Source organism: Vibrio sp. 10N.286.55.E10 (assembly GCF_002872555.1).
Taxonomy (GTDB): domain Bacteria; phylum Pseudomonadota; class Gammaproteobacteria; order Enterobacterales; family Vibrionaceae; genus Vibrio; species Vibrio crassostreae.
On record NZ_MCSD01000024.1, the window covers coordinates 115,344 to 346,029 of the forward strand.

A 230,686-nucleotide genomic window follows, 5' to 3' on the forward strand; every position below is an offset into this window, starting at 1 on the left:
ATTTTTATGCTTATTGATGAATAGCTTATAAAGCGAGTTAATGAGGGCGCTTTTTATCGAGACTTAGTTCAAACAGAAGTTGCTCTAACACGGTTTTTGCTGAGGGCTCTAACGCCCAAACCCCTAGCATTCTGTTTAGCGCGGCGCGATACACTCTGTTTTTGAGTAGGAAAGCGAGCGTACTCGTATCGTTGTTCAAAACATGTGTTTGTATGACGGTTAGCTCAGCTTTGTTCTCGATATCGACTTTCTGAAGGTTGAAAGCGGGTAGAAAGGCACACTCATACCAAACCTCAACGATCTCTCGAAGTTCGATCTCCTCTTCAGGCACATCGCAGCCCTGAAGTTGATGGTTTTCAGGAATTGCGGATAAGTAAGCGACATCAAGCTTGTCTGCAACGAATGTGTACATTTGCTTCCTTGTTACATGTGATTTCAGATCGAATCATCTCTCTCACTTATGTTTTTGTCAATTACATCCATTTATTGAACGAGTAATCTGTGAGTAAGCATCGTCGTGTTTAACTTAAACTGTTTAAGTATTTGTCTGTTAAGCCAAAATATTTCAAGTTGCCATCAGGTTCTAGAACCAAACTCATATTGGAAGTAGCGATCAAACCGGGATCATTGGTTGAAAAAATGACTGTTTTATTCAGCAGCTTATCGCTGAACAGGCGGTTAAAATACTGCGCGTTTTCATTTTCAGCCCCGTTGAACGGTTCATCAATGATTATAAGAGATTGTTCACAGTTACCTAAACCAAGCGCCAAACGCAGCTTTTGTTGAATGCCATTGGGAAGACCTTTGCACTTATCGACACTCAATTGAGTCGCCAAGCCTTCTGGCAGCCATTCGTCTAGCTCGAAGAAGCTCACCATCTCCTGCATTTTCTCTGTCGGAATCAATCCATTGTGTAAAATGAAATTGGTCTCCAAAGAACCTTCGAAAATGTGCAAATTGAAAGGGATGTAGTTAATCGACGTTCGATAGCGATAGCTGTTGAATTGCTTAATGTTATAGCCATCGACAGACACCGCGCCCTGATAACGATCTTCTAAGCCAGCCATGATTGAAATCAGCGTGGTCTTTCCGCTGCCTGTCGGTCCACATATAACGACTTTTGCACTGGGCGGTATCTTGAAGCCAAGGTTGGTTAACCCTGTTGCTGCTCCTGTATAACGGTGACTCACACCACTGCCCACAATAGTGCCTTGGAATAAGCGAATAGGCGGGCTCTTCTCTAAGGTCAATTTATCGTCATTCATCGACATCAAGTTGTTGATCTGTGCCGACGAAGCCTTGATGGATTGAAATTTAGAAATTGAGTTATAGATGCCCATTATCGGGCCTAGTGCTTTCCAAACGAGAATAACGGTTGCAAGCATCGCACCCGCATCAGAAGTGCCTTCCATTACTCCGATTACTGCGGTCACGATACTTGCCGTACCAATCACCTGAATCAAACTACCGCCAGCCGCCTGAATTTTACTGTTGGTTACAGCAACGTTCTCGGCATCACTGGTGCTTTGCATATGGGAGGCACTAAAGCGAGATTGAACCACACGCAGTAAAGGCAAACCCTGAATGGTTTTAATACCACGAAGGATTTCATTCCATTGATAAGAGACCATCGCATTGGCGCGAGAGCTTTTGGATGTGGCTTGAGAATAGATATAGCGTGAGTATACACAGAACACCAACATCAAGATTAAGCCGCCCATCACCACAAGCGCTGCCGTGCCAGACATTAGGGCAATCGCGATGATAAAAACAATCACAAACGGCATATCAAAGTAGCTGAGGGTTGATTCTGCGGTTACTAAGCGACGGAAGGTATCGATATCTTTCAATCGCGCCAGTTGAGATGAAACCCCTGCAGTTGATGTCATTGCGTAAGGTAGCCAAAGCAGTTTCGATATTACGGCTTGAGATATGTGAACCGCGAGATCTTTACCGGAGGTAGCAATGATGTTGACTCGCATCTTTTTAAAAAAGTATTCCGAAAAACCCACAATAATGGCAAATAAGGTCAACCAATAGAGTGTCGCTTGAGAACTCGAAGTAAGCGCGAAGTTATACACACTCATGATAAAGAATGGCTGTAATGCGCCCAGAATACTGATCACGAAGCTAAGAATGATCAGGCTTTTAAGTTCATTGTTATAACGATAGAAAGCGTACTTTATCCAATTGCTTCTGTCCTGAGATTCCGGTGGTGGTTCACGAAACAGGCGAGAATATTCACTAATTGCAATCAACAAACAGGGCTTCTTACACATTGGATATTCAATGGTGTTGTTGTTCGTGTAATCAAACAACATCAGCTTTCCATCTTTGGTACCCAAGAAGATGGCGCTCAGATTTTCTATCTCAATAAAGCATGGGTGAGGGTACTTATCGATATTCTCTAGCGTTTTTAACTGGGTGACATCACACCGGTATCCAAGACGTTCTATGGTTGCAGTAAAGCTGTCGCTGTCTTTTGGCTTGGGAATAAAGGCGTCACTGAGTATAGAGGGCGTACCTTCCCATTCAAGAGCAATCAAGGTATAAGCCAAGCCGCGAATCAGAGGTGAATGACTGTAACGCTCGTCATAACCGCTTGCTTCAAAATCCGAAACACGTTGAGAGACGTTGTTGAAGTCCACAAGGATACTCATTGGTTACCTCCCGTAAGCTTGACACGTTTGAGGCGGTGGTTAAGTTTGTCCATCTTATTGCTGGCGATGATTAAGATTTTGTCATTGGCACGATAGGCGGTACTGGTCAGCACGACGCGCGCAAATTCCTCATCAAAGACACAATCTATATCGTCGAATATCAATACACGTTTACTGGCGAGCAGGGCTCTGACTAATAACAGAGCATATCCAACTTGGCGAGAGAATGGATTGCGCATGTGCCCTTTGAGTTCCGTATAAAAACCAGCAGGAAGTCCGTCAATTTGCGCCTTGATGTTCATGGTTTCGCATAAGGCGAAAGCGGTGTTATTCAAGCTTGGACGGAAACACGTTAGGTTATCAATAATGGTCCCTTCCACGAATGAGCTTGTTTTATCGACCATCAGCACGCTGTTACGCCAAACGTTGTAGTTTACGTCACTCAGAGGCGTGTCATTAATCATGATGTCCAGTTTGTTATCATTGTTCTGACGTGTAATACAGTTAGCAAGGTGGGTCTTACCGGAGCCACTTTCCCCGGTAAGCAAATAGGTTTGTCCGAGTTCAAATTCGATACGCTGCTTTTCAGAATATTTAACAGAAATACGTTCTACTTCGGTCGTCTCATGTTGATGTTCAACCGACGCGGCCAGTTCAAGAAGCTCGGCGATGCGCTGTATATGGAGTTTGTTTAGTTCCCAACGGCTCGCGGTAAGCATCACTTGTTGGTATGGCGCGAAGTAACGGTTGGTCAGCATGATTATCGCGGCCATAATGCCTTGGCTTGACTCCATATTGATCACGGCTGTTGCCAATACCACAACAACACAAGCAATTGATAGTTGTTGGATGAGCGCTAAGATCAAGCCAAAATTCGATTCAATCTGTTCGTATTTGATGTTTTCAACTTCACGTTCCTCGACCATTTGTGTCATCAGGCTTTCAACGCGGTATTCCATGTTTCGCGCTTTGATGTCCAGCGGGCTTGAAATAATTTCAATGATTTTGGACGTCGTTAAGCCCTCTATATCGGACTTGTTCTGTAAGCTGCCAATCTTTTGTTTAGAAAGGCTCCAAGCGAAAATAGCTAAAATGAGCGAGGCAATCAGAAGCGTCACGCCAGCCCATATGTTGATTAGACCAATAATAAGGATGGTTATTACGCTGACGGTAAGGTTTATCAGAGCTCGAACCGATTCGCCACCAAAGAAGGTTTTCAGTTCAGGAATGGTTGAGATTCGTTCGAGGTATTCGCCCGGTTCTAAGCGGCGAAATTTAGAGATCTCAGCCAAACAGATGGATTGGAATACCTTGTTGGTTAAGTTGGTCTCAAACTGCCTCATGATGACGGAAGATATCTTCTCTTCCTGATTTTTCAGGTGGTAGTCGAGGAAGATAGAAATCAGGATAATCGCGAACAGCAAGAACAAGGTATCTTGTGCTTGGTTGGGTAATACTCGGTCGAAAATGATTAGAATGGAGAAGGGCAGTACCAAGCCAAATAGAGTGGAAATTATTGTAGAGAAAGTCAGATAACACTTATCTGCCATATTGATCTTTTGAGAAAACTGCTCAGTTTGCATTACGACCTCCTGTTTTCAACGACTCAGTTGAGAGAAGGTGTTTAGGTACTAATTCTTGATTGTTTCGTCCTTCGATATCACTCATCAATTGCATGATGCTTTCGATAGATTGAATCGAGAGTACGCCTTTTGTTTGTTCAAGCTTAATGGTTTCGATGATGTAGTCGTATCGTGCGCTTTCATAATCTCTTAAGGCGCTGAAAAGCTTACTTTCTGCGGCCAATAAATCGGTGATCGTACGGGTGCCTAACTGGTATGCCCTTTGAATACCTTTATAAGAGGCATAGTTGGCGCGAATGATGTTCTCGTAACTGCTTATAGATTGCGAAAAATCGTTAATGTTGAGCACTGAGGTGTTCACGCTGTTGCGCGTGGTGTAAAGCGAGTCTTGATAAAGCAGCTCGGTACGTTCAATCGCCGTCGAGGATTTTTGATATCCGTAGTAATCAGAGCCACCAGACAAGATAGGCAAGGCTAGGTTCAAGCCAACGCTGGTTGAGTTGCTTTCGCCTGTTGCTGTGATGTCGGTTTTATCGTAGTTATTGGCGTCATCGTGACGATAACTGGCTGAAAGCGACACGGTAGGTAAGAAGTTTGTACCGCTCTCTTTTAAGCTTCTACGGCTTCTCTCGACGTTTTTCTTCGCCACTAACAAGTCGTTGTTGAGCTTTAATGCTTGATCCATGATTGAGTGTTGTTCGCTTTCGTTTATCTCTTTTAATGGGACACTTTCGTATATATCTTGTGATGGAGTGATAGGGTACTGAATCTGAATGGATAGTCCGTTGAGAATGACACGGCGATCTTTCTGCAAGGTTCTTAATCGATTCGACACGCCTTCTTTTTGAGCGATAACTTCGTACAGTTCACTTGCGGCTGTGTTCCCCAATTCTACGTTACGTCGCATCTGATGTTCACGTGTTTCAGACGACTTAAGCTCAACCTTGGTCGCTTTAATCTGTGCATTGTTTTTCAAATACTCAAAGTATTGAGAGCCGATTTCTGAGATGGTGCTTTGGGTTTTGTTCTCGTGTTTAATTTCTTCAATATCGAAGTCGAGCTTAGCTGTTCCATATTTGAAAATATCGCCCAGATTGAAGATCGACTGGGAAAGAGAAAGGCTGTAGCTGTTTGAGTTATAGCTAGAGGTTTCATCTGGTACGCTCGATAACAAGGTCTCATTCTCGTTCCATGTGGTATCTGCTGCGCCATTGAGTGAAGGTAGAAATTTAGAACGACTGATACCTATGTTGTACTCGTTTTCTTCGACACCTTTATCACTGGCGCGAAGGGATAGGCTGTTTTGCAGGCCGAGTTCGACCGCCTCAAGCAGGGTTGTCCCCGATGCTGAAGGTGTCGTGATTAATGTAAGTGCAGCTATGATGCTGCTAGTTAAGTTTCTGTACCGCCACATACTTGTTGATCACCTTGATGATTTGGTCGCTTTTATAAGGTTTGCTGATCACGTAATCCATTCCGGCCTCAATACAAGCCTGGTGTTCGTTACTGCTGGTCAATGCGGTTGCACCTATGATGGTACAAGGGTTTTTCTCGTTTTGTTGTTCAAATTGTCGAATACGTTTTGTCGCCTCAATGCCGCCCATCCCTGGCATGATGCAGTCCATAAAAATGATGTCTGAGCGTTTATTCATGAAGTGTTTCACTGCGTCAGCGCCATCGCCAACCATGTCTGGTTCATATTCTTGTTTGGTAAGAATCCGTTTAAGTAAAATCTGCTGAACTCGGTCATCCTCTACGATAAGGAATGAGCTGTTTTCCATCTGCTCTTCCGATGCTTCTGCTTCCATAATGGTGAGTAAGTTAGGAATAAACTCATAGGGGATGGCTGGTGAGTTGATGATCTTGTCGACGAAGCTATGACATTCTTGTGCTTGCTGAGTACTGGTTACTGACAACAGTAACTTGGTATTTGGATGATTCTTTAGCTGAGATTTCACCGTCTTACTCAACGACGGCAGCTTGTTGGGTTCAAAGGTATCGGTGAGCATAATCGCGTCGTAATCACCGAATGTTTTCGCCGCTGAGAAAAGCTCATTTGCAGTGCGAATCTCGGTGATGTCTAGCCCCAAGTTGCTGAGCATCTTCTTCATCACATCAATACGGATTTGAGTATTGGCACACAACAGCAAACGCTTGCCATCAAAGCGAGTCTTCTCTGTGTGGAAATTCTTAGCCTTGAGATCAAGTTCGATCTGAAAACGTTCCTGAGCCCCGGATTGGAACCAGTGACTCTCGTAATATCTGTAATCTTTCAAAACGCTTTTAGCCAAGTCATCTGTGTTCGCAGTATGGTCTTTGTGAGCGCTCCAATGGAGTTTATTTAGCTTAGCTACAGAGACATCCAACGTTGAAAGGAAATTCAGGTTGATGGTGACACGGGTATTTTCCATATCAGAAGCCGCGCCAAACTCTATTGTCACGAATAACTTCTTGTTTGATTTAAGTTGGATGGCATTAGAAAGCTGCAGGAACAATATCCAGAACAAGCTGGTGGATTGGCCTGCAACACGGTTCGGCAAGTTGTCAGAGATAAAGCAGTCAAGTTGACCTTCGTTCCTCTGAACTTTGGCGCTGATATGAATCATCAATTCAGACAACACGTTCAGTAGAGAGAACTCCTTCGACTTACTTTCCGTACCCTGTGAAATCAAACGGTTATAGTTTTCTGCTAACTCAGATAAGGTACTACACGCAGAGGTAATATCCTTCGCCATCAATACGCCGTTTTCATCGGTTTCTTGCACCAGATATTGGACACCACCGTTGATGGTGTTGGTGATTCCGCGAATCTCATAGCCGATTAGCGCATACAGCTGTTTGTAGAGATCGTTATTGCGCTTTTGGTCTTCCAATTTACTGAAGATCAGTTTGAGATGAGAGTAGATCTGACGCTGCTTAGGGTTAATGCTCACTTCGTTAAGAAGCTCTTCAAGCCGTTGTAAATCGAGCTGCTTCAGCTCTTTGTATAGAGCGTCGAATTCATAGTCGATTTCGCGTTCGTTCGAGCTGGATTTCTTCAGTTTCAACATAGCAACTGAGTTGGATAGAATAGTAATCACAGCCAATATCACGACCACCATAAACAACCAGATAAAGAACTCGTTTTTCTTAGACATTAAGTCATTCGCATGGTTGTTAAACATGGTGCGATAGTTGTCATCCATCTGAAGGTAGTTATTGGTCAGTGAAAGGTACAAGCCTAATACGTCGTTACGTGTTTTAGGGCTATCAGAGAAACGATTAATCGCTAATTCCAGTTGCGTGTATTCAGTTGCTCCAACCAAGCTGAATTCGGTTTTGTTCAACGAGGCTAAAGAGCGAAATTCATCAATTTCACGCTTCAAGTTAACTAGATTGAATGCGTTAGTACCGCAAGTGTTGGTACTTAAGCAGAGCTGCAGAGTTTGAATATCTTGTTCTATGGTCTGATTAAGTTTCTGGGCTTGTATGAGCAGTGGGGCACTTTGCACTTGTGCGACTGAGTCTACTTTTGACCAAGAAAAGTATAAATAGAAAGCGAGTGCAGCCAAGACCATGCTAAATAGTATGCTTAGGCGTACAGCGGGTACGGAAATATTGTACGAAGGTTTTCTGCTCATTGATTACCTCTCATCGAAAGCATCCTCGATGGCTGACATCACAGGTTTCGCAGCGTATTCGATCACGCGACGCGAGCCTGTTTTTACATCGGCGGTAAATTCCATGTAAGGTGATAACTTGTACTGAGTGCCTCCTCGTTCAAGAAAGTTTCGGTCAATTTCAATCTCTGCTAAATAGAACTCAGCGTCTTCCTCTTCGTATGATGAACGGCTGATTGAGGCGATGGTTCCTTCAACAAAACCGTATTTTGCAAAGTTATAGGTGTCCATTTTTACTTTTACCGCCTGACCAATTTCAACGAAGCCCATGTCTTTACGTGGAATTTTCGCTTCACCGTGAAGGGAGTTATTGATGGGTGCAATATCGGCGATACTTTCACCTGGCGGAATCACTGCGGAACGGAAGTTGAAGTGAAGTTTGTCGACTACGCCATCCACTGGAGAGTAGACGATTAGGCGATCAACCTTGTCGGAATGCTGTGGTTGTAAGATTCGCTTCAACTTGAGGTCTTTATTCGCTTGAATGATTTGCGCTTGATACTCAGAGTTTCGGTTCTCAACCAAGTCACGGTGTTGCTTTTCCAATTTGTCGAGTTGGAAACGCTCATTCATCACAGACTCGTCAAGGTTCTCAATCTCACGAACCATATTCGACTCTTGTACTTTCATGTTAAGAACGTCGACATAAGACGCCATCTCTTCTTTATAGAGGGTGTTTTTGATGTTGAGTTGCTTACGAATCAGAGATAGTTGATTTTCTGAGCTTTTGCGACGCTTTAACATTGAACTAATTAACGAGTTCTTGTGCTTAATATCGTGAGTGATGAGTTCTTCATTTGAACGGTTTTTAGAGAACTCTTGCCTCCACGTATTCATGTTGACCTGAACTTGTTCAGGGTATTTTTCAATGAAAGCATCGAAGTTAGGCTCTATCATGTCGCGTAAGCTTTCATAACGAATCTTGTCGAGCTCTATCTGAATAATTTCAGTATTCACGGTATCAAGTTGAGTGTTGCGGTCGAGTGAGCGTATTCGAGCGATAGGTTGGCCCTCATAAACGACTTCACCTTTTCTGACTAACAATTCTTCTAATATCCCGCCCTCCAGATGTTGAACCTTCTCAACATCCGATTCCAATAGCAGTTCGCCACGTACAGAAACAACAATGTCGATACGTGCTTGTGACGCCACTGCGATAGCGACCAAAGCGAGTAAGAATATAATGAGTAACGTTTTGTGAACGCTGGTCATGGCACTAGCAAGCACAATAGTGTCATCAGCTGTGACCTTAGAAGCCTCGTTATTGGAAACAAGTGCTTTTCTGAGGTGATGTTCTATTTGGTTATTGCTCATGACTGACCTCGGTTACTTGCCATCTATTACTTGCTTAATATCCAACAAGTGGTTGATTTGGCGATTGACGTTGTGCAATTCAGTTTTTACATCCTCTATTAGATCTTCCGGCGCAGGGAACTCGTGTCTACTCAAGTGTTCCAATTTGGCCATTTTGGGCGGAAGGTCTTGGTCGCAAAGCAACGTTAAGATGGTCTTCAACTTTTTTGAGTAACTGTTGAGTTCATCAAAACGATTACCGTTATGAAGCGCTTCTATATTTAGGGCTGCGTCAGAAAAGTCGTTGTAAAAGTCGCCTAATAGCAATTGCAGCCCTTTGTGGTTGTTGTCGATCGAGCGCAACAAATTCGTCATGTCTATCATCGCTCCACTGCCTTAATTGCTTTAATCACAATAACTAAGGATCTTTAAACGCAGTTTTCAAATTTTTTTTGATTCTTTCTCTTTAAAAAGAAGCTATGAAAAATGTTGTATAAAAAATTGGTTTTTCAAAATGATGTCCTTTAATGCCTCTATAAATACGATCAGTTAGCTAGTAGCAACGGAGGCTGTAATGGCAGGCGAAAATAACCAAAACAACCAAAATGAAGATCTAAATGACGCGGTAGAACAAACGGATACGAACGACGCGGGTACGCCCTCCCAACAGCAGAATCAACAAAATCAACAAAATACGATTGCGTCGACAATAGCGACGGGTGCTGAAAATACGGATGCGGCAGACGAAGTTAACCAGGCTTTAGACGACAATCCGAGTGGTGCAGGTAATGCTGAAGATGCCTCGGCTTCTGGTGCGGGTGTGCAAGAAGATACGCAAGAAAGTGGTAGTGATTCAGACGCAGCACAATCCAATGTAGTTGGTGGGGCCGCTTCTGAAGCTGGCTCGGATAACGCTGCTGGTAGTGGTGGCGGACCTGGAGCGGGCGCACAAGCTGTAGGCGGTGATAACGCAGAGGCTGCGACAGGTGGCGCAGACGCAGAAGGTAATGAAGAACAAGGCCAAGCTGCGCGTACTTCAGCAGCGCCGAGTGCGACATCTTCAGAGTCAGGTGACCAACAAGTTGGTGATGACCTCGATTCACAGACCGTAGAAGAGACATTCGCAGTAGATGTTCAAGCTTCTGACGAAGAGACCATTAGTGAAGTAGAAGATGACTTTGATTCTGAGACAACAAGTGAAACGTTCAAAATCAAAGTGGAAAGTGAAAATGATGCGCCAGAAGCTGAACAAGATCTGGCTTACATCATGGATGAAGATGGATCCATAACATTTACCCAAGAACAATTACTCGAATACGCAAGTGATGTAGATGGGGACGAGCTTGTTGCTTCTAACGTTCAAGTTGGTGCTGATGCAACAGTTCAAGACAATGGTGATGGTACTTTCACCGTTGTTCCTTCAGCTGACTTTAATGGTGAACTTGACCTTACTTTCGACATCAGTGATGGCCAAGAAACGATCAGTAGCGCAATTGACTTAACGGTACGTCCGATTAATGACGCGCCTGTTCCTGAAGATAAAACGTTTGAAATTGAGGAAGATGGCACACTTGTTTTCACGGATGCAGACCTCCTAACGGGTGCAACCGATATTGAAGGTGATGATTTAACGGTTGAAGGCATCAGTTATGAAGGGACTGATGGGGTACTGACAGACCATGGTGACGGCTCATACAGCTTTGCGCCAAATGAAAACTTCAATGGCGATGTGAGCTTCAGCTTCGATGTGTCGGACGGCACCGATACGGTGTCTGCAAACATTGATGTTAGTGTGACTCCTGAGAACGATCCGCCAGTTGCGGGTTCAACGTCTTACACGGTGAATGAAGACAATTCGATTACCATTTCTGATGCACAATTGTTGGCAACGTCTTCAGATATCGAAGGCGATGTATCTATCGATAGTGTGACGTATTCAGGTAGTGACGGTGTATTGGAAATCAATGGTGATGGTACATACACTTTCTCGCCAAATGAAAACTTCAGCGGTGAAATTGCACTGGATGTGGTTGTTGCTGATGAAGATGGTGCGACCGATGCGACGACCGCTGGTATCAATGTTCTTGAAGTGAACGATCCACCAGTTGCAGGCCCAACGTCTTACACGATTGATGAAGACTCAGTACTTACATTCAGTGAGTCACAAGTGCTACTTAACGCTTCTGATGTTGAAGGGAATGTTGAGCTTGTCGGTATTAGCTACGACGGCCCCGATGGTATCTTCTCAGTCAATAGCGACGGTACTTGTAGCTTTGCACCAAATGAGAACTTTAATGGCCAAGTTAAACTTGATGTGACCATTCGTGATGAAGATGGCGCTGAAGTTGATACGGTCATCAACGTTGACGTACTGCCAATCAACGATGTACCAGTATCGGGCGACTTGGCTTACAACGTTAACGAAGACGGCTCAATTACCTTGAGCCAAGAACAATTATTGTCTCAAGTATCTGACGTTGAGGGTGATGACCTAACGGCGAGCGACCTAACGGTTGATGGCAACGCTACAGTAACCGCTCATGATGATGGTAGCTTCACCCTTGTTCCAGATGCGAACTTTAATGGTGACGTTGATATCCAATTCAACATCACGGATGGTACTGACACGGTTCAAGCAACCGCCGATCTTACGGTTAATCCAGTTAATGACTTGCCGGTTCCTCAAGATCAACAATTCAGCATTGAAGAAGACGGTACGCTGCAATTTACAGATGCCGATCTACTTACCGGTGCCACCGATATTGATGGCGATGACCTAACTGTTGAAGGCGTTAGCTACACAGGTGGTGACGGTGTATTAACAGACCATGGTGATGGTACTTATACCTTTGCACCAAACGAAAACTTCAATGGTGATGTGAACTTCAGTTTCGATGTGTCTGATGGCACAGAAACAGTCAGCGCTAACATTGTTGTGAGTGTGACTCCTGAGAACGATCCGCCAGTTGCGGGTTCAACCTCATACATGGTCAATGAAGACAATGCCATCACAATTTCTGATGAACAGTTGTTAGCTAACTCTTCGGATATTGAAGGTGCCGTGTCGGTTGATACTGTGACTTACAGTGGCACTGATGGTGTGTTCCAAGATAACGGCGATGGCAGCTATACCTTCCTTCCTAATGAAAACTTCAGCGGTGATATCAGCCTTGATGTGATTGTTGCAGATGAAGAAGGTGCAATTGATGAAACCACAGCAGGTATTACCGTTCTTGAAGTGAACGATCCACCAGTTGCGGGTCCAACGTCGTACACCATTGACGAAGATTCGGTTCTGACGTTCAGTGAATCTCAGATTCTTGTGAATGCTTCGGATATCGAAGGCGATGTAGAACTTGTTGGCATTAACTATGATGGCTCTGACGGTATCTTCACTGTAAATGGTGATGGTACATGCAGTTTTGCACCCAACGAAAACTTCAATGGTCAGGTTCAACTGGGTGTGACCATTCAAGATGAAGATGGTGCAACGGTTGAAACACACATTAACGTTGATGTATTGCCAATCAATGATGCGCCAGTATCGGGCGATTTGGCTTACACCATCAATGAAGATAGTTCTATCACGTTAAGCCAAGAGCAATTGCTTGCAAGAGCCGATGATATCGATAGCGACAACTTAGAAGCTATCAACCTTTCGACCGATGAGAACGCGACCATCCAACAAAACGAGGATGGTAGCTACACCATTACACCAGACACTGATTACAACGGCGACCTAGACCTGAGCTTCGATATCATCGATAACGATGGTGGTGAGGTTCAAGTTGGTCTTGATATCACAGTGAACCCGTTGAATGACTTGCCACAAGCGCAAGATCAACAGTTCACGATTGAAGAAGACGGTACGTTACTCTTCACCGATGCTGATCTACTTGCAGGCGCGTCAGATATTGATGGTGATGAGCTGTCGATTGAAAACGTGCTCTACACGGGCGCTGATGGTGTTCTTAGTGATAATGGTGACGGCACTTACAGCTTTGCACCAAACGAGAACTTCAATGGTGATGTTCAATTCTCATTTGATGTTTCTGATGGCACGGGTTCAACAGCTGCCCATATTGATGTAAGTGTAACGCCGGAGAACGATCCACCTGTAGCGGGCTCGACAGCTTATACAGTTCAAGAAGATGGCCAAATCACAATCAGTGATGAACAGTTATTAGCGAACTCTTCAGATGTAGAGGGTGATGTTGCTCTATCGAGCGTTACTTACGCTGGTGACGATGGTTCGTTCGTTGATAACGGTAATGGCACCTACACCTTCACGCCAAATGAAAACTTCGACGGAGACATCTCACTAGACGTTGTCGTCGTTGACGAAGACGGTGCAACGGCGACAACGACAGCGGGAATTGATGTCATTGCTGTGAATGATGGGCCTGAAACGTCCGGTATTGAAGCCGAAGTCGATGAAGATAATTCAATCACGATTACTCAAGAACAGCTGCTTGCGAATGCTACTGACATTGAGGGTGATGAGTTAACGGCATCTAATCTTCAAACCAACGACCCTGACGTGACAATTGTTGCTAATGACGATGGTTCATTCACCATCACGCACACAGAAAACTTCAATGGCGAGTTGGAGTTCACATACAGCATCAGTGATGGTGACAATGAAGTTCTGACCACGCTCGACCTAACGGTTAATCCAGTTAATGATGCGCCAGAAGCGGGCGAAGAGATCTTCATCCAAGCGCAAGAAGATCAAACGGTTGGTGTGACGCTTCGTGAAGAACCTGCACTACGTTTAGACCAAGCGCCAGAAAACGGCATCATTGAAGCGAATGTTAATGGGGAATGGGTGGTGCTGGAAGTAGGGCAAGAAGTTCCTGCCGACACAGAAGTACGCTTTGTACCAAGTGAAGACGCTTTAGCTGAAGGCACGCATACCACACAAATTGGTACTTTCGACGATAACGCGAGCGTAGACGATTGGGGTACAGAAGTTGACCCTTACACTCGTGAGTTCTCAGATGGTGACTTAACGGTTACGGTTCAAAGTAACGATGATCCGCTTGGTGCGTGGAATGGTAATACGCACATTGGTCATGGTATCGGTGACACTGACCGTCAAGGCTTGAGTGGTGATGAAAAACTGACTATCTCGGTTGAAGGTCAAGACATCAATGAAATCAGCTTCCACCTAGATGGTTTGGGTGGCTGGTTCATGGAAGAGTCGCGCCACTTTACTGAAGTCGAAATTCGCGCCTTCAATGAAGACGGTGACATGATTGACTCGATGACTTACCACAAAGAAGATCGTGGTACGTTCGAGACTGACTACACACTAACGGTTGACCAACCAGTGTCTTACTTTGAACTGGGTACAGTGCAAGGTAATGGTACTTACGTTGTACAAAACATGACAGTGTCACAAACGTGTCATGATGAAGCTGTGTTTACATCGATTGGTGTCGACGGTTCAGAAATCACTGAAACGGTTGAATTGAACATCCATGCGGGTGATAACGAAATCGAACTAACGGCTGATCTGCCTAATATCACTATCGATACTGAAGGTTCAGCTCAGTTTGCTTCTGTTGTGATTACTGAAGAGCAGTTATTAGCTCAAGCATCAGACATCGATGGTGATGATCTTGATATTCAAAACCTAGAGCTGGTGGGTGAAAACTCAGAGCATGCAACACTAACAGATAATGGTGATGGCACTTGGACAGTAACACCGGATGAAAACTTTTACGGTGAAATTGAGCTAGGGTACCAAGTTAGCGATGGTGAGTTAACTGACGACAACATTATCAATATCAACTTCGAATCGGTGAATGATGCGCCAATCGTTTCTGGCCCAATTGTTCTATCGACAGATGAAGATCAAGGCATCACGTTCAGTGCTGATGACTTGTTGGCGAACACCACAGATATAGAGGGCGATACGCTGTCTATTTCTGACATCACTTATGGTGGTGATGACGGTGACTTAGTCGACAATGGCGATGGTACATTTACCTTTATGCCGAATGAGAACTTCAACGGCGAAATCGACATCGACTACAAGGTATTCGATGGCACCGATGAAGTAGCAACTCACCTAGACCTAACGGTTGTGCCTGTTAACGATGTTCCAGTTCCAGGTGAAGCGCTACACACCCAAATGCTCGAAAATGGCTCGATTTTCATTGAAGTGAAAGACCTTCTATCTGGCGCGACAGATGTTGATGGTGACATTCTCCATGTCGAAAACCTTCTACTTGCAGACCAAACGCAAGGTACGCTAACAGACAATGGCGACAACACCTTTACCTTTGAACCTGCTGAGAATTTCTATGGTGAAGTGAACCTGACCTTCGATATCAGTGATGGTCAAGCAAGCGCACCAAGTACTGCAAGAGTCGACGTTGAGATTGTCAACGAAGGCCCTGAAGTGAGCGGTCCGATTGAAGCGGCGGTTGATGAAGATGGCTCAATCACCATTACTCAAGAGGACTTGTTAGCGAACGCGACGGATGTCGATGGCGATAACCTAGAAGCCGTTAATCTTTCAACGAACGATCCAAATGCGGTTATCGTAGAAAACTCAGACGGTAGTTTCACTATCACACCAAGCGAAGATTTCTTTGGCGAGATTGAGTTTACTTACGATGTCACTGACGCGATTGAGACAGTCGCTGCTGATCTTAACCTAACCGTAAACCCAATCAACGATGCGCCAGATGTGCCGGACATGTCTTTCTCTACGGAAGATGGTCAAGCCATTACGATTACCGAAGCTGAGCTATTGGCACAAGCGACAGACGTTGAAGGTGATGAACTATCTGTGGTGAATGTGACTAGCGCGAGCGACACAGTCGAAGTTACGGATAATGGTGATGGAACATACACACTAACGCCAGAACAGGGCTTTTTCGGCAATGTTGATCTAGCGTTTGATGTGAGTGACGGCACCGATGTGGTGGCTGTAAACATCGACCTAAAAGTTGAATTCGTCAACGATGCACCAGAAGCAACGCCAATGGTGGCAGATGTCGATGAAGATGGTTCAATCCTCGTTACACAAGAAATGCTGTTGGAGAACGCGAGCGACCAAGATGGCGATGAGCTATTTGCGAGTGCTCTTGAAACCAACGATCCAAACGCAAGCATCGTAGACAATGGCGATGGCACTTACACGGTGACACCTTCGGAGAACTTCAACGGTGATATCGCATTCACTTATGAGGTGAGCGATGGTGAGTTAAGTACCTCTAATGACATGACATTGACCGTGAATTCGGTGAATGATATTCCAATTGTTGCTCCAGGTATGTACCACCTCGAAGAGGATGGCATCATCTTGTTCACTCAAGAAGATCTATTGAGTGGTGCGATTGATATTGATGGTGACGACCTAAGCGTTACCAGCATTAACTACTCTGGTGATGAAGGCACAGTAACCGATAACGGTGATGGCACGTTCAGCTTCGTTCCTGAAGAACATTTTAGTGGTGATCTACAGTTCAGTTTTACAGTGACCGACGGCACAACTGAAGTAGAGCAAGACCTTAATATCCACATTGAAGCGGTAGCGGATGCGCCTGACTTAGTTATCACGGATGGCGATGGTGTTAATGTTGATGATGAAGCGATTTTGGTTGAGCCTGGCGGCATTGTTGAGCTTAATATTGCGGCTGCACTGGTAGACCAAGATCTATCAGAAACACTGACAGTAACTGTGGATGGTGTTCCTGAAGGTTCGGTTATTCAATACGATAACGAAGGTGTTCTTAATGACCAAGAGAACGGTATCACCAGTTACAACGATACTGAAATTACAGTAACGTTTGAAGGTGAAACCGCGGGTTACCAAAACGCAGCGGGTTACTACAAAGTTGACGAAGACGGCAACATCACAGGTGTTGAAGTTGTTTACGAGAACGCATCACAAGTTGGTGGTGGTGGTGACCTTGTCCCAGGGCAAGATCAATTCAGCTTCCAAGTTGCAGAAGGTGAAAGCTTCAACCTGTTCTTGATTCCAAACGGACACCAGCACAACGACTTTGACGCGATGCAAGATGGTCAGTATGAGTTCCGTGCTGAAGATGGTTCTCCAGCGAACATGGATACGGTTGATCCTCAACTTGTGTTTGTTGCTGCCGATGGCACTGAAACAGTGATTCAAGGCCAGAATGGAGATGCGATTTTCCACGGAGGTTCAAGCGCACAACTAAACCAAGATGGTATCGAACATACTCGTACCACAGTTAATGAAGATGGCGAGTTGGTTTACGGATTTGAAGATCTTTATGGCGGCGGTGACGCAGACTATACCGATTTCAATTTCACGATTGATGTGGGTGAGGTGAACAGCCAAATCTATAGCGGTGAAGTTACTGTTGGCCCAGATGGCGCGGTAAACCTACCAATAACAGCGTTCGAAAACGAATTACAACTCCAGTTACCAGAAGACTTTAATCAACAGTTTGAAGTTCATGTAACGGCTACCGCGACAGAATTATCAAATGATGACTCTGAAGTGGTCTCTCAAACTATCTACATTAATGCGACGGGAGTGTCAGTTGATCATGCTCCTGAGGCTCTACCTGTCGCTGCTACCGTTCAAGAAGATGGCTCCATTGTGATCTCGCAAGAAGATCTGCTGGCCAATGCCAGTGATCTAGATGGCGACCAACTCACAGCGCTCAACCTAGCGACTGATGATGACAATGTGACCATCACGGATAACGGCGATGGTACTTACACATTAACGCCAGATGCTGACTTCAACGGTGACGTTAACTTCACCTTCGATGTATCGGATGGTGATGATATTGTCTCTACCAATCTAGAGCTAACCGTTTCACCAGTGAACGATGGTCCAGAAGCACAAGACCAGACATTCACAATCGGCGAAGATGGCGTGTTAACTTTCAATGATCAAGACCTATTAACAGGTGCAACGGACATTGAAGGAGACGACCTAGGTGTTGAAGGTGTAACTTACACTGGCGCCGACGGTGTCCTAACCGATAATGGCGATGGCACATACAGCTTCGCGCCAAACGAAAACTTCAATGGCGATGTGAACTTCTCGTTCAATGTATCAGATGGTACCGATACGGTAAGCGCTAACATTGATGTGAACGTGACACCAGAGAACGATCCACCTGTTGCAGGCAGTACGTCTTACACAGTTCATGAAGACAATTCGATCACCATCAGTAACGAGCAGCTATTAGCGAACTCTTCAGATATCGAAGGTGAAGTCGCGATTGATAGCGTGACTTACAGTGGTAGTGACGGTGTTCTGGAAATCAACGGCGACGGTACATATATCTTCTCTCCAAATGAGAACTTCAATGGTGAAGTTAGCCTAGATGTTGAAGTGACGGATGAAGACGGTGCGATCGAAGCAACCACCGCAGGTATCACCGTTCTTGAGGTGAACGATCCGCCGGTTGCTGGCCCAACGTCTTACACAATTGATGAAGATTCAGTACTGACGTTCAGCGAATCTCAAGTGCTGTTGAATGCTTCTGATATTGAAGGTGATGTTGAGCTTGTCGAAATTAACTACGATGGTCCTGACGGCATCTTCTCTATCAATGGAGATGGCACATGTAGTTTTGCACCGAACGAAAATTTCAACGGCCAAGTGCAGTTGGATGTGACCATTCAAGATGAAGACGGTGCTCAGGTTGATACCTATATTACGGTTGATGTCTTACCAATCAACGACGTACCAGTATCAGGCGACCTGGCATACAGTGTTGAGGAAGACGGTTCGATTACCTTGAGCCAAGAGCAGCTTCTTTCTCAAGCGAGTGATGTAGATGGCGACGACCTTACTGCTTCTAACTTGATTGTTGATGGTGACGCGACGGTTACGGCTAACGATGACGGTAGCTTTACCATCACACCAGATGCGAACTTCAATGGTGACATTGACCTAACGTTCGACATTAGCGATGGTACAGATACGCTTGTTGCGACGGCTGACCTAACCGTTAATCCAGCCAATGATCTTCCACAACCACAAGATCAAGCATTCACTATTGGTGAAGATGGGGTTCTTAACTTCACTGACGCTGACCTGTTAACAGGTGCAACGGATGTTGAAGGTGATGACCTGACGGTAGAAGGTGTGACATACACGGGTGCTGATGGTGTTCTTACTGATAATGGCGACGGAAGCTACAGCTTTGCGCCAAACGAGAACTTCAATGGTGATGTGAACTTCAGTTTTGATGTGTCAGATGGCACAGATACGGTTCAAGCCAACATTGATGTGAGTGTGACTCCTGAGAACGATCCACCAGTGGCGGGTAGCACGTCTTACACTGTGTATGAAGACAACTCAATCACGATCAGTAACGAACAGCTATTAGCCAATTCTTCAGACATTGAAGGTGAGGTTGCGATTGATAGTGTGACTTACACTGGTAGTGACGGTGTGTTCGAAGACAACGGTGACGGCACTTACACCTTCTCGCCAAACGAGAACTTCAATGGTGATGTGAGCTTAGCGGTTGTTGTTACCGATGAAGAAGGAGCAACAGAAGCGACCACAGCAGGAATCACCGTACTTGAGGTGAACGATCCGCCAATCGCAGGTTCTACCAGTTACTCAATGAACGAAGATGAAGTTATCACCATCAGTGCAGAGCAACTGTTGGCGAATGCTTCTGATATTGAAGGTGAAGTGGCGATTGATAGCGTTAACTACACAGGCGCTGACGGCATCTTTACTGACAATGGCGATGGAACATTCAGCTTCGCGCCGAACGCAAACTTCGACGGCGATGTTAGCCTCGATGTAGTTGTGACCGATGAGGATGGTGCAACGACGGCCACGACGGCAAGCATTGATGTTCTTCCAATTAACGATCCACCAGTATCGGGTGATTTGGCATACAGCATTGATGAAGATGGTTCGATTACTCTAACTCAAGAACAGTTGCTATCTCAAGCCTCTGATGTGGATGGCGATGACCTGACCGCAAGCAACTTAAGCGCAGGTGATAATGCTAACGTTGTTGATAATGGTGATGGCACCTTTACGGTAACGCCAGATGCTAACTTCAATGGCGATATCGACCTAAGCTTTGATATTTCGGACGGTACTGAGTCAATTGTGGCGAACGCTGACCTGACGGTAAACCCAGTCAATGACTTACCAACAGCCGCTGACCAAAGCTTTACCGTTGAGGAAGATGGAACGCTAACCTTCACGGATGCAGACTTACTAGCAGGCGCTGCAGACATCGACGGAGATGACCTGTCTATTACGGACGTGTCTTACACTGGCGCAGAGGGTGTGTTCACTGATAACGGTGATGGCACTTACAGCTTTGCTCCAAACGAGAACTTCAATGGCGATGTAAACCTTGGCTTCACAGTGTCTGATGGCACTGAGACAGTCGATGCCAATATTGGTGTGACGGTAACGGATGTTAACGATGCGCCAGTAGCGGGTTCTACGTCTTACCAAATGAACGAAGATGGCACCATCACAATCAGCCCTGAGCAGTTAATTGCTAATAGCTCTGACGTTGATGGTGAAGTGTCGCTTGAAAGCGTGACTTACTCAGGCTCTGACGGCACCTTGGTTCAAAACGATAACGGGTCTGTGACCTTCACGCCAAACGAGAACTTTAATGGTGATATCAGCCTAGATGTGGTCGTGACCGATGATGACGGTGCAACTGCAACAACAACGGCAGGTATCGAAGTTCTGGGTGTGAACGATGGACCTGAATCTGAGGATGTGAAACTAACCACAGCCGAAGACAGTACCATTCTTATCACACAAGACATGTTGTTAGCTCAAGCTACCGACATCGATAACACCGCAGACGAGCTATCAGCTTCTGGTCTACAAATCGACCCTAGCTTGGGTGAGTTGCTAGATAACGAAGATGGTACTTGGTCATTTACGCCTAACGAAAACTTCAATGGCGATGTGCCAATGACCTTCAACGTTAGTGATGGTCAAGAAACTATTTCAGTCGACGGCAACATCGACGTCACGCCAGTGAACGATGCCCCTGAAGCGCCTACGATTGAGATGCAAGGCGAAGAAGATGTGGTCATGGTGATTGACCCAGCTTACATCGCGGATCAAGTGACGGATTTAGATGGTGACGAGATCAGTATCGAAAGCATTACGGTTCGTGCTCCAGCTAATGCGACTTTAACTCAGCAGCCAGATGGCATGTATCACTTAGTGACTACTCAAGACTTCAATGGCTTGGTAGAACTGGGTTATCAAGCAACTGATGGTGAAGAGGTGGTTGATGGTTCGCTGAATGTGGATGTGATTCCAGTTAACGACGCTCCATTTAATGTCGGTAACGCAATGATGACCACAGACGAAGATGGCGCGTTCACCTTCGATGCTGGCGACTTGATGAACTTGTTCGGTGACATTGATACGGCTGACCTTGTGGTTTCACGCATTATCACCGCCGACGGTGAAGATGGCGGAGAAGTAACAGACAACGGCGATGGCACTTGGACATTCACACCAACGGGTGACTTTGCAGGCGTTTCAGACCTGCAAGTTGTCGTAAGTGATGGTGAGTTTGAAACGGTTCTCGATGTTCCTGTGTACGTTCGTCCTGTTGCGGATGGCGCGGTAATTACCACGGACCATGACGGTCCGCTAGTCTTCGGTGAAGATGAAACGGGTCACTTGGGACTGAACGTTGGCCTAGTCGACGACTCAGAAACACTAAGTAACCTAGTGATGACAGGTTTCCCTGTTGGATTCGAGGTAACCGATGGTGTGAACACCGTGATGATCACTGAGCCGGGTCAATACATCGACCTGTTCGACTGGGATATCTCAAACATTCAAATGACACCACCGGAAGACTTCCATGGTGAGTTCTTCGTAACCGTAAGTGCAACAACGGTCGATTACGGAGATGAGCCCGAAGCGTTCGAAGATGGCATCGATTCAGGTGATTTCGAAACGGTAGCGGGTGATTCTATCATCCTAACTGCTGATGACCTGATTGGGTTGGTTGAGAATGTAGATGCAGACAGCGACGATGAAGTGAAACTGGTTCATCTAGCAGACCGCAGCCAAGGTGAGATTGTCGATAATGGCGATGGCACTTGGACATTCACACCAGCACCTGGCTTTACTGGTGAAGCAGACATTGCTTACGTGGTTGATAAAGATGGCGTACTTCATGATGAGCAAACTGGCGTAGTCGTGAAAGAAGACGACTCACAAGAGAATGCAGCACCAGAAGTTAACAGCATTACGACGACGGAAATCGCAGCGGATACAACCTTGTCGTTCACTGATGAAGATATGTTAGCGAATCTGAGCGATGCAGAAGGTGATAGCTTAAGCATTGAGTCAGTAAGCTTGGTGGAAGGTCAGGGCGTCATTGAGAGCGATAACCAAGGTAACTATCAATTCACACCAGCTGAAGACTACACCGGCGATGTTCAAGTTGGATTCATAGCGACCGATGGCGAAAATCGCATCGAAAGCTTCTTCAATGTGGATATCCAAGGCGGAGATGAAGCAGCGGCGAGCGAAGGTTATGCCTTAGCTGATGATGGTTCACTAATTATCACGGATGCACAGTTGGTGGATGAGTTGGGCGTGAGTGACTCTGCACAAGTTGTTGATGTTGCAGACGCGAACGATGCTGGCTTCTTCGCGGAATCTGGTGAAGGTGAGTGGACGTACTGGCCGAACGAAGACTTCGATGGCAATTTAGCGATGAATGTTGAAGTTAACGACGGTGGTGAAGTATCAAGTCACAGCGTAAGCATCCAAGTAGCCGATGATTCAGTACAAAGTGATGAACCACAAGTTCAAGCAGCTCAAGCAACAGAAGAGCAACAAGTGGAAGTGGCGCAACAAGCTGATGACCAATCTCAAGATGTTGAAACTGAAGACAGTACAGCTGATGTAACCGCGGCACCGGGCGATACCATCTCTATCTCGATTCCAGATGAGGTGAGTGGTAACGAATCGGTTGATTACGCTGATATGTCTGGCTTACCTGAGGGCGCTACTGTGAGCAACGCACTTGATAACGGTGATGGTAGCTTCACAATCAGTGGCAACTTAGAGCAGCCTGTATCCGTTGAACTTCCAGAAGGTTATGAAGGTACTAGCGAGATCCAATTCCAAGGTTACGACGAACTGGGTAGCTCAATAGACGGTGCTAGCGGTTCTGTTGAAGTTGAGGTCGATGACCAATACACCATGCAAGGTTCTACGCAAGAGCAGCAACCGGACATGGCGGGTATGGAATCTGGTGGCAGCGACTGGACAAATGCGGGAGGTCAAGACCAAGGTGTTGACTTCACGGACGACTCTGGAAGCTTCGATTCAGATTCTCAAACTGGAACCGATCAAGGCAACGACTTCGACCAAAGCTCGATTTAATCGAGAGGGCTTAGTTTTAGTCTAAACCAACAAGTAAATAGGGCAGCGTAAAGTTGCCCTAATTAAAGCCATGTAGAGTTATTGATACATGGCTTTTTTTAATTTGTTTTTTGTTGCTTGTTTCGCTAATTAAACTTGAGAACAGGTAAATATGTCCTTAATTATTAGAAGAGTCAGCTATGAAGGAGGAACGACATGTATCGTTATGTCAGTTCACCGCAAGCGTCGAAGTACATAGTGCCGCCACCTCAACATCGAGAGTTATCTAGCGTGGATGTGCCTGAGTCTGAATTAGAGATGCGAGAAATATTGAATAATTGGTTTGCTGATGGTTTAGCGCCCATTATTGAAAGTGAAGATGACTACATCTCTGCGAGCGATCACGTTCGATTTGAAAAGCTTAGCTGCACCGTTGGGATGCTGTTGAGAAACAAAGACTATTATTTTGCGGCTAAACGGATTTTATCAGTGTGGGAACAAGATTGTCTTGAAACCACTTATATCAATTATCTCATTTTGCGCAGCGAGCGAGTCACTCCTCTAAGGTAAGTTAATGCAGTAGCACTAGCCATTAGCGATTTTAGGGTTCGCGTACTTATCACCCTTTTGTTTTCTAGCGAATCAGGTAAACAAAAAAGGGCAAGCTTGGAAGCTCACCCTTAAGGTACTTTACTTAAAGTTGTTGTTTTGGCTTAACGTTGCTGTTTTTACTTTACGTTATCTTCATCTAATTCTAAATAGGGCGGTGACTTAAACCCAACCATCAAATTTGAGCCGTTTTTGAATCCTCTCGACTGCTTCTTTCTGCATCTGTCTAACACGCTCACTAGACACATTCACATCCAACATTTGTCCAACCTCAGATAACGTTTTTACTTTGTTATCGAAGAAGCCGAAACGGTGAATAAGCACCTTTTGTAATTTCGGAGGAAGTGTACTGATGATCTGTTCTAGAGCTTGGGTAAAGGATTGATCTTCACAATCTCGTTGAGGGTCGGGGATATATTCACTTTCGCATTGATCAAGCACCATCGGTGCATGGTTAGTTCCAACCGTTGTCGTCACGTCAATAAATCCGCTTAACGCCACCAGTTGATCGACGCGTTTGGTCTTTACACCTGAACTGTCTGATAGCTCAGAGATCGAAATCTCTTTACTCATTTTTTTGCTTACATCGAGCTTTTTTGAGGCGAGACTGTTTATTTCTTTACAGACATGAGCTGGCAATCGTACGGTACGACCTGTGTTCATTAATGCGGCTTCAATGTTTTCACGGATCCACCACACAGCATAGGTTGAAAAACGATAACCTGGTTCTGGATCGTATTTGTCGATGGCCTTAATCAAGCCAATGTTACCTTCCTCGATCAGATCGAGCAGGGTGAAACTATTGCCTTTACGTTTTAGGTAACTCTTTGCGATTTTCACAACAAGGCGTAGGTTTGATTCGATCATAACATCACGCGCTTTTTTATCACCCGCGCGATTCAATTTTGCGTAATACACTTCATCTTCGCGCGACAGCAGATCAATGCCTACAATATCTTTCACATAATGAGCATAAGGGTCTGCACTTGTAGAAAATGATTCGGTAATAGGGGTTTCCTCCGTGAGCCCCTGAAACGCAGCAAAACTATCCTTGTTCATTTCCTTGTCCTTCTCTAGCCGACCGAACGTTTTATCTTATTATTATGCCACCAAGTGATTAACGCTTGGTTTCATTAGAGTGTAGATAACAGTTTCTTCTTTACCAATAAATAAAATGCAATTTCGTATGTTTAAGTCACAAAAAGATATACAAATATTTAACTATTTTGCATCTAATCAAGTGTGTTGGTTTTTCATTTAAAACATCAATATAGCGGGTTTATAAAACGCGCGTTATGCATCAGTTCATCTAGATAAATAGGATGAATTTATAGGTATGGGCTGGCTGTATAATTGATAGGGGAAATGAGGAGAAAATTGCAAGAGTCGAGGTTCAATGTTTCCAAGTACCTCAACTCTTTTAGTTGTTTAGATTATAAAGTATCGCCACGTAAGTCTTAATTCTATCGGCTAATAAGTGCTAAGAACCTCATCGATTTGCTGATTGATGATCTTCATTTCGCTGTAGATAACGGAAAGATCATCATCTTGTGGTGCAAGCTTGTTGAATGTGTTTTGTTCAACTCTTTCTAATGCAACAGTCGCCGTTTCTTCCCCAAAACTGGCTAGGATGCCTTTTAAGGTGTGCACGGTAAAATGAAGCTTGCCCCAATCCTGTTGTTGAACCAACTCTTCGATCTCTTGTAGCGAATTGCCATGGTCTTCTTGATATGTAGACAAAACGGCGTAAATGACTTCTCTGTCGTTGTCTAAGTAGGCGTTTAAAGCATCAAAGTCTAGCATGTGGACTCCTGTCGGCTGCATGTTGAAAATGGGCTAGGCGGCTTAGTGGAAAAACCATAGCGTGATGAATCACTAATCCATTGGTTCCATTTTGGAGGAAGTTCTAATTGTAAGATTTCTTCTAAATAGTCGTTGCTAAGTTTCTCATCTATATGAGCTTTATTGACGGCATATATATAGTCAAGTTTGGCGGCAACTGAATATGGGTAACTGTGAATGTAGTCTTTTAATTCCTGGATCGAGCCAAAGTTTTCAATGTTTATACAAGTTGAAGGGTCGACATTTTTGGACTCAAGTTTGTGGCTTATTGCTTCTCCACGAGATTTTAGACATTCCACGGCTAAATGATAAAGAGAGTACTCACCAAAGTGGGCGAGCAGTGGTAATAGTTGAGCAAGCAAATAAGTTGGTTGGCTGTGGAAATTATTCGCTAACAGTGTCGAAGCTCGAATCACTTTTTTGTGGGCAACCTGAGGGCTATTTTCGATGAGCAATATGCTGCTCTGAAATAGGGCAAGGCTGGCCAAAACTTGCTGCTGTTGTTTTACCGGAAGTTTCAGGTTTACCAACTCTGTGAATTGGTTGGCGTGCTCAAGCAAAATACGTTTGTACTTTAGTTGCGTCTCGCGTTGGTAAGTTGCTTTTAACGAATTAAAGTGCGTACCAATGGAATGGATGACATCAATGTCAGCAGCTGAAATGTGGGTCGCATACATCTCACCTAACTTGATGATCATATGTGTGTTATCTGCGTTCTCAGCTAAGTCGATCGCCCTAATTGCACGATGGCTGATACTTGGTGTCATTTCAAATGCACGAATCGCCAATTTAAGAGCAGGCAGCAGCATCTTATGTTTTTCATAGATACAGCTTAAGCAATCAATAACGCTCAATGAGAGTGGCTGCGCTATCAGAAAATTGTGGAGCTTATCTATGGCTAAATTTGGCTTGCCTAAGCTGTCGAGAATTAGCGCTTCAGCCACTAATTTTGTTGGGTGCATGTTGGTTTTCGAGTTGTTAATGACGTTAGACAGCAACTGCCATTTCTTACCTGCTATTAAATGTTCAATCAATGTCGCTTCGAACTGGACACTGGTGCCATTAGGGGAGACCGCCAAAGCTTGAGCTAATCTCTCTTGAGAGGAGATTGGATATAAATCATTAAGTTGGGTGAGTTTCTTCGACACGGACACAGCACTTTGGATCTTTTTACCTAACCTCTGAGTATGAATCGGTTTAGATACGAAATGGTGTGCCTCACCTGAAAGGGCAGTTAATACCGTTTCTTGACGCATATCCCCAGAGAGCAAGATTGTCGCTACAGTGTGGTCTATTAGGCGATTTCGATACAGAATCCCCAAAAGCTCAAACCCAGTGAAGGATTGCTCTAAGTGATAATCGATGAGGAGTACATGAAAAGAGTGCGTTTCGACCGCTTTAATGGCTTGTCGATAGTCGGTCGCAATAAAGATGCAATCATGTGAAATGCCTAAGCTCGAGAGTTGCTGCTTTATAAGAATAGTAGCACTCTTGGAGTCGTCGACAATTAAAACTCGTAGGTCAGGTGGTAAGGTCAAATCCATTTTCCTCAATACCAAATGTTATTTTTAATTTAGGTGTCAGGTTGCACAATGTCAAGGTGCCTGTATCACATACAAACACTCAATAAACTATTGGTAATTAAAACATTTATGAAAGCCTTCAAACACAGGTTACTTTTACCTGATTTTTGTTAGGTTATACGTGTTTTAGAAATAAAAAAGAGGCAAGCCGATAAGCTTACCTCTCTATTTCATTGTTCGAGTTTATATTCGAATGCTGTTCTATGTTTGAAGTTTTAATTACCAAAACTCTAGCGCTAATCACGCATGTTTAGAATCAATACTGCAGCGAGAGCCAAGAACGCCGTCATCATTAAGAACACATCGTTGTAAGCCATGATCGCAGCGTCACGTTGCATTGTGCCGAGCAAGCTTGCTTGTGCTTGTTGCATCGCAGTTGCGGCATCACTTCCTGACTGAATGAAAAACGCTTGTTGTTGCTGAAGCGTCTGCCAACCAAGTTGACTCACAGAAGGTAATGACTCCTTGATTTGTGCCAAGTGCTCACGCGTTTTGTTATCGAGTAGCGTAGCGATAATCGCGATGCTGAAAGCACCACCTAGGTTTCGCATCACGTTGGTTAACGTTGATGCGTCTGACGTGTCCATTTTACTGATGTTTTTCATGGCAACCAAAGACAGCGGAACCATAATAAATGGGCTACCGATAGCCCGCAGAACCATAGACAAAATCAGCTGCTGGCCACCAAAATCAATCGTCATATGTGTATTCACGTAACAACTGAAACCGAACATCGCGAAACCAAAGGTCACTAAGTACTTAGGCTTAATGATTTGCGTCAGCTTAGGGACGATTGGGAATATCAACAACTGTGGGAAACCCATCCACATCAAGACTTCACCAATCTCCATCGCATTGTATTGTTGGATTTGAGTTAGATACATAGGCAGCACATAGATAGAGCCGAGCAATGCCATCCCTAGAATCAAATAGGCGATACAAGACATAGCAAATTGCCCATCTCGCAATAGCCGTAAATTCACCAGTGGCTTTTTGTGTTGGAGTTCGTTTATGACGAAGTAAACTAAGCTCACTGCAGACACAATACTCAAGCCTATGATGAAGCTCGAACTGAACCACTCTTCACGGTTACCTTCTTCTAACACTACTTCTAGACAGCCCAATCCTAACGCCATGGTGGCGATACCAAACCAATCGGCTTTTTTCAGCGTACCAAGGTCGAGCTTTTCATCATCCAAGCCATATCGGATCATGGTGATCACCAGTAAAGCAGGAGGAATGTTGATATAGAAAATATAGTGCCACGAGAAGTTCTCGGTCAGCCAGCCACCAAACGTTGGGCCGATTGACGGAGCAAACGTCGCCGTTACACCAAACAGTGCCATACCCACAGCGCGCTTGTTGACAGGCAATAACTGAATCACCAACGAGAAAGCAAGCGGGATTAAAGCACCACCACTAAAACCTTGCATTGCACGGAACACGATCATCGAGGTCATGTTCCAAGAGAACGAACACAACAAAGATGAAATGGTGAAGATGGCCGTCGTCCACGTGATATAACGGCGTTTTCCAAGCGCTTTAGAAAGCCAACCACTGAGTGGGATAGCAATCATCTCTGCGACTAGATAAGACGTAGAGATCCACGAGCTTTCATCTAAGGTGGCAGATAGCGCACCTTGAATGTCTTTGAGAGACGAGTTGGTGATCTGAATATCCAAAATCGCCATAAACGCGCCAATCAAACCGCCAAATAGGGCGATCCAATGACGTCTTGAAACCTCACCATCATCATTAGTGTGGGTGACAACACCAGCGTTACTCATGGTCTAGCCTCGTTTATCGATGGTCGCGACCACAGACAAACCAGGAAGCAATCGACCTTTCAACTCTTGCTGATCTGGAATGATGATTTTCACCGGTACACGTTGAACGATTTTAGTGAAGTTGCCGGTTGCGTTTTCTGGTGGTAGGAGCGCAAACTTGGCGCCAGTCGCAGGGGAGAAGCTGTCGACCACACCTTCAAGTGGTTGTCCCGGGAACGCATCCAGTTCTACTTCAACCGTCTGACCTTTATGAATGCCACTTAGCTGTGTCTCTTTGAAGTTGGCTTCAATCCACACTTGGTTGTTTGGCACCAAACTCATCAATGGTGCACCTGCTTGAATCAACAAGCCTTCACGTACACTGCGTTTACCAATCACACCATCTGCTGGCGCGTAAACTTTGGTGTAATCAAGGTTAAGTTGTGCTTGATCTCTTTGAGCTTTAGCTTCTGTTACTGAGGCTTTGGCTTGCTCAATTTCGCTAGCAATAACGATGAGTTGGTCATTAGTTGCGACAAGGTTGGCTTTAGCTTCTTCTAAGTCTGCTTGAGTCACTTTTTGTTGTGCGACCATGCTGTCGACTTCATCTTGAGAAGCGTAATTGCGGTTTAACAAGCTGCGAGAGCGCTGTACTTGTTGGATAGCACGTTCATATTCTGCTTCTGCGGAATCGACGCCACTTTCTGCTTGGTTAATTTTGCTACGTTGTAACGTCTGTTGTGCGATTAAGTTCTTTACGTCAGATTGTACGACGGATAAATGGGCATTAGCTTGAGCGAGTGCTGACTGGTAATCTCGGTCATCGATTTGAACCAACAAATCACCTTCTTTTACTGGTTGGTTGTCACTCACGTAAGACTTAACAATATAGCCAGATACCTTAGGACTAATATTAGTGATATCGCCTTGCAGGTAGGCATTGTCAGTAGATTCAAAGTACTGGCCATAGCCGTACCAGTATCCAGCGCCGGCTAAACCCAATGACAGCATGATCGCAGTAGCAATAAGCGGAGCTTTTTTACGTTTTTTTGTGCTTACTGTTTGCGAAGCGTTGTTGTTCTCTGTCATTTCTTATTTCTCATTTTGTTTTTATTTAGATGTAACGAATTGTAAATGAATTCGATTGATTGATAAGATAGGAAAAAGGGGAAACACTGTTGCAATAATCTTACTAATAGGGTTTTGGGAGAAGTACGATGGACTTAAATGCTGTGACTGTTTTTACACAAGTTGTTGATTGTGGAAGCTTCACGCACGCAGCTGAGGCATTGAACATGACCAAGTCGACCGTCAGCCGAAAGCTTGACGAGCTGGAACAGCACCTAGGTGTGAGGTTGATCACTCGTTCGACACGAAGTTTAGTCTTAACGCCGGAGGGTGAGCGCTTCTATCAATCGAGCGTGCAAATGCACGAGATCATGAACCAAGCTGAGCTAGAGGTTTCTGCCAATCAGGATTTGATCCGAGGGCAGTTGAACGTTGTGTTGCCTGTTGAATTGGGGCATCAAGTATTAGCCACATACATCCACAGCTTCCTAAAAGAGCACCCAAACGTGACTCTGAATTTAGAACTGACGAATCGAGAAGTCGACATCATTGCGGAGGGGATCGATCTTTACGCGCAAATTGGTGAGCTAGTGGACTCGAGCTTGGTTTCTCGCTACCTCACAACATCAAAGCGTGTATTGGTAGCCAGCCCTGAGTATTTAGAACAGTTCGGTGAAATCTCTTCGCCCAATGACCTTAAACCGCCATTCCGAATGATTGAGGTGGTAAATAAGGCGGCGCGCCTGCCCAAGTGGCATTTACAATTGGAAGGCGGTGAGTCGATTTTGATCGATCTGCCGTGTCAGTTGCGGGTGAATACTATCACGGCATGCTTAACAGCGTGTGTTGATGGGCTTGGCTTAGCGGTGCTTCCTGAATTCATTTGTCGTGAGCACTTCAAGACAGGTAAGCTGATTCGTTTATTACCTGAATATGAGATGCCGGAAGTTTCAGTAAGCCTAGTGTATGCCGACAGGCAGTTGATGCCGAAACGTAAGAAGGTCTTTATCGACTACCTACTGACTGCCTTTCAAAATAGGAAGCACAAGTAACGGGCTGAACATTAGCGGTTAAATAAGTACTTAAGCTTCCTATTATTCAATTTTGTCTAAACCGTATTGAAGCTAACTATGATTGGGCTGCCAGATGACGACTTGTCCATTCGATAATATAGCTGGCAGTGGTTTGAACCTATCTTTAGTTGATAAACACCAGATTCGGGTTTGATGAACATTTCATTGGTTTCAATCTCTTGATACTCATTTTTGGAAGCGAGTTGTCCATCAAGAAGGACTTTTCCTTTAGGCGATACCAAAGAAAGAGTTTGGGCTTCTAAGCCTTTGTTGAGTTGCTCAGCAGAGACTTTAATTTATAACCGTGCGATGACAGGCCTGTTCATAAGCTATTTCCAAAATACATCGGGTAGGATTGCGGAGAATAATGAGGCGGCCGTCAGCATGTTTTATCAAGTGTTCGACAATAGTCAGGCCGATGCCCATATTGTCTTGCTTGTGAGTTTTACTTGGCGTGACACTGGACATGAGTCGTTGTATGGGCGAAGGGAAGTGCCCCTCGTCTTGCACTTCAATAGTCAGCTTGTCTCCGAGTTTGACTTGCACCAAAACTTCACCTCTACCATGTTGTTTGGCATTCTTTATTAGATTATCCAAGCAGATCGTTAGCCAGTAATAAGGCAGGTTCAGTTCAAGTTCACGCGCTTCACATTGATAAGAAATATTGTGCTTTACACACACATGATCGAGCCATTCTTCTAATGATGCGTTTTGCTTTAACAAAGGCTCTGACTGATCCGAACTTAGGTACACTTTGCTGTTTTCTGTGAGCTGAGAGAGCCTTTGATAGTCAGATATTAAACGCCAAACCGCGCTTTGAGTTTCATCAGAAAAGTCATCGTAGCGATTTCTGAACATCTCAACAGTTAAGCCAAGGCTAGCAATGGGCGTACGCAGTTCATGAGTGAGAAGCTGCAAAACGAACTGCCTCTCTTTGCGTTGTTTTGTTCTTAGGTATAAGACTCTACCAAGTCCGGAAAGCAACGTTAACAGCAATGAAAAGATCAACGTTTTCATGATTAAGTTGTCATTGCTAGGTTCGCTCAAGCACATGTTGCTGTAACGAAAATTACAGGTGTCACCCGTCAACGATAGTTCTTGCTGCTCTGCAATAGGTTGCCAAACATCTAAGGGAATGGCTTTCCAGCCTTGTTCGCCACTTAGCCAAAGTACATCGTCTTGTTGCCAAGCGCGGTATCCATTGAGCAGTGCTTCTTTGCCTTGTGCGGTTAGCGTTTTTAGCTTGGAATATAAAGGGTGCTGGGGGGTGGCAATACTCAAAAATGGGCGTATCTGCTCGCTTACGTCGGGGTAAACTGCTAAATAACGATCAGCAAAACTGCCACCTGCAGGGTGTCGTTTGGAGTGTGCTGCAAACCAAACGGAATCCAATGCTTGTTGCTGACACAAAGTGAGTTCGAACTCGATGGCGTCATGTAATGAAGGATTATTGTTTTCAATCGCTCTGCAGTGATCTTGTATTGAGGCTAACGTTGCGATGTCGTCCCAACTGAAATGGTTGAAATTAGGATAACGGCTACTTTCATGAAGCAGAACTTTTGGGTACTGAGCCAACTCTTGTTGAGATATTAAAATTGGGGATGATTGCCAGGTCAGTTGATACAGGGTTTGCCACTTGTCTTGCAAACTTTGGGCATTGGCTAAAGTTGGGAGCCAAAAGGTCAAGCAAAGGGCTAAGGTAAACCTGCGCATCCAATCATTCTCATTAAAAGTCGTGAGGCGAGTCTAAAGACTTTTGGGTGAGATTTGTAACCTGAATGTCAATAAGTGCTCCCTTAACAGCAAACTGTCGAGTGGATCATGCTTTTAAATAATAAGATGAAATTACAGTAAGTATCATTTGATTCCGATAAATTAGATAATTATGTACTTATTGTCATTATTAAGCATGTGGGAAGGACTATACTCAACTCATACCAAATAAGAGGAACCATCATGAAACTAATCATCAAATCAGTATTGGCAATCAGTATTTTGGCTGCGGGCTCTGCTCAGGCGTTCGAATTAACCAGCAACGATATTCAAGAAGGTCATCCAATGGCGAAGACTTTTGAATACTCAAGTTGGGGTTGTGACGGCGATAACCTATCACCACAGTTAATGTGGAAAGATGCACCAGCAGGAACCAAAAGCTTTGCGATCACGGCGTATGACCCAGATGCTCCGACAGAAAGTGGTTTCTGGCATTGGGTTGCGTTTGATATCCCTGCGACTGTTAACGAGCTACCTCGCGGCGTCGATATATCTAAAGTCGGTGGCAAAGAAGGTCGCATTGATTACGGTACAGTTGGCTACGGTGGCGTCTGTCCTCCTGAAAAAGATGGCATGCACCGTTACCAGTTCACGGTTTGGGCATTACCAACGGATAAGCTTAATCTAGACGAAAATACGCCGTCGGCAGTGGTTGGATTCACGTTGAACAGTATGGCTTTAGACAAAGCGAAACTGACTGCAACTTATACGCGTTAATAGCTTATACACGTTGATAATAAGCAAACAAGGGGATGAGATGAATCATCAATACCAAGTGACGATCTTTCGTGCCGAGCAGTTACAAAAGCTACGTAATGTGAGGATTCTATCCCCTAGTATCATTCAGATCATTACAGGCAGTAAGCGCCTGTTTTGGAAAGACTCAGCGGCAGAACTCTCACATTCTGAGCTGTTGCTGTGTGAGGCATCAGCTTCACTAAGCTTTGAGAACATGCCCCACAAAGGGCGCTTCTTGTCGCGAGTATTCAGCTTTCAATTCCAACCTTCTCAGGCGATGCTTGATTTAAGTGAGGAACGGTCGAATGAGCTGGGGTTGCCTACGGTGCAAGCGGACCGAAACTTACAAGACTCATTTAACGCGCTGTTTTCGTTTGATACACAGAACATGAGCAAAGAGACTCAACAGTTTTGGTTGCAGGGCTTATACCAGCAACTGGCTGAAAAAGGGGTGTTGCATCGACTCTTTGTCAGTGCCAACGTTTCGTTTAGCCAAAAGCTCAGCCATTATCTTTCACATTCACCAGATGAGAAGCATCCGTTAGAGTCGGTGGCGGAGCGTTTTGCGATGAGCCGCGCGACACTGATCCGAAAGCTAAAACTGGAAGGTATGCAATATCGTGAGGTATTAGCAGAAGTGCGTTTAAGCCATGCTTTGTATCTTATGCAAAATGGCCAACACAATGTCACGATGCTCGCTCAATCTTGTGGTTACCAGTCTGAAGGACGTTTTAGTCAGCGCTTTAAGGGTAAGTTTGGTCTGTCGCCAAGTGAGTACATCAAGACGGTTGCCTCAAGGGCATAGTAAGGGAAATACCATCCTATTGACGTTAGACATAAGTATAGGTTATTGAATCATTTCTCGATTACGGCTCTAATAGGCTGCACACCAAGTGATTGAAATAGCGCAGAACGCTAAATACCAGAGAAGGTAGCCCATGATCGAACTGAATCTAAATAACCTCACCAACGACTTTCCATTACTAAATAAGCTTATGGCGCTCGAAGAGGTGGTTTGGTTTAACCCAAATGTCACAACACTAGACCAAGGGTTACCTTATGTCGGCTTGGATGAGAAAGACATCCATGATGCGAGCTTGAGGTTACAAAGGTTTGCTCCTTATCTAGCCAAAGCATTTCCTGAAACTCAAGTGACCAATGGCATCATCGAGTCTGAGCTTGTTGAGACCCCATCGATGAAATCAGCATTGGAAGCGCATTATCAGCAGCCTATTAAAGGGCGCTTGATGATGAAGAAAGACAGCCATTTACCGATTTCAGGTTCAATCAAAGCTCGTGGTGGTATTTATGAAGTACTAACGCATGCCGAAAAGCTAGCGATTAAAGGCGGATTACTGTGTGAGAGTGATGACTACAGTAAGCTGTTTGAACCTGAGTTTCGTGACTTCTTTAAGCAATACAGCATAGCGGTAGGTTCAACGGGTAACCTTGGTATGTCGATTGGCATCATGAGTGCGAAACTCGGCTTTACGGTTTCCGTTCATATGTCGGCAGACGCGAGAGCGTGGAAGAAGAACAAATTGCGTGAGCATGGTGTCAATGTGATCGAGTACGAACAAGATTATGGCGTTGCCGTAGAACAAGGCCGTAAAGAGGCACAACAAGATCCTCGATGCTTTTTCATTGACGATGAAAACTCGCAAACCTTGTTCCTTGGTTATTCGGTGGCAGGAGAAAGACTTAAACAACAATTTGAACAACAGGGCATTGTGGTTGATGAACAGCATCCGTTGTTTGTTTACTTGCCATGCGGCGTGGGTGGCGGCCCAGGTGGTGTTGCATTTGGTTTAAAGATGGCTTTTGGTGATGATGTTCACTGCATTTTTGCTGAGCCGACTCATTCTCCTTGCATGTTGCTGGGTGTTCACACTGGTTTGCATGACGAGATTGCAGTGCAAGATCTTGGTATCGATAACCTCACCGCTGCTGACGGTTTGGCGGTAGGACGGGCATCTGGCTTTGTCGGTCGAGCCATGGAACGTTTGCTTGATGGTTACTACACATTAACTGATGAACGTATGTACCAATTGTTAGGCGTATTGAATCAAGCCGAGGGTATTCAATTAGAACCTTCTGCACTGGCTGGTATGCCGGGGGCTATTCATGTTGAACACAACAGTGAATATCTGGAGAGGTTAGGCATCACTGAATCAACGTTAGCGAACGCGACTCATCTTGTTTGGGCAACCGGTGGAGGTATGGTTCCAGAGCAAGAAATGGCAGCGTATCTGGCGAAGTCTTCGTTGTAAATCGAATAGGAAAACGAGCGCTGGTGGATGATTTGCGCGTTTAAATGAAACAATAACTTGCGCAGAACGTTACCTTAAACACAGATTTTATAAATTAGACTTCATCGTTGTTATAACTGTCAGTTAGGTTGAGTGGCATTCAACTTGATAGGGACATAATGATGCAAGCCGATAAAACGATTCAATCGAGTAAACAAGAAACGCGAGAGGTGGTCAATACACCAGAAAAACTACTACAACGTTTAGATGCGATTGGAGGTTCTTTAAGAACTTCTGGTAAGGCACATGCCTTGTTGGGGCTTGGCTCAGTTGGCATTGAAACGGAGCGACTGGATCAATATTCAGACGTCGATTTCTTCGCGATAGTGCAGACCGGACACAAGCAATATTTCTTAGACAGTTTGCATTGGTTATCTGACATTCACCCAATCGACTACGCGGTAAGAAATACGGTCGATGGCTATAAGGTGTTCTATGCAGACGGGGTGTTCTGTGAGTTTGCAGTGTTTGAACCACATGAATTAGCACATATTCCGTTTGCTGAAGGGAGAATCGTTTGGCAGGAAACTGACTTTGATACTCAGTGTTGTATTCCACCACAAAAGCGGGCAGCAGAAGCTAATTCGCAAGAGTGGATTATAGGGGAAGCCTTAACCAACCTTTACGTGGGTATGTCTCGCTATAACCGAGGTGAAAAGCTGTCGGGCAGTCGGTTCGTCCAATCTTACGCACTCGATCGTTTGATCGATCTTGTGGGTCAAACGGAAAGCTCACAACCTGAATTCGTCGATGAGTTTATGTCTGATAGAAGGCTAGAAGCGCGCTTCCCTAAGTTTGCTCAGTTACTGCCAACCTTTACTCAAGGCTACGAACGCACGGCGGAATCGGCTCTGGCACAGCTTGAGTTTTTGAACGTTCACTTTAACGTCAATCAAGCAATGCGTTCTAGAATTATTGGTTTATGTAATTAATACATTTGCTTACGATATGCATCTTTAATAGTTTGCTGTTTTGAAACGCCTCGAAAAGCGATTTCGGTACGTTAGTTTTATTACCTACCAATAAAAGGGTTGTCGTTAACCCTTATTGTTGGTAGATTTTAATAATGAAATTTACTTCTGCTTCAACTTCAATTTTCTTTTGGTGGTGCTCTATCTAGAGCAGCACGGAATACTCACATTCTTTAGCTGCTGGAAGGTAGTTAAGAATGTCACCAAGAATGTCGTTTCTTTTTATCTCCAGTAGCTTTTATTACTTGGAGATACCCCATGAAAACACCTCAAAATACGAACAAACCGGAAATTATTCTTACTGGCGACCGAGCGACTGGCCCTTTGCATTTGGGGCATTATGTAGGTTCACTTCAGCAGAGGACTTCATTGCAGCATATTCACGACCAAACGATATTGGTCGCTGACATGCAAGGGCTTACCGACAATGCACATAACCCTGCCAAGGTTTCGTCTAACATCCTCAACGTTGTTGCTGATTATCTAGCGGTAGGTATCGACCCAACAAAAACCACGATTTGCCTCCAGTCTCAGTTACCAGCACTGGCCGAACTCACCATGTTTTACAGTAACCTTGTTTCTATCGCTCGTTTGGAACGCAACCCAACAGTTAAAAGCGAGATTCAAAACAAGGAGTTTGGTCGCTCAATTCCAGCTGGTTTTCTGACTTATCCGATTTCACAGGCGGCTGATATCACGGCGTTTAACGCGACCTTGATTCCGGTGGGTGACGACCAATTGCCAATGCTAGAACAGACCAACGAGATCGTGAGAAAAGTTAACTCACTCGCGGGCAAGCCAATTTTAAATGAGTGTAAACCTCTGCTTAGCAATGCCTCTCGTCTTCCGAGCACCGACGGCAAAAGTAAGATGTCGAAATCAATGGGCAACGCTATCAACTTAGGTGCGACAGAGAAAGAGATTCGTGCCGCAGTCAAATCCATGTATACCGATCCAAATCATCTACGAATCGAAGATCCGGGCCAAGTTGAAGGGAACATCGTGTTTACCTATCTTGATGCTTTCCATACTGACGCTCAGTACGTTAATGAACTAAAAGATCACTATCGCAGAGGCGGGTTAGGGGATGGCCAAACTAAGAAGGTATTGGAAGAGTGTCTACAAGAGATGATTCGCCCGATTAGAGCACGCAGAGCTGAATTATTAGACGACAAAGCACAGCTCATTGATATTTTACGCAAAGGTACACAAGTATCGAGAGAGAAAACAGAAGCCGTTTTATTCGATGTAAAGGACGTGTTTGGGCTGAATATACTCTGATTGACGGCAATGGCACTTGTTAAGATAGCCAACAATAAATTGGTCATTTGCATGCTTAATAAACACTAGGTTAAGTCCGCACGCTAGGTAATACACCCTTATTACGATTTTGCACGAAACCGTCTTTAACTATTTTCGGGCTCTGAATCTAATAGGGGTGAGTTGGCGCCGTTATTTGAAAATCGATATCGAACCTTAATCTCGTAACGATTCGAAGCATGAAATTTCCGAGTATTGTCGGAAATTAGATACCCCTCCATATTTTGCGTCGATTTGTTGAGTTGTTGCTAAGTGGCGGAAAGTATGGGTTTTTTGACTCCCCACCTCACTTTTATTTTCGTGAAAGATTATCTTCTGAATCAATGTCACATATAAAACTAAATGCATTTAATCATGCGCATAATCTATCGTTAAGATGCGCGCTCATCCAGTGGGTGAATTTATAAAAACAAAAATTATAAAGGTGATGTATGCGTGGTACACATTTACTAATGCTATTCCCAATAGCGTTTACTTCTCAAGCTGCCAATGTAGTGAATTATTCCGATGTCGATCTATCAATCATTCTAAATCAAAAAAATCAGGGCTTTAGTGCTCTAAGTCAACCACTTGCTTACTATGAAGCAAGTCGAGTCGATACCGGTACAACGACACTCCTGCGTAAACAACAGCTCCACTATGGCATTCCGGTTTATGGTCAGTCAGTGGTGGTTGATCATTCTCAGCAAGGCATTGCTCAAGCAATAGACGGGCAAGTTTTAACGGGTATCGAAGCTGATATCGGTTCTACTTTGCCGATGATCAACGCTCAGCAAGCAATAGCGATTGCTAAGTCACAGCACAAGGGCGTGGCTGCAGCTACGATTCGTAATCCAAATGCTGACCTCCTCATTTGGCTTGATGAACAGCAACAAGCACACCTGATTTATAAAGTTGATTTCTTACAAACAAAAGGTATGGGACCTTCACGACCAATTACGCTTGTAGACGCTAAATCTGGCGAGCTACTCGACCAGTGGGAAGGTATTGCGTTCATTGATGCCGAAGGCCCTGGTGGAAACGAGAAAAGCGGTCGTTACTATTTTGGCCCGAATACTCAATACGGTGGTTTCCAGGTTAACTCATATTGCCAGATGGACAGTCAAAACGTTGTTACGATGAATATGAATAATCGCCAAGACTATGGTCAGGTTCATCAGTTTGCCTGTAATGGTAATTACGGTAGGAACGTCAATGATTACCGTGCGATTAACGGCGCGTATGCACCAATGAACGATGCACATTACTTCGGCCAGCGTGTTTTTGACATGTACAAAGAGTGGTTGAACACTCGTCCTATCCAGCAAAAACTAACGATGCGTGTGCACTACGGTTCGAACTACGGCAATGCATTCTGGGATGGCCAACAGATGACGTTTGGTGATGGTAACCAATCTATGTATCCATTGGCTACGTGGGATGTGATCGCGCATGAGGTAAGCCACGGTTTTACTGAACAAAATTCAAACCTTGAGTACCGCGGTCAGTCGGGCGGCATGAATGAGTCTTTCTCTGATGTTGCTGCAGCGGCTTTAAGCGAATATGTTCATGGCAGCTTTAACTGGAAGATGGGTGAGCACGTAATGAAGTACAGCCCTGCGATGCGCTATTTCATTCAACCTAGCCAAGATGGTATGTCTATCGATCACGTTAACCAATATTACAACGGGATTGACGTTCACCATAGCTCGGGTATTTTCAACAAAGCATTCTACCATCTAGCCACCAGCAACGGTTGGGACATTAAAAAGGCGTTCATGACTTACGCTACGGCAAACCAACTTTATTGGACATCAAAATCGAACTTCCAATCAGGTGCGGAAGGGGTTTGTAAGGCGGCACAAAAGCTAGGTTATGAAGCATCTTCGGTGCGTAATGCGTTTAGTCAGGTCGGCGTTAATGTCCAAAACTGTGGTTCTGGTCAGCCGAATCCAAACCCTAATCCACCGACACCGACACCGACACCGGGCATCAACAATTTAGAATTGAACGTTCCTGCGCCTGTGTTGAGTAGCGGTAACGATCAACAGCAGTTTGTTCTGAAGAACAGCTCTGAAGGTGATGTTTGGATCCAAACTTACAATGGTTACGGTAACGTCGATCTATATGTTGCTATCGGTCGTCCAGCATCATCAAATGACTACGATTGTTCGTCTACTAACTTGGATAACAACGAGTACTGTGGCTTTGGTGGTATACAAGGGGATGATATCTACGTAATGGTATCGGGTGCGCAAGGGTCAACAGACGCTTATGTAGCGGTCAGCACTGTACTAGAACTGCCAAACCCTAGTCCTCAACCTGATCCTCAGGACATGTGTGTGGATGTGCCAGAATGGAGCCCGAATATTTTCTACCCAGCTGGGGCGTCGGTTCAATATTGGGGCAACCGTTTTACGTCTACAACAGATAACTGGGGTGCTGATCCGTTTGAAAACTATTGGTACTGGACGCATGAAGGTTTATGTCACTAATTTAACCAATCAATTTAGTTAGAATAACGTTGCAAAGGGAGCACTTAGAAGTGCTCCCTTTATTCGTTGATAATGGGATCTATAGCCGTAAAAGGCTGTTGTATCACTTTTCTAAGCGTTAGATTATGAGTGAATAACGCTCTGGATTTTTATCAAATCTTGTAGAGGAGTTAATTAGCAGGCCTGTCACTTACGGAGAGCAATCATTTATGGATATCAGTCACTTAGATCACCTTGTATTAACCGTTAAAGATATCGAGATAACGGTAGACTTCTATCAGAGAGTGTTGGGGATGAAACCGATTCAGTTTGGTGAGGAGCGCTGGGCACTGTCGTTTGGTAACCAAAAGATAAATCTTCATCAGCAAGGGCAGGAGTTCGAACCTAAGGCTAAGCATGTACAAGCGGGGAGTGCCGACCTATGTTTCATCACCAACACACCGATTGATGAGGTATTCGATCATATTACGGGACAAGGTGTCACTATAGAGGAGGGCCCTGTAGAGCGAACCGGTGCAGTGGCCAAGATCACCTCAATTTACCTCCGCGACCCTGATGGTAATCTGATTGAGGTATCAAACTATTAAGGTCAGTCATCACTACCTATGAAATTATCTTAACGAACTTTAAGTTTAGCTGAGAGTAAACTATTGATTCATCAAGTAGTAAGTAATTATGTACACATCTGGTTACGACAAAACAAGCGTGTCACTGGAACTCCTAGCATAAGTTACTTACAATCGAACAATGTTTTATTAATTCGTGATTTATCATTATGATGAGAAACTTACTCATATTCATCGTTAGCCTGTTTTTCTTAACAGCTTGTTCTTCAACGAGTAATCATCAACTAGACGACGAGACATTGAGCAATGAAGATGCTATGTCGAAAAGCGTAGAGGGAAAGAGTAGCCTCGAGACTTCAAAGGATACAAATGCTGAGACCAGCGTTGAATCTTCGCATGAATCAATCGTTAATCATCAACCACTCGCTAACCATGAATTAAACCCAAACCTTGATTCAAATAAGGACTCGATAGTTCACGTTAATGCAGAGCCAGAATCAGGCGAACCTTCTCAGGTAGCAGCGACAGAAACATCTGAAAGCGATGCTAAGAGTGGCGGTGAAAAAGGCATCGGAAGCTATTTTATTCGTCATAACCAACCGACTAAGACTGTGATCAAATCACTAGAGGGCGTGACAGATGCATTGAACGTCATGACGTTTGGGATATTTGCCACCGGTCACGGTTAAACAAGTAAGCAATAGCGCACTCGAAAGATTGAATGAAGCGAAGAAGGCGAGCCACGTGGTTCGCCTTTTTTGATCTTGCAAACCTTGTCATCGTCAGACTTGTATTTGTTACTTTCTAATTAGCTCTCTGAGTCAGAGTTCTGTCAACAAAGTGGGAAATTATTAGTTCTGGAAGGGACTAGCCGTATTCATGGTGTTTAACTTGTTATGTGCATCAAGGGTTCTAATACTCATCCCAAAGTAAGCGATGAAATCTAATCTTACAAAGACAAGGCTTATATTCATGTGTGAGCATAGTAAGATGTTTGCTGTTAAGTTTGGTTTAAGTTTAATTATCAACATTCTAGGGAAGAAAAATGAACAACAAGAGTGTGTTTTTAAGCGTCGCGATGGTGATGTTATCTGCTCAAGCAAACGCATCAGACGCGAACCATGAGTCTGTTTCAGATGGTGTTATCGCAGAACAAAGAGCGAAGCTTTCTGAAAATACCCAAGGGCAAGGTTTTGGTCCGCAAGCGCCTCGTGATCTAGGTTCAGTAGAAGGAACAAACGCTCGATTGTTTTCTGATGCGCCAGATTCAACAGCCATGAACCTATGTAATATCCACTTCCATAAGAACGCAGAGCACAAAGGTGGCGAGTTTACCCAATACGCTGGTAACGGTGATGGCAAGGGTTTCCAGAGTGGCTTTAAATACACTGGTAAGCTAAGTGAGGCTGAACTAAAACCATTTGAGGGCAAGGTTTGTCCGAGCGAGCATGGTTCTTTGCATTCGGGCGATACCATCGAAGTGCATTACGTGTACTCGACTGCACAAGTTGAACCGGGTGAAACACTGGGTGCTTGTTTTAACGACGCGATTACCAACCCGCAACTGCGTGTTGAGACCCAAGTATACGTATTAGTGAATGACGACAAAGCACTCGACTTCGAAGCATTGGCTAAGCACTCAAAAGTGAATGGATTGCACCAAGCAACCAACATCCCACAAGATACTGGCTCTGCGATTCAATACGCAGGTTCAACAACGGGCCCAGGTTACAACGAGCAAGGTTCACCTTTCCAAGTAACATGGAGTGTTCGTCCACAAGTAGCGAAAGTAAACATCGCGACAGTGGGGAGCTGGTGTGAAGGCAATGACTTTAACGAAGATCACGCCCACGGTGTGAGAAACTTGGTGGTTAACCCTGCGTTGTTGTCACCAATGGCGAACTAATCTTGTTACCTTGATTTGTACTCAATATTTTGCAGAGGCGAGCCACTAGGTTTGCCTTTTTTATGCCTGAACGAAAAACACGTTGGGTTTACGGGTATTGCTTGGTGGGGAAATTACGTGTGACAGTTATTCAAACATGAGCTTTTTGAATCATCGTGGATCAATACGTTCTTTACCTGAAACGAAACTTCATGATACGTTCGTGATCAATCATGTTGGGTTATAAGTAAGGACACGCCAATGTCATTAGAAGGCGCAGTTACATTCTTTATTGCCATGTTTATATTTGGCATTACTCCGGGTCCCGGTGTATTTGCGATTTTGGCTCGTGGTATGGTCGATGGGTGGCGAAAGTGCATTTCTCTTTCTGTAGGAATGATATGCAGTGATCTGATTTATCTTGCGCTTGCCTGTTTTGGCCTAGCGACGATTGCTGAGAACTGGTCGTTTGCTTTTGAGGTGATTCGCTACGTTGGTGCCGCTTATCTGATTTACTTGGGCTACAAGATGTTTAAGAGCCTACCTGAAGTGCAAGGTTCAGCGGAGCTCGCAGCCAAGCAAAGTCAGAAATCGGAACTCGCCAGTTTCGTACAAGGCTTTTTGATTTCAGCATCAAACCCGAAAGTGATTTTGTTCTATATTTCATTCTTGCCAACGTTTATTGATCTGACTGTTTTGCGTTCACAAGATATCGTCTTGGTTTCTGGCTTAGCGGCGGTTGCTTTGATGTCCGGTTTAATGATCATTGCAATGGGCGCGGGCAGATTGGCAAGTTTGCTTAAAACGCCACGCGCCCATAAAAGATTAAACCAAAGTGCTGGTGGAATAATGATTGCGGCTGGCTCATATTTGGCGATAAACAGATAAACAGATAAATAGATAAACACAGTTCAATTTAGATAAAAAAAGCGCGTTATTGCCGAGTAGCAGTAACGCGCTTTTTTGTATTAGATTATTGGTCTATCTTAGTTTGCTAATGCAGCATCTGCTGGTGGCAAGTCACGCTGCTTAATCACGTATCGCAAGCGAATTAACATCAGCGTCGCTGAAACGCTCAAGCCCGTCAGAATACCAATCCAAAAGCCTTCTTCACCCATAGCAGGAACAATGTGGTCTGTTAAGCCTAATACCATGCCCAGTGGTAATGCTAAGCCCCAGTATGAAGCGATGGCTAAGATCATTGGGATCTTGGTATCTTTATAACCACGTAATGCACCGTTAGCAGACGTTTGTAATGCATCGCTGAACTGGTACATCGCAGTAAAGGTCAACAATACTGCTGCCGTTGCACTTATCGCAGGGTCGGTCGTGTAAAGTCTAATGATCCACTCAGGGAACAGCAGGAACATCGCAACTGAAAGTAATGAAATCAACGCGGCAACCAAAATGCCGACTTTGCTGCGTTCAATTGCGCCTAGTTCGTCTTTCTCACCTAATGCATGTCCAACACGAATCGTAATGCCAAACGAAATACTCATTGGTATCACGTAAGTCAGGCTCGATATATTCAGTGCAATTTGTGCGGCTGCCACGTTCTCAGCACCAATACGGCCAATCATCAGAGCGATTACCGCAAAGATACTGCCACACACCGCGATGTTCATCCCGATAGGTAAACCTAATCTTAGGAGGTGAAGCATCTCTTTTGGTTTTGGTTTTGCATCGGCAAAGCTAATAATGGTCTTGTAGTGATGATGACCTTTGATGTAAGAATACAGCATTCCCGACATTAGCCAGTACACCAAGCTTGTCGCCCAACCACAACCTACAGCGCCCATTTCAGGGAAGCCGAACTTACCGTAGATAAGCACGTAGTTGACCGGAATATTTACCAACAAACCAACCACAGAAATGATCATTGGCACTTTGGTGTTGTTCATACCCTCACAGAAGCCATTCAAGGTATAGAACAGGGCAATACCCGGAACACCAAAGGCTAGGGCAAACGCATAATCGCTGCCGATAGGAATGATCTCAGCGGCAACCCCAATCCATTCTAAGATCGGTTTCGCACTCACCAAATAAGCGATGAGGAGCACACTCGCTATTAATGCCAACCAAACCATCTGGAAGAATTCAACAGAGATACTCTGGAAGTCACGTGCGCCGCGGTGGTAAGCGACAACAGGCGTTAACGCCATAATCACGCCACGCAGTAGCAGTAACACAGGGATCCAAAGGCTGGTGCCGAGTGCAATAGCGGCGAGATCGGCAGGGCTTACTTGGCCAGCCATTGTCGTATCGACAAATCCCATCGCTTGGGTCGCTATTTGAGTCAAAATGATTGGAATCGAAAGATGCATAAGTGCACCCGATTCACGAGTAAAAGGACGAAGTTTCGTTAGCATGGAAGTTCACAACACCAATATAAATACACGAATGATGGCAGGATGGCCGGTGTGTATTTTAGGATGTGCCCGTTGGGCGGGCGACAATATAAACACCTTACCGTATAGGGTCAAGCTTTGGGTTAAGTTAGTCGGATTGTTAAAATATAGAATTAAATTCTATGAATGCTATACAAAGTTCAATCATATTAATCAATGATTGATAACGCTCTGAACTGGATTAAACGTTTATTTTTCAAATGAATATTTATAAATTTGACATCATTCAATGTTATGTAATTACAAGTAGATGTACAAGTAGATGTACAATTAGTGGCATAGGGTTTTAAGAAGAAGTCTTTACCTTCAAGTACACAGATTCTGTGGCTATTCATTACAATTAGATTAAGGGTAAAAATGAAAAACAAAAAGGCGCTTGTCGGCACTCTGTTAAGTGTTCTAGTTTCTGGCAATGCTGTTGCTGGTGTTTACACCGATGAACTTACGAAATGTTTGGTGAGCTCAACAACTAAAGAAGATAGGGTTGAGCTTGTAAAGTGGATGTTTTTAGCTGTGTCTGCTCATCCTGCTGTAGACAAAGTTTCTGCAGCGACTCCCAGTCAAATGGATGAGTCAAACAAAAATGTCGCTAAGTTATCTATGCGCCTGACAACTGAAGCTTGCTTGGAGCAAACGAAAGACGCAATCGCCTATGAAGGAGATGTTGCGTTGGAAAAAAGTTTTCAAATCTTGGGTGAAGTGGCAGGTAAAGAGATGTTCTCACATCCTGAAGTAATAAAAAGCATGGCGGGACTAGATAAGCATTTAGATAGCCAAAGAGTAATGGCTCTTTTGAAGTTGTAATAACTTAAAGAGGATATCACCAATAAAAGTATTCTAAATGAGGTGTGGGTAACTATTATAAGCCCTCCTATGCGCGCGCGGAGAAGAGTTAATTTATCACCCGGGCAACAAACAGTTAGAAGCTATAATCTTCAAGCTTTTTGGAAGTGAAACATTTATCTATCTACTGCCACAAAGCCAGCAGAAACACAAAAAGACCAATTCCAATCGTGACTTTTAGAAGCAAGCCAAGAGGGGCTCCACCTTTTGGCGCTTTGTTACAACATCCCATCATCGTTTCCTCATTCATCATTGGATTTATTTTACCTTAAACCTTTCCCTTACGGTAAGGTCAACCCATTTATTGGTCTTGAATTTCAGACAACAAAAAGGCGAACCGTTTGGTTCGCCTTTTGTTATGTTTCGCTGCTTAGCGCCGCTACGAATTAGTCTTCGTAGTTATCGATGCTTGGGCAAGAACAGATTAGGTTACGGTCGCCGTATACGTTGTCTACACGGTTAACTGTTGGCCAGTACTTCGAGTTCTTGGTTGCTTTCGATGGGAAGCAAGCCAGTTCGCGAGAGTAAGGGCGATCCCATTCTGCGCCAGCTAGGTCAACTTGTGTGTGCGGTGCGTTCACTAGAGGGTTGTTGTCTAGTGGCCATTCACCCGCTTTCACTGCTGCCATTTCGTGACGGATTGCGATCATCGCTTCACAGAAACGGTCTAGCTCTTCTAAATCTTCAGATTCAGTTGGCTCTACCATTAGTGTGCCAGCTACTGGGAAAGACATCGTCGGAGCGTGGAAACCGAAGTCCATTAGACGCTTAGCAATATCTTCTTCGCTGATGCCTGTGTCTTCTTTAAGCGGACGAATATCGATAATACATTCGTGCGCTACGCGGCCGTTAGTGCCACGGTAAAGAACAGGGTAGTGAGGACGTAGTTTTTCCATCACGTAGTTCGCGTTCAGAATCGCTACTTTCGTTGCGTCTGTTAGGCCAGGTTCGCCCATCATTGCGATGTAAGCCCAAGAGATAGGTAGGATAGAAGCACTACCTAGATCTGCAGCTGATACCGCGTAGTCAGAACCTTGTACACCATTTTCGATGTGACCTGGTAGGAAAGGTGCTAGGTGAGATTTAACACCGATAGGACCCATACCCGGTCCACCACCACCGTGTGGGATACAGAATGTTTTGTGTAGGTTCAAGTGAGATACGTCTGAACCGATGAAGCCAGGTGAAGTTAGGCCTACTTGAGCATTCATGTTCGCGCCGTCTAGGTAAACCTGACCGCCCGCTGCGTGCACTTGTTCACACACTTCTTTCACTTGCTCTTCGTATACGCCGTGCGTAGAAGGGTAAGTGATCATGATGCTTGATAGGTTTTCTTTGTGCTTCTCGATTTTCGCTGCTAGGTCTGTCATGTCGATGTTGCCATCTTCATCACACTTAACAACCACTACCTTCATTGAAACCATTGATGCTGTTGCAGGGTTAGTACCGTGCGCTGAGCTTGGAATCAGACAAACGTTACGGTGAGCTTCACCGCGGCTTGCGTGGTAACGTTGAATCGCGATTAGCCCCGCGTATTCACCAGATGCACCAGAGTTAGGCTGTAGTGAGAAATCGTCGTAACCGGTGATTTCACATAGCTTCTCTTTAAGATCTTTCGCTAGTGCAGTGTAACCCGCTGCCTGCTCAAGAGGTGCGAATGGGTGAATTGAACCAAACTCAGGCCATGTTACTGGAATCATCTCAGCAGCAGCGTTCAGCTTCATCGTACAGCTGCCCAGTGGGATCATGCCGTGCGTTAGTGAGAAGTCTTTGTTCTCAAGCTGTTTTAGGTAACGCATCATTTGCGTTTCGCTGTGGTGCGTGTTGAATACTGGGTGAGTTAGGAACTCTGATTCACGACGGCAGTTTTCTGGAATTGCTGCAAATTCGTTTGAAGCAATGTCAGAAGATAGTGCTTGAACGTCTTCTTTCACGTCGAAGATTGCAAACAGTGAATTCACGTCGTCGATCGTTGTTGTTTCATCTAAGCTGATACCGATCTTACCCTTAAGAAGGCGAAGGTTGATGTCTGCTGCTTGCGCTTTCGCGTACAGTGCATCTGTCTTCTCTTCAGAGTTGATCGTGATGGTATCGAAGAAGCTGTTGTTCGTTAGCTCGTAACCCGCTTTAGTCAGGCCAGCTGCTAGGATAGCTGTCATATGATGTGTACGACGAGCAATAGTACGTAGGCCTTCTGCACCGTGGTAAACCGCGTAGAAAGACGCCATGTTTGCTAGAAGTGCTTGAGCTGTACAGATGTTCGATGTCGCTTTCTCGCGGCGGATGTGTTGCTCACGAGTTTGCATTGCCATACGTAGCGCTTGGTTACCGTGAGTATCGATAGATACACCGATTACACGACCTGGCATTGTACGCTTATGCTTTTCACGAGTACCCATGAATGCAGCGTGTGGACCGCCGTAACCCATAGGAACACCGAAACGTTGCGCTGAACCGATAACTACGTCTGCGCCCATTTCGCCAGCAGGCTTAAGTAGAGCAGAAGCAAGTAGGTCAGTAGCAACTGTAACCAGTGTTTTGTTAGCTTGAGCTTTCGCAATGATGTCTGTTAGGTCACGAACTTCACCCGTTGTACTAGGGTATTGAAGAAGCGCACCAAATACGTCTTGCTCTGGAAGTGTTTCAAGAGCACCAACCATTACTTCAAAACCGATGTACTCAGCACGAGTTTTAACAACTTCTAGTGTTTGAGGGTGAACATCGTCAGCAACGAAGAATACTTTGCTCTTGCTTTTACCAGCACGCTTACACAGTGTCATCGCTTCGCCAGCCGCTGTCGCTTCATCAAGAAGGGATGCGTTCGCGATTTCCATACCGGTTAGGTCCATTACCATTTGTTGGTAATTTAGTAGAGATTCAAGACGACCTTGAGAAATCTCTGGTTGGTATGGTGTGTAAGCTGTGTACCAGCCTGGGTTCTCTAAAACGTTACGTAGAATAACGTTTGGAGTGAATGTGTTGTAGTAGCCTTGGCCAATGAAAGTACGTTTCACTTGGTTTAGGTTAGCGATCTCTTTAAGAGAGGTCAGCATGTCCATTTCGCTCAGTGGCGCAGCAAGTGTCATTGGTTTTTCAAGACGGATTTGTGCAGGAACCGTTTCGTCGATCAGTGCGTCTAAGCTAGTCGCGTTGATCGCATCAAGCATTTTCTGCTGGTCTGCTTTATTAGGGCCGTTATGACGAGCAACAAACTCGTTTTGAGTACCCAGGTCTTTCAGTAATTGGCTTTGAAGTAATTCAGTCATGATATGTTCTACTTTCTCTCTGGAGCCGTGAGCTAGCCCCTAAAATTAAGCTGCTCAAAAGAGCAGCTTTATCGTAATGAGGTTACCTATTAGTCTTCTTCGATAGAGCTTAGGTATTCTTCCGCATCCTTAAGGTTGTCTAGTTCAGACGCATCAGACATCTTCACTTTAACAATCCAACCACCTTCATAAGATTCTTCGTTAATTAACTCAGGGCTATCTTCTAATTCTTCGTTGATTTCTACGATTTCGCCAGAGATTGGTGCGTAGATATCAGAAGCTGCTTTCACTGATTCAACTAGAGAGAAGCTTTCGCCAGCTTCGATTTCGTCTCCAGTGTCAGGCAGGTCAACAAACACAACGTCACCTAGCATCTCTTGAGCGTGCTCAGAAATACCGATAGTTACAGTACCGTCACCGTTGTCTTTTACCCACTCGTGGCTGTCTGCAAACTTTAGTGTATTGTCCATTGCTTATTCTCCAAAAATTTATGAGGTTTTAATTTAAATCTTAAAAACGGTCTAACGGTAAAGAGGGAAGCGCTTGCAAAGCTCTTTAACTTGCTTGCGAACACGTTGCTCAACTTCAGCGTTGCCTTCAGGGCTTTCAACTAAGCCATCAAGTACATCGCCGATCCATTCACCGATAAGTTTGAATTCTTCAGTGCCAAAACCACGACTGGTTCCAGCTGGCGTACCTAAACGAATGCCAGAAGTAATCATAGGCTTCTCTGAATCGAATGGTATACCATTTTTGTTACATGTGATCCCTGCACGCTCTAATGCTTCTTCAGTTACGTTACCTTTCAAGCCCTTAGGACGAAGGTCAACCAGCATTAGGTGCGTGTCTGTTCCGCCAGTCACAATGTCACAACCGCGAGTTTGCAACACTTCAGCAAGAACTTTTGCGTTGTCGATCACTGAATCAATATAAGTATTAAATTCTGGGCCAAGTGCTTCGCCAAATGCTACTGCTTTAGCCGCGATAACGTGCATTAGTGGGCCGCCTTGTAGGCCAGGGAACACAGCAGAATTGATCTTTTTGTTGATGTCTTCGTGGTTAGTCAGAATCATACCGCCGCGTGGGCCACGAAGTGTCTTGTGCGTTGTTGTCGTAACAACGTGAGCGTGTGGTAGTGGGCTAGGGTGAGCACCTGTCGCAATAAGACCCGCGATGTGTGCCATATCGACCATTAGGATTGCGCCAACTTCGTCAGCGATTTCACGGAACTTAGCGAAATCGATAACGCGTGGGATAGCACTACCACCAGCAATAATCATTTTAGGTTGGCTTTCGATAGCTAAAGCGCGAACTGCTTCGTAATCGATTTCAAGAGTGTCGCGGTCTACGCCGTATTGAACTGCGTTGAACCATTTACCAGACATTGCAGGACGTGCACCGTGTGTAAGGTGACCACCAGCGTCAAGAGACATACCTAGGATAGTGTCGCCAGGTTGAAGTAGGGCAAGTTTAACTGCGCCGTTTGCTTGAGCGCCAGAGTGAGGCTGTACGTTTACGTATTCACATTTGAACAGCTGCTTAGCGCGTTCGATTGCGATAGCTTCTACTGTATCTACGTGCTCACAACCACCGTAGTAACGACGACCTGGGTAGCCCTCAGCGTATTTGTTGGTTAGGCAAGTGCCTTGAGCTTGCATTACTGCTTTAGAAACGATGTTCTCAGAAGCAATAAGTTCGATTTGTTCGTTTTGACGAGTGTTCTCTGCTTGGATTCCAGCAAATACTGCGTCGTCAGTCGCAGATAGGTTCGTAGAGAAAAAACTGTCTAAGCTATGGTTTTGGTAAGCGTTCATTGTCGAGACCTTTCATTAAGCTAATGGTGATTGTTTTTATAGTCCATTAGGTCTTACGTTGATTTCTGCATCGGTATCGTTTGCGCTATATAGGTATAGATAAACGTGAATTGCGTTATAAATATACTCTTACAGCGTCTAAGCGATCGTTGTAGGGTCAATGCAGCACGAATTGTTTCCCAAAAAGTTCGGGTAAAAAACAGCTCTTACAAATGTTAAATCTATCATTTGCTGCAAGCTGAAGTAGCATCTCTTCATCTAACAAGTCGATAACATAGCTCTGATAAAATCAATTTTCAACAAAAATTTCCAATAGGAAACAACTTTTCTCGTTTTGCTACAGGGAGCACGCTTTATTTCTGTGTGTGCTCTTTAATCAACAAAGCGCTTCATGCAACAATGAAATGAATAGACAGGAAGTAAGAAAATAATGAGGGACCTATGTCAGAAGACATTTATGATGAGTACCCATCTTTAACGTTGGCGAAGGAAACGTTAGACCAGAATATAGAACCACTCAGGCTAGGCCAGCGTATTAAAGATATCCGCGGCAAGCTTGGGATTACGTTAGAAGAAGCAAGCCAAAGAACTGGCTTGGCGCGTTCTACGCTCAGCAAAATCGAGAATGAACAGATCTCACCAACGTTTCAAGCAATGCAAAAATTGGCGATGGGTTTGCAAATTGATATGCCACAACTCTTTGAACCGCCAAGGAAAAAAGTCGCAACAGGACGTCGAGACTTAACCAAGGCAGGCCAGGGCAAACCACACCCAACACCAACTTACGAACATGAGTTGCTTGCGACAGAGCTTTCTAATAAGAAGATGATGCCGTTCAAAAGCCGCGTAAGAGCGCGTACTTTTGAAGAATATAATGATTGGGTTCGTCACGATGGTGAAGAGTTCTTAATGATCATCTCCGGTGATGTGATGTTCTACTCAGAATTCTACGAACCCGTACCAATGAGCGAAGGCGACAGCATGTATTACGATGCCAATATGGGCCACATGTTGATTTCTACTAGTGCAGAAGATGCGCTGATTTTGTGGGTGACTGCAAAATAAGTTAACAAACTTAGAATTTCTTATAGTGAATGCAAACGTTTGCTTTTGTTTCTAACGTTTGTCAAATGACGCGATATTGATGTGAAAATCATCAATATCGCGTTTTTGTATGTATCGAATAATTGTTTTTAAATTGTTAAATGTCACATTTTGAGCTGTTTTAATCTTGTTAAGGGTGTAAAACTCACTCAGGCTTGTTTATTATAGTGAACACGGTTTACTCATGTTGATTGAAGTTTACTGAAGTGAATTCTTAGAAAGTGAGTTGTATAGGGTTTGTACAGCTATTCATATTTATAACGCTAACAATATAAGCCTATATAAAAGACATCACTTTTTACTATCTACTGTTTCTAACGTTAACCCGTATCGTTAGAGGCGACTCTAAATAGAGATATAAGCGGCAGACTCGATTTTGGACAGCCTGCAACGCTTCATGGAGAATAAAATGACTCAAGAACACGCTAATCAAGACCTACTAAAAACACCACTGCATGCACTTCACGTTGAAGAGGGTGCGAAAATGGTTCCTTTCGCTGGCTACGATATGCCAGTTCAGTACCCACTAGGTGTAAAGAAAGAGCACTTACACACTCGTGACGCTGCCGGTCTTTTTGATGTTTCTCACATGGGGCAACTTCGTCTACATGGTGCAAATGCAGCTGCTGTCTTAGAGTCTTTGGTTCCTGTAGATATTATTGACCTTCCTTCTGGTAAGCAGCGTTACGCGTTCTTTACTAACGATCAGGGCGGCATCATGGATGACCTGATGGTTGCGAACCTTGGCGATCACCTATTTGTTGTTGTGAACGCAGCTTGTAAGACACAAGATATCGACCACCTAACGGCTCACCTTCCTGCAGACGTAGAAATGGAAGTGATTGATGACCGCGCTCTACTAGCACTTCAAGGCCCTAAAGCGTCTGAAGTACTGGCTCGTTTCCAACCTAGCGTTGCAGACATGCTGTTCATGGATGTTCAAAAAGTGGATATCGATGGTGTGGAATGTATCGTAAGCCGCAGTGGTTACACAGGCGAAGATGGTTACGAAATCTCTGTACCGAATGATCATGCTGAAGCACTAGCACGTAAGCTAACTTCAGAAGCTGAAGTAGAGTGGATTGGCCTTGGTGCACGTGACTCACTTCGTCTTGAGTGTGGTTTGTGTCTCTACGGTCACGACCTAGATACAACAACAACGCCAGTAGAAGCTAGCCTTCTATGGGGTATTCAAAAAGTGCGTCGTACTGACGGGGAGCGTGCTGGCGGTTTCCCTGGCGCTGATATCATCCTTGAGCAAATCGCGACTAAAGACGTTCAACGCAAGCGTGTTGGTCTTGTTGGTCAAACTAAAGCACCAGTACGTGAAGGTGCTGAATTGTTTGACGCTGAAGGTAACAAGGTTGGTGTGGTAACTAGTGGTACAGCTGGTCCTAACGCGGGTAAACCAGTTTCAATGGCGTACGTGCGCACTGATCTAGCAGCAATCGGCACCGAAGTATTTGCTGAAGTTCGTGGTAAGAAACTACCAATGACAGTAGAAAAAATGCCATTCGTACCTCAACGTTACTACCGTGGCTAATCTCGTTTAAGAGAAACCGCAATACATAACAAAAGCCTATTGTTTGATTCCCTGTATAGAGAAGTCCGACGGTGGGCTTTTTTGTTTTTGAAAGCGTATGTTTTTGTGAGCGTATTAGGTTTAGCGTTACCCACTAACAACGGTTACTTAAAATTCGTTTATAAAATGAGATATGTGGCGATATCGTTACAAATACTTACTATAATCACGGTTGTGACGTGTTATGGTGGCGATTCATCATTTTTGTAAATAAGTAGTAAGAGTTACAAGGAGTTATCTATGAATGTTAACCATACAATGAGTCCAGTTCGTAAAGTCGTTTTAGTGCTATTAGCACCGTTGATTTATACATCTAGTGCATTGGCGACGGAAAACTCGGTCGAAACTTCTCCTGACGCGAACGTAACACCTTATATTGTGAATGGTAGTGATGCTTCAGTGACGGAATTCCCTTCAATGGCGAGTTTGTTCATTGATCGTATTGATTATGATGGTGTTTACTCAACAGGCCCTTATTGCGGCGCAACCATTTTAGACCCGACCCACATTCTAACCGCAGCGCACTGTATTTACGGTAACGAAGAAGGTCAATTGTTTACTACTGTTGTCCCTCAACTTGAAGATTCGTCTCAATTTCCTAACGGTAACATTCAAAAAGCACGTGTATCCGAAGTTTACTATCGCAGTGATTATTCAAATGCGTTGAGCGACCTATTACGCAATGACGTTGCTATACTTAAGTTAGAAAGCGCACTGAATGTCGACTCAATCAATGATGTTGTTAAGCGTCCTTCAAACGATGATTATCGAATTGGTGTTAATGACTTCGTTGCTGTTGGCCATGGTGATACACGTTCAGGTTTTGACAGCACGACCTTATTGCAAAAAGCATCTCTTAATTACGTAGACAATGCGACTTGTGCAACTGCTTTTATTGATGGCTCGACATTAACTGATAATCAAATTTGTTTTAATGGTGACTATAGCGTATTCACCGGTCTTTATAATGGTACTTGTCAAGGTGACTCTGGTGGTCCAGTCTATTGGAAAGATGGCACTGAGTATAGACAGGTTGGTATCACTAGCTTTGGGCCAGACACATGTGGTGGAAACTCTACGGTGACATCTGTATTTACTGAAATCCTTGACTATGAAGCTTGGATTGATAGCGTAATTGCTGGAACTGAAACCGCTCAATTTGTTTCTACTGACGCTAAGCGAACAGCTTATGTGAATGCGCGAACTTCATCTGGTTCTGGCAGCAGCGGAGGTAGTGTTTCATTTGGTTTGCTAGGTATGCTGATGTTGATTGCTGGTGTTAGAAAAGCAGTTAAACGGTAGAACTTCAAAATGTTTGAACAAGTCGACGCTTTATCTAACGATAGCGTCGACTTTTACTTTTACAGTTGGTTAGTTGTTTGTCGAACTAGTTACTCAGCTCGATTACTGCTTTACGGCTGTATCTTTCTAGAATCTCATCCATCTCTTTTATCGCAGCATTGATGCTTTTAATCCCACCTTGCGCTACACCTTTTTCATTTTCGTTCAATGCAGAAAAAGCCTGCTTTAATTCCTTACCTTCCAACATGCTCCCGTGTAGCAACACCTCTTTGTAAGTGAGTAGCTTATGTTGTATTGCAATAATTTCTGGGCGGGGATTGTCTGATTCTAATGCGTGACTAATGCAAGGAAATGCCAATGTATAGTGATTCGCAATTTCCAATTTGACGTTTTTCTTATTCGCAATATGCAATTTTTTTAATTTCCCAACACTTGAGTCTTCAAGTCTTCTAGCCTTTACGCTCACGACCAATCAAAGCGTGAAAGTTTATGATACGTAACGTTTTTTAATAATTGGATAATATGCCTTTGATGGCTTATGTAAACCATCACAAGTCAATATGGTCTGCTTCTTGCTGAATTTAGGTCATAACTGTCTTTTGAGGATGAGCTTATGTCACAAGAACCCATAATAGTGGCGCTGATTGAGCGTAGGAAACAAGCTAACTTGTCTCAAGAAAAGTTAGCCTCGAGTTCAGGAATGAGTTTAAAAACCTATCAACGGATTGAACGTGGCGAGGCGGATATTAAGATGTCTCAGTATCGTTCAATCACCAGAACCTTAAAGGTGACGGATTTGGATGTGGTTCTTGATATTGTGGGTGCATCACAAGCAACAGCGGAAGACGTTGCAGCGGTCAGTCGCTTACTGACCAGCGAAGAGCGAATGTTGTTGATCAAACTGATTTTGTCGGTCAAAAAGAAGCAGTAATCTTACTTTCAAATAAACAGCGTAATGGATCTATTCGTTAGTCAAATTGACAGGTCTTTCTACAGTAATGTGGTTACTGAGGGCATGAAGCCATCAGCTCACTCTTCCGCGTAGCTGTTTGGTGGTACTTCTCTGCTTCTTACTTTCTAAACGTCTTTTCTGAGAGCCACGCGTTGGTTTTGTTGCTCTTCTTACTTTTTGAACCTTTGTCGCTTCCAAGATCAATTCTTTCAAACGCACTAAAGCATCATCTCGGTTTTGTTCTTGAGTTCTATATTGTTGCGCCTTAATGATAATCACCCCGTCTTTGGTGATGCGACTATCTTTGTGTGCCAAAAGCTTTTCTTTATAGAAGTCGGGCAGGGTGGAGTGTGTGATATCAAAACGTAAATGTATCGCGCTCGATACTTTATTGACGTTCTGACCGCCGGCTCCTTGGGCTCTGATCGCTGTTAACTGGAGTTCCCAGTCTTGAATCGAAACAGAGTTAGATATTTGTAACATAAACATCCATTTTGAACGGTAATATGGGGTCATGATACTGAATATTGGTTATGGTATCAGTAACTTTCTTAAAGAGTGGTAGTAGTGATGAAAATAGATTTAACGGCGTATGAAGGATTGATCTTTGATATGGACGGTACGTTGATCGATACAATGCCTGCACATGTAAAGGCGTGGCAGCAAACGGCTGAAGAGTTCGGCTTTCATTTTGAAGCGTCTTGGCTGCATAGCTTAGGTGGCATGCCGAGCTACAAAATAGCCGGTGAGGTGAACAGTAAATACGGTTTGTCTCTCGACCTACAAGCTGTGTCCACGTTTAAAATGGCATCGTTTGCGGCTATTGAAGACAAAGGAGACGTTATCCCTTGTACTCACTCTCTGCTGTTAGAGCATCTGGGTAATAAGAAGATTGCAGTAGGAACGGGCAGTCAACGTAAAAGTGCCGAACAGTTACTGGATAAGACAGACATCTTGAGTAAGCTCGATATCCTAGTGACAGCAACAGACGTTAAGAATCACAAGCCCAATCCGGATACCTTCTTAGATGCGTGTTTTGGTATGGGTTTGCAGCCAAAGCAGTGTGTTGTTTTTGAAGATACGAACCTAGGTAAGCAGGCTGCTCATGCTGCGAACATGGATTGTATTCTTGTCGTTGAGGGGAGCAAGTTAGAATTTTATCCGGCTCCAAGCTGATCGTTTGCCGGGCAAGTGAATGCAATTGTCATTTGCTAGGCTATTTCGCTCATCTCTTTATCTAGGAATAAGCACACATTGTTTCTCCCTGCTGCTTTAGCTTCGTATAGGGCTAAATCGGCGCACTTGTAATTAAGTGCTGGATCATTTGTTACGTTAGTAATCCCACCGCTCACGGTGACTACGTTGTCGAGTTCGATACTGACAGCGATTCTGAGCCTATTAAGAACGTATTCAGCTTCTTCTGTTGTAGTGTGAGGCAGAATAACGCCAAATTCTTCACCACCAATACGAGCGACAAAATCTGTTTCACGGCATTCTCGCTGGAGTACTTGAGCAACCGTTTGAATGACGCGATCACCATAATCGTGACCAAATCTGTCGTTGATGCGTTTGAAGTGGTCTATATCTAAGATCGCTAAGCAAGACTGTTCACGAGTAGGATAACGATTCACACGAGAACACTCATCTCGCAGCTCAAGATCGAACTTACGGCGGTTCCAGCACCCAGCTAAGGCATCTTTTTCGCTCAGGTTTCTCAGTTTGTTTTCTAGCTCTTTGTGTTTACTGATATCCACAAATGAAGCGACATAAAACTGAATCACGTCTTTCGAATCTTTGATGGTTTGGATTCGCAGTATTTCCGTGATTAAAGACCCGTCTTTACGTCGGTTAACGACTTCGCCTTCCCACATGCCTTTCTCTTTGATGATACTCCACATCTTGATGTAGAACTCTTCATTGTAGCGGCCAGAGGCAAACATCGATGGTTGACGACCTTTTACGTCTTCTAACTCGTAGCCACTCACGCGGGTGAACTCTTGGTTTACTTTGATGATGCGGTTGTTTCTGTCGGTAATCACCAAGGCAGACATGCCATTCATTGCTGCTTTAGCCAGTTGGCTCTCGATACTGTTCTTCTTGTGATTGCTGTTCCACAATACGAAGCCAGCAGAGATCATTGAAATCAAGAAAGATAAAGTGATGATCTGAACGACAATCGCTTGTTTTTCTTGTCGGTATTGACTGCTGAACTGCTGATTTTCAATATGAAGAACCATGTAGATTGGGCCTTCGAACTGTTTTATGTTGGGGCTGATATCAGAGTGGAAATACCAGTTCTTACCATCAAAATAGCTAGAAGATTTCTTGTCTTGAATCGCAGTCCAAAGCTCCGGGTATAACTTTGCGTAAGTTCGCTCTGAACGTGACTCAATCACATGTCCGAAAGATTCCTTTGGGTCTGGCCCCATAATGATGTGTCCGGTTTTGTTGAGAATAATCGGAACAGCAGACGATGCACCAATCTGATAGTGAAGGCGCTTATAGATCTCGAGCATGTTTAGGTTTGCGATGAAGTAACCAATGATGCGATTGTTTTCAGCGACTGGCGTCATAATGCGAAGCGCTGGTATTAAAGGACGAACGATCTCTCCGTTTTCAACTTCTAGGTCAATGCCGCGAGAACTAACTTCACCAATCTTTAATCGTTGCAGTTCCTCATAGTAATCACGTGAAGACTTGTTCTGCAGTTCGTTATCTGGGACCACGATTGCTTGACCGTCTTTGTAGTTAACGCGGAACACTTCGTTGCCAGCTAGATCGAGATAACGAAGCTGAGAATAGTATTTTTGGCCACGAGCTAACATTACCCAAAGATCTTGTAGCGTTTCTTTGTGGATGAGTGAAGGTTCTTGAACGGCACGAAGTAACGTTTGAGAGTCTGCAATAGAAGGAACAGAGTTAGATATTTGCTCAACAATAACGGCGAGTTCGTGAAAACTGTATTCGATTTGGTTCTGGCTGGATTGTTTGATATTTAGCGTATGCTGAGCATCGACCCTGTCAAATTCAGAGTTAATATAGAGGGCAGGGACTAATCCTAGGGCAAATATGGTGCATAGAAATTGCCCGATTAGTTTTTTTATACTTGTATTCATCACTGTCCTCAAAGAATCAGCGCAATACTATATATTTTATAAGGTTTTTAATGTGATCTTGCCCCAGAACTTAAGACAATATGCGCATATAACTACGTTTTTATTGCAACTTCTTGCACTTAAGCTTGATTGTTGAGCAATTACTTCGTTAGGAAATGATTGCTCAATATAGAACACCGGTCTGAAAATTGAGCCAAATTAATCGCGATTATTTGTCGTTTATCTAACTAAGGGTATTTAGCTTAGGCCGACGATATTTCCATTACTGTCAATATCTAACGACATGAACGCTGGTTTGTCAGGTAAGCCTGGCATGGTCATCACATTGCCACACAACGCGTAAATAAAGCCAGCACCAGCACACAATTTTAGCTCTCTAACGGGTACGTCAAATTGAGTGGGAGCACCTTTTATGTGTGCTTCTGTCGAGACCGATAGTGGTGTTTTTGCCAAACAAACTGATAGGTTGCTATAGCCATGCAGTTTGAATTCAGCTAGTTGTTTTTTAGCCAGTGGAGATAGTGAAATACTTGCCGCGCCATAACCGACTTCAGCGACAGCCATTAGCTTTTCTTCTAGGGTTTGCTCAGAGTGGTACAAAGGCTCAAATTCAGACTCCTTTTGGCAAGCTTTTACCACGGCGCGAGCCAGTTGAGTCGTCCCTTCGCCGCCTTGACCAAATGCTTCGCTCACTTCAACGCTAACGCTTGGGTCGAAGTCGGTGATCATCTGTTTCAAAGCATCGAGCTCTTGAGCTGAGTCTTGTGGGAATTGGTTAATCGCAACAACTGTTGGCACTTGGTATTGCTTAACGTTGGTTATGTGCCATTTTAGGTTCTCAAACCCTGCAACAAGCGCGTTTTGGTCATCATTAAAGATTGAATCTGGTAGTGGGGTGCCCGGTCTTAAATCGTACAAACCTGAGTTCGCTTTTAATCCGCGTAGTGTCGCAACAACAACGGCACAGTCAGGCTTCTTGTTGGATGCCTTAACCTTGATGTTACATGCTTTCTCGAAACCCATGTCTGAGCCGAAACCGCCTTCAGTTACCACAAAGTCACTCAGTTTAAGAGCAATCTTATCGGCAATAATTGAAGAGTTACCATGTGCGATGTTTGCGAAAGGCCCGGCGTGAATTAGGGTAGGAACGCCTTCAAGGGTTTGCATCAATGTTGGTTCAATAGAATCCTTCATTGTTACGGTCATTGCGCCTGCAACATTGAAGTCATCTGCGGTTAACGGCAAGCCTTGTTTGTTGTAAGCAAGTACCACTCGTCCAATGCGCTTTCTTAAATCTTGAAGGTCATCTGCTAGAGCAAGGATAGCCATCAGCTCTGAAGCGGCTGAGATATCAAATCCATCTTCGCGCTCAAAGCCGTTAATTGTTTTGCTTGCTTCGTTCTTGCCTACCGTGATCATGCGTAACGCGCGATCATTATGGTCGAGTACACGTCGCCATACGATTCTAGTGGGGTCGATATCCAGTGCTTTTAAGCCTGAGCGCGCTTCAAAGGCTTCTAAGCCTTCACGCTGTTCATGATACAAACGTGCATCGATTGCTGCAGAGGCAAGGTTGTGAGCGGCCGTAACAGCATGAATGTCACCAGTTAGATGTAGGTTCAACTGTTCCATAGGAGCGACTTGAGAGTAGCCACCGCCAGCTGCGCCACCTTTAACACCAAATACAGGGCCCATTGAAGGCTGACGAATACACGCCATCGCTGATTGGTTAATTTTGGCAAGACCTTGTGCTAGCCCGATGGTGGTCACCGTTTTGCCTTCGCCGAGTGGCGTGGGTGTAATCGCCGTGACTACGACCAATTTACCATCTTGTTGGTTGGAGAGGCGTTCAAGTGATGTGAGAGACACTTTAGATTTGTATTGCCCTAATGGCTGATGTTCGTTGTGTTGTAGGCCAGCTTGCTTGGCAACCTCACTGATGTTTTTAAGGGGAGTAGAGCGACAAATATCAATATCAGACAGCATATTTGATCCTTATATCAGAACCGAAAGGTGGTACGTAAACGTTTGCGTGGCGATGGTACTGTATAAATCTGCCAAGTAAAGGCAAACCACACGAATTATGTGCTGGAAGATAACAGATCTAAAGAGTCATTGCGCGAGATCAAATCTTAAACGAGCAAAATATTCGATCTGATTACCTACAGTTGCAGTTATATTGGTGTTGAATACAAAAAGGGCTGCATATAGCAGCCCTTCAACGAATAGGTAATCTGACTTGGCGTGAACCTCAATCAGCTAACTCCTAATATGATCGATTAACGATCCCAGTATGTTTCTTCTAAGCTATCTTCGCGTTCAGGTAGCGCACGAGAAAGACGAGGAGAGTGCTGAGTCAACACTTCGTAGCTTACACGGTTTGCGTACTTACAAATTTGAGAAAGAGAAGAGTAAGTTAGACAAGTATGCTCGTGCTTCTCTGAGTTCGGTACGTTCACGTGGTGGTAGCTGTTTGCTGCCATGTCGTGAAGTAGTGCTGAAAGTGCACCATCACCAGCACCATTCGTGTTCTTAATCTCAAGTGGGCCACCTAGGTAAGGGCCAATATGAGAGTACACTTTTACAGGGTCTTTACAGTCTTGCTTACGCATCGCGCGGCTGAATTCATATTTATTGAACTCAGGGATATTACCCGGTAACAATGGCAGTGTGGTTTCGCGTTTCGCTGGCTCGTCAGTGTAACCTGCCATGTATAGGCCAATAGGGCCAGCAGTACATAGAACTAGGTCGACCCATTCAAGCGCTTTGTTAGCCGCCAATAGAGGGTCTTTTTCACCTGTGAGCGCTTCACCTTCGTCTTCGTTCATCGCGACGATGGTTACGTTCTCTTTCAGGTATTCTTGCCACCATTCAGCGTTACCTTCGATCACATACTTAGTACCAAGTGTTAGTACAACAGGCACATTGTGCGCTTTCGCGTATTCAATCGCTTTTTGTACCGCTTTTGGCATCGGATCTTCAGGTTTGCCACGCATTAGGTATGACGAGACAACTAATGCAGACGCTTTCTCGAACACTTTTTCAGGAATGCTCTCTGGAAGAAGTTGGTTCATGTGACCTTCATTGATTGCAAACGTACGTTCGCCATCTTCAGAAATAAGCGTGTAGCAACGACCGATTGGACCATCAACAGTTTGAAGGTGATTTAGATTCATACGAGAAGAAGTGCGGCAAAGATAACGATAACCAAATGAGCCAACTTCAATCTTCTTAGACATAACGCCAAGCAGTACAGATTTGCTGTCTGCAAGTACGGAATAGTTGTGCAGTGTGTTGCCGATAGTATCGCCAGGATATTGATGCGTGATCAAACCGCGCTCAACTAACTCTTCATACAGCGCATCTGCTTTACTTTCTTCCAATACCAGTGAGTGACCTTTACTCAGCTCGTATTTTTCTAGGAACTCGTTGTCAACACGGGCTTCGATATCAACAATCGTTTGGCCAACACCGACAATCGTTGCGCGGTGAAGCTTAGGTGTTTGTTGAATTTGGTTGACCAACGGATCACGTGCGTGAGTTGGAAAGTAATGCTTAGATTTACGCTGTCCAGGAAACTTCATATGAAAAATACAGTGAAAAAATTTTGCAGCATGATATCACATTTTGTTTCTGTTTCTTTCATTTTTATTACATTTTGAATCACCTGCACAATGTCTGTACAGGTGAATCGTCTTACTTTGGCTTGAAGCTATTCAGCTGGAACAAGTGTTGCTGGATCTACGTAAGCCTCTGTACCCCAAAGCGGAACGGTTGAAAGGCTATGCTTGAAACTGCCTTCCGTTTCTTTGGTGGTGTAAGACAAGTAAAGCAGCGACTGATTCTCTGCATCGTAGATACGACGAACCTTCATTGTTTTAAAGAAGATACTTTTCGATTGCTTGAATACCACTTCGCCAGACTTACTCTTGTCTATTTGAGCAATCATTTCTGGTGTGATTTCACCTGTTTGACGACAAGAGATAGAGCTATCACTTGGATCTGAAAGGCTAAGGTTTGCTTCGATTGATGCGATATGACAGGTAACACCTGCGATCTTATCGTCATCTAATGAAGACATCTTGATATCCTTCATTGTGAAGAAACCCAGTGAGACGTCGCCAACCTCGTTGTCCGAACAGCCAGCTAACATTGTGACGATACCTGCTGCTATTAAGGCTTTTTTCATAAGAAGTCCTTTTTATTTATATAGTTCTGTTTACTATAAGGATATTGAAAGCTTGAATACGAGTGTAGAGCTTTTCGTGAAGTTCTTAAAGGATGTTGTTGGATAATGAAAAATATGAAGCATTTAAAGTACTTGTTGGCCTTGGTCATGCTCTGTATGCTCTCTGCTTGTAGCTCGGCACCTCAGCCGACCATATGTCTTCCAAATAACTGCGATATTTGGGGATACTAACCGTAGGTACTAAAAGAATGAATAACGAAATACCTGAAATTGTACATAAGAAAAATCAATGGCTTTTTAGTCAGCTCGACATTGCTTACCCCGCAAAAGAGAGCCTCCTAGGCCGTGAACTTTATCAAAGCAAACTCCCATCCAAGACATACCAACTCCTCGCTCACGATCAAACTCCTTCCCAAATTGATGAACTGCATAAAGTTGATTTCCATAAATTGACCGTACTATTCTCACTTAACCAAGCAAGCGTGTACCAAGATGAAGCCGAAAGGGCACACATGCTTGAGTTCTTGAGCCAAATTATTCTTTCTGACGATCATGCCTTATATATTGGTACTCAAAATGGTGAAGTTGTGGCGAGCGCTATCGTCACAAAAGCGGAAGATTCCCTACTGATCTCGGATGTCGTTGCTGGAAATGGCCAAAGTATCAACAACTTTGCTAAGCAGTTACACGATTTTTGGGCACAAGATCATGCTTCTTGCGATAAAGTGTGGATCGAGAACTAAAGATTCTTTGACAAAGCGTTAATCTAAGTACAATACCCCGTCTTATTTAAAGGGTATTGTATGTACAAGCTATTGATATCAATCGCTGTATTGTGTGTTAGCGCTTATTCTTCACTCAGCTTTGCTAACGACTGGGATATTAAACGTATCCTAGTTTTACACTCATACGAACCTTCTTACCAATGGACCGCTGATTTCCAAAAAGGGATCGACAGCGCGTTCAGCCAATCTAGAACCGAAGTTAAACTCTCGATCGAGTATTTGGATTCAAAGCGTATCCATAGCTCTGACTACTACGGTTCTCTCTCGAACTATTTGCAAATCAAATATGCAGGTTATGAATTTGACGGCGTGATTGCGACTGACGATAATGCGGCCAATTTTCTTGAATCTCTGCCTAATTTGATTGATCGCTCCACACCTGTCGTTGCTGCCGGCATCAATGACTTCAGTACTGACATGTACGCGGTGTCTGACAGAGCAACTGTGCTTTACGAGAACGATCAGATAGACCTTAATATTAAGCTGATCTCCAAATTAAGGCCTAATCTAAAGAACCTCTATTTTGTAAATGATTACAGTGTCACGTCTGAATTGATTCATAATGAAATGAACAGAATGATGGCTGAATTTCCAAATATTAACCTCATAGAAATTCGCGATCTCTCGCTGGAGCATACAAGCCAGTTTTTGGAAGGAATCTCTGCAGACGATGCGGTATTGCTCAGTCATTACAACACTGAGTTGAAACAAGGGGTTTACCACACTTACCAAGAGATTGCGGATACCTTGTCAAAAGCGAGTGCTGCACCAGTGTTCGCATTGTGGCAGTTTTATATTTCGGGCGATGTTCTCGGTGGTTATGTGAATCACTCACAAAGCATGGGTGAGGAGGCAGTTGATGCGCTAGACAAATACCTTCCTCTCGGTTTTGCAGAACCGTTAACTCCCGGAGATAACAAACGTTTTGTATTCAACTACCCTGCAATGAAACGATACGGGATTAGTGCCAACGCATTACCTGATGAAGCGGTATTCATTAACGAACCTTCTTCCTTTATTCGCAAAAACTTCCAGTTGTTAATGGGGCTGTCGATGGTGATTGCGGGTTTGAGCCTGATCATCTTGATGCAATTTGTCACTCTGCGCCAAAAGAAAGAGTTGGCCAATAAGAACAAACGAATCTTAAAGCTTCAGAAACAGACCTTGAATATCCAAAAGGATATGATTCATGTTCTCGGCGAGGCGATTGAAACCCGCTCTGGCGAAACCGGTAATCACGTTAAGCGTGTAGCCAAGTTATCCTCATTGCTCGCTAAGTATCGTGGCTTGAGCCATCGCGAGGTCGAGATGATTGAGATCATCAGCCCGATGCACGATGTGGGTAAGATTTCTGTCCCTGAATCGATCTTGGATAAACCTGGTAAATTAACCGACCAAGAGTGGGAGGTGATGAAGCTTCATACTACGGCTGGCTATAACTTACTGAAGAGCGGAGCGGGTGATATTACCAACCTCGCGGCAATCATTGCTAACGAACATCACGAGCGCTGGGATGGAACAGGATACCCGAATGGCAAAGTGGGAGATGAAATTCACCTGTTTGCTCGCATCACTGCCGCAGCCGACGTTTTTGATGCGCTGCTTAGTGCTCGTTGCTACAAAGAACCGTGGCCGTTAGATATGGTAGTCGATTTTTTCGAGCGAGAGTGTGGCTACCAGTTTGATCCTCAGCTAACGAAATTGCTACTGAAACACTTACCCGAGTTTGTCGCTATCCGAGATTCGTATCCTGATACTGGAACTGTGGAATATGCGATTTCACGTTCGCTTGAAGCTAAGGTTTTTGAAGAGTCGGTTGTTAGCTAAGTCTCGGTCTATCTTAATCGTTTATACGTCTTGGTTTTTTTATCTAGTCATCACGATCCGGCTAGGAAGTGGTGATTTATATTTTCCCCTGAAATTGAGTCGCTTATGTAAACCTCGCAGTATTTGATTTCGTAGGATCTCGGTTAATTTGATGAAAACTGTTGCTTATGCTGAGCGATAAAGTGATCAACTCCATATTTCGCGAAGAGAAATAAGCCTGTGTCCGCAAACTGTTACCTCAATCATCTCGCGCATTGAAAGAACACTATAGGATAAAGCTTGGATTCAATCTTAGTGAGATACCTATGCGGTTAGAACAGACTAAATGTGTAATTTTCGATTGTGACGGAACACTTATCGACAGTGAAAAGCTGTGCTGCCAAGCTTTGGTAAACGTTTTCACTGGCTTTGGGGCGAAGTTGAACGTCAACGACTGTTATGCGCACTTCCAAGGTGGGAAGCTGGCCGACATCTTAATGGATACGCAAGCGCGTTTAGGCTTATCTATCTCAATTGATACACTAGAACCGTTATACCGGATCGAATTAGAAGCATTGTTTCAGCGTCATTTAAAGCCGATGGACGGCGCTATCGAACTTATTGAATTCCTCAAACAACAAGACATTGAGTTTTGTATCGCTTCCAATGCACCGAAATCTAGAGTTGAATCTTCATTGGCGATGACAGGCATGCTCGATGATTTTAAAGGTAAAGTGTTCTCAGCTTTTGATGCTAACAGTTGGAAGCCAGAACCTGATCTAATCATGTACACGGCCATGAATATGGGCTTTCTACCAAATGAGTGCATCTACGTGGATGATACGTTAAAAGGGATTGAGGCTGGTGTTCGTGCGGGTATCCAATCGTTTCGATTACGCCCGAGTATTGATGAAGCAATCGTAGATCCCGAAGCCGACTCATTAGAACTCGCGGCTCAGGATATCTACAGTTTAGAAGAAATTTCAGTTTGGATTAATGGCAAGCACTGCTCAAATGGTGGTATATCGAATTCTGCAGCTTTGGTGGGGTAGAGCCTAGTTGAAGACTGACTACCTTACTGAATTGTTTGGTATGGAAACCGCAAGATGCACAAGTAAACTTTTCTCCACTTTCTGAAAGCAGATACTCGTCATGTTGGCATAAAGGGCATGTAATGTCGTCGGTGTTTTGTGTTTCTGTTTTATTCATTATGTGTCACCTGCAGCAAGAGGGTAAGCGAAAAAAGACCCGTTCAATTAGATTACTCCTAAGCTCGAATATTAGACAGTTCTGACACTTCTTAATCTCTCCTTTGCGACTTGCTTCATGGTAATTGATAATGTCATCGTTATTGACTATGGTTCTTGTAATGTTATTAAACAAAAGTCAAAAAAAGGACCCATTACGAGTCCTCATTAGTTTATTTTCAATTCACGCCGCTAGTTAGCCTGCTGATCCTTAAGTGCGGTATCGCGCCAACGTCTGAGACAGAGAAACCGACGCTTCCGTTAGTCTAGATACACCATTTGACGAATTCTGAGCGACGTCTTTAATCACATCGGATTGGCTGCGAATATCGTTAAGTTCTGCTGCAATCGTATTGGCAACGTTGCTTTGTTCATCGGCTGATGTTGCAATCTGGATACTCATGTCCATCAGCGCTTGTGCAGAATCTGCAATCGAGTTTACGTCGTGACCAATGTTAGAAATCAGCTGGCTACTGGTTTGCGCCTGATCGACCGTTTGCTCTGTGATCTTTGCAATATTTTGACTCTCTTGTTGTAAGCGCTCAATCATCGCTTGGATCTCAACGGTAGCTGACTGAGTGCGACTTGCGAGTGTTCTTACTTCATCAGCAACAACAGCGAAACCACGACCTTGTTCGCCCGCACGAGCGGCTTCAATCGCAGCGTTCAAAGCCAGTAAGTTGGTTTGTTCTGAAATTGCGTTGATCGTCGTGATGACTTCGTTAATTTGGCTCGTGTTCACATTCAAGCTGGTCACAGAAGATGAGGTTTGTTCAATCAAAGAAGAAAGGGTGGTGATTTCTGAGATTGCTTGTTGAACCTTCGCGTGGCTGTCGTTGATCTGCTGTGCGTCTTGCTCTGTTTGCTCTGTTGAACGTGCAGAGATGTTAGACACTTCATTAGCAGATGCGGTCATCTGGTCCATTGCAGTAGCAACCGAATCTAGAGATGCGTTTTGGCTCATGATTTGTGTTTCGCTGCGCTTCATCTCTGTTTCGAAAGAAGCCGACGTTTCACTTAGGGTTGCTGCACTGTGGTTTACGTTGTTAACTAACTCACTGAGCGTGTCCATTGAACGGTCAAGAGCACAACCAATTGTGCCGAATTCGTCACGGCCAGGATGGAAGCCAAGGCGTGAAGTTAAGTCACCATCACCAATCTTTTGAGTGGTTGAATAAAGTACCCACAGCGCACCACCTAAGAAGGTCGCTACCCAGTAACAGAAAAGACCAAAAGGCACACACCATAAAAGACTGAGTAATAAAGTGTACAGTGCTTGCTGCTTTTGGTTTTGTGTATCGTTGTTTGAGACGGTAAGAGAGTAATAATTACCATCTTGTCCAATAGCCGTTGCGGTAACCGTGCCATTGTTCGAAATGATGGTCTCTTGAGGACGAGTTTGTTGGCTAACAGTACGAACAGAGGCAGGGGAATCTGACGCTGATAAAATACCTTTGAGTTGATACTCAACTTGCTGTTTTGCACTTGCGTCAATTTGTTCCATTTTATTGACGTAGTTGAGTCCAGCTAGGCTCGCCACAGCGGCGAAAAAGATTAAGAAAATGACCCAAAACTTATCGTTGATAGACATTTTAATAAACAGTTTGTCTATCGTTCGAAATTGTACTTCTTTCATAAAAACTCCACGGTAAATCCTTTACCGTGGACTCTAAATAACCGACCTCAATAAAAATGTGATATCAATCGAATAATTGTGAAAATTAATGATAGCAACATGTCATTTATGAGATCTCAATCAAGTATTTATATCCTGTATGGGTTTATTAGCCCAAAGACGGTATTAGGCCTACTGATATAAGGATTTGAATGGCAATGATAAATACGCCAATGCTACCCGCTAAAAATAACGCTTTGCTTCCACCCAACACCTGGTAAGTCGCTTCAGTACCATGAGATTTTACCGAGAAATCTGTGTAGCGAACTTTGTATACCATTACGGTAGGTAGAAGAATCGCCAGCACTGAAAGTGCAATCGCAGCATAACCCAACGCCATGATAAAACCTTGTGGGTAAAACAGGGCGAAGCCTAAAGGCGGTAAGAAGGTGATAACAGCGGTTTTAACGCGCTTTGCACTGCCTAGTTTTTTGCTTAGCGAGTCACCCATAAATTCGAATAGACCTAAGCTCACGCCAATAAATGAGGTAAGAAGAGCAAGGTCAGCGAACACGCCTACGATCACGCTTAGATTTGATTGATGAACGGTTTGCGAAAGCGAAACTAAAAGTGCACCCAAGCTTGTGTCTGACAACAGTTGTTCTTGGCTTACTACGCCCAAAGTGACGCTCTGCCAGAATACGTAGATAACCAAAGGTAACGCAGAACCGACAATCATTACCTTGCGTAGAGAGCGAACGTCTCCATCTAAGTAACGAACGATCGATGGGATGCTGCCGTGGAAACCGAAAGAGGTGAACACAACCGGGATAGCTGCAACAATCAGACCTTGTTGTAAAGGCATGCTCAGCAAGTATTGAGAAGTGATGTTAGGTGCTAGGAAGCTCAGTACCAGAACCATTGCAACCAGCTTTAAGCCAAATAAAACGCGGTTAACTTTATCGACACTGTGTGTACCAATCGTTACAACGCCTGCAACCAACAAGGTAAACAGAAGAGTCGTGACTTGGCCATTGAGTTCAAGGCCCGCGATATCTGAAATACGTTGGTTAAACTGAGCGCCACCGCCCGCGATGTATGCAGCGCATAAAGCGTAAAACAGAAACATCACTGCGAAGCTCGCGATCCACTTTCCTTTCGTCCCTAAAATTGTATGAGCTAAGGTGTGTAGGGTTGCATCAGATTCTGCGAATTGGTGAAGCTCGACCATTAATAAGGCAGTGAATGCCATTAAAGCCCACAAACCCAGCATTAAGAAAAGTGAAGTTGAAAAGCCAATACCTGCAGAAGCAAGTGGAAGAGCGAGCATGCCAGCACCAATCGTTGTGCCTGCAATGATCAAAGTACTACCAAAAACCTTTGATTTATTCATTGTATATAATTCTTTACGTTAGGGTGTGTTTTCATTGTAATTCTTCTAGCTTAAGCGCATAAACCCAAAGAATATCTCGATTTTGAAGTATTCTGATTGAGTTTAATTCCAAATGCAATATCTAATGTAATTAAAAATATGCACTGTAAATATTAATTTACACACATTTGAGGGTTAGGTGTTGAAAAGGGAGAAGCAAATGTTTGACCATGATCTGCTTCAAAATTTGTAGAGTAATCAGTTGTACTTGGTGTAAGGTGGCAGTACATATGTCGTTCGCGTATACCCCTTTAGCGTAAACAAGCGCTAATGATCGCGAGTAGCTTCAAGCTATAAATATGGAATGGGTAGAGTAGAGTGCGTTCATCAAAGTGACATAATATAAGTCCAAGATGGTGCACTAGTTAACAGGACATCATGTCCACACCAAGGAATAGAGGGGGCACAATGAGTGACCAATCTTATAATGACGAAAGTCTTGAGTTGTTAGATGCTATGGAAATTGGCATTGACTTGTCTGACTATGAACAGACAGTTAAACAATTAGCAGAAGAACTTTTCAAATCTTCCAACTAGGGTTTTCCTTAGTAAAGGTTTTTTAGTTCAACGTTCTCAAATTAGACAATTCTTAGACTGAGCAAATCTCATTCGCTCACACGTCATACCAAAACTATCCTCATTAAAGTTCGCGAAGACAAACGAGTACGTTTACCATGTTACTTAGTTCTCGATACTTTAATGAGGTTCAATGAACTTTCTCGCACACCTTCACATCGCTCAGCACTGTAACAGCAACTTAGCAGGTAACCTATTAGGTGACTTCGTTAAAGGCGACCCAAATAAACACTACTCAGATTCACTTTCTGATGGCATTAGGCTTCATCGATTTGTTGATAGCTATACTGATCGTCATGATGTATCTCGTTCTGCAAAATCGCTGTTTTCAGACCAAACACGACGCTTTGCGCCTATCGCACTCGATGTATTTTGGGATCACTGCTTAGCCAATCATTGGGCTCAGTTCTCGCAGCAGACATTAGAACGTTTTTGTTTCGATAGCCATGAGCAGATCTTTGAAAATCAAGAGCCACACTGGCCAGAAAATTTCGTTATGGTTCATCAGAAAATGGCTGAGCATAGATGGTTAGAGAGCTATCAAGACATGTCATCAATCGAGGTGGTATTGCAGCGAATGGCTTTGAGAAGACCAAAGCTCGGTATGCTCGAGGCATGTTACGATGATCTCGAACGTCACTATGATACGTTGCAGTGTCACTTTTATGAGCTTTATCCCAATGTTTTAGAAGAAGCGAAGCAGTTTAATGCGCTTCAAATGAAGAAAAATCAAAAGGAAAGGTAAACAGCGTAATGCAGGTTTGCTACAATCCGCGCCTATTTAATCTTTGAGCATCATACTATGTCTGAATCTACTAAATCTTTTAACCAACTAGGATTGTCTGAGCACCTTCTTGCTACGCTATCAGAGCTTAATTTTTCGGCTCCGACCAGTGTTCAAGAACAAGCGATTCCATTGGTATTAGAAGGCAAAGATGTACTGGCGGGTGCTCAAACGGGTACGGGTAAAACGGCTGCGTTTGGTTTACCGATTATTCAAAGGTTAATCGAGACGAAAGACAACGTTATTCCAAACCCGAAGCTCGTTCGTGCGCTTGTATTAGTACCAACTCGTGAATTGGCACAGCAGGTGTTTGATAACTTAACTAGCTACGCAAAGGGCACCGACATCAAAGTTGTGGTGGCTTACGGCGGCGTTAGCATGAAGGTTCAAACTGATAACCTACGTGGGGGCGCTGATATTCTTGTTGCGACGCCTGGTCGTCTTATTGACCATATGTTTACTAAGAACATCATGTTGAGCCAAACGGAAGTGCTGGTGCTAGACGAAGCTGACCGTATGTTAGATATGGGTTTCATGCCTGACATCAAACGTATTCTTTCTCGCATGAACGAAGTGCGTCAAACGCTGTTCTTCTCTGCAACGTTTGATAACAAAATCAAAGCGATTGCGCATCGTATGATGCAGAAGCCAAGTGAAATTCAAGTTACGCCAAAAAATAGCACCGCTGAAACCGTAACACAGATGGTTTATCCGGTAGATAAGTCGCGTAAAAGTGAATTATTGGCGTATTTGATTGGCTCAAAAAACTGGCAACAAGTGTTGGTGTTCACAAAGACTAAGCAGGGCACCGACGCTCTCGTTAAAGAGCTTAAGTTAGACGGTATTAAAGCGGCGTCAATCAATGGTGATAAGAGCCAGGGTGCGCGTCAAAAAGCATTAGACGATTTCAAATCAGGCAAAGTTCGTGCGTTGATCGCAACCGACGTAGCAGCTCGTGGTATTGATATCCAGCAGTTAGAACAAGTTGTAAACTATGACATGCCATACAAAGCTGAAGATTACGTTCACCGTATCGGACGTACTGGTCGCGCAGGTAACAGCGGTTTAGCGATTTCGTTGATGAGTCAGGATGAAGCTTACTTATTGGGTGACATTGAGCGACTGCTTGATACACGCTTGCCTCAAGAGTGGCTAGAGGGCTTTGAACCAAGCTTAGAAAAAGATCTAGCGCCCGATCGTGGTGGTCGCAGCAAGAGTCGTTCATCAGAAAAGCGTAAGATGAAAGCAAAGCTTAAGATTCATCAAAATCGCGGTAAAGCTCGTCGTTAGCAAGCTGGAAAACGCTACAGTTTAAAGATCTATACGTATAAAAATGCGCCGTTACATTTGGCTCTGTAACGGCGCATTTTTGTTTCAAGTAAATCAATTTACACCAGCGCAGATAAAAACACTGGATTAATGGTGTTCTTGATTGCATTTCCATACACAGGGCACTTCGTAAATCAGTTCTTCTAAGCTAGTTGGGTTTAGCACCCATTGCTCTTCGATTCTAAATTTACTTACCATTTGTGAGTTGAATAGTTGCCAATGCTTAATTAAGGACTCTTCGGGGGAGGTGACCATGTCGCCTTCATTCCACGTACTCTCCATGAACGGTGTTAGGCACACCGCGGCGTTCGCGTAGATGATCATTTGCCATTTTACTTCGTAAATGTTGATCAGATTATCTGGATTGGCGTCGTTATATTGTTTCGCCAGTCCATTAATTTCTTTCTCAACATCACCAACGTTGTCGATAAAGTAATCAACCAAGTTATCTTCTTGACGAACAGAATCTGAAATAAGCTGCATTGGCCTGCGTGAGTGAATCATGTTAGTGAACAGACGCATGCTAAACAGGTAAATAGAAATATTTGGCGCAATATCTTTTGGTAGCTCTTCCATTATCTTAGCAATATAAGACTGAAAATATTCATGTAAACAGTCACTTATAGCATGCCAGATCTTTTCTTTGCTACCAAAATGATGGCGAATAAGGCTATGCGATACGCCTGCTTTCTCACTAATGTTACGAAGCGAAACGCTATCATAACCATGCTCACAGAACATATCCGCGGCAACACCCATGATCAAAAATCTCGTCTCTTCAGCATCTTTCGCGCTTCTTCTACCTTGTTTCTTTTCAGTCATCTTCATTTCACATATTTACCTGATTACCACATTCTACACTGTTTTTACTGAAATAAAAAATACTGCACAAGTGGAAAGTAAAGCTTGAGAATTATTTAATATTAAATATACTGCCCACCTGTGTAATAAATCATAATAATTAAATGGAGATGCATCATGCAGTCCAATTTGTCTATTCAAGCAAAGACGGGTAAGCAGATAGGAGTGGCGTTTGCTGCACTATTACTCGCAGGCTCTTTGACCGGATGTAACAAGGTTCAGTCAGAAGAAACGGTTCAAGTTGTTAAGCCAGTAAAGCTGTTTGAGATCCCTCAGCAGACGGATATCGAGCTTGATAGCTTTATCGCAAAAGTGGATGCGACCGACCGTGCCGCGCTTTCTTTCCAAGTGGGCGGAGATATTGAAACGTTCTCTGTGCGTATGGGGCAAGAGGTGAAGAAAGGCCAGGTGCTAGCCGTGTTAGATGCGACGGATTACCGTATTGCCGTTGATGCAGCACAAGCAAAATTTGATCTGGCGAACAGCCAATACAAGCAAGCGTCTGAGTTGTACTCGAAGAAGCTTGTGAGCACGGATTACTACGACCAAGCCGTAAACACCTTTACTGCCGCTGAAGTTGAGTTGGACCAAGCACAAACAAACCTTGGTTACACCACATTAGTTGCTCCATTCGATGGCGTGGTATCGATGGTATTTGGTAAGCAATATCAGTTAATCGCTGAAAAGCAGCCGGTTCTTAATATTTTGAATCACAGCGAGATGGATGTGACTTTCTCTATTCCGGTATCAAAGCTTGAAGACCGTTCTATTCAAGACCTAACCAACTCAAACATGTGGGTTGTGATGGATGGCCACCGCGGTATTCGTATCCCAACGCGTTTTAAAGAGATTTCAACGCAACCAGACGAAGACACCAACAGCTACCAAGCGGTTGTGTCTATCAAGAAACCTGAGGGTATTAATCTGCTTTCTGGTATGACGGCACAAGTTGAAGTTCAGAAAAACAGATCGGACTACGGTATTGGCATAGTTGATTCAGCTTGGTTAAGCAAAGAAGCAGAACAAGGTGAACTATGGCGCTACAACCCAGATTCGCAATTGATTTCAAAAGTTCAAGTTCTTCTTGACGAGAAAGGCAAAGTTATCGGCGGATTAGCGTCTGGCGATCTTATCGTAGAAGCCGGTGTCGATGTGTTATCAGACGGACAGCAAGTAAAAGCTTGGCTTCGTGAGGGCGGTATCTAATGAACCTATCTAAATTATCAGTCGTTGTCGCATCGGCTTTATTACTTCAAGCCTGTAACAATGAGGCTGTACACCGTGAACAACCGTCTTTGTTGGTTTCTACCTTTGAAGTTGGCGCACCGCTGACTGAACAGTTCAGAAGCTTTAATGGACAGGTGATGCCAGCAGAATTGACTCCTTTGGCATTTAAGCTATCAGGTGAGATTCAACAAGTATTAGTAGAAGCGGGTGATAACGTCGAAAAAGGGCAATTATTAGCAACCTTAGATAACGCAACGTACCTCCAAGATCTTACTGATGCCAAATCTCAATTTAAACTGGCGAGCAAACAGTTGGCCCGTGGCACGGAGATGTTTGGCAGTGAGATGTTATCGCAATCAGAACACGATCAACTGACGGCTAACTACAAGCTGGCGTCGGCGAATTTGGCGGCTGCAAAACGCAAGCTAAGTTACACGGAGCTTTTAGCGCCATTTCCAGGAACAGTTTCAACTGTCGATAAACAACGATTCGAAAACACGGCTCCCGGCGAGACGCTACTTAACGTATACCAGAACGACAAGGTGTATGTAAGAATTCAAATATCAGATTCTATCTTGGCATCAATTAGCCCAGAGATACGTTCAAATAGCTATCGTCCAGAGGCAACCTTTGGCGGCCACACCGGGCAATACCCACTGACGTATCTTGAGCACACCAGTGAATTGCACCCACAATCACGTACATACGAGTTTTGGATGCAGATGCAACAACCTGAAAGTGAAATTCTGCCGGGCACGAGCGTCACGGTTAATGTGGATATGGCGAAAGCGGGCCTGAGCGATGTTCAAGGTTATCAGTTACCGATGACGACACTACAAGCGGGCGCCGAAGCGAACCAATTTTACGTGTGGAAAATGGAAGACGGCCAAGCATTCAAAAGCGAAGTGGAAGTCGACAAGATCAGCGGCCAAGGTGCACTTATTGCTCATGGTGTTGAGCAAGGTGAGCTACTCGTAAATTCGAATCTAAGAAAACTCCGTGACGGAATCCAATTGTCAGGAAAAGCAGAATGAACATCGCAGAATATTCAATAAAGAACAAAGTAATCAGCTGGCTGTTTCTCGTCATTTTGGCCATTGGCGGTGTGACGTCTTTTGGTAATCTATCCCGTTTAGAAGACCCAGCTTTTACCATTAAAGATGCAATGATTATTTCAACTTACCCTGGCGCTACGTCTATGGAAGTTGAAGAAGAACTGACTTACCCGCTTGAAAAAGAGATACGACAACTGCCTTACATCGATAAGATCACATCGACCTCATCGAATGGTATGTCTCAAATTATGGTTAGCATGAAGATGGATTACGGTCCGGATGAGCTACCACAAATCTGGGATGAAATGCGTCGAAAGATCAACGATCTACAGCCAACTCTGCCTAGTGGTGTTAACTCTGTTCAGATCATTGATGATTTTGGCGATGTGTTTGGCGTGATGATTATGTTGACAGGTGATGGCTATGATTACGTAGAGCTAAAACAGTACGCAGATTATCTAACTCGCGAAATTGAACTGGTTGAAGGGGTCGGCAAGGTAAGTATTGCCGGTGATCAACAAGAGCAACTGTTCGTTGAGATGTCACTAGAACGTTTAGCCGCATTGAACTTAGATATGTCGACTGTGACATCACTGCTCGCACAACAAAACAGTGTGATATCAGCGGGCGAGGTGATGCTAAATGGTCAAAGCCTAGCGATCAAGCCAAACGGCACATTGAGCACGGTTGAAGAGCTAGAAAACCTGATCATTCATGGTCGTGATACGGGTAACCTCATTCGTTTGAAAGATGTCGCTGAAGTGACTCGTGGTATTCAAGAAAAGCCGGGCAATGTATTAACGTACAATGGTAAACCAGCGATCAACTTAGGTATTGCTTTCTCTTCAGGCGTAAACGTGGTTGAGATTGGTAATGCGCTTGATGCGGAACTTGATCGCTTAGAAAGCATTAAGCCAGCCGGTGTTGAGTTGAATTACTTCTATAACCAAGCGCAAGAAGTAGACAAATCAGTCGCTGACTTCTTAATCAGCCTCGTTGAAGCGGTAGCGATTGTTATCATCGTACTTCTGTTCGCAATGGGCTTACGTAGTGGTTTGATCATTGGTTTGGTTCTTCTATTGACGGTATTCGGTACCTTCATTCTTATGGACTACAACGATGTTGAGCTTCATCGTATCTCACTGGGTGCACTGATTATCGCGCTGGGTATGCTGGTGGATAACGCGATTGTTGTCGTTGAAGGTATTTTGGTTGGCTTGAAGAAAGGCAAAACCAAGCTTCAAGCGGCGAAAGACATCGTGAAGCAAACACAATGGCCATTGCTAGGTGCGACCATTATCGCTATTACAGCCTTTGCGCCGATTGGTTTATCGAAAGACGCGACAGGCGAGTTTATGGGCTCACTGTTCTGGGTATTGTGTTTCTCATTGTTCTTAAGTTGGGTTACGGCACTAACACTAACGCCATTCCTTGCTGAGATGTTGCTAAAAGAAGAAGACAAGGTCGATGAAAACGAAGACCCTTACAAAGGTATCCTGTTTGTTGTATTCGGCGCGTCTCTGAAATTAGCATTGCGCTTCAGATGGTTAACGGTAGTGAGCATGATTGCTCTGCTAGCTGCATCAATTGTTGGTTTTGGTATGGTGAAGCAACAGTTCTTCCCGCCATCAAACACACCGATGTTCTACGTCGACATGTGGATGCCAGAAGGTACCGATGTTCGTGAAACTATCAAGCAGACTGAGAAGGTTGAAAGCTACATTCGTCAACAAGACGACGTAGAGTTTGTAACCACAACGGTTGGGCAGGGCATGCAACGTTTCGCTCTGACATACCAACCAGAGAAAAGCTACGAAGCTTACGCCCAGTTGCAAGTAAGAACGACTGACCGTGACACTATGTTTAAGGCTCTAGCGGCGCTAGACAAAGACTTAGCAAACGAATTTGAACAACCGACGTTCCAATTCAAGTTGATTGAGTTTGGCCCGTCACCAGCTTCAAAAATTGAAGCGCGTATTATCGGCGCCGATCCACAAGTACTGCGTAATATTGCGGTTGAAGTCGAAGATATCTTACTTGCCGATCCTGGCTCTCGAAATGTGCGCCATGACTGGCGTGAACGCACCAAAGAGCTCGTGCCACTGTTTAACGAATCAAAGGCACGTCGCCTTGGCATTTCAAAGGCGGATCTGTCTGAGACACTACAGATGGCGTTTGGTGGTTATAACATCGGCTTACTGCGTGATGGTACGCACATGTTACCTATCGTGGCACGCCTGCCTGAAGAAGAGCGTTTTGACTTTGAATCACTGAACAATGTGAAGATTTGGAGTCCCTCACTACAAACTTACATCCCAGTTGAGCAAGTGATTGATGGCGTAGAACTTCAATGGTCTGAGCCACTGATTCAGCGTCGCGACAGAAAACGTACGCTAACGGTATTGGCTGATCACGATGTTCTTGGTGATGAAACGCCAGCGAGTCTGTTTGCTCGTGTGAAACCAAAGGTAGAAGCATTAGATTTACCAGAAGGCTACAGCATTAGCTGGGGCGGTGAGTACGAAAGCTCTAAAGATGCGCAGGAATCTCTGTTTGGCTCACTGCCAATGGGTTACTTGCTGATGTTTATCATCACGATGCTTCTGTTTAACTCGGTTCGCAAGCCGCTTGTGATTTGGTTTACGGTCCCGCTCTCTATCATTGGTGTTTCAATTGGTTTGTTAGGTACCAATATGCCATTCAGCTTCACGGCGTTCCTAGGCTTATTGAGTCTAAGCGGCATGATTTTGAAGAACGGAATCGTACTGCTTGACCAGATCAACAGTGAGCTACAAACAGGTAAAGACCCATATTTAGCGGTTGTCGACAGCGCGATCAGTCGTGTACGACCGGTATCTATGGCAGCACTTACGACTATCTTGGGCATGATTCCCTTGGTATTCGATGCATTTTTCGGCTCGATGGCGATTACCATCATGGCAGGCTTAGGCTTTGCTACAGTACTAACGCTAATAGTAGTACCAGTGATGTTCGCTATTCTATATAGAATCAAACCGTCCACTGCGGGTTATTAGGGAATGATATAAAACAGATTCTTTTAAGCCAGCCCAGTCAGTTTTGACTGGGCTTTTTTATACGTGTGATTTGACGACACGTGAGAGTGGCAAAGGGTACGAATAGATAAACATTAAAAAAGCCGCTTACCAATGGTAAAGCGGCTTTGTCGGAAATAGAGGCAGTGCTAGATTGCGAGGCGTATATCCAACTCAATCGGTTTTGGCATGGCCAAATGATAGCCTTGATACATATCGAAGCCTAGGCTCTGCATCGCTTCGAGTTGTTGTTGGGTTTCTATGCCTTCAATCACTGTCTTTGCGCCAATTTGGGTTGCAAGATCGAGTACCAAGGTCATTTCTTGAGTTTCACCTTGTTCAAAGTCCAACATAACAGAGCGATCAATCTTGATTATATGAGGGTTGATATGGCGAACGCGCTGCTCGGTTGATGCTTGTGTTCCGAAATCATCGACTGCTATTTGAAAGCCATTATCTGCAAGTGAGAGGGCTGCGTCTTTTAAACGCTCTTCGCTTTCGACATTGAGTTCAACCAATTCCATTACAATTTGCTCGCACGAAAGGTTGAGCTCGTGAAGGCGTTTGGCTAGCAAGCTGTCACTTACTTTCTCTGCAGCAAACAGCTCACCTACGTTTGGAAGAACGTTCAAAAACAGGTTTAGATGACGAACATTTGATTGCGCAAAGTTGCGGATATGAATTGCTCGGCTCAACCTCTCTACATTAATTTTGTCTGTGCATGAGGTTTCGTCTGAATGGAAGAAGTGATCGGGACGAACGGTATCACCTTTGTTATTTGAAATGCGCACCAAAGCTTCCACGCCTATTTGAGTCATAGAAGAATCGAATATAGGCTGATAGACACTTCTAAGCGTCAGGTCTTGGTATTTCGCAATGAACTGCATATCAGCATCTACGGATATACAGCTAATAAATTCACTTCTGTCTGATAAAATCATAGTCGCTAGTAAAGAGGGCTTATTCAATGGCGGACGTAAATGTCGCGGCTGTCACAATATTGACAGGTGTAAGTAAATTGTCAATTAATAAAAACTCATTTGTAGAGTCAATATTTAAATAAATATAATTAACGAAAAAACAGCATGATAATTGATATTAGTCATTAAAATTACTTATCATTCACCATTAATAATGATTATTGTGAATTTAATCCCTGAGTAATCTTTCTCATATCAACGTCAATCAATATATGTTTTCAGCGCTAATACACCAGGTAAAAGTAGGGGCAAAGCCTTAAGTTATGGGGGAATGTCAAAGTTACGATATTAACAAACAGCTCTGTTTGCATATAAATGATATCTACTTCTCAAAATATCAACGATGAGCGTGTAAGTTATTATTTTAAAGAAGATAAACTTTGATTGATTATTGGGCAGGGTTTGAATTGGGTCTTATAAAGTATTGGGATGAAGGTCTAACTATTTACTTTAAAGATGGAGTGAAAAAGTTGACCCATATTGTTACTGCCATTGAAGTACGGCATAAAGTTGCAGGTATTTACGAACTAATTGTTGATTTCCTGACCGTTTGAGAGGATGTCCGAATTTAATAAAGCAAGGGCTGATTTTAAAATTACTATTTAATTCAGTGGCGAATTGAGAATCACTCTCTCTTAGCGTGATGCCTTGTTGGCTATATTCAGTGATCTCGTCTGGGAGTTCACCCATCCACCAATGCAATAACTCACCACTGTTTTTACTTCGGCTAATCCAATGGTCGGAAACAATGATCAAAACGTCACTCGGTTGAATAGAAAATCCATACTCTTGTTGCCAATTATGGATGTCCAACATCAATTTTCTGCGACAGGTTTTCCCTGCACTCACCATATGATGACTGATCATCCAAACCGTACCTATCTCAGAAGATATTCGGAAGTGTCGAGGCGTTTCGCCAGAGGAGAGCATTTCAAGTGGGCTGATGTTGCTTGCGTGATTAAAACTAACGAAGGTGTGCTCCATCCGGCGGGCAAATGCCTTACCTATATGGTGCTCACTGATCCCTTGATTGTGTACTGTCGGGTAGTGGCGTTCACAGAGCTTTAGGCAATCGTCCTGAAATTGATTAACGCTTTTAATCACTAGATCTAATAACAATGAAGTCCCTTATACACGGTTACTATCTTATTGATGGGCAATAGTACGGTAATTGTGGCTCCGTTACCTATCGTCAAAGTGTGAGTTCTTGATCTCTCTATCAAAATTAGCCATTGCCACGTGATTTTATGGATAGCACTGGCACTTCAATGGTCTGTATTCTAAATTATGAGGAATTCTAGTTAGTTACCACGATTATAGTTTAGTTAGCTAATAACGATTTATCTACTTACTCTTTACTTGGAAACATTCATGACTATTCAATTAGATTCGAAGCAAAAGTCTGAGCTTACCCATGCCCTTCAAAAGTACATGCAAGATGAACTTGATGTAGAACTCGGTCAGTTCGACACGGAATTCTTAGTCGACTTCATCAGTAAAAAGTTTGGTGCGGTCTACTACAACAAGGGGATAGAAGACGCTCAAAAGGTGATGGAGCGTAAGATGTTAGACATCTCTGATGAGCTTTACGAGATTGAACAAATCGTTGAAATTTAATGTTAACCCCAAACTTGTTCAAATAATTTGAATAACTCGTTTAATTTGAAATGATGTTACCAATGTAAAGCTTGGTAAATACTATGTTACACAAACTCGGTGTAGGGTACGCTTTGCAAAACTTCACCACTCGTTAACATTCGGAAGAGATGCATGGACAACAACGTTAGAAATTACAACCCTTTAGCAAGAGCGATGCATTGGATTTCAGCACTCGCAATATTTGGCTTATTTGGTGTAGGCCTGTGGATGGTTGATCTTTCATATTACAGCGAGTGGTACAAAACAGCACCAGACTATCACCGCTCGGTAGGCATTCTTTTGGCTGCAGTTACCGTTATCCGCTTGGTTTGGAAATTGGTTACCGTGTCACCTAAGGTGGAAGGTAAAAGCTATGAAGTTGCTGCAGCGAAGATCGCTCACGGCTTTATGTACATTAACTTAGCGGTTTTATTTATTTCAGGTTATTTGATTTCAACATCAGACGGCCGCGGGATCGACGTATTCAATTGGTTCACTGTACCAAGTATGGGTGAACTGTTTGCAAACCAATCTGATCTCGCAGGAACGATTCACTACTATGCTGCATGGGTACTGATCATTATGGCATCAGTGCACGCCTTAGCGGCGATAAAACACCACATTATCGACAAAGACGATACGCTACGAAAAATGATAGGAGCTTCAAAATGAAACAGTCAATTATCGCTACAGGATTAGCATTTGCAATGGCAATGCCTTTCGCTGCGAACGCCGCTGATTACGTGATTGATACAAAAGGTGCGCATGCTTCAGTTAACTTTAAAGTTAGCCACCTAGGTTACAGCTTTATCCAAGGTCGTTTTAACACATTCTCAGGTGACTTCTCATTTGATGAAAGCAACGTTGAAGCGTCTACAGTAAACGTAACGGTTGACACTACAAGCCTTGATTCAAACCACGCAGAGCGTGATAAGCATATCCGTAGCGGCGATTTCATCGATGCTGGTAAATTCTCAGACGCAACATTCAACAGCACAAAAGTGGTCGATAAAGGTGACGGCAAACTTGAAGTTATGGGTGACCTTAAACTTCACGGCGTAACTAAGCCTATCGTTATCGAAGCTGAATTCATCGGTGCTGGTCAAGACCCATGGGGCGGTGAGCGTGCTGGTTTCGTTGGTACAACTCGTCTAGAGCTTGCTGACTTCAACATTCCAGTAATGGGCGCTTCAAGCTACGTAGATATGGATCTACACGTTGAAGGTGTAAAGAAGTAATCTAGCTATCAATAGTTGCTGACTGGTATCAACATTTTTAGAAACATCAAAAGTTTGGTCGATATCAACTAGCAGGTTAGTTAGAAAAAGAACAAGTAGCTAGAAATAGAGAAAGGCGCAAAGTAATGACTTTGCGCCTTTTTTATTGAGGTAAATGGCCACGCGTTTAGATCTGTTTTGTGTCAAACCTTGAGTTGCGTTTTAAGCCTCCATTTACTTCTGCCAGTCAACGTTGCCATGACTGAGTTATCTAATTGAACTACTAATCCCTAATAGTTCAACTTACGATTAGTTAAGCCGTTTCTAGTTCAGCTTGAGGAACCACGTTTAGTCGGTCACCGTAGATTGGACGCAATGCTTGCATCACTTCAATGCGAGTCAACACACCCACCATTACGCCATTTTCTAACACTGGAAGCATATGTGGTTGGCTAACTTTCATCGCTTTTGCACGCTCTTCTAGAGAAAGAGAAGTCAGGCGAGTCGCGAAGCCCATGCTTGTTGTCGGGTAAAGTTGCTCTTTGTCGATGCATAAGAACTCAGCAACGTCTACTAGCTTGTCGTTTGCATCGATAGCCACAACGTCACGGCTCATTAAGTCTACGACTTTCTGGCCTTTAGTTGGGATGTAATCTTGGCACCAAAGATCCACCATTACGTCATGAACAGAGAAGATACCAACCAGACGACCTTCAACATCGCAAACAGGAGCGCTAACAAGTTGAGCGTCTAAAAGTGAATCAATTGCCACTGATGTAGGCATTTCTACGCTTAGTGTCATAGGCTGAGTGTTCATGATTTGCTTGATAGTCGTTGCTGTGTTCATAGTAATTTCCTTAACTGACGTAATTTCTGTTGTTTGTGTAATAGCGGTAATTTTTGCTGCTTTAAGTTGTGGGCGACGGTAGATGCTCCAATTGGCTAAGCCGACCAATACCGAACCACCTACGATGTTGCCGATTGTCACTGGTATTAAGTTTGCGGTGACAAATTTCATGATGTTCAGGTCTGCGTACTGGGCTGGTGTCGCGCCAATTTGCATCCAAAAACTCTCTGGTGCGAATGCTTGAATTGTGATGCCCAGAGGAACCATAAACATATTCGCCACACAGTGCTCAAAGCCTGAGCTTACGAACATTGCTACGGGTAGTACGGTCATCATTGCCTTGGTCATTGCATTAGCAGAGCTGAACGTTAACCAAATCGCTAAACACACCAACAAGTTACAAAGCACACCTAAAGCAAATGCTTGAACAGGGCTGTGGTGTAGCTTGTGTTGAGCAATGTTCAGAGCGTTTAAGCCCCATTGCCCGCCATCCAGTTGATACAAACCTGCTGCGCTTACCAAAGCTAATAGGAACATGGCACCGATAAAGTTACCGACATACACCTTGCCCCAGATTGACAGCATCTTAGTGAAGGTGATCTGCTTGTTAGCCCATGAGATGCTTGATAACACTGAGCTGGTAAACAGCTCTCCACCACAAATCACAATCAAGATCAAACCCATACTGAATGCAAGACCGCCGGCTAAGCGACTCAATCCCCATCCAGCATCAGCGCTGCCCGTGGTTACCGTGATGTAGAATAGAAAAGCAAGCCCGATGAATGCACCAGCCATGATTGCTAAACTCAATGTCATGCTGCTGGTTTTATTTGCTTTGCTTAATGCAAACTTCTCTGCTTCCGCCATCATTTCTGTTGGTGAGAACAGTTGATGATTTTCAGAAGTGCTGGTTGCCATATCCCCCCCTTGAACAATCCGTCATGTGTAATTCCTAGTGTTAATGACTTGGTTAATCCGTAATGGTTAATCAATTGTGTTTTGCAGGGCCTCTTGTGTCCTGCCATTCCAGATTAGGGCGTTGAGGGGTAGAGGTAAAATTGATAATTTTTAGAAACCACATCAAATTTATTGATATAGATTTGGTTACGCGTAGAATGAAATTGATTGCTCATCGGCTTAATAAAAAATGAGCATCAGGACACAAATAATTAAAAGCATTAAGGATGAATTTTGCGTTATTCATTAAAGCAACTCGCGGTATTTGATGCAGTAGCAGACTCCGGGAGCGTTAGTCTGGCAGCAGACAAATTGGCGTTGACTCAGTCGGCGACAAGTATGTCTCTTGCACAGTTGGAAAAAATGCTCGGCAGACCTTTGTTTGAAAGGCAGGGAAAGCAAATGGCCCTGACTCATTGGGGCATGTGGTTAAGACCAAAAGCGAAGCGTTTACTGCAAGACGCACAGCAAATTGAGATGGGTTTCTATGAGCAGCATTTGTTGAGTGGCGAACTCAAATTAGGTGCTAGCCAAACTCCAGCGGAACACCTCGTTCCGGATCTCATCAGTATTATTGATAACGACTTTCCTGAGATGCGAATCTCGCTCGGCGTGCAAAGTACCGATGCTGTCATTGATGGTGTATTGGATTATCAATACGATCTGGGCGTTATCGAAGGTCGTTGTGATGACAATCGAGTTCACCAAGAAGTATGGTGTACTGACCATTTAACGGTGGTTGCTTCGGCTCATCACCCGTTTGCGAAGCGTGAACGAGTGAGTTTGGCACAGTTAGAGCAAGCGAAGTGGGTATTACGCGAACACGGCTCGGGTACTCGCAAAGTTTTTGATAGCTCTATTCACCATTTAATTGGTGATCTCGATGTTTGGCGAGAGTATGAACACGTTCCTGTTTTAAGAAGTTTGGTTGCAAACGGCCCATATTTAACGTGTTTACCTTATCTAGATGTCGAACAGTTTGTTGAATCAGGGCAACTGGTGACGTTGAATGTTCCTGAGCTTGAAATGGAGCGTACGCTTTCATTCATTTGGCGTGCCGACATGGCAGAGAACCCACTTGCTGAGTGTATTAAGCGAGAAGGTAAGCGAATGATGAAAGGCAAACCGTCAGTTCTGTAACGATAAATTGATAGAATGCTGATAACCGATTGTGTTGAATAAGCGATTCCGGTCTCTATCTGGTGATAAATGCACATTCGCGTACATTATTAATGTGATCAAGATCGTCTAAATGAAGGCGTTCTTACCATAGTATGCTTACTTGATTTTAAGTGAGGCTAAATCCGATTGCGTTCAATTACGTAATTAGGCTTTAGAAATAGTATGAGTACATTAGTCGCGATTTCATTAACAACAGGTATTTTGTCAGGTCTATGGGGATGGATAGCTATCTCTTTTGGCTTATTGTCATGGGCAGGTTTCTTAGGTTGCACAAGTTACTTTGCTTCGCCAACAGGCGGTGTTAAAGGACTAGCAGGAAGCTTATTGACCAACATGACAGGCGTATTCTGGGCAATGGTGATTATCGAAAGCTCAACCTTCGCAGGGTTAGAGATTTTAGGCTACATGATTACTGCTATTGTGGCTTTCTTTATGTGTATTCAAGCAAAACAAGTGTGGCTCGGTTATATCCCCGGAACCTTTATTGGTTGCTGTGCGACGTTTGCTGCAGGTGGCGATTGGCAACTTGTAGTACCATCTTTACTGCTTGGTGGTGTATTTGGATACTTGATGAAAGCAACGGGGCTATGGCTTCACGAGAAATCGACTCAATCTTCGGAAGTTGTTGAACAACACGCTAAGCAAGCAAAGGCGTAACGAATACGTTAAGCAATGATGCTCTAGTTACTGTGAACTCTTGCAAGATAACCCCCAATTAATTTGTATATCGATTTATACAGGCACACCATCTGGTGTGCCTTTTTTGGTTTTGGTTAAGATAATAAACTAAAGATTTCATCAGTAGAGCAACTGATAGCATCTATAAAAAATTATGCTTAGGTATTTCCGTTCGCCATGGTGATCACGCGTTTTAATGTCCACCTTAATAAAAGCGGAATGCATTCTTGTCCTTGATTCTCGCAATGAGAAACAATGGCGAGTGCAAGGTCGGGCTTTGCGTGTTTCTTCAATACTTTGGCGACCACTTTCTTCGGAGGGATAGGGTGATCGTATGGAATCTTAACCATGTCACGGAAAAAGCTCTCAAACCCGTTCATATATAAGTAATGCTCGATATCCTTATCAGGCAGTTCGGTGAGTCGATGTCTTTCCTGATCATTACCGAGTTTCGATAGCACTGTCGCGGCATACTTTTTACCAGCGGCATCGCCGTCAGTCACAACATGCCAATCAATGCCAAACTCTTGTGCAACCTTAATCAGCGCCTTAAGTCCCGATTGAGCGAACTCAATTATCTGCACCCCTTCCGCGGCTAGGTTATAGCCACATTGGTTGGCCAGTTCATTGAACAACCAAACCTCGGTTTCACCTTCTACTAATAGCCAACAGCGAGCAAACAGTGCCCCTGAGCGGTGGAAACGGATATGAAAACCAATTCGACGAAGTTCATCCTTACTGAAGTGATTCATGTTGAGTTGGTTGGCGAGGGTTTTGTCGGACTGACGAACTAAGCGACGAATTGATTGAAGTGGGACAGCAGCAAGTAGATCGCCACTGTTGGTAGTGAGTATTTTCTGCATGGGCAACTTCTGCATTAAACTCCAAGCCCTTGCCAAGTGCGTTGGGTGCAATCGACCTTCTGGATCTTCAAGGATCAAAAGTGGGCGAGCACATCGTCTTAAGTCGTTTGGCCCTTTAGCTTGTAGATAAGCGTTGAGTAACCCCATGAATAATAAACGAGTCTGTTTGTTTTTGGTTTCTTCAACAAGTTGATGAATACTCTGATCATTGGCACCCGCCGAATAAAGCAATCCGTCTCGCTGTTTTCTAGGGTTACGACGAGAAGTACTTTTAAAAGAAAAATAGTGTTCAATCAAACTTTGCATCGACTCTAGGCTACTGCGCATTTCACCTTTATTAACATGACCGGGTATCGCCATTAGACGACGGCAGGTGTTGTCGATTCGCTTTTCTATTCTTGCCTGACGTCCATTGCCATTATTAGCGCCGTTTCCATTTGTGCTATTGCCATTGCTCGCTTGATGATTCCCGTTCCCGTTTGAATTGGCATTATTCGCGTGACCATTGCTAGGAAGGTGAGCATTGTGGTTAAGAGACTTGCCGTTGAAGGGACGATCAAAGTGCCTTGCGTCACGCAAACGGATGACAGGATGTAAGGTCATTAATTCTTGAGCGAGCTTTTCAGAATGATGAAGCTTGAGCGGATTACCATCCAAACCAAGAAATGCATAGTGTGTGGTTGTTTCATACTGTTCTAGCGTCGCGCTGATTCGATAGTAGATGCGAAATACACCAAACTCATCCTGGACCCAAATAGGTTTGAGTTTGCGATAACGACCTGCGTTAAGTTCGCTCTTATCGTTAGCTTTTAAGGCGAGAACAATTTGAAGATGTTGAGACTGTGGATGTGAAACAGAGTAATCGACATGAAAATCGGTCATTTCAAAGTGATATGGCACACCGTCTGAGGGCAGAACGACGGAAAGGGCATCCAATAATGAAGACTTACCCCAAGTATTTTCACCAATAAGCGTGGTTAGCTCGTCAAACGCGAGTGACATGCGCTTGATACCTCGAAAGCCAGAAATCTCGATTCTTTCTAGTTGCATAGGCTTACTCCTAACGAAAGGCTCTGCTAATTATTTGAAAGCTAACAGATATCTTTAATCATAATCGAAAAAACCAAATCCGGTATGCTCACCTGTCACAAAACCCGTTGTTTATTAATACGGTGCAAAATGAGATTTTTGATCTATCTCGAGTATTTTTTTGCAGTGCAGTTTCATAAAATTCACGATTCTGTCATGATTCTCGACCTAGTATGAAGGGACTAAGAGAGAAGAAAATATGACTAAAAAGAATAAGCCGACAAAAATAGTGTTGGCACACATCAACGACACCCACTCATACTTTGAACCAACCTCGTTACAGCTATCACTTAAAATGAACAACCACATCATTGAACCTTATGTCAGTGCTGGTGGCTTTGCTCGAATTTCAGCACGCTTTAAACAAATAGAACAAGATGCCCAGCGCCAGAAGGTTGGAACTTTGTTCCTACACGCTGGCGACTGCTTCCAGGGCACTTTGTACTTTTCTTTATTCAAAGGAAAAGCCAACGCCGATTTGTTGAATGCCCTCAATATAGATGCCATGACGCTCGGTAATCACGAGTTAGACATGGGTAATGAGCCCGTTGCGATTTTCGCGAAAAGAATCAAATTCCCACTGTTGGCCGGTAACTGGAATCTATCGAATGAGGATATCAATAAAACTCATACGCTAGCGGACAACGACATTGTTAAGCCTTATCTGCCTGAAACACGAAGTGCTTCTTTTATAACGAAAGAATTTGACGGCGAGAAGGTCGCAATATTCGGCTTAAGCATCGACAAGATGGCAGGCATCGCTAACCCAGATACCGATACACCGTTTGAAAATGCTTTGGAAACGGCAAAAGCGACCATTGAGCAAATTCATCAAGCAGGCATCAACAAGATTGTGTTACTTAGCCATCTTGGTTACGAAGCTGATTTAGAGTTAGCAGCTAACGTAACAGGTATTGGCGTCATCGTTGGTGGTCATAGTCATCGCTTACAAGGTGATTTCTCTGATATCGGCTTAGTTAAAGATGATGAATACGGTGTGAAAATTGGCGATACCTATGTTGTGCAAGCGGGTTTCCACGCCATGAGCCTAGGACACTGCGAAATTGAGTTCGATTCTCAAGGTAAAGTGACGCACTTCAATGGTAAGAACGAACTGTTATTAGGTCGTCGACTCTTTATAGACGCGAAACTGAGTGAAGTAGGGCAAGACGACGCACATGATATGGCGTGTGAGTTTTTGAACAACCACCCGAATATCGCTGTATGTAAGAAAGATCCTGAATTGCATAGCATTCTGACGGATAAATACCAGCCGCGAGTTCGTAAGCTTCAGCAGCAAGTGATTGCTCATGCTGACAGTAAACTTCGCCATGTTCGTATCCCAGATGAACAAGGGCCAAGCCAACTTGCGCCGTTGGTTGCCCAGTCGTTCCATTATCTGATGAACAAGAAAGGACACGCGGTAGAATTTGCCATCCACAACTCTGGTGGAGTGAGAAACTCACTGAATAGCGGCGATGTTTCGGTTGCCGATATTGCCGGAAAACTACTACCGTTTGCCGTACCTATTGGTGTGTATGAAGTCAGAGGTGAAACGATCGCTGGCATGCTGGAAGGCGCAATCAATAACGCATTGGATAACGGTGTGGTAGGTACGGGGTCGGGTAGCTTCCCTTACACACATAACCTAAGGTTCTGTTACCACAAAGAAGCACCTCTAGGGCACAGAATTCACAATCTTGAAATCCACTCTGAAGACGCCGGTTGGCAATCTGTTTCGCGTGAACGTGTTTATCGCGGAGCATCATCAGCCTACACCATGAAAGGGAAAGAGGGCTATAACGCGGTGTTGGATATGATAGGCGATGGCACGGTAACTACTGACTCCATGGCAGACTGCTTCATTGCGTTTTTACAAGACCACCCAGAGTCGCTTCAACACAATGAACCGTTGAATTGCATGGATTGTTTCAGATAACCACAGGTGATACAGATACTTAGCATCATTACCTTGGCTTATTTATAAAATTGGCATCGTTTATGCTTTATCTCTGCAGGTCCCTTCTTGTGGAGATTTGCATGGATAAGAAAGATTGGTTAGATGCGGTAGCTGTTGTAGGTTGGGTATCTGTTTGGTCAGCGTTAGTGTATTTGGTGCCGACTACAGGTTTATAATGGTGTTGCATTCTGGATAAGACTAGCTTTTGAACAGTCGCAGTATTCCTATTATCAATACACGCTATACCAAGCGAAAGTGGAAGAAATAAAAAAGGAGCAGATTGCTCCTTTTTTGCTTTTTCCGTGCAAATTTATATAGACGAAACACAATCAGAGGATTATTATCCACGCGTTTGGGGAGTAGTTAGCGCAAGTTTACATATCGTCATCTCGTTAGGCCAAGAGTCTATCCGGTATGTAAAGGTGAAATCCCATATTTCACTTCAACGAGACCAACGCAATCACAGTCAAGATCCGTAATGGAGCTTGATATGCTTTGTTTGCGGAAGGTCTTATACAGTTCTTCCGCCCGGAGGAATAATGAACTCAACTCAATCTCTATTATCTACAAATAGTGAATCCTTTTTTTCATCGCCAATCATGACGACTTATGCGGGCTTTTTCCTGCTGACGGTTATTCTCGTCTCTATTGATATCTATCAGACTCGTGGCGGCAACGTTACTATTAAGAAAGCGGCAATCTGGAGTGTTTTCTGGTTTGTACTCGCGTTTTTGTTTGCTGGCTCTATTTATCTGTTTTGGGACATTTATGCGCCGAACAGTGACTACACAGCGCAAAAAGCAACAGTGTCATTCATTACGGGTTACTTGTTAGAAAAATCCCTTAGCGTAGACAACTTGTTTGTTTTTGCGATGATCTTTGCTCAATACCAAGTTCCTGAGCATTTAAGACCTCGTGCGCTTCTTTGGGGTGTAATTGGTGCATTGGTGCTTCGTGCAATTATGATCGCACTAGGCGCACAACTATTGGCTGAATACCACTGGGTACTTTACGTGTTCGCTGCGTTCTTGATTGGTACAGGTATTAAGCTGGCTTTAGACAAGGGCGAAGAGGAGAGTGTGAATACACTGCCTGAAAAGCTACTTCGTAAAGTGATGCCGGTAACAGAGGATTTCCATGGCCCTGCATTAATGGTTAAACAGGGTGCTAAATGGGCATTCACTCCAATGATGTTGGTAATCGGTGCGATTGCAGTCATGGACGTGATGTTTGCATTGGACTCTATCCCTGCGATCTTTGCGGTAACACAAGAACCGTTCTTGGTATTAGCGGCAAACGTATTTGCGTTACTTGGCCTTCGTTCGTTGTATTTTGTACTGCAAGGTATGATGGACAAGTTCATCTACTTGAAACCGGCACTGGCATTCATCATGGTGTTCATCGGTGTGAAAATGCTATTGGTTGACAGTGAGTGGGCTATCCCAACGTATTGGTCGCTCGCTGTGCTGATTTCTACTATGACGATTGCGGTTATAGCGTCGGTTTATGCGAAGAAGCCAGGCATTGAACAAGTAAATTAAAAACAAATATAACTTATCGAAAAGTTGATAATGAACACGTGGCTGATGAAGTGGAAAATTTATTTATGTAAATTTTCTGTGACATTGACCACTTTTTTTTGCGGGGTATTTGTACTAAATGCATGATTTAAACACTATATTGAATTTATACTCATATAGTATGCATATCTATTTTGTGGTGTTGTTAATGGTTTGTTTTATTAGAAAAACTAATTCCAAAATCTAATTTTAGTCATTTTTTAACCTGCAAAAGATCACTTATTATTCTTGTCATCAGAACGAAACACATTAATAAATTTATAGAGAGGCAATCATGGCTCAAGCAGTACAAATGAATACTATCGCTGTTCCTAACTCTATGGATAAGAAGACCTACTCGGTTAACTTCAAAGGATTGATTGCACACATTTTCGATATTCTTTTCGTAGACAACTCTCCACGTAGTTACTACGCAAGCGACCTATCAGGTCACATGCAACGCGATATCGGTATCAACCGTTAATCTCAGCGTAAACGCATAGAATAAAAGAAAGACAGAATTTTAAAAACGCCAGCTTCTTAGCTGGCGTTTTTGTATCTGAAATAAACTCTATCTCTTCGCAAACTAAGCACCTGAAAGAAAAACCTAGGCATAACGGTCTGTATTTGAGCGCCAATCAATTCGCTTTGTACAAGGATCTCGGTATGTCACACGCCAAACGCAATTCATCATTGATTAAACTTTGCTTATTTACCTTACCGATCGGCTTCTATTCTTCAGTGTCGAATGCACAAACATGGAGTAACGAAGGGCAACCTGCACAGGTTATCGAACTGTTCACCTCTGAAGGTTGTTCGAGTTGTCCGCCTGCTGATGCTTACCTCAGTACTTTTGAAGACCATCCAAAATTGTGGACACAAGTCATTCCGCTTGCCTATCACGTCGATTATTGGGATTACCTAGGTTGGGGCGATAAGTTCGCCAGCAAGGCATTCAGTCAGAAGCAACGTTTGTACAAAGCTTATGGGGTAACAAGTGGCGTCTATACACCGGGCTTCGTTGTCGATGGAAAAGAGTGGCGTGGTTACTTTAATTGGCTAGACAGAACGTTGCCTTCGCTCCAACAACAAACTAATCCCAAATTAACAGTGAACCATAAAGGCGATACGTTCAGCGTGAGTTACGAAGGCAAAGGGGATTATGTCGCTCATATTGCCTTGTTGGCGATGAACGAAGTCACCAGCGTTAAAGGGGGCGAGAACAGAGGTAAGAAACTTGAGCACGATTTTGTCGTGGTTTACGACGGCTATCAACGTGGTGAGTCTGATTGGCAATTCAATATCGACTTCTCCCCGTTAGTCGCCACGCCAGATGCTGTAGCCGTGTGGTTAACTGAGCTCAACTCGTACACGCCAGAGCAAACGGTAGCGGGTTGGCTTAACTAAATTTGCGATAACTTGATACTGGATGTGTTGTACTGGGGCTAATTGCTAAAACACGAGAGAAAGGGGCGATTTAGTTACGTAATACTGCTGAAATACGTTAATATAGCGCGCTATTATTTTAGCTTTGAGTTCCTGCAATTAATGACTAACACCACAACACCAACCAACTTCTCTGATCTTGGCTTGATCTCTCCTTTGATGGCTCGTCTTACCGAGCTTGAATACCAACAGCCAACGCCTATCCAAGCGCAAGTTATTCCAAGTGTGTTAGCAGGACGCGACCTAATTGCAGGCGCAAATACAGGTTCAGGTAAAACTGCAGCATTTGCACTTCCACTGTTACAAAAGATCCATGAAGATGCACCTTTAGACCGTCGTTCGGGCAAAGGTAACTATGTTTCTGGTCTTATCTTAGTTCCTACACGTGAGCTTGCTAAGCAAGTTGCCGATAGCGTTAAGTCTTACGCAGTACATTTCAACGGTGCAATCAAAACTGTTTGTGTATTCGGTGGTGTATCGGTGAACACTCAGATGCAAGCGCTACGTGGCGGTACAGATATCTTGGTGGCAACACCGGGTCGTTTGCTTGATCTAATCTCAAGCAACGCTATCAAACTCGATAAAGTAAAAACGTTAGTGCTTGATGAAGCAGACCGTATGTTGAGCCTTGGCTTTACAGAAGAGCTCGACGCGATCTTGAAGCTGCTGCCAAGCAAGAAGCAAACTCTGTTGTTCTCTGCGACTTTCCCTGAGCAAGTTAAAACGTTGACTCACGAATTACTGAACGACCCAATTGAAGTCCAACTTCAAAGTGCTAATGCAAGCACACTGGTTCAACGTGTATTTGAAGTCGAAAAAGGCCGTAAGACAGCTATGTTAGCACACCTGATTCAACAGCACGAATGGCGCCAAGCACTGATCTTCGTAAACGCGAAGAACAGCTGTGAGCACCTTGCAGACAAGCTTTACAAGCGCGGTATCATCGCAGAAGTATTCCACGGCGATAAAGGGCAGGGTTCACGTACTCGTATTCTTGAAGATTTCAAATCTGGCGAGATTGACGTTCTTATCGCGACAGACATCGCAGCACGCGGTCTGGATATCGAAAAGCTACCAGTAGTAATCAACTTTGACCTACCGCGTAGCCCATCAGACTACATGCATCGTATTGGCCGAAGTGGTCGTGCGGGTGAGGTTGGTCTAGCGCTATCTTTGATCGACCACGAAGATTACCATCACTTCACAATCATTGAGAAGAAGAACAAAATCCGTCTTGAGCGTGAGCAAATTGAAGGTTTTGAAGTGGATGAAGAGGCAACCGCTGAACTTGTTGCTGCACTAAAACCCGTTGCGCCACCGGCTGGCACAGGCAAGAAGAAAAAGAAGAAAGCACCTAAAAACCAAGATGTTTGGTTGAGAAATAACTGATATTGAGTCAGTAAGCAATAGACATTCAAAAGGCGCTTAATTGCGCCTTTTTTGTTTTTCTTATCTCAAGTTAAGCGATTCCGCGTAACGAGACTAAGCGATACTTTTGACTCTAAATAGGTCTGTGAATAATTTTCCTATCATCAAAATGATGAGCAGTGTGGTTAACATTAGCAATGGTGTTTGAATCTGATAAACCGGTGTTAGATTAAGCGCGCCAGATGTCAGTACGACTAGCAGGTTTATACCAAGTATTCGATGCATCATAAGTTTAGGTGTCGCAAACACTTTCCATATCACTATGCTGTTGATGAAATAGAACAACGCCAATTGCCACAATTCAGTCATCATCGGCATGATAAAGATATATTGCAGCAAGATAACCGTGCCCGTTCCAATGACACCAAAAAACGCATCCTTAATAACACTTGGCGGCATAGTTGGAAGCATTGAAGAAAATATGCCAGCAATCATCGGGAAAACAAAACCACCCGGTACAGGCAGGTATATCCAAACCAATAACGACGTGACGAACATCGAGACACCTTGTAAGACTTTTCTCCCATCTTCATTAAGGTGTTGAACAAACGTACGGTGCTCGTGGTGCCAAGAAACGTTTTTCTTCTCACTCATCACAAATGGCACATCATCAATTAATGATGTGTTTGGCGCCATTAATTCGAGTTTTTCCATCTTTTGGGTGAGAGCGACCCAATCAATAGCTTGAGTCCGTTCACCCGAGGCGAGTTCAAGCAGACGCTCTTGAATATGCGCCATTTCGTTGATTCGTAAACGCCATGCGTGAATATTTTCTTTTAGGTGATAACTCCCAGCGAGCGGCAAATCCAACAGTTGATAGAGCTTTTCAATATTAGCGGTATTGGACTCTAAGGCTTCTATATCAAGGTTGTTGGTATCGCTCATTGCTGTTATCAGCGTTTCTCTGCTTGTTTCAAATCGTTGTACAAAGTTCTGCTCAGTGTTTACAGGCCAGATCAGACGATAAACAATCGAGAAGGTGATAACACCTAATAGAGTTTCTTGTATTCGAAGCACTGCAAAATAGAATGTAATTTGGTTATCGAATCCACCCATACAAGAGATGATGGAGCAAACCGCAAAGCCTATTGAAAAGACATAACCGTATTTTTCATCACTCGACATGAAGATGCATGTACCGAGAAATAAGGTGAAAAACATCAGAAATAGAAAGCGGTCTTGCGAAAACATCGCAATCAAGAAAAAGGCATAACCAGTCCCTAATAAGGTGCCCATTAATCGGTTATGACCTTTGTTGATTGAATGAGCAAAGCTCTCGTTCAGTGCCATGACCGCAACCGCAATTGCCGCCCAATAAGGTTTCTCCCATTGAAACCACAACGCAACACAGATAGAGATAACAATAGCGAGAGCCGCTTTAATGGCTTCTTTGGTTGATGCACTGAACATAAAAGCCATCCAACTATTTGATTATTTTGAGTGAAGCTGTCATGCCAACACGAAGTTGTAGGTCTTCAGGCACGTTATCAAGCTCTACTTTGACTGGTATACGTTGAGCAAGACGAATCCATTGAAAGTTTGGGTTCACGTTAGGAAGAAGGTCATTACCTGTGCTGCCGTCTTGTGTTGCAATACCAAAGCCAATGCTTTTGATATGGCCTTCCAATTGAATATTGTTGTGCATCATAAGAGTGACAAGCGCTTTGTCGTGAGGGCCAACATTCACCAGATCAGTTTCTTTGAAATAACCTTCGATCCAGAAACTGTCTTCATCGATCAATGCAACTACCGGTGTATTGGCGACGACTTGAGAGCCTTCTCGTAGGTTTAAGTTCGTGATGTAACCGTTGGTTGGCGCGTACACTTTTGTGTATTCAAGATTTAAATGCGCTTCTTCAACGTTGGCTTTTGCTAGTGCAACGTTAGCTGCATTTGTCTCAACCGCGTTATTCAGGTTATTCAATGTCAGCACTGGCATAGCGCCGGGCGTTCTCTTTTCTAAGTTCAACGCGCGTTGCTCTTCGTTTTTAGCTTTTGCTAAGAGCGCGCGAGCCTGTATCTGTGTCGCTAACGCTTTATTGTAGGCCGCTTGATAAATGCTTGGATCGATCTCAAACAGCAAGTCACCTTTAGCCACCTGTGAGTTGTCCTCAATATGGACTTTAGTCACTTGCCCTGTAACTCGGGGAGTAATTGAAACAATGTATGCGCTAACCTGACCATCTCTAGTCCAGGGATTACTCGAATAAGATTGGTAATAGCTATAAACCACAGAGCTTGCGGCAACGACCAGTAGTAGCGTGATGAGATAACGTTTAATCAAGGTGAATGCCTCAGAAGATGGTAATGAATTGACCGATAACGCCGACGAAAATCACGATTAGGCTTAATTCGGCAATTGCAGGAAAAGCGACATATTTATATAGCCCAAGTTTTGTCGCGATTGAGCCAGTCAATATCGTCAATACATAAGCTAACGCGATAACCAATAGCAAAGGAGGGAAGTAGATCTCACCCCACACGAGTTCATGTGGCATTGTGTTCATGGGTCTGTCTCTATCGTTTTAAGAAGGTAACGATAAAGGAAATGCGGTGATGTTAATAATCGTATATAGAGGATCAGATCCATCAAATACAGACAGGTTTAGGTATATACTAGGAAGAAGAGTTAGCAAAAGGCACAAATCATTAGCTATTTAGCTCCGTCTTTTTATCATTATTATTCTGATGCAGTAGATATTTTTCTACCTCATATGCATGACTAAGAAAGTAAGCACATCAAAATGAACTTCAGTATTGAACAACTTCTCGCGTTTGTGACTGTCTATGAACAGCTTTCGTTCAGTAAAGCCGCGATAAAGCTCAATAAACACAGAACGACCGTGGGTCAGGTGATTACAAACTTGGAAGATCATCTGGCGGTGAATCTTTTTGAAAGAGTCGGGCGCTCTGTTGAACCAACAGAGGACGGGCACCTCCTTTATCACTACGCAAAACAGACGATTGAGCAAGCACGTACTTTTGATAAGGTGGCGTTGAGCCTTTCTTATGGTGGGTTAGAGAAAATAACAATCGCGTATTCTAGTTTCGTTCCTCAACGTGTGTTGGTCGATATACGTAAACGACTCAAGCACGATTTCCCAATGATGCGAGTGAACTTTCTGGTTAGGAATAAGAACGAAATCAAACAAGGGATACAAAGCGGGGAATATCACTTTGGACTTGTTAATGCCCACAATAGCCGAGCGATGCACAGTTTTGATTCTACTTTCCTTGGTCATTTTGAGTTCTATCCGTTCGGACAGAAAGGGGGAGAACTCTCACATATCGATAAAGACGAAGTATTAGTGGCACTAAGGAACTCTAAACAGTTCGTATTGAAGTCTCTGATTGATGAAGGGATGTCTGAAAAGATTATCGTAAGCTCTGACTATGAAGAGATCGATCAGCTTTCGTTAATGATCAAAATGCTTGAAGAGGGTTTTGGGTGGGCACTTCTTCCTAAGGCTTTTTTTACCGACTCTGAATTTTCAAAACATTCAATAGAGCCCATTCACTCTGCGCAAATGGTGGAAGGGTTCAAGTTTGGATTCGCGTTGTGGTGCCCGCACTCAAAACAAGTCAGTGGTATTAAAGGCTCTTTGGTGTCTGTCATTAAAGAGTACCGTGAGCAACTTATAGATAGTGTTAAGTCGTGAAAATTTGAGATATTAAAAAGGCGCTAATTATTCATTAGCGCCTTTTTAGATTTTGTTCAGCTAAAAGAAGAATTACTTCTTACGGCAGAACTCAGCGATTACGTACATTGATTGACCGCCGTTTGTTTTACCAGAAACAAGCTTAGGATCGTCACCAACGCTGATACCACGGATAACAGTACCTTGCTTAATCACTTGGTTAGTACCTTTGATTGGCAGGTCTTTGATTACTGTTACGTCGTCACCTTTCTTAAGTTCAACGCCGTTCACGTCAAGAGGTTTGTCATCAGCAGACATACCGATTTGTGCCCAAACTGACGTTTCTTCTTCAAGGTACATCATGTCTAGCGCGTCTTGAGCCCAGCTTTCTGTGTTCAGACGAGTAAGTTGACGCCATGCCGTTACTTGAACTGGCGCTTCCTGGCTCCACATACTGTCAGTAAGACAACGCCAGTGGTTGATATCTTTAGGATCGTCAATCTCACCAAGACATTTGTCACATACCATGATGCCGTGATCCACTGTTACGTGGCTGTGTGGCGGCACTGCGTATGCAGTAAGAGAAGAATCAGAACCACATAGTTCACATTTAGATTGGCAGCGTTCTAGCATAGTAGCTTCAGAAGACATAATGGACTCACATTTATTAGGTATTAAATTACGGGGCTATTATCCACTTTATTTACAATAAAGAAAGAGGTCGTACGGTATTCTGTCTTGATTAATTTTAGCCGAGATCAACCATTTGTGTTTTAAAGTTTTATGCAAACGGTTAACTAGGGGACTTGTTCGAACGACAGATACAAAAATGCCAGCGGTTAGGCTGGCATTTGGTTTCATTTAGAGTTCGTTACTATTCCAATACAGAACCGGTAATAGACGCTGCAGTTAAAGCGTTATCTATTAAGAAGTCGACAGCTTGTGTCTGCATGCTAACGTGATGGTTTAAATCTAATGGTAGAGGCGTAGTGTCATCTTGCGGAGCAACAAATGTACTATGCGATGCCACATCACTAAACTTAACAAAATCTTTAGTGCCGTTTGGTGTTGTATTGCTCGCATCTACCACAGTTAAGCCAAGTTTCGTAGCAAGCGGTGTTGTACCAGCAAAAGGTGCATCTGCAACAGTATTTGGCACTGTTTGGTCGTCTTGTGCTTGCCCCATATAAATAGGCATCTGAGTAGAAGCTGTTAGCAAGTAATCAGCATTAGTGTATGGATCAATAGTGTCTAACACGGTTTGTGCCGCATAAGCGAACTGTTGGAATGCTGCGGTCATGGTTGCTTTTTGTGCCGCAGTTGCATTACTTTCAAACGTGTTGTAACAAACTTGATCTGTTAACCCTGTACAGTTAGCACTAGCGAAACTTGCGTATTCAGTAGAAGCACCTAGTGCAACGTTATGCTTAATTTGTGGGCCAAAGAATGGTGAACCCAACAAAAGGTTAGATATTTGTCCGCCAGAGTTTTCAATAGCTGCAGCACTGAAGCTATATAAAGAATCGGCAGTTGCACTACCTAACGTGCGGTTAGAGGATGCAACTGCAGTTGTTCCAACAATTCCACCTAACGAATGACCTAGAAACTTAACTTGTGAGCCTGTCGCGATGTTAAATCCCTTCAAAGGTGACCTAGCAAGTAAACCTGCTTGCAAAGAAGCGGTTAACGAAGCTCTTAAGCCCATTACGTCTAACGCACTTTGACGAACGTTGTCGCGAGCTACTGGCAGGTTAGCGAGATTCAAATAAGCCAACACATCTGCATTTGCTGAACGGGTATCATCTAGACTGCGCGTACCATGTATTGGTAAGTCAATTGCGATAACAGCAACGCCAGCTCTCGCTAAGTTGTAAGCGAACGCATAAGCATTTTCTTTAGCAGAGGTTATACCGTGTTGGTAAATAACCACATCAGTAGGATCTGCACCATTAGGTGTAAATAACAAAAACTCTACAGATTCTAATGATTTTACCTGAGGAACTGGAGAGTATTTCGTGATAACTCTTTCGCTATCAAGCGGTGAGCCATCTACTAGAGTAAGGTTTAGGCCAACCAGTTTGAGCTGTTCTGTTTGGTCAGTCGCTAATACACTAGTATCGATACCTGCAGCAACTAATTGAGCAGCCATGTTAGCTTGCTCGTTAGCATCACTTAAAGCACTTGAAACTTTTGCTAAGCTAGGCATACCCGATTCGAATGGCTGTGAGTTCCATTCAGTAGCACTTGTTTCTAGATAATAAGGTAATTGAACAAAACCTTGAGTCACATCTACGTTGTCTGTCGCGCCATACAAGCCATTAATCGCGCCTTTCAAGGTTGCGATAGTTGTCGCGTCGCTGCCGGCAACATACTTATCAAAGTCAGTATCGTTTGCTAGCGCTGTTGTGAACAACTCCGTAGCACCAAACTGCATCGCATAAGCTGTCGACAGGTCAACAGAGTTAGGGTTTGCGCTACCTGTCCAAACGCTATTGAGGTTTGCTGTAGCCAATCCTGTTGCCGTTGCCGCTTTGGTAGCGAAAAGGGAATCACCGACAGACTCAGTTGTAAACCACGTCGAATAAATGATGTTTTCAGTATCAAGATTGATCGCACCAGCTGCAGTCGCTCCAGCAAAGATCTTTTCAACACCTTGAGTTACTTGTTGTGCTTGAGCTAGGCTACCTTCGGTGTACGTTACCGCACTAGATTTCAGTGCAGCATAACTTGCCGACATGCCAACAGGATCACCATTAACATCCGTGAGTTCATTTGATAGCGCCAACACGTATTCGCTCGAAGCATCGAGTGAATCATTGAAAACTATCGTGAATGTGTCGGTTGAAGCACTAGACACAACATTAAAATGAGTGCCTTGTGTCAATACGCCAGTAACAGTTGGTGCTGTGTCTGAAGTCAGCGAACCACTAAGCTTTAATAGGTAAACCCCACCACTAGCTACGCCGTCAGCTAAGCCAGTACCTTCAAAGTCCATGATGATTGGCATTGAAGTTGACCAACCATCCATTGTGTTCATTGCGGCAATAGGGTTGGTCAATGAGTCGTCACCGCCAGTCGGTAAACCAAGAGTCCCATCGGTCGCATCCATTAATGCGAAACTAGGAAGAGGAACTGCAATATCAGCACCGGTTAGTTGAAACTTGATACTCGTTGCTTGTGCAAGTGAATCTTGAATATATTGCTCATATTGAATCGTTGTTGAAGCACCCGAGCTAGATGTGTCATCACCACAACCAGCAAGAAACATAGCTGACGCAAGCAGCGAAACATTAAATAACTTTTTCATGTTTTAATTCCGTTTAGTTGAAGGTGTAGTTCATTTGAATTGCAGATAGGTAAGCGACTGCATCACCAGAGAATTCAAGTTCCTGACCAAGTTCATTGGTTTCAGTGAAATCACCTTCTTTACTTTGAACAAGAGCGAAACCGGCATCAATAGATAGGTTAGGGCTGTATTGGTAAGTTAAACCTGCGCTGTACCAGAAACGGTCGCTATCAGGAATGCTCAACGTCGCTTCGCCTGCTTGCTCGTCATAAGCAAGACCTGCTCTTAATGTCCATGCTTGGTTCAATTGGTAAGTAGCACCAAGTGAGTAACGGTTATTGTCGTCGTAATCTTCGGTCTTTTTAAAACACTCACCATTTGCGCAATCTGAGCTTGTCGCTTTCAGCTCTTTAAAACTACTCCACCCAGTTTGTTGCCAGCCGTAATGGATAGCCCATTGATCGGTCAGTTGGTGGAAAGCTGAAATCTCAATGATCGAAGGTAATGTGATTTTTAGACGACCTGTTGTGGTCGTCGCACTACCTTGTACGATGCTACCCGTGTAATCGCTGAAGTCGCCATCATCAAAATCTAGGTCAACCTCTGAGCGATAAGCGATAGAGAATCGATTGTTTTCATTCAGTTCATATAACGCGCCAACGTTCCAACCAAACGCAAAGGTTTCTCCTGTCATGCTAATCAGTTTTGTTGAAGCAGGATCGCCAGTGATGTTCGAAATAGAGCCCTGATGACGATTAAGTTCTGCCTCTGCGTAAACAAGGTTTGCACCAGCACCAATACTGAATTGGTCGTTAATTCGATACGCGACATTCGGGTTCAGGTTCACAGACACAAGTGAAGTATCACCTGCAAGATCACCTGCATAAATATCATCAGGGTAATCGGTAGCAACGCCGTAGTTAGAAAACATACCGATGCCCCAAGCCCATTTATCGTTGATAGGGCTGATGTAGTAAGCAGCAGGCACGACTTGCAGTGGCGCTACGTCTTTAGAAACTTGGCTTTGTCCGCCAGAACCTGGAACATTGTTTTGAGTAATATTCACCTCTGGATCAACGATAGAAACCGCGCCTGAAAATTGGGCTGTATCAAATAGGGTCATTGCGGCGGGGTTTCTCGCTAGTACACTCGCGTTATCGGCTACAGCGCCTTCACCTGAGAATGCGCGACCAAGACCTGAGGCAGAATGCTCAGCAACTTGGAAGCCAGCCGCAAGTGAATTGCACGCAAATAGCACAGAAAGTGAAACGAGAGAGCGTTGTATTGTTTTCATCCTTGACCCTCCTAGGGCATCGAATTTCATTATTATCGTTTGAAAACACACTGAGCATTGTTGGTGTCGAAGCTCTAATGTAAACAGCATGTTAAATTCATGTTTTATGTAAAGTCAAAGAAATAGTTGCTATTTTGTGAGGTTATATTTTCGAGGGGCGGCACTTTAACACTAATAATATAATTACAATCAATAGTTTATTTGTGGTTGGAGGTGTGACCAGAATGTTTATGTTAGCTATTGGTACAAATAGTGTTCAATAGCTCAATATGTAACAACTTTGTTTATGTTTACCGCCGATCGCTAAATCGGCATAATATCGACACTCGTTAGAAGTCATTAAATTGGAATTTAAGTTTGGAATTACTCGCGATAGAGTTTCTTGGTAAACCACTTCGATTAGAAGGGTCAATGGCAGGGTGGCAACAGTTGTATTGGGACAACACTCTGGTATCTCAATTAGATGCGACCACAGACCAAGAAGACGCACGAACACACGAATTTGCACTACGTGCTGGAGAAGAAACGTTGCAGTGTCACGTTGAGTCGACCGTTCAGTGGCAACCGTTTGAGATGACGTATAAAGCATCGGTTAATGGCCAAACTATTACCGAAGGCAATCGAAATACCAAAGATATCGAGCAACAAACCCCTGTTGTTGCTCCTAAACCAGAGAGGCGTTTTAGCTTAATTGGGTTGGTGTCGCTTGGCATGAAAGCGCTGAAAAGCGCTAAGCTAATTAAGGTCGTTCTTGCTTCCGCGAGTTTAGCGGCTTACTCATGGTTGTTTTCAATTCAGTTTGCTCTGGCCTTAATTGCCTGTTTAATGTTCCATGAGTACGGTCATATCAGAGCGATGAAATACTTTGGCATGAAGACCAAAGGCATCTATTTGATACCATTTCTTGGTGGTTTGGCGTTATCCGATGAAAAGATTAATACGCGCTGGCAAGATGTGGTTATCTCAATCATGGGGCCATTGTTTGGCTTGATATTGTCGTTGATATTTATGGTGTTGTACTGGGCGACTGGCGAGATGGTCTTTGCTGGGCTTGCGGTATTTAATGCCTTGTTAAACCTGTTCAATCTACTGCCGATTTTGCCTCTTGATGGCGGTCATGTTCTTAAAAGTATCAGTTTCTCGATGAACAGTGTGCTTGGCATTGTATTGTGTGTCGCGGCAGCTGTTGCTGGCGTGGTATTGAGTTATCAATTGAATTTAACCCTGTTTGGTTTCTTATTGATCATGGGCAGTGTTGAAATACTGTTCGAATGGAAAGGGCGTCATCACAGTCATTTGTTGCCGTTAGACAAATACGGTCAAGTCGTGTCGTTCGTTTGGTATGTGGGTTTAGTGAGCAGTTTGATCGGTGTTATCTGGTATTTTGCATCGACAGGTGATCAGCTATTGAGCCTACCTTTACAAATTCTTGGTACTTGACCAGTGAGTTTCTGTTGTTGGATTCATTTAGCTGCATAGTGCACTTGAACTGTTAGTTAGCAAGAAACTAAAAATGCCCTAACCAATATGGATAGGGCATTTTTGTAGATACACCAACTAAGCGATTCTAACTTAGACTACGCTTTGCAATTTGGTCTTAGTGAACCCGATTGAGGAAGCGTCTTTATCGTTGCTTGAAGATCTTTAATACGCGTACTGTGGGAAGGGTGCGTAGAAAGCAATTCTGGCGGCTGATTTCCACCTGATGCTTTCGCCATGTTTTGCCACAAGTTGACACTTTGGTTTGGATCGAACCCAGCTTGAGCCATATACTCTAAGCCAACAACATCGGCTTCAGACTCTTGAGTTCGCCCATACGGCAGAATAACGCCATATTGAACGCCTAAACCTAACGCGGCCATCGTCATACCTTGATACTGCTTGTACTCTGATGCACCTAGCGCGACGTTAGTAATAGATAAGCCAGTATTAGCGATTTGAGACTGAGAAAGGCGCTCATTACTGTGGTCCGCTAGAACGTGTGCCACTTCGTGACCGATAACCGTCGCGAGTTGGTCCTGATTAACTGCAACCTTAAGTAAGCCTGTGTATACACCGATTTTTCCGCCAGGTAGGGCGAATGCATTCACTTGGTCGCTATCAAAAACCACCACTTCCCATTCACTAAAACCTTGCTTAGGAATGTGTTGAGTAATACTGTTCGCTACGCACTGTACATAAGCGTTAGTGTTGGCATCTTTACTGATGGGTTGTTCTTTCTTCATTTGTTCAAAAGATTGTGCTCCGAGCTGAGACATGTCTTTATCTGAAAAAAGCAGCAATTGGTTTCTGCCTGTCGGAGAAGCGCTACATGCGGTTAGGCCTGCAAGTGTGAGAAGCGAGGCAAACTTCATCCATGACGTCATACAATATCCTCTGTGTATTCGGTTTTTATGCATGTTAACATCAACTTGCGTAATAGCTAAGGGTTGTAAGATAACTAACAGCGGTAATATAGAAAAAAGCTATGCACGCGATAACAAGATCAATAATTAAGGAACCTATATGAGTATTTGGAAAAAGCCCGTTGACCTAGATACCTTCAACGCGACCTCAAAAAATACCTTAATTGAACACCTCAACATTGTTTACACCGAAGTAAACGATAACTCCTTGGTGGCAACCATGCCGGTTTGTCATTTTACGCATCAACCACTTGGCATGCTTCATGGTGGCGCATCAGTTGTGCTCGCAGAAACACTTGGCTCATTGGCTGCAAATTTCTGCGTTCCAGAAGGCTACTATTGCGTTGGACTCGATATCAATGCTAACCACGTAAGATCAATGCGCGAAGGCAACGTCATCGGTACTGCTGAGCCCATTCACCTTGGTGTATCGACACAAGTATGGCAGATCAATATCACAGATGAACGTCAACGTTTAGTTTGCACCAGCCGGTTAACCATCGCTGTAAAGAAACACAAGCGATAATAGACTTAAAGTCATCAGTTTTTTGTATTTAGAAGAAGTTATTAGTATTTAAAGAAGTAGCCCGAGAATCCCATGGTCATAACGTTTAAAAGTGGAAAAGTCATCGCAACGGCACATGAGCTGGTTGTTCGTTTAGATGGTGAACATAGAGTCACGCTACAAGCTCAAGTTGATGCCATTCAACTGATCGGAAAAGGGGCAAATGTCATTTCAGCCAATGGCTCTGAGTGTAAATGGTCGATAAAATTGGACGACGAACAGCAGCTTCGTGAGATCGCTAATGAAATTGGCTGCGATGTGATGTAATCCTATGCTGTAAAAGCACTTAGCCCTTCAGATTGAATAACGTCTTAGGATGTCATACTCAATAATCCATAATAAAATTGTGCCAGTAATATTGCTTTTAGGCCGTAAAATAGGGAAACTGAATTCAATGTCCTTTGAATAAGTTTTCCTCTTTATGAGCAGCCCAAGACTTCGCGTTCAATTTGAAACCCTGTTTGAATACTTCGATGGTAAAGATTCTGATGTTCAGTTAGACGACATCACGGATGTGCTCTGTTGTACCCGTCGTAATGCCCGAATGGTACTCAACAAGCTTGAGGAAGAAGGATGGGTCGAATGGTTACCGGCAGCGGGTCGAGGGAAGTTATCTCAACTTATCTTTAAGCAAAATCGTTGTGATGTGAGCGAGAACTTAGCGAGACGCTACTTACAGGAAGGCAAAATTGGACAGGCGCTGTCAGTGCTTGATCACAATGCTGCGAAACTCACCCAAGTCATTCAAAACTACTTGGGTGTGCAATATCAAGAGGGCGAACAGGTCATTCGTTTGCCTTATTATCGTCCGCTATCCATGCTTAATCCGACAAAGTCTATGCGTCGTTCAGAGCAACACATCGCCTGCCAAGTCTTCAGTGGTTTAACCCGTTTGGATGAAAACGATCAGCTCCAGTCTGATCTTGCTCACTCGTGGCAGCAGATCAGTGACTATCAATGGCGGTTCTTCTTGCGGCCAGGTGTTCGTTTTCATAACGGGGAACCTCTGTTAACTAATCATGTTGTGGATACACTTCTTGCCCTCGAACCTCTCAACATGTTTTCGCATATCAAAGATGTCTCTTCACCTGCAAATTGTGTTGTAGATGTTTTCCTCACACGTCCAGACAAGTATTTTCCACTCGCATTAACGGAGTCGGTCGCTAAAGTCACTTTACCGGTCACTTTACGTGGTGAAGACTATGATATTCGACCGATTGGAACAGGGCCTTACCGCATCGAGAAGAACGACGAGAAACAACTCGTGTTAACGGCTTTTAACGGATATTTTGGTTTCAGACCGTTAATTGATCGCGTTGAAGTTTGGGTGGTGGATGAGGCTTATTCATCAATGGTTTATCCAAGTCTTTCTAAGCCTGTAATGGCCGACCGCGGCGATAGCGATGAAGTAGAGCTCGATCCGGGCTGTACGTATCTATTACTCAACAGAAAGAAAGGTATAGCGCAAGATCCCGCTTGGGCGGAGTTTTTATCAAACGCGTTAAATGCTGCCGATCTTTTTGTACATATACCAAAAGAAACCGTCATTGATTTGGGCGTTTTGCATGCTTATGGCATCAAGCCTGGTTGGTACGATATCAAGCTAAAGGTTCCGGAATGTCCACCAGCCGATAGTAAGCCTGCAATAAAGTTAGCTTACCAATGCCAGCATCCAATGTTTCCTACGCTCGCGAAGGCCATTGTTACTGTGCTTAAGCAATATAATGTTGATGTTGAGCTTTTGGGTTACGAAACCGATCCACCGCATGCTGATGATGTGGACATCTGGATTAACCCTATGGGAATTGCGAATAACAGAGACGACGCACTGGCATGTTGGCTTATGGATTATAGTTTCCTCGATGAATCCAGTCCCGCAGATGATTTTGATCAATGGTGCCATATGATTGATCGTTGGCGCTCTGGTGAATTTGAACAGTTTCCAGCAAGGCAACTCGGTAAGCAACTGGTACAAAGCAACCAATTGATTCCGATGTTCCATTGTTGGTTAGGCGTAAACAAAGACCAATGTGGTACCTTACAAAACGCCAAGTGCAATGCGCTTGGTTGGTTTGATTTTAGCCAAGTATGGGTTAAACCTGACGTTGATTAATACACGGCTAACCTCAGCAAGGACAAGGAAAGACCAATGCAAACCGTTTTAGTAACCCTGATTACGCTGGTGGCATTTGCTGCTAACTCCGTGCTTTGCCGCTGGGCGTTAATGGATCAAACGATTGATCCCTTGAGCTTTTCGATCGTACGTATCTTGTCTGGAGCGCTTACACTTCTGATTTTATTAACGTTATCTTCGCAATCTAAATCTAACTCCAAACCTAAACAGGATTCATATAACAGCGGTATATCGGGATACACAAAGCTCAAATCACAGTTCCAATTCACATCCATATTGTCACTGCTCGTGTATATGTTTGGCTTCTCGTTTGCTTATTTAGAGCTTGGCGCAGGTATTGGTGCTCTGGTGTTGTTTGTCGCAGTGCAATTTACAATGATTGCCGCGCATTTGTTCTCTGGCAACAGAATGTCACTCATTGAGTGGGGCGGGTTTTTGTTATCTGTGGCAGGGCTTGTTTACTTGTTAATGCCAACGGAATCGACACAGGCACCCGACTTAGTTTCTATCATCTTGATGTCTCTGGCCGGAGTTGGGTGGGGCATTTACACGTTAGCCGGAAAGAAATCGTCAAACGCACTGCAATCGACCACCGCTAACTTTGGATTCAGCTCGCTAGTTATCCTTTTGGCATTAAACTTATTTTCTTTGATACCTAATGCGTTACCGCAAGTATCTATCACTGAGCAAGGTTTGATTTACGCGGTTATATCGGGCGCAGTGGCTTCTGGTATCGGTTATAGTTTGTGGTATTACGTGGTGAAAAAACTGAATACGGTGGTTGCGTCTATTGCACAGCTTTCTGTTCCAGTTATAGCGACACTTGGTGGCGTATTACTGTTATCTGAACCTGTCACCATGCAATTTATAGTCTCATCAACCGTTATACTTCTTGGGATAAGCTTGGTTCTTGTCGCTCCTAAACATAAGAAATAAAGAGTTCAATCATTAACTTCTATGGCTAAACCAAACAAGACACAACCGACCAAGACGGTTCAGATTTTCTGCGCCAAATGTAAAACGCAACTTTTTAAGTATCGGAAAGGTGGCAAAGGTGCACTCGTGAAATGTTTTAAGGAGCGTATCGTTGAAGATTTCACGACAGAGCCATGTGTGTGCCCTGAATGCGGGATTGAATTTGCGCGAGATACCTTGGTTCGAGGTACGCCAGCCTACAAGTTTGTTGGTGGCAAGGTAATAATGAAATAAAAATGCCACCGCACTCATTGTGTGGCATTTCAGAACTGTTATTGAAGTTCAGAATCAAAAGCTAGTATCAATGAACTTTGACACGCCCTTGAAGCTTAAGAAGTATTAGCGAGACAATTGCGCCAGTTGTATCACACAGCATGTCTTTCTGCGCATCCCAAATATCACCTTGTGAACCAAGGAATGCGATACCTTCATCACCACCTGCAACCTCCGCGTACCACCACTCGATAATTTCATAACCTGCAGCAACACCCATGATCGCAAATAGCGCAAAGAAACACGCCAGTACCGGTTGAGCCAGTTTTTTACGAATCAAGTACTCAGCGAGTGGGTAAGCATAAAGGCCAATAGAGAAATGGGCGACACGGTCAAAGTTATTGCGTTCAGAACCTATCATGTTATTGAACCAATCAAATGGCACTTCAGCGAAGGTATATTTCGCGCCTATCGTATGCAAAATCAGCCAGATAAACATTAAAACGTAGGCTGTCTTAGTGAAGGTGACCTTTGTTGATAACCACCAAATACCCACCAATATCGCGAGCGCTGGGACAATTTCGGCAATCCACACAGCTCTTGAAGAGGGAGCGAACGCTGAAAATAGAAACACAGTCAGATACAGCGTTGTCAATGACAGTAATGCTCGATTTTGAGCAAGTGGCGTGATTGTCATATCAAGATCTCTCGTCGAAGTTTTTAATAGTGTTACACAATAATGAACAGTGTTCAATTGAGGTTTAATCACCAGATTTGTTGAAAAGTGGCGTTATCGCCCAGTATCTAGACAAACGGTTGCTAGAGTTTCACAAAAGTTTGATTTACAACAAAGCGATCCTTAAAATCGCTCTATTACTACATAACAAGAAAGAAAGTCATGAAACTGGAAACTGTCGATTACCTTGCTGACGACGCAGCAGAACAATTTGTTCGCTCTCTACGTGAAACTGGTTTTGGTGTTCTTAAGAACCACCCAATCCCGAAAGAGCTTGTTGAGTCAATTTACGAAAACTGGTACCAATTCTTCATCTCTGAAGAGAAAGAGAACTTCCACTTTAATGTTGAAACACAAGATGGATATTTTCCACCTTCAGTATCTGAAGTTGCTAAGGGCCATACTGTAAAAGACATCAAAGAGTACTTTCACGTATACCCTTGGGGCCAAATCCCTGAACAGCTCAAAGAACAGATTCTAGATTACTACCAACGTGCGAATGCTTTTGCTCAGGAGCTGCTAGGTTGGGTTGAAGCTCATGCTCCTCAAGAAGTACAAGAGAAATTCTCTATTGCGTTATCAGAAATGATTAACGGCAGTGAACAGACTTTGCTTCGTGTTCTCCACTACCCACCAATGCAAGGTGATGAAGAGCCAGGTGCAATCCGCGCTGCGGCACACGAAGACATCAACTTACTGACTGTTCTTCCTGCAGCAAACGAGCCGGGCCTTCAAGTTAAAGCACAAAATGACGAGTGGTTAGATGTTCCATGTGACTTCGGTAACATGATCATCAACATCGGTGACATGCTTCAAGAAGCATCAGGTGGTTACTTCCCATCGACAACTCACCGTGTAATCAACCCATCAGGTGAACGCCAAGAGAAGTCTCGTATCTCTTTGCCTCTATTCCTTCACCCGAAACCAGAAGTAGTGCTATCTGAAAAGTACACAGCAAACGAATACCTAATGGAACGTCTAAGAGAGCTTGGCGTTATCTAATGAGTTAAATGCTTAGTCCCCAATACTGGATAGATGTAAAAGGTCAGCTAAATTGCTGACCTTTTTGCATCTGTAGCAAAAAATAGCTCCTGTATTGCTTACGGTTGCGTTCGACTAAACGGTATTCAGTCTTGACGGTAAAAAGTGTCTTTAAGCCAAGCGATAGAAAGTTGTTTGTCCCTAAGCTCGACAAATCGTAGAAAATCGCTTTCAATTAAAGAAGATACGCAACGGATGAGAAACAGGTTACTTATAGAACCACTGTTTTGAAACTCCATTAATTCAGAAAAGCTAACTGAGTCAACTATGTCGAATCATCAAGATGTGCGAGCAAACTTTCATTGCCATATGGAAAACCCATTGCTTTGGCCGATAATGGAAGTGCTTAAGCAAAAGCCAAGCGGCTGGAAAGTACATACATTGGCGGCTCATTTGAACGACCTTGGGTTTGTGCCAGAGTTAGATCCTGTGCCTGAGAAAGAGTTGTTTAAAAAGAACTTCCTGATCATGAATGCGCTTTATCAGCTTCAAGAAACTTTACATCCTGATGGTTGGCTCCAAGTCCAAGCGATGGACATTGAATTGATGAACGGTCGTTATCACGGAAGCAACCACAACATCGATCGTCAAGATCCACTTCGAGACTACTATATTAATTGGGTTAACTATGAAGCGGATGAAGGTGAAGTTAAAAGACTGTTGAACGAATTTTGGACTCGGTACCGGAAGTTTGTTGGTGGTGATGAGCTCGATATGGATCGAAGCCGAGCGTTGAACTTATTTGAGCTACCCATAGACGCCACTCACCATGAGATTAGAAAACGTTGGCGACAACTGGCGTTGAGATGGCATCCAGACCGAGACGAGGGTAACACCGCAAAATTTCAGACGCTCTGTGAAGCATGGCATGTATTACGAAGCTCATAATCGACAGTCACTTTTAACTGCCTAGCTGGGTGGAACCCTAAAATATAAAGCCCCATATTGTGAGTGACACAAGTGGGGCTTTGTCGTAATTACGTTATGTTTTGGGTAACTACGTTATGTGTTGTAGCGACTTAAGTTGTTGGTGCTAGGAGTGATCTTTGCTCTCACCACTTTTATGCTCAAAGGCATAGTCGAGTACTTTACGGATATAAGGTGCGCCGACTTTCGAGCCGCCGTTACCGTGTTCAATGACCACAGTCGCGACATATTCAGGGTGTTCATAAGGTGCGAAAGCTGTGTAAAGCGCGTGGTCAAGTAGATGCCTAGCGAGTTTCTTCGAGTTGTAGACCTGATCTTTCGCAAGATCAAACACTTGTGCAGTTCCTGATTTACCGCCGCTCGTGTATTCAGTTCCCTTAAACGCACGCCTGCCGCTGCCTCGACTGCCGTGGTTCACGAGTCGCATCGCGTTGATGGGCACATCCCAAATTCTATCCGGTACTTCAGTGATTGAGGGCATTGGCTCCGGTTCGACAAGTTTTTGGGTACTGAAATCTTCACCGTGGTCTAAGGTAGCTCGTAAGATATGCGGTGGCATCACCTTACCATGATTAACCAATACTGACGTTGCTTTAGCAAGTTGCATCGGTGTCGAAGTCCAATAACCTTGGCCAATACCAATCGGAACTGTGTCGCCCTGATACCAAGGGGTGCGATAACGCATCATTTTCCATTCTCGAGTCGGCATGTTGGCGGTACTTTCTTCATAGATGTCGATACCTGTCGGTTCACCAAATCCAAATCGGTTCATCCAACTTGAGATTCGGTCAATACCCAAATCAAAAGCGGTTTGATAAAAGAATGAATCCACAGACTCTTCAATCGCTTGGGTGACATCAACAGGCCCGTGCCCCCAACGTTTCCAGTCACGCCACGATTTGGAGTTTCGTTTTGAACCGGGAATTCTCCATACCCCATGGTCGTTACGAATTGTATCTTCAGAGATAACATGCTCTTGCAGTCCTGCCACAGCCATAAATGGTTTAACAGTTGATGCAGGAGGATAAACACCTAGAGTCGTACGGTTTACCAACGGGTGAGCAGGGTCATTCAATAAGCGTTGATAGTTCTTACTCGAAATGCCGTCGACAAAAAGGTTAGGGTCGTAACTCGGGCTTGATGCCATCGCTAACACGCTGTTGTCTTTTGGATCGAGAATAACTGCGCTGCCAGTTCTATGGTCAAGTTGCTCAAAAACGTATTTTTGCAGTTCAAGGTCGATATTTAGCACGATATCTTTGCCGGCTACTGGCGGCACGTATTCAATCGTTCGAACAACTCGTCCGCGGCTATTTACTTCTACTTCCTGATAGCCCTTGGTTCCATGTAGGATATCTTCGTAATAACGCTCAACGCCGAGTTTACCTATAATTGTTGTAGCTTGATAATTCGCATCTATCCCTTGTTCTTCAAGTTTTCTTAGATCGCTATCGTTGATATGCGCCACGTAACCAAGAACGTGGGTAAGAACCTCACCATTCGGGTAAAAACGCTTTAAGCTGGTATCGATAGATAACCCGGGGAACTGGTACTGATGAACAGAGAACTTCGCAATCTCTTCTTCCGTTAAGTTCTCTAGAATGGTCACTGATTTAAAACGGCGGGTGTTGTGATAACGTTTTTTGAAACGAGCGATCTGCTCGGCATCACGTGGGACGTATTTGTCTAGCTTGGCGAGCATTGCATCGACATCATCGGTTTGCTCTGGAATCATAGTCAGATCAAAGACAAGTTTGTTCTCTGCAAGCAATACGCCGTTGCGGTCGTAAATCAGCCCACGAGTAGGGGCGATAGGCAACACTTTGATCCTGTTGCCATCGGCACGAGTTTGATAGCTTTTAAAATTTTCAACTTGAAGTCGGTATAGGTTGCCGACTAAGACAAGAGTGAACATCAAGATCCCACAAAATGCGACGATTACGCGGTTTTTGAATAGGTTCACTTCGATTTTATGGTCACGCATCTTAACGCGTTTATGATTCATTGAAGCCTCAAGGGTTTGTTACATTTGGTTACACTTGGCGAGTCGGGACTTTATCTGAATATCACTAGGGTTTTGTAAAAGCTGTGTCATGATTTTAGGGAACGACAGCATTAGATGGCGGTAAACAGCGCCTTTAATTTTCTTATTACAAAAGTTGATAAGTAATTGATGTAAAGATTAGTTTTGTGAATTTTTAGAGTTGAAGAGTTTTGATAACACTAGAAGTTGGGCAAATAGAGGTTAGAAAGATTTACGGCCCTCAGAATGAGAGCCGTAGACCGTTAATTTGCTGACTTAGTAGCTAGTGACTTAGTCGCTTAGTCGCTTAGTAAATTGGAAGCTTGGAACTTCAAAAGCTTAGAAGCACAATAAATCTTATAGTTAACGAAATCAGTTCGAAGGCTTGAACTGAGATTTACGCATACGGTTAAGAGCTGCCATCACATCTAATGTTCTTGGTTTCGCTAAATCACCGTAGTTAGGCATGTTAGCGTGCCATTCGTTTTCCAAAATAGCGTTGAACTCTTTCGCTGGGTTGTTTGACCAACCTGGAGTTTGTGCAAATTGGAACCAAGCCCAACCGATCGCGTTTACTTCAGATGGCGATTCTAATTGCTCAAGCGCAGAAAGGTCTGCGAACTCTTTACCAAAACGCAGTGACTCTTTGCCTTTCGCGTTAACACGGAATTTACCGTCAGTTAGAATGTTCATTAGCGATGCGCGGTTCAATGAACGCGGCACAAACGTTTCTAAAGCCGTCTCGCATTCATTAGTACGCTGGGTAGGGTGCTGAGCAATAACGTCTTTTGCTTTTTCCGTCACATCTACCGCTTGGTAGTCGTGCATTTGAATCACAGTGTTCGCCACATCCAGGTAATCACCAGAGCCACCCATTACAACAATGGTAGAGATGTCCATCTCTTCACGAAGTTGGCCAATGCGGTCGACAAGTGGCGTGATTGGCTCATCGCCTTTTGACACTAGCGCTTGCATACGCTCATCACGAATCATGAAGTTAGTCGCTGATGTATCTTCATCGATAAGTAGAGTTTGAACACCGGCTTCAATTGATTCTTGTAACCAAGCCGCTTGAGACGTAGAGCCAGATGCATCTTGTGTACTGAAATCAGACGTGTCTTTCTGCATAGGTAAATGATTGATGTAGTTTGACAGGTTCAAGCTGTGCACACATCGACCATCTTCAGCACGTATCTTCATCGTATCAATCGCAGTTACGATGCCTTCACGACCGTCACCAGGAATATGGTTGTAGATAGAACGTTCAACGGCGTTCAACAGAGTCGATTTACCATGAAAACCACCACCAACGATTAGCGTAATGCCTTTTGGAATACCTAGGCCAGTCACGTCACCTTGATTTGGTGTGTTTAATGTAACGCTCAACGACTCTGGAGCTGCGAAAGGCACCGCGTCTTTCATCGGCAGGTCACAGTTACCCGCGATACGCGGTAGTACACTGCCGTTTGCAACGAACGCCGCTAGGTTATTTTCGTCCAATTGAGCACGCAGTGCTTCTTGGTCTTCAATCGTTTCACAGTGCTTAATCATTGCATCGATGTTCAACTCACGCTCAAGCGTTGCGCGACGAATAAACTTCGGTAAGTAGAAAGTGATGATGTTGTTCGCTTTCTTAGCAAGAATGCTACGGCCATCAGCAGGTAGGTTGATACGGAAACGAATTTCGATACCGTGTTCTGTGAAAACAACGGCCGTATTGTCTAATACTGTTTGGCCCGTCAGGGCGATAGACACGGTCGATTCTTGTTTCGCGAACTCAGAGAAGCTACGTGCGATAAAGTCACGAGCGGCTACTTGGTATTCATAAGATTTTTCTTTCAGCCAATCTAACCCGGTCAAAGACCACGCGCGCGTTGCACGAAAACGAGAAGCTGACGCGTATGGGTCACCTTGAATGTGGTCGATGTGTAATTCAAAATCAGCAAAGTCGTATTGACCTTTAATTTGTTGATATGCACGGTAGTTTTGTTTTTCGAGCTTTTTAAGCTTTGCAGTCAACTGATCCATAACGAGGAATGCCTATATAAGGGGAAAGATAAAAACAGAAAGGCGGCGATTATAAAAATCACCACCTTTAGAGTAAAGAGAAAGTAGGCCTAAATCCAAAACTAACTGCTCTTTTCCGCTTTAAGCGTAGCGAGTTGTCCCCAAATAGTTTTGATTGATTAAGCTGTGTTCGAATTCTTGGCTCGGCATTGGCCTTCCGTAAAGGTAGCCTTGGCCCACATCGCAGCCTTCATTAATAATAAATTGCTCCTGAACCTCAGATTCTATGCCTTCAATCGTGACTTTTAGGTCGAGCTTTTTCGCAATTTGAACAATAGAACGAACAATTTCCGAGTCTTCGTGTGAGTTGAGCATTTGGTCGACAAAGCTCTTATCAATCTTAATGGTATCAAATGGGAATTTCTTGAGGTAACTGAAAGAAGCGTAGCCCGTGCCAAAGTCATCCAATGACAATGTAACGCCAATATCATGCAGAGATTCTAAGGTATTCTTGGCAACCACTTCATCTGCAATCAGGCCGCTCTCCGTGACTTCAAGTTCTAAGCAACGAGGTTCTAGATGGTAGGTTTCGAGTAGGTGAACCACTTGTTCCGCAAAGTGCACGTTCTTAAGTTGAATCGCAGACACATTCACGGCCATTTTGAAATCGTCAACGTATTCAGACCACTCTTTGGCTTTTTCAATCGCATTGCGAAGAACAAAGCTACCCACTTCGAAAATCAAACCGTTTTGCTCAGCCATATGTATCAAGGTTTCGTTAGAAATGTCACCCAAAACAGGATGTCGCCAACGGAGCAAAGCTTCTGCACCAACCCAGCGATGCGTCAGCGGGCATACCTTGGGTTGAAAGTAGAGCATAAGGTCATCATTGCGAACGGCTTGAAGCAAATAGCCTTCGATCTTATTAATATGGGTTTGTTCTTCGGTATGAGATTGAGAGTAGTAAGCGAACTTTTGTCCTGAATCTTTACAGGCTAACATCGCTTCAGAAGATTTTTGCAGAATGCGTTCCGCATCATCTTCGTCGTTCGTAACTGCAATCCCAATAAAGGCGTGCAAATGCACTTTGTCACTTTCGATATCAAATTCTGAATGGCCAACTTTAACTAGCGTCTGGCAAAGTTCTTCTAGGCGATGGTCTAAATCTTTAACGCTAAACGCCAACACGAGGTCAACTGAAGTAGGGCGTGCTGTTAACACTTCTATATCAGAGATACTGTCGATGCGTTTTCGGTATTCAACAAGTACTTGGTCTAACGCACTATAGCCGTATCGAGCTTGTATGCGTCTGCCGTTGGTAAAACCAATATGAACGACTGCAAATGAGCTGTCTGTTAGCCTTCTTTGTGACAGTAGCTTGTGGTTCAAGCGAGATTCAAATGCGGTTCGGTTTAAAAAGCCTGTACCGAGATCGTGATTCTTTTGGAAATTGATCTTTTGCTCTGCTGCTTTTCGCTTATCAATCTCTTGATTTAATGAATAATTAAGACTCGCAAGGTCTTTAGTCCGAGTGTAAACACGGTTTTTCAAGTCTCTATTCATTTGAGTGAGCTTAGCATGCTGAAACAGGGTTTTAAGCTGGGACTCTATCGAGGTGCGAAAGCTCTGTAAAAGCTTGATATAGGTGGGAGTGTAGTGGTTTTCTTTTGAATCTAAAATGCAGATGGTGCCAAATAATTCGCCATTCGGCCAAAGCAGCGGAATACCACAGTAAGAGACTAAGCCGAGCTTGATATCTGGATTGTTTTCCCAGTCAGGATCGGCGAGGGCATTGGGTACAACAAGTTGTTGTTGAGACTCCATCACCGTTTCACAGTAAAGCCCATTACCTAAGGTTTCAGAGTCACCTTTGTTGTAAGGGTTATTTTCACTACGGCTGGTTGAGAAAACTTCAATATAGTTGGCGTGAACACGCATGATAAGTGCGGCGGGCACTTGAGTGATTTGAGCCAAGAGGTCAACAATGTTCTGCCAACCTGACTCCATATCGTCTGGAATATCTAAGTCTATCGTTTTTATTTTCTTCATATGACTCCGAGTCAATTATGCTAAATGCATCAACACATCCTGTGTTAATTATGATGAACCAAATAAACTATGAACCTTACGTTAATTAATTATAAGAAATGTTGCACGAAAAAACCTCCGCAATTTTGCAGAGGTTTTCAAATGTGAATCTGGGTCTCAGTAATGAGATAAGTTTCGATTAAGGCTTTAATTTTATAAAATCTTCAGTATTAAGTTTCTGGTTATAGTCTACCGAAGGTTGAGCAAACCCATTTAACTGCAGAAACTCCTCTTTAAACCCTTGGTAATCGCCTAACATTTTGAAGTTGTTCTCATCCATCTTTTCTAACAGCTCTGTTACGTGTGCTTGGGTTTCAGGGTCTAATTCCCAGTCATCCATACGAATCAGACGTTCACCATCAAGTGGCACTTTAGTTTGTCCATACAGTTTGCAGCTAAACAAGCGCTGCATCTGTTCAATACAACCTTCGTGGGTCTCTTTCTCTTTCATAACTTTGTACAAAGCAAGTAGATAAGGGCTGAGTCCCGGGATGAAAACGCTCGCTTTAGTGACTAGGGCTTTACAGACAGTCGCGTAAGCGTTGCCATCAAAGTTAGCTAACTCTAAGTTAAGTGCGTGGCTGGTTTGGTGAAGGTCGATCTTAGCTCGCCCCAATGTCCCGTCTAAATAGATAGGGTGTGTGACTTCTGGACCAACATAAGAAAACGCGATTGTCTTACAACCCGGGGCGATAGATTCAGCGTTGATAAGCTCATCTATCCATTGTTCCCAATCTTCGCCGCCCATCACTTTGAGTGTGCTTTCGGCTTCTTCTTCCGTTGCAGCATCAAGTGTGTTTGTCACCCAATTGTCGTGCTCCAGAGAAATCGTCGCGCCAGTTACGCTTTCACCAATAGGCTTGATGGCAGAGCGCCAAAACTCATCGGAATCTGGTTTAGGACGAACGCCCGCAGCTAAGCTATAGATAATCAGGTCCACTTCACCTTCAAAGTAGGTTTCAATGGCTTCAACAACTTGTGAACGTGTTTCTTGCGAAAATGCATCGCCAACGATATTGATAGCAGTGCGTTGCTCTCGTTCTGCTTCTTTTTTGAAGTAGATGTTGTTGTACCAACCAGCACTACCTAGGGATTTTTCGTTTGGACCGCGCTCGAATGAGACGCCGATAGTGTCAGCTTTTGCGCCGCCAAAGGTAAGGGCAATACGAGCGGCAAGGCCAAAGCCTGAGGAAGCGCCGATAATCAGTACGCGTTTAGGGCCATCTTTGATTTGCGGCGCACTCTTAACAAACTTGATTTGTTGCTTTACGGCTTCTTGACAGCCAAGAGGGTGAGTGCTTTTGGCTACCACACCCTTGATAACAGGTTCGATCAGCATAAATAACCTTACAGTTAACGGTGATATGCACTCAGGCTAACGTAAAGCTGTGTAAAATTTATTGAGCTAGACCATTAAAACTTAAAGATACTGATATAATTCTTCGGCGACGAATTCAGCAATCCAAGGTTGAGCTTCTGGTTTTGGATGCAGTCCATCGTTCATCATCCACTCAGGTTTAAGGATGATGTGCTCAAGGAAAAAGGGCAAAAGTGGCACGTTTTGTTGATCAGCAAGCGCTGCAAAAACGTATTCAAACTGCTGGTTGTAACGCTTTCCGTAATTCGGTGGGATTTTTATCTGCATCATTATAGGTTTCGCGCCCGCAGCTTTTATCTGCTCAATGATTTGATCAAGATTCGCAGACATCAGCTTCGGTGGGAATCCACGAAGTCCATCATTCGCACCAAGTTCAATAAGAACAGTGTCTGGAGCGTGTTCTTCAAGCAATTGTGGTAGGCGAGCCAAACCATTGCCAGTTGTGTCACCCGAAATACTTCCGTTAACCACGGTGACTGTTTTGTCATGCTTTGCTAATGCGTCTGGTAACAGGCTTGGCCAACTCTGTTTGATGTCCATGTTGTAACCAGCACTCAAGCTATCACCAAGGACCAGTAGCTTAGAATCTAACTCGGTATCTTGAGCCAAAGAAGCGGTTGAAAATAAAATAAAGAATAAAAAGGAAATTAGTCGAGTCATGCATACATCCATCATTAAAGCAGAAGCTGTTTCGAAGACAGTGTCTACTAATCAAGAACATTTAACAATCCTAGAGCACGTCGATATCGATATTCGTGAAGGCGAAACCGTCGCGATTGTCGGCACGTCTGGTGCGGGTAAGTCGACCCTAATGACGCTGCTAGCTGGTCTTGACGTACCAACGAAAGGTGAAATCAGTTTATTAGGGCAGCCACTTTCACAGCTTGATGATGAGGCAAGGGCTAAGATCCGTAGTGAATCGGTTGGGTTTGTATTTCAAAGCTTCTTATTAATCCCAAGCCTATCTGCACTACAAAATGTCACGCTGCCTTGTTTGTTGAAGGGAGAAGACGAAGACATCGAACGCGCGACTGCTTTGCTTGAATCCGTAGGCTTGAAAGACAGGCTTGATCACTTGCCGTCCCAATTATCTGGTGGTGAGCAACAAAGGGTCGCGTTGGCGCGCGCATTTATGATCAAGCCAAAAATCCTTTTTGCTGATGAACCCACAGGTAACCTAGACCAGCAAACGGCTGCCAAGATTGTTGAGTTGTTGTTTGAATTGAACTCATCTCACGGCACCACGTTGGTTTTGGTGACACACGATCCTAAGCTTGCACAACGTTGCCAAAGAACACTTAAGATGCATGTCGGTCAGATAGAGGAAGTCTAAATTGAATTCATCAAACGGACTGAATAAACGCCTTTTTTCATGGAGTATTGAAGAGATTCGACACGGTCAGTTGTGGCCAGTTTCAATCGCTTTAACGCTTATTATTGCTTGTGTGTTTGCATTGTCGGCGTTGGCAGAACGTATGGAGCAGGTAATTGTTAAGCAGGGCAAAGATGCACTTACTGCCGATAGCGTGTTCATATCAGCAAACCCAATTCCGCAATCCTTGTTAGACCTCACTCAAGTTGAGCAACTAGAAAGCTCCCAACTAACCCGTTTTTCAACCATGGCATTCAGTGACAACTCGATGCAGTTAGTGACGGTGAAAGCGGTTGAAAGTAATTACCCATTACGTGGCGAAATGATCTTAGAGGGCGTTGATAAAGCATTAAGTAACCATGTTGAGCCGGGTGAACTTTGGCTAGACGAGCGTATATTTGCGCAGTTAGAAGTAGACATTGGTGACAATGTCACTATTGGTGATGCCGATTTAACGATAACAGGGCGTATCACTCAAGAACCGGGCTTGAGCTTTAACCCATTCCAGCAAATGCCAGCTGTATTGATACACAAAAGCGATATCGATGCGACTGGTGCCATTCAACCGGGAAGCCGTGTAAGTTTCAGGCTGTTCTTGAACGGTGATGATTCAAAACTGAAAGCCGCGCAAGACAGCGTAGAATTAACCCCGAGTGACCGCTGGCGTACTCAAGATTCTGCGAGCCGTACTAACGACATTTTCGAAAGCACGACTCAATATCTTTCGCTAACCGTTGCTATCGTTGTGATCATGGCTGCGACCACTTTGGTACTCACGTGCCAACATTATGTGGCGAGTCGTCGTAAAACCATCGCGATGCTTAAGAGTTTAGGTGCAAGCAAGCAGTGGATCGTTAAATGGTTGTCTGTACAGGTCTCTCTGTTAGTGGTTATCGGTGCAGTACTGGGAATTACCATAGGTATCGGCTTAGAGTTTTTGCTTCGTATACCTCTGGGTGACTTATTACCAACGCCGCTTCCTAGCTATGGTATTGAACCTGCTATCTTGTCGATTTTATCAAGTATCTTAATTGGTGTTCCTGCTCTTGGTATCCCGTTAATTGGCTTGGTCAACACCTCAGCAATCAGTGTTATTCAATCAAGTCACCAGTCAAATGAAAGCTATAAGAAATACTTGTTGTTACTGGTACCGATCATTCCAATGATGCTGATGTATGGCGACAATCTATTGGTATGGATAGTTCTAGCTGGTATCGCTTGCCTGTTCTTAGTGCTCGCAATTGTGAGTACGCTTGTTTTGCGCTTAGTTGGTAAGCTGCCGACGTCGACATCTATGCGTTTGGCATTAAGCCGAATTAATCGCACACCATTAGCAACTGGAATTCAATTTGGCTCTTTGGCACTGTCACTGATGTTGTTGTCTATCATCTGGTTGGTCAGAAGTGATTTACTGTCAGATTGGCAACAAACCTTGCCCGAGAACGCGCCCAATGCGTTTGCACTTAACATTGCAAGCTATGAAAAAGACAGTTATCTCGAGACGATTGATGCAAACGAAGTAGAGCGCACTCAGGCGTTTCCAATTATCCGAGGAAGATTGACGACTATCAACGGTGTTGAAGCGTCGGAATACAGCGATACCTCAAGAGAAACAGACGCACTAAGTCGCGAGATCAACTTCACTTGGGGAGATAGCTTACCTGAGTACAATGAAGTGTTAGAAGGCCGCTGGACACAAGAGCATGGCGTATCGGTGGAATCGGATGTCGCGAAGCAGTTGGGTCTAAAGATTGGCGATGAGCTTTCGTTCACAATCAACAGCCAGAATGTCTCTGCCCAGGTGAATAGCATCCGTAAAGTCGAGTGGCGTGAAATGAAGCCGAACTTCTATTTCATCTTTACTCCAGATGTCTTGAGTTCAATTCCTTCTACTTGGCTAGTGAGCTTCAGATTAGAAGAACAACATAACCAAATGCTCAACGAACTCTCTCGAAATCACCCAACCGTGAGTTTGATGGATATTCGTAAGATGGGTAGCAAGATACAAGAACTGCTCAAACAGATTGTTTGGTCGATTACTGTACTTGCGGCGTTAGGTGTGGTGGCGGGGCTGTTGCTTATCTTCACTCTATTGCGATTAAGCTTATCTCAAAGACAACAAGAGATACGCTTGTATCGAACATTAGGCGCGAGTAAGAAGCGAATTCTCAATACTATTTGGTGTGAGTACGGGTTAATGGCGTTAGTCGCAGGCTCAATTGCAGCACTCGGTTCTGAGCTCAGCGTAGCAGGCGTTATGAACTTTGGCTTTGAGTTACAACCTTCACTTCACCCGATGCTGTGGATAGCGCTACCTGTGCTAACGTTCATCACATTGGCCGCGGTAGTGAATAGCTTAATCAAACGCTTGTTGGCACCAGTAAACAAGAATTTTGGTTAGTGGTTAGCGTGATCTAACCAAATGCTTTAAAACGGTCTAAAAGTGAAATTATTTATATTTAGTCATGCACTATTTATAAGACGTCGCTTTAGACCGTTTTTTATTTGACCAATACATAGCACAACTGACAAATATCTCACCTTTATTTCCCAACTTTTTAGTATTTTTTAAAACTAATTGCACAATAATGCCGATTTAATGAATAGCGGTTAGTCCCTGTAAACAAAGGGTTTGCGCAACTTAGCAAGAACGTTATCAACAGTTATCCACAAAAACGGTGGATAACTTTAGGGATAAGTTAACATCTATGTTTTAAGAGTACTGAGGCAGCCTTTATGTGGCGTCACTTAGGACAAATTTGACTGTTAGAATAACCTTTAAAACTCTATCTGGAGTTATTGAGTCAAGAGATTATTTATGTTTTTTACATAGATATTAAATCCCGCCTATCTAAGACCTTGATAAAAATGTGTTTTAATTCATCGCAGAACAAAAGTAGAATAGCGGCAGTTAATCTTATTCTACAGAACACGATGAACCACAACAAAACGGATACAAATCAACCTTCTATTGCCATTGTTGGTGGTGGTATTGCCGGAACAACAAGCGCGATTCACTTTAGTGAGTTGGGTTTTAAGGTCACTATCTTGGAAAAAGGGCCGAGTTTGGTTAATGGTCCACCAATTTGCCACCTACACGCTGGCGGCAATTTGTATCGAGATATTTCTGTAGAGCAGTGTCTCCAGTTGCTTACGCAGTCAATTGATACTGTCCGCTTATTTCCTCATACGATCAATATCCGCCCGACAATCATAGCCGTTCCGCACAGTGATGGTGGAGAGCCGTTGGATCTGCTTCCTCGCCTTAAGATAATCAAGAGCGCTTATACCGAACTTGTTAAACAAGATAAGAGCAACCAAGTGCTTGGTGATCCGGAAGAGTATTACAAGCTGTACAGCAAAGAAGACTTACTAGCACTTTCTACAAAAACTCAGCCCCTGAAACCCACATCACTTGATGATTGGTGTGTTCCTTTTGCCAAACATACAGATTTAGAGACCCTTAAGTATCCTGTTGCTATGGTTCAAGAGTACGGCTGGAGTGTATTCCGCTTATCTGCGACCGCTCAACTGTCTTTAGGGCAACAAGCTAACTGTACCGTGTTAACCAATAGCCGATTACAATCTGTTGAGTCGACGAGCCAAGGTTGGTCTTTGACTTATACCGATGCCGAAAACCAAAGCTGCCAACTAACGACCGATTACTTGATCAATGCCAGTGGATTTGAAACAGGTATTGTGGACGACTTTGTTGGCTCTAAGCAGCAAAGACTGGTTGAGTTTAAAGCCGCATACGTTACAGAGTGGCCGTATTCACAAGAATGCAAGGAAGAGTGGCCAGAGGTTATCTTCCATGGTCCGAGAGGCACTCCGCAAGGTATGGCCCAATTAACGCCGTATGCTGATGGTGTATTCCAACTTCATGGTATGACAGAAGGGATTACTTTGTTTGAGGGAGGGCTTGTTTCATCATCAACAGACTCGTCACAGCCACAGTTGCCTTCGAAGTTGCTTAAGAAAATTGTATCGGGTTGGAGTGAAGAGCAGCTTGAATTAAGAACTCGCGCGGCAATAACGCATATGTCTCAGTTCATCCCAAGTTTCAGCTCTGCACAGGTGGGTGGCAAGCCTTTGTTTGGAGCGCAGCAAATACCAGGAACGGATCCTAGCTTAAGAGCTTCAGACGTCTCATTCTGTGGTGAACGCTATGCTCGACTTGAAGTAGTGAAAGCTTCTTCAACATTAGAAGCGGCACAAAAGGTTGCTGAGCAATGGTTTGATGTATCAGAGGCGGTATCTATTGAAGATATGCACTCAGTGACAATGTCACTTAATCTAAATGATATTGAGAACCGAGCAATAGATTTGACCAAAGAACGTGGATACCCAGAAGCGCTTGCAAAGGTGTCAGGCCAAGATCACGCTTAATAGCCAATCATCATCGACTGCGCTTAACTTCTCCAATTCGGCTTACCGTAATAGATAAGCCGAATCTTCATTCAAACGCCAGCTTAGATACCGAAACTCACCTAAACTACATCTTCCTCGCTAATTATTCTTAGCTACATAGCACATAACACATAGCAAAGACTAATAGCCGAAAAACTGAGCCCATTGGCACCAAACATCTTGTAAGCCTAAGCGATCGCCTTTGCTGAACGATATCTCATGTCCCGGTTTGGCTTGTGCCAAGCGCGGCAAATCGATTCTGGCGACACATCCAATCTTCGGATAACCACCTATGGTCTGTCTGTCATTAAGCAACACGATAGGTTGTCCATCTTTAGGGATTTGAATTGCACCTAAGGCAATGCCTTCTGACAACAGCGAAATGTTAGGCGAGTCGACGGGATCGCCACTGAGTAGATAACCCATCCGATTAGAATTTTGATCAACGTGATACTGCGCGTTATACAAAGTCTCTCTTGCTGAATCGGAGAATAGCTCGCTTTGATAGCCTTCAATAACTCGTAGGTTCACGGGCAGGTTGTAATCAGGCTTGTATCTGAAGGTAACACTCAACGCTTTGAATGGACGAGAGAGTGAGTGTTGGGTAAATGCTATTTGTTGACCTTGCTGGCATGGCTCTCCATCTTGTGTTAATCCACCAATCTTTTCACGAGTCACCGTAGAGCAGCTATGAAGAGTTGATGGAACATCAAAGCCGCCTTTAATGGCTAAATACGCCCTTAAACCATTTTTAGGTAAACCAAATGAGAGAACTTGCCCCTTAAAAGCTTGAAAAGTACGCCAGTTAGCCTGTGGTTTACCATCAAGCTTCGCCTGTAAATCGCCCCCGCATAGCGCCATCTCGCAATCAAAATCAATTCGTAACGAGCATTGTCCAAGCGTGATTTCCAAAGCAGCTTGGTTTACTGGGTTGCCCAATAGATGATTGGCCCAGCTATAAGAGTAATCATCAACCGGCCCACCTTGCGTTAATCCTAGATGAGCAACACCAAATCGCCCAAAATCTTGTATCAAACTCAACGGACCGGGCTTAATCACGGTCAGTGTTGGTCTAGCGTTTGTCTTAGCCATTTACGATGCCTCCACCCAACTCTGCAAATTCTTGTTTTGAAATCGCGATGAAACGAACGGTGTCACCAACATTAAGCAGAGACAATGGTCTTTGAGTGATATCGGCGTTCTTCAATTGGCTATGCTCGAACAACGGAAGCGGGCAATTACCAATAATATTCCAGCCGCCCGGCGAGTCCGAAGGGTACACAGCTGTTTTAGTATCCGCGATGGCGATACTGCCTTTGGGCACATTTAAGCGGGGTGTAAAGTGACGGGGCAAAGCAAGCTCATTAACCACATCAGACATAAACGCAAAGCCAGGCATAAACCCAATAGCACTGACGCTGTATGTCTGTGAGGTGTGATATTGAATAATATCGTCCAGCGATAGGCCTTTGTCTTGATACCTGTCTAAATCGAGCGCCGTTTCTGGTGAATAATAGGCAGGAAGCTCAATCGTATTACGAATTTTACTAACACTAGAAAAGGACGATAGAGCGTGATTCATCAAATTATTGAGTTGTTCAATGAGCTGCTGTTCTGATATTCGATAAGGTAGGTAATCGACCAATATTGTTTGGTAAGCCGGCGTCACATTCATCAACACCGATGCTAAATTTTGGCGAATGGCATCGGAAAAGTGAGCCATATACTGCACATATTCAGCGCTAGATTGATTATTTGAAGGCGATAGCGTCAAAGTCACCAAAACGCTGCATTCCGCGACTGGCGCTATATTGAATTCAATCTTATTCGTCATCATTTCGTTTCCATACGTTTGTTTGCCTTTTGTTTGCTTACTTGGCATGTCTCACTTCCGCGAATAAACCAATACAAAGCAATTGAATCTTACGAGCGATTGATTAGGTGCTTGGTTAGGCGAACGAACAGGCCATGCGTCATACCAATCACACGCTTCATACTAATTAAAAGCGTTGAGGTCTTGTCTAATTTTTCTAATTAATGCAATAGATTGAGGGTTATCGCCATGAACACAGATGGTATCGGCTTCAATAGGCAGTCTTTCGCCCTCTAAAGTCGTGACTGAGCCATAGTTAATGATTTGCATGACTTGGTTATAGATATCGTCTTGATTGACGTAAACCGAGCCTTTTTGAGTACGTGGTGCTAGTTGCCCGTTGTTCAAATAGGCACGGTCGGCAAACGCTTCAAACAAAAGGGGTAAATCATGGTCGTCAGCAATATCCAAATACTGTTGATTGTCTGATGAAGAGAGAATCATCAAGGGGATGTTAAATTCAGCGACTGCTTGGGCTACCGCATTAAACACATCAATGTTCGCCATCATATCGTTATAAAGGGCGCCATGAGGTTTAACATAGCCAACAGAGGTGTGGTGATAGCGACATAGGGCTTGTAGTGCACCGACTTGATAGCAAACCAGCTCACTAATTTCATCCATAGTGTGTGGAATGGAGCGGCGTCCAAAACCAACTAAATCTTGATAACCGGGATGAGCACCAATTTGAGTGTGATAGTGCTGAGCCAGTTTTATCGTCTTGGACATAACGTGCGGATCAGACGCGTGAAAACCACAAGCGATGTTTGCCATATCGACCCATTCCATGACCGACTCATCATCGCCCATCTTCCAATTGCCGAAACTTTCTCCCATGTCGCAATTAAGCAAAATCTTCGTTGTCACGTGGTGCTAATCCTTTACGTTGAGGTAAGTAATGACGGTCTTATAAATACCACAAATAAACAGTGACCTAACTCATACTTTCGATACCGTAAATTTACCAGTATGGCATTTCATATATAGTTGAACTATTGATTAAAGGATTAATATCTATCTGTATATTAGGTGAGCACATGATATCCCGCCAGGTTTGCTTAGGACTAGCATTAACGACACCTGTTTTTGTCTATGCTCAAGTAAACTCTCTAGACCAACTCATGTCGATGAGTCTTGAAGAGTTGTCGATGTTAGATGTCGAAATGGAAACGGCTTCGAAAGTGACACAAAAACTCACTGACATTCCCTCGTCGGTGTATGTGCTTTCTAATGAGCGAATTCAGCGCAGTGGGGCAAAAACCATTGCGGAAGTCCTAACGCTTGTCCCTGGACTCAAAGTAACCAAGTTTAACGAAACCTCATGGTTTGTTTCTGCCCGTGGTTTTCATGATGGGCTATATAACAAGATGCTCGTGATGATGGATGGACGCAGCTTGTTTAGCCCAGTCTATGGCGGTACGTATTGGAGCGACGTTGATTATGTACTTGCCGACATCGAACGCATCGAAGTACTAAAAGGCCCCGGCGGAACAATTTGGGGAGGCAACGCGGTTAATGGTGTTGTCAATATCATTACTAAGTCTGCCAATGATACGCAGGGGACTTATCTCTCAGGTGTCGCTTCTAATACTGATAACTATGAATTTAGTGTTCGTCAGGGATTAAGCCTCAACGACAGTGTGAATGCTCGTGCCTTTTATAAGTACCGAGAAGAACCCACATATCGCACAAACGAATCTGAAAAATGGAAAGCACAAACGGCAGGGATGGTATTTCAGCCAAGTAATGCTGAAGAAAGTTGGTCATTACGTATTGGTGGTGAGAAAAGCTTTTATGAGTCGGAGTTGTATACGTTCCAATATGATAATTCAGGATCGTTTGTCGGATCACAAGCCAACGATTTTGATAATAAAAGCCAATCTGTTTATATTCAGTTCAACGATTCTCGCCATTTTGATGAAAGTTCGACACTCTCATATTCGTTATGGGGTGAATATAATGAGGATAACGCGCCAGACGCTCCGGGAAGCTATTCGACCATCGATTTTGACTCTACTTATATCAACCAACTATCGGCAAACCATCAGCTAACACTCGGTGGTGGCCTGCGATATATGTACCTTGATTTCTCCTCAAGCCAAGTTTCGGACGTGGATTGGTACAATCCCGATTACTACGGTAGAGCCTACAATATCCAATCTGCTAACGATTATATTGCGAACGCATTTGTACAGTCTCAAATTCAAATGACAGAAGCGCTATCGATAACTCTTGGCTTCAAGGCAGAACACTTTACACAGAATGACTCGACAGAACTTTCACCTCAACTACGCGGTTTATATCAGCTAAATCAACGCCATTCTGTTTGGGCTGGCTTGAGTCGTGCGGTGGTTGCTCCTTCTTATATGGATTCAAACTCCACATATTACTTCAACAGTTACTATGCTGATTCTAACGACAGCTACCTTGATGTCTATAAATCGAATTCTGACCTGGAAACAGAGAGCGTCGTAACGGCGGAAATGGGTTATCGCTACTCAAACAATTCAAATTTCGAACTCGATGCGACGATATATCTGAGTGAACATGACAACCTTCACTTCCACAGTTATGACCCAAATGATATCCCCGCGAATCATGTCTATGTCGGTGTACTGTCTGATGATTATAAAGCGAAAACATATGGCTTGGAGTTAGGCGCAAGCTATCAGCTCACTCAAGATATCACCAGTTACTTGAGCTATGCCTACACAACATTAGAGGGAAAAAACAAAGGTGATGACCCTAAATCTAGTCCTCAAACGAGTGTTTATTACGATATTGATAATGAACATTTAGCCACGGCACAGTTGATGTGGAATATCACAGAAAGTTGGCAATTCGATGTGATTGGCCAGTACATTAATGTGAATTACCCAGACTATTGGGTAGCAGGCGATGGCACTCAATATGAATGGCAGTCTTACCCACATGAAATAACCTTTGATGCGCGTCTCGCATGGAAAAAGTCGTCCGCAGCGCCTTTAGTTGAAGTGGTTGTTGAAAACATAGGTAAGAGTGACGGCTACCAAGCTGAATTCACATCTCAGAAAAGCGTCAATCAAGAGTCGGTGTATGTGAGGATCTCTCATGAATTCTAAATGGCTTAAGCACCGCATTAAGCTCGGTTTCTTTAAATTAGGCCTTGCCGCTTTAACGATGCTTATTATGCCTTTGAATACCTCGGCAGCTAGCTTCAAACCTTATGAAGTGAAAGCGGTGTACCTTTTTAGAATTGCGAATTTTATACGTTGGAATGATGAAAGCTCAATGAACGCTGTGAACTTTTGTGTGATTGGCGATGAAAAGGTAAGCCAAGTGCTGACGTCAATTACAGAGGGGAAATCTATTCGTTCGCTCGCTATCCAAGTTCAACAGTCGATTACATTTAAGTGTGATATTACGTATTTGTCTGACCGTAAAAATGACCAATTCCTTAGTCAAGAGCACTCCCCACATACTGTGACAATCAGTGATATCCCTAACTTTACAGACTTAGGTGGAGTCATTGAGCTTACTCACATTGATAATAAGCTCAAACCTAAGATCAATCTCGAGAATGCAAGGCACGGTGACTACGTCATTGGCTCAAACCTGTTACGAATCGCTATAGTGGAGGACCAATAATGCTGTCTTTCATTAATAATATATCGATAAAAAACAAGTTGATATTACCGATTATCATCTTCATCACGGTTACTTTGGTGACAATTCAATCGGTAAATTACACTGTCACGTTTGAAAGAGAAAAAGAAAGCCTGATCCAGCGAGTTAAAGTGTTAGCACAAGGTGTTGCTTATAATCTACAAGCCGCGATTCTATTTGAGGACAAATCTTCGGCTCAAGAGATTTTGTCAGCTTTCGTTGCAGATAAAGATATTGTCAGGGTCAAACTCTATGACATTAACGAACAGCTATTTGCTAGCTACCAAGTGAACAACACATTGGTTCCAAGGCCGAACGCAGATGAATTAGACGATATCGCGGATCATCAATTTGCCATCTCTGAGCATTTAATCTTCTTGCTCGTTCCTGTGATGCTGGATGACGCTGTTATCGCGAACTTGAGAGTGACAATATCAAAAGAGACGTTTAATTCAATCTTAACGAATATTTTCAAGGTTGCAGCCGTCTATCTTCTGTTTCTGGTGATCTTAGGCGGCGTGCTGGTCAAATTGGTTCAACGCTTGATTATCGAGCCGATGTTTGACCTCAATGACGCGATGCAAGCCTTTGTCGAACGCCGATCAGAGCAGCCAAAATTAGTCGTAACCAACCGCGATGAGATTGGGGAGCTGGTTCGAGCTTTTAATACCATGCTTGAAAGGCTTCAACACCGGGACAACCAAATCAATTTTACACTGGATAAACTCCAAGAAGAGAAGTCGTTCGCGAATGAGGTCATTGAGACCGTTCAGCACTCATTGTTGGTTGTAGATGAAAAAGGGGTCATCGTTCATGCAAATGCAGCCACTCGCGATATTTTTAAGTGCTCGGAAGCCTTTCTTGAACACTTGTTGATCCAAGAGTTGATCGTAACCAAGCAAGTTGGGTTCTTACAAGATGTTATCAACGCCAATATTGAACTGAATGACGAATTGCTGGAAACCACTGATCTCTTTCAATCTAAACGTTGGCTTCGAGTGAGTAGCCGTTCATTGTCAAAACATGGCCGTATCCTTTATGCAATTCAAGATGTCACGAACATCGAAACGGCAATGAGCCGCCAACGTATTGCGGCCGGTGTTTTTGAGAATAGTAAAGACGGCCTAATCGTACTTAACTCGTCCAACGTAATTACCATGGTAAACCCAGCGGTCACTGGACTACTGGGGTATCACGCCGATCTGCTGGTGGGCAAAACACCATTTGACGTATTTTCTTGGCAACAGTTTTCGTCACTCATGCCGACTATTCGCAGCTCATTGGAAAATTATGGGCAGTGGCAAGGCGAAGTGTGGGAGAAAAGCGCATCCGGCACGTTAGTCCCTATGTTTGTCAAAGTGAATAGAGTTGCCTCAGACAACGAAAAAGACGAGTTTGATATGGTGTTAACTCTGTCTGATTTATCTAACGTTAAAGAGATGGAAAGACTCGAACACTTAGCTCATCACGACGCATTAACCGGGTTAGCGAATAGAGCGCAACTGTATAAAGTTATGGATGATGTTGTCACGTCGAGCCACTATTCAAATCAGCATTTTGCGGTTATCTACTTGGATTTGGATGGCTTCAAAGAAGTGAATGACAACTATGGACACGATGCAGGTGACGAAATCCTGAAAGAAGTGTCAAACAGGTTGTTATCTCAGGTAAGAGCGGGAGATTTGGTTGCACGTTTGTCGGGAGATGAATTTGTACTTATTATTAAGCAGACAAACAAAATCTTATTAGCGAAGCTAGCCGAACGTTTGTTAGAGCTTATCGGGCAAGAAGTGAATTATAAACAGCGTTCGCTTCATGTTGGAGCGAGCTTGGGCATACACTTAGTTGACGGTTTGGAGCGTGATATCGACGTGATTCTAAAGGTTGCCGATGAAGCGATGTACGAAGCGAAACGCAAAGGAAAAGGTCAATTTGTGTTCTCTCGTGATAGTTAATAGCCACAGGCGTTTGTGGGCATTGTCTAAGTTGTTGTATCATAAGTGATAGGTTGAATAATTTTAATTAAAAGGTCTGCTAAGCATGAATGTTTTAGTTACAGGTGGCATGGGTTACATTGGTAGCCATACAAGTATCCAGATGATCAACGCAGGTATGACGCCTGTACTTTTTGATAGCTTGTACAACAGCAAACCAAGCGTTTTAGAACGTATCGAAAAAGTATCGGGCGTTCGTCCCAACTTCATTGAAGGTGACGTTCGTGATAAAGCGCTTTTGACTGAAACAATGAAGCAACACAACATCGAAGCGGTTATCCATTTTGCGGGTCTAAAAGCCGTCGGAGAGTCTGTGGAAAAGCCTCTTGAATACTACGATAACAACGTAAACGGCACGTTAGTTCTTGTTGATGCAATGCGTGATGCGGGTGTAAAAACCTTGGTATTCAGCTCTTCAGCGACAGTCTACGGCGATCCAGCAAGTGTTCCAATTACTGAAGACTTTCCAACAAGCGCTACCAACCCATATGGTCGTAGTAAATTAATGGTTGAAGAGTGCTTAACCGATTTCCAAAAAGCCAATCCGGATTGGAGCATTACACTGCTGCGTTACTTTAACCCAGTAGGTTCACACCCAAGTGGTGAGCTAGGTGAGGATCCACAAGGTATTCCAAATAACCTAATGCCATTTGTATCTCAAGTCGCTGTTGGCCGCCGTGAGTTTCTATCTGTGTTTGGTAGCGATTATCCAACAAAAGACGGAACTGGCGTTCGCGATTACATCCACGTAATGGATCTATCTGATGGTCACATTGCAGCGCTTGAGAAAGTAGGGCGCAAAGACGGTCTTCATATCTACAACCTTGGTACGGGTAACGGTTCAAGTGTATTGGACATGGTTAAAGCGTTTGAGAAAGCGAGCGGTAAAGATATCCCTTACAAGCTTGTGGAGCGTCGTCCTGGTGACATCGCTGAATGTTGGGCAGATCCTGCTAAAGCTCAGAAAGAACTCGGCTGGAATGCTACACGTACACTGACTGAAATGACTGAAGATACATGGCGCTGGCAGTCAACCAATCCTGATGGTTTCCCTGGTTGATCTAGTTGTTTCATGAATAGTTAACTTACAAAAAGATGCATTAGGGCATCTTTTTTGATCTAAATCGAATAAAAAGTAAATTAGTGGTTAAAAAGTATCATTCTGTATCTGTTGTGTTATCATGCACGCGAATTATATGTTTAATGTTAATTTTCTTTGGAGTTAATCATGGAACTAGGCCTAATCATCACTTTCATCATTGCTGCAGCAGTAATGGTTAAGAAAGAAATGGCAGAGAAGTAATTTCACTTTATCCCTTTTTGATACAATTTTTAGTGAAATAATAAAAGCCAGCATTTAGCTGGCTTTTTAGTATCTGCAATTCAGGTTTTTAACGAATTAGAATTCGTATTTAGCTGAGATACCGTAGTTTCTTTCCGCTTGTGAGTTCTCTTTATAAAGCTCATCATCGCCGCGAATGTCGTTCCAACGGTAGTACTCTTCGTTAGTTAAGTTGAATACACCACCACGAATAGTAAGATCTTTCATTGGCTTGTAGTAAGCTGTCAGGTCAACAACCGTAGCACTCGGAAGCTCAGCTTGATCAGCGTTGCCGCCGCTTTCGTCCTCGAAGTTGATGTCTGAACCAGACTTGCTAGCTGTGTAGTTTAACTTAAGGCTAGTACCCCAGTTTTGGTTTGGCGCATCATAGTTAAGACCAAATACTGCATTCCAAGGATTCACACTGTTTAGCGCATTTCCGTTACCGTCTTCGCCTTCAGTGTAAGACGCCACGAAATGAGTTGAAATACCTGCAGGTGCGCCCACTAAAACATCCCAAAGTAACGTGTTAGAGAATTCAACCCCCTTAATTGTTGCTGAATCTAAGTTAACGTTAGAGTAGTGTGTGGTGCCACCAACTTTCTTCGTTACCACAGTTTCAATGAAATCATCGTAATCACTGTAATAAGCCGCAATTTCAGATGAAGAAGCCTGAGTATTATGACGGTAACCTAGCTCGTAAGAGATACTGGTTTCAGACTTAAGATCCGGGTTTGGGTCATTTACGTAACCATGTCCTGGGTTGTCATACGTGTAGTACAGTTCATCGAAAGAAGGGGCTCTAAAGCCTTGGCTAATTTGGCCAAAGATGGTGCCTGTATCAGTAAGTTTGTATGTTGAGCCTAAACGTCCAGTCACCGCGGAATCTGAGAAATCAGTTAACGATTCTGCCGTATTGTTGCCTGGATCCGTTGAGAAGTAGTCAAATCGAACACCTGGAGTAACAACAAGTTTGTCGTTCATTAGGCTAATTTCGTCTTGTACAAACAGACCAAATTTCTGCTCTTTAGCATCAGGAGCGTATACATAAAGCTGGTCATCAGTAGCAGGATCAGAGTTGTACTCCATGTTTGTATTGCTAATGTCACTATGTGTATATGTCGCACCGTAAACTAGGTAATGGTTGTTAATCTCTTTATCTAACTGCGTTTCGATCTCAAGCTTATCTTCTGTGTATTCATAATCTTTGGTTTGCAAGTTATCGTTGTTGGCTGGCACCCAAGGTGGCATACCTGGACCCGCTGGCTTAAAGCGCTTCGTCACACCATTTTCTTCTTTAGAAATGTATGACACTTTGCTCGTCACTGTGTCAGCGATAGCGCCATCTGCGAACCAAATGTGCTTAATAGCGAATCGATTTTGTGTTGTGTCATCAGCACCAGTATAGCTATCGTAACTTGAGTGATAGATGTCAGAGTCTGAAGTATCTTTGATTAGCTCAGCTAAAAACTCGATACGATGGCTTTCATTCAATTGATATTGCAGTTTTACCAATAGGTTATCTGCTGATGTGTCTTGATCTTCTACCGCGTAATTTTCTAAGTTGTTCGAGTCGCGGAAGTTTTGAAGCTCTTCACCGTCACGGCGCGTGTAGGCAACCAATGTTTCAAGGTCACCAAATCGATTAGCTAATGCAACATGCTCACTGAAAGAGTTATCTTCTGAAGAGTAAGACAGTTTCGCTTGTCCACCGAAGTTTTCGCCATCTTTCAAGAAGTCAGATGGGTCTTTAGTTTCGAAAGCAACAACACCACCAATAGCGTCACTTCCGTGTAAACTTGAAGCAGCGCCTTTGATGATTTCAACGCTTTTTAACATGTCGGGATCGATTGAAATACCGCTAGAGTTAATAAATGCATAAGGGCCACCATCAAATGAACCTGGTTGCGACGAGCCATCTACTAAGATCTTGACGCGTTTACCTTCCATGCCACGAATGTTGATGGTTTGTGCACCTTGGCGAGAGCTTAAGTTCATCGTTACACCTGGAGTGTATTCGAAGATTTCATTCACATCTTTCGCCATATTCTCTTCAATTTGCTTATCCGAGATGACGGTAACAGAAGCTGCTGTATCGATAAGTGTTTGATTAGTACGAGTCGAAGATACAACAACCTCGTCAAATAGGGCATAATCTTGAGCAAAGGCTGATGTTGATGAAAGCGCTAAAACGATTGAAGCAGAGAGTAGGGATTGCTTATACATCTGATAGTTACCTTAATTCCATAGTATTATCTTGATTTGCGAAAGATAATATTGGATCTAAATGATAATTACTATTATTTGCATTTAAATAATTTTCAATCTTATCAACTAGTTCATAATTAACACTCTTAAATGACTGTATTAAAAAGATTTTTACAGTTCCATTCATAACCTGAATACTTCTGTTTTTGTGATTCAAGTCTCATTTATAAAGTAGGAAAGCCATGCATAGTCCAATAACACTTGAAGCATTACACATATTAGATGCCATTGATCGTCGTGGGAGTTTCGCAGCTGCAGCGAATGAACTGGACCGAGCACCTTCTTCATTGAGTTATCAAATCCAAAAGTTAGAACAAGACTTAGATATCATGATTTTTGATCGCTCAGGACACCGCGCCAATTTCACTGAAGCGGGGCAGTTAATATTAGAACAAGGTAGGATCATTCTGGGTGCCACTGAACAACTCGTTAACGATGCGAGTATTCTTGCTAACGGTTGGGAGTTGGATTTAACCATTGCTTTCGATGGCATTATTCCGATTGCTAATTTCTTCTCGTTAGTCGATGAACTAGGGAAAATCAGCAAAACACGCGTTCGCTTACAAGAAGAGATCTTAGCTGGATGCTGGGAATCACTCACAGATGGTCGTGCTGACCTGCTTGTTTGCCCGAAACTCGACACCATCCCAAACGATATGAAAAGTGACGTAATCGGCAAGATGGAAATGGTATGGGTCGCGGCATCAAACCACTACGTTCACAAGCGTTCTGGCGAGTTTGACCAAAAGGCTAGAGAAAGTTACAGGGTAATTGCAATCGCAGATACTGCACGCGATCAACCCGCTTTAAGTCGCAACATTCTAGAGAAGCAACCTCGTTTAACCGTGACAAGTTTCCCTGCAAAGGTTGAAGCTCTGACAAGTGGATTAGGGATTGGCACCTTGCCGAGTAGTATTGCTAAGCCGCTGATTGAATCTGGCGTACTACAGCAGATTTCGGGTACAGAACCACAGCCGATCGATATCGTCATGGCTTGGCGACGTAACAAAATGGGCGACGCCAAGTCTTGGTGTATCCAACATCTTAAAAAGACATGGGCGTTAAAGTAACGGTAACACCATATCTGCAGTACCGTCTTCAAAACTGATATCTAGCTTAAAACCGAGCTTTTGAGCTAGTGTCAGCATCCCTCTATTGGTTGGCATCGTCATACCCGACATCTGTTTAGTCTGCTTTGCTCGGCAGTAATCGATAACTTTCGTCATCAGAATACGACCTAAGCCGACACCTTTCAGATCGGAACGTATCAGAATCGCAAACTCGGCATCGGTGTTCTCTGGGTTAATCAGCGCTCTCGATACACCGATGATTGCAGGAACCCCTTGTTCTTCACGCACCACAACAAAGGCGATCTCTCTATCGAAATCAATCTGAGTAAAATTAGCCAACGCTTCATGATTGAACTCACCGACATCACTAAAGAAACGTTTATAAAGATCCTCTTTAGATACGCGATTAATAAAGTCAGCATGGAGCGGTTCATCTTCGGGCAGAATAGGGCGTAACAACACTTCGGTTCCATCTTTTAGCTGGATACGTTCTTCAAGCTCGACTGGGTAAGGGCGAATGGCCAACCTTTCTTGCGGGTCTCCTTCGTAGGCTTTCAATATGATATCGGCATCTAAGATCGTGAACTTGTCTCCGTTGGCCAGTACTGGATGGATATCTAAATCATGTATTTCAGGGCAATCAACGACCATCTGCGATATACGAACCAATAATTCAGAAAGGCCCTCTATATCAATCGGGTTAGGGAGCTTTTGTAGGCGAATCTTGCCACTTTTTATCGCTCGAATAATCAAGTAGCGCGCCAGTGTCATGTTGAGCGGTGGGAAAGCAGCGGCCGCATCAATCGATTCATCCCACTCCGAACCACCTTGTCCAAGTAAAATGATTGGGCCAAAGGTTTCATCGGTTGTTACTTTGACTCGTAGCTCTTGGCCACCCGCGATCTTGGCCATACCTTGAATTAACAAGCCGTGGATGTGAGCTGTAGGGAAGGATAGTTGAGAACGATCGAGAATTGCCTGAGCAGCATTGGCAACTTCACTGCTGTTTCGTAAATTGAGCATCACACCTTGAACGTCTGACTTGTGTGCAATGTCTGGCGAACGAAGTTTTACGGCAACCGGATAACCAATTGTTTCTGCAATGTGTACCGCTTCACTTGGATCAGAAGCGATCCAAGTTGGCAACACATCGAGGTTGAAGCTCTTGAAAAACTGGCTATTTTGGTGAGTATCAAGGCTAACTGTATCTTTATCCAGTAGTTGTCGTTTTATCCAACTTTTCGCATCTGCTAGATCTTCAATGTGTACTTTTTCAGCGGTAGTCGGCGTTTCCATTAACTGACGTTGATTACGTCTGTATTCGACCAAGTGCATGAATGCGACCACTGAGCTTTCAGGCGTTCGATAGGTCGGGAAACCCGCTTCGGTAAACAGCTTTCGCGCTGGCCTAGCTGTTAACTCACCAGACCAATTCGTCAGGATGTTAAAGCGCTTGTGGCGAGGGTGCTTCTTAATCGCTTCAATAATTCGTTCAGCCGTTCTAGCGGAATGTGCAATCGCAGAAGGGCTATGCATGATAAGAATCGCATCCGCTTCATCGCCATCGAGTAAGATGTTTATGGTATCGATATAACGCTGATCACCAGCATCACCAACAATATCGATAGGATTGCTGTGAGACCAACTAGATGGCAACACCTTGTTCAACTTATCAAGAGTCTCTTGTGAAAACTCTGCGAGCTTGCCACCGCGGTCAAATAGCGTATCCACGGCCATAATCGCAGGGCCGCCACCGTTGGTAACAATAGCCAAACGCTCACCACGCAATGGTACTGAATGAGTCAGTGTCTCTACCGCAGCAAACAATTCATGTAAGTTCTTAACTCGCAACATGCCACTACGGCGAATCGCGGAATCGTAGATAATATCTAAAGTATCGGCACCACCGGTGTGTGCCATTGCGGCCGCTCGCCCTTTCGCTGTTCGTCCGCCTTTTAGCACTAGAATTCGTCTGTTGCGCGATGCCGCACGCGCTGCAGAAATAAAGCGCCTCGCATCAGTAATGCTGTCTACATAAAGTAATATCGCTTCGGTGTGAGAATCGGTACTCAGATAATCCAATAACTCCGAGAATTCGATGTCACTGCCATTACCTATAGAGATAAACGCCGAAAAACCGATCTCTTTGTCATTAGCCCAATCGAGAATCGTGGTACACACAGCTGCAGACTGAGAAACAAAGGCGATTTTACCGGGTAATGCTGTCACAGGAGAGAATGAGGCGTTTAAATTTAACCAAGGGACAATCACTCCCAAACTATTGGAACCTAACACTCGAATGTTGTGTTTTTTGGCAATCGCTAGGCATCGTTCATCATACGTCTCACCATTATCGCTTTCTTGCTGCATGTCGGAAGAAAGCACAATGACAGAGGCTATACCTTTCTCGGCTAGTTCTTCAAAAATGGCGACATTACGGGTCGCATTGGTACATAAAATGGCAAGGTCAGGAACAATCGGTAGCGACAAAATATTTTTATAAGAGAGTACGCCTGCCACCGAGTCATATTTTGGCGTAACTGGCATCACTGCACCTTTAAAATCCCCGTGCAACAAATTGTTCATGACGATATACCCTGCACGCGTTTCTCTTTGAGAAGCACCAACAACAGCGATTGAACGGGGTTTAAGTAGGGGATCAAGATGATTCATAGACATATCCTAGCAATGCACGTAAGTTCATCGTAACTTACTTTGCACTCACGGGTTGATGGCAAATTCACCGAATTAAGATGAATAAGCAGACACTGCATAAAGTTTGTGAAATAGGTCACCCACTAATGGTGTATAATCTCAAAGTTAACTTGATTCTAAACCGACGTATCGGCATGATTTATAGTAATTATTATTAAGGATATAGAGCTTTCCATGAAAAAATTTGCAATTGTGACTTTGCCACTGCTCTTGGCTGCATGTGTATCTGACGACTACGTTACCAATGTCACTTCAGATAGTTATCAAGAAGAATACAAAACGGCCAAAGTTGAAGCTCCAGTTGTATCTCAATCTGAGCAAACAGGCGTTGTTGAAGAAAACGTTGTCAACGTGATCAGAACTGAACCTGTTGAACAGAAAGTCACTCAAACGACTCAAGCGAAGCCAGTTGCAGTAGTGACAGGCCCAACCAAGAAACAGCAAGACATGAATCAGCGCTTTGGTTACACCGTTCAAGTTGTTGCTGTTGGCAGCCAAAGTAAAGTCGATTCTTTCGTGAAAATGCTACCTACGACTTCTCAACCAGTTTGGGAAAACTACAAAATGGTTAACGGTACCAAATGGTTCACCGTACTTTACGGTGACTACGCAACGCGCTTAGAAGCTAAAAAGGCAATCTCAACACTGCCGAACACTTTCCAAAACTTGAAGCCGTTCGTTAAGAGCATTGATGACATCAAGAACTCTGAATACCCTACGCTTAACAAGTTGAACTAAGTTTTGATTCATAAAGAAGGGGCAAATGCTCCTTCTTTTGTTTTAAGACTCGCTGTTTTGTTTAATAGTTAATCGCTCGATCTTTCGAACGCAATTTTAACAATCAAAACACTGTACCTATCTCGACTTTTGTTTATCATTGAAGTCAGTATTCCTAGTTTCAAGGACCGAATTTACCCATGAACACCACAAACATACTTCTACTTTGCGGCGGTGGATCTTCAGAGCATGAAGTGTCTTTAGTTTCAGCCAATTACCTTTTCGAACAACTCAATAGCGTTGCAGATTTCAACGTTGTGAGAGTTGAAATTAAAAACGAAGGCTGGTGTCTTGATTCAGGTGAATTGGTTTATCTTGATATTAACGATCAAACCCTGCGCGGTGACAATTTAGAATCTAAAGTCGATTTTATCGTTCCTTGCATCCACGGTTTCCCAGGTGAAACAGGTGATATTCAATCACTGTTCGAAATGGCGAAAATCCCGTACTTAGGTTGTGGTTCAGAAGCGAGTAACAACAGCTTTAACAAAATCACTTCAAAGCTTTGGTACGACGCACTTGGCATTCCAAACACGCCGTACCTGTTCTTATCAGACAACAATGATCAAGCTCACTCACAAGCAACTCAAGCATTTGAAAAGTGGGGTAAAGTGTTCGTGAAAGCGGCTCGTCAAGGTTCTTCTGTGGGTTGTTACCAAGTTAACCAAGTAGAAGATTTGAGCGAGGCTATCAACAAGGCGTTCACTTTCTCGGACCAAGTATTGGTTGAGAAATCAGTGGTGCCTAGAGAGCTAGAAGTTGCTGCTTATGAAATCGATGGCGAGCTACATATCAGCAAACCGGGCGAGGTGATTGCACCGAACGGCGCATTTTACTCTTACGAAGAGAAGTACAGTGCAGACAGTCACTCGATCACTGAGGTTGAAGCAAGCAACCTCACTGATGAGCAGCGTGAACTGATTGCAGAAAGCGCTCGAAAAGTGTTTACACAGATGAAGCTCCGCCATTTATCTCGTATCGACTTCTTCTTAACGCAAGACAACGAAATCTATCTGAACGAAGTCAACACCTTCCCAGGTATGACGCCAATCTCCATGTTCCCTAAAATGGTTGAGCATGACGGCCACAAATTCAGCCAGTTCTTAGAGAACTGCGTGAGAACAAGCCTTTCTTAGGTTTCTAACTCGTTTTCGTTCACTTAGAGCTGAACCCAAAAGTGCCTTAAGCTTTCGCCAAGGCACTTTTTGTTTTTAAAGCTAGCCGTTTTTTTACGAATCTATCATTTAGCCACAACTTATATCCAAGTAACAATATCCAAGTAATTACGAACCGTTTATTGCCAAGGTATTAGCGCCTTAAACTTCATCTTCTCACTCTCAGCCGTTCCCGTGAAACCCACATATTGGGCTGGCATGGCAGGGCTAAGCCAGCGACCAAAGTCCTGAATCTCTCTAACCTTAAGACCTTGTTTCGACAACTCTTGTGCGGCACCAACACGAATCGAATTTCCAGAGAAATGGTGGTTTTCTGGAAGTTGAAGTAAGTCGCTTGCTCTTCTCAATATTCGGTAAATGGACGAATCATCTAAAGGCTGTAAACCAATATTCTCATGCTTGTCTATCGCACGAAACACAGGCAAATCGTCTTGTGGTCCAGTAAACGAAAGCCAACGTTGAAGTGCAACACTGGCTATTTGTGATAACTGATAAGCTGAATCTTTGACTGTTACTTGGTAATGATTTTCAACGTACTCAACATCGGTCATCGACAACGCCTTAAGTTCTGAGCGCTTTAAAGCACACTCGAACATAACGTTATAAATAGCGATGTCTCTGATCTCTTTCAAGTTTGCTTTATCATGGGAGAGTAACGTATTTAAATCAGTGAGATGCACAGATGTCATAGCATTGGTTTGTTTGGCGTCACCGGCCATTTGAGATTGTAAGTGGAGCAGGGTAAAGCGAACTTGCCTATGCTTGATCGGGTTAGCAAAGCTCAACACAGTATGTAACATACTAAGCGTTGCAGTGTAACGTTTCAAGGATGCGTATTTTCTATCGTTGGACTCCGTCTCAAGAAATCGACGCACAGCGGTTATAGAAGCGGGAAGTGTGTTAATACGATGTTTGGTACAGAACGCATGATAGCGATTCCAATCACTATAGATACCCAACAGTGAATTGTGAGAGTATTGAAATCCTGTCAATTCATCTATAATTTCAATTGTCGCGTGCCTGTTTAATTTTTCAACAAATGAATTAATTATCACAGAGTCGGTTAAAATAGGGACTTTTTTTCTCAAATTACCGTACCTCAACAGGTTTTTTTACCATATTATGCTTGATATCATTATAAGTATACTTATGATTAATGTAGTGAAAACAAAAAGATGATTAATAGATATGGCTAATTCAATTTACCGAAGCGTCCATCTTCAATCGATAGATGCTAATAACACAGTTTGGCGTGCTAAATTAAAAAACAACGTTATTCAGGGCAACCTAGCTGCCGTAAAAAAGAGTATTGATTGGTGGATTGAAACCGCGTCTATTATTGATCCAAAAGAATTCACGTCATTAAATAAGTCGAGAGGAACTGGTGGCTCGACTGAAAACTTCAACGGCTACCAAATCAAGAATGACACTGGTGAGCCTAATGCGTGGTATTGCATGTTTAACGGTCGCTTAATCAAAGGCGGCAAGATTGCAATCCAGCGTCATATAGAAGCTTACTTACTCGCAAAACAAAAAGCAGAGCAACAAAAGAAGTAATTTATGAGCCTAGTATATTCAACAGAAACAGGTCGTATTAAACCTGAAGAAGAGAAAGTCCAACGTCCTAAAGGCGATGGTATCGTTCGAATCCAAAAAGAAACCAAAGGCCGTAAAGGCAAAGGCGTTTCTGTCGTAACTGGCTTAGACCTAGATGACGCACCATTAAAACTAATGGCAGCAGAACTCAAAAAAGTGTGCGGCTGCGGCGGCTCAGTAAAAGATGGTAACATCGAAATTCAAGGAGATGCTCGTGACAAGATCAAAGCGCACCTTGAAAAGAAAGGCTACAAAGTTAAGTTTGCTGGCGGATAATCTCTAACTAATACCAGGGTTAAAATCGAAGATTATTATCACTGGTTATTAGGTATTTTATGGTAAATAGCCAATATGGTTAAATACACAGTATAAATTAGAGACTATCGACACAATATAAAGGCAGGGCATCACATAAAGATACCTGCCTTACAATCTCCAAAACCAATTTAACATAACGTACATAATACGCACTAAGAGTGTTAGAGCAATTTAGTAATGGTCCGGTTTGAGCCATTTTAAAATGTCCTCCTAAGCTTACCTATATTGGTCTGCTTAGGAGTTATCCGGATGCTTATTACTATGAGTGAAAAAGATATTCAGCGATTCAAGGTGCTTACTGACGTACGTGAAAAACGACTACGCCAAGTTGACGCTGCTGTCATTTTGAATCTGTCTGAGCGTCATATCCGACGTTTGGTAAACAAACTTGTCTCTCTTGGCGCTCAAAGTCTTACACACGCAGCGCGTGGACGCCCAAGTAATCGACGCTACTCAGAATATTTCAGAATTGAAATACTGAAACTGATCCGTGAGCATTACTCTGACTTCTCACCAACGTTCGCTCTGGAAAAACTGACTGAACGACACAATCTATCCGTCTCTAAAGAAACACTCCGTCAATGGATGATCGCCGACGGACTGTGGCTTCCACATTCACAACGCAAACCTCGGGTCTATCAGCCTCGTTACCGTCGAGACTGTCTTGGAGAATTGATTCAGATAGATGGCTCACATCATGACTGGTTTGAGGGCCGCAGCGACAAATGCTGCCTACTGGTGTTCATTGATGATGCGACTGGCCGCTTGATGAACCTAAGATTCAGTGAGACAGAATCCGCGTTTGATTACATGCTGACCACGCGTGAATACCTTAATGAGCACGGTAAACCCATCGCATTTTACAGTGACAAGCACTCGATTTTTCGAGTGAATCAGGAGAAACACAAAAATGAAGCGGCCTTTCATAGTCGCAAGCGACTTGCGGCCTTGTATGCCTGTGGACGAAACACAACGAAAGAATGGTAACTCTACGGATTGGGATGAGATGGACGTGATTCTAAGAGCCTATCGCTACGCGATGATTCTAGTAGGAACAAGCGTGATATTGGCCAACTGGTTGATGCGGCATAAATGCTAGTAGGTATTGCAAACGAGGCTATCGTGCTAATCAAAGATACAAACGGAACAAAAGCAATTAATGCTCTCAATAGAAATATTCTATTGAAAATTCACAGGTAATTAATTGTTTTAAATAAGAAAAAACTGGATCATACGCCACCAAAAACATATGGATCAACATGAAAAATGACCGCGAACAACGTAATTGAAATCGAAAAAGATATTACAAATGACCCTGATGCATTAGCTAGTTTACCGAAAGAAAAACTTAAGTCTCTTTTTTATCTATTTGCGGGGAAACCTGATTCTAGAATCAAAGTTTTCCATAAATCTTTATACATTGAAGTTTCAGATATTATTGAACTAAATGCATGTATAACAAGAAAACTGCAAACAAATAATATTCATGCTCAGATTACTAATGTAACAATTGGTTACGAGGGCTCGGACATTCAGGAGTTTGGTACATGGAGCGAATTTGAAGATAATCATTGGCAGGTACCCGAAAAAGTCGAGGAGGTTGTAGTAAAATGGGATTTCATGGTTAACATTTCAGGTTTTGAAACCCCTCAACGCCATACTTTATTGGTTCGAATTTCATCGGATATGAAACCCGGAAAGTTTATGCAAATGATGGTTTCTGGAAATTATGACGACTTTGATCAGATAGATGTTATGACTGCCCCTTCATTTTGCCGTGTTGACTTCATCAACGCTCAAATAAGTAAAGAGCTCATTAATGAGGTAACAGATTGGGTAGACGGAAGAAAACAACCCGCCTTAATCACCGATTTTTACTTCTGGGTCAAGAAACGTCGTCAAACGTTTGCTGAGGTAACCCACTATTCATTCATATTAATGTACGCGGCACTGTGGGTAACCGGCTTTCTGTGGACTAATACAAATATCTATGTTGGTAATGAAATTCCGACGAGCTCTGCGTCGATATGGGTATTTTTGGGAATCTACGGGTTCACATTAATCGGCAAGATTGGCCACATGCTTGCGTCAAAGGTTTATGGTGCACTAGATAATATCGATGGGAAAAAAGTAGTTTTCAACCTTACATCTGGAGATAAAAAGGCGAACTCTGAAGTAATTGATGCAAACAAACAACAAGGTAAACACTTCATCAAACAAACAGCTTGGACGTTATTCCTAAATATCCTAGCAGGTGTCGTCGCTACTTATCTATACGTTAACAGTTAAACATGTTCTTTTACTACGTATGAGAACGAACAAGGCCGCATCGCGAGATGTGGCCTTCTTCTTATGATTAATATGCGAACTGCACTCTATTACTTACTACCATCTCTGAATCTGGTCTTAATGGGTTCAATTGCTGAACAACCATAAAAGCATTCTTTTCTTCATAATCATCTTTTAAAAATTCAAAGCTGTTACCATCCAACTTTGATACCGAGTAACCGTCAAATACTGTAATGTACTGCCCACTTTTTAACTCAGTATCGAGAGTTATATTCACTCGAATCTTATCTCTAAGTGAGAAAGTTTCGTTTAGTTGAACAACATTTATTGATCCCGGTTCACTATTATCATAGTTGGTTCCAAGACTATATACCTGATCATTTACTGTAAACGCTTTAATTATGTTGGTAGGTCTTTCATCATCGTTATAATTTTCATTGGTACCAATATCAGTATTTGTACTGTGATTATTATAGTCGCCAGATGTATGATTTATGTTAATTATTGGTTGTTGTTTATCAATTGCAATTGCATCTTCAGGATCTTCATTTGATTGCTGTTGCTTCAATTGAGACTTTAATTTCTCTATTTCAGAATCTTTTTTAGTAAGTTGAGTGTTGTAGACATACTCTAGCTCTGGAATTTTAGCTCTAAGTGCTCGCGACTCTGCTTCTGACAGAGGAGTATCCTCTTCAATATCTATTTTAATTGTTTTTAAGTTTTTCTGACGTTTTTGGGTGTATGAAAATACAAACTCTGCGGGTATTGGGTAGACAAATAGATATGCTAATGACGTTAGTATAGGCCCTAAAAAAAGCATTCCCAAAGCCTCCCAAGATGAACTGAAATGATGATCCATAAAGTGTATTTTATTCATCACTGGGATACTCGAGAACAGTACCCAAATGATCTCCCAATTCCAAATGCACCATGAAGCAAGGAACGAACCAAATAATGGACTACTAGTCCTATCGTACAAAGCCACTTTTGTAGAGTTGATTATGTCTTGTATCATTATCTAATATCCATCGTTACCAAGAGCGTCATTCAGTGAAAGCTCTTATTGTTAAGATTGTACTGTCTTTATCCTCTAAAGAACAATCACTTATAAAACATACTTGATGTGTTAGATACAAATTAGTCAGGGCATTACTTATGAACGTTGTTTTAGTAAAACAAGTACTCCCACCATAAGAACCATGTATAATATCAATCGTTCGTAAAACCTCCGGCTTGTTTCTTTTAACGTCAGTTAAGGCAACGAGCTATGGAACCATCCAAATATAAGTACCCTATTACGGCTAAACTGATACGTGATGCACGTTTACGTTCTGGCCTACAACAGAAAGACTTCATTTCTCAAACAACCTTGAAATCACTCAAGCTAACTTTTCGCGTTGGGAAACGGGACAGGCACAAGTGCCCGTTAATGTCCTGCTCAAACTTGGGTTAGTTAGCGAGGCCATTGTCTTATAAGCCTCAAAAAACAGTTCACCCAAATCATAAACGGCATCAAAGAATCGCGCCGCGCTCTCGAGGACGCGTCTCCAGATTGGCCGAAAATATCCCCTCTTAAATTGGTCGGTACCGTCAAGGAATACGCGATCACAAACTTCGAAGCTGCCCGCGATATCTTCGACAGCAAAGTGGCCGCGCTCGAAAACCTACAGCAACAAATCGATGAACTACGCGAACAGCTCAAGCAGATTCAAGGAGAAGAACAATGATTCTAGGTTATGTGAAATGCACCGCCCCTAATTGCAATGAAGCGATGGAAGTCAGCCAGTGCAGCGGTAAACGCTCGGCCTACTTAAAGGGACGTTGTCACGTTTGTAAGTGTACGGAGCAGCGCAGCAATTTTCAATTTGATTGAATTCGCAGGCCTTAGCACAGGTAGTGGTGACTTGTTCAGAGTAGAGTTTTACCAGACTCACCGAGGCATGAACCATGGTAGTTATGTAGTTTTGGGTAAGATGAACGGGTTAACATCTATGGCTTTGATCTTGTAGCCACTTAGTTTGTTGTTGGTATCGGAACGTGTAAGAGTTTTTTCTATAAGCTCTGTTAGGTCGGAAGAAAAAGCGTCCTTTTGCAGACCGTCAAAGTCTAGTTTGAAGCTTTCATTTTCATACCGATGACCACAATTAAATTTTTTAGATGTATCTGTGGCTTTGTCTGTGTATGGTTTTAGCACTAACACACTTATAGTTTTATCGTTGGCATGTGTGTGGTGCCACTAGAGCTAGGGATAGAGCCGCAATGGTAAATCGAAGCATTTTTTAACCTTTTTAATTCTTCATTGTATATAAAGTGCCGCTACAATCTTTCCGCTACATAATCAAGGTGAATAAGTCGATATGACTTTGTTTGCAGTGTTAGAAAATACAGAATATTAAAAACTTAAAGAGACTCTCGATTTAATTTAGGCATTTGAGTAATGAAGTATTATCCAATACGTAGAATCTTTATTAGAAAGAATACCGACTATCACTTGCTCTTTTTATGTCTGGCCTTGAATCTATTTTACCGCTCAATCCGAGAAATTAATTGAATCTAAATGATCGCGAACCTTCGCAAATCTATCCTTAAACGACTAATATTGTGAGTCGTGCGCTAGGTTCATAAGAAGGTATATATGAGGCATATTGGTCTGTTTCTGTTGATATTCCCCGGTTTAGCAAAAGCTGGAGGTTGGTCAGTTCAAGAGGATGTTGATCCATTCACTGATGAGATTAATTTTAGCGTCACCACACAAGCTCAAAGTGCCGTGACAGGTAAGTTGTCAGAGTTTCGCTTCTTCTGTGATACAGGCTCAGTATCGGTCTATGAAAGTGAAAAGGCTGGCTTTAGAGATCTCGAATTCCGAACAATGTCTGTTGAGATGCTCTTTGAACAAGCGGCTTTCAACCCTCGACACAAAGTATCTTTAACCGTTCGGTTAGATAAGGACGCTCCCTATACTTCAAGAGTTAAACCCGTAAACACGAATACAATACTGTTCAAAAATGAGTACGACTTTTTTACGGAGATAACTGAAGCCAAGCAGTTAGCTATAAAAACTGAATCCTGGAGTGGAGAAGATTACTGGATATTCGATGTTGCTGATTTAGGAAAGTATAGCGCGAAGTTTGACAGTATTTGTCCAGAGCAAGGTTTGATTGAGGCGGGAGCTGCCCAATCCACTTCTTTGAAGGAGTTCTATGCTGTTGAGAAAGCTAAAGAGCTTGAGAAAGAAAAACAGAAGCAGGAGCAATTAGAAAAAGAAAGGCATGAAGCTGAACAAGCGCGTCTTAAGGAAGATAAAATGGCTCAAAAGGCAGTGGCAGCTGAAAAAGAAGCTCTTACTCCTGAACGATCTCATTTTATTGCCACTGAAGCTGAACGTTATGGTGCTATTTACGAGCAACAGATAAAGAAAAATCTCCTGATGGAGGATTCTTATAAAGGAAAAAGTTGTAAGTTGAATTTACGGCTTATTCCAACTGGGTCTAATGCAATTTTGGGTGGGGTTTCAATTCTAGACGGAGATAGCCGCCTTTGTGCTGCGACTAAGAGAGGTGTGGCTCAGGTGTCTTCCTATCCGTTACCTTCAGACAAAGATGTTGCCTCGGAATTAAAGAGTGTCGATTTAAACATCGTTGTGGAGTAATCGTATAAAAGAATTATTTTTCTGCCACATTTCGACAGTTGACGTACACACTTCTACGCATTTAAGGTCAATGTGACGAGCGCACAAATCTACAAAAATCGGGCCCAATCGTGTATAAGCGCCAACAATTCAGGTGTTTGTTTAGTGGTTATCTTCATACTTACTCACTAAAGTTACACACCTTAAAAGTGACAGTGCAACATTGTTGAGTTAGAACTAATGAACAGTTTGCTGATGGTCCACTACTTGGCGAGCTCATAAAGGACGTAGATTCGCTCTAATCACGACAAACAAATCCACTTAAAATTTAACTGTATATTTATACAGTTAAATTTATCTACCCGTAAAAACGGTACTTACTGATTAAATTACATTCAAAATCAATGCTCTGCGTTCAATTTTTAAACTTCATCTTGGTCTAATGGCGCACTTTCATGTATAACCGTCAGTTCTAGAACAGTTTTAGATATAGCAATTTCAACAAGGCTAATCTCTAACCTTCGATTACGCCAGCTCTAAGGCATTGGGTATTAGGTTGAATCACGTATACGGATTAATATCATGAGCGACAAAGCATTCCGCAAACTCAACATATTCCTCTCGATTTTTTGCCTGGCAATCACCCTATTGTCGCTATTCTCTTTTGATAAACTAATGAACAAGAGCTACATCATTAGCCCAGACAAATACCCTACACTCGCCAATACAGACCGAGATCATGATGGCGGCACGGTTGCATCATTACACAAGTCAAATAACGGCATTGAGTTACAGTGTGACTTTGAGCGTACCTATAGCAAGCCTTTCTGTGAGGTTGAATTCATCATATCTAAAGAAGGCAAAGGGTTAGATCTCTCCACGTTCGATTCGGTAACCATTAATATGGACTACGAAGGCCAAGAGAACCCAAGATTTCGTTTCTACATTCGTAACTATGACGAGGGTTACAGCGTTAAAGGCGATGCAATGTCGAACAAGTTCAATCGCTTAGACTTTTCGCTACCAGACGCAAGCCAAATTGACTTGGGCTACTTCAATGTTCCTTTCTGGTGGATAGATCATTATCAACGCCCTGTTTCTGATAGCGCAGTAGACATTACGAACGCGGTATCTGTTGAACTCGGGCTTGGTGCCAGCACGCTTGCTGGGCATCATTCACTTAACATCTCGAGTATTGTGTTCCAAGGTAAAATTATCAGCAAGGCTTTGCTAGGCGAACTCTTGATTGGACTATGGGTGGTATACGCGATCTACTATGTCGCTTGTGCTTTACATATAGCACAACGAAACAAAACGCGTTTAGCACAGCAACAACGTCATTTAACCCAAGAAATTGAAGAGTTAAAAGTCAAGGCCACTACTGATCCGTTAACTGGCTGCAGAAACAGGACCGAAGCGCTAGATACCTTCTATGATTTCGAATGGTTAGCACAACAAGGAAAAATGATTCACGTCGCGTTGTTTGACTTAGACCATTTCAAACAGATCAACGACCAGCATGGCCATGAAGTGGGTGATAAGGTTCTTATTCAATTTGTTACTATCGCAAATGAAACGCTTGGGGAGCAGTATTTGCTTTATCGTTGGGGTGGTGAGGAGTTTCTGCTCGTTTGCCTAGAGCAAACAACGCTACAGTGTCACGAATCAATCGATGATTTGTACCTGGCTATCGACCAGAATACATGGCCTAACGCGCAGACAGTAACGGCTTCTACTGGGGTTACACTACTTAAGCAGAATGAGTCTATACGTTCTGCAATTAAGCGAGCAGACAAAGCGCTTTATGAAGCTAAAGACAACGGTCGAAACCAAGTCGTTACATTTTATTGACGCTCGCTAGAGTGGACTGAACTTACACATTCACCTCTCGGCCATTAGTCAATCAACACGCCAATACCCTGTCGATATCTACTCTCCACTCAAGCACCCGTTAGATTTTTAACTGCTGACTAAACAAACCCATAAGCTTTGTTGTCTCTTCAGAATTCTAATCGGTTCGGACACCTCCAAGCGCGCTTTCACCATCTGCAATAACACCGCCTGTAATCAATAACGCCACCAATAGCATTCTCAGGTTGATACGTATCGTTTCTGAATCGCTCTAGAAACAGCTCTTCGTTGCGCCTCTAAGCTTCCTAAAACTTGTTCTTAAAGTCGCGTTGGCCGCGAGTAAAGCTTGCTCTGAGCGGTAGTCAGTCGCTCGCGGTATCGCGTCGTTACTCCTCTCGCACTGCTCTTAGATGAAATCCTCATTTGTCTGCTTGTGAACTTCTTGCACTTGTATCCGCTAAAAATAGAAGTCACAGCGTAACCAGCCTTAAAAACTCCTTATATTTAGCCACTTAGATGCGGTGACATAAATACTGACACCTAAAGTGGCAACTGTTCTACTTTCACGCCTTGCTGTAATTTAATTACAACCCAAGACCCAAAAAGGCCTAGAAAGTGGATTGCTCTGATGTAACTTATTGAATAAAAGGCATTTGATGGTTTTTAACGGTTCGGAATTTAGGGTGACTAAAGAGTTGGTATGTGCGAGATAATATACTAGAGGGTAATGTATTTAGTTATAGTGCACTAAGGCGTTAAAAAAGAAGGGCTGATGCCCTACTCTTCTTTATTACTCATTTCTTCACGAATTTGCTCAGCAACGATTTTGATAGCTTGTGCTGTGCTGATGCCCTGAGTCATCATTTCTTGAATTCGTTCAACAGCTTTCTGTTGTTCTTCGTGAGAAAGGGTTGGTAAGTCGTTTAGCATGTTCTGCTCCTTTATTTAGGAGCAGAACTATATAAGGACTGTTAGTAACTAGCAAGGAAATTGATTGAAGCACCCATTGCATTTTCGTTTGTGTAGTTCGCACTTAGATCTAACTGGAACAAGTTGAGTGGCGAGATACCAATACCGGCTGTGACTGTTCCTTCCGAATCAGAGTAAGCTAGGTTCTTGTAGTACCCTCCCCTTAACTTAAGCTGACGCAGAAGATCAACTTCAGTACCAACACGAATCATCTGTTCGTTATCATCAAACGAAGTAAACTTCTCAGTCTCATTTAGGTCGTAATCAACACTAAACGAAAAGTAATCCGATACGATGCCTGCACCAACCGTATAAACAGGCTCTAGTTGGTAAGTGTATTTACCACCGACTTGGTGTGTCGCACTACTTGTGCTGCTGTTAAGCGTTCTCGTCGTATCTTTGGTTTCTATATCTCTAGAGATCAAATTAGTTGCTGCAACACCTACTCGGAACGGGCCGAAGAACCAAAGTGCACCAGCATCCATGTTGAATGCTGTATCACCATCACTATTTTCTCTCACGTCAGATAAATCGTAATCATTAACCGATGCAACATAGTTGTACGTGTAAATACGTTGGATCTTAGGTGTGATACCAAATGAAATGTGTTGGCCCATAAAGGTTTGGTATTTTGCTAGAGAAAGCCCGACTTCTGCTACACCGATTGAAACCGCTTCAACTGTAGACAGTTCAACTTTGTCTTCATCTGAACCTGTCGTGTAAACGTTAGGAGTCGCAAATGATTCTGTATAGGCTTTAGCGAAAAGGTTGGCTGCAACAAACTGATTAGGAAGCGCAAATGCGACAACACCACCCAGTTCAACATTAGCTTGGTTACCATCAAGATTATTAAGCGCTGCGTCCAGGTCTGCAGTATTTGACGCATCAACGACGCTATCGATATTCGATTTCATATCGTTAGGGTCATTATAGCTACCGCCAAAACTTGGCGTAATCATGCCCATATCATCGTTACGACGATAAATAGCAACAAGTGCCGGGTTATAGAATGGAGCGGTTAAGAAGTTTGCTGAAACAACACCAACACCACCCATAGCATCACCACGCGCTTCAATGGCGTAGTTTGCTGCTGAAAGAGGAAGACTGGCGAATGCAATTGATGCTGCGAGTAGTTTAGTTGTATTTTTCATGCCGTTTATCTTTGTTAGATCCCTTACATAGTTAACGGCACAATTTTAAATTACTTTAACTCTTCTTCGCTAGAAATATCATAAGTTTTACTGATAGTTTGTGCTTGTTCTATCGCTATGTCGCCTTGCCAGCGTGAATGAACCATTGATACCGCCAAAACGTAGCGATCATTTGGAAGTTCTTCGCCAGTTAGGTTCATTGGATAATCAGATTCATAGCTCTTGCCCCACACCTGCTCATAGTGTTCATCGACATAATCGTACAAACCAATTTCGAGTTTAGGAAGAGGACAATAAGGGTTCAGAAGTTCTTTTTTATCGATTCGCCAGGTGTCTTTTGAAGACCAGCGAACTTGCTGACGCATTGCAACTTCACCAAGGATAATCCAAGTACTCCAAGAATTTCCACCATCGCCTTTCACACTTAAACGATACAAACCCGATTCTAGTTGAGACGCTAAATTGTAACGCTTTTGGAATAGGCTTACCGCTGCGTTATTTACGACTTCATTTTCTTTGGTGAACTCACTATCAGATGACACAACCTTATCGACCCATTTTTCGAAGGTTATGTCTTTAATATCATTTTCGGACTCAACATTAATTGCGACACGAAATGTATCTCTGCCGGGACTTTGAATAACGTGTCGTTTAACGACGACTGAACTGATCCAATCTGGCAGTGTTTTTCTTGTGAGGGTTTTACCACAATCTTTGTTCAATGCTTGATCGAACAGTTCATTGAGGTGTTCTTCTCGTGATTGAGAAGAGTTGATTTGCCAAACTTCCACTAGTGAATCAAACATCTGAGGTAAATCATTATCCAATAGATGTTTATGTACTTGAGTCAAAGTATCGCTACTCTTGAACCAATCCGCTGCTTGCACGGTATTCGCCACGCAAGACAACATTAATAGTGGAAGTAAGGCTTTTTTCATTACGCTTTCATCTTGTAACCAACGCCACGAAGCGTTTCAATTTCTAGACCTGGTAGCTTCTGTCTTAGTTGCAGAACGTGCGTGTCTACCGTACGTGTTGTTGGGAAATGGTTGTAACCCCATACATGGTCAAGTAGCTCATCACGTGTGAAAACACGGCCAAGGTTGCTTGCCAAAAATAGCAACAGGTCAAATTCAGTACGCGTTAAAGTAACTTCCAGTTCATTGAAAAACACTTCACGTGTCGCTTTGTCGATAACAAGATTTTGAGCCATTACTTTTGATGCATCTTGATCCTCAGCATCAGGAAGGCGTAACTGCGCACGGATTCGAGCAAACAGTTCTGCTTCAGCGAAAGGCTTAGTTAGGTAGTCGTTTGCACCTGAATCTAGGCCCGCTACTTTGTCTTTTACTGTTACGAGAGCCGTTAGCAAAATAACAGGGATGTCTTTCTTTTTCTTCCAACCTGGAAGTGAATCTACTGAGTCACCATCAGGAAGTTGACGGTCTAGAATCACTAGATCCGCTTGTTCCCAATAGCCTTCAACTTCAGAGATCAGTTCTGCATGCAAACATTCATATCCAGCTTGCTCAAGGCTAACTAATAAACCGTCAGCTAAATTTTTATCATCTTCAACGAGAAGCAATGTCTGTTTCACAAGGTATCTCCAAAATAAATGTTGTTGGGGGGCCGATAAGCGTCATGTGACCGCCCATTTTTCCGACCATAGATTCCACTATCGTCAGACCTAAACCGAGTCCACTCTTACTTACGAATGGCTTTCTTAGTTGCCCCCAATCTTTGCGAGACAAGTCTCCATTATCTATAACTTTGAATGTCAGCTTCTTGTCAGAAGTATTCAGTTCTAGTATCACTGGAGCGACACCGTATTTCACGGCGTTTCTGATCAGGTTATCGATACACGTTCCTAACCAATATACGTTTACTTTTGCAGCAATATCTTTGTTTACACGGAGCTCAATGCCCGGAGCGAAATCTTCTTCAACTTTGTATTGAAGCCACTCTTCAACACTTGGTACCCACTCTGTTGCGAGCGGTTGGTTGTCTGACTGCAAATAGTCTTTGCTTGCTTCCGCCAACTGCCTTAAACGGCGGGTATCTTCACACAGTCTACGAAACTCATCATATACCGATTCTGGTAAGTGTTCGAACTCACGTCTGAACCCTTCAACCGTCAATGACAAACTCGCAATCGGCGTTCTTAATTCGTGCGTTAGAATTTGAAGAACCAGCATACGGCTCTTCATCTCTTGTTTCTTACTGTTCCATCGGTAAATTGCCCAGCCTAATACCAGTAGGATGTTGGCAATCACCAAAATAAACATCGCAACTTGAAGAAGCTCTGAATGATCTTCTATTTCCCAACATACGTTACCACGCTGAACAAAACAGCTGTTGCCTTCTGATGACAAACTGAACGACAGCCCTGAAAGCGTTGCGTTTTCACTCCAGACTGATTCTTTGTACAGGTAGTACCTATCGCCGCGCTTTACCCACATTTCATCGAGTTCTACAAACATACTCGCGCCCGCTAGCAGCGCGGTGATAGCTTCACTGTCCATTTGTTGTAAGCGAGACAACAGTTCGTCGTGTTCAGTGTTTGGACGCTCTTGAATATGCATAAAGCGTTTCAGAGAGTCGAACTTTTCTGGGTATTTCTCTACGTATCGTGCGGCATAAGAGCCACCACCAGGGTGAATCAAGCCACTGCGGCTAAACCAACGATCTGAAAGCTTGGTACCTTTACACATCGCACGAGTAAAAACTAAAGGCTCTGTAATCAACGGACTTAGCGGTAATTTCCCGCTACAAGTCTTTGATAACTGGTATAAACGCTGGATATCTTTTAACGGGTACTCTGCTGTTTGTGGCAGCATTGACGACGGCATGATCAAGCGTGTTGGATAATCAGCCTGCAGCACTCGAATATCATAAGATTCGATGGCGGTTTCATGATCAAAGAGTTTGGTGAAATTATCGATACGCTCGGGTAAAGAGTCAGCAAATGCATTTGCAGACACAGATAACGTAGCAATAAGAAGAGAAAATGTTCTTTTGATGATCACAAACCAACGCAAATTCATATAGATCAAACAAATATATACCATTCACTATCAAAGATAAATTTTTAACCGCATGAAAAACAGTGAGAATGACCGCTAACAGTGACTAAACCCGCGATTATGTGCCCATTCCGCACATGCAAACTAGTACACTGGTTGGCTTGCTTACAAATTTATTGGGATAGACGAGGTAACGCTAACACATCGCTCTTGTCTCTCAGCTTTCAAGAGCTTGCTCATTCGTTCTGAAGATCAAAAAAGGAGCTCAAATGAGCTCCTTATCTAGTTATTACTGATTACTTAAAATGCTTTCTATAGATGTTCTAAAATACCTAGACAACTCTGTTTAGCATCACCAAACAGCATCTGCGTGTTTTCTTTGAAGAACAGTGGGTTTTGCACACCTGCGTAACCCGTGTTCATCGAACGTTTGAATACGATAACGTTCTGAGCATTCCAAACTTCAAGTACTGGCATACCAGCAATTGGACTGTTTGGATCTTCAAGTGCTGCAGGGTTCACGGTGTCATTTGCACCGATAACCAATACAGTATCCGTCTCACTTAAGTCATCGTTGATTTCGTCCATTTCAAGAACAATATCGTAAGGCACTTTAGCTTCAGCAAGTAGCACGTTCATGTGACCCGGCAATCTACCCGCAACTGGGTGGATACCAAATCGAACATTGATGCCCTGCGCTCGTAGCTTCTCAGTGATTTCATGCACTGGGTATTGAGCTTGAGCTACAGCCATGCCGTATCCTGGGGTAATGATGACAGACTTTGAGTTTTTCAGCATGTCCGCTACATCTTCAGCTGATGTTTCGCGGTGCTCACCCTGCTCTTCATCACCATCAGACACGACCACTTCTTGGCCGAATCCACCAGCGATAACACTAATAAACGAACGGTTCATCGCCTTACACATGATGTAAGACAGAATCGCACCTGACGAACCAACCAATGCGCCTGTTACGATAAGCAGATCATTCGCAAGCATGAAACCTGCTGCTGCTGCTGCCCAACCAGAGTACGAGTTAAGCATAGAGACAACCACTGGCATATCTGCGCCACCAATCGATGCCACTAGGTGGTAACCGAATGCGAATGCGATAAGTGTCATCACCATTAACGCGAACATGCTGCCGTCAGCTTTAACGAACATAATCATCAGCAATGTAGAAGCAACGATAGCCGCTAGGTTCCACTTGTGCTTATGCGGGATATTCAATGCAGACGAAGAGATAACGCCGCGAAGCTTACCAAACGCAACAATCGAACCTGTGAACGTCACAGCACCAATAAATACGCCAAGGAATACTTCCACTAAGTGGATAACGTGCTCTGCATGAATATCAGCAGGGTTAAGTGACACAGCAGCAGGTGGATCGATATAGCTGTTGTAACCCACAAGTACCGCAGCCATACCTACGAAGCTGTGCAGGATTGCCACCAGCTCAGGCATTTCAGTCATTTCTACTTTTCTTGCGTAGTGGATACCAATACCACCACCGATCACCATCGCAATGATGATCCATACAATACCAGCAGAATGAGGGCCAAAGATCGTCGCGATCAACGCGATTGCCATACCCGTGATACCGTAATAGTTACCTGCACGTGCAGATTCCTGTTTCGATAACCCAGCCAAGCTCATAATAAAGAATACAGCAGCAACAATATAAGCTGCTTGTACTAATCCTTCAGACATCTGTTACTCCTTAGTCTTTACGGAACATTTCAAGCATACGTTTGGTCACGGTAAAGCCACCAAAGATATTGATACTTGCAATTAATACGGCAATAAATGATAAGAAAGTGACGACGCCACTTCCTTGTCCTATCTGTAACAGTGCACCTACAACGATGATCCCTGAGATCGCGTTAGTCACGGACATCAAAGGCGTATGCAGAGAATGGCTTACATTCCAAACTACGTAATAACCCACCACACAAGCGAGAACAAAAACGGTAAAGTGGGATAAGAACGCAGCAGGAGCAACCGATGCTACCCAAGCGAAAGCACCAACCGCTATTGCAATGCCAGCGACTTTCTTTACAGGAGACACAGGTTGTTGAACCTTCGGTGGAGCTTTAGCTTCTTCGGGTTTGGCCTGTTGTGGCTGAGCAGAAACTTGAATCGGCGGAGCTGGCCAAGTCACCTCGCCCTCTTTAACCACAGTAACACCACGCAGAACGACATCTTCAAAGTCGATATTGATGTTGCCATCTTTCTCTTTGCAAAGCAGTTTCAGCAGGTTAACTAGGTTCGTTGCATATAGCTGAGATGATTGAGTTGGCAGTCGACCAACCATATCAGTGTAACCAACCACCTTCACGCCGTTAGCCGTTGTGATCACTTGATCAGCAACCGTATATTCGCAGTTACCGCCATTCGCAGCGGCAAGGTCCACAATCACGCTACCTGCACTCATACTGTCTACCATCTCTTTGGTAATCAGCTTAGGCGCTGGGCGACCTGGAATCAGTGCCGTTGTAATGATGATGTCGACGTCTTTAGCTTGAGCGGCATAAAGCTCTTCAGCTTTCTTGTTGAATGCTTCAGACATCTCTTTTGCATAGCCATCACCCGCGCTGGTATCTTCCTTGAAATCGACTTCCAAGAATTCAGCGCCCATAGACTCAACTTGTTCTTTTACTTCAGGACGAACATCGAACGAACGAACGATCGCACCCAAACTACCCGCAGCGCCAATTGCCGCTAGACCAGCAACACCCGCACCAGCAACCAGTACTTTTGCTGGTGGAACTTTACCTGCCGCCGTAATTTGACCCGTGAAGAATCGACCAAATTCATGCGCCGCTTCAACCACAGCACGATAACCCGCGATGTTAGCCATAGAACTCAATGCATCTAGTGCTTGAGCTCTTGAAATACGAGGTACGGAGTCCATCGCCATCACGTTGATGTTACGACTGGACAATTGTTCCATTAATTCAGGATTTTGAGCAGGCCAAATAAAGCTGACCAATGTCGCGCCATCTTTAAGTAGATCGATTTCATTTTTAGACTCGTCAACGATCGGAGCGTTAACTTTAAAGATAATATCGGATTTCCAAGCTTCATCTGCGGTTACAATTTTTGCACCAGCTTGTTCATAAGCTGCATCTTCAAAACTTGCTAACGCACCTGCTTGTGATTCAACACAAACTTCAAATCCTAATTTTAGAAGCTGTTCTACCGATTTCGGCGAAGCAGCGACTCGCGTTTCACCCGCGAGTGTTTCTCTTGGTACACCAATTTGCATAGCTATTCCTTGACTATTGGCACGAATGACTTATTCGTTTGTATCTAACGACAACTAATACTTCAAGCGTTTTGTTCAAAGAACAGGAAAAGTTATTACTTATAACGATTTGGATGGAATTTGAGCGCTTCATTTGAAGAAATGACGACCGCCTCGAACAAAGAGGTCAAACCACTTGCAAATAATCCTTTAAATAACAACTTACTAGCTGTTCTTTGTCCCTAAAACTAAAAAGAGCTTTCAGCATATACACTGAAAGCTCTCGAAATTATGACCAACATCAATTCTAACCCTAATTGGCTAGCTAAATATATTGTCGCCCATTTGGTCGATGAACATCTGCGATTTTTTAAGCATCAATTCATCGGCATCTTGTTTGTTTGAAACAACGTCTGAACGAATAAAACGGTGAGTTTTAATTTCACCATCGAATTCTTTCTCAATTCGCCCAGCAACACGGTATTGACCAGATTCTGCAATGGCATCTTGATAGATATTGAAACCCTTATATTCGACTGGCTCAATCTCTACTTTTTGTTCGGTTTTTTCTTTGCCACCAAATAATCTAGAAAAGAATCCCACGTTTTTTACTCCTTAAATGACCGTATTAACCCTAAACTATCATGACTGTTTACGGTTCAACAACGGCTTTTCATACCATTGTAATTCTACGTCATCATCAAAATTGTGTTGACTAAATATAACGGGCACATTGTCGTCACGTTCGCGTCTTCGGTCGTCAATAATCATACTTTCTGCATTTTTGACCGCGATCTCACTATTGCGCTTATATAGCACCAATTTGTCTTCTGGCAATGCTGACAGAAAATCGATATCAAAACGAATATAGATGGGTTTGAGTTGACCCAAAGCCAAACACGCGAGATCCGCCAACTGTTCATTGGTATAACTAGACACATATTCCTCGGTAGACAATACATGACCCACCAGAGTTTCCATATAGTTATGAACATCAACACTAATTTGCATACCACACCTCCATTTGTAGCTATCACAACAGATCGTGTCCTAGCCTAATTTGGCAACGATCTACATATTGTTACCTTACTATACCCTACTCATTACTACAGATTTACTAACTGCATGTTAAGTAACTATAACGACTAATTAATTTCTCATATATACTATGTAGTTCGCTCTATGGTTAATAGCAACTCAAATACATATAAAAAGAGTTGCACCAATAGCGACCTATGACTATGTTTTTGCTCTGATTTACGCAAAAAGCTTGGCAATCGCTTGTTTAACCGTATCCTACGTATAAAATTAAATTACAAGATCATCAGTACACTTAGGCTCACCACATAAATGGCATCTTCTTTTGTAACGTCGAGCATGTTTCGATTTTGCTTTCCCTTACTTCTATTAGCAATGTTACTCGTAGGTATGAACAACGTCATTCTCGTGACCGATTCAAACTTAGGGTTTGCTAGCAACCTTCCGTATATTTTATTGAGCGTTGCCGTTTTGCTGTGTCACACATTCAGGCAAGGTCGTATGGCTATGGTGTCTCTTACCATGCTCGTTGCCTATTTTATCATCCAAGTCCGCTTACAAACCCCATTAAACACTGGAACCACATTATTGGAGCTGTCTCTTCTGGCCGCTTTAGTGCCGGTTACTTGCTTATTGGTATATGCCTTCCCCGATAACGGGGTTAACTCAAAGTCCATGTTACTTTACGCCTTGGTTGTGGTGCTATTCATGGTTTGGGCGCAACTGATTGTGTCTCACTTCCATGCCGGAGGTTTTGAATCATGGAGTGAAGGGGTTCTATTTACCGTTAGAGACTTTTCTAAACTGCCTTTTATTCTGGTGCTCTATAGCCTTTGTTTACTGGGCCTAACGTCGATTTTGGTTTTAGTCTATAACCGCTCTATCGATGTCGTTGTTTACAGCGCGATTTTGTTGTCTTCGAGTACCTTCATATTCTTTGATATCCAATACATCTCAAGCACCATGTTCTCTTTGTCAGGCATATTGATTATCGTCTATGTAATGTCTGCTAGCCATGATATGGCCTTTAATGACCAACTGACTAACATCCCAGGCAGACATGCATTAGAAGTCGATATGAAGCACCTAGGGCGTAGATATTCGATGGCAATGGTCGATATCGATCACTTCAAGAAATTCAACGATACCTACGGACATGATATTGGCGACGATGTGTTAAAACTGGTGGCTCGTATTCTGAGAGAAACGACCGGTGGCGCGAAAGCTTATCGTTATGGTGGCGAAGAGTTCACGATCATTTTTAAAGGCAAATACTCGGAACAGGTTAAAGAGCACCTTCGAGCTCTGATTTCCGAGATTCAGAACTACGACATGACGATTCGGAATAGCCACGAACGCCCTGACGATCATGAAGTGGGGATTAAAAAGCGGGGTAAGAATGGCAAACCATCGGAAGTGGTGAACGTGACGGTGAGTATTGGGCTGTCTGACAGTACCACCACCAGACATCCTGAAGAAGTGCTGAAGCTTGCTGATAAGGCTCTCTACAAAGCGAAAGAAACAGGTCGAAACAAGCTGTGTGTTGATAGTTAAACGTAAGTCTCGGTAACTAGATTAGAGTGAGCTTAATCTTGGTTGAAGAAGATAACCAAGCTCCCGCCTTTTAAGCTACTTCCGTAGTTAATCGTAAAACCTATTCCCACGTTATCGACCCATTCATTAAACAGGTTTGGGTTAAGCAACCACCCTACACTGCCCTCGTAATATGACGTTGTCCCCATAGGTGCTACAGTATCGCCCCCAATATCAATTCGTCTGATACTGGAATACATCGATGTGATGTTTTTGTCCCAACGTACTAAATCATAAAAGATCTTTGCTTCATTGGCGATATACCAACCTTCTGGGTGGCCAATGTTACCGTTATTGGCTTCCCCCCAACCCACACCATTAAAATAATGCCAACTGGTACTGAGTTTGTATTTACCCCAGTTATTCTTGTCTTCATAGATCAATTTAATCTTGGGCTCTATGATGTAAGCCCAAGCGTCAGTATTGAGATACAACCCATCAAGCTGTTCGGCAACAGGTTTAAGTATGTTCGCACGATACTCAAAATCATTCCGATAGTAAGAGATATGGTTACCAATCGCTGAATGAAAACTCCAGTACTCATCCAACTGAGACACGTTTGCAAACTCAACATAGCCAGATATCACAGTCTCTTTCTGAAAATCAGACACAGTTTCTGATGCGTATTGAACGTCTTTCTCAGTGCGTAATGCTGATAAGCGCAGCGTCACCTCTTGATGGTTATCTTCGATATAAGCTGGTAGCTCAAATGTATAAGGGAGGCTAAGTGAGGTTATGTTTTTCCGACGACTTACGGAATCATTCGAACCAATGTCTTCATTGTCTAAACGAAACACTTTATTAGGGTCAAAGTTGTTGATACCAAAGGTAAAAACATCAGTGTCGTTAAGAAGTACACTGGTTGCAAAGTTCTGCTCTATATCCTTACGGACAAGATCAGACAACTGGTTCGCTTGAACATTGGTAGGAACCGCAAAGTAGAATACAGGGACAATCAGTGTCCAACATGTATTAGCCATAGAAAATGACTTTGAATATGGCATTTCTCTTATCACTTAAAGTACTTCCAAGCTCAAACGCTAATAGAAGTATAAATTCAAATATCCGGAAGAGCTCGCCAACTAGCCTGCAAGCTCCAAAATACTGCGCTGTACAAAGGTATTTCTACCACTTTGCTTCGCTTGATAAAGCGCTTGATCAACCTTTTCGTAAATAGAGGCGATAGATTCACCCCCTTCTGGTGCAAATGACAACACACCTTGTGACACTGTCACCCTATCAGAAACCGTTGAATAATCGTGGACGTAATTCATTTCATGTAGCGCTTCTTTTATGCGTGTCGCCTGTAACATAGCAGCATCGCTATCCGTATCACTTAAGATAAGAACAAACTCTTCACCGCCATAACGGCCGACAAACTCTCCTGCTCGAACAAAAAGCAGCTTCAAGGTATTAGCAAGCTCTTGCAAGCACTTATCCCCTTGAATATGGCCGTAATTATCGTTGTAAGGCTTAAAGAAGTCTACATCTAGCAATATAACTGTCATGGGTATATTACGCCTTCCATGCCACGCTATGCTCTCTTCAAGCTTAGTGTCCATATATCGACGGTTGTACAATTTGGTCAAGCCATCTTCATTGGCTTGTTGCTGCAAGAGGATATTCAGTTCTTCGAGCTTGGCGGTACTCTGTTTTAACTCTCGTCTCATATGCGCGATACGCTGCATCGCAATCAGCTTAGAATTTAAAACCACCTTGTTTACAGGTTTTATCAGGTAATCATCACCACCAGCGTCAATCGCTTTCGCGATCATTTCAGGTTCTTCGTGGCCACTTAGAAAGATGATCGGAACCCATTCTGGAAATTGCCTACGAACCTCGTTAGCCACCTCAAAACCATCCATGTCTGGCATGCTAATATCAAGTAACACAAGTTCAGGATCAAAATCAGAATAGACGTTCAGGGCTTCTTTTCCGCTACCGACAGCTTCAACAATATGACCCAATTGCTTGAGTCGAATAGCAAGTTGCATCCTGTCTAGTTGAACATCATCAACCAGCAATATGCGCATCGAAGATCCCTTTTCTATCATCACATCACCTTTATCTAGTGTTGAATATTCAAAGTAGCTCAAATTTGGGCTTAAATCATGCCCTAATCTCTATATTATATTGACTTTTTTACAGATCTTTTTAGCATTGTTTCTTTTTAAAGAGAAATACTATGTCAGACGCTACAAACAACGAAGTACAAGAAATCGATTTAACCACTATCTCACCAGAGCTTCGCCAAGTTATCGAATTTGATGAAGTGCCTAAAGAGATGCACAACATGGTTACTTCTATTCATGAGGTGTCTGAAGAAGCAGTGCGTGAAACTTGGAGCAGCCTTCCAGCAAGCGCACAAAATGTTTTGGACAACTTTGAGCAATTCCACGCTCTAATCTCTGTTAGCCAAGCTTTTGCTGGCGTAAACATGATGGAAGAGTTCCCTACTCTTAAACTTCCAGAAGGCATGTCTGATGAAGAAAAAGAAGAGTACCGAGCTCAACTACTTGACCAAATTTTACATAACTGTGTAAAAGATATGGCTAAGCAAATCAAGAAAGCGCGTCGCGATGCTATCTTGAAGCGTGATTTTAAAGAAGTCTTCATCCGATAAGCTATTCCTCAGACCTAACTTTAGGTTGAATGCTTAACGAAAACTTAATGATGAAGCCGTATGTTATTACAAACATGCGGCTTTTTTGTGCCTGATACTTTTTCTTATTATTATTGAGGTAATTAATATGCCTCAGCACACATACAGTGTGGCTCAAAACTGGCAGTTATACCGTATAAAAATGACGCATGTCTCCATTCATGGAATCAAGATCGAATTTTCAGAGCCTAGAAACTGCAACATCACGACAATATCGAAAAGGTGACCTTGACAGATTTAATGTGTTACCGCGATATCTCTTTGAGCGACACTTACACCTTTAATTTGCGCGTAAACACGCTGCCCAATTTCTAGATTCAACTCATCCAGAGCCCACAACGTAATCGTTGCCCATAAGTAACATCCAGACTCTAACTCTAGTTCGACAGCGACACTCTGCTTATTTGTGCCTTGTTGGTGCGTCTCTACGCTTTTAATAGTGACAGGAAGGATATTACGAATCGAAGTCCCTTTCGGCTGTTCTAGTGTGATAGAAACATCATTTGCCCTAACTTGCAGCCTTACTGCAGTACCAAGCTCACTCGACACTTTCTGAACCCATAATGACGTCGACTTTCCTAACATTAGGCGAGACAGCGCATAATCATCATTGTGTTCCGCTAATGTGGCTTCAAATAATGAGCTTTGCTCTGAGAAAGATTGCCACGGTTGCATAGCTCTCGATGCCCAAACCTCTTCTGTCACGCCCGATGAAATAACTTTACCTTGGTCAATAATCACAAGGTGATGTGCCAAGCGTAAAATCTCATTAAGGCTATGAGTGACATAGATGATCGGTATTTGGACAGTTTCAGATAAGTTTTCCAGAAACGGCATCACTTCACGCTTGCGGGGCAAGTCGAGAGACGCCAGAGGCTCATCCATCAACAAAATGCTGGGCTTTGATAACAATGCGCGGCCGATCGCCACACGTTGCTTTTCGCCGCCAGACAAACGAGCTGGATAACGGTCTAGCAATAAACCGAGAGATAACAAGGAGACAATCTGATCGAAATGCGTTTTATCAAAGTCTTTGATGCCATATTTAAGATTGCCTGACACCTTCATGTGCGGAAACAATCGCGACTCTTGAAACACATAGCCGACATTACGTTTGTGAGTCGGCAAGTTAATGCCCTTATAACTATCAAACAAGGTGGTTCCCGATACGCTGATCAAGCCCTTATCTGGCTGTTTAAGACCACTAATCGCATTGATAAGCGATGTTTTACCCGCGCCAGAACGACCAAAGATCGCAGTAATACCGGAACTTGGGAGTTCTAGGTCGATATCAAAGAAAGTTTCACCCAACTGTTGCTGGTATTGGAGGATCAAAGCACTCATGCATTGCCTCCTAGTCGCTGTGCAGACTTCTTATTGAGCCATTCAGAAAGCATCAATGAACCAAGCGCTATAACAATTGAAATGACACACAAACGTGCCGCTTCCATTTCAGCGCCAGGGGTTTCAATAAAGGTATACATGGCTAATGGGATGGTTTGAGTTTCACCGGGAATATTGGAAACGAAGCTGATTGTCGCGCCAAACTCACCCAAGCTTCTTGCGAATGAAAGCATGGTGCCGGTAATAATCCCAGGGATCATCAGCGGTAATGTAATAGTGAAGAACACACGAATCGGTGAAGCGCCCAATGTAGCAGCGGCCTCTTCAAGCTTACTGTCTACGGTTTCTAGGCTCAGCCTGATGGAGCGAACCATTAATGGCAGTGCCACAACCACGCAAGCGAGTGCTGCGCCCTTCCAACTAAAGCTGAATACAATACCAAACACGTCATTGAGCCACGAGCCTATGATGCCTTGCCTACCCATCATCACTAACAGTAAATATCCGATGACCACAGGTGGAAGTACCAGAGGTAAATGGACAATGCTCTCTACAATGCTTTTGCCTACAAATTGTTTCTTAGCAAGTAGCCACGCCAAACCAATGCCGATAGGAATAAGCCATAAGATGGCAAACCCAGCGACTTTCAAGCTCAGCATTAAGGCTTGGTATTCGTATTCCGATAAGTAACTCATTTAACGCACTTCAAATCCAAAACTGTTCAAGGTGTCTTTCGCTTTTTCGCTCTTTAGGAAAGTATAGAACTCTTCTGCAACGACTTTATCGTTCAATTTCGCTACAGGGTAACGTATTGGTGTGTGCAGATCAGATGGGAACGTCAACACTAGATTTACTTCTTTTGAAAGCAATGCGTCCGTCTTGTAGACAATCCCAAGCTTAGCTTCACTACGCTCTACTAAGGCTAAGGCCATACGAACATTGTTACTTGGTGCCAATCGAGTCTTCACATCGTCCCATACACCTAACGTTTCTAACGCTTCTTTCGCATAGATACCAGCAGGAACCGATATGGTGTTGCCCACTGCAAGCCTCTCATTAGTAAGCAGTTTAGCCCATTGATTACCTTTTGATAGGTCTAATGTTACCGATGTCTCTTTAGGGGAAATCAGCACAAGTTCGTTTTCACATAAATTTGTGACATTGTCACTAGAAACCAATTTACGATCGACTAAATGCGTCATCCATTTTTCATTTGCCGAGATAAAAATGTCTGCTGGTGCTCCTCTTTCGATTTGTCGTACCAAAGATGACGTACTCGCGTACACAGGAGTCACATCGACAGAATGATCTTTCTCAAACTCTTCAACCAACAGATTAACAGCATTGGTCATTGATGATGCAGCATAAACTCGCAGCTTTTCAGCAGCCAAAAGATGAGTGGAAGTCAGTGCCGAAGTTAAGGCCATGGCTAAAAGGATTACTCGCTTTTTCATTGTTATCACTTATCTATGTTCGTTTCAGTTCTGGCCAAAGCAGGTCAAGATCTAAGTACTCTTCAATGGCATCCGCGATTCGATTAATACCCAGCTCTTTAAGCTGTTCATGGTCAATCGCTGTTACATCGTTGGCTCCTGCCCATTCGCAAATAAGCGACAACGCATCACTGTTATCGAATACGCCATGCAGGTAAGTACCAAAAATCGAGTTGTCTTGATTTACAGCGCCATCAAGGTTGCCTGATTCTAACTGAACAGGTAAAGCCGTTTCATTGACATCAGTCCTACCTACGTGAATTTCGTAACCTTTTACTGGTGCTGTTTTACCATCAAGCGTCATGGTGCCGCGTACATTTGTTAAAGTTTTCTGCTGTGTAAGAGTCGTTTCAGTATCCAAATACCCTAACCCTTCACTGCTGCCGGGCGTACCTTCAACGCCATCAGGATCGTGGATGATGTTACCTAACATTTGATAGCCGCCGCAGATCCCCATCACTTTGCCACCTAAGCGCAAGTGACGTTGAATATCTTTATCCCAGCCTTGTTGTTTTAGGTAATCCAAATCTGCTCTTACAGATTTTGTACCCGGCAAGATAATCAAATCTGCATTGTTTACACGTTCGCCTTTACCGACATAACGTAAATCAATTGAAGGATTCAGTCTTAGCGCATCAAAGTCCGTGTGATTGCTGATTCTGGTTAACACCGGAACCACGACCTTAAGATTAGCTTCTCCGTCAGACTCTTGAGCAGAGGTAATCGCATCTTCCGCTTCTAAGTTAAAACCATGAAGATACGGCAAGACACCAATCACTGGTTTACCAGTTTTTTCCTCTAGCCAATCTAGGCCAGATTGAAGAAGTGCGATATCGCCTCTAAAGCGGTTTATCACAAAACCTTTTACGCGAGCTTGTTCAGTTTCAGATAGCAGAGCCAATGTGCCGTAGAGGTGCGCAAAAACGCCACCACGGTCAATATCAGCAACGATGATCACTGGGATATCCGCTTTTTCAGCAAATCCCATGTTAGCGATATCATTTTCACGGAGATTGATTTCAGCTGGGCTACCCGCACCTTCAATCATTACACTTTCGTATTCTTCAGAAAGTCGGTCAAACGAATCGACAACCGTATCCATCGCAACTTTCTTGTAATCATGATAACCCGTCGCTTCCATGTTACTCAGCGCTCGGCCTTGCAGAATCACTTGTGCGCCGGTATCTGAATTAGGTTTTAGTAGTACAGGATTCATGTGAACGGTTGGCTCAATATTACAAGCTTGCGCTTGAACCGCTTGAGCGCGACCAATTTCACCACCATCTTTTGTCACAGCACTGTTTAACGCCATATTCTGTGGCTTGAATGGTGCCACTTTGATTCCTTTCCTTGCCAAGACACGGCATAAACCTGCCACCAATACACTTTTTCCGGCATCTGACGTGGTTCCTTGAACCATAAGGGCGCTTAATGGTGCTCGCATTTGTACTTAAATCCTTAATTTCTCAATTTGTAGCTGAAGGCAATATTTCTCTACCTCCATCTTAACGTCATTGCTAAGCAGATGCTCAATAAAATGAATGGAAAATGAATGTGTTACTCACTCTGGATTCAACCCCAGTGTTGTTTAATAGCTACATCGAAACGAAGCTTGTGAACGATAACAGGCGCTTCAACAAAAAACGTACTAACGAAAAGAAACGTTTCAAATTGAGAAAACGTTTCTACTAAAAACAACATTAAGGAATTCACCATGAAAAAAACTGTATTAGCTATCGCATCTACTATTATCCTTGCCCCAACTTTCGCAATGGCTAGTGACCACAGCAACAATAACAAGCACGAAAGCGCTATTGCTTACACTGGACCAATTGAAACCGTTTCTGTTGCGACACTGCTTGCCGATACAAGCATGTTCGCAGAGCAAGAAGCAATTGTGGATGGCAAGATTGTTCGTCAACTAAAGAATGACACGTTTGTATTCTCTGACGGCCAGAGTGAAATTCAAATAGAACTGGATGATGACATCCGCCTAGCACAACCGCTAACCGCTGATACAAAAGTTCGTATCTTTGGTGAATACGAAGGCGGAAAAACTCCGGAAATCGAAGTAGATCATATCCAAGTTCTATAAGCGATAATTATAAAACATACTGACTTCAAACAATTGGCCTGCATATTGCAGGCTTTTTTGTATTATACTGCCGAAAATACAATTTATATGGAGTCACCATGCTAGGTTGCACGAATAAGACTGTCCTCTTAGGACTCGCTGCACTGTGTTCATTCTCTGCGTCTGCAAACAACTTTAACTACAACACATTCGAGCTGCGCATGGGTACTAGCCCAAGTACTTTCGGCGGTGAAGTAACAACAATGTTCACTCAGAACTCTCACTTTGTTGCTCGTATCGATTCAGAGTTTGAAAGTGATTGGGATGCAGCGGTAGGTATGGGATTCAACGGCCCAATCAGTCAATTTGCTGACGTTACTGGTCAAATGTTACTGCACAACATCGAACGTAATGACGACAACCACATCAAAACAGAAATCAACCTTGGCTTGAGAGCTTGGTTAATGGCAAACGTTGAAGTTAACGCGCGCCTTGGTCAACTGATCGACAACGATGACACTCGTTCTATTGTTGGTATCGGTGCTCGTTTCCATTCTACTGATCAACTGTCTGTTGGCCTTGATATGCGTAATAACGGCACATACGGCCACCAAATCTTAATGTCGGCTCGATTCGGATTCTAATCTAGATTTCGTATCTAGGTTTTATTGATAAGCTTAGGTTTAGTTACTGAGTAATAAATAGCTGAACATATTACATAGAAAAGCGCCGAACACATTAATGTTCGGCGCTTTTTGTTTATGAGTTTCGCTGGCTTCTAGTCGCTCATGCTCTAAGCCAGCGACTTACTTATAAATTAACCATCAGCATCTTTTTCTGGTGATCTAGGTATTCTTCGTAAGTACCTTGGAAGCTCACTAGCTGTTGGTCTTTCACATCGATGATGTGTGTTGCTAGTGAAGAAACGAACTCGCGGTCATGGCTTACGAAGATAAGTGTGCCAGTGTAAACCTTAAGTGCATCGTTCAGGGCTTGGATTGCTTCCATGTCCATGTGGTTGGTTGGTTCGTCCATTACCAGCACGTTGATGTCTTGCATCATTAGCTTGCCGAATAATAGACGGTTCTTTTCACCACCAGAACAGTTACGCGCTTTCTTGTTCGCATCATCAGCAGTAAACAATAGACGACCTAGAATGCCACGGACCATAAGGTCATCGTGCTTCGCTGTACGCCATTGTGAGATCCAATCGAAGATGCTCAGGTCGTTATCAAAATCCTTAGTGCTGTCTTGTGGGCAGTAGCCTACCGATGCGTTTTCAGACCATTTAACGATGCCTTCGTTTTGCTCTAGCTCTTGAACTAGGCAACGTAGCAGCGTGGTTTTACCCACACCGTTTTCACCGATAACCGCAAGACGAGTACCCGCTTCAAGTAGCAAGTTACCACCAGCAAACAATGTTTCGCCATCGAAGCCGTGACCAAGGTCTTGAAGTTCAAGCGCTTGACGGTGCAGTTTCTTACCTTCGCCAAAATCAATCGACGGGCTCATACGGCTCGATGATTTCACTTCATCCAGTGTGATTTTGTCCATTTTCTTAGCTCGTGAACTTGCTTGTTTTGCTTTAGATGCGTTTGCACCAAAACGGTTTACGAAGTCTTGAAGCTCGCTGATTTCAGCCGCTTTCTTAGCGTTGCTTGCTAATAGCTGCTCACGAATCAAGCCAGATGCTTCTAGGAAGTACTCGTAGTTACCAGGGTAAACACGTAGCTCACCGTAGTCGATATCAGCCATGTGCGTACATACAGAGTTCAGGAAGTGTCTATCGTGCGAAATGATGATCATTGTACATTTACGCTGGTTTAGCTCTTCAGCAAGCCAGTTGATCGTATGAATGTCCAAGTTGTTGGTTGGTTCATCAAGTAGCAAGATATCTGGGTTTGCAAACAGAGCTTGTGCCAATAGCACACGCAGTTTCCAACCTGGAGCAACTTGCTGCATCAGACCGAAATGGAACTCTTCTTCGATACCGGCTTGGATTAGGATATCGCCAGCACGGCTTTCTGCTGTGTAGCCATCCATTTCCGCGAATTCGCTTTCAAGTTCTGCAACTTTCATACCATCGTCTTCGCTCATTTCTGGCAAAGAGTAAATGCGGTCGCGTTCTTGTTTTACTTCCCACAGTTTTCTGTCGCCCATAATTACAACGTCAATAACGCTGTATTGTTCGAAAGCGAACTGATCTTGGCTAAGCACACCCAGTTTTTCTCCTGGAGTGATAGAAACGTTGCCCGAACTTGGCGTTAATGCGCCACTTAGGATTTTCATGAACGTTGATTTGCCGCAACCATTGGCGCCGATCAAACCATAACGGTTGCCGTTACCAAATTTAGCAGAGATGTTTTCAAACAGCGGCTCTGCGCCAAATTGCATTGTGATGTTCGCGGTAGATATCAAAGAACTAATTCCTAAGCGTGTACTGACAGATAATTATTAGGCTATTTCAAGAACCTAAATAAGAAGTACGAAAGTATGGATTAAACAAAAATCGAAGCGCGGATTATATAGAGATCTCGATCACGTTGTCGAGGTTAAACAGTAAACGAATAGTAAACATAGACCATTTAGATGCTTTTCATACGTTATTGGGGTGTAAATAGAAAAATCCCCACCAGCAGAACCGGTAGGGATTTCATTTATCAACACTAAAAGTCTTTTAAGCTCGTCACTTTTGAAACTATAGCTCTTCCAAACGAAAAGCTTTGATGACAAGCAGAACTGTTATTTAGTTATTTTCTTTTGAACGTATTTTTGGCTTACATCTACTACCGCAACATCTCTAAAGAAGCTTCTACCCAACAGAATTGGGAAAGAAAGATGCGTTCGATCTGCTAGCGTAAACTCAGTCTTGTCTTTTAGGTCGCCAATTTGAATTGAAGCGACAACAACAGCACGTCGTTGTGTGCCTTCCGCGCTCGACTGCTTAATTTTAACCCAACGTTCTACCGGCAAGCTGATCTCGTCAGTTGTGATGCCGTCGTGTTCAATCTTGAACTTAACCCAGTCTTTTCCGTCACGTTCGAACTCAACAATATCAACCGCACTGATCGATGATGTTGTCGCACCTGTATCAACACGTGCTTTAAACGCTTCTTTCAAACCAGGAACAAACACCCACTCTTCCTCACCAAGAATCAGCTTGCCATCACTTGTCTTCGTTGGTTTTGCTGCCGGCTTCTCAACGGGTGCAGGTTTCACTTCAGGTTCAGTTGGTTTTAGTTCTTCAGGCTTCTCTGTAGGTTCTGTTACTTTCTCGCCTTCCGTTGTATCAGTCTTAGAAGAGTCATCCACAACTGGTTGTTCTATTTGGGGCTTTTGTTCGGGCTCTGTCGGAATTTGTGTCGTTGTCGAGCAAGCAAACAGGCCACCACTTAGCATGAGAGTTACTATCGCTTTCCAATTATACATTCAGTCACCTTCTATTTTGAAACATTGGCTATCGCTTTTGCTACATAAGGAATATGGGATTCAGAAAGGCCTGCAATATTGATGCGTCCATCACCAACACCATAGACTCCATACTCTTCACGTAATTGATTCATTTGAGTTTCTTTAAAGCCTAGTACACTAAACATGCCTTTATGGCTTTCAATGAAATCAAATTGTGACGTGTTATAAGTATTTCGCAATTCATCACATAAACTTTGGCGCAGATTTAACAAACGTTGCTGCATTTCACTCAATTCTTGCTTCCAAATCGATGTTAGCTCTTGATTCTGAAGAATTGTTTTAACCAAAGCGGCACCATGATCTGGCGGCATTGTATAAGTTGAACGAGCAAGCGTAAGAAGCTTACCTTTAGCATTACCAACGTGTTCGCTGTTCTTGCCAATCACGATAGCGGCACCCGTTCTTTCACGGTATAAACCGAAGTTCTTCGAGCAAGATGTCGTAATCAACATCTCTTCGATGTTGTTAGCCATGTGTTGAAGACCTTTAGCATCTTCTTCTAGGCCATCACCAAAACCTTGGTAGGCAATATCAACGAACGGTAAGAAACCATTCTTCTGAGATAATTTGGTGATTTCCTGCCACGCTTCAAAGTCGATATCTGCACCCGTTGGGTTATGGCAGCAACCGTGCAGTAGTACCACGTCTGATGGACCCGCTTTCGAAAGGTCATCCAACATTCTTGCAGTATCAACTTGCTTCGTTTCAGGACTGAAGTAATTGTAGTATCGAACTTTTAAGCCTGCCGCTTCCATCACCGGTTTGTGGTTAACGTAGCTTGGGTTTGAAATCCAAACTGTGGTGTCTGGTTGAGAAACTTTCATTAAGTCACCCAACATGCGAAGTGCACCACTTGCACCAGGTGTTTGAATCGCAGCAACGCGATCCATTGCAGAAGTCCCTTTAAGCAGCAGATCAACCATGCTCTGGTTAAACTCTTCACAGCCTGCTAGGCCAACGTAAGCTTTGGTTTTCTGCGTATCAACAACGATATCTTGAGCCATAGAAACGGCTTTCATGATCGGTGTTTCGCCTTGGTCGTTTTTGTAAACGCCAATGCCTAAGTCGACTTTCTCAGTACGAGTATCGCCGCGGTAAGCAACAGAAAGAGATAGAATTGGATCTAAAGTTGGTTTTGGTAGATGTGAAAACATGAAAGTCACAACCCTTTGAAATTCAAGTAATGAGTTTCACGTTAACATTATCGTAGACAAATCAGAAACATTTTTTAATAGAAGCGCTTAGTTACCATAAGTAATCAGAGATTGGTCATTTCAAACGGATAAATAGTGCAAATTTCATACACCTAATGACCTATTTAACAATTTAAAGCGCTTTATTTCTATGTGTCTTATGTTCCCATGTGCCCTATTAAGCACTTTGTTTAAATTGCCTTGGTGTCATTCCCGACCACGCCTTAAATCGAGTACTAAAGTTAGCCGCATTCGGGTAACCCACGATCTCGCCAATGTGTTGAATCGACCAATCACTCGATTTCAACAAACGTGCTGCGTATTCCATCCTCATGCGCATGATATGAGTCATTGGACTATGTGAGTAATAACGCTGGCACAAGCGATGGAAATGCGGCTCTGAACACGGAAACAAGCTCGCAAGTTCATGAACGTTCCACTCTTTATGGAGCTGTTTTTGTACGTTGTTGAACACTCGTCTTAAACGAATCAAATTTCTAGATTGCTGCTGCGGGACTGGCGCATTAATCATGAATTCTATTTGGGCTACGCTGTGAATGGCAATCGCTCCACCGAGATCAATGGGCAACGCGATGCTTCTTAACAAGGTATGAATGCAAGACGAGACAACTTCTGCTGCCGGAGAGAGCGTATAACTCACCTCATCATTGACGACATTTTCCCAGTGCTTATCAGGCGATAGAAAGATCCAAGCTATCTGCCATGTCTCTTCTTCAATCCCAAAGCCGTTCTCAACGCCTGCAGGCACAGTAATACACGACCCCGGCTCTAGAATGTATCGACATCCTTCGCTTTCGAGCCACCCTTTGCCTCTTACGGTATACAGCAACATGTGTTTTTGTTGGTTCTTTCGATAAACAGAAAAGAAATCACGACACGATGCTGTACCACATTGAACAATACCCAGCTCTTCGAATGCCAATACATGGCTTTGATCGACAAACTCTTGATGGGTCTTTTCAGAGATCTCGTACCGTTCTTGTTTCTCGCTCATACCATTGCTAGCTCGTTCATGTTGCCGAACTACCAAAGTGGATAGTTTGACAAAAATTTGTGATGAACCTGAACAATACAGTTAAAACAAATACCGATAAACTTCTCGCATATTCACTAGAGGGGAAATGCGATGCTCTCGACATATCGTCATTTAGACAAAGAATTTTGGCAAAAGCTATTACACATCGGTTTACCTGTCTCACTGCAAACTATGTTGTTCTCATTGCTCGGCGTGGTCGATATTTTCATGGTCAATCAGCTTGGTGATGCGGCAACCGCAGCAGTTGGCGTTGGCAACCGTATCTTCTTCTTTAACTTAATCATGGTTTCCGGAATTAGCGGTGCAGTCAGCGTGCTAGCTTCGCAATATTTTGGAGCGGGTGATTTCAATGGCATTCGACGTGTCTTGTCGCAATCTTGGGCGTTGTCTATCTTTGCTATCATCCCTTTTGTTTTGATTTATACACTGGTTCCTGAATCAGTCGTGTCTGTGGTGGCCTCAGACCCTGATTACGTCCGCTTGGCAACGGATTACCTTTGGATAACAGGAGCCAGCCTTATTGGTACGGCAATCGTTGTGCCGCTAGAAAGCGCGCTGCGATCTGTCGGTGAAGCCAAATTGCCCACCAAGATAAGTATTTGGGCAATCATCGTTAATGCGATTCTCAATGCCCTGCTGATCTTCGGACTATTTGGTTTTCCAGAACTCGGCGTGGTTGGCGCAGCGATAGGCACCACAGTTTCTCGATTATTTCAGACCATTGCGTTGCTTATTATGGCGAGGAAACATTACGCGCATCTATTCCCTACAATAGAGAGTTGGCGTGATGCAATCTTACCCAAGCACAGGAAGAAGTACTTCAAGATTGCCATTCCTATGTTAGTTCATGATACGGCATGGGCTGGTGGGATACTGATTTACAACGTCATTGTAGGTCAGATTGGCGTTGGTGAACTTGCGATCATCTCACTGTTATCACCAGTGGAAAGCATCTTAATTTCTGCCTTCTTGGGCTTTGCTGTTGCCGCTTCGATCATTCTAGGCAATGAGATTGGTGCGAAGAATTATCAACGTGTTGAAAATACCGCTTGGGGCTATGTACTTGTCAGTTGTGCACTTGCGACACTATTGGCAGTGCTGTGCTTTATCGCCAAGCCAGCCATTGTTCAATTAATCGATTTAACGCATCTGGAACTCAAAGATACAGCGGTCAACGTCGCTTTGGTGATGGCCGCAGGGATGATATTGAGAGTGTTCAACATGGTTGGCATAGGTGGCGTGTTAAAAAGCGGCGGAGACATCAACTACAGCATCTTCATCGACATATTTGGCCAGTGGGCCATTGGTATTCCCCTCGCCTATTTCACCGCTTTAGTACTGGGCTGGTCTTTAGAATGGGTGCTGATGATTGTGTTACTGGAGGAACTAGCGAAGATCGCTTTAACTAGCCAGCGAATTCACTCTAAGAAATGGATCAACAACCTAATAGAAGAGCGGGATCACGTCGCAGCTTGAATGGTAGTTTGAGCGAATAAACGAAAAGAACTCACACCCAAGGGCCGATTGGTTGCATTGCGCTAACCATGACGCCCTTTTTCGCTTTACAAGGGTGCTAAGTCACGACAGTTATATGTTAGTAAATCGATGGATAATTTGGTTTGAACTGCCACGCCAATCCAACATCGGATCCGCTTTGTCTTGTTCAAAACGACCATCAATCAAGGTATCAACGTACTCCAATACTTGCTTCTGCTTTTCATCGAGTTCGTCGAGTTCGTAACCCGTCCACATCCAAATATCTTTACCTTCACATTCTGCTTTTACACGCCGAACAAGCTTAAGCACTTCAGACACGTTTGCAGGATGCAGAGGATCACCACCAGAAAGCGACAAACCACGACGCTTGATTCGCGGATCATTGAGATCAGCAATAATGTGGTCTTGAAGTTCTTGAGTGAACAAATGCCCAGAGTCCAACCTTTGCGTCGATTGGTTATAACACCCGCGACACTGGTGTACACAACCCGACACAAACAAAGTGCAGCGTGTTCCTGGGCCATTTACAACGTCGATTGGGTGATATTGGTGATAATTCATAAGGCAGTATTGAAAACTCGTTATTGCTTAATAGTTTGAAGTGAAGTGCTGTCACAGCTGAAACGAAAGAATTGGTATCGACACAACACCGATACCAATCTTATTTCTTGAAACCTAGCTCTTCTAAGTAAGCTAGATACTGATCTTAGCGGTTACTAAAGATGCTTCACGCGACGTTTAACTTCTTCTTGCTTACCGAAGTTAAATGGTCGTGCATCTGGGCTACCAAGGTAACCGCAAACACGGCGTGTTACCGATACTTTCGTAGAATCATGGTTGCCACACTTAGGACACGTAAAGCCCTTACTTGTACAGTCAAACTCACCGTTGTAACCACACTCGTAGCACTCATCAATAGGCGTGTTGGTGCCGTAGTAAGGTACGCGTGTGTAGCTGTAGTCCCATACGTTTTCTAGCGCTTCGATGTTCTTCTGCATGTTAGGGAATTCACCGTAACAAATGAAACCACCGCTAGAGATTTCAGGGTAAGGCATCTCGAAATCGATCTTGTCGTATGGGTTCACTTTCTTCTGCACATCTAAGTGGAAGCTGTTAGTGTAGTAACCGCGGTCTGTTACACCATCTATCACACCAAACTCTTTGGTATCGATGCTGCAGAAACGGCTACATAGGTTTTCACTTGGTGTGCCATATAGGCTGAATGCGTAACCTGTCTCTTTTGTCCAAGATTCCACTTCACGCTTCATGTATTCCACCAGCTCAAGCGCTTTAGCACGCATTTCGCCATCGTCGTACAAGTGAACGTCAGTGCCGTAAAGCGCTGTCATTGCTTCGTGGATACCAATGTAACCAAGAGAAACAGATGCACGGCCGTTCTTGAAGATATCAGCAATAGAGTCGTCTGCTTTCAAGCGAACACCACACGCACCTTCCATGTATAGGATTGGAGCAACACGTGCTTTCACGTTTTCTAGACGAGAAATACGAGTTTCTAATGCACGACGAGCAAGCTTGAGTTTTTCATCAAGCAGTTCGTAGAACTTAGCCATATCTTGCTTTGCGTTAATCGCGATACGTGGCAAGTTCAAGCTCACAACACCTAGGTTGTTACGGCCTTCATGAATCAGCTCACCGTTTTCTTCGTAAGTATTCAAGAAGCTACGGCAACCCATCGGTGTTTTGAATGACCCTGTCACTTCTACTACTTTGTCGTAGTTTAGAATGTCCGGGTACATACGCTTAGACGCACACTCTAGCGCTAATTGCTTGATGTCGTAGTTCGGATCTTGCTTCTGGTGGTTCAAACCATCTTTGATTGCAAACACCAGTTTAGGGAACACGGCTGTTTTACGGTTTTTACCCAAACCTGCAATGCGGTTTTTCAAGATAGATTGCTGGATAAGTTTTGAACCCCAGCTTTCGCCTAAACCAAAACCAAACGTCACAAATGGTGTTTGACCGTTAGCAGTGTGCAGCGTGTTTACTTCGTATTCCAATGACTGAAACGCGTCGTAACACTCTTTCTCTGTACGAGAGATAGCAAAAGCTTCTGGGCTATGAATGTCCCACTCTTTCGCTAACGATAAATGCTTCTCGTAACTCGCCATCACGTAAGGCTCTAAAACCTCATCGATACGGTTAATCGTAGTACCGCCATAAATATGGCTCGCCACTTGCGCGATGATTTGCGCTGTAACCGCAGTCGCCGTAGAGATCGACTTCGGAGTGTCGATTTCCGCGTTACCCATCTTGAAGCCATGCGTTAACATGCCTTTCAGATCGATAAGCATACAGTTAAACATTGGGAAGAACGGTGCGTAGTCTAGATCGTGGTAGTGAATGTCACCACACTCGTGAGCTTGTACGATGTCACGTGGCAAAATGTGAGTTTTCGCATAGTGTTTAGCCACGATACCCGCCAGCAAGTCACGCTGAGTTGGGATAACTTTGCCGTCTTTGTTGGCATTCTCATTGATCAGATCAACATTGCTTTCTTCGATCAAACCTTCGATCTCACGAGTCAAAGCACTTTGCTTTTCACGTGCGATGTCGCGGTCATGACGATATTCAATGTAAGCACGAGCCAGAGACTTATAGGGTCCCTGCATTAACTCGTTCTCGACCATGGTTTGAATTTCAGAGATATGAACTTCATCGTAGTCTTCGAGCTTCAACTCAACTGCTAATGCCACATTCAGTGCATAAATAGCAATTTCCTTATCGGCTTTGTCTGATGCTGCTTCCACTGCAGCTTGGATGCGATCTCTACTGAATGGAGCTCTTGAGCCATCACGCTTGATTACGATTGATTTCACCACTTCTCCTTACTCTTGAGGTATTCACAGACTTATCCACAAACACACTATATAGAGCGATTTATCGTTTAACTAACACTAGATATTGTGGCGTATTTAACGAGAACCACCAACTTTGAGTATTGATTTGGATCAATAAAACTCTCACGCTGACTAAGATCAATTCAATATTATTACGCCAGTTCTCAAGTCGAAAAGAAACAATGTAACAATAAAAAAACTGCTAAAAAGAGTTGAATTTTTGGTAAGTGTTGTAGGATAACGGCTCATCAATATTGGCAGACAAAATTAGGGATATTTGGCATGAAACGACTTCGAAACTGGATAATGTTAGGTTGCGTACTCAGTAGCCACGCATTTGCTGAACCTTTGACCATATCCAGTTGGAATATCGAATGGTTATCAACCAACGAGGCTGTGAATAAGTTTTCCGCCCAACGTGATCAAGCTGATTTCAACAAACTTGAAGAATACTTTCAGTCTTTAGATGCGGATGTGGTCGCCTTTCAGGAAGTCGACGACTTAAATGCCATTCAGCGCGTGGCTGGCGATCAATACAAGATATTGATGTCTGACCGAGCATTACCAGAAAACAGTAACCGCCAGTTCAAAGAAGTGAACCAATACACAGGCTTCGCAGTTCGCAAAGGAATCACACTCACCGACTACGCTGACTTTCCTCTGGAGTTGGATTCTAACAGCAAGCTTAGGTTTGCCAGCTATGTGGTCGTTGAAACGGACTCAAAACCAATTCACATGTTGTCTGTGCATTTAAAGGCAGGCTGCAGCGGAGCGTATAAGTCTAACCGCGATTGTTCGCGCCTAAAAGACCAAGCACAGCAACTGAATAAATGGATACAACAAAGAGAACGTAACGGTGAAGACTACGCGATCTTAGGCGACTTCAACCATAACCTATCCTACTCAAGAGATTGGATGTGGAAGGATTTAACTGAAAACACGGATGCTCGTTTGGCGACAAGGAAGACCCGTGCAGATTGTAAGGTTCGCTCAAATCGTAATAACCACCGCACGCACCAGTTCCGTTCTGTAATAGACCATATTGTGGTGAGCAAGTCCTTAGATGCTACTCCTGCGAAACAAAAGGTATTTGAAACGCAAGATGTGCTGGACTACAAACTCAGTGACCACTGCCCAGTTTCAACGACTATCAACTAATTGTTGTAGATCTAAAAAGAGACCGACTGGCTGCGAGTCGGCCTCTCTAATGCTTATATCAAGCCAATTCGATACACGATAGGTTTACCCTAACAGGTTTTATTCGTTCGACCTGCCAACCACATCCCCGCCAGCATGCTTATCATAAACACCCACACGGTTGGGTTACCGCCACTAAGACTCGTAACAGCAGGTCCTGGACAAAAGCCTGCAAGCCCCCAACCTAATCCAAACGCTGTTGAACCTAGAATCAGTTTTCTGTCGATTAGCGGATTGTTACGGCTATCTAACGGCTCACCATTGATCGCTTTAGCGCGCTTTTTAATGACTAAGTGATAAAACGGAGCGAACACCAGTAGCGCACCGCCCATCACAAATGCCAAGCTGATATCCCAATTGCCAGTCACATCTAAGAAGCCAAGTACTTTCTTTGGATCAACCATACCTGAGATGATCATACCCGAGCCAAACAAGATTCCAGCAAGTAAACCAACAACGATACTAAATGAAGAATTTTTCATTATGCCCCCAACCCTATCAGGTTCTTGATAAGCACGGTTGCTATTGCCACACCCATGAATACACACGTTGTGATAATGGAGCGTTTAGACAAACGCGCCATGCCGACAATGCCATGCCCACTAGTACAGCCGTTTGCCGTTTTAGTGCCAAAACCGACTAACAGACCAGCAATAACGACTACCAAAAGGTTCATCTCTTCCAATTGAGGGAGTTGGTAACCGGTAGGAATTAACAACCAACCACTAACTACCATTCCAACAACAAACGCGATACGCCAATGCTTTTCAGTTTTTTCTGCATCCGTGTCTTTGCTTTCTTTGTTGCTGGTGCGAACTGGTAATAAACGGCTGACAATGCCACTAATACCTGCAACTCGACCAATGCCCAACATTAAAACAATGGCCGACACACCTAACAACATGCCACCGAAAAAAGCATCCCAAGGAATAAAACTAACCACTGGCCTCTCCTATCCACAAACTCGAATCTAACTCACCGCTATTTAAATTAGAGTTTACTAATAAATATAAATTAGTCAATGCTAATGTAATACCAGCATGTTTCGGTTTGTAAATCAGTAATCAAAAAGCTTCCCCCATGAAAAAAGCCCCTAGGTGTTAACCTAAGGGCTTAAGATTTCTTCTGTCTGTGGTAAAGAACCGTTATTTAATCTTATTCTTCTCCGCAATCCACTGCGACATGTACTTAGTGCTTGCCATGCTGTGGTGCTTTAGCATTGAACCGAAGAAATTATCCAGTCGATGCGAATCAAGCTCAGAATCTAGCGCAATTAATCGCTCGATCAATTTGTCGCCCAGTTGATTCTGTTCATAGTACGCTTCAAGAATTGAATGACACTGGCTTTGAGCTTGAAGCCACTTATCTTCATCTTTATAGAGAGCGACAGCTTGTTCAACAAACTCGTCGATATCATCTGCCACCGCACCCGGCCATTGCAGTTTGCCTTGTGGTAGCATGCCTTCACTGCCGATCTCACTCGTCACGTTTGGAGTTTGCAGCTTCATCGCATCAAGCAGCTTACCTTTAATGCCCGCACCAAAACGTAATGGCGCAACACAAACACGTGCCTGTTCCATCACTTCTTGAGCATCTTTAGCCCAACCTTTGATGTGGAAACCGGTTTTAGGGTTATGCAAAGCGGTTGCCTTTGGCGGCGGGTATGAACCGTAAATATGAAGCTCAGTGTCAGGCAACTGCTTACGAATCTTCGGCCAAATCTTCTGTAACTGAAGCACCGCATCCCAGTTAGGCGCATGTCTAAAGTTACCTATCGTCATGAAATGCTTACGTTCTTCAAAACTTTTTGTGCTTTCAGGTAACGTATTAAGATCAACCATAAACGGCAGATGATGTAACAGCTTTGGATCGATATTGAACTCAGATTGGAGCAGTTCCATCTCGTAGCTTGAGATGATCAACGAAAGATCACAGCGCAGAATCGCGGCAATTTCACGTTTCGCCAAATCACTGTACAGGTATTCTTTCGTTAACTCTGTCTCTTTCTTAACTGCTTCATGTCGAGCATTGCGTAGGAATTGTAAATCTTCAGTATCCAGTAGTTTAAAGGCATTCGGACATACCTTCTCAACGCGCCAGCCGAATTGCTCTTCCATCATAAAGCGGTCAAACATTACAACATCAGGTTGCAGCTCTTCGATGTACTGGTCAAAGCTATCGCAATTTAGCTGAATAGATTGGCTTGTGATGCCCTCTTCTGAGAGGTCGATCATGTGCTCGGTTTCTTGAGCTGGCGTTGCGAATTCAACAGACCAACCTTGTCTCTTAAATAGACGCAAAAGAGACATCATGTGGCTGCCAGCCGCCGATGAATTCGGTTCTGGCCAAACGTAGCCAATTGCTAAAACTTTCTTCAAAACACTTCCTAAGAAATAACAAAAGGGACTGTAGAAGTCCCTAATTAAACGTAAATCAATTTATACAGCTGATTATAATTGGTTCTAAGAACTCAGCGATCAGATTCGCTCACCTACATTGCGAGCTATCATAAGCACTTCATCAGCAGAGTACAGGTTTGAAATCGTGGTTTCGACCTCTGCACCTAACGTCAATTGATAAAGCTTTTGTGCAAAGTTGTCAGCTCTGGTGGTCACTAATACATGTTTTAGCGTCGAGCCTTGCTCTGCTAGCTTCTGCTTCACTTGCGGCAAGGAGTCCAGAATCAGTTGTTTTCCCAATCCTTTCCCCTGCGCACTTGGTAACACGGCAAGTTGCTCTAGTTCTAAAACAGCTTCAGGTCTAAACCCACTCTTTTGCACCCAAATTATGTAGCCAACAATCTCACCTTCGCTCTCTGCAACGAAGTTAAGAAAGCGTGGTGAAGCGCTTAAGTTACATTGTAACCAATCTTTTGAGTTTTGCTGTCGAACAAAAGTAGCTTGGTGAACTAAAGCCGCACCATCAAGGTCGGCTTTTGCCATAAAACGAACTTGCGCCATGTTGCTACTCGTTCTCAGAATTAGGACGCGTTTTACAGTGTAAAATGGCTCTTTCCAAAAGCTCTAAAGCCGACTTATCCGCTTCTGGAAGCTTAGCATCCGATTGACCTAGTGGTTCAACACGGCTACCCCATTTAATATGACCAGCACCCCAAGTTAAACCAGCACCGAATGCCGCTACAAGGATGTTTGAGTTCGGTTTAACAAAGCCTTGCTCTAACGATTCACACAATGCAATTGGCACAGTCGCAGCCGACGTGTTGCCGTAATTTTGAATGTTCACGAACGCTTTCTCACGTTCAATGCCCGCCATATCGCACAGAGTTTGAATGATTCGGATATTTGCTTGATGTGGAATCACAACGTCAATGTTGTCTGTTGAGATGCCAGTACGGCTCAATACTGTGTGTGCTGCTGCACCCATGCCTTTAACCGCTCGTTTGAAGATCTCTTTACCTACGAAATCAAAGTCCCAGTAACCGTTGTCAGCAGCGAAGCGATCCATAGATGTACCGAACTTGGGTACCGCTAGAATATCGCGGCCTTCTGCGTCACAACCTATCTGCGCTTCTTGCAGGCCAACTTGTTCTTCAGTGCGAGATAGAACCACAGCGCCAGCGCCATCACCGAATAGAACCGCAGTATCACGCTTGGTCCAGTCGATGAAGAATGAAAGACGTTCTGCGCCCACAACGATTGCATTGCGGTAGTTGCCCGCTTGAATCAATCGAGTTGCGGTTTCAACACCGTAAATGAAGCCTGTACATGCTGCGTTAAGGTCAAAAGCCGCTGCGCTCTTGATACCTAGGTTCTGTTGAACCTTAGACGCAGTATTTGGAATAAGAGAATCAGGGCTGCACGTTGCGATGATCACGAGATCGATATCTTCGGCAGTAAGGCCAGCGCACGCCATTGCGTGTTGAGCAGCAACAGTCGCTAGCTCAGAGGTATTTACATGACTGATACGACGGTTTTCGATACCAGTTCGAGTACGAATCCACTCGTCAGACGTATCAATGAAAGTGCTTAAATCATCATTGGACAGCACGGCTGGTGGCAGACACTTTCCCCAGCCAGTAATTTCGGCGTAAAATTTTGTCATCATTTACCTGTTTATTGTTTGTTTTTATTTAAGTATCGTATTCTAGTTTTAAACAGTATAAGCGCTCCGTGCGTGATTCGTAAATCACGTTAGCCACGGAGTTACAATAAAAAGAGAAACTTATGTCTACATTCAACACACGCTGCCCTTCTTGTAATGGCATAAACCGAGTTCCTTCAGAAAGAATTTCAGAAAGCCCAACTTGTGGTAAATGCAAAACAGCACTGCTCGATGGCGCTCCTATCGAGGGAACATCACTTAATTTCCAATCTATCTTGAACAGTTCACAGCCTGTAGTTGTCGACTTCTGGGCGACATGGTGTAACCCATGTGTAGGCTTCGCGCCTGTGTTCAGCGACGTTGCAAAAGAACGCTCTGGAGATGTTCGATTCGTTAAGATTGATACTGAAGCTCAGCAACAGCTTGCTGCAATGTATCAAATCAGAAGTATTCCGACGGTGATGGTCTTTAAAGACGGTAAACGTGTCGACACGATCAACGGTGCGTTACCAAAAGGCCAATTTGATCAATGGCTTAATCAAGCTCTAACGAAGTAAGTTTGTTTCGATTCTTTCAGTGATCAACAAACAAAATAGGTTAAGGAATCTTAATAAATAAGGCTCCCTAACCTATTGTAAACCTGCTTGTTTTCTCTAACCTTTCCGGCTAACCAGTCATTTCGTGTTCTGCGCTCTCATTCGCGACCTGCTTATTTACACTGTCTTTCTTATCTAAGTTGTATTGGCTTTTAATCTGATCAGCGACTTTTTCAGCAATCATAATGGTTGGCGCATTAGTGTTTGCCCCAATCAGTGTCGGCATTACCGAAGCATCAATGACTCTCAAGTTATCCAATCCATAAACTTTGAGATCTTTATCTACCACGGCTAATGAATCACTATTAGGCCCCATTTTACAGGTTCCAACAGGGTGATATTGGGTATCAGCTCGGTTACGGATGTCTTGCTCTATAGCCTTGTCATCATTGACATCAACAGGATAAAAAGCATTGCCACGAATATCATCGAACGCTTCGCTTTCTAGCATTTGATACTGCTTTTTCCACCCTTTAATCATGATCTCCATGTCTTCAGGATGGCTGAAAAACGCAGGGTCGATCTTTGGCGGATCGTAGGGATCGGCGCTATTCAGTGTTACGGTGCCATGGCTTTTAGGTCTCAGTAAGGTGACATGCGAGGTAAACCCATGACTGGTATGAATTTTCCTCGCATGATCATCGACTACTGCAACGACAAATACAAACTCTAAATCCGGCACAGCGATATGATCATCGGAACAAAGAAAGCCGATTCCCTCTGCAAAGTTACTGCTCATCTTACCACGGCGTTCTTTGTGCCATAAGGGCAGTGCTTTGGTCATTTCAGATGCCATTTGCAATGAAATACCGAACGTTTCGCGCTTTTCGCTGCACTTATAGGAGTGAACCAAGTCGATATGATCTTGCAGGCTCTTGCCCACACCGGGTAATTCATGAACTTGTTCGATACCATGCGTCTCTAGTTCAGCTTTACAACCGACACCAGACAGTAATAGCAATTGGGGAGAGCCAAAAGCACCTGCAGACAAAATGACTTCCTTGTTGCATCGGATCTGATAACGTTTGCCATTGGAGCCGTATTCAACACCTACCGCTTTCTTACCTTCAAACAAAACCTTATGTGTGGTTGCTTTGGTCACGACGGTAAGATTCGATCGTGACAGGTTTGGAGTTAGGTAAGCCTTTGCAGCACTGCACCGTTCGCCATTCAGCTGAGTGACCTGAGTCGGCATTGCACCAAACTGAGCAGCCCCATTTATATCTTCATTGCGTGGCACACCTATCGACTCACACGCAGTTAAATACCGCTCCAACATCGGGCTTGGCGACCTAAGATTTGCCACATTAAGAGGACCACCTTGGCCGTGATACTCATCTTGGTGAACTTCGTTGTTTTCTGCTTTCTTAAAGTAAGGCAGACACGAATCATAGTTCCAGCCAGCATTGCCTAAGCTCTCCCATGTGTCATAGTCATAACGATGTCCACGGGCGTACATCATGGCATTGATAGAGCTGGAACCACCGAGAGTCTTGCCCCTCGGTTGATAGCCCTTCCTACCATTTAAACCCGGCTGTTCGACTGTCTTGAAAGCCCAGTTATTGAGCTTGGTCGGCATCATAGCCACAACGCCAACCGGCGTATGAATAAATGGGCTCGTATCTTTACCGCCAGCTTCTAACAAGCAAACCGTCACATTAGGGTCTTCCGACAATCGAGAAGCCATCACACAACCAGCCGAACCGCCACCTACGATGATAAAGTCATAGTTATCCATTGATTGCCTCCGCAACTTCTAAAGGGTGTAGCTCTCGTTTTAAGACTTTTCCGGTAGCAGTCATGGGTAAGGCGCTACGAATAAACACCTTACGAGGATATTTGTAGTCCGCGAGTTGCTCACGACACCAAGCCATCAAGGCTTTGCTATCACACTGGGTATGCTCGTGAAGTACAACATGGGCGTGAATCTCTTCACCCAACTGATCATGGTGCTCGCCCACCACCGCCACCATCTCCACATCAGGGTGACACATCAATACTTCTTCAATTTCTCGTGGATAAACGTTGTAACCACCACGAATGATCATGTCTTTAACACGATCAACAATAAACAAGTTACCGTGCTCATCGACGCGTCCGATGTCACCCGTTAAAAACCAACCGTCTCTGATCGCTTCTGCCGTTGCTTCAGGTCGTTGATAATAACCTTTCATGACACTTGGGCTTTTAATGCAGACTTCTCCCAAATCACCCATAGCGACAGAGTTGCCTTGGATGTCTGCAATCTTAATAAGGTGACCACATAAAGGCTGACCCACACTGCCCGAAAGTCTATCGCCATCAATGTGATTAAAGGTCGCAACCGGCGCAGTTTCAGACAGCCCATACCCTTCTAAGACTGGTAATTCGAAACGAGATTCAAACTGTCGTATAACCTCAAGCGGCATAGAAGCTCCGCCAGATACGCCTAACCTCAAACTGTGTTTGACTTGCTCTGAGCGCTCTAAAGACTCTTCTCCAGCTTTTAGAAGCGCAATATACATAGTAGGAACGCCCGCAAACACACTGACTTTATGGTTAATGATCTGCTCGATCACCAAGGACGGCTCAAAGCGCGGAATCAGCACCATGGTAGAGCCCGTTAACACGCTCGCGTTCATCATCACGGTTTGGCCAAAACTGTGGAATAGAGGAAGTGTGGCCATTGTGGTATCGCTATATTCCAATCTCATAAGATACTGCGAAGACATCGCATTGGTTTGCATGTTGGTGTGGGAAAGCTCAGCCCCTTTTGGCTGCCCAGTCGTACCAGAGGTATAAAGGATCACAGCAGTATCATCGCCATGACAAGCCACAGATTCAAAGGGAGTCAAAGGTTGTGCTAACCAATCAGCTATTGATTCATACTGCTCATGGTTTTCTGAAAGCATGGATGTTGCGCCGTTTGGTATTGGCATAGACACGAAATGTTCGCAGTTATCGACCTGGACAAAACCTTGTAATCCATAGCGTCCAATAGGTAACTCTTCACTGCCATCAAAACAAAGGTAAGCTTTCGCATCAGAATCATTGAGGTGATAAGCGATCTCTCTGCCCTTAAACAACACGTTTAAAGGCACAACGACACAGCCTGCTTTTAGAATACCGTAATAAGCAATGGGAAAATAAGTCACATTGGGACACGACAGCGCGACCTTATCGCCCTTTTTTAACCCAAGTCGTTCTAGATTGGCGGCTACCTTCCCAGCAAGTTGTTCCAACTGAGCGAAGCTAATTTCATCCGTGCCCATACGCAGAGCGGCTTTAGTTGGAAACAGCGAAGCGCTACGTTCCAAGTTAACAGCAAGATTGTGCATCCATGATCTCCTTATTTGGCTAGACCTAGCGGTCACCTTCGCCTTAGACGTTTTAATCGTTGTAATAAGTGTTGTCTTTGTTGCTATCAGAGCCTGCACATTGGCGTGTCATGTAGGTAAGAATACTTATTGAGCAAAATGTTTGAGGCGCTCCAATGTGCAACCCATCAAATTACAACATTTCGATAACATTTCGAACAGGTTTCAAAAAGACAAAAACCGGTGATATTCGGACATAGCTCAATCAGACCTTGAAAAACCTTGCACACATAAAGCAAAAGTTTGAACAAGCTTAGGAAAGTGAGAACAAGCAACAGGCGTAAATGTTAAAAGTTCGGTTAAGATATCGATATTCAACAAGAGGCAGCTTATGGAATACACCGCAGTTTACGAACCCGATATGCAAGCATTCGGCATTCTGGATCTTCAGTTGCTGCATCGTTACCTATCGCCTGATCTAAGTATCGAAGAGTTACTCGAAGGCAGTAACATCAATGCTCTCCAACTCAACACACCTGATACACACATCACTTTGGCGCAAAAGCTTGCTGTGTTCAGTAATGCGTTAGCGAACACAGATGAAGGTGGTTTAGGGTTAAGAGTCGGCCAACAAGCACGATTTAGCGACTTTGGTGTATTGGGCTATGCGGTGTTCAGTAGCGAGACGCTATTAGATGCTTTGTTGATCGGATTTAAATATCTGCAACTTGCCGGTCCAGTACTTAGAAAAACGATGTCAGTAAAAGATAACGTTGGATACTTTAGAGCCGAGCAGCTGATCGACTTGGACTCGCTGCTGCCATTTTGTTGCGAATATTGGTTCACCGCAATTCAAAGCCTGTGTGAAGAAGTACTACAACAACCATTCCCATCCCAAGTGATCCGCTTCCCTTACCCGAAGCCAGAATACGGCGACCTCTACACAGAAATTTTCCGTTGCCCTGTTGAATTCAATAGTGATCGCCTTGAATGGCAGTTTGATGCAACAAGTTTGTACTCGCCTCTTCCTACCGCCAATACCATCACGCTGCAGATGTGTCTGAAATCGTGTGACGACATGTTGGCAAAAGTCAGTGCGTCCACCAGCCTAAAAGAAAAAGTCTCTCAAATGCTACTAGAGAGACCTGGATGTTACCCTTCGATAGAATCTATTTCATCAGAATTGGGGATGTCTTCTCGAACGCTACGCCGGCACCTTAAAGCTGCCGATACCAGCTACCAGAAGATACTGGACCACGTTCGTTTTCACCTTTCTCGACACTACCTTTCTTCAACTCAAATGAGCATTGAAGAGATATCTGAGCGCGTTGGGTTTTCAGACAGCGCTAACTTTCGACATGCCTTTCGTAAGTGGAGTGGAAGCTCGCCCAGACAATACCGACAAGAAGTGGTCTAACACGATTAAACGCCCTAAATTAAAATCTGATGAATACAACGAACCTCTCTCCGTCTTTCAAATTAAATAGTCGTTTGAACAACGCTTTATCGGCTATTTAACCGCAGAAAATATCGCGAAAACATGAAATATCACAACGGTATTTTAGCTAACAAACACGATAAATTTCTTTTATCTTCACGACCATTTTTATTCGTTTTACCCAATCCAGTTTCTCCCCCATAGTCGCGGAAAATTCATCGTTTCTTTCACTATTTAGAGGCTGCTGCATTGGACAACATCCAACCAACAACCCGCATAACTGTTCCTGTTATTGCATTGTCTTTTTACGCGATAGCTTCAGGCTACTTAATGAGTTCATTACCATTAATGCTGTCTGAGTATGGCTTAGACAGTAATCTATCGAGTTGGTTGGCGAGTGCCTTTTATGCAGGTCTTCTAGCGGGTACGTTATTGATTGAACGCGCCATCGCTCGTATTGGTCATAAAGACGCATTCGTGGTGGCACTGAGCGTATTCATTGCAACGATCCTTGTATTGCCATTGATCCCACATCAAGCGGTATGGCTATTGGCTCGTTTTGTTGCTGGTGTTGCGGTAGCGGGCATCTTCGTAATTGTTGAATCTTGGCTAATGAGCGGTGATGAATCTCAGCGTGCGAAACGTTTAGGGGTTTACATGTGTTCGCTATACGGCGGATCTGCCGTTGGTCAACTTGGCATTGGATACCTTGGTATTACAGGCGGCGTGCCTTTCATTGCAATGTTCACCTTGTTGTTTGGTGCAATCATTGTGTTGATGTACGGACAAGCGACAGCACCACAAATTCACGATGCTAAGTCTTTATCACTGAAGCAAATCAGCAAACTGAGCCACAGCGCACTAATTGGTTGTATTGTATCGGGGCTAACACTTGGTTCTATTTATGGCTTGATGCCTGTAGAGCTGGCTCAGCGCAACATCGCACACCAAGATATTGGTGGTTTGATGGCGTTAGTAATTATGGGTGGTATGGCTGTTCAGCCGATGGTGACATGGTTATCTCACCACATAGGACAAGTGTTATTAATGGCTCTGTTCAGCTTACTAGGGGTTGCAAGCATTGGTGTAATAACGATAAACCATGATTTCTACGTACTAGGCATGAGCCTATTCGTACTGGGCATGGCAACATTCGCACTTTACCCAATTGCGATTAACTTAGGTTGTCGTAACTTAGACCCAAGCTATCTGGTGTCAGTGACTCAGGTTATGCTGTTGTGTTACAGCATCGGTTCAGTCGCAGGGCCATTAGTTGCAGATAGCTTTATGGACTCTCAAGCAGGACTATTTACTTACCTGTTTGCGTCTCTGCTAGCGACAACGATTTACATGTTAATCGCAAGTCTAAAGCGTTCTCCTCTACAGATTGCTGGCGAGTGATATAGCAAGTTCATTAGATAGAGAATAGTGGGGCTCTTCGTGATGACTAATCGTCTAAATGAAGCGCCCTTTTCTTTAACTGTAATAATGCGGAGAAATATAAAACCAGCGAACAGTGTTTAAGGTTGGAACACGTAACCTTCACCCGTTATCGTCATGATCAGCCCATCACCAAACAAAGATCGAATTTCCGATATGGCGACGATCACAGAAGAATTGGTGACTTTCTCACTTTCCCAGCCAATCTTCTTTAATTGACCAACACTGAACAATTCACCTCGATGTCGATTCATAAATAAAATGATCTTTCGGTATGCCAAAGGCATGGTAGCCAGTACGTAGCCATTCTCTACATTGCGAATAAGTTTGGTGTTGAGTTCAACAATTTTACCGTTTAATTCAAGTATTACGTTGTTTTCAGAGTGGTTCGTTTCTATTCCAGGATAAGAGTCCATTTTTAGATAATTCCCTTACTATATAGCCAGCGACAATGTCAGATTTGTTCGTATTTATATAACGTCGCTTATATGTGGACGTTTTAGATTTGACGATAATCAATGGAATTCGTACGGTAAAGAGATTAAATTTTTATTATTAAAATATTAATAGGATATCAATAGGAGATTATTTATTACTCCATGACATACCCTTCGTTGGAAATTGTTTGAATACAACGACAGTCGAGAACTCTTCTGATCTCGTAAATAGCCACCAATACAGACGCACATGTCACCGCTTTACCGGCCCAACCTACACGCTTCAATATTTGCTTGCTAACTACTTGACCTCTGTTCAGGTAAAGATAGAAAAGCACTTTACGATGAGGCTCAGAAAGCGTTCCTATTATTGAACCACAGCCCTGTTTTCGAACAATTTTTGTGCCTGATTGAAACTCTTTACTATTTAAAATGAGCTTTGATGGAAGAACAAAATCATCCACCTCGCCGATATCTTGTTGCATTTATACCTCACCCTGCATATGCAGTCGTGCTTTTAGATGTTTCTGATAGTACCGAATAGGGCAAAAATACTAAATTGATAGATAGCTCAATACAGTAATATTACTGCAAAGTTTGATCTTGCGTAATTGATCGAGGAAATAAGCATGGCTAACCGGGCAGTCGATGACTCTTTCGATATTGACTAGGTGACAGACCGAAATGCTTTTTGAAACGATGTGAGAAGTTATATGGGTCTTTATAGCCTAGACGATTGGCTATCATCGACACCGACCAATCTTGCTGCTTCAACAAACTGGTGGCTTTATCCATTCTCAACTGAATCAATTTGCTGCGTGGTGATAGGTCGAATAGCGTCTTGGTGACTCGATTAAGTTGCTCTTCGCTGATAAACACCCTTTGTGCCATGCCAGCGACGGTCCATGGTTGGTGCAGACTGCTTTCAATCTCATTATAGAGTGCTTGAACACGTGCAGTAGTACTGGTCGACTTAGGCTCAAATCCCGTCAATGTTCGGATAATTTCACTCAAGAGTAACTTACGGTAACTGGCTCGACCGCCTATCTCAAAGTAAACCAAGTTCATTAATGACCAGATCTGCTCACACTCTCCGAACGGCACAATCCCCTGACCTAAACTTGCTATGTGCTGCCATTGCTGCGTATCGGGCGTCAGCATCCACGCCATTTTCCAATAATTATATTGAGGATCAAGTTCAAAACGAAATGGGGTTTCAGCAGGAAGAACCACCAGCGTATAAGGTGTAATCTCTTGTACCGATGTTGCGGTTGTTAGAATACCGCCACCTTCCATAGTGAAAATCAACGTATGAACATTAACGGATTCTCGCTCAACCCAATAACCATCATATAGCTTCGCCATACCTCCCATGTAGACACCAAAGCTTTTCATCTCTGGAATATCTTCAACGGTCAAAAAACGTTCTTTGCACTGTTCAGCGAGAAAAACATCATCGTGCCAAGTTGATTTTGGTCTCATTGAATCAATGACAGATTCGCACAGGTTTTGTTGTTTTTTAAACATGTTGTTACTTCGCTCAAATCACTATAGTTCTGCCATAAATCGGAGAGCTTATGACAACTAACATCAACCCTAACTCATCTATGAATAACAAGCCAGAGAGCATATTACCTCGTATCGTTAAACTTGGTTTACCTGTTGCTTTACAAAGTGCGCTTGTCGCTATTCTTGCCCTTGCTGACGTATTGATGGTCAGTGACTATGGTATGGAAGCAGCTGCGGCTGTGGGAATTGCATCAAAATGGCACTTCGTTGCTATTATGATTATGGCAGGGTTGGCCTCAGCAAACGGAACATTAGTCGCTCAATACTGGGGAAAGAATGACCGAAAAAGCGCACGAACGGTATCATCTATCGCGATGGTGTTTGGCTTAAAAGTTCTGTTGCCTGTGACTGCAATCATCACTCTTGGTTCTCAGTTTTTAATGATGTTGCAAACCAGCGATCAAACCGTGATTGAACTTGGCGCGACTTACCTATGGTATGGCTTCCCCGTTCTACTGCTGACTCACATTGTAGTCGTGGTAGAAGCAAGCATGCGCTCATCAGGTGACACCGTAACCCCACTACTATTGGGCGCGGTGACCATTGCACTCAACATTGCGCTTAACTTCGTTCTAATCAAAGGTGCCTTTGGTATTCCCGCTATGGGCGTAGCAGGTGCAGCACTGGCGACGACACTCGCTCGCGCAATTCAAGTTGGCTTGATGTATGGCTACATGCGCATGCGTAACCACTGGTTGTTAACCACGCCTAGCTCACCACATCGTCCGTCATTATGGTTGTCTTACCGTCGTATTGCTTTGCCACTAACGATGAATGCCGTGTTATGGGCAATGGGTACTATGGCATACCAAATGATCTTCGGTCACATGGGCACAACTGAACTTGCTGTGTTCTCTATGCTCGCGCCGTTTGAATCACTGTGTTACTCGATTTTCTTTGGTATTTCGGTAGCGTGTTCAGTACTGCTTGGTCATTCATTAGGCCGTGATGAGTTTGATGACGCAATGAGTATGGGGTTGACCTTCATTAAAGCCGTCGTTGGATTTGGCGCGGTTGTAGGATTGCTACTGTTTATGGGCAAAGAGCATGTTCTAACATGGCTGAACCTTTCTACAGATGCACTCTACCCACTCGCTTCACCTGCAATGACCATTATGTGTTTTGCTGTGGTGATTCGTATGCTCAACATGGTGATCATCAACGGTATTATTCGCGCTGGTGGCGATAACGCGTTCTGCCTACGTATGGATTTCATCGCGATGTGGATGGTGGGTATTCCAGTGTGTGTTTACTGCGCATTTATCGCTGGATGGGACTTCAAATACATCTATGGTCTGATGTTAGTAGAAGAAGTAGTGAAACTGGCTATCTGTTCACACCGTTACTTGAGCCGACGCTGGATCAACAACCTAACGGTTACTTATGAAGAACCACAAGCGGCGTAAGTTACAGTTACCTGGCTATATTCAAGCTTAGATAAATCGTATCTACATCAAAAAAGGTCTGAGAAATCAGACCTTTTTCGTTTCTTTAGAAATTACTTTCAAGCGCCACTTACTTCTTGTTCATTCGGATATGACGATTAGATACGTTCGGCAGCGGCTTTTCAGGCACTTTCCGCTTCTCATGAATCAGATGTCGAATCGCTAAAATAGGATGCTTAAGTAGCATTCTTGGCCCGGCATAGCGCATCACTAAACGCATTTGCTCTTTCGGATCAGGTTTATAGCAATGAATCGGACACTTATTACAGGTCGGTTTTGCTTCGCCATAAGGACATCTATCCAGTCGTGTTTCGGCATAACGCAGCAGTTGCTCACACTCCTCACATAACGCATTATTCTGACGAACTTCACCGTGGTGATCTTTGCAATAGATGTGCACCATCGCAATAACGGTTTTGTACTCCGTTGCGAGCTCGCCTTGTAGAATATTGTTATGTTGGAACATGTTTTAATTACCTAATGAGAAACCGTACAGGTTGAGATTAACACTTTCGCTTATCACATCTTCAACTCGCTCAAACACAAAGCCTAATTTAGTCAGTAGTGCGATACTTCGAATGTTATCAGAGGTTGTGATGGCAACTAAATGATCGATATCAGCGTTCTGCTTAGCTTGTTCAATTATCGCCTCCGCTGCTTCTTGGGCAAAGCCTTGACCATAAAACTCAGGAACAAACCCGTAGCCAATATCATGCGACTCTAAGGTGTCTCTTTTTATTAGTCCGCAGATACCAATTGGTGTTGAACAATCCTTGATTTCAACCATCAACAAACAGACTCCCTTCTCTTCGTGCATCTTAAGAATGTTGTTTTCGATGTATTCGACAGCCTTGTCAGTGTCGCTGATTTCCTTATCACCAATGTAACGCAGGAAATCTTCTGAGCTGTATAATCGCTGAATAAACGCCGCATCTTGAGGCGTGATCATTCTTAATCGTAAACGTTCGGTCTCGACGGCCTGCATAGTGATATTTTCCTTGCTGAATACCATGTAAATATTGAGTTCTAGAGCTAAAATGATTATCCTCCACCGCCTAAACTAAATACAAGGCTATGCAGCAATGAACCGTAAGAAAAAAATCAATCAAATTCTAAAAAAGAAGCAGAAACAGGCGAATTCTAAACTGCATAGTAGCAACAAGCCTCGCTACATTTCTAAAGCTGACCGCGCAAAAATGGAAGCTGAAGAACAAGCTAAAGCGGCTCAAGAGCACGCTGAAGGTTCAGTAGAAGCGGCTGTCGAAGCTGAAGAGACAAAAGCTGCAGAGTAAGTTAAAACTCGCAGTCCTCTTGTCCAAATCTCCGTACTGAGTCAATGGATAAGAACAAAAAAAGCAGCCTTTATTTGGGCTGCTTTTTTGATCCTACCATTTTAATCGCGCTGATTAGCCTTTGAAAGGCTGTACTTCCCAACGGGTAAACGGTGATTTTTTGTTGATTCCTGCTCTACCCCAACGATCAACAGAATCCACCACTAAGATACGCTCATTCGGTACCAATGATTTAATCAAGTTAGTTGGCTTTTTCGCTGTGACTAACCATAGAGCATCGTCTTCCGAAAACATCTCTTTAAGCTTGGCTTTGTCTTCGTCTGTCCATTCCAGTTCAGCTTTGAACATACGCTCTTCAACAAACAGTTGGCTGCCAGAGACAAAATCTTCCAAGCTTTCTGAAAGCAGCAATACTGAATCTACGTCATTATCTAGTAATACCGATTGCTGCGTGTTGATCAGTTCACGAACATCCAACATCACACGCTGTAAGTTGCTATCAATCGTTTCAGCTTGCGCAGGCCACAACAACTTAAAGTCGTCAGCCACAATTGCAGCCATACGCGTTAAGTTGGTCGGATTTAACCACGCGTATTTAGACACATCACCATTCGACAATGTAAGCGCTGCAACACCTTGTGCACGCGGTGTGATCGCTTGAGCCGCATCCACCTCAACCAAACGGATATTGCCTTGTCTTGCGTATACAAAGGTAGGATCCGCTTGCCAGATGGATGACAGTGTTACCGCAACGGTCGCCTTTTCGCCAGATTGAAGCACTTTACTCGCACCCTTGGTACCAAACCAGTTCGGCAGACGATCAATGCCGTAGCGTTTTGGTGGTAGGTATTCGGTCGTAATGTCGGTGCCTTTGGTTAGCTCTGTCGCTAACGCGTAAGTCACAGGCGTACTGGTGAGGATATCCTTTGCATTAGCGCTGATAGACACCATTGAGCCAGCCAACAATAGGCTGCTGACTGCACTCACTTGAGCCGTTGCTTTTAGTGAACTTGAAATACGATTCATTAAAGAAGTCATGATTATGCCTTTCTTACAATTCGGTATAGCGTTGCCGCTAGGAAAAATGTTGCAGAAACGATGATGATTGAAGCACCAGATGGCACTGGCAGTTTAAGTTCCATCGGTAATACTGTTCCGACCAAACACGCGGTGGTTGCGAGTAATGCTGAAAGCAGTACAAAGCTCCCCATGCGTTTAGTCAGCAATCGAGCGGTCGCACCTGGAATCAGCAACAACGCACCCACTAAAACCGCGCCCACGATCTTCACGGCCGCAATTGTCACTAAGGTGATCATCATGACAAACAAGTAATCGTAAAAGCTGGTATTGTAACCGCGCACCTTGGCAATATCAGGGCTGATACAAGTAAGGAGAATACGGTTGAATGTCGGTATCAAGAGCAAAATGATGAGCGCGCAGCTGCCTGCGAGAATTGCTAAGTCTTGGTCTGTTACCGTCAGAATCGATCCAAACAACACGTTCTCAAGCATGTGGATATTGATCTTACGTGCCACGTACATCAGCAATGCCGCACCTACTGCCAATGCTAGCGCTAGAAACACACCAACTAAGGTGTCGTATGGCACGTTGGTTCTGTTTCTTACAAAATGAAGAAGCAAAGCAAAGATCATACAGAAACTAAACAGACCAATAATTGGGTTTTCTGGTGGTTCGCCAAGTAAAACACCAATAGCGATACCGGTTAATGCTGCGTGGCCTACTGCCTCAGAGAAGAAAGCCAGACGCTTGGCAATCACCAAAGTACCAAGACCACCTAACAGAGGGCCAAGCAATAACGCTGCAACCAAAGCATTCACCATAAAGGCATACATGAAGCTGTCTGATAACCAACCCGCTTCAACACCACTAATGGCAAGTTGTCGTAACCAATCCATTACGCAACCTCCTGAGATTTAGTCATGGCAGAGCCACTGCTGTAGTGCTGGAATAGGCTCTCGATTTTACTTGGGTGTAAGACTTCTTCGTGTGGGCCACTATCAACCAAGAATCGATTCACAACATGTACGTTCGCTTCGAGTCGACGAACTGCGGTGACATCGTGGTGTACCGCAAGAATCGTACGACCTTCATTAACACACTCACGAATCAGCGATTCAAGATAACGAACGCCCTGCTCGTCCATGCCCGTCGTTGGTTCGTCTAATACCAGTAAGCTCGGGTTATCCAATAACGCTTGAGCAAACAGCACGCGTTGCTGCTCACCACCCGACAACTGTCCCATACGGCGGTCGCTACGTGTCGCCATACCAACGCGATCTAATTGTGCGAGTGCAAGATCCAATTGCTTAGATTTTCGACGCCAAAACAACGGGATTCGCGTTTGATTAAGCAGTACGAAGTCCATGACCGTCAAAGGTAAACTCGACTCAAAAGTCGCTTTTTGCGGAACGTAACCAATACTCGGCTTATCTGGCCAGTGGATATTGATTTGACCAGAGAAAGGCGTAAGACCAAGCACAGAGCGGAGTAATGAAGTTTTACCACCGCCGTTTGGCCCCATGATCACATGACACTCACCCGCTTTAAGCTCGAGCGAGATATCATCAAGAATTACGTTGTTATCGTATTGCAGACCGAGTTTATTAATTGAGATTGATGGACCTAACATTATGCGTTCCCGCTTTTAGCTTGGTTCGCCGCCGCAAATTTCATGGCTTCGATTAACGTTTCTAGGTTCTTCTTCATCTCAACTTCGACTTTGTCGTCTTCATATTCGCCGTGGGTCATGTGAGAGAAACGATAAAGCTGAACGCCAGTTTCCGCTTCAATCGTGTCAACAAAACGGTTTGGCATGTTTAACTCGTAGAACAGAACATCAATACCCGATGCGCGGATCTTCTCGATCGTCTCTTGAAGTTGGCTAGCACTTGGCTCAACACCGTGTGCTGGCTCGATTACCGCAGCGACATCAACACCAAACTCTTGAAGGATGTAGCCATAAGCGTTGTGCGTAGTCGCAACCTTCATGCCTGATGTATCTAACTCACCTAATGACAACATCGCATCGCGCTTCATAAAGCGAAATTGCTTTGCGTATTTACGTGCATTCTTACGATAAAAAGCCGCGTTGTCAGGGTCGAGCTTAGATACCTCACTCGCAATGGTGTAAACCTTTTGAATTGTTGTCGAAAGTCCAACAAACGTATGCGGATTCACCGCGCCTTGACCCACAGATTGGCCTAATGCTGGAAGTAAAGGCACTTCTTTGTTCGCTTCGATCACCAGCAAGTCATCACGTTGCGCGGCTGAGATTACTTTTAGTGCGAAGTCATCATGGCCAATACCGTTTACCACGATAGCGTCCATCTGGCTCAAACGTTTCAAGTCGTTCGGTTGTGGCAAGTAATTATGCGGATTAAAGCCGGCATCAACCAAAGGAAGGATGTTCACTTTGTCACCCACCACGGCTTTTACATAGCTGTAGTAAGGCTGAAGGGTTATGCCAATCGTCAGCTTATCGCTGTCGACCTTGTATTCTTTTGCCAATGCATTGGGTGTCATTAACACCGCCAATAACGACATCAATAGAGTCATAATTCGCATAGTAATTCTCTTATTATTAGTGAGCATCGCTTTCATGATGCTGTTCAATTTCTGATTCGTTCACGACCATTTTCCAACCCGTAGACTCAAGCGTGTGTTGGTCAAAAGTAGTTGGCTGTGTAGCTACACCACCAAAGAAAATCCAGATTTCAGGAGAGACACTGTTGGCGTTCAAAATAAAGGAGTCAGCGAAGCCATGATCACTTTGTGCAGCATATTCACTTGGCGTAGAAAAGTAATAACCACGCTCGTCCAATAACCAAGTATGAGAACCTTTGCGCTTCCAACTCTGGTCTTCAACAAATGGCGCGACCCATTCATCTTTAAGTGACGTAACACTTGGCCATTCACCGTCTGAGTCCATACGCAGGTCACGAATCTCTTCATGCGCTAAACGCAGCTCTGATAACATCGCCAAGTTTTCTTGCTCGACATCGGTCACTAAGATTTGATGATCAAGTACCGCTTTGATATGCGATTCTGCTTGATGAAATGGGATAGCAACCGTGGCAAAGCTCAGGATGAACACAATGAACAGCCCTACCCATTTGCCTTCTCTGCCGCCCGTGTCAGCACGTACACCTTGAATCATCATTTCTCGCTGATCTCAACAACGTCCACTTCAACAGGAAACTCGTGGCCTGAATCAAACACAAGGTAAAACTCAGTCTCAGGGTTTGGAAACTCAACGATAGAGCGTTTATCCGTCATCTCTTTTGCAATCAAGTTGTCTTCGTAGTCGTACATCTCAACCGCGTAATCAATAGCTTTACTGCCGTCTGAATAGCCCGCTTCGCAAGCCACAGTTTTGCCTTCAAACCAGCAGCTCATCAATGGAAAGTGTGCTTGTGCAGGTAATGCAGCGAAACCAAGTCCCAGAGCCAAGCAAGGAGTCATTAATGCGTTAAGTTTTGTTTTTATTGTCATGGTTCGTACCCTAGCCACAGTGCAAATTCTCAGTAGTAAACTGAGCGATAAAGGGCTCAAATGAGCCCTTAAGTTTTTTGGTTGCTTAATCAGGGATCGAGCCCCGACATCACAGATTATTGAAGCAGAGCTTCGAACGTTAGGTGAACGTTCGCACTTGCTTTGTCTGCCAGTGGGTTGTCAATCAACTCACCTTTGTAGTTCGCTTTCATTACGTAACGACCCGCGACGTCTGGAGTGAACGTGATTTCACCGTTCTCATCACTCACCACATCAATCTGCTCTTGGTGGTTGCGGTAAAGCGTACCTTCACGAGTAATCTCCGCTTTCACGTCTTTCTGGATTTCACCGTTGTAGAAGAACTGGAATGTTACAGGTTCGCCTTCAACGATGTCTGAAGGGTGAGTCACTGGCTTCATTTCAAGAAGCTTGCCTTCAATTTTGAACACTGAATCCGTTGGCTTACCTACCGTGATGTAGCTTTCTGCGCGAGTGAAACTGATTTGTGTTACCACGTCACGTGATTTTTCAGGAAGAACAGAGTCACGCTCAGCTTTGTTTGCTTTAATCCACTTCACCGTGTCACGGCGACCCGCTTTGTATTGCGTGTAGTAAGACGGCTGGTTGTTGATCGCCACTTTGTGTGTACCTTCTTCTTCAAAATAGAAATCAAAGATTGAACGACGCTTGCCACGAATCACAAAGTTAGGACGCTCGCTGCGACCATCAGGCATGATGACATGCGCATTTTCGCTGCCAGCAGGCTTATCAAAAACAAACGTACCGTGAGACGCAGTAACGTCGAACGTTAGCCAATCACCACCTTCTTTAGATACCGTGAAGTGAGATGGCAAAATCCAACGTGGGTGAGCTTGTGCCGTTGTCGTTGCTGCTAGGCCGAATACCATCACACCCGCTAGAGCAAGTGCTTTGATTTTTGTCTGTTTCATCATGTTCAATTCCATTATTTATAATTGTTAGCCGTGTCGCTCTATCTGAGCCTACGATGACCACTGTCTATTCTGTTCAGCTTGGTTTTAGTTCGTACTTACTAGTTACTGTTCGCACTTACTATTTAGCGATGTAGTTCAGGGCGATTACACCCGTCTCTTGCGTTGCTTTTAATTCGTAAGACGCGTTTGAATCTGTGAGTGATACTTTTTGGCGAAGGTAGTTACGGCCACCGTGTTCACGAACCACTTCAATATGAACCGTGTACTCGCCTTGTTCTAACGTTTCACCGCTGTCGCTCTTGCCATCCCAAACGAAACGGTACTGACCAGCAGGACGGGTTGCAGACGTTACAGCATCAACCAGTTCACGATCGTAACGGCCAACCTTTCTCCACCAGCTACGCAGATCCTTAAGCCATTCGTCTTTACCGACCCAAAGCTCGATGGTTTTCACGGACTTTCGTTCGCTGTTCTCTACCCATACCGCCACATAAGGACGCGCATACATAGAGGTATCGATTTTTGGAAGCTCAAAGCTGACATCAAGTTTTGCCGTATCAGGGATCACTTGTGCCATACCTAGGCTTGGCAAAAGAGATAAAGCAAGAAGCGCCTTGCTCCTGTTCATTTTTTTCATGTTTAACAACCTTTTAAATCCGTTTAACCTTAAGTTCGTTTTTCAATCCGATTCATCAATCGAATCAAGCGTTAAGGCACGGCGACAAAATAGATAACAAGTGAGATTGCAGACCCAAACACCGTCCATTTGATGGAAGTATTAAGCGTCTTTTTCTTAGGTAACAGTAAGCACACGCCAGTCAGCACAAAGAAGATCATCAGTAGCGCAGTGATATCGATAAACCATTTCCATACTTCACCGCTGTTACGACCTTTATGTAGATCGTTCAACAATGCGATAACGCCGTAATTCGTGGTTTCGACTTCTACAAATTCAGACGTAACGTCAACAAACACGGAAGCGTTGTAGCCTGGTCCTTTGAAGTCCATAGACACTTCACCGATGAGCAACTCACCGCCTTCAATCTCTGCGTAGATGTCCAAACCTGAAGGAACACCAGACAGATTGGCTTCTTCAAACAGAAACGTTTCAAAGGCTGTCTCGTCGGCTTTTAATCGCCCGTCTTGGATCGTGAACAAACTCGTAGGAAGCTCTAAAGTAGAGCGTTGAATATTGGGTTGGCTTGATTCAAATAACTCAGGTCTGTTCAAGGTGATACCTGTCACTGAGAAGAAAAGAACAACGAACAGAAGTGCCATTGAAATATAAACATGAAGTCGACGAGCCCATGATTGAACCGCCCTACTTTTTAACGACATACAAACCAATACCTATAAATTTTATGGCGACAATTTAGTTGATAATCATTCGTATTGGCATTCAATTTACATTGTTTACGTTTGCCGAGTGGCGTAAGGAAATTTACATAACATTACATGGGAAATAATCGAACTATATGCATATTCTTGCTAACGTGTACTTAAGGGATTTGATTCGTTCTGTTAGAGGTTGTCCATAACAGGATCAAAGCTAAAAAACCTGAATCTCAACATGCTTGATTGAGGTTGGTTTAAGATAACAGTTGTGGCTTTAAGGATAGAAAGTTGGGACTATTTGATCACTGGTTTGATGATAGCTAATTAAGCTTAAAAGGATTTGAAATGCGTATTATTGTTTTGGCTTTTGCTGCGCTAGTAACGGCGTGTACCAGCCAAATAGCCAGCACGGAAGAACATATTCAACAATACATCGGTTCAGACATAACCGATGTACAAGAACGTTATCTCACCGAACGGTCACGCCCTATCAGTTTTTGGGCATCTCGAAACTATGCTTGGATTGAAACCAAGAAGCCGTTAGACAATGGTTATACAGTGCATGCCTTTAAAAACCCTTATCGTGACTGCACCATTAATTGGGTTGTCGACACTAGCGGTGTGATTCAAAGTGCAACGCCTAGTGGGACAATGTGCGATCCTTAGTCAAACCAAACTGTAAAACTAGGTAAGCTCTAACTGAAAAATCAAAAAGGGTGTCACTTGAACCATCAAATGACACCCTTTTCTATTTGTTACTTTCTCTTCTCTTCTGTTGTGTTAACAGCAATTAGACATTGCCGTTATCACTCACTGTTCTTAACTGAGTCAGATATTTAATCCAACCTTTTGCTTCAGAAGAAGGTTCAATGTTGTTCGCACGTTTCGCTTGAGCGAGAGCATTATCAAGATTCTTTAGCTTGTACCATGAACGTACTTTCGCTAAAGCGACATCGGCTTGCTTGTTCTTGTCTTTCACTTTATCTAAAACAACCAGAGCTCGGTCGTAGTAACCTTGCTGAACCAATAGCTGAGCCACATTCCAATGATACTGAGTGTCTTTTTTAGACGCTAACGTCCACACTTCAATCGCATTGTCCCATTCTTTCGCTAGCTGCCAGTAGGTTGCTTGTTCAGCCAGAAGTTGAACATCGTTGTTCGCATCATCTAACTTAGCGATCTCTTGTGCTGCTCTCTCTGGAATGCCTCGTTTAGCATAAAGCTGAGCCAGTAATCTACGGTCTGAGTTTTTCAACTCAACACCTTGTAGATCAGCCAACGCTAGCGTGTTCAATGCATCACGATTACGTTCTAATCTTAGCTGAATACCAACAAGTTGACGCCACCAGTTATCTTTCTCTGGTTGAAGTTCAATGAGGCTTTCCAGTGTCGGAATAGACTGTTTCCACTGCTTTAACTGTAGCTGAGCACCCAATTTTAGCGATAAAGGTGATAGCTCTTGTTTTGAATTGAACTTGTCGCGATTACCAATAGCCACCAGTACTTTTGACCAGTTTTCAATTTGATATTCAGCTTGTGCAATTCGCATCCAAAGTGTGTCTTTCTTTTCCTTTTCTGGCGCAGTTTTTACTAACTCGTAATAGTGCGGAAGCGCTTTTTTAAACTGCTGATCGTTTAGTAATAGATCAGCAAGCATGCGTTTCGTTACCCAAGCCTGTTCATCCACCAGTAAATTACTGTCGACCGCATAAGTAAGCTGCTTAATTGCCGTGTCGGTTTTACCATCTTGCCAGTAAAACACACCAAGCATGCGAGCTACGTACGCTTTGTCGTAGCCTTTCGAAAGCTCCAATCCTGCAAGTACGTCAATCGCCTGTTTAACCTGTTCATCTTGAGCAAGCTTATGCGCCTTTTGAACACGAATAGCAGTATATTGGGTCAGCTCTTGCGCCTGTGTTGTAAGGGGCATTAACAACAAGCCCACTAATATCCATATCTGTTTCATCATTTTGCCAACTTAAACTCTAGTTTCACGGTTTGACCAACCTGAGCTATCGCTTTTCCATCGACAACTTTTGGTTGATATTTCCATTTTTTAAGTGCTCTCATCGCTTCACGTTCAAACATACGACGTGGGTTTGCGTCAGTGACTTGAATGTCCATTGGGCGTCCCGTTTCGTCGATGGTAAAAGACATAATGACATGGCCTTCAGCGCCGCGCTTCAGCGCTTTCGGCGGATAACGAGGTTCTACTCGATACAGAGGCATTGCCTGTTGGTTTGACCCAAAATCAGAAAATGTCGGTGCGTTAATCGCTAAGCCATCAACCGATGTATTCAAATCCAATGAAGGCAGTGAAAACATCGAATTCAGAGGCGTGACTTCAGCTTGTGACTGAGACGTTTGCGCTTCTGGTGGTGGCTCTGGCATTTCTGGTTTCTCAGGGACGGCACGTTGTCTTCTTTGAACTTCTTGTTCTTGTTCAACCATCACCATGTTGAAACTCAACGTCTCGCTATCATCTGGTGAACGTTGATGGCCATTATCGACCATCCAAGCCATGAAAGAAAATAGAGCCAGGCCCAATGCACCCGCCAGCGGTAAAGCAAGAAATAGGCGAATCATTTATGAAGATCCTCCAAGATCATCGCTTTTCAGCAGCAAGCGCAATGTTTTTAACACCCGCACCTTTAGCCGCGTCCATCACTTTAACAACCGTACCGTTGTAAGCGTGTTCATCCGCTTGAATAACCAAAGAAGCATCAGGTTGTTCTAGCAACAAGTGTTCTAACGTTGCTTGGACACGTTCAACATCTACGACACGTTTGTCGATAAAGATGTCGTTAGCAGAAGTAATCGCAACAAAGATGCCCGCATCCTTTTGGCTTACTACGTTAGAAGCTTGTGGGCGATTGACTTCAACCCCTGATTCACGAACAAATGAACTGGTCACAATAAAGAAAATAAGCATGATAAATACAATATCAAGCATCGAAGTAAGGTCTATTTGAGCCTCTTCGTTTTTTGAATGACGTCGACCGAGTCTCATCGTTGACTCCTTAAAGATTTTTCTAATTTCAATTCTAAGCGGTTACACACTTTCGCTAAACGAGCATGAACAAACATGCCCGCTAATGCAGCAACCATACCCGCCATGGTTGGCAGTGTTGCCAACGAGATACCTGAAGCCATCAATTTAGGGTCACTGCTTCCTTGAGTCGCCATCACATCAAAAACAGAGATCATACCGGTGACGGTACCTAACAAACCCAACATCGGACAAATAGCGACTAACAGCTTAATAAAGTTCAAGTTTTGGTAAAGTAAGATACTCGCTTGCCCTAACCAACCTTCGCGAATGGCTTTGGCATGCCAAGAAGAGTGATCTTCTCTTTCATGCCACTTAGTAATCCAAGCTTGGCGCTGCTTTGGAAAGTAGAACGCAAGATAAAGCACACGTTCTACCACAAGCACCCAATACACTAGGACGACAGCCGCTAGCCACCACAGAACGAAACCGCCCTGCTCCATAAAGCTTGATAAAGACAGCAGCCAGTCACTCGTTAACCAACTCGCTGGTAATAGAGAACCCGACAAAATATCCATTACGCAGCAGTCCCAACTGGTGAAACGACAGCTTTTGACTCAACCGTTTTTTCTGCCTGCTCGGCTACAAGACCAATACCTTGTTTCTCAAGAATATTGCGAATGTTTTCAGCCTGAGTGCTAAGAATGTTGTGTGCCAGTAGAAGAGGCATTGCTGCAACAAGACCAAGTACCGTCGTTACAAGCGCCATCGAAATACCGCCCGCCATTACTTTAGGGTCGCCATTACCAAACTGTGTGATCACTTGGAATGTTTCGATCATGCCGGTTACAGTACCTAGAAGACCTAACATTGGAGCAAGTGCCGCCAATAGCTTAAGCATAGATAGGCCTTTCTCTAGGTGAGTCTGCTCATCCACTACCGCTTCTAAAAGTCGCAGCTCTAACGCTTCAACCGTTTGGTTTTGTTCTTTGTTGTACACTGCAAGAACACGGCCTAGTGGGTTATCACCTGCTTGTTCAGGGTTCTTAAGTTGTGCGCGAATTTTCTGACGAGCGATAGCTAATGAAACACCACGAACCAATGCGATGATTAGGCCGATTGCAAGTAAGCCAAGAATCACTTTACCAACAACACCACCCGCTTCAAGGCGATCAGTTAAGCTTGGCGTTAGCGCTAGTTGCTCTAGCATGAACCCACGAGAAGGATCGACAACCACGTTAGACACGTCGCCATTTGCTAATGTAGAAAGCGATGCCAATGTTGGACCATTCGATGGCTGTTTCAGATACGCAATCGCATCTTCACGCTGAGTGTTCCAGCTAACATAACCTTGATCCGTCACAAGACCAATCGAACCTAAACGATACGCATCAACAGTTTGTGTATTACCTTCACCATTAATGAATGCAATTTGAGACTTGCTAAGCTCAGAGCTCGCTTGAATCTGCTCAACCATGCTCATCCACAAACCAGAAAGTTGTGGCATTGATGGCAGGGATTTAGCATCGATAATTTGGTCAACGGTCGCTGTGTGCTCAGCGCGATCAACGCTGTTTACTGTTGAGCTAAGCTCTGCGCCTAGTTCTTTTGCGTTTTGACGAACGACACCGAACAACTCGCCTAAGCTACCGGTTTCTAAACGCAGCTTCTCTTCTAAGCGAGCAAGCTTGTTTTCGTTATCACTGAATGTTTGAGTCAGAACATCTGTCGCGCCTTGAATCGAGGTACGTTTCGCTTCAAGCTGTGCTTTAATCGCTTTCAGCTCTTGTTCAGTCTTTTTAAAATCGGCTTCACGAACCACATTGTGAGAAGCTTGAGTACGATTTTCTGACTTCGCTTTGTTAACCAACTGAGCCGTTGAATCAGAAGCAGAGAAAGCAGAAAAGGAAATAGACGTGATGCAAAGCAATACTGCTAATGGCTTTAAGTTCATTACTTAACCTCCGCAACAGTTAGAGAAACAGGTAAAGTAATTAGGCTTGGTGCAGCTTGTTGGCTAGCAATGTCGTAAGCTTTATCTAACTCAGATTTCATCGAAGAATCTAGCTCTTGCCATTGGTTTTGTATTTGATTCCAAGACCAGTATTGGCTGCCGTTTAGATTACGAGCAACTAATGAGATACGACCTAAATGCAATACATCAGCCTCAATCGTTCTGTCGCTGTTCAATGCTACTCGACCTTGATAAGCACCTAGCTTGATTCCGTAGTCCATCTCGATTTGGTAAGCTTCTAGGATACGACGATACTTTTCTGCATCACTCACGTCAGCACGAGTCATCATTGCTTGCAGCTTTTCAACTCTTTCTAAACGCTGTTCTTTCTTGATTGGCACATCGTTATCAACTAACTGTTGAAGACCATCAATCATCTGATACATCAGAGGCACAACACCTTGACGTGTGTATTTGATTTCGTCGATCTGCCCTTCAAGGCTCTGAGCTTCTCGATTCTGGCTTTCAACCAATGCAGCAAGGTGATCGTGATAGATTTCTAGGTTTTTAACTTCTTCTTGCAGACGCTCAATCTCAGCTTGCAGCATTAAAGTCGCTTGTGAGCTTTTATCAATAATCTTTTGGCTCGAAGCCGACGCGTTATTGGTCTTGTTTTGAATTGATTGAGCTTGATCCAAGCTGTTTGCCATCGAAGACGTTGCAACCAAACTGATGGCAAGCGCTAGGCTAGTTTTTAAAAGATTCATAATTGTAGTCATTTACTATAAGAAGAAGGTCAAATGAATTTTATTGATAAGCAGTCTCATTATCATTAAAAGTCACTCGCATTACTAGGGATATTTTTATTAAATAGCGGAATCACGAAAGGGGAAAGTCGAAACCTTCCCCTTAATATTTAAGCTATTAATAGTACCCTACTAACAAATTAGTATTTTACCTGTAAAGTCGCCATGTAGTTACGGCCTTCGCCGACAACAACGTTGCTCGTGCTGCCGCCTTCAAGGTAGTCAGTATCAAACAAGTTTTCTACGTTGAAGCGTGCAACGAAATCTAGGTTTTCATCATACTTCATTGTATGTGACACACCCATGTCTACACGAGTGTAAGCATCTTTTTTGAATGTGTTAGCGCTTTCTGTGTAACGCTCACCTACATGATAAATACCCAGGTTTACATCAGTACCGTTGTTGAATGCATAAGTAGACCAAATGCTAGCCGTAAACTCAGGAACGTCAGCTGGAGTTTTGCCTTCAAGTGCAGGGTCATTTTGGTATTCAGCATCCAAGAACATAGTTGATGCACTCAAAGAGAATGCTTCAGTCATGTAGCCGGTAGCCGACAGTTCTACACCAGTATGAACTTGCTCACCAACTTGGCTTGTGCGTGTCTCTTTGCCGTTATTGCTTGCTGGATCTAGGTCTTCAGTCACTTGCATGTTCGATTGAGTGATCTGGAACAATGCTCCTGATACAAACAGACGCTCATCAAACAGTTCCCATTTAGAACCTAGCTCGTAAAGTGTGCCCTTCTTAGCGTCTTGAGACTGACCAAAGTTCACGTCATCTTTATCTGTGATTTCGCCAACAGGTTCGAAACTTTCAGAGTAAACCGCGTAAATAGAACCATTAGACGCTGGTGAATAAATCACACCAAGCTTAGGAAGAATGTTGTTGTAGCTCTCTTCTTGATTAGAGCTGCTCGTCGTTTTGTCGTAAGCGAAACGCACGCCACCAAGTACTTGCCACTGTTCAGTCAGCGTTACTAAGTCTTGAACATAAAGACCGTAGTGTTGGCTTTCAGAGTGAGACACTTCATTGTCGTTCTTGTAGTTAACGTTAGAAGGCATATCAAAACCGTTACCACATGCAGCAGCTGCTTCTGCTTCTGTTGCGTTAACACATGTGTAGCCAGAATCGTATAAACGCTCGTAATCATAATGAAGACCATTCACACCAACAAGTAGGCGGTGGTTTACACCTAGTGCATCGAAATCACCAGTAAAATCTACATAAGCCGTATCAAACGTCCATTCATCGTGACGGTCTGATACCTTGTAGCCGTAACCGCCGCTCTTATCGCTATATACCGTGTTGTTTGATTCTGTACGTTGACGTTCATAGAACTGACGGCTGATGCCTGTCTTCACAGACCAAGCGTCGTTCAAGTTAGCGGTTACAGATGCACCGTAGTTTGCAACGTCGTTGTCCGTTTGAGCAAAGCGTTGGTCATTAACCGTGTTAGGGTCGATAACTTTACCAGTAGAAGTATCGATTTTAGAACCGTTGTCTAAATCGCCCTCTTCAATAGTGCGGTCGTAATGAACAGACAACATGATGTCTTCGTTGATATCGTAATCAACAAATAGACCACCAACAAAACGGTCAGTCTCTACATCTGTGCCATCAAAACGTGTGCGGTAAGAGTCTTGGTTTTCTTGTGAAACAATCAAACGAGCACGTAAAGTTTGGTCATCATTTAATGAACCGCTAACATCAGCGGTAGTACGCGTGTAGCTATCAGAACCGATATCTTGGCTTACGTTAACTTGAGTTTCATATGTTGGCTTCTTAGAAACCATGTTCACAAGACCGCCAGGAGCAGACTTACCGTAAAGTAGACCAGCTGGGCCTTTCAATACTTCAACTCGCTCCAGAAGCTCTACCGGTTGGCGGTAATGAGACCAGTGTTGAACGCCATCACGCAGGTAACCAGAGCTACTCTCCAAATTAAAACCACGAAGCGTGAAACGCTCACGGTTAGTTGATTTAGAACCCGCACCAACAGATGCGTCGTTCTTAAGAACTTCACCTAACGTGCTAGCACGCTGTTCATCGATGATTTGCTCATCGATTACTGAAACTTGTCCCGGAGTCTCTAATTGAGTTGCCTCCATACGCATCGCTGTTGTGTTCGTGTCGGCTTTGTAACCGTAGTCACGACCTTCAACAACCATATGCTCGTCTGTTTTTACTGTTTCTGACAATACTGCTGGTGAAGCTAATACTGCGCCGATCACTAAAGCCAATGGGCTCTTTGAAAACATGTCCTTTACTCCGCTTTTATTCTTTTAGACGAGCACTTTGTTAGTTATTCGATGTGCTCGCTGAACCGTTTCCGGTACCACTGAATCATTTCGGGAGAGAATATAAGTGATAATTATTACCATTTGCATTAAATTTACATTCTTTGCATTCGTAAAGTTTTGTAAAGGCGTGGCGGAAAGGCGTTTTTATAAAGTTAAACAAACCCATTTCAATACAGATATTTAGAGAACATTTACGCTTAAAAGTGGTTGTCGCCATCCAGTTTTTTTGAAACTGCGTTATTGGCCAGGTCAATTTGAGGTGTGACGATCAATAAGAAAATCATCTCTTCTTATTTACTACCTTTGAAACGACAGGTTTATGTATAAAACCCTCGATAAATGTAAAATTATAGTGAATTATATTGTTGGATTTTGTTGAATTTACACAATTATCAGTGATTCTGATCACATCTATAATTCCAAACTCATTTTTTGTTTTTCGATTTGAACAACCGACTGCTAATCTCCTGCTCACTTTGAAAAGGTATCAAAGTTATAAATAATAAGGAGTGTTCTAAATGAATACCAAGAAACCTATGTCTCTGACTGGTCGAGTAATCCTCGGTATGGTCGTAGGTATATTAACGGGATTTGCCATTCAATCCCTTTTTGCAGACAGCGGATTTGTTAACAACTACATCGTTAACGGACTCTTTGAAGTAGGCGGACAAATCTTTGTCGCCAGTTTAAAAATGCTTGTTGTGCCACTAGTCTTCGTTTCACTAGTATGCGGTACAAGTTCTCTTAAAGACTTATCAACTCTTGGCCGTATGGGGGGCAAAACGCTTGCACTTTATATCGGTACTACAGCCGTTGCTATCACTCTAGCACTTACTATCGGTAACCTGTTCCAACCTGGAGCTGGTGCGGATCTTACTGCTGCGAGCTCTTTCAAATCAGCGGATGCTCCTTCTTTAGGCCAAGTAATCATCGACATGTTCCCAACCAACCCTATTCAGGCGATGGCTGAGGGCAAAACGTTACAAGTTATCGTATTTGCAGTGTTGTTTGGTATCGCAATCAGTGCAGCCGGAAAACCAGGTGAACGTATCGCTGCCGTTTTCTCTGATTTAAACGAAGTGATCATGAAGCTAGTTGCGCTACTAATGAACCTTGCTCCTTACGGCGTGTTCTTCTTGATGGCGAAACTGTTCTCTGGCCTTGGCTTGGGCGCGATTTGGAACCTAGCAGAATACTTCTTAGTACTTGCGGGTACCCTGCTGTTGCACGGTCTGGTGACTTACAGCGCAATGCTTAAAGGATTCACTGGCCTTAGCCCGATTACGTTCCTACGTAAGATGGAAGATGCAATCATGTTTGCATTCTCAACAGCATCTTCAAACGCAACAATTCCAGTAACAATGGAAACAGCTAAGAACCGCATGGGCGTAGACAACAAAGTCGCTTCTTTCACAGTTCCACTAGGTGCAACTGTGAACATGGACGGCACTGCAATCATGCAAGGTGTTGCGACTGCGTTTATCGCGCAAGCGTACAACATCGACCTATCTATGGGTGATTACCTAATGGTTATCCTAACGGCGACACTGGCGTCTGTTGGTACTGCAGGTGTTCCTGGTGTTGGTCTTGTTATGCTAGCGATGGTATTGAACCAAGTTGGTCTACCGCTTGAAGGTATTGCTCTAATCATGGGTGTTGACCGCCTTCTTGATATGATTCGTACCGCTGTAAACATCACAGGTGATAGTGCCGTAACTATCATCGTTGCTAAGTCTGAAGGCGCTCTAGACGAGTCTCGCTTCAATGACCCGGCAGCTGGTGAGAAAGAAGAAGAAGTTAAGCTAGCACGCCAACAGGCATAATCTAGCTTCTCTGTCGCTCTCGTCTCCAAGCTAAGGCGTAATTAATGGCTATGCCTTAGCTGATAATGAAAAGCGTATAAACAAAAACGCCACTGCATCTGCAGTGGCGTTTTTTATTGGGCGATGTTTCTAAACTATATTTATTAGTTATATTTCTAAGCACGCTTTCAATCATAGTTACCTATGGAACACGACAGATAAAAACAGAAAGCTAATCAGCGATTGGGAACATCAAGTTCACTCTAAGCCCCCCACCTTCTCTATTCTCTGCAGTTACATGCCCATTCATAACAACCATTGCCTCTTTAACAATCGCTAAGCCTAGCCCATAGCCACCAGACTGTTTATCTCGCGCTGATTCAATTCGTGTAAACGGGTCGAATATACCCGCAATCTTGTTATCAGCAATACCCTCACCATCATCTTCCACAGATATGACACTGTAACGTTTATCTGTTATCTGTTCGTATGTAGTCACGACAACATGAGCGCTCTCACCCGCGTATTTAATTGCATTGCCGACCAAGTTACCGATCACTCGAAGAAGTAGTCTCTCATCAACACTCACCATTGATGTCGGTATCTCTAAGTCACCAATCAAAGTTTGATTCGGCTTTAAATCGTTTTGCATCTGCGCGATCAACATCGAGCAATAGTGCTCTAGGTGCATTAAGCTTAATTTAGAGTCATAGCGAGAGGTTTCTAAGCGGCTAAATTCAAGTATCTCACCCACCAGCTTGTTCATCTCTTCTGTTTCGCTTTCCATTCGTTCTAGCAAACCAATGCTTTTATCATCAACCTTGCTTCGTAGCAGGTGTAGTGCGAGGTTTTGCCTTGCTAATGGCGTTCTTAACTCGTGTGACACATCACGAATCAAACGACGTTGTTTTTCAGCCAGAGATTTAATCTCAAAGGTCATATGATCAAAATCGTGTGCAAGCTCGTTGAATTCTCGCGTGGTGGAATTTAACTCCGATACCACACTGACAGTAAAATCGCCTTGAGCAAGTCTGCGACTCGCTTCTCTCAATCTATCCAACGGTTGCTGCAGGCTTTTCGCCATGATAATCGAGAACAGAGACAATACCACCAAGGCAATCACAGCTTTAAGCATATAGGAGTATGGAGCAAAGGATTTTGCGGGGTGAAACTGGTGAGGAAGTTGAATAACAAGCGTACTGCCATTATCCAGTGGCAAGCCAAAAATTGGCTTACTCACACGGTCACTCAGTTGATGGTCTAAGGTACGCAGAAACTTCAATTTAAATTCGAAGTGCGGATGCATGTGTCGATGTGTAATTGGGCGGTTATTCTCGTCAATAACGAACAAATAATAACGTTGAGCATTACCCCAGTCAGCGAGCTCGTCCATGTCCCCTTCTTCGATCAAAACATTCGCTTGATGAGCAAGATCCAACATTTCTGCTTTAACGGACTCAGGGACCTTTAGCAGAGCCTTCATCAACGCTCTTTCAGCGACACCTTGCAGGATCAAAATGCTCACTAGAATCACTGTCAGGTAACTAAACAATTGAAAGGTTAATCCATCTTTTCGCTTAGCGATGAAATCCGGGCAACGTATTAGATGGGCACTCATGCGCCGACCGACTCTAGGTAACTGTAGCCTTTACCACGAACGGTTTTAATGTGCTGTTTCGACAGGCCCGCCTGCACCAATTTTCGACGTATATTACTGATATGCATATCTAAATTACGATCGAAAGGACACAGCTCTTTCTTAAGTACATGAACTTGAAGGTCAGACTTGGAAACCACGATACCGTCATTTTTAACAAGATAATCAAGCAAGTCTTTTTCAGTACCGGTTAATGGCAAACGAGAGAGTTGTTCGCACAAACCGTGATTAGAGGAAGCTAAAGATTGTCTCTGACGCTCAAAACCCACTCGGCGCAAGATCACCTTAATTCGGGTTAAGAGTTCAGGAACATTGAAAGGTTTAGCGATGTACTGATCGGCTCCAGCTTGATAACCATCGAGCATTGAGGCATCGTCGTTAAGCGCGGTTAGCATAAGAATGGGAGTAGCAAAACGCTGACAAATACGCCTTGCCACTTGAATACCACTTAGGTTTGGAAGCATTACATCGAGTAAAACTAAATCGACAGGGTTCGATTGAATAAACTCAAGCGCGGACTCACCGCAATGAACGGTATCAACGTGATACCCCTCATTTTCTAACACTTCACCTAGCAACTCACACAACTGAATATCATCATCAACAACTAAAACGCGAGACATTACACACACCGATAAATAAGAACTGTTTGCATTCTAATTATCGTTATTATTGATTTCAATTATAAAGTGCCTGATTTCTTCTATAGAAGAAAATCTTTTTCGATCGGTACAAATTTTGACGCAGAATCGATAAGATTTTGAGCGGTTAACCCCGGTACACCATACACTTCAACAGGTTTGCCAAAACGCTCTTTGATTCGCTCTACAAGGATTTCGAAATCGCCATCGCCAGAGACTAAAACAATCGTATCGACTGTCTCAGCAAGCTCTATCGCGTCTAGTGCTATACCTACATCCCAGTCACCTTTTGCACTGCCATCTCGACGCTGAATAAACGGTTTTAGCTTCACATTAAAGCCAACACCACGCAGGATGTGATGAAATTGGCGCTGCTTAGGGTCTTGGCTTGAGATTGCGTAAGCATTAGCTGCAACAACGTTACGCCCTTCCGTGGCAACATACCAAAACTGGTTATAGTCGAAGTTAGAACGGTATTTGTCGCGCGTCGTGTAGTAAACGTTCTGAACGTCGACCAAAATTGCTATGTTTTCCATAAATTCATACCTTTAGATTTTCCGTATACCCTATTCTATTCACTTATAAAATGCGAGTCGCTTTACTCAATAAAAATGAACTTGTTTCCTTCCGTTAACGTAAATCTCCGTATGTTTAGCGTAATCCTAACTATGCTTAATGTAGGTTGATTTGTGTTGTACGTTTATCGAATGGTTCTGAGCTTAACTTTCTTCCCTACGTAACTTTCAAATCATTCTCAGACTTTGAGTTTTCAAGGGAGGTTGGCCATGCTACACCGACAAATAAACAAATCGTGCGTAAGCATCGACACAGCCAAAGCAGCGAAATCAATGAATTATTCGGCAAGTTTTCGCGTCTGGTTTAGCTTGATTAAACTACTGACTATCAGCACAGTATTGGTCATGAGCTCAACCATTCACTCGGTACTTGCCTACCCTGCCTATTCACATTCAAAACCGTTACCGCACCGTAGCGTGATCTACTTTGCACCAAAGGAAGATTCCGTCGTCAAAGAATTTCTCAATGAAGTGTTGATCAACAACTGTCAATTGGATGAAAGAGACGTAGTTATCATTGTCATTGCGGAGAGCGGCTACACAGTCCCTACTTGGCTTGAAGAAGAATTTAACCTAGAAGCCGTAACCGATAGCTATGGAATACCAAAAGGTTCACATACTGCTGTTTTGATAGGTAAAGACGGAAAAGAGAAACACAGGTGGAGCGGTAAGACAGACTGGCAGAAAATCACCAATATCATCGATGAAATGCCAATGCGCCAACAAGAAATGCAGCGACAAAGCAGCCGCTGCAGTATTTGATACTTGATGAGTTCAGCAATTGTTTAAAAAGACAACTAGAAGGCCAAATAATTAAGCTTGCTTGTTAAACCAATCTAGCTTTTCATGTAGCTGAGCTACACTGCCAACGACAATAAGTGCAGGGCTCTTTGCTGTAGCAGCAAGGCTTGCCAAATCACTCAGCCCACCGCGGTAAACCTTTTGCTCTTGGCGAGTACCGTTTTCAATGATCGCTACAGGCATATCAGCTCGCATACCGTTATCCAGTAAGTTTTTCTGAATGTTTGGGCTCTCTTTTAACCCCATGTAAAACACAATTGTATGGTTGTGCTGAGCAAGAGATTGCCAGTCAATATCTTCGCCGTCTTTCTTAAGGTGACCGGTAATAAACTGAACGCTTTGCGCATGGTCACGGTGCGTCAACGGAATACCCGCATAAGCCGTAGCACCTGCAGCAGCTGTGATGCCCGGAATCACTTCAAATCTAACGTCATTTTCAGCCAGTGTTTCACACTCTTCCCCGCCACGACCAAAGATAAATGAGTCTCCACCTTTAAGGCGTACTACATGCTTGTTCTCTTGTGCTTTAGTGACCAATAGTTGGTTGATCTGATCTTGAGGTACGCAGTGATGATCGAGCTTTTTACCCACATACAGCATTTCCGCTTCTGGGTTAGCCATCGCCAAGATATCCTTTGATACCAAGCGGTCATAAACCAAAACGTCTGCTTGTTGAATCACTCGTGCCGCTTTTAACGTAAGTAAGTCTGGGTCGCCCGGACCCGCGCCTACTAATGAAACCAATCCTTTGGTTACTTCTTTAACATTCGATGACGATACTTCTGACATGCTGTGCTCCGAAGGTTTGCTTGTTTTATCTCAAGCTTCAATCTATGTGATAAGTCACTGTATTCATGATGACTTATCCAAATCCTTAACCCTTAGACTATCAGGTGTTGAATTAAATATTCAGTCTAAATACTAACGAAGATAGAAGTAATTATAACAAAACAGTCTATTGCGAGTAATTTGCGCAATGATATAAGGGCTTTCGAACTAAAAAAGCCCCAAACATGTTGTTGGGGCTCTTAATCTCATACTAAATTACGTTTCACCGTATTCAGAATTACTTAGCACCTAGAGAAGGAGCGGTTCTTGCGTGTGTTAGGAACAAAGGAACACATGTTAAGAACAAACCACCAACGATGTTACCAAGGATTGTAGGGATAAGGTTGAAGTTCAACCATGTCGCGATACCGAAATCAGCGCCTAGAATCATACCCAGTGGGAATAGGAACATGTTTACTACCGTATGCTCAAATACTAGTGCGAAGAAGATGAAGATTGGGAACCACATCATTGCTACACGACCAGACACAGTACGTGCTGTCATGTTACCAATCACGCCTAGACATACCATTAGGTTACAGAAGATACCGCGTACGAAACACGTGATCCATCCGTCCATGCCCATGTTTTCAAAGCCTAAGCTACGACCTGTAGAAACAGCAATGAACTTTTGAGCAACAGCGTTTGGCTCTAGAGAGAAGTTACCTGTTAAAGAAACAGCCACTAGGAAAGCAACAATCAAAGAACCGATAAGGTTACCAAGACCAACAATACCCCAACAACGTAGGATACGGCCCCAAGTGATGCCTGGACGGTTGTCGAATTTAGCCAAAGGCGCAAGGCCGAAAACGCCAGTTACTAGGTCATAACCCATAACGCTTAGAATCACGAAGCCAACTGGGAACACTAGTGCGCCAACAAGACCAATGCCTGTTTGTGCCATTGCTGTAATTGCTACAACAACCGCTAGAGAAAGGATGATACCAGCCATAGTGCTTCGAATCAGAAGATCGCGAGTACTTGTTTTAGTTTTCGCTTCACCCACATCGATCATCGTTTGAACGAATTCAGCTGGTTTGTAATCAGGAGACATAATGTTGTCCTTAAAAAGTAAAATTAAAAGTTAAAATTGGATAGGAAAAGGCTCTAGTTACCGAGTTAAGGCAATATCGAGAACTAGAACCCTTGAACTATCAAATCTTACTCATCCAAAGATTAAGCAGAGATTTCTACAGCACCCTTGGTAACACGAGCTTTGTACGCTTTCACGTTGAAGTTCTCGTCTTCCATGCACACACCTGTTGCTAGGTTAAAGCGTTGCTTTTTAAGTGGGCTTGCCACCCAAAGCTCTTCTTTGTGCTCAACAATCAGACCACGTGATAACACGTTAGATTGGAAGTATGGGTCTGTGTTGCTAATCGCGAATACTTCTTCAGCCTTAGTTGGGCGGAAGACAGCTACTTGCTCACCACCAACCAATGCACAAACACCTGTACCTGGGATAATGTCTTCGATCTTACAAACTTTGGTAAATGCCATGATGTCGTCTCCCAATTAAACCAGTTCAACGTGAAGGATATCGCCCTTCGCTTCAGGGTGTTTCTCAGTGAATGTCGCTGGACGGTGTTGTTCACGGCCATCATCAACAAACACAACGTTTTCATCACGATCATCAGCATTGATGAAGTGTGCAAAGCGCTTAAGTTGAGCTTCGTCGTTGATTGTGTCTGTCCACTCGCAAGCAAAGTTATCCACTAGGCCAGCAATGTCAGTTTCAAGTTGGTCATTGATGCCAAGCTTGTTGTCTACAATCACTTCACGTAGGTAATCAACACCACCTTCTAGGTTGTCCATCCATACCGAAGTACGTTGCAGTGGAGCAGCCGTGCGGATGTAGAACATCATGAAACGGTCGATGTACTTGATTAGAGTTTCTTGGTCTAAGTCGCTTGCAAGTAGGTCTGCGTGACGAGGTTTCATACCACCGTTACCACACACGTACATGTTCCAACCCGCGTCAGTTGCGATAATACCTAAGTCTTTACCTTGAGCTTCAGCACACTCACGAGTACAACCAGACACACCAAACTTCATCTTATGAGGAGTACGGATGCCTTTGTAACGGTTCTCGATCATCACGCCTAGGCCAACTGAATCTTGAACGCCGTAACGACACCAAGTAGAACCAACACATGTCTTCGCCATACGAAGCGCTTTTGCGTAAGCTTGACCAGTTTCGTAGCCTGCTGCGATTAACTTCTTCCAGATTGCTGGTAAGTCATCTTTTTGAGCACCGAATAGACCGATACGTTGTGCACCCGTGATCTTGGTGTACAGGTTGTATTCAGCCGCAACATCAGCAAGAACACTTAGTGCTTGAGGTGTTACTTCACCACCCGCCATACGAGGGATTACAGAGTAAGTACCGTCTTTTTGCATGTTACCTAGGAAGTTATCGTTGGTATCGTGCAGTTTCACTAGCTCAGGCTTAAGGATGTGTTCACCCCAGCAAGAAGCAAGGATAGAACCCGCTAGAGGCTTACATACTTCACAGCCGTAGCCTTTACCGTATTTCTCTAGTAGTTCGTCGAATGTTTTGATCTCTTCGATACGAATCAAGTGGAAAAGCTCTTGGCGAGAGTAAGCAAAGTGCTCACATACGTCGTTCTTCACTTCTACACCAGCTTTAGCAAGTTCAGCGTTCAGTACTGAAGCCACAAGTGGAATACAACCACCACAGCCCGTACCTGCGCCTGTTACTGCTTTGATATCACCAATTGTGTGGTGACCTTCAGCAACAGCTTGTGCAATCTTGCCTTTAGTTACATCGAAACAAGAACAGATAACTGCAGATTCAGGAAGAGAGTCCGCGCCAAGTGTTGGCTTTTCAGCACCAGCATGAGCAGGAAGAATCAATGCATCTGGGTGCTCTGGTAGGTCGATTTCATTCAGCATTAGCTGAAGAAGATCGCCGTAGTCAGACGTATCACCAACCATTACCGCACCAAGAAGCTTCTTGTTGTCTTCAGATACGATTAGGCGTTTGTAAACTTCTGACTCTTCGTTTTGGTAAACGTAGCTCTTACAACCAGGAGTACGGCCGTTTGCATCACCGATAGAACCTACTTTCACGCCGAGAAGCTTAAGCTTCGCAGACATGTCCGCACCTTCAAATGTGCTTTCGTTACCAACAACGTGATCAACCGCTACCGTCGCCATCTTATAACCAGGAGCAACAAGGCCGTAGAACGTTTGGTTCCAAGACGCACACTCACCGATAGCGTAGATATCTTTGTCTGTCGTTTGACAGTGATCGTTAATCTCGATACCGCCACGAGGTGCAATACCTAAACCCATTTGACGAGCAAGTTTGTCTTGTGGGCGAATACCAGCAGAGAATACGATGAAATCAGTTTCTAGCTCTGTACCGTCTGCAAAACGCATTACGTTACGAGCTTCAGTGCCTTCAGGAGCAATCTCAAGCGTGTTCTTGCTTGTATGTACGTTAACGCCCATACGTTCGATTTTTTGACGAAGTTGGTTACCACCCGCTTGGTCAAGCTGCTCAGCCATTAGCTTAGGAGCAAACTCAACAACGTGTGTGGTTACGCCAAGTGCTTTAAGTGCACCTGCAGCTTCAAGACCAAGTAGACCGCCACCCACAACAACACCAGACTTAGAGTTCTTAGCGGTTGCTTCGATAGCTTTCAGATCTTCGATAGTGCGATAAACGAAACAGTCTTTACCTTCGTTGCCTTTGATTGGCGGTACGAATGGGAAAGAACCGGTAGCAAGAACAAGTTTGTCGTATTGAATTTCTCGACCAGTGCTTGAGTAAACTGTTTTCTTTTCACGGTTAACGTTTATCGCACGTTCACCGATCAGCATATTGATGCCGTGTTTCTCGTAGAAACCTTCTTTAACTAAAGAAAGTTCGTCTGCAGTGTGGTGTGAAAAATAAGAAGAAAGGTGTACACGGTCATAGGCTACACGTGGTTCTTCACAGAACACCGTGATGTCCATGTTTGCAACATCTGTCTTCTCGACTAAATCTTCGATATAGCGATGGCCGACCATCCCGTTACCGATTACGACTAGCTTCATCTTGCTCATAAGAATTCCTGAAGGTTATATATTTCTTAACTGAGCGAATAATGAATTATGAAAGAAAATGAAAATATGATGTAAATCAATTACGAAAACGAACTACCCAAAAGGGGTAGAACAAAAGAGGTAGATCTGCTGATTTATCATACGAAGCAAACGAATAACCGTAGGTTTAATAAGGTTTAGCGGGGTTTTATATACACTTTTGTGCATTAGATAAGATGTTGTAAAGTTTCACAATAGGTTAGCAGCAACGTAAGTAAATGACAATCATTTTCATTTGTAGTCATAATAAGTGTAATAACTCATGAAAGCGTTACAGGATCATGAGCAACTATGTCTAAATATGAAGAACTCAATGACGCAAAAGACAATCGCCTTTTCCATTCCCCACTAATTTCACTCAAAAACCACCAAAATTGGTTAACAGATGCTGTTGATTGTTTAGCAAATGACCGGTTTACACAAGGAACAGACCGGCAAAGAAAGTGATCAGATAAGAGCTTGTTCCTAGAGGTGTTATTGACTAGATAACATACGTGGAAGTTTGAACATAGCATGAGGGTTTAGAATTTCAGATAGCAAAAAGGCCAGCATTTCTGCTGGCCCTTCAACTTTTAATAGTGGAGGCGCCTCCCGGAGTCGAACCGAGGTCCACGGATTTGCAATCCGCTGCATAGCCACTCTGCCAAGGCGCCTTCAGTAGTGTTTTAAGAGAACAACTCTTTTGATTGTCACCTAGTAAAAGGTAATAATCAAATAGATGGTGCCCCGGGCCGGACTTGAACCGGCACAACGCGAACGTCGAGGGATTTTAAATCCCTTGTGTCTACCAATTCCACCACCAGGGCACGCAATTCTTTATTGCGATGCCGATTACTGAAAAGTAAAACACCATCTTAATGTCAAATTAATCAACATTACAAAATTTGGAGCGATACATCGGGTTCGAACCGATGACCTCAACCTTGGCAAGGTTGCGCTCTACCAACTGAGCTAGTATCGCATTTTCATTCTTATTATCTCTTAAATTATCAAACTAAGAGAAAGAATGGAGGCGCCTCCCGGAGTCGAACCGAGGTCCACGGATTTGCAATCCGCTGCATAGCCACTCTGCCAAGGCGCCTTTAATAGTGATTTAAGAGAACAACTCTTTGTTCATCACTCTACTCAAAAAGTAGAAGCAAGATAGATGGTGCCCCGGGCCGGACTTGAACCGGCACAGCGCGAACGCCGAGGGATTTTAAATCCCTTGTGTCTACCAATTCCACCACCAGGGCAACGCAATCTTGCGATGCTGATTACTGAAAAGTAAAACACCATCTCTCAGCGACCTAAGCCGTGAGAACGAGGTGTACTTTAACGGATGGAAAAAATTCGTCAACAATAAATTTTATCTTTTAATTCAAATGATTAATTATCACTCTCCAAAGAATAAATTTAGTGCAGCTTGTACGGTTCTTATACGCTGTTCTCTAATCTAACACTGCAATTTACTATCTAGGGTTAACTTTAGCGACAGCGGCAAATTTTGGTTTTTCTGTAACGAATCAAGTAAATGGTGTTTTCATGTGCTTTTCACATTCAACGACTAGAGTTTTAAGTAACTCTTATTAAGAAGTAAACACGTGAAACCACTAAAACGATATCAATATGAGCGCTATGCCGTTCTTTGTAACCTCGCCTACCCTAGAGTATTTAAGCAAACTCGCTATGGTTTTGACCCAAATGGACAACGCATCATAAAGAACCAGTTTGGCAAGACCATGATTCGAGTGCTGTGGAGCAGCGACAAAGATGAAGTGGTTGTGGTTATCAAAGGATCGCACAGCATCTCAGATTGGTTACTGACCTTTGCTCTATGGACAAGAAGCTGCAAAAGAATTGGGCTCAATTATCGTGTGCATGCTGGCTTCTATCATCTAATGTTTCAGGAAAGCCAGCCAAGTCGTAATGAAGATAAGCTTGGCTTAACCGTTATTGAACGCTTGGAAGCTACGCTCACACCTCTAATAGAGCAAGGCAAGAGAGTGTCTATTACTGGTCACTCTTCCGGTGGCGCTATCGGTTGTGTCTTCGCTGATTACTTTGATCAAAAGTACCCTAGCCGTATTAAGCGAATAGTGACTTTTGGCCAACCCGCCATTGGTGACTGGAGCTTTCGAAAGCACTATCGTTTGGGTAAGAAGACCTACCGAATCTGCTGTGATATCGACATCGTAACCTTCATGCCTCCAGTTCCTTTGCTCTATTGGCATGTAGGCAAAGTGCTTTGGCTCTATAACGGGCGCATCTACGAGAACACACCGACATTAATCCGTCTTGGTCGCTCTATCTTTAGTTGGTTGATTAGGCCTTTCTCTTACCATTTGATGAGTAAGTATATTCGTAACAAAGATTTCTTTGATAAACATTGAAAAGGGGACGTTGGAAGCTTTTAGCGAGGCCAGAAACGAAAAAACCAGCCACGAGGACTGGTTTTTTCTAAATGATGGAGGCGCCTCCCGGAGTCGAACCGAGGTCCACGGATTTGCAATCCGCTGCATAGCCACTCTGCCAAGGCGCCTTCAATAGTGTTTTAAGAGAACAACTCTTTTGAACATTACCCAAAAAGGTAACAATCAAATAGATGGTGCCCCGGGCCGGACTTGAACCGGCACAACGCGAACGTCGAGGGATTTTAAATCCCTTGTGTCTACCAATTCCACCACCAGGGCACGCAATTCTTTATTGCGATGCCGATTACTGAAAAGTAAAACACCATCTTAATGTCAAAATGAATCAACATTACAAAATTTGGAGCGATACATCGGGTTCGAACCGATGACCTCAACCTTGGCAAGGTTGCGCTCTACCAACTGAGCTAGTATCGCATTTCATTCTTAATATCTCTTAACTTATCAAACTAAGAGAAAGAATGGAGGCGCCTCCCGGAGTCGAACCGAGGTCCACGGATTTGCAATCCGCTGCATAGCCACTCTGCCAAGGCGCCTTTTTAATTCAACACATTAGGGACTTAAGTAAGCCGCACCGCTGTGTTCGGGTGCCTACTTTACGGATTAAGGGGAGATAGTCAAACAAAAAAGTGAATTTAAATTCCGTTTGCTGACATTTAAATCAAATTGCTGCATGTTCGATCTCTTCTATCAAAAAACACACAGCAAAATGGATTTAAATTAGATGTTCTAGCGCTACCACTTCTTCATGAAACGACCGACAAGACTCGGATGATACGCCCAGCAGTGGTCAAACATCGTCATAAGTTGAGGGTTACCATACTTAGAAAGACTAACCGCGTGGAAACGGTTTTTGTGTTCTTTCAACTTTTCAACTTGAGCAATCATTTCTTCAGATTGTTTCGGTGCAATGAAATCCGAAAGTACGATTAAATCGGCATTTTTGTATTTATCACCCGTCATCAAGTCAATCGATTTCATGAGAACAGGTTCTAGATCCGTACCGCCATGGAATGAGTAACTTAAGAAGTCGCTCGCTTCACGAAGGCCATCTTGCCTTGTTAACTCATAGGTAATCTGCTCAGAAGAGAACAGAATCACGTAACAATCTCTCTCTTCCGCAAGAGCAATTTGCATTAAGGCATAAGCCATAGCTTTGGCAGACTGCTCAGGGAATCCACTCATAGAGCCCGAAGCGTCCACACAGACGATAAACGGACCCTTTTCAATATCGATGTTCTTGCTATCTGGCTTTTGCGCTTTCACTTTACGTAACGTGCGTGATTTACCTTGCGAGCGATAGTTCAGTAAACGCTTGTCGGCCAAGTGCTTGTAAAAGATAACCTCAAGTTCAGGGTAAGCTAGAAACATAGTTTCGTTTGGCAGCATCTTGTTGAGGTCATCACTTTCGTGAATCCCAACAATATCATCGACCGCTTCATCGCTTTTCTCTTCAACCATCTGCAATTCTTCTACAGAGGCTTTGTGTAGCGAAGGATCATCTTCCTCGCCAGCCATACGGCCTAGCTTTTCAGCGATCTCTTGCAAGCCCTTGTGCTTATTCAAGAACTCAGCATGACGTTTCATGATGGTAAGGTCTGTTTTGCTTAACTTGGCAGATGCCATGTCCCACAAGCGCCCTACACTGCCTTCATCACCCGACTCCGTCACTTTGTCCATGTTTTTCATGGTTTCCATGCGCTGATAAAGATCGGCTAAGACTTTTTCTTTGCTTGTTTCGAGCTCGGTTACTTGAGCTTGTTTGATCGCATCAGAAAGAGATTGGTACCATTGGTCGCAAAAGTAGTGTGGAAACATCGCGTTATAAACGCCTTTGTTGTTTTCCATCAAGCGTCTTGCTTGTAGGTAGAACGCGGAGTGCCACTCCAGTTTTTTGATGACACTATCAATCTCATCAAAGAATTGCGGTTCATCCCAGTAAATCACTTCTTGGTAAAGGGCGATTTCCTCTTGGAATCGATCAGTTTCACACACTTTAGTGACGCGTTTTTTAACTTTACCGCGCCATTTCACTAAGTGGTTTTTCACTGATGTTTTCACGCCTTTGTTCTCTGCAGCCATCATGACTTGAGAGCGAGCAATGAGATCATTCATCGCGGTATCAATGATTCCTGAATCAGCCACCATCAAAGCGAGGTTTAAGCCGTCTGCTCCTAACATATGCTCTCCCCTTACTCGAAGTACTGGCTCATAAACTTAATACGCTGAGCAATCTTGCTGCTCTTCACTTTCGTGGTTTCAAGATCTTGCGTGACCGCTTGCAAACTTGCTTCCATCGCTTTCGGCAAGTCAGGGTCAATATAGTTGTGAGGCAACGCATCATGGAATTCAGTACGAACACGCTTTAACTTGAATTCCGCTTCGGTTAACTGTTCTAGCGCTCTTTCAGCACCACTTAACCACTTGTTATACAGTTCTTGGTCCAAACCATCTGTGGTAACAACGCTCACCAAGACAGAGCGATTGGCAATGTCTTTAATCACTAATTGGTTCGATGCATCCAAGTCGAGTTTTAAACGGCATAGGTTTTTATTTTCGTTTACGTAACCGTAAATATCGCCGTGACCTTCTTTAAGAACACGATCAAAATCGTCTTTGGCTACGTAGACCCAACGGCTATCGCCTTTCTCAGATTCAGACACCGACATGTTGCTTTGCAGCATAACCAGTTTCACTAGATTGTATGCACTGCCTACGCTGTACATTTTCGCGTTCTTGATATCATTCTGGTAAACGTCTTTTCGCAACAAGCCGCTGGTTGATTCCATAGAGAGCGAAACTGATAGCGTCGATTCAACATCGTCTTGAATCTCTTCTAACTCTTCACGAGACATCTCGATTTGAGCTTTCGATTCTTGTTGATCAAACGCTCGGTTCAATGCAAAGTCTTTCACCACGCTACGAACTACATCGCGCGATTCAGGGCTATGCCATAAACAATCCTGCAGAAGCATGATATCTAGCGGGTTCACGCTATCGCGACCACTGAAGAACGCACTCGCTTTCAATAGTTTAACGGCCTTCTTCCAGCGTCTATCTGATACATACAAGTCTGACTCTGATGCTGAGCCTTGCTTCTTAACCGTCTCTTCAAGCATGGTTTTCAGTTCATACAGCTTGTTAAACGAGTTATCGGTCAGCTCTAGCTTGTCGAGCTCTTTCTGCCATTGATGGTACTCAATGTCAGTGATCGCCAAACCTTTTGGAATCACAGCTTCTTGAGAAGTACCCGTTGTCAGCATTGATTTGAAATTTTGTTTGTTTTGAATACGGTTAACAAACACGCGAACCAACATACGGTCATAAAGGGCTTCTAGGCCGCTGTCTTCATCTGGAAGTTCATTAGATGCAGAAACCAACAAGCGCATAGGTACGCGTTCAATGTCGCTGCCGTTCTTAAATGTTTTTTCGTTCACTACAGTAAGCAGGGTGTTTAGGATTGCAGGGCCGGCTTTCCAGATCTCATCAAGGAATACAACTTGTGCTGTTGGTAGGTAACCTTCGGTCAGTCTTACATAACGACCGTTGTCTTTTAATTCTTGGATACTTAGCGGGCCGAACACTTCCTCGGGCGTAGAGAAACGTGTCATCAAATATTCAAAATAACTACTGTTGTCAAAAGCCTGAATAAGACGTTTTGCGATAAGGCTTTTTGCAATGCCCGGAGGGCCTAATAGAAACACGCTTTCACCAGCCAATGCAGCCAGTAAACATAGCTTAATCGTGTCTTCTCTTTCATAGACACCATCAGAGAGAGCATGCGCTAATTTATTGATTCTTTCAGAGAGTAGCGCCTTGTCAGCATGTGAAGAAATAGAAGGGTTCATGCGTTACTCCGAAAATCTTTGAACAATTGAGAGTGTAGATATGTTTTTATACATTTGTTAGCACTTTGTTACAAGTGTATTTTATTATTGAGTTGCATTTATATCAGATGGTTACGTCGGTAATTTTGGCGCAATCATAGATTCCAATTATGAGAGTAACATCACGAACGGCGTGAAACTAAATCTATTGCTAACCCTAATTTTTCTTTTATTTTCGACACCATAGACGTTATGGTGGTGCACGTCTTCCGTTATACGAAAAATTGGCAAGGAATGTGGCCAGACTGCATGAGTAAAGTTATCCATAAATGGAAAAGTATTTCTCTCATAGAAGAGAACGTGACGCTCCCTACGAACGTCGTGGTAAAACATACAACAATAAACCACCCTGGCGCGGCAGTTATTCTTCCTATCACTTCGTCTGGAAAAATCATCCTCATTAACCAATTCCGCCCTTCTCTTAAGAAATGGCTTTTGGAACTACCTGCAGGCACGATGGAAATTGATGAGTCACCTCTTCAATGTGCCCAGCGTGAATTGGAAGAAGAAACCGGTTACAGCGCAACTTCCTTTCAAAGCTTGGGGCAAGTCACTCCTTTGGCTGGCTTCTGTGATGAAATACAGTATCTGTTTGTCGCAAAAGACTTAAGCCTCACTACCCGCTTTGAATGTGATGAAGATGAAGTCATAGAAGTGATCGAACTGAGCTTAGAAGAACTGCAAGATAAAATACGACACGATCAAATCACCGATACAAAAACTATCGCTTGTTTAAGTAAAGCCCAACTCTGCGGCTACCTATAACACTCTAGGAGAGAAACATGGACTTTCGTTCTGATACCGTAACTAAACCCTCACAAGCTATGCGCGATGTAATGGCAAGCGCAGAAGTCGGTGATGATGTATATGGTGATGACCCAACAGTAAACGAGCTTGAGCAGTGGGCAGCCAACGAAACTGGCTTTGAAGCCGCTATGTTCACCTCT

At 43.6% G+C, this 230,686-nt stretch carries 189 protein-coding genes, 9 tRNA genes and 1 pseudogene (1 of these 199 running past the window's edge); 81 read left to right on the forward strand and 118 right to left on the reverse strand.

Annotation, left to right across the window (positions count from 1 at the left end; translation table 11 throughout):
- Nucleotides 1–37: 37 nt before the first annotated feature.
- From BCV39_RS14445 to BCV39_RS14475, 7 genes are all read right to left on the reverse strand, one after another.
- Complete coding sequence (locus BCV39_RS14445) at nt 38–412, reverse strand: hypothetical protein (RefSeq protein ID WP_076670179.1); 375 nt, start codon at nt 410–412, stop codon at nt 38–40.
- Between the two features lie 109 nt (nt 413–521).
- A complete protein-coding gene (locus BCV39_RS14450) occupies nt 522–2,660 on the reverse strand; it encodes an ATP-binding cassette domain-containing protein (protein ID WP_102432437.1) in 2,139 nt (712 codons plus the stop codon).
- On the reverse strand, nt 2,657–4,243 hold the full coding sequence (locus BCV39_RS14455; RefSeq protein ID WP_102432436.1) for an ABC transporter transmembrane domain-containing protein: 1,587 nt from the start codon (nt 4,241–4,243) through the stop codon (nt 2,657–2,659). The genes BCV39_RS14450 and BCV39_RS14455 overlap by 4 nt, the downstream gene beginning before the upstream one ends.
- Nucleotides 4,233–5,657 (reverse strand): TolC family protein, encoded by a 1,425-nt coding sequence (locus tag BCV39_RS14460; RefSeq protein ID WP_102432435.1) that lies wholly within the window; start codon nt 5,655–5,657, stop codon nt 4,233–4,235. Before BCV39_RS14460 ends, BCV39_RS14455 begins: the two co-directional genes overlap by 11 nt.
- Nucleotides 5,632–7,863 carry a response regulator gene (locus BCV39_RS14465; protein ID WP_102432434.1) on the reverse strand — a complete coding sequence of 744 codons (2,232 nt, stop codon included), beginning with the start codon at nt 7,861–7,863 and terminating at the stop codon, nt 5,632–5,634. The genes BCV39_RS14460 and BCV39_RS14465 overlap by 26 nt, the downstream gene beginning before the upstream one ends.
- Nucleotides 7,864–7,866: 3 nt before the next feature.
- Nucleotides 7,867–9,216, reverse strand: coding sequence for an HlyD family type I secretion periplasmic adaptor subunit (locus BCV39_RS14470; protein WP_102432433.1), 1,350 nt, complete (start codon nt 9,214–9,216; stop codon nt 7,867–7,869).
- A gap of 12 nt (nt 9,217–9,228) precedes the next feature.
- On the reverse strand, nt 9,229–9,579 hold the full coding sequence (locus BCV39_RS14475) for a hypothetical protein (protein ID WP_102432432.1): 351 nt from the start codon (nt 9,577–9,579) through the stop codon (nt 9,229–9,231).
- Between the two features lie 190 nt (nt 9,580–9,769).
- Between BCV39_RS14475 and BCV39_RS14480 the strand changes: the two genes are divergently transcribed.
- Both BCV39_RS14480 and BCV39_RS14485 read left to right on the forward strand, forming a co-directional pair.
- The gene (locus tag BCV39_RS14480) at nt 9,770–23,575 is read left to right on the forward strand and encodes a tandem-95 repeat protein (protein ID WP_102432431.1); all 13,806 of its coding nucleotides are present in this window, start codon (nt 9,770–9,772) and stop codon (nt 23,573–23,575) included.
- A 195-nt stretch (nt 23,576–23,770) separates the two neighbouring features.
- Nucleotides 23,771–24,124 carry a hypothetical protein gene (locus tag BCV39_RS14485; protein ID WP_102432430.1) on the forward strand — a complete coding sequence of 118 codons (354 nt, stop codon included), beginning with the start codon at nt 23,771–23,773 and terminating at the stop codon, nt 24,122–24,124.
- A 201-nt stretch (nt 24,125–24,325) separates the two neighbouring features.
- Here the strand turns inward: BCV39_RS14485 and BCV39_RS14490 are convergent, their stop codons facing one another.
- The 5 genes from BCV39_RS14490 to BCV39_RS14510 all read right to left on the reverse strand — a co-directional run bounded on the left by BCV39_RS14490 (nt 24,326) and on the right by BCV39_RS14510 (nt 30,443).
- Nucleotides 24,326–25,222 (reverse strand): sigma-70 family RNA polymerase sigma factor, encoded by an 897-nt coding sequence (locus BCV39_RS14490; protein WP_102432429.1) that lies wholly within the window; start codon nt 25,220–25,222, stop codon nt 24,326–24,328.
- Nucleotides 25,223–25,633: 411 nt separating this feature from the next.
- Nucleotides 25,634–25,966, reverse strand: a complete 333-nt coding sequence (locus BCV39_RS14495; protein WP_017082339.1) for an Hpt domain-containing protein — start codon at nt 25,964–25,966, stop codon at nt 25,634–25,636.
- The gene (locus tag BCV39_RS14500; RefSeq protein ID WP_102432428.1) at nt 25,960–27,549 is read right to left on the reverse strand and encodes a response regulator; all 1,590 of its coding nucleotides are present in this window, start codon (nt 27,547–27,549) and stop codon (nt 25,960–25,962) included. Before BCV39_RS14500 ends, BCV39_RS14495 begins: the two co-directional genes overlap by 7 nt.
- 275 nt (nt 27,550–27,824) lie before the next feature.
- Nucleotides 27,825–29,375, reverse strand: coding sequence for a DHA2 family efflux MFS transporter permease subunit (locus tag BCV39_RS14505; RefSeq protein ID WP_102432427.1), 1,551 nt, complete (start codon nt 29,373–29,375; stop codon nt 27,825–27,827).
- Nucleotides 29,376–29,378: 3 nt separating this feature from the next.
- Nucleotides 29,379–30,443, reverse strand: coding sequence for an HlyD family secretion protein (locus BCV39_RS14510; protein ID WP_048660257.1), 1,065 nt, complete (start codon nt 30,441–30,443; stop codon nt 29,379–29,381).
- A gap of 128 nt (nt 30,444–30,571) precedes the next feature.
- On the opposite strand from BCV39_RS14510, the gene BCV39_RS14515 reads away from it, so the two are divergent.
- On the forward strand, nt 30,572–31,474 hold the full coding sequence (locus BCV39_RS14515) for a LysR family transcriptional regulator (protein ID WP_048660256.1): 903 nt from the start codon (nt 30,572–30,574) through the stop codon (nt 31,472–31,474).
- A gap of 56 nt (nt 31,475–31,530) precedes the next feature.
- Here the strand turns inward: BCV39_RS14515 and BCV39_RS23370 are convergent, their stop codons facing one another.
- Together BCV39_RS23370 and BCV39_RS14525 are read right to left on the reverse strand one after the other, a co-directional pair.
- Complete coding sequence (locus BCV39_RS23370) at nt 31,531–31,737, reverse strand: DUF2861 family protein (RefSeq protein WP_240698794.1); 207 nt, start codon at nt 31,735–31,737, stop codon at nt 31,531–31,533.
- 49 nt (nt 31,738–31,786) lie between these two features.
- Nucleotides 31,787–33,208, reverse strand: a complete 1,422-nt coding sequence (locus BCV39_RS14525; protein WP_241902307.1) for a DUF3404 domain-containing protein — start codon at nt 33,206–33,208, stop codon at nt 31,787–31,789.
- A gap of 243 nt (nt 33,209–33,451) precedes the next feature.
- Between BCV39_RS14525 and BCV39_RS14530 the strand changes: the two genes are divergently transcribed.
- The 10 genes from BCV39_RS14530 (at nt 33,452) to BCV39_RS14580 (ending at nt 44,419) form a co-directional block, all read left to right on the forward strand.
- Entirely contained in the window at nt 33,452–33,985 is a 534-nt protein-coding gene (locus BCV39_RS14530) for a YbhB/YbcL family Raf kinase inhibitor-like protein (RefSeq protein WP_050648620.1), read from the forward strand.
- A 40-nt stretch (nt 33,986–34,025) separates the two neighbouring features.
- The gene (locus BCV39_RS14535; protein ID WP_102432426.1) at nt 34,026–34,811 is read left to right on the forward strand and encodes a helix-turn-helix transcriptional regulator; all 786 of its coding nucleotides are present in this window, start codon (nt 34,026–34,028) and stop codon (nt 34,809–34,811) included.
- A 133-nt stretch (nt 34,812–34,944) separates the two neighbouring features.
- The gene (locus BCV39_RS14540; RefSeq protein ID WP_102432425.1) at nt 34,945–36,276 is read left to right on the forward strand and encodes a D-serine ammonia-lyase; all 1,332 of its coding nucleotides are present in this window, start codon (nt 34,945–34,947) and stop codon (nt 36,274–36,276) included.
- A 161-nt stretch (nt 36,277–36,437) separates the two neighbouring features.
- The gene (locus BCV39_RS14545) at nt 36,438–37,247 is read left to right on the forward strand and encodes a hypothetical protein (RefSeq protein WP_102432424.1); all 810 of its coding nucleotides are present in this window, start codon (nt 36,438–36,440) and stop codon (nt 37,245–37,247) included.
- Between the two features lie 297 nt (nt 37,248–37,544).
- On the forward strand, nt 37,545–38,567 hold the full coding sequence (trpS, locus tag BCV39_RS14550; RefSeq protein WP_102432423.1) for a tryptophan--tRNA ligase: 1,023 nt from the start codon (nt 37,545–37,547) through the stop codon (nt 38,565–38,567).
- Nucleotides 38,568–39,037: 470 nt separating this feature from the next.
- Nucleotides 39,038–41,080: a M4 family metallopeptidase gene (locus tag BCV39_RS14555; protein ID WP_102432422.1), complete on the forward strand. Its 2,043-nt coding sequence runs from the start codon at nt 39,038–39,040 to the stop codon at nt 41,078–41,080.
- A 209-nt stretch (nt 41,081–41,289) separates the two neighbouring features.
- Nucleotides 41,290–41,667 (forward strand): VOC family protein, encoded by a 378-nt coding sequence (locus tag BCV39_RS14560; protein ID WP_102432421.1) that lies wholly within the window; start codon nt 41,290–41,292, stop codon nt 41,665–41,667.
- A 188-nt stretch (nt 41,668–41,855) separates the two neighbouring features.
- Nucleotides 41,856–42,335 carry a hypothetical protein gene (locus BCV39_RS14565; protein ID WP_102432420.1) on the forward strand — a complete coding sequence of 160 codons (480 nt, stop codon included), beginning with the start codon at nt 41,856–41,858 and terminating at the stop codon, nt 42,333–42,335.
- A gap of 356 nt (nt 42,336–42,691) precedes the next feature.
- Nucleotides 42,692–43,552 carry a delta-class carbonic anhydrase gene (locus BCV39_RS14575; protein ID WP_102432418.1) on the forward strand — a complete coding sequence of 287 codons (861 nt, stop codon included), beginning with the start codon at nt 42,692–42,694 and terminating at the stop codon, nt 43,550–43,552.
- A gap of 240 nt (nt 43,553–43,792) precedes the next feature.
- Nucleotides 43,793–44,419 carry a LysE family translocator gene (locus BCV39_RS14580; RefSeq protein ID WP_102432417.1) on the forward strand — a complete coding sequence of 209 codons (627 nt, stop codon included), beginning with the start codon at nt 43,793–43,795 and terminating at the stop codon, nt 44,417–44,419.
- Between the two features lie 98 nt (nt 44,420–44,517).
- Here BCV39_RS14580 and BCV39_RS14585 read toward each other — a convergent pair whose 3' ends face one another.
- Nucleotides 44,518–45,900, reverse strand: a complete 1,383-nt coding sequence (locus tag BCV39_RS14585; RefSeq protein ID WP_102432416.1) for an MATE family efflux transporter — start codon at nt 45,898–45,900, stop codon at nt 44,518–44,520.
- A gap of 396 nt (nt 45,901–46,296) precedes the next feature.
- On the opposite strand from BCV39_RS14585, the gene BCV39_RS14590 reads away from it, so the two are divergent.
- On the forward strand, nt 46,297–46,743 hold the full coding sequence (locus BCV39_RS14590) for a hypothetical protein (RefSeq protein WP_076670255.1): 447 nt from the start codon (nt 46,297–46,299) through the stop codon (nt 46,741–46,743).
- 425 nt (nt 46,744–47,168) lie between these two features.
- On the opposite strand, the gene gcvP is transcribed toward BCV39_RS14590, so the two are convergent.
- From gcvP to BCV39_RS14605, 3 genes are all read right to left on the reverse strand, one after another.
- Nucleotides 47,169–50,048, reverse strand: coding sequence for an aminomethyl-transferring glycine dehydrogenase (gene gcvP / locus BCV39_RS14595; protein ID WP_102431265.1), 2,880 nt, complete (start codon nt 50,046–50,048; stop codon nt 47,169–47,171).
- Between the two features lie 89 nt (nt 50,049–50,137).
- Nucleotides 50,138–50,518, reverse strand: coding sequence for a glycine cleavage system protein GcvH (gene gcvH, locus BCV39_RS14600; RefSeq protein WP_017105929.1), 381 nt, complete (start codon nt 50,516–50,518; stop codon nt 50,138–50,140).
- A 51-nt stretch (nt 50,519–50,569) separates the two neighbouring features.
- Nucleotides 50,570–51,862: a serine hydroxymethyltransferase gene (locus BCV39_RS14605; RefSeq protein WP_017064653.1), complete on the reverse strand. Its 1,293-nt coding sequence runs from the start codon at nt 51,860–51,862 to the stop codon at nt 50,570–50,572.
- 441 nt (nt 51,863–52,303) lie between these two features.
- On the opposite strand from BCV39_RS14605, the gene BCV39_RS14610 reads away from it, so the two are divergent.
- The 3 genes from BCV39_RS14610 (at nt 52,304) to BCV39_RS14620 (ending at nt 55,850) form a co-directional block, all read left to right on the forward strand.
- Nucleotides 52,304–52,927 (forward strand): XRE family transcriptional regulator, encoded by a 624-nt coding sequence (locus BCV39_RS14610; protein ID WP_017105927.1) that lies wholly within the window; start codon nt 52,304–52,306, stop codon nt 52,925–52,927.
- Between the two features lie 448 nt (nt 52,928–53,375).
- Nucleotides 53,376–54,509 (forward strand): glycine cleavage system aminomethyltransferase GcvT, encoded by a 1,134-nt coding sequence (gene gcvT, locus BCV39_RS14615; RefSeq protein WP_102431264.1) that lies wholly within the window; start codon nt 53,376–53,378, stop codon nt 54,507–54,509.
- A gap of 279 nt (nt 54,510–54,788) precedes the next feature.
- Nucleotides 54,789–55,850, forward strand: coding sequence for a trypsin-like serine protease (locus BCV39_RS14620; RefSeq protein ID WP_102431263.1), 1,062 nt, complete (start codon nt 54,789–54,791; stop codon nt 55,848–55,850).
- An 85-nt stretch (nt 55,851–55,935) separates the two neighbouring features.
- On the opposite strand, the gene BCV39_RS14625 is transcribed toward BCV39_RS14620, so the two are convergent.
- Nucleotides 55,936–56,262 (reverse strand): hypothetical protein, encoded by a 327-nt coding sequence (locus BCV39_RS14625; RefSeq protein ID WP_102431266.1) that lies wholly within the window; start codon nt 56,260–56,262, stop codon nt 55,936–55,938.
- A gap of 201 nt (nt 56,263–56,463) precedes the next feature.
- Between BCV39_RS14625 and BCV39_RS14630 the strand changes: the two genes are divergently transcribed.
- Nucleotides 56,464–56,781, forward strand: a complete 318-nt coding sequence (locus BCV39_RS14630; RefSeq protein WP_048662017.1) for a helix-turn-helix transcriptional regulator — start codon at nt 56,464–56,466, stop codon at nt 56,779–56,781.
- Between the two features lie 93 nt (nt 56,782–56,874).
- On the opposite strand, the gene arfB is transcribed toward BCV39_RS14630, so the two are convergent.
- Nucleotides 56,875–57,285, reverse strand: coding sequence for an alternative ribosome rescue aminoacyl-tRNA hydrolase ArfB (gene arfB, locus BCV39_RS14635; RefSeq protein WP_048660225.1), 411 nt, complete (start codon nt 57,283–57,285; stop codon nt 56,875–56,877).
- 87 nt (nt 57,286–57,372) lie between these two features.
- Between arfB and BCV39_RS14640 the strand changes: the two genes are divergently transcribed.
- On the forward strand, nt 57,373–57,978 hold the full coding sequence (locus BCV39_RS14640; RefSeq protein WP_102431262.1) for a beta-phosphoglucomutase family hydrolase: 606 nt from the start codon (nt 57,373–57,375) through the stop codon (nt 57,976–57,978).
- A 35-nt stretch (nt 57,979–58,013) separates the two neighbouring features.
- Here BCV39_RS14640 and BCV39_RS14645 read toward each other — a convergent pair whose 3' ends face one another.
- The 4 genes from BCV39_RS14645 to BCV39_RS14660 form a co-directional block, all read right to left on the reverse strand.
- On the reverse strand, nt 58,014–59,918 hold the full coding sequence (locus BCV39_RS14645; protein WP_102431261.1) for a diguanylate cyclase: 1,905 nt from the start codon (nt 59,916–59,918) through the stop codon (nt 58,014–58,016).
- A gap of 237 nt (nt 59,919–60,155) precedes the next feature.
- On the reverse strand, nt 60,156–61,904 hold the full coding sequence (locus BCV39_RS14650) for a formate--tetrahydrofolate ligase (protein ID WP_102431260.1): 1,749 nt from the start codon (nt 61,902–61,904) through the stop codon (nt 60,156–60,158).
- Between the two features lie 293 nt (nt 61,905–62,197).
- Complete coding sequence (locus BCV39_RS14655; RefSeq protein ID WP_017069885.1) at nt 62,198–63,502, reverse strand: inosine/guanosine kinase; 1,305 nt, start codon at nt 63,500–63,502, stop codon at nt 62,198–62,200.
- Between the two features lie 128 nt (nt 63,503–63,630).
- Nucleotides 63,631–64,107, reverse strand: a complete 477-nt coding sequence (locus BCV39_RS14660; RefSeq protein WP_017059837.1) for a CreA family protein — start codon at nt 64,105–64,107, stop codon at nt 63,631–63,633.
- A 248-nt stretch (nt 64,108–64,355) separates the two neighbouring features.
- On the opposite strand from BCV39_RS14660, the gene BCV39_RS14665 reads away from it, so the two are divergent.
- The 3 genes from BCV39_RS14665 (at nt 64,356) to BCV39_RS14675 (ending at nt 67,750) form a co-directional block, all read left to right on the forward strand.
- Nucleotides 64,356–64,850, forward strand: a complete 495-nt coding sequence (locus BCV39_RS14665; RefSeq protein WP_102431259.1) for a hypothetical protein — start codon at nt 64,356–64,358, stop codon at nt 64,848–64,850.
- 60 nt (nt 64,851–64,910) lie between these two features.
- On the forward strand, nt 64,911–66,719 hold the full coding sequence (locus BCV39_RS14670) for an HD domain-containing phosphohydrolase (RefSeq protein WP_102431258.1): 1,809 nt from the start codon (nt 64,911–64,913) through the stop codon (nt 66,717–66,719).
- A gap of 305 nt (nt 66,720–67,024) precedes the next feature.
- Nucleotides 67,025–67,750 carry an HAD-IA family hydrolase gene (locus tag BCV39_RS14675; RefSeq protein ID WP_048660219.1) on the forward strand — a complete coding sequence of 242 codons (726 nt, stop codon included), beginning with the start codon at nt 67,025–67,027 and terminating at the stop codon, nt 67,748–67,750.
- A gap of 406 nt (nt 67,751–68,156) precedes the next feature.
- Here the strand turns inward: BCV39_RS14675 and BCV39_RS14685 are convergent, their stop codons facing one another.
- Together BCV39_RS14685 and BCV39_RS14690 are read right to left on the reverse strand one after the other, a co-directional pair.
- Complete coding sequence (locus BCV39_RS14685; protein ID WP_048662013.1) at nt 68,157–69,581, reverse strand: methyl-accepting chemotaxis protein; 1,425 nt, start codon at nt 69,579–69,581, stop codon at nt 68,157–68,159.
- Nucleotides 69,582–69,729: 148 nt separating this feature from the next.
- On the reverse strand, nt 69,730–70,953 hold the full coding sequence (locus BCV39_RS14690) for an aromatic amino acid transport family protein (RefSeq protein ID WP_102431257.1): 1,224 nt from the start codon (nt 70,951–70,953) through the stop codon (nt 69,730–69,732).
- 447 nt (nt 70,954–71,400) lie between these two features.
- On the opposite strand from BCV39_RS14690, the gene BCV39_RS23440 reads away from it, so the two are divergent.
- The 3 genes from BCV39_RS23440 (at nt 71,401) to BCV39_RS14700 (ending at nt 73,642) form a co-directional block, all read left to right on the forward strand.
- A complete protein-coding gene (locus tag BCV39_RS23440) occupies nt 71,401–71,529 on the forward strand; it encodes a hypothetical protein (RefSeq protein WP_017059831.1) in 129 nt (42 codons plus the stop codon).
- A 172-nt stretch (nt 71,530–71,701) separates the two neighbouring features.
- A complete protein-coding gene (locus BCV39_RS14695) occupies nt 71,702–72,313 on the forward strand; it encodes an ACP phosphodiesterase (protein ID WP_102433327.1) in 612 nt (203 codons plus the stop codon).
- Nucleotides 72,314–72,370: 57 nt separating this feature from the next.
- Nucleotides 72,371–73,642 (forward strand): DEAD/DEAH box helicase, encoded by a 1,272-nt coding sequence (locus BCV39_RS14700; protein WP_102433328.1) that lies wholly within the window; start codon nt 72,371–72,373, stop codon nt 73,640–73,642.
- A gap of 126 nt (nt 73,643–73,768) precedes the next feature.
- Here the strand turns inward: BCV39_RS14700 and BCV39_RS14705 are convergent, their stop codons facing one another.
- Nucleotides 73,769–74,509: a TetR/AcrR family transcriptional regulator gene (locus BCV39_RS14705; RefSeq protein WP_102433329.1), complete on the reverse strand. Its 741-nt coding sequence runs from the start codon at nt 74,507–74,509 to the stop codon at nt 73,769–73,771.
- A 150-nt stretch (nt 74,510–74,659) separates the two neighbouring features.
- On the opposite strand from BCV39_RS14705, the gene BCV39_RS14710 reads away from it, so the two are divergent.
- From BCV39_RS14710 to BCV39_RS14720, 3 genes are read left to right on the forward strand one after another with little or no spacing between them, the layout of a single operon-like run.
- Nucleotides 74,660–75,748, forward strand: coding sequence for an efflux RND transporter periplasmic adaptor subunit (locus BCV39_RS14710; protein WP_102433330.1), 1,089 nt, complete (start codon nt 74,660–74,662; stop codon nt 75,746–75,748).
- A complete protein-coding gene (locus BCV39_RS14715; RefSeq protein WP_102433331.1) occupies nt 75,748–76,803 on the forward strand; it encodes an efflux RND transporter periplasmic adaptor subunit in 1,056 nt (351 codons plus the stop codon). The genes BCV39_RS14710 and BCV39_RS14715 overlap by 1 nt, the downstream gene beginning before the upstream one ends.
- On the forward strand, nt 76,800–79,859 hold the full coding sequence (locus tag BCV39_RS14720) for an efflux RND transporter permease subunit (RefSeq protein WP_102433332.1): 3,060 nt from the start codon (nt 76,800–76,802) through the stop codon (nt 79,857–79,859). The genes BCV39_RS14715 and BCV39_RS14720 overlap by 4 nt, the downstream gene beginning before the upstream one ends.
- Nucleotides 79,860–80,026: 167 nt before the next feature.
- Here BCV39_RS14720 and BCV39_RS14725 read toward each other — a convergent pair whose 3' ends face one another.
- Both BCV39_RS14725 and BCV39_RS14730 read right to left on the reverse strand, forming a co-directional pair.
- The gene (locus BCV39_RS14725; RefSeq protein ID WP_102433333.1) at nt 80,027–80,764 is read right to left on the reverse strand and encodes an EAL domain-containing protein; all 738 of its coding nucleotides are present in this window, start codon (nt 80,762–80,764) and stop codon (nt 80,027–80,029) included.
- 576 nt (nt 80,765–81,340) lie between these two features.
- Nucleotides 81,341–81,976 carry a hypothetical protein gene (locus BCV39_RS14730; RefSeq protein ID WP_102433334.1) on the reverse strand — a complete coding sequence of 212 codons (636 nt, stop codon included), beginning with the start codon at nt 81,974–81,976 and terminating at the stop codon, nt 81,341–81,343.
- Between the two features lie 252 nt (nt 81,977–82,228).
- Between BCV39_RS14730 and BCV39_RS14735 the strand changes: the two genes are divergently transcribed.
- From BCV39_RS14735 to BCV39_RS14745, 3 genes are all read left to right on the forward strand, one after another.
- Entirely contained in the window at nt 82,229–82,474 is a 246-nt protein-coding gene (locus BCV39_RS14735; protein WP_065675359.1) for a DUF2164 domain-containing protein, read from the forward strand.
- A 153-nt stretch (nt 82,475–82,627) separates the two neighbouring features.
- Nucleotides 82,628–83,167, forward strand: a complete 540-nt coding sequence (locus tag BCV39_RS14740; RefSeq protein ID WP_102433335.1) for a cytochrome b — start codon at nt 82,628–82,630, stop codon at nt 83,165–83,167.
- On the forward strand, nt 83,164–83,733 hold the full coding sequence (locus BCV39_RS14745) for a YceI family protein (RefSeq protein ID WP_102433336.1): 570 nt from the start codon (nt 83,164–83,166) through the stop codon (nt 83,731–83,733). Before BCV39_RS14740 ends, BCV39_RS14745 begins: the two co-directional genes overlap by 4 nt.
- A 292-nt stretch (nt 83,734–84,025) precedes the next feature.
- Here the strand turns inward: BCV39_RS14745 and focA are convergent, their stop codons facing one another.
- A complete protein-coding gene (gene focA / locus BCV39_RS14750; RefSeq protein ID WP_102433337.1) occupies nt 84,026–85,477 on the reverse strand; it encodes a formate transporter FocA in 1,452 nt (483 codons plus the stop codon).
- A gap of 273 nt (nt 85,478–85,750) precedes the next feature.
- On the opposite strand from focA, the gene BCV39_RS14755 reads away from it, so the two are divergent.
- Complete coding sequence (locus BCV39_RS14755) at nt 85,751–86,656, forward strand: LysR substrate-binding domain-containing protein (protein ID WP_102433338.1); 906 nt, start codon at nt 85,751–85,753, stop codon at nt 86,654–86,656.
- Nucleotides 86,657–86,860: 204 nt separating this feature from the next.
- Entirely contained in the window at nt 86,861–87,355 is a 495-nt protein-coding gene (locus tag BCV39_RS14760; protein WP_102433339.1) for a DUF1097 domain-containing protein, read from the forward strand.
- 179 nt (nt 87,356–87,534) lie between these two features.
- Here the strand turns inward: BCV39_RS14760 and BCV39_RS14765 are convergent, their stop codons facing one another.
- Nucleotides 87,535–89,289, reverse strand: coding sequence for an ATP-dependent endonuclease (locus BCV39_RS14765; RefSeq protein WP_048660204.1), 1,755 nt, complete (start codon nt 89,287–89,289; stop codon nt 87,535–87,537).
- Nucleotides 89,290–89,527: 238 nt separating this feature from the next.
- On the opposite strand from BCV39_RS14765, the gene BCV39_RS14770 reads away from it, so the two are divergent.
- From BCV39_RS14770 to BCV39_RS14790, 5 genes are all read left to right on the forward strand, one after another.
- Entirely contained in the window at nt 89,528–91,267 is a 1,740-nt protein-coding gene (locus tag BCV39_RS14770; RefSeq protein WP_102433340.1) for a bifunctional UDP-sugar hydrolase/5'-nucleotidase, read from the forward strand.
- 560 nt (nt 91,268–91,827) lie between these two features.
- A complete protein-coding gene (locus BCV39_RS14775; protein WP_048612514.1) occupies nt 91,828–92,829 on the forward strand; it encodes a TerC/Alx family metal homeostasis membrane protein in 1,002 nt (333 codons plus the stop codon).
- A gap of 313 nt (nt 92,830–93,142) precedes the next feature.
- Nucleotides 93,143–93,331: a hypothetical protein gene (locus BCV39_RS14780; RefSeq protein ID WP_017059812.1), complete on the forward strand. Its 189-nt coding sequence runs from the start codon at nt 93,143–93,145 to the stop codon at nt 93,329–93,331.
- 182 nt (nt 93,332–93,513) lie between these two features.
- Nucleotides 93,514–94,254, forward strand: coding sequence for a DUF1223 domain-containing protein (locus tag BCV39_RS14785; RefSeq protein WP_102432532.1), 741 nt, complete (start codon nt 93,514–93,516; stop codon nt 94,252–94,254).
- A gap of 141 nt (nt 94,255–94,395) precedes the next feature.
- The gene (locus BCV39_RS14790) at nt 94,396–95,682 is read left to right on the forward strand and encodes a DEAD/DEAH box helicase (RefSeq protein WP_102432510.1); all 1,287 of its coding nucleotides are present in this window, start codon (nt 94,396–94,398) and stop codon (nt 95,680–95,682) included.
- A 93-nt stretch (nt 95,683–95,775) separates the two neighbouring features.
- On the opposite strand, the gene BCV39_RS14795 is transcribed toward BCV39_RS14790, so the two are convergent.
- From BCV39_RS14795 to BCV39_RS14805, 3 genes are read right to left on the reverse strand one after another with little or no spacing between them, the layout of a single operon-like run.
- Entirely contained in the window at nt 95,776–97,131 is a 1,356-nt protein-coding gene (locus BCV39_RS14795) for an FUSC family protein (protein ID WP_102432511.1), read from the reverse strand.
- Nucleotides 97,132–97,144: 13 nt separating this feature from the next.
- Nucleotides 97,145–98,005, reverse strand: a complete 861-nt coding sequence (locus tag BCV39_RS14800) for an HlyD family secretion protein (RefSeq protein WP_102432512.1) — start codon at nt 98,003–98,005, stop codon at nt 97,145–97,147.
- 10 nt (nt 98,006–98,015) lie between these two features.
- Nucleotides 98,016–98,228, reverse strand: coding sequence for a DUF1656 domain-containing protein (locus BCV39_RS14805; RefSeq protein WP_102432513.1), 213 nt, complete (start codon nt 98,226–98,228; stop codon nt 98,016–98,018).
- A 237-nt stretch (nt 98,229–98,465) separates the two neighbouring features.
- On the opposite strand from BCV39_RS14805, the gene BCV39_RS14810 reads away from it, so the two are divergent.
- Nucleotides 98,466–99,380, forward strand: coding sequence for a LysR family transcriptional regulator (locus tag BCV39_RS14810; RefSeq protein ID WP_102432514.1), 915 nt, complete (start codon nt 98,466–98,468; stop codon nt 99,378–99,380).
- A 72-nt stretch (nt 99,381–99,452) separates the two neighbouring features.
- On the opposite strand, the gene BCV39_RS14815 is transcribed toward BCV39_RS14810, so the two are convergent.
- From BCV39_RS14815 to BCV39_RS14825, 3 genes are all read right to left on the reverse strand, one after another.
- A complete protein-coding gene (locus BCV39_RS14815; RefSeq protein WP_017060062.1) occupies nt 99,453–100,010 on the reverse strand; it encodes a PhnA domain-containing protein in 558 nt (185 codons plus the stop codon).
- A 223-nt stretch (nt 100,011–100,233) separates the two neighbouring features.
- A complete protein-coding gene (locus tag BCV39_RS14820; protein WP_102432515.1) occupies nt 100,234–102,666 on the reverse strand; it encodes a VolA/Pla-1 family phospholipase in 2,433 nt (810 codons plus the stop codon).
- 13 nt (nt 102,667–102,679) lie between these two features.
- Nucleotides 102,680–103,939, reverse strand: a complete 1,260-nt coding sequence (locus tag BCV39_RS14825; protein ID WP_102432516.1) for an outer membrane protein transport protein — start codon at nt 103,937–103,939, stop codon at nt 102,680–102,682.
- Between the two features lie 357 nt (nt 103,940–104,296).
- On the opposite strand from BCV39_RS14825, the gene BCV39_RS14830 reads away from it, so the two are divergent.
- Complete coding sequence (locus BCV39_RS14830; RefSeq protein ID WP_102432517.1) at nt 104,297–105,379, forward strand: site-2 protease family protein; 1,083 nt, start codon at nt 104,297–104,299, stop codon at nt 105,377–105,379.
- A 137-nt stretch (nt 105,380–105,516) separates the two neighbouring features.
- Here the strand turns inward: BCV39_RS14830 and BCV39_RS14835 are convergent, their stop codons facing one another.
- Nucleotides 105,517–106,305, reverse strand: coding sequence for a M48 family metallopeptidase (locus BCV39_RS14835; protein ID WP_048661995.1), 789 nt, complete (start codon nt 106,303–106,305; stop codon nt 105,517–105,519).
- Between the two features lie 139 nt (nt 106,306–106,444).
- On the opposite strand from BCV39_RS14835, the gene BCV39_RS14840 reads away from it, so the two are divergent.
- The 5 genes from BCV39_RS14840 to BCV39_RS14860 all read left to right on the forward strand — a co-directional run bounded on the left by BCV39_RS14840 (nt 106,445) and on the right by BCV39_RS14860 (nt 110,252).
- Entirely contained in the window at nt 106,445–106,870 is a 426-nt protein-coding gene (locus BCV39_RS14840; RefSeq protein WP_048660192.1) for a hotdog fold thioesterase, read from the forward strand.
- A 72-nt stretch (nt 106,871–106,942) separates the two neighbouring features.
- A complete protein-coding gene (locus BCV39_RS14845; protein ID WP_017064605.1) occupies nt 106,943–107,176 on the forward strand; it encodes a DUF3389 domain-containing protein in 234 nt (77 codons plus the stop codon).
- Between the two features lie 154 nt (nt 107,177–107,330).
- Complete coding sequence (locus BCV39_RS14850) at nt 107,331–109,022, forward strand: SgrR family transcriptional regulator (RefSeq protein WP_102432518.1); 1,692 nt, start codon at nt 107,331–107,333, stop codon at nt 109,020–109,022.
- 36 nt (nt 109,023–109,058) lie between these two features.
- On the forward strand, nt 109,059–109,979 hold the full coding sequence (locus BCV39_RS14855; protein WP_102432519.1) for a DMT family transporter: 921 nt from the start codon (nt 109,059–109,061) through the stop codon (nt 109,977–109,979).
- A gap of 21 nt (nt 109,980–110,000) precedes the next feature.
- Nucleotides 110,001–110,252, forward strand: a complete 252-nt coding sequence (locus BCV39_RS14860; RefSeq protein WP_102432520.1) for a hypothetical protein — start codon at nt 110,001–110,003, stop codon at nt 110,250–110,252.
- Between the two features lie 67 nt (nt 110,253–110,319).
- Here BCV39_RS14860 and BCV39_RS14865 read toward each other — a convergent pair whose 3' ends face one another.
- Nucleotides 110,320–110,928: a DUF2238 domain-containing protein gene (locus BCV39_RS14865; RefSeq protein WP_102432521.1), complete on the reverse strand. Its 609-nt coding sequence runs from the start codon at nt 110,926–110,928 to the stop codon at nt 110,320–110,322.
- Between the two features lie 201 nt (nt 110,929–111,129).
- On the opposite strand from BCV39_RS14865, the gene BCV39_RS14870 reads away from it, so the two are divergent.
- Together BCV39_RS14870 and BCV39_RS14875 are read left to right on the forward strand one after the other, a co-directional pair.
- Nucleotides 111,130–111,969: a 2OG-Fe(II) oxygenase family protein gene (locus BCV39_RS14870; protein ID WP_009845327.1), complete on the forward strand. Its 840-nt coding sequence runs from the start codon at nt 111,130–111,132 to the stop codon at nt 111,967–111,969.
- A 306-nt stretch (nt 111,970–112,275) separates the two neighbouring features.
- Nucleotides 112,276–112,896 (forward strand): DNA-J related domain-containing protein, encoded by a 621-nt coding sequence (locus tag BCV39_RS14875; RefSeq protein ID WP_048660186.1) that lies wholly within the window; start codon nt 112,276–112,278, stop codon nt 112,894–112,896.
- A gap of 145 nt (nt 112,897–113,041) precedes the next feature.
- On the opposite strand, the gene mrdA is transcribed toward BCV39_RS14875, so the two are convergent.
- The 5 genes from mrdA to BCV39_RS14900 form a co-directional block, all read right to left on the reverse strand.
- Complete coding sequence (mrdA, locus tag BCV39_RS14880; RefSeq protein ID WP_102432522.1) at nt 113,042–114,940, reverse strand: penicillin-binding protein 2; 1,899 nt, start codon at nt 114,938–114,940, stop codon at nt 113,042–113,044.
- Between the two features lie 390 nt (nt 114,941–115,330).
- Complete coding sequence (locus tag BCV39_RS14885; protein WP_048660185.1) at nt 115,331–116,986, reverse strand: ABC-ATPase domain-containing protein; 1,656 nt, start codon at nt 116,984–116,986, stop codon at nt 115,331–115,333.
- A 120-nt stretch (nt 116,987–117,106) separates the two neighbouring features.
- The gene (locus BCV39_RS14890; RefSeq protein WP_102432523.1) at nt 117,107–119,014 is read right to left on the reverse strand and encodes an EAL domain-containing protein; all 1,908 of its coding nucleotides are present in this window, start codon (nt 119,012–119,014) and stop codon (nt 117,107–117,109) included.
- Nucleotides 119,015–119,192: 178 nt separating this feature from the next.
- On the reverse strand, nt 119,193–120,392 hold the full coding sequence (fabV, locus tag BCV39_RS14895; RefSeq protein WP_102432524.1) for an enoyl-ACP reductase FabV: 1,200 nt from the start codon (nt 120,390–120,392) through the stop codon (nt 119,193–119,195).
- A gap of 81 nt (nt 120,393–120,473) precedes the next feature.
- The gene (locus BCV39_RS14900) at nt 120,474–121,091 is read right to left on the reverse strand and encodes an arylesterase (protein WP_076657240.1); all 618 of its coding nucleotides are present in this window, start codon (nt 121,089–121,091) and stop codon (nt 120,474–120,476) included.
- Here BCV39_RS14900 and BCV39_RS14905 point away from each other — a divergent pair.
- The 3 genes from BCV39_RS14905 (at nt 121,090) to BCV39_RS14915 (ending at nt 126,192) form a co-directional block, all read left to right on the forward strand.
- Nucleotides 121,090–121,764 carry an ABC transporter ATP-binding protein gene (locus tag BCV39_RS14905; RefSeq protein WP_004730959.1) on the forward strand — a complete coding sequence of 225 codons (675 nt, stop codon included), beginning with the start codon at nt 121,090–121,092 and terminating at the stop codon, nt 121,762–121,764. The two genes, BCV39_RS14900 and BCV39_RS14905, sit on opposite strands and share 2 nt — an antisense overlap.
- 1 nt (nt 121,765) lies before the next feature.
- Nucleotides 121,766–124,204, forward strand: a complete 2,439-nt coding sequence (locus tag BCV39_RS14910; RefSeq protein WP_102432525.1) for an ABC transporter permease — start codon at nt 121,766–121,768, stop codon at nt 124,202–124,204.
- A gap of 533 nt (nt 124,205–124,737) precedes the next feature.
- Nucleotides 124,738–126,192 (forward strand): NAD(P)-binding protein, encoded by a 1,455-nt coding sequence (locus BCV39_RS14915; protein ID WP_102432526.1) that lies wholly within the window; start codon nt 124,738–124,740, stop codon nt 126,190–126,192.
- Between the two features lie 162 nt (nt 126,193–126,354).
- Here the strand turns inward: BCV39_RS14915 and BCV39_RS14920 are convergent, their stop codons facing one another.
- The 3 genes from BCV39_RS14920 to BCV39_RS14930 form a co-directional block, all read right to left on the reverse strand.
- Nucleotides 126,355–127,305: a biotin-dependent carboxyltransferase family protein gene (locus tag BCV39_RS14920; protein WP_102432527.1), complete on the reverse strand. Its 951-nt coding sequence runs from the start codon at nt 127,303–127,305 to the stop codon at nt 126,355–126,357.
- The gene (locus tag BCV39_RS14925; protein WP_102432533.1) at nt 127,298–128,050 is read right to left on the reverse strand and encodes a carboxyltransferase domain-containing protein; all 753 of its coding nucleotides are present in this window, start codon (nt 128,048–128,050) and stop codon (nt 127,298–127,300) included. The genes BCV39_RS14920 and BCV39_RS14925 overlap by 8 nt, the downstream gene beginning before the upstream one ends.
- Nucleotides 128,051–128,209: 159 nt before the next feature.
- A complete protein-coding gene (locus tag BCV39_RS14930; protein ID WP_048660176.1) occupies nt 128,210–128,953 on the reverse strand; it encodes a 5-oxoprolinase subunit PxpA in 744 nt (247 codons plus the stop codon).
- A 170-nt stretch (nt 128,954–129,123) separates the two neighbouring features.
- Between BCV39_RS14930 and BCV39_RS14935 the strand changes: the two genes are divergently transcribed.
- The 4 genes from BCV39_RS14935 (at nt 129,124) to galE (ending at nt 134,785) form a co-directional block, all read left to right on the forward strand.
- A complete protein-coding gene (locus tag BCV39_RS14935) occupies nt 129,124–131,187 on the forward strand; it encodes a TonB-dependent receptor (protein ID WP_102432528.1) in 2,064 nt (687 codons plus the stop codon).
- Nucleotides 131,177–131,713 (forward strand): YfiR family protein, encoded by a 537-nt coding sequence (locus BCV39_RS14940; RefSeq protein ID WP_102432529.1) that lies wholly within the window; start codon nt 131,177–131,179, stop codon nt 131,711–131,713. The genes BCV39_RS14935 and BCV39_RS14940 overlap by 11 nt, the downstream gene beginning before the upstream one ends.
- A complete protein-coding gene (locus tag BCV39_RS14945; protein ID WP_102432530.1) occupies nt 131,713–133,686 on the forward strand; it encodes a diguanylate cyclase in 1,974 nt (657 codons plus the stop codon). Before BCV39_RS14940 ends, BCV39_RS14945 begins: the two co-directional genes overlap by 1 nt.
- Before the next feature lie 85 nt (nt 133,687–133,771).
- Nucleotides 133,772–134,785: a UDP-glucose 4-epimerase GalE gene (gene galE, locus BCV39_RS14950; protein ID WP_048608318.1), complete on the forward strand. Its 1,014-nt coding sequence runs from the start codon at nt 133,772–133,774 to the stop codon at nt 134,783–134,785.
- Nucleotides 134,786–135,124: 339 nt separating this feature from the next.
- On the opposite strand, the gene BCV39_RS14955 is transcribed toward galE, so the two are convergent.
- Nucleotides 135,125–137,272: a TonB-dependent hemoglobin/transferrin/lactoferrin family receptor gene (locus BCV39_RS14955; RefSeq protein ID WP_102432531.1), complete on the reverse strand. Its 2,148-nt coding sequence runs from the start codon at nt 137,270–137,272 to the stop codon at nt 135,125–135,127.
- 224 nt (nt 137,273–137,496) lie between these two features.
- On the opposite strand from BCV39_RS14955, the gene BCV39_RS14960 reads away from it, so the two are divergent.
- Nucleotides 137,497–138,384 (forward strand): LysR family transcriptional regulator, encoded by an 888-nt coding sequence (locus BCV39_RS14960; protein WP_048660171.1) that lies wholly within the window; start codon nt 137,497–137,499, stop codon nt 138,382–138,384.
- On the opposite strand, the gene BCV39_RS14965 is transcribed toward BCV39_RS14960, so the two are convergent.
- Nucleotides 138,376–141,057: a bifunctional acetate--CoA ligase family protein/GNAT family N-acetyltransferase gene (locus tag BCV39_RS14965; protein WP_102433188.1), complete on the reverse strand. Its 2,682-nt coding sequence runs from the start codon at nt 141,055–141,057 to the stop codon at nt 138,376–138,378. The two genes, BCV39_RS14960 and BCV39_RS14965, sit on opposite strands and share 9 nt — an antisense overlap.
- Nucleotides 141,058–141,273: 216 nt before the next feature.
- Here BCV39_RS14965 and BCV39_RS14970 point away from each other — a divergent pair, with 216 nt between their 5' ends.
- Nucleotides 141,274–141,837 (forward strand): SPOR domain-containing protein, encoded by a 564-nt coding sequence (locus BCV39_RS14970; protein WP_055319529.1) that lies wholly within the window; start codon nt 141,274–141,276, stop codon nt 141,835–141,837.
- A 179-nt stretch (nt 141,838–142,016) separates the two neighbouring features.
- Nucleotides 142,017–143,012, forward strand: coding sequence for a D-alanine--D-alanine ligase (locus tag BCV39_RS14975; protein ID WP_102433187.1), 996 nt, complete (start codon nt 142,017–142,019; stop codon nt 143,010–143,012).
- A 158-nt stretch (nt 143,013–143,170) separates the two neighbouring features.
- On the opposite strand, the gene BCV39_RS14980 is transcribed toward BCV39_RS14975, so the two are convergent.
- Nucleotides 143,171–144,139 (reverse strand): tyrosine-type recombinase/integrase, encoded by a 969-nt coding sequence (locus BCV39_RS14980; protein ID WP_102433186.1) that lies wholly within the window; start codon nt 144,137–144,139, stop codon nt 143,171–143,173.
- A 100-nt stretch (nt 144,140–144,239) separates the two neighbouring features.
- On the opposite strand from BCV39_RS14980, the gene BCV39_RS14985 reads away from it, so the two are divergent.
- From BCV39_RS14985 to BCV39_RS15005, 4 genes and pseudogenes are all read left to right on the forward strand, one after another.
- The gene (locus tag BCV39_RS14985; RefSeq protein WP_048660165.1) at nt 144,240–144,608 is read left to right on the forward strand and encodes a DUF3319 domain-containing protein; all 369 of its coding nucleotides are present in this window, start codon (nt 144,240–144,242) and stop codon (nt 144,606–144,608) included.
- A 3-nt stretch (nt 144,609–144,611) separates the two neighbouring features.
- Complete coding sequence (gene yciH, locus BCV39_RS14990) at nt 144,612–144,923, forward strand: stress response translation initiation inhibitor YciH (protein WP_008221404.1); 312 nt, start codon at nt 144,612–144,614, stop codon at nt 144,921–144,923.
- A gap of 303 nt (nt 144,924–145,226) precedes the next feature.
- Nucleotides 145,227–145,859, forward strand: a pseudogene (locus BCV39_RS14995) (ISNCY family transposase); the annotation flags it as partial.
- Between the two features lie 372 nt (nt 145,860–146,231).
- Nucleotides 146,232–147,254, forward strand: a complete 1,023-nt coding sequence (locus BCV39_RS15005; RefSeq protein ID WP_102433184.1) for a hypothetical protein — start codon at nt 146,232–146,234, stop codon at nt 147,252–147,254.
- Between the two features lie 67 nt (nt 147,255–147,321).
- Here BCV39_RS15005 and BCV39_RS15010 read toward each other — a convergent pair whose 3' ends face one another.
- Nucleotides 147,322–148,131 (reverse strand): hypothetical protein, encoded by an 810-nt coding sequence (locus tag BCV39_RS15010; RefSeq protein WP_133146461.1) that lies wholly within the window; start codon nt 148,129–148,131, stop codon nt 147,322–147,324.
- Between the two features lie 700 nt (nt 148,132–148,831).
- On the opposite strand from BCV39_RS15010, the gene BCV39_RS23375 reads away from it, so the two are divergent.
- The 3 genes from BCV39_RS23375 to BCV39_RS15035 all read left to right on the forward strand — a co-directional run bounded on the left by BCV39_RS23375 (nt 148,832) and on the right by BCV39_RS15035 (nt 152,733).
- Complete coding sequence (locus BCV39_RS23375) at nt 148,832–148,981, forward strand: hypothetical protein (RefSeq protein WP_241910225.1); 150 nt, start codon at nt 148,832–148,834, stop codon at nt 148,979–148,981.
- Between the two features lie 908 nt (nt 148,982–149,889).
- Complete coding sequence (gene tolA, locus BCV39_RS15030) at nt 149,890–150,903, forward strand: cell envelope integrity protein TolA (RefSeq protein ID WP_102433180.1); 1,014 nt, start codon at nt 149,890–149,892, stop codon at nt 150,901–150,903.
- Between the two features lie 561 nt (nt 150,904–151,464).
- The gene (locus BCV39_RS15035) at nt 151,465–152,733 is read left to right on the forward strand and encodes a GGDEF domain-containing protein (RefSeq protein WP_102433179.1); all 1,269 of its coding nucleotides are present in this window, start codon (nt 151,465–151,467) and stop codon (nt 152,731–152,733) included.
- A gap of 777 nt (nt 152,734–153,510) precedes the next feature.
- Here BCV39_RS15035 and BCV39_RS15040 read toward each other — a convergent pair.
- From BCV39_RS15040 to BCV39_RS15080, 9 genes are all read right to left on the reverse strand, one after another.
- Nucleotides 153,511–153,663 (reverse strand): YoaH family protein, encoded by a 153-nt coding sequence (locus BCV39_RS15040; RefSeq protein WP_004731009.1) that lies wholly within the window; start codon nt 153,661–153,663, stop codon nt 153,511–153,513.
- Between the two features lie 41 nt (nt 153,664–153,704).
- Nucleotides 153,705–154,853, reverse strand: coding sequence for a conjugal transfer protein TraF (locus tag BCV39_RS15045; RefSeq protein WP_048660163.1), 1,149 nt, complete (start codon nt 154,851–154,853; stop codon nt 153,705–153,707).
- Nucleotides 154,854–154,903: 50 nt separating this feature from the next.
- Nucleotides 154,904–155,791, reverse strand: coding sequence for a DUF2861 family protein (locus BCV39_RS15050; protein WP_048660162.1), 888 nt, complete (start codon nt 155,789–155,791; stop codon nt 154,904–154,906).
- The gene (gene vxrB, locus BCV39_RS15055) at nt 155,791–156,450 is read right to left on the reverse strand and encodes a response regulator transcription factor VxrB (protein ID WP_009845363.1); all 660 of its coding nucleotides are present in this window, start codon (nt 156,448–156,450) and stop codon (nt 155,791–155,793) included. The genes BCV39_RS15050 and vxrB overlap by 1 nt, the downstream gene beginning before the upstream one ends.
- Nucleotides 156,425–157,897, reverse strand: coding sequence for a sensor histidine kinase VxrA (vxrA, locus tag BCV39_RS15060; protein WP_048660161.1), 1,473 nt, complete (start codon nt 157,895–157,897; stop codon nt 156,425–156,427). The genes vxrB and vxrA overlap by 26 nt, the downstream gene beginning before the upstream one ends.
- Nucleotides 157,898–158,188: 291 nt before the next feature.
- Nucleotides 158,189–159,586 (reverse strand): Re/Si-specific NAD(P)(+) transhydrogenase subunit beta, encoded by a 1,398-nt coding sequence (gene pntB, locus BCV39_RS15065; RefSeq protein WP_048660160.1) that lies wholly within the window; start codon nt 159,584–159,586, stop codon nt 158,189–158,191.
- Nucleotides 159,587–159,596: 10 nt separating this feature from the next.
- A complete protein-coding gene (gene pntA, locus BCV39_RS15070; RefSeq protein WP_048662800.1) occupies nt 159,597–161,144 on the reverse strand; it encodes a Re/Si-specific NAD(P)(+) transhydrogenase subunit alpha in 1,548 nt (515 codons plus the stop codon).
- A gap of 300 nt (nt 161,145–161,444) precedes the next feature.
- A complete protein-coding gene (locus tag BCV39_RS15075) occupies nt 161,445–161,726 on the reverse strand; it encodes an HlyU family transcriptional regulator (protein WP_004731023.1) in 282 nt (93 codons plus the stop codon).
- Between the two features lie 39 nt (nt 161,727–161,765).
- Nucleotides 161,766–162,134 (reverse strand): late competence development ComFB family protein, encoded by a 369-nt coding sequence (locus BCV39_RS15080; protein WP_048660158.1) that lies wholly within the window; start codon nt 162,132–162,134, stop codon nt 161,766–161,768.
- A gap of 339 nt (nt 162,135–162,473) precedes the next feature.
- On the opposite strand from BCV39_RS15080, the gene BCV39_RS15085 reads away from it, so the two are divergent.
- On the forward strand, nt 162,474–163,715 hold the full coding sequence (locus tag BCV39_RS15085; protein ID WP_102433178.1) for a GGDEF domain-containing protein: 1,242 nt from the start codon (nt 162,474–162,476) through the stop codon (nt 163,713–163,715).
- A gap of 32 nt (nt 163,716–163,747) precedes the next feature.
- Here BCV39_RS15085 and BCV39_RS15090 read toward each other — a convergent pair whose 3' ends face one another.
- Entirely contained in the window at nt 163,748–164,758 is a 1,011-nt protein-coding gene (locus BCV39_RS15090) for a Solitary outer membrane autotransporter beta-barrel domain (RefSeq protein ID WP_102433177.1), read from the reverse strand.
- A gap of 78 nt (nt 164,759–164,836) precedes the next feature.
- Nucleotides 164,837–165,808: a diguanylate cyclase gene (locus tag BCV39_RS15095; RefSeq protein ID WP_170960779.1), complete on the reverse strand. Its 972-nt coding sequence runs from the start codon at nt 165,806–165,808 to the stop codon at nt 164,837–164,839.
- 131 nt (nt 165,809–165,939) lie between these two features.
- Between BCV39_RS15095 and BCV39_RS15100 the strand changes: the two genes are divergently transcribed.
- Nucleotides 165,940–166,377: a DUF3069 domain-containing protein gene (locus BCV39_RS15100; RefSeq protein ID WP_004731036.1), complete on the forward strand. Its 438-nt coding sequence runs from the start codon at nt 165,940–165,942 to the stop codon at nt 166,375–166,377.
- Between the two features lie 276 nt (nt 166,378–166,653).
- Here BCV39_RS15100 and modC read toward each other — a convergent pair whose 3' ends face one another.
- From modC to BCV39_RS15120, 4 genes are read right to left on the reverse strand one after another with little or no spacing between them, the layout of a single operon-like run.
- A complete protein-coding gene (gene modC, locus BCV39_RS15105; protein WP_102433175.1) occupies nt 166,654–167,760 on the reverse strand; it encodes a molybdenum ABC transporter ATP-binding protein ModC in 1,107 nt (368 codons plus the stop codon).
- A complete protein-coding gene (gene modB, locus BCV39_RS15110; protein WP_065677054.1) occupies nt 167,757–168,455 on the reverse strand; it encodes a molybdate ABC transporter permease subunit in 699 nt (232 codons plus the stop codon). Before modB ends, modC begins: the two co-directional genes overlap by 4 nt.
- Nucleotides 168,456–169,214 (reverse strand): molybdate ABC transporter substrate-binding protein, encoded by a 759-nt coding sequence (gene modA / locus BCV39_RS15115; RefSeq protein WP_102433174.1) that lies wholly within the window; start codon nt 169,212–169,214, stop codon nt 168,456–168,458.
- A 13-nt stretch (nt 169,215–169,227) separates the two neighbouring features.
- The gene (locus BCV39_RS15120) at nt 169,228–170,697 is read right to left on the reverse strand and encodes a cobyric acid synthase (RefSeq protein WP_102433173.1); all 1,470 of its coding nucleotides are present in this window, start codon (nt 170,695–170,697) and stop codon (nt 169,228–169,230) included.
- A 270-nt stretch (nt 170,698–170,967) separates the two neighbouring features.
- On the opposite strand from BCV39_RS15120, the gene BCV39_RS15125 reads away from it, so the two are divergent.
- Nucleotides 170,968–171,348 (forward strand): NirD/YgiW/YdeI family stress tolerance protein, encoded by a 381-nt coding sequence (locus BCV39_RS15125; protein ID WP_102433172.1) that lies wholly within the window; start codon nt 170,968–170,970, stop codon nt 171,346–171,348.
- A 98-nt stretch (nt 171,349–171,446) separates the two neighbouring features.
- Nucleotides 171,447–171,971 (forward strand): hypothetical protein, encoded by a 525-nt coding sequence (locus BCV39_RS15130; RefSeq protein ID WP_048608275.1) that lies wholly within the window; start codon nt 171,447–171,449, stop codon nt 171,969–171,971.
- Nucleotides 171,972–172,137: 166 nt separating this feature from the next.
- On the opposite strand, the gene BCV39_RS15135 is transcribed toward BCV39_RS15130, so the two are convergent.
- The 4 genes from BCV39_RS15135 to BCV39_RS15150 all read right to left on the reverse strand — a co-directional run bounded on the left by BCV39_RS15135 (nt 172,138) and on the right by BCV39_RS15150 (nt 177,006).
- Entirely contained in the window at nt 172,138–173,745 is a 1,608-nt protein-coding gene (locus BCV39_RS15135) for an ABC-F family ATPase (RefSeq protein WP_082153932.1), read from the reverse strand.
- 324 nt (nt 173,746–174,069) lie between these two features.
- Nucleotides 174,070–174,756 (reverse strand): RimK/LysX family protein, encoded by a 687-nt coding sequence (locus BCV39_RS15140; RefSeq protein WP_102433171.1) that lies wholly within the window; start codon nt 174,754–174,756, stop codon nt 174,070–174,072.
- Between the two features lie 11 nt (nt 174,757–174,767).
- Nucleotides 174,768–175,952: an amino acid aminotransferase gene (locus tag BCV39_RS15145; protein ID WP_102433170.1), complete on the reverse strand. Its 1,185-nt coding sequence runs from the start codon at nt 175,950–175,952 to the stop codon at nt 174,768–174,770.
- Between the two features lie 217 nt (nt 175,953–176,169).
- Nucleotides 176,170–177,006 (reverse strand): AraC family transcriptional regulator, encoded by an 837-nt coding sequence (locus BCV39_RS15150; RefSeq protein WP_102433169.1) that lies wholly within the window; start codon nt 177,004–177,006, stop codon nt 176,170–176,172.
- 132 nt (nt 177,007–177,138) lie between these two features.
- Between BCV39_RS15150 and BCV39_RS15155 the strand changes: the two genes are divergently transcribed.
- Nucleotides 177,139–178,524, forward strand: a complete 1,386-nt coding sequence (locus tag BCV39_RS15155; RefSeq protein WP_102433168.1) for an MATE family efflux transporter — start codon at nt 177,139–177,141, stop codon at nt 178,522–178,524.
- A 111-nt stretch (nt 178,525–178,635) separates the two neighbouring features.
- Here the strand turns inward: BCV39_RS15155 and nrdG are convergent, their stop codons facing one another.
- Entirely contained in the window at nt 178,636–179,106 is a 471-nt protein-coding gene (nrdG, locus tag BCV39_RS15160; protein ID WP_048662811.1) for an anaerobic ribonucleoside-triphosphate reductase-activating protein, read from the reverse strand.
- 155 nt (nt 179,107–179,261) lie between these two features.
- Nucleotides 179,262–181,382: an anaerobic ribonucleoside-triphosphate reductase gene (gene nrdD, locus BCV39_RS15165; RefSeq protein WP_017109601.1), complete on the reverse strand. Its 2,121-nt coding sequence runs from the start codon at nt 181,380–181,382 to the stop codon at nt 179,262–179,264.
- Nucleotides 181,383–181,685: 303 nt separating this feature from the next.
- On the opposite strand from nrdD, the gene BCV39_RS15170 reads away from it, so the two are divergent.
- On the forward strand, nt 181,686–182,561 hold the full coding sequence (locus BCV39_RS15170; protein WP_102433167.1) for an endonuclease/exonuclease/phosphatase family protein: 876 nt from the start codon (nt 181,686–181,688) through the stop codon (nt 182,559–182,561).
- An 89-nt stretch (nt 182,562–182,650) separates the two neighbouring features.
- Here BCV39_RS15170 and BCV39_RS15175 read toward each other — a convergent pair whose 3' ends face one another.
- The 5 genes from BCV39_RS15175 to BCV39_RS15195 form a co-directional block, all read right to left on the reverse strand.
- Complete coding sequence (locus tag BCV39_RS15175; RefSeq protein ID WP_065677065.1) at nt 182,651–183,082, reverse strand: YeeE/YedE family protein; 432 nt, start codon at nt 183,080–183,082, stop codon at nt 182,651–182,653.
- Nucleotides 183,082–183,543, reverse strand: coding sequence for a YeeE/YedE family protein (locus BCV39_RS15180; RefSeq protein ID WP_102433166.1), 462 nt, complete (start codon nt 183,541–183,543; stop codon nt 183,082–183,084). Before BCV39_RS15180 ends, BCV39_RS15175 begins: the two co-directional genes overlap by 1 nt.
- A 202-nt stretch (nt 183,544–183,745) precedes the next feature.
- Nucleotides 183,746–184,978 carry a glycosyltransferase family 4 protein gene (locus BCV39_RS15185; protein WP_048662816.1) on the reverse strand — a complete coding sequence of 411 codons (1,233 nt, stop codon included), beginning with the start codon at nt 184,976–184,978 and terminating at the stop codon, nt 183,746–183,748.
- A 99-nt stretch (nt 184,979–185,077) separates the two neighbouring features.
- On the reverse strand, nt 185,078–185,542 hold the full coding sequence (locus tag BCV39_RS15190; protein ID WP_102433189.1) for a GNAT family N-acetyltransferase: 465 nt from the start codon (nt 185,540–185,542) through the stop codon (nt 185,078–185,080).
- Nucleotides 185,543–185,564: 22 nt separating this feature from the next.
- Nucleotides 185,565–186,662 carry a ketoacyl-ACP synthase III gene (locus tag BCV39_RS15195; RefSeq protein WP_017097618.1) on the reverse strand — a complete coding sequence of 366 codons (1,098 nt, stop codon included), beginning with the start codon at nt 186,660–186,662 and terminating at the stop codon, nt 185,565–185,567.
- Nucleotides 186,663–186,784: 122 nt separating this feature from the next.
- On the opposite strand from BCV39_RS15195, the gene trxC reads away from it, so the two are divergent.
- Nucleotides 186,785–187,219 carry a thioredoxin TrxC gene (gene trxC / locus BCV39_RS15200; RefSeq protein ID WP_102433165.1) on the forward strand — a complete coding sequence of 145 codons (435 nt, stop codon included), beginning with the start codon at nt 186,785–186,787 and terminating at the stop codon, nt 187,217–187,219.
- Between the two features lie 109 nt (nt 187,220–187,328).
- Here the strand turns inward: trxC and BCV39_RS15205 are convergent, their stop codons facing one another.
- Together BCV39_RS15205 and BCV39_RS15210 are read right to left on the reverse strand one after the other, a co-directional pair.
- On the reverse strand, nt 187,329–188,996 hold the full coding sequence (locus BCV39_RS15205; protein WP_102433164.1) for a GMC family oxidoreductase N-terminal domain-containing protein: 1,668 nt from the start codon (nt 188,994–188,996) through the stop codon (nt 187,329–187,331).
- A complete protein-coding gene (locus tag BCV39_RS15210; protein ID WP_102433163.1) occupies nt 188,989–190,575 on the reverse strand; it encodes a long-chain fatty acid--CoA ligase in 1,587 nt (528 codons plus the stop codon). Before BCV39_RS15210 ends, BCV39_RS15205 begins: the two co-directional genes overlap by 8 nt.
- A 370-nt stretch (nt 190,576–190,945) precedes the next feature.
- On the opposite strand from BCV39_RS15210, the gene BCV39_RS15215 reads away from it, so the two are divergent.
- Nucleotides 190,946–191,971, forward strand: coding sequence for an AraC family transcriptional regulator (locus BCV39_RS15215; protein WP_102433162.1), 1,026 nt, complete (start codon nt 190,946–190,948; stop codon nt 191,969–191,971).
- Between the two features lie 270 nt (nt 191,972–192,241).
- The gene (locus tag BCV39_RS15220) at nt 192,242–193,393 is read left to right on the forward strand and encodes an MFS transporter (RefSeq protein WP_102433161.1); all 1,152 of its coding nucleotides are present in this window, start codon (nt 192,242–192,244) and stop codon (nt 193,391–193,393) included.
- Between the two features lie 119 nt (nt 193,394–193,512).
- Here the strand turns inward: BCV39_RS15220 and BCV39_RS15225 are convergent, their stop codons facing one another.
- From BCV39_RS15225 to BCV39_RS15235, 3 genes are all read right to left on the reverse strand, one after another.
- Nucleotides 193,513–193,848, reverse strand: coding sequence for a winged helix-turn-helix domain-containing protein (locus tag BCV39_RS15225; protein ID WP_065677073.1), 336 nt, complete (start codon nt 193,846–193,848; stop codon nt 193,513–193,515).
- A gap of 176 nt (nt 193,849–194,024) precedes the next feature.
- Nucleotides 194,025–194,354 carry a winged helix-turn-helix domain-containing protein gene (locus tag BCV39_RS15230; RefSeq protein WP_102433477.1) on the reverse strand — a complete coding sequence of 110 codons (330 nt, stop codon included), beginning with the start codon at nt 194,352–194,354 and terminating at the stop codon, nt 194,025–194,027.
- Between the two features lie 148 nt (nt 194,355–194,502).
- On the reverse strand, nt 194,503–195,396 hold the full coding sequence (locus BCV39_RS15235; RefSeq protein ID WP_048660132.1) for an AraC family transcriptional regulator: 894 nt from the start codon (nt 195,394–195,396) through the stop codon (nt 194,503–194,505).
- A gap of 50 nt (nt 195,397–195,446) precedes the next feature.
- Between BCV39_RS15235 and BCV39_RS15240 the strand changes: the two genes are divergently transcribed.
- Entirely contained in the window at nt 195,447–196,844 is a 1,398-nt protein-coding gene (locus BCV39_RS15240) for an MATE family efflux transporter (RefSeq protein ID WP_102433476.1), read from the forward strand.
- A gap of 109 nt (nt 196,845–196,953) precedes the next feature.
- Here BCV39_RS15240 and BCV39_RS15245 read toward each other — a convergent pair whose 3' ends face one another.
- Both BCV39_RS15245 and BCV39_RS15250 read right to left on the reverse strand, forming a co-directional pair.
- Nucleotides 196,954–197,349 carry a nitrous oxide-stimulated promoter family protein gene (locus BCV39_RS15245; RefSeq protein WP_017060975.1) on the reverse strand — a complete coding sequence of 132 codons (396 nt, stop codon included), beginning with the start codon at nt 197,347–197,349 and terminating at the stop codon, nt 196,954–196,956.
- A gap of 3 nt (nt 197,350–197,352) precedes the next feature.
- A complete protein-coding gene (locus BCV39_RS15250) occupies nt 197,353–197,868 on the reverse strand; it encodes a GNAT family N-acetyltransferase (RefSeq protein ID WP_048660129.1) in 516 nt (171 codons plus the stop codon).
- Nucleotides 197,869–197,965: 97 nt separating this feature from the next.
- Between BCV39_RS15250 and BCV39_RS15255 the strand changes: the two genes are divergently transcribed.
- On the forward strand, nt 197,966–198,175 hold the full coding sequence (locus BCV39_RS15255) for a DUF2986 domain-containing protein (protein WP_102433475.1): 210 nt from the start codon (nt 197,966–197,968) through the stop codon (nt 198,173–198,175).
- Nucleotides 198,176–198,289: 114 nt separating this feature from the next.
- Here the strand turns inward: BCV39_RS15255 and BCV39_RS15260 are convergent, their stop codons facing one another.
- The 9 genes from BCV39_RS15260 to BCV39_RS15300 form a co-directional block, all read right to left on the reverse strand.
- Nucleotides 198,290–199,213: an ABC transporter substrate-binding protein gene (locus BCV39_RS15260; RefSeq protein WP_102433474.1), complete on the reverse strand. Its 924-nt coding sequence runs from the start codon at nt 199,211–199,213 to the stop codon at nt 198,290–198,292.
- Nucleotides 199,214–199,215: 2 nt separating this feature from the next.
- Nucleotides 199,216–200,091 carry a metal ABC transporter permease gene (locus BCV39_RS15265; RefSeq protein WP_102433473.1) on the reverse strand — a complete coding sequence of 292 codons (876 nt, stop codon included), beginning with the start codon at nt 200,089–200,091 and terminating at the stop codon, nt 199,216–199,218.
- Nucleotides 200,091–200,825 carry a metal ABC transporter ATP-binding protein gene (locus BCV39_RS15270; protein ID WP_102433472.1) on the reverse strand — a complete coding sequence of 245 codons (735 nt, stop codon included), beginning with the start codon at nt 200,823–200,825 and terminating at the stop codon, nt 200,091–200,093. The genes BCV39_RS15265 and BCV39_RS15270 overlap by 1 nt, the downstream gene beginning before the upstream one ends.
- Complete coding sequence (locus BCV39_RS15275) at nt 200,825–201,760, reverse strand: zinc ABC transporter substrate-binding protein (protein ID WP_102433471.1); 936 nt, start codon at nt 201,758–201,760, stop codon at nt 200,825–200,827. Before BCV39_RS15275 ends, BCV39_RS15270 begins: the two co-directional genes overlap by 1 nt.
- Before the next feature lie 16 nt (nt 201,761–201,776).
- Complete coding sequence (locus BCV39_RS15280; protein WP_102433470.1) at nt 201,777–202,355, reverse strand: hypothetical protein; 579 nt, start codon at nt 202,353–202,355, stop codon at nt 201,777–201,779.
- Nucleotides 202,352–202,687, reverse strand: a complete 336-nt coding sequence (locus BCV39_RS15285; protein ID WP_102433469.1) for a hypothetical protein — start codon at nt 202,685–202,687, stop codon at nt 202,352–202,354. The genes BCV39_RS15280 and BCV39_RS15285 overlap by 4 nt, the downstream gene beginning before the upstream one ends.
- A 116-nt stretch (nt 202,688–202,803) precedes the next feature.
- Nucleotides 202,804–203,640 carry a DUF4198 domain-containing protein gene (locus BCV39_RS15290; RefSeq protein WP_102433468.1) on the reverse strand — a complete coding sequence of 279 codons (837 nt, stop codon included), beginning with the start codon at nt 203,638–203,640 and terminating at the stop codon, nt 202,804–202,806.
- A gap of 118 nt (nt 203,641–203,758) precedes the next feature.
- Nucleotides 203,759–204,277, reverse strand: a complete 519-nt coding sequence (locus BCV39_RS15295; RefSeq protein ID WP_102433467.1) for a DUF2271 domain-containing protein — start codon at nt 204,275–204,277, stop codon at nt 203,759–203,761.
- Nucleotides 204,278–204,348: 71 nt separating this feature from the next.
- Nucleotides 204,349–204,978, reverse strand: coding sequence for a PepSY-associated TM helix domain-containing protein (locus BCV39_RS15300; protein WP_057622184.1), 630 nt, complete (start codon nt 204,976–204,978; stop codon nt 204,349–204,351).
- Nucleotides 204,979–205,320: 342 nt separating this feature from the next.
- Here BCV39_RS15300 and BCV39_RS15305 point away from each other — a divergent pair, with 342 nt between their 5' ends.
- Nucleotides 205,321–205,641, forward strand: coding sequence for a hypothetical protein (locus tag BCV39_RS15305; protein ID WP_057622183.1), 321 nt, complete (start codon nt 205,321–205,323; stop codon nt 205,639–205,641).
- A gap of 124 nt (nt 205,642–205,765) precedes the next feature.
- Here BCV39_RS15305 and BCV39_RS15310 read toward each other — a convergent pair whose 3' ends face one another.
- From BCV39_RS15310 to BCV39_RS15340, 7 genes are all read right to left on the reverse strand, one after another.
- Nucleotides 205,766–206,944, reverse strand: a complete 1,179-nt coding sequence (locus tag BCV39_RS15310) for a BTAD domain-containing putative transcriptional regulator (protein WP_048662832.1) — start codon at nt 206,942–206,944, stop codon at nt 205,766–205,768.
- Nucleotides 206,941–207,561, reverse strand: coding sequence for an energy transducer TonB (locus BCV39_RS15315; RefSeq protein ID WP_102433466.1), 621 nt, complete (start codon nt 207,559–207,561; stop codon nt 206,941–206,943). Before BCV39_RS15315 ends, BCV39_RS15310 begins: the two co-directional genes overlap by 4 nt.
- A gap of 19 nt (nt 207,562–207,580) precedes the next feature.
- Nucleotides 207,581–207,985: a biopolymer transporter ExbD gene (locus tag BCV39_RS15320; protein WP_004731145.1), complete on the reverse strand. Its 405-nt coding sequence runs from the start codon at nt 207,983–207,985 to the stop codon at nt 207,581–207,583.
- Nucleotides 207,982–208,542 carry a MotA/TolQ/ExbB proton channel family protein gene (locus tag BCV39_RS15325; protein ID WP_102433465.1) on the reverse strand — a complete coding sequence of 187 codons (561 nt, stop codon included), beginning with the start codon at nt 208,540–208,542 and terminating at the stop codon, nt 207,982–207,984. Before BCV39_RS15325 ends, BCV39_RS15320 begins: the two co-directional genes overlap by 4 nt.
- Nucleotides 208,542–209,918 (reverse strand): MotA/TolQ/ExbB proton channel family protein, encoded by a 1,377-nt coding sequence (locus BCV39_RS15330; protein ID WP_102433464.1) that lies wholly within the window; start codon nt 209,916–209,918, stop codon nt 208,542–208,544. The genes BCV39_RS15325 and BCV39_RS15330 overlap by 1 nt, the downstream gene beginning before the upstream one ends.
- Nucleotides 209,918–210,685 (reverse strand): DUF3450 domain-containing protein, encoded by a 768-nt coding sequence (locus BCV39_RS15335; RefSeq protein ID WP_102433463.1) that lies wholly within the window; start codon nt 210,683–210,685, stop codon nt 209,918–209,920. Before BCV39_RS15335 ends, BCV39_RS15330 begins: the two co-directional genes overlap by 1 nt.
- Before the next feature lie 179 nt (nt 210,686–210,864).
- A complete protein-coding gene (locus BCV39_RS15340) occupies nt 210,865–212,982 on the reverse strand; it encodes a TonB-dependent siderophore receptor (protein WP_102433462.1) in 2,118 nt (705 codons plus the stop codon).
- 560 nt (nt 212,983–213,542) lie between these two features.
- Between BCV39_RS15340 and BCV39_RS15345 the strand changes: the two genes are divergently transcribed.
- On the forward strand, nt 213,543–214,847 hold the full coding sequence (locus BCV39_RS15345) for a dicarboxylate/amino acid:cation symporter (RefSeq protein ID WP_102433461.1): 1,305 nt from the start codon (nt 213,543–213,545) through the stop codon (nt 214,845–214,847).
- A gap of 211 nt (nt 214,848–215,058) precedes the next feature.
- Here BCV39_RS15345 and BCV39_RS15350 read toward each other — a convergent pair whose 3' ends face one another.
- From BCV39_RS15350 to BCV39_RS15360, 3 genes are all read right to left on the reverse strand, one after another.
- Nucleotides 215,059–216,444 (reverse strand): sensor histidine kinase, encoded by a 1,386-nt coding sequence (locus tag BCV39_RS15350; protein WP_102433460.1) that lies wholly within the window; start codon nt 216,442–216,444, stop codon nt 215,059–215,061.
- On the reverse strand, nt 216,441–217,106 hold the full coding sequence (locus tag BCV39_RS15355) for a response regulator transcription factor (protein WP_048660110.1): 666 nt from the start codon (nt 217,104–217,106) through the stop codon (nt 216,441–216,443). Before BCV39_RS15355 ends, BCV39_RS15350 begins: the two co-directional genes overlap by 4 nt.
- Before the next feature lie 80 nt (nt 217,107–217,186).
- Nucleotides 217,187–217,660, reverse strand: a complete 474-nt coding sequence (locus BCV39_RS15360) for an NYN domain-containing protein (protein ID WP_004731130.1) — start codon at nt 217,658–217,660, stop codon at nt 217,187–217,189.
- A gap of 249 nt (nt 217,661–217,909) precedes the next feature.
- Between BCV39_RS15360 and BCV39_RS15365 the strand changes: the two genes are divergently transcribed.
- Nucleotides 217,910–218,461, forward strand: a complete 552-nt coding sequence (locus BCV39_RS15365) for a DUF4174 domain-containing protein (protein ID WP_102433459.1) — start codon at nt 217,910–217,912, stop codon at nt 218,459–218,461.
- Between the two features lie 51 nt (nt 218,462–218,512).
- On the opposite strand, the gene cobA is transcribed toward BCV39_RS15365, so the two are convergent.
- The 9 genes from cobA to BCV39_RS15410 form a co-directional block, all read right to left on the reverse strand.
- Nucleotides 218,513–219,289: a uroporphyrinogen-III C-methyltransferase gene (gene cobA, locus BCV39_RS15370; protein WP_102433458.1), complete on the reverse strand. Its 777-nt coding sequence runs from the start codon at nt 219,287–219,289 to the stop codon at nt 218,513–218,515.
- A gap of 277 nt (nt 219,290–219,566) precedes the next feature.
- On the reverse strand, nt 219,567–220,382 hold the full coding sequence (locus BCV39_RS15375) for a formate/nitrite transporter family protein (RefSeq protein ID WP_102433457.1): 816 nt from the start codon (nt 220,380–220,382) through the stop codon (nt 219,567–219,569).
- A 122-nt stretch (nt 220,383–220,504) separates the two neighbouring features.
- A complete protein-coding gene (nirD, locus tag BCV39_RS15380) occupies nt 220,505–220,828 on the reverse strand; it encodes a nitrite reductase small subunit NirD (protein WP_048662836.1) in 324 nt (107 codons plus the stop codon).
- 15 nt (nt 220,829–220,843) lie between these two features.
- Nucleotides 220,844–223,402 carry a nitrite reductase large subunit NirB gene (gene nirB, locus BCV39_RS15385; protein ID WP_102433456.1) on the reverse strand — a complete coding sequence of 853 codons (2,559 nt, stop codon included), beginning with the start codon at nt 223,400–223,402 and terminating at the stop codon, nt 220,844–220,846.
- 618 nt (nt 223,403–224,020) lie between these two features.
- Nucleotides 224,021–224,094: transfer RNA gene (locus tag BCV39_RS15390), tRNA-Cys, on the reverse strand.
- A gap of 66 nt (nt 224,095–224,160) precedes the next feature.
- Nucleotides 224,161–224,247, reverse strand: a tRNA-Leu gene (locus BCV39_RS15395).
- Between the two features lie 79 nt (nt 224,248–224,326).
- Nucleotides 224,327–224,402, reverse strand: a tRNA-Gly gene (locus BCV39_RS15400).
- 46 nt (nt 224,403–224,448) lie between these two features.
- Nucleotides 224,449–224,522: transfer RNA gene (locus BCV39_RS15405), tRNA-Cys, on the reverse strand.
- A 67-nt stretch (nt 224,523–224,589) separates the two neighbouring features.
- Nucleotides 224,590–224,676 (reverse strand) — tRNA-Leu (locus tag BCV39_RS15410).
- A gap of 348 nt (nt 224,677–225,024) precedes the next feature.
- On the opposite strand from BCV39_RS15410, the gene BCV39_RS15415 reads away from it, so the two are divergent.
- Nucleotides 225,025–225,813 (forward strand): lipase, encoded by a 789-nt coding sequence (locus BCV39_RS15415; RefSeq protein ID WP_102433455.1) that lies wholly within the window; start codon nt 225,025–225,027, stop codon nt 225,811–225,813.
- Nucleotides 225,814–225,888: 75 nt separating this feature from the next.
- Here the strand turns inward: BCV39_RS15415 and BCV39_RS15420 are convergent.
- The 6 genes from BCV39_RS15420 to BCV39_RS15445 form a co-directional block, all read right to left on the reverse strand.
- Nucleotides 225,889–225,962 (reverse strand) — tRNA-Cys (locus BCV39_RS15420).
- A 64-nt stretch (nt 225,963–226,026) separates the two neighbouring features.
- Nucleotides 226,027–226,113: transfer RNA gene (locus BCV39_RS15425), tRNA-Leu, on the reverse strand.
- A gap of 80 nt (nt 226,114–226,193) precedes the next feature.
- Nucleotides 226,194–226,269: transfer RNA gene (locus BCV39_RS15430), tRNA-Gly, on the reverse strand.
- A gap of 45 nt (nt 226,270–226,314) precedes the next feature.
- Nucleotides 226,315–226,388: transfer RNA gene (locus tag BCV39_RS15435), tRNA-Cys, on the reverse strand.
- A gap of 199 nt (nt 226,389–226,587) precedes the next feature.
- Nucleotides 226,588–228,033: an ATPase RavA stimulator ViaA gene (viaA, locus tag BCV39_RS15440; RefSeq protein ID WP_102431563.1), complete on the reverse strand. Its 1,446-nt coding sequence runs from the start codon at nt 228,031–228,033 to the stop codon at nt 226,588–226,590.
- Between the two features lie 11 nt (nt 228,034–228,044).
- The gene (locus BCV39_RS15445; protein ID WP_050634205.1) at nt 228,045–229,700 is read right to left on the reverse strand and encodes an ATPase RavA domain-containing protein; all 1,656 of its coding nucleotides are present in this window, start codon (nt 229,698–229,700) and stop codon (nt 228,045–228,047) included.
- 288 nt (nt 229,701–229,988) lie between these two features.
- Here BCV39_RS15445 and BCV39_RS15450 point away from each other — a divergent pair, with 288 nt between their 5' ends.
- Both BCV39_RS15450 and ltaE read left to right on the forward strand, forming a co-directional pair.
- Entirely contained in the window at nt 229,989–230,504 is a 516-nt protein-coding gene (locus BCV39_RS15450) for an NUDIX hydrolase (RefSeq protein ID WP_102431564.1), read from the forward strand.
- A gap of 17 nt (nt 230,505–230,521) precedes the next feature.
- Nucleotides 230,522–230,686, forward strand: partial view of a low-specificity L-threonine aldolase gene (gene ltaE / locus BCV39_RS15455; protein WP_102431565.1) — the 5' end (the start) only. 840 nt of this gene lie beyond the right edge of the window; the window shows 165 of its 1,005 coding nt (coding positions 1–165); the start codon lies at nt 230,522–230,524; its stop codon lies beyond the right edge, outside the window.

What these genes read in the sequence shown, in the direction of transcription:
- BCV39_RS14945 (WP_102432530.1), top strand. Translation starts at nt 131,713, where the DNA reads ATGCTGTCTTTCATTAATAATATATCGATAAAAAACAAGTTGATATTA.
- BCV39_RS14630 (WP_048662017.1), top strand. Translation starts at nt 56,464, where the DNA reads ATGTCACAAGAACCCATAATAGTGGCGCTGATTGAGCGTAGGAAACAA.
- tolA (WP_102433180.1), top strand. Translation starts at nt 149,890, where the DNA reads ATGAGGCATATTGGTCTGTTTCTGTTGATATTCCCCGGTTTAGCAAAA.
- BCV39_RS15240 (WP_102433476.1), top strand. Translation starts at nt 195,447, where the DNA reads ATGACAACTAACATCAACCCTAACTCATCTATGAATAACAAGCCAGAG.
- galE (WP_048608318.1), top strand. Translation starts at nt 133,772, where the DNA reads ATGAATGTTTTAGTTACAGGTGGCATGGGTTACATTGGTAGCCATACA.
- BCV39_RS14555 (WP_102432422.1), top strand. Translation starts at nt 39,038, where the DNA reads ATGCGTGGTACACATTTACTAATGCTATTCCCAATAGCGTTTACTTCT.
- BCV39_RS15335 (WP_102433463.1), bottom strand. Translation starts at nt 210,685, where the DNA reads ATGAATCTTTTAAAAACTAGCCTAGCGCTTGCCATCAGTTTGGTTGCA.
- BCV39_RS15205 (WP_102433164.1), bottom strand. Translation starts at nt 188,996, where the DNA reads ATGGATAACTATGACTTTATCATCGTAGGTGGCGGTTCGGCTGGTTGT.
- BCV39_RS14575 (WP_102432418.1), top strand. Translation starts at nt 42,692, where the DNA reads ATGAACAACAAGAGTGTGTTTTTAAGCGTCGCGATGGTGATGTTATCT.
- BCV39_RS15285 (WP_102433469.1), bottom strand. Translation starts at nt 202,687, where the DNA reads ATGACAATAAAAACAAAACTTAACGCATTAATGACTCCTTGCTTGGCT.
- BCV39_RS14805 (WP_102432513.1), bottom strand. Translation starts at nt 98,228, where the DNA reads ATGAACACAATGCCACATGAACTCGTGTGGGGTGAGATCTACTTCCCT.
- BCV39_RS14585 (WP_102432416.1), bottom strand. Translation starts at nt 45,900, where the DNA reads ATGCTAACGAAACTTCGTCCTTTTACTCGTGAATCGGGTGCACTTATG.
- focA (WP_102433337.1), bottom strand. Translation starts at nt 85,477, where the DNA reads ATGGCAACCAGCACTTCTGAAAATCATCAACTGTTCTCACCAACAGAA.
- BCV39_RS15260 (WP_102433474.1), bottom strand. Translation starts at nt 199,213, where the DNA reads ATGACTTCTTTAATGAATCGTATTTCAAGTTCACTAAAAGCAACGGCT.
- BCV39_RS15345 (WP_102433461.1), top strand. Translation starts at nt 213,543, where the DNA reads ATGAATACCAAGAAACCTATGTCTCTGACTGGTCGAGTAATCCTCGGT.
- yciH (WP_008221404.1), top strand. Translation starts at nt 144,612, where the DNA reads ATGAGCCTAGTATATTCAACAGAAACAGGTCGTATTAAACCTGAAGAA.
- BCV39_RS15320 (WP_004731145.1), bottom strand. Translation starts at nt 207,985, where the DNA reads ATGAGACTCGGTCGACGTCATTCAAAAAACGAAGAGGCTCAAATAGAC.
- BCV39_RS15095 (WP_170960779.1), bottom strand. Translation starts at nt 165,808, where the DNA reads ATGATAGAAAAGGGATCTTCGATGCGCATATTGCTGGTTGATGATGTT.
- BCV39_RS14790 (WP_102432510.1), top strand. Translation starts at nt 94,396, where the DNA reads ATGACTAACACCACAACACCAACCAACTTCTCTGATCTTGGCTTGATC.
- BCV39_RS15190 (WP_102433189.1), bottom strand. Translation starts at nt 185,542, where the DNA reads ATGGCAAAAGCCGACCTTGATGGTGCGGCTTTAGTTCACCAAGCTACT.
- BCV39_RS14705 (WP_102433329.1), bottom strand. Translation starts at nt 74,509, where the DNA reads ATGAAGATGACTGAAAAGAAACAAGGTAGAAGAAGCGCGAAAGATGCT.
- BCV39_RS15195 (WP_017097618.1), bottom strand. Translation starts at nt 186,662, where the DNA reads ATGACAAAATTTTACGCCGAAATTACTGGCTGGGGAAAGTGTCTGCCA.
- BCV39_RS14875 (WP_048660186.1), top strand. Translation starts at nt 112,276, where the DNA reads ATGTCGAATCATCAAGATGTGCGAGCAAACTTTCATTGCCATATGGAA.
- nirD (WP_048662836.1), bottom strand. Translation starts at nt 220,828, where the DNA reads ATGGCATTTACCAAAGTTTGTAAGATCGAAGACATTATCCCAGGTACA.
- BCV39_RS14475 (WP_102432432.1), bottom strand. Translation starts at nt 9,579, where the DNA reads ATGATAGACATGACGAATTTGTTGCGCTCGATCGACAACAACCACAAA.
- BCV39_RS15005 (WP_102433184.1), top strand. Translation starts at nt 146,232, where the DNA reads ATGACCGCGAACAACGTAATTGAAATCGAAAAAGATATTACAAATGAC.
- BCV39_RS15035 (WP_102433179.1), top strand. Translation starts at nt 151,465, where the DNA reads ATGAGCGACAAAGCATTCCGCAAACTCAACATATTCCTCTCGATTTTT.
- BCV39_RS14900 (WP_076657240.1), bottom strand. Translation starts at nt 121,091, where the DNA reads ATGACTCGACTAATTTCCTTTTTATTCTTTATTTTATTTTCAACCGCT.
- BCV39_RS14565 (WP_102432420.1), top strand. Translation starts at nt 41,856, where the DNA reads ATGATGAGAAACTTACTCATATTCATCGTTAGCCTGTTTTTCTTAACA.
- BCV39_RS15350 (WP_102433460.1), bottom strand. Translation starts at nt 216,444, where the DNA reads ATGAGTGCCCATCTAATACGTTGCCCGGATTTCATCGCTAAGCGAAAA.
- BCV39_RS15330 (WP_102433464.1), bottom strand. Translation starts at nt 209,918, where the DNA reads ATGAACTTAAAGCCATTAGCAGTATTGCTTTGCATCACGTCTATTTCC.
- BCV39_RS15445 (WP_050634205.1), bottom strand. Translation starts at nt 229,700, where the DNA reads ATGAACCCTTCTATTTCTTCACATGCTGACAAGGCGCTACTCTCTGAA.
- BCV39_RS14955 (WP_102432531.1), bottom strand. Translation starts at nt 137,272, where the DNA reads ATGTATAAGCAATCCCTACTCTCTGCTTCAATCGTTTTAGCGCTTTCA.
- BCV39_RS14470 (WP_102432433.1), bottom strand. Translation starts at nt 9,216, where the DNA reads ATGAGCAATAACCAAATAGAACATCACCTCAGAAAAGCACTTGTTTCC.
- BCV39_RS14905 (WP_004730959.1), top strand. Translation starts at nt 121,090, where the DNA reads ATGCATACATCCATCATTAAAGCAGAAGCTGTTTCGAAGACAGTGTCT.
- BCV39_RS14775 (WP_048612514.1), top strand. Translation starts at nt 91,828, where the DNA reads ATGAACTCAACTCAATCTCTATTATCTACAAATAGTGAATCCTTTTTT.
- BCV39_RS14960 (WP_048660171.1), top strand. Translation starts at nt 137,497, where the DNA reads ATGCATAGTCCAATAACACTTGAAGCATTACACATATTAGATGCCATT.
- gcvH (WP_017105929.1), bottom strand. Translation starts at nt 50,518, where the DNA reads ATGGACAATACACTAAAGTTTGCAGACAGCCACGAGTGGGTAAAAGAC.
- BCV39_RS15120 (WP_102433173.1), bottom strand. Translation starts at nt 170,697, where the DNA reads ATGCGAGCACCATTAAGCGCCCTTATGGTTCAAGGAACCACGTCAGAT.
- BCV39_RS15050 (WP_048660162.1), bottom strand. Translation starts at nt 155,791, where the DNA reads ATGAAAAAAGCCTTACTTCCACTATTAATGTTGTCTTGCGTGGCGAAT.
- BCV39_RS14920 (WP_102432527.1), bottom strand. Translation starts at nt 127,305, where the DNA reads ATGGCTAAGACAAACGCTAGACCAACACTGACCGTGATTAAGCCCGGT.
- BCV39_RS15375 (WP_102433457.1), bottom strand. Translation starts at nt 220,382, where the DNA reads ATGTCTCCTGATTACAAACCAGCTGAATTCGTTCAAACGATGATCGAT.
- BCV39_RS15355 (WP_048660110.1), bottom strand. Translation starts at nt 217,106, where the DNA reads ATGTCTCGCGTTTTAGTTGTTGATGATGATATTCAGTTGTGTGAGTTG.
- BCV39_RS15295 (WP_102433467.1), bottom strand. Translation starts at nt 204,277, where the DNA reads ATGAAAAAAATGAACAGGAGCAAGGCGCTTCTTGCTTTATCTCTTTTG.
- BCV39_RS14840 (WP_048660192.1), top strand. Translation starts at nt 106,445, where the DNA reads ATGAGTATTTGGAAAAAGCCCGTTGACCTAGATACCTTCAACGCGACC.
- pntB (WP_048660160.1), bottom strand. Translation starts at nt 159,586, where the DNA reads ATGTCTGAAGGATTAGTACAAGCAGCTTATATTGTTGCTGCTGTATTC.
- BCV39_RS15235 (WP_048660132.1), bottom strand. Translation starts at nt 195,396, where the DNA reads ATGTTTAAAAAACAACAAAACCTGTGCGAATCTGTCATTGATTCAATG.
- BCV39_RS14835 (WP_048661995.1), bottom strand. Translation starts at nt 106,305, where the DNA reads ATGACGTCATGGATGAAGTTTGCCTCGCTTCTCACACTTGCAGGCCTA.
- BCV39_RS14530 (WP_050648620.1), top strand. Translation starts at nt 33,452, where the DNA reads ATGAAACTAATCATCAAATCAGTATTGGCAATCAGTATTTTGGCTGCG.
- BCV39_RS15340 (WP_102433462.1), bottom strand. Translation starts at nt 212,982, where the DNA reads ATGTTTTCAAAGAGCCCATTGGCTTTAGTGATCGGCGCAGTATTAGCT.
- modB (WP_065677054.1), bottom strand. Translation starts at nt 168,455, where the DNA reads ATGAGTTACTTATCGGAATACGAATACCAAGCCTTAATGCTGAGCTTG.
- BCV39_RS14500 (WP_102432428.1), bottom strand. Translation starts at nt 27,549, where the DNA reads ATGGATTTGACCTTACCACCTGACCTACGAGTTTTAATTGTCGACGAC.
- pntA (WP_048662800.1), bottom strand. Translation starts at nt 161,144, where the DNA reads ATGCAAATTGGTGTACCAAGAGAAACACTCGCGGGTGAAACGCGAGTC.
- BCV39_RS14710 (WP_102433330.1), top strand. Translation starts at nt 74,660, where the DNA reads ATGCAGTCCAATTTGTCTATTCAAGCAAAGACGGGTAAGCAGATAGGA.
- BCV39_RS14535 (WP_102432426.1), top strand. Translation starts at nt 34,026, where the DNA reads ATGAATCATCAATACCAAGTGACGATCTTTCGTGCCGAGCAGTTACAA.
- BCV39_RS14540 (WP_102432425.1), top strand. Translation starts at nt 34,945, where the DNA reads ATGATCGAACTGAATCTAAATAACCTCACCAACGACTTTCCATTACTA.
- BCV39_RS15450 (WP_102431564.1), top strand. Translation starts at nt 229,989, where the DNA reads ATGAGTAAAGTTATCCATAAATGGAAAAGTATTTCTCTCATAGAAGAG.
- BCV39_RS15280 (WP_102433470.1), bottom strand. Translation starts at nt 202,355, where the DNA reads ATGATGATTCAAGGTGTACGTGCTGACACGGGCGGCAGAGAAGGCAAA.
- BCV39_RS14720 (WP_102433332.1), top strand. Translation starts at nt 76,800, where the DNA reads ATGAACATCGCAGAATATTCAATAAAGAACAAAGTAATCAGCTGGCTG.
- BCV39_RS15150 (WP_102433169.1), bottom strand. Translation starts at nt 177,006, where the DNA reads ATGAGCGAGAAACAAGAACGGTACGAGATCTCTGAAAAGACCCATCAA.
- BCV39_RS14820 (WP_102432515.1), bottom strand. Translation starts at nt 102,666, where the DNA reads ATGAAAAAGTTATTTAATGTTTCGCTGCTTGCGTCAGCTATGTTTCTT.
- BCV39_RS15090 (WP_102433177.1), bottom strand. Translation starts at nt 164,758, where the DNA reads ATGCCATATTCAAAGTCATTTTCTATGGCTAATACATGTTGGACACTG.
- BCV39_RS14765 (WP_048660204.1), bottom strand. Translation starts at nt 89,289, where the DNA reads ATGCAACTAGAAAGAATCGAGATTTCTGGCTTTCGAGGTATCAAGCGC.
- BCV39_RS14485 (WP_102432430.1), top strand. Translation starts at nt 23,771, where the DNA reads ATGTATCGTTATGTCAGTTCACCGCAAGCGTCGAAGTACATAGTGCCG.
- trxC (WP_102433165.1), top strand. Translation starts at nt 186,785, where the DNA reads ATGTCTACATTCAACACACGCTGCCCTTCTTGTAATGGCATAAACCGA.
- BCV39_RS14590 (WP_076670255.1), top strand. Translation starts at nt 46,297, where the DNA reads ATGAAAAACAAAAAGGCGCTTGTCGGCACTCTGTTAAGTGTTCTAGTT.
- BCV39_RS14925 (WP_102432533.1), bottom strand. Translation starts at nt 128,050, where the DNA reads ATGATGACGAATAAGATTGAATTCAATATAGCGCCAGTCGCGGAATGC.
- BCV39_RS14970 (WP_055319529.1), top strand. Translation starts at nt 141,274, where the DNA reads ATGAAAAAATTTGCAATTGTGACTTTGCCACTGCTCTTGGCTGCATGT.
- BCV39_RS14825 (WP_102432516.1), bottom strand. Translation starts at nt 103,939, where the DNA reads ATGAAAACAATACAACGCTCTCTCGTTTCACTTTCTGTGCTATTTGCG.
- gcvT (WP_102431264.1), top strand. Translation starts at nt 53,376, where the DNA reads ATGACTCAAGAACACGCTAATCAAGACCTACTAAAAACACCACTGCAT.
- BCV39_RS14650 (WP_102431260.1), bottom strand. Translation starts at nt 61,904, where the DNA reads ATGCTGTCTGATATTGATATTTGTCGCTCTACTCCCCTTAAAAACATC.
- BCV39_RS15080 (WP_048660158.1), bottom strand. Translation starts at nt 162,134, where the DNA reads ATGCAAATTAGTGTTGATGTTCATAACTATATGGAAACTCTGGTGGGT.
- modA (WP_102433174.1), bottom strand. Translation starts at nt 169,214, where the DNA reads ATGAAAAAGCGAGTAATCCTTTTAGCCATGGCCTTAACTTCGGCACTG.
- BCV39_RS15215 (WP_102433162.1), top strand. Translation starts at nt 190,946, where the DNA reads ATGGAATACACCGCAGTTTACGAACCCGATATGCAAGCATTCGGCATT.
- BCV39_RS14700 (WP_102433328.1), top strand. Translation starts at nt 72,371, where the DNA reads ATGTCTGAATCTACTAAATCTTTTAACCAACTAGGATTGTCTGAGCAC.
- BCV39_RS14770 (WP_102433340.1), top strand. Translation starts at nt 89,528, where the DNA reads ATGACTAAAAAGAATAAGCCGACAAAAATAGTGTTGGCACACATCAAC.
- BCV39_RS14745 (WP_102433336.1), top strand. Translation starts at nt 83,164, where the DNA reads ATGAAACAGTCAATTATCGCTACAGGATTAGCATTTGCAATGGCAATG.
- BCV39_RS15010 (WP_133146461.1), bottom strand. Translation starts at nt 148,131, where the DNA reads ATGAATAAAATACACTTTATGGATCATCATTTCAGTTCATCTTGGGAG.
- BCV39_RS15225 (WP_065677073.1), bottom strand. Translation starts at nt 193,848, where the DNA reads ATGGACTCTTATCCTGGAATAGAAACGAACCACTCTGAAAACAACGTA.
- BCV39_RS14860 (WP_102432520.1), top strand. Translation starts at nt 110,001, where the DNA reads ATGGCTAAACCAAACAAGACACAACCGACCAAGACGGTTCAGATTTTC.
- BCV39_RS14465 (WP_102432434.1), bottom strand. Translation starts at nt 7,863, where the DNA reads ATGAGCAGAAAACCTTCGTACAATATTTCCGTACCCGCTGTACGCCTA.
- BCV39_RS14855 (WP_102432519.1), top strand. Translation starts at nt 109,059, where the DNA reads ATGCAAACCGTTTTAGTAACCCTGATTACGCTGGTGGCATTTGCTGCT.
- BCV39_RS15100 (WP_004731036.1), top strand. Translation starts at nt 165,940, where the DNA reads ATGTCAGACGCTACAAACAACGAAGTACAAGAAATCGATTTAACCACT.
- BCV39_RS14515 (WP_048660256.1), top strand. Translation starts at nt 30,572, where the DNA reads ATGGACTTAAATGCTGTGACTGTTTTTACACAAGTTGTTGATTGTGGA.
- BCV39_RS14985 (WP_048660165.1), top strand. Translation starts at nt 144,240, where the DNA reads ATGGCTAATTCAATTTACCGAAGCGTCCATCTTCAATCGATAGATGCT.
- BCV39_RS15140 (WP_102433171.1), bottom strand. Translation starts at nt 174,756, where the DNA reads ATGTATAATTGGAAAGCGATAGTAACTCTCATGCTAAGTGGTGGCCTG.
- BCV39_RS23440 (WP_017059831.1), top strand. Translation starts at nt 71,401, where the DNA reads ATGAGTGACCAATCTTATAATGACGAAAGTCTTGAGTTGTTAGATGCT.
- BCV39_RS14605 (WP_017064653.1), bottom strand. Translation starts at nt 51,862, where the DNA reads ATGAACGCTTACCAAAACCATAGCTTAGACAGTTTTTTCTCTACGAAC.
- BCV39_RS15085 (WP_102433178.1), top strand. Translation starts at nt 162,474, where the DNA reads ATGGCATCTTCTTTTGTAACGTCGAGCATGTTTCGATTTTGCTTTCCC.
- modC (WP_102433175.1), bottom strand. Translation starts at nt 167,760, where the DNA reads ATGAGTGCTTTGATCCTCCAATACCAGCAACAGTTGGGTGAAACTTTC.
- BCV39_RS14760 (WP_102433339.1), top strand. Translation starts at nt 86,861, where the DNA reads ATGAGTACATTAGTCGCGATTTCATTAACAACAGGTATTTTGTCAGGT.
- nrdG (WP_048662811.1), bottom strand. Translation starts at nt 179,106, where the DNA reads ATGAATTATCACCAATATCACCCAATCGACGTTGTAAATGGCCCAGGA.
- BCV39_RS14685 (WP_048662013.1), bottom strand. Translation starts at nt 69,581, where the DNA reads ATGAAAGAAGTACAATTTCGAACGATAGACAAACTGTTTATTAAAATG.
- viaA (WP_102431563.1), bottom strand. Translation starts at nt 228,033, where the DNA reads ATGTTAGGAGCAGACGGCTTAAACCTCGCTTTGATGGTGGCTGATTCA.
- BCV39_RS14740 (WP_102433335.1), top strand. Translation starts at nt 82,628, where the DNA reads ATGGACAACAACGTTAGAAATTACAACCCTTTAGCAAGAGCGATGCAT.
- BCV39_RS14850 (WP_102432518.1), top strand. Translation starts at nt 107,331, where the DNA reads ATGAGCAGCCCAAGACTTCGCGTTCAATTTGAAACCCTGTTTGAATAC.
- BCV39_RS14810 (WP_102432514.1), top strand. Translation starts at nt 98,466, where the DNA reads ATGAACTTCAGTATTGAACAACTTCTCGCGTTTGTGACTGTCTATGAA.
- BCV39_RS14780 (WP_017059812.1), top strand. Translation starts at nt 93,143, where the DNA reads ATGGCTCAAGCAGTACAAATGAATACTATCGCTGTTCCTAACTCTATG.
- BCV39_RS15245 (WP_017060975.1), bottom strand. Translation starts at nt 197,349, where the DNA reads ATGTTCCAACATAACAATATTCTACAAGGCGAGCTCGCAACGGAGTAC.
- BCV39_RS14525 (WP_241902307.1), bottom strand. Translation starts at nt 33,208, where the DNA reads ATGCGCAGGTTTACCTTAGCCCTTTGCTTGACCTTTTGGCTCCCAACT.
- BCV39_RS14725 (WP_102433333.1), bottom strand. Translation starts at nt 80,764, where the DNA reads ATGCAGTTCATTGCGAAATACCAAGACCTGACGCTTAGAAGTGTCTAT.
- BCV39_RS15040 (WP_004731009.1), bottom strand. Translation starts at nt 153,663, where the DNA reads ATGCTAAACGACTTACCAACCCTTTCTCACGAAGAACAACAGAAAGCT.
- BCV39_RS15305 (WP_057622183.1), top strand. Translation starts at nt 205,321, where the DNA reads ATGCGTATTATTGTTTTGGCTTTTGCTGCGCTAGTAACGGCGTGTACC.
- BCV39_RS15250 (WP_048660129.1), bottom strand. Translation starts at nt 197,868, where the DNA reads ATGCAGGCCGTCGAGACCGAACGTTTACGATTAAGAATGATCACGCCT.
- BCV39_RS14620 (WP_102431263.1), top strand. Translation starts at nt 54,789, where the DNA reads ATGAATGTTAACCATACAATGAGTCCAGTTCGTAAAGTCGTTTTAGTG.
- BCV39_RS14460 (WP_102432435.1), bottom strand. Translation starts at nt 5,657, where the DNA reads ATGTGGCGGTACAGAAACTTAACTAGCAGCATCATAGCTGCACTTACA.
- BCV39_RS14690 (WP_102431257.1), bottom strand. Translation starts at nt 70,953, where the DNA reads ATGAATAAATCAAAGGTTTTTGGTAGTACTTTGATCATTGCAGGCACA.
- BCV39_RS14890 (WP_102432523.1), bottom strand. Translation starts at nt 119,014, where the DNA reads ATGAAGAAAATAAAAACGATAGACTTAGATATTCCAGACGATATGGAG.
- mrdA (WP_102432522.1), bottom strand. Translation starts at nt 114,940, where the DNA reads ATGAATCATAAACGCGTTAAGATGCGTGACCATAAAATCGAAGTGAAC.
- BCV39_RS14815 (WP_017060062.1), bottom strand. Translation starts at nt 100,010, where the DNA reads ATGTCTTCTGAAGCTACTATGCTAGAACGCTGCCAATCTAAATGTGAA.
- BCV39_RS14935 (WP_102432528.1), top strand. Translation starts at nt 129,124, where the DNA reads ATGATATCCCGCCAGGTTTGCTTAGGACTAGCATTAACGACACCTGTT.
- BCV39_RS14655 (WP_017069885.1), bottom strand. Translation starts at nt 63,502, where the DNA reads ATGAAGTTTCCTGGACAGCGTAAATCTAAGCATTACTTTCCAACTCAC.
- BCV39_RS14885 (WP_048660185.1), bottom strand. Translation starts at nt 116,986, where the DNA reads ATGGATCAGTTGACTGCAAAGCTTAAAAAGCTCGAAAAACAAAACTAC.
- BCV39_RS15210 (WP_102433163.1), bottom strand. Translation starts at nt 190,575, where the DNA reads ATGCACAATCTTGCTGTTAACTTGGAACGTAGCGCTTCGCTGTTTCCA.
- BCV39_RS14450 (WP_102432437.1), bottom strand. Translation starts at nt 2,660, where the DNA reads ATGAGTATCCTTGTGGACTTCAACAACGTCTCTCAACGTGTTTCGGAT.
- BCV39_RS14495 (WP_017082339.1), bottom strand. Translation starts at nt 25,966, where the DNA reads ATGCTAGACTTTGATGCTTTAAACGCCTACTTAGACAACGACAGAGAA.
- BCV39_RS15130 (WP_048608275.1), top strand. Translation starts at nt 171,447, where the DNA reads ATGCTAGGTTGCACGAATAAGACTGTCCTCTTAGGACTCGCTGCACTG.
- BCV39_RS15315 (WP_102433466.1), bottom strand. Translation starts at nt 207,561, where the DNA reads ATGATTCGCCTATTTCTTGCTTTACCGCTGGCGGGTGCATTGGGCCTG.
- BCV39_RS15325 (WP_102433465.1), bottom strand. Translation starts at nt 208,542, where the DNA reads ATGGATATTTTGTCGGGTTCTCTATTACCAGCGAGTTGGTTAACGAGT.
- BCV39_RS15145 (WP_102433170.1), bottom strand. Translation starts at nt 175,952, where the DNA reads ATGTTTTCACATCTACCAAAACCAACTTTAGATCCAATTCTATCTCTT.
- BCV39_RS15310 (WP_048662832.1), bottom strand. Translation starts at nt 206,944, where the DNA reads ATGATGAAACAGATATGGATATTAGTGGGCTTGTTGTTAATGCCCCTT.
- BCV39_RS14505 (WP_102432427.1), bottom strand. Translation starts at nt 29,375, where the DNA reads ATGAGTAACGCTGGTGTTGTCACCCACACTAATGATGATGGTGAGGTT.
- gcvP (WP_102431265.1), bottom strand. Translation starts at nt 50,048, where the DNA reads ATGACTGAATTACTTCAAAGCCAATTACTGAAAGACCTGGGTACTCAA.
- BCV39_RS14785 (WP_102432532.1), top strand. Translation starts at nt 93,514, where the DNA reads ATGTCACACGCCAAACGCAATTCATCATTGATTAAACTTTGCTTATTT.
- BCV39_RS15230 (WP_102433477.1), bottom strand. Translation starts at nt 194,354, where the DNA reads ATGCAACAAGATATCGGCGAGGTGGATGATTTTGTTCTTCCATCAAAG.
- arfB (WP_048660225.1), bottom strand. Translation starts at nt 57,285, where the DNA reads ATGTTACAAATATCTAACTCTGTTTCGATTCAAGACTGGGAACTCCAG.
- vxrA (WP_048660161.1), bottom strand. Translation starts at nt 157,897, where the DNA reads ATGAATTTGCGTTGGTTTGTGATCATCAAAAGAACATTTTCTCTTCTT.
- BCV39_RS14795 (WP_102432511.1), bottom strand. Translation starts at nt 97,131, where the DNA reads ATGTTCAGTGCATCAACCAAAGAAGCCATTAAAGCGGCTCTCGCTATT.
- BCV39_RS14715 (WP_102433331.1), top strand. Translation starts at nt 75,748, where the DNA reads ATGAACCTATCTAAATTATCAGTCGTTGTCGCATCGGCTTTATTACTT.
- BCV39_RS14665 (WP_102431259.1), top strand. Translation starts at nt 64,356, where the DNA reads ATGAATAACGAAATACCTGAAATTGTACATAAGAAAAATCAATGGCTT.
- BCV39_RS14695 (WP_102433327.1), top strand. Translation starts at nt 71,702, where the DNA reads ATGAACTTTCTCGCACACCTTCACATCGCTCAGCACTGTAACAGCAAC.
- BCV39_RS14640 (WP_102431262.1), top strand. Translation starts at nt 57,373, where the DNA reads ATGAAAATAGATTTAACGGCGTATGAAGGATTGATCTTTGATATGGAC.
- BCV39_RS15365 (WP_102433459.1), top strand. Translation starts at nt 217,910, where the DNA reads ATGCTACACCGACAAATAAACAAATCGTGCGTAAGCATCGACACAGCC.
- BCV39_RS14845 (WP_017064605.1), top strand. Translation starts at nt 106,943, where the DNA reads ATGGTCATAACGTTTAAAAGTGGAAAAGTCATCGCAACGGCACATGAG.
- BCV39_RS15360 (WP_004731130.1), bottom strand. Translation starts at nt 217,660, where the DNA reads ATGGAAAACATAGCAATTTTGGTCGACGTTCAGAACGTTTACTACACG.
- BCV39_RS14445 (WP_076670179.1), bottom strand. Translation starts at nt 412, where the DNA reads ATGTACACATTCGTTGCAGACAAGCTTGATGTCGCTTACTTATCCGCA.
- BCV39_RS15300 (WP_057622184.1), bottom strand. Translation starts at nt 204,978, where the DNA reads ATGTCGTTAAAAAGTAGGGCGGTTCAATCATGGGCTCGTCGACTTCAT.
- BCV39_RS15270 (WP_102433472.1), bottom strand. Translation starts at nt 200,825, where the DNA reads ATGTTAGGTCCATCAATCTCAATTAATAAACTCGGTCTGCAATACGAT.
- fabV (WP_102432524.1), bottom strand. Translation starts at nt 120,392, where the DNA reads ATGCTGATCGAACCTGTTATCAAGGGTGTGGTAGCCAAAAGCACTCAC.
- nirB (WP_102433456.1), bottom strand. Translation starts at nt 223,402, where the DNA reads ATGAGCAAGATGAAGCTAGTCGTAATCGGTAACGGGATGGTCGGCCAT.
- BCV39_RS14735 (WP_065675359.1), top strand. Translation starts at nt 82,229, where the DNA reads ATGACTATTCAATTAGATTCGAAGCAAAAGTCTGAGCTTACCCATGCC.
- BCV39_RS14870 (WP_009845327.1), top strand. Translation starts at nt 111,130, where the DNA reads ATGAAACTGGAAACTGTCGATTACCTTGCTGACGACGCAGCAGAACAA.
- BCV39_RS14480 (WP_102432431.1), top strand. Translation starts at nt 9,770, where the DNA reads ATGGCAGGCGAAAATAACCAAAACAACCAAAATGAAGATCTAAATGAC.
- BCV39_RS14965 (WP_102433188.1), bottom strand. Translation starts at nt 141,057, where the DNA reads ATGAATCATCTTGATCCCCTACTTAAACCCCGTTCAATCGCTGTTGTT.
- BCV39_RS15125 (WP_102433172.1), top strand. Translation starts at nt 170,968, where the DNA reads ATGAAAAAAACTGTATTAGCTATCGCATCTACTATTATCCTTGCCCCA.
- BCV39_RS14580 (WP_102432417.1), top strand. Translation starts at nt 43,793, where the DNA reads ATGTCATTAGAAGGCGCAGTTACATTCTTTATTGCCATGTTTATATTT.
- BCV39_RS15155 (WP_102433168.1), top strand. Translation starts at nt 177,139, where the DNA reads ATGCTCTCGACATATCGTCATTTAGACAAAGAATTTTGGCAAAAGCTA.
- BCV39_RS15045 (WP_048660163.1), bottom strand. Translation starts at nt 154,853, where the DNA reads ATGAAAAATACAACTAAACTACTCGCAGCATCAATTGCATTCGCCAGT.
- BCV39_RS14545 (WP_102432424.1), top strand. Translation starts at nt 36,438, where the DNA reads ATGCAAGCCGATAAAACGATTCAATCGAGTAAACAAGAAACGCGAGAG.
- BCV39_RS14670 (WP_102431258.1), top strand. Translation starts at nt 64,911, where the DNA reads ATGTACAAGCTATTGATATCAATCGCTGTATTGTGTGTTAGCGCTTAT.
- BCV39_RS14510 (WP_048660257.1), bottom strand. Translation starts at nt 30,443, where the DNA reads ATGACAGAGAACAACAACGCTTCGCAAACAGTAAGCACAAAAAAACGT.
- cobA (WP_102433458.1), bottom strand. Translation starts at nt 219,289, where the DNA reads ATGTCAGAAGTATCGTCATCGAATGTTAAAGAAGTAACCAAAGGATTG.
- BCV39_RS14915 (WP_102432526.1), top strand. Translation starts at nt 124,738, where the DNA reads ATGAACCACAACAAAACGGATACAAATCAACCTTCTATTGCCATTGTT.
- trpS (WP_102432423.1), top strand. Translation starts at nt 37,545, where the DNA reads ATGAAAACACCTCAAAATACGAACAAACCGGAAATTATTCTTACTGGC.
- BCV39_RS14660 (WP_017059837.1), bottom strand. Translation starts at nt 64,107, where the DNA reads ATGAAAAAAGCCTTAATAGCAGCAGGTATCGTCACAATGTTAGCTGGC.
- BCV39_RS15255 (WP_102433475.1), top strand. Translation starts at nt 197,966, where the DNA reads ATGAACCGTAAGAAAAAAATCAATCAAATTCTAAAAAAGAAGCAGAAA.
- BCV39_RS15275 (WP_102433471.1), bottom strand. Translation starts at nt 201,760, where the DNA reads ATGCGAATTATGACTCTATTGATGTCGTTATTGGCGGTGTTAATGACA.
- BCV39_RS15290 (WP_102433468.1), bottom strand. Translation starts at nt 203,640, where the DNA reads ATGATGAAACAGACAAAAATCAAAGCACTTGCTCTAGCGGGTGTGATG.
- BCV39_RS14455 (WP_102432436.1), bottom strand. Translation starts at nt 4,243, where the DNA reads ATGCAAACTGAGCAGTTTTCTCAAAAGATCAATATGGCAGATAAGTGT.
- BCV39_RS15265 (WP_102433473.1), bottom strand. Translation starts at nt 200,091, where the DNA reads ATGGATTGGTTACGACAACTTGCCATTAGTGGTGTTGAAGCGGGTTGG.
- BCV39_RS14490 (WP_102432429.1), bottom strand. Translation starts at nt 25,222, where the DNA reads ATGAACAAGGATAGTTTTGCTGCGTTTCAGGGGCTCACGGAGGAAACC.
- BCV39_RS15170 (WP_102433167.1), top strand. Translation starts at nt 181,686, where the DNA reads ATGAAACGACTTCGAAACTGGATAATGTTAGGTTGCGTACTCAGTAGC.
- BCV39_RS14560 (WP_102432421.1), top strand. Translation starts at nt 41,290, where the DNA reads ATGGATATCAGTCACTTAGATCACCTTGTATTAACCGTTAAAGATATC.
- BCV39_RS14610 (WP_017105927.1), top strand. Translation starts at nt 52,304, where the DNA reads ATGTCAGAAGACATTTATGATGAGTACCCATCTTTAACGTTGGCGAAG.
- BCV39_RS15175 (WP_065677065.1), bottom strand. Translation starts at nt 183,082, where the DNA reads ATGAAAAATTCTTCATTTAGTATCGTTGTTGGTTTACTTGCTGGAATC.
- BCV39_RS14865 (WP_102432521.1), bottom strand. Translation starts at nt 110,928, where the DNA reads ATGACAATCACGCCACTTGCTCAAAATCGAGCATTACTGTCATTGACA.
- BCV39_RS14975 (WP_102433187.1), top strand. Translation starts at nt 142,017, where the DNA reads ATGAACACCACAAACATACTTCTACTTTGCGGCGGTGGATCTTCAGAG.
- BCV39_RS14675 (WP_048660219.1), top strand. Translation starts at nt 67,025, where the DNA reads ATGCGGTTAGAACAGACTAAATGTGTAATTTTCGATTGTGACGGAACA.
- BCV39_RS14940 (WP_102432529.1), top strand. Translation starts at nt 131,177, where the DNA reads ATGAATTCTAAATGGCTTAAGCACCGCATTAAGCTCGGTTTCTTTAAA.
- BCV39_RS14645 (WP_102431261.1), bottom strand. Translation starts at nt 59,918, where the DNA reads ATGAATACAAGTATAAAAAAACTAATCGGGCAATTTCTATGCACCATA.